Here is a 201,815-nt window from a genome sequence, read left to right on the forward strand (position 1 = left end):
TTTTAGGACATCATTTATTTCCTGTATTGAATAAGATTTCATGTTTTGTTGAGAAGATTAGGTTAAATAGAAGGGTCAAATAAAGTGATTCTATATACATAATCCTAATTTTTTAAGAATAGCAGCAGAAGATTTAACATCAGCTTCTATTTAATGCATATTTGTAATAATTTTATTAAATAAAAAAAGTGTGAAAACAAAAAAAAACTACTTGATAAAGTAGTTTTTTAAGAAGTAAAGAGGTCTTTATATTTTAACCTTGATGACTATTTTTTTTATTTTTCCGTTGCTTATCATGGCAGCATGCACATCTTCCGGAAATAATATAGTAAACTGACCCGGATTTAGTTCAAAAAACATATCGGGTTGGTCAAAGAAAAATCGAACGTCTTTTTCATCGCTGTAATCGCCATTAGGGCTTACACATTTTTCTCTTGGTTTCCAGGCATAGGTTTCCGGTCCGGCAACGCAAACCTGAATATCGATATTTTTATCGTGGCATTCAAAATGTACTAAACTTTGTTCCTTAGAATTTCCATTTCCTGAATTTACAATGATTTTTAAATCATCAGTATATTGGGTTACGCCATCAGCCAGATTAGCTAAATCATTTTCATTTAAAAATAGGAATGCTTTTTCGAAGGCTGGATGTAAGCCATAATATTTTGCAGCATTGTTTAATGAATCTACAATCATTTTAAAGTTGTTTTTTAAATTTTAGGTAAAGTAATAATTCCGTTTTGGGAATAAAAAATAAAAATACAGTTTTAAATTTAATGGTCAGACAAAATTTGCAAGAAATAATGCTGCGACAGCCGAAGATTGAAACTAAGCCGTTGGATGTAATTAGTTTTTGATGATGATTTTTCGTCAGTTCGAGTGATTTTCGATAGAAAATTGTATCGAGAACAAGAAAAATTATTATCAAAAAAGATTCTCGATACATTTTTTACTCCATTTTATTACGCAAAAAACACTCGAATTGACGTTTTTGATAATTACACCCAACGGGCTGAAACTAATAAAAGCACAAAGGGATAATCAGTGCTGATTATCCCTTTGGTTATATAAAAAAACGATTGTTATTTTTTTTCTGAAGCTGCTGTTACGGGATTTACCCTTACATAACTGCTGTCCTTAAATTTTATTTGGTAAGCAGAATCAAAAAAAGTACTTGGTTTGTAATAATCGGTGGTAATAATTTGTGCGCCGGAATTACAGGCCTGATTGAAATGAGTGTAGTCGTTTTTACGGGCTTCTTCAGTATTACTGTCGGCACGGGTTCTTATGATATATCCTTTTTTTACTAAATCGGTTATGGTTTTGTCTTCGGCGTTATTTCTAAATAAAGTAGCCGCTTCGGGAGTTCCCGGATTAGCATTTACAAAAACCATACGGTCTTTAAGGGTAGGATGATTTTGCATGTATAAATCCCGTTTTTTACCACTATCATCGAGAATGAATAAAAATTTTCCTTTCGCCTGAGCCAATGTTGGCCAGTTATTATTCCGTACCGCTTCTTCAAGAGTATTATATTTTCCTCGAACCATATCCGGAGTAATAACCTTATCCATTCCTAAATTAGTTTTAATAACCTGATCCACCTGATCAAACAATTCGGCCGTGTAGGTTTCGGGTTCGGTACCGTATTGATTCTTTTTACCATCTTTAGGTTCTAAAGTAATAAATACCGGTATGTGTCCGGGATTTGCATCTGACCAGGATTTTAACGCCTGCAAACAATCTTCAAAAGTTAAAAACGAAGTTGTGAAATCAATATCCGGAATATGCAATATTTTGAATCCGGGCTTATTCATTTTTCCTTCAGCATCAAAAGGTTCTTTTGATGTTGCCAGTTCCAGACCTTTAGGTTTTGCATATTTTCCACCTTTACTGTCGGCATAAATATCGATTTCAAGATTACGTAAACCCATATTGAGCTGGTCAGTAATGGCAATGTGTTCGTATTGAAGCCCTTTTAACTGATGCAAAGAATCTTTACTTTCCAGGAATTGGTATAAACCGGGTTCTATTGCTTTTTTATAACTGTTGTGAGAACCAATTACCTGAATTTTATTTAATCTCAATTGGTCGTTTTGAGCTGACAACTGATAGGATACTGCTGTAGAAGCGATAAGCATTACTAAAGTAGAAAGTTTCATGTTTTTTGAATAAAAAATTAATGCTGACAAAAATAGTTTGGAATACCCACTGTTCTTGTCGTTTAAAAATAATAAATGGTAATGTAAATGTTATTATTTAAATCGTAAAAATCTTTTTTACAACTATGTTGCTTGAGATAAAAATTACTGTAAAAAAATATTGCTGATTATTAATTTAAAAATAACCTTAGGATAAAATGCAGGGAAGTTAATTTTTATTATTTAGCACCTCACTTTGTTATGCTTTTTAAAAATGGGTTATTCTTTCGATTTCGAGAAAATATATAATGACTATTGGGAAAAGTTAACAGCATTTTCGTTAAAAATGACTCAGGATGAGCAACTGGCTCAAAATGTAGTTCAGGATGTATTTATAGATCTTTGGGAAAGGAAAGAACACGTAAATATTGCTGCTGTTGAGAGTTATTTATTCAGAGCTGTAAAAAATCAGATTTTTAAGAGTTACAGAAATGAAAAATTTGACAAAACCATTCTGGAAGATAAATTTGAAAACTACCTTATAGAAAATCTATCTACTGTAGAATCTGATTTAACCGATAAAATTTATGCTCTTTTGGATACTTTGCCGGAGAAGAGAAAGGAAATTTTACTGATGAATAAACTTCAGGATATGAATATTGATCAAATTGCCTCCGAATTAGATCTTTCGAAACAAACGGTTAAAAACCAAATTTCATCAGCATTAAAGCAACTGCGACACGGTTTAAAAGAGTTTACTTTTCTTTTTATGTAAGCTTATTTTAAGTTGTTTTTTTTAAGATAACCTTCCATTAACAATCTCATAATATTTCCGGATAGTACGATTATTCATTTTGGGTACTTAGTAGTAGAAGACTATTCAGGATGACAAAAAAAATAAAACACAGTTTAGAAACTCTTATTGAGAAAAGTTTACAAAAAAAAGCAACACAAGCCGAAGAAGATTTGCTGGAGGGATTTATGCTTTCGGAATACGAAAAAACAAGTTGGGAAAAAAACCTAATGGGAACTGCTGTTAATGGATTCGGTAAGATAGAAAAACACATAGCTAAGAAAAGAATTTCCCGATACATGGCTTATGCTGTTGCAGCAAGTGTTGTGGTTTTATTGAGTCTGGGATTATTAATACAACCAGAGGTCTCAGATTCAGCTAAAATGCTGACACTAAAAACAGGGAAGTCTTCAGATTCTGTTCGTTTAGCAGATGGTTCCGTTATTTATCTCGCGGCTAACAGTGTTTTTGAGTATCCGGATCATTTTGCAGAAGACCGCCAGGTGAAACTAATTAAAGGAAAAGCTTTTTTTGAAGTAGCTAAAGATCCTCAGCATCCTTTTATAATTCGTTCAGGAGATGTCCAAACAAGAGTGGTAGGGACTTCTTTCCACATTCAGATGAATAAATCAAGTTGCAATGTTATTGTAGTTGCCGGAAAAGTAAATGTATCGGCTAAAAACCAGAGTGTCGATTTAGTCTCTAATGAAGAAGCCCTCTTTGAAGCTAATACATTAGTGAAAAAGAAAGCCTCTAAAATGCTGGTTGTAAATTGGTATAATGAGGATATCGAACTGAAAAACGTAAAACTGCATGAAGTTTTAGAACTATTGAAAAATAAATACAATGTAACATTTGAGGTAAAAAAAGATTCCCTTTTAAATACATCACTCACTTTATACATTGAAAAAAATGCTGCATTAGAAAATATTTTAAAACAAATAAATTATATCTCTAACCTAAAATTTGAAACAAATGGCAATACCATAACAGTGAACTAAATACCACAAAAAAAGAAGCCATAGTTGCTGTGAACAACCATGGCTCATAAATAAGTCATAAACTAATAACTTAAATAAATGTATTTTAAATTCTCTTATTTAAAACTAAAGAGTGCATTCTTTTTAGCAATCATCTTACTGTCTTTTCAAACAGCATATTCGAAAAAGATAATAACCGAGGCACCAAAAATAACTATTAATTCTAAAAAAGCAACATTAATCTCTATTTTCTCACAGCTAAGCAAACAAACAGCTTATAAATTTAGTTATGGTCAGGCAGTAATTCAGGATAAAACCAATTATGAGGTAAGTTATACCACTACATCATTAGATGCGGTTTTGAGTGATTTATCTAAAAAAGCTCGTTTTGATTTTAATATTGTTGAAAAAACGGTTTTAATAAAAAAGCAAGCTGTTCTTAAGAAAACTGTTGTTGAGCAACAAGTGGTAAAAGGAGTAGTTCTGGATGAATCCGGTCAGCCTTTACCGGGGGCTACAATTATAGAAACAGCAACTAAAAATACAGCTGTTACTAATATGGACGGTGAATTTCAATTGAAAGTTGCTCAGGGTAAAACAGTTGAAGTGTCTTTTATTGGATATAAAACTAAAACAGTTGTGATTAAAGGATATACATTGAATATCACAATGGAACCGGATTCATCAGAACTAAATGAAGTAATGATTGTAGGGTATGGAAAACAATCTAAAGTAGATGTAACCGGTGCAGTAACGCAGTTAAAAGCGGCTAATTTTAAGGAAGGTGTTAATATCTCAGCAGATAATTTATTGCAGGGAAAGGTTGCCGGAGTACGGGTGGTAAGCACCAGTGGAGAACCGGGAGCGGGAGTGAATGTTTCTATTCGCGGGGTAGGATCTATCAGAAGCGGGAGTACCCCATTGTTTGTTGTGGATGGAGTGCCGTTGGCAAATGATGATGTGAGTCCGTCAGGCACAAATGTTGGTTTCGGAGCTTCGGCGGCTAAGAATCCGTTGAACTTTTTGAATACAAGTGATATTGAATCTATCACAGTATTGAAAGATGCATCGGCAGCAGCCATTTACGGAGCCAGAGGTTCTAATGGTGTAGTAATTATCACGACTAAAAAAGGTTCTAAAGGAGAAGCGTCGTTTACGGTTGATTCCTATTTAGGATTCTCAACAGTGGCTAAAAAGCTGGATGTGTTGTCGGCTGATCAATACAGAAACGCTATTACAGAACCTGCTTTTGATCATGGAGGAAACACCGATTGGCAGGATGTGATTTACAGAACAGCTGTTACTAAAAACAATTCATTGTCTTTTGCTAAGCAGACTAACTCAGGGAATTACTATGTTTCTCTGGCACAAATGGATCAGGAAGGTATTGTAAACCAAAGTAATTTTAAACGTACTTCTGCCAGAATTAATGCGGCAGAATCTTTTTTGGATAACCAAAGATTAAAATTAAAAGTGAATGTAACGGCAAGTGAAACGACTGACAATGGCGTTCCTACCAGTGATGACGGAGGTTCTAACGGACAATTGATTATTCACACTTTAATGGCAAACCCTACCAGATCCGTATTCGATGAAAATGGCGAGTACACTAACTTTAATATGAATGCTCATTATAATCCGGCTTATTTATTGAGTATTTATGAAGACGAAACCCGCACTTTGAGAGTTTTGGGAAATATCGAAGCTTCTTTTAGAATCTTTAACGGACTGGAATACAAATTGAATTACGGAGTAGATCGTTCCATTGCAGAAAGAAATACAACTATTTACCCTAATATCACTGATTTAAATCCGATAGGAAGATATGCTCAGAATAATCTGGAGTCAAAGAGCTCACTTCTGGAGCATTATGTAACGTATAATCTCAATCGTGAAAAACATAAGTTAGAAGTATTAGGCGGTTTTTCATATCAAAAATTTGAAAGATCAGGAACCGCTTTCACCATTGATGGAATTGCTGATAAATCATCAGGAATTAAGCCTGAAAACAATCCGGCTTTTTCAGGAGTAAAACCCAATTTAACAGGATTTGCTCAGGAAAATGAATTGCAGTCTTATTTTGGAAGATTAAATTACACTTTTGACAGAAAGTATCTTGTAACTGCTTCTATGAGAGCGGATGGATCAACCCGTTTTGGTGAAAATAACAAATACGGTTATTTTCCTTCATTTGCTTTAGGCTGGAATATTAATGAAGAAAATTTTTTAGTAAATTCTGCTGTGGTTGATAACTTAAAATTGAGAACAAGCTGGGGACAAACAGGGAATCAGGAAGTTGAAAATAAAATTACACAAGCAAGTTATGCACTCGCAGGTGCAGATGGTTATTATCTTTATGATGATCTTGCGTTAGTAAACGGTATTTCAGTGACACGTACTCCAAATCCCGATTTAAAATGGGAGGTGGTTACACAATATAATGTGGGGCTTGACTTTAATTTATGGAGAGGGAAATTATACGGAACCTTAGATTATTATAATAAAACCACTACTGATGCTATTTTGAATATTCCTTCCCAGGTACTGAGTCCTACTAATACGGTTTGGGTAAATATTGATGGCAAAATTGTAAATAAAGGGCTTGAATTTATGTTAGGCTCACAAGTTATGAAAACAGATAATTTCTCCTGGGATATCGATTTTAATGGTGCCACTCTTAATAATGAAATTAAAAATTTACCTGTTTCGGAAATTCTTTCAGGTACCATTTCCGGTCCGGGACAATCGGGAGTACTGGCAAATATCTACAAAAGCGGTCATGCTGCAGGTTCGTTCTATTTATTAGATCATATTGGATTTGATGAGGATGGAGCCGATATTTACAGAGATACTAATAATGATGGCGTAATTAACAATAGTGACCGTATTATTATTGAAGGAGCACTGCCAAAATTCACTTATGGATTTAACAGCCAGATGCATTATAAAAATTTTGATTTCTCATTTTCTATTATTGGACAATCGGGAGGATATTTGTTAAATAATACAGGGTTAAATGCCTTGAATATAAACAACCTGGCATCTGATCGAAATGTATCTTCAGATTATTATAATTCAGGTGCCAATGCGACGAATTCCCCTCAGCTATCTACATTATATTTAGAAAAATCAGATTTTATCCGACTGAACACTGCCCGTATCGGATACAATTTCAAAAATCAAAATTTAAAATGGATGCAGAGTTTAACACTCTACCTGACAGGTTCCAACTTACTTACGCTGACAAACTACAGTGGATATGATCCTTTGATTAACAGTCCAAAATCAAGTGGAGGAAATCAGTCTATTGGTATTGATTATTCCAGTTATCCTACATCCAGAACATTTATTCTTGGCGCAACTTTAAAATTATAAATTATGAAATTAAATAAATTAAAATCAAGTCTGTTAGTTGTATTTGCATTGTTGTTTCTTACAGGCTGTACTAACTTAGATGAAGTAGTACTTGATGAGGTATTGGGGGCAGATGCTTCCAGTGTTGATGGTGCTTTGGCAGCTGCATATGACCGTTTGGGAGACGGAACTTTTGTAAGCAAAAATGTGTTTGCCATGCAGGAATTCACTACTGATGTCGCTTTGCTGCCTACAAGAGGCAGTGACTGGGGAGATGGAGGAAAATGGAGAGCAATGCATGAGTTTACCTGGACTCCGGGTAGTGCTATTGTTACTGATAACTGGAACTTGCTGACGAATGGAATTACAAGATCACTCTCGGCTATTAAAATTATTAATAACAGTAATGATCCTCAAAAAGTACTATTTCTGGCTGAAGCCAAAGGACTTTTGGCTTTTTATACCTACACCACTTTAGATTTGTACGGTCAGGCTCCTTATCGTGATCCTTATACTGAAGATGCATCTTTGGAGATTTTGAAAGCAGATACTCATATTGATCAGTTAATTTCAGATGTAGAAGCCATCATTCCGGATCTGGCTTCTTTAGGTGAGAATAATACACATACAGGCCGATTTACTAAAGAGGCTGCTTATGGTTTACTTTCAGCAATGTATTTAAACAGAGCTGTTTTTAAAGATCGTTATAATACTACTTCCGGTTTTAACTTTACTGAACCGGCCGTTTCCGGCGAAGGAACAGATATGGACAGAGTAATTTATTATACTACATTGTTAATTGATTCCGGGAAGTTTAGTCTGGAGCAAAATTATTTTGACAATTTTGCAATTGATAATTCAAACGGTTCGGAAATCATCTTTGCTATAGTTCAGAAAATTGATAATATCAGAAACGGAGATAATGATTTCGCTTATAACTCCATGGCACGTAATCAAAGAGCTTCCCCTGATAACAGAGGTACAAACGGTTCTTGTACTACTCCTGAATTCTACCACAGCTGGGATAATAATCACGATGATCCGCGTTTTGGAAGAGCTTATCAGTATGAAGACGGAACCTGGTTTACAAACACCGAAGAAGGAAGTGTACCTGCAAGCGATATTGTACCTAATAACAGCAAAAACTTACCCTGGTTTCATTTTACCAGAGGTATGATTGCCGGACCGCAATACGGTCCAAAATTAACTTCTTCAGGTGGTTTCGAAATGACTGCTGACGGAAGAATCAAAGTGTCCGAATTGTATATGGAAAAAAGTACGGGAACGAGAATGGATTTTACACCGGAATTGAATTTTGATGATCCTACAAAATCAGTATTTGCGCAAAACCAAATCAATCGCGGGGTACGTTGCTTTAAATGGGAATTTGATCCCGAAGCAGGAAACGGAGCCGGTAAAGTGGATATTCCTTTATTTAGATTAGGCGGAATTTACACGATGAGAGCCGAAGCTTATTTCCGTAAAGGACAAACAGGAGCCGCTTTAGAGGACGTCAACGCATTACGAATTAACAGAACCAGAGAAGCTTTGTATAATAATGCTCCGGGTAAAGCGCTCTTGTCTATTGACAGTGAAATATTATACAAAGAAATTGGTTTCGAAATGTATTGGGAAATGTACAGAAGACCGCAAATGATTCGTTTTGGAAAATTTGATTTGCCTTATACTGCTAAACCTGCTTCTGAACCTTTCAGAAGAATCTTTCCTATACCGCAGCAAACATTAGATGTGACTAAAGAGTTTAAACAAAATTTTGGTTATATCGAATAATAAATAATTCAGATCAGATTACAGAATCCGTCCAATAATTTTTGGCGGATTCTTTTTTTATATCTAATTGCTTTGTACTTTATTTAGGAAAAGGCATATTCTGATATGCACCTAAATCGGGAGGAGAAGTTCTGGATTTTCCATTGATATCCAGTGGAATCAGATAATCGGGATTTCCTTTTGCGAAAGCGGCAGAAGTATTATCAATATTAAGTTTGTTTTTTGCAATATCAAAAAAGCGGGGACTTTGATTTAAAATGACAGAATTGTAATGCATTTTATCATCAAAATTATACAATGGATTTGAATTATCAGATTCTGATTTTAACAAGCAATTATTGAATTGATAGTTAAAAGAAGCTTCGATATTTTTATCTAAATAAAGCGCATTAGAATAACTTCCGTAAATAATACAGTTGTTAAATGTAGCCTGTGTTAAAGCTGAAGCTACCGGATTTAAGCCGGGTTGGTAATTGCTTATGGTTACTGTGGACTGATTTGGATTATTCCAGTAATTAGCAAATGTGCAATGGGTAAATTTATAATTGCCTCCATACGTACATGCTAAAGCAGCTTGTCCGGCAGTATTGATTATAATGTTTTCACCGATTATGTGTGCATTTTGAGCTAAAATTCCATAATTTGAAGAATTATAGATTTGGCTGTTTTTTATGGATACGGTACTTTCATCATGATAGTCAATACGCAAACCAATTGCTGCATTTTTAATAGTCAGATGATTAATACTGTGATTGCTGCTGCCGTTACGCAACCAGACAGTGTTCCATTGCCCCGGAATGTTAGCATAACCGGCTTCAAGACGATCGCCTTCAAAGACAACTTCATTTTCCTGTTTATTGGTTTCAGAAGCTTTTCCATTGCATCGTAAACTGGCTGATTGTGGCACTATCAATCCTGAATCAGAATGAAAATATACTCTTGCTCCTGCATCAAAAGTCACTGTTTTTCCTTCGGGAACAGTAGCATAACCATAAATAACATAGGGTTTTTGATTGGTAAAATGCAGTTCGTTGCCATTTGCAGCATCATTTTCATCCAGATAAAAACCGCTGACTGCTGTATCGTCAAAAGTCACGGTTTCCTTATTTCCATTGCTTAAACGCTTTGGATATAAAAAAACAGCATCTTTCACTAAGGTCAATAGTGCTACTTTTTGCAAATTGGTTCCGCTGTCAAATTCAATATTGTCTGTATATAAAAAATCATCCGGATTTGCATCAGCAATGTTTGGCGTAGTTTCGATAAAAACATACATGCTGTCTCTGGCTAACAAAACGACATTGTTAAAAACTCTGTTATTATCTCCCTGCATACCATCAACCGTCATCCGGTATTTAGAATTTAATCCCTTGCTGAATTGAATTTTAGGGATATGGATGTCGTTTTTACTTTGGTTATATACTTTTAAAAGATATGTACCGGAGCTGATAGTTGAAAAAACAGTGTCTAAAAAAACAGTGTCCTGTGAGAAACCTAATTTTCCGGAACTGGGTACGGTAGAAAAATCCGAACGGCACGAACTAATGGTGAGTAGCATTCCAAATATAAAAAGCAGCGGAAAGAAACGCATGGGTTTTTGGTTTTTTTGTAAAAATAGAAAAAAACTTATTCCTCACTGCTGAATTTTTAAATCCTTTGCAGAATATGCTTCTCATTTAGAGGATAGTCTCTATTCTTTTCTTTATTTTTACAATCGATTAAAATAAAATTCATGACATTCGATAAAGAAAAAATATTGGAATACTGTAATCGTATTTCAAAAAATACTTTAATGGAAACTTTAAATATAGAATATGTGGATGCAGGCGAAGGTTTTTTAACCGCTACTATGCCGGTTAATCCCAGTGTTCACCAGCCGATGGGCTTATTACACGGAGGAGCTTCAGTAGCCTTAGCAGAAAGTGTAGGCAGTGCGGCATCTTTTATATTCATCAATCCGGAAGTAAGTGAAGTAAGAGGTATAGAAATTTCGGCTAATCATTTAAAAGCCAAGCGGGAGGGTATTGTAACGGCAACGGCAAAAATCATTCATCAGGGAGCAAGTATTCATTTATGGGAAATCCGCATTACAGACGAGCGGGACAACCTGATTTCACTATGCAAACTGACAAACATGGTTTTGCCTAAAAGAAAAAAAACAAGCTAGATTTTATTGAGATAAATGAACCTTTAATAAAAACAATATATGATTGATTTTTTTATAAAAGTAAAGCAACAAGAAGCTCAGGAATTGCCATTTGTTATTTACAGCAAGCCTTACAAAACAGAAGTAAGAGGTTTTTTTCAAAAAAATGATCACCTTTATTTTGCCGAAACCTTAGATGAAACCGGTTTTGTATTTGCTCCGTTCCATGGCAGTCAGATGATATTAATTCCTAAAAATCAGTCGGTGATCTGGGAATCAGAAATTGATCCTTTAGAGGAAAATCCAATTGCTGATTTGGAGTTTACAGTAAATGAACAAGGAAGATCACAATTTGAAAATCTGATTCAAAAAGCAATAAAAGCTATTGAAAACGGGGAATTTACAAAAGTGGTTTTATCCCGAAAAGAAATTCTTGAAGTTCCTCACTTTGATTTGGTTACCGTTTTTACCAGATTGATACAGCGTTTTCCTAATGTTTTTTGCTATTGCTGGTACCATCCTAAAATAGGTTTATGGATGGGAGCTACACCGGAACGATTGTTAAAAGCCAGTCGGAAAAAGTTTTGTTCGATGGCATTAGCCGGAACACAAAATTTTAATGGTACTACTGATGTTGTCTGGGAGCGAAAGGAAATGGAAGAACAGCAATATGTTACTGATTTTATACTGGAAAATCTCAAAGGTCTAACTTCTGAAGTTGCAGTATCGAGTCCGTATACTGTTCAGGCCGGAAATGTACTGCATATAAAAACCGATATTGAAGGAATAATAAATAAGACCTCTAAGTTGACTCAGGTTGTTTCTGTTCTACATCCTACACCTGCTGTTTGTGGTTTACCCAAAGATGCTGCAAAAGAATTTATCATGGAAAATGAAGGTTACGACAGAAAATATTATACCGGTTTTTTAGGAGAACTGAACAAAAAAGATTTTACTGAGAAAAAGCAAAAATCGGATTTGTATGTTAATTTACGCTGTATGCAAATAAAAGGAAAACGCGCGCACTTGTATATGGGTTGCGGAATAACCAAAGAAAGTATTCCTGAAAAAGAATGGAATGAGAGTGTAAACAAGTCGTTGACTATGAAAAGTGTTCTTTGAAGGGAGTGTTCAGTTAGCAGATTTCAGAAGTCAGAATATAGAGAAAAGAATATAGAAAATAGAGAAGAGAGTAATGAAACTAGATATATTAGCATTTGGAGCGCATCCGGATGATGTTGAATTAGGTTGTGCAGGAACAATTTTAAAAGAAATCTCATTAGGGAAGAAAGTGGGTATTGTTGATTTGACCCGTGGTGAATTAGGAACCCGTGGATCGGCAGAAATTAGAGATCAGGAAGCAAATGCTGCGGCAAAAATCCTGGGGGTGTCAGTAAGGGAGAATTTAGGAATGAGAGATGGGTTTTTTATCAATGATGAAAAGCACCAGCTTGAAATTATCAAAATGATCCGTAAATACCAACCTGATATTGTATTATGCAATGCCATAGAAGACCGGCATATTGATCATGGCAAAGGAAGCAAGTTAGTTTCTGATGCCTGTTTTTTATCCGGATTAATGAAAATAGAAACAGCGCTGGAAGGAAAGCAGCAAAAAGCCTGGCGTCCTAAAGTAGTATACCATTATATTCAGTGGAAAAACATTGAACCTGATTTTGTGGTTGATATTTCTGGATTTACTGAAAAGAAAATCGAAGCTATTTTAGCCTATCATTCTCAATTTTACGATCCCGATTCTACAGAACCGGAATCACCAATAACATCAAAAAACTTCTTTGAAAGCTTAAATTATCGCTCCAGAGACTTAGGCAGGCTCTCAGGGTTAGATTATGCTGAAGGTTTTACAGTTGAAAGATGTTTGGCAGTCAATAGCTTAGGTGATTTGATGTAAAAATCTTTGTTTTTTTTCAAAAAATAGTTTGCAGAAGCCAATAAACGTTGTATATTTGCAACCGCAAAGCAAATGGTGGTTGTAGCTCAGCTGGTTAGAGCATCGGTTTGTGGTGCCGAGGGTCGCCGGTTCGAACCCGGTCATCCACCCAAAAGGCAAAAGCCTCGAAGAAATTCGGGGCTTTTTTTGTACTCTTATTTTTCGTCAGATTTTTGAAAAACGGAACAAAAAAAACGGACTTGTTTCCAAATCCGTTCTTTTTAACTGAATGCTAAAACAGCTGTTTTTAATTCTCAATACAGTGTAAGTTTTTCATGAAATAAGTTTCCGGTTCGTAAACGGTTCCGTTTAACTCTGAAGTTATCTTTTTTCTGATAACGTAATCTTCAATATCCGTTAAGAACTTAATTCGCATTAAAGAAACCGGCGAATTTTTTAAATCTTCCATCGTTCCTTTCATAAACATAAAAGTACCCACAATTACACGGTTGTCAAAACCATTTTCATCTCTAATCATGCTTCCGCAATATTCTAAATCAGTATGAACAAGAGTAATTACTTTTCCGTTGTTTAATTGTAAATACAATCGGGAATTTTTGTTAAAGCAATTTGCTTTGATGAAGACTTTGCTTTTTTGAATAAGCTGTACATTTAAGGTGGGTAATCCATCGGTGGAGGCCAGCGAACAAAAGATGTAACTGGAAGTTCCTGCAAATACTTTTTCGGACATCAGGCATTCTTTGGTTACCTTATAAGTCCCGAGAGAGTCTGTAATATTAGTGGTATAATCGCAATTGGTCTGCGAAAAAGTGTTGATGGTTAATAAGAATAAAGTGCTAAGTAATAGTTGTTTCATTTTGATTTATTTTGGTGCAAATTAACACTATTTTATTATTATTAGCATCTGTAGTAAAAAAAGAATATAAATTTCCTCCTGTTTTGATTTTCCATTTAGTTCTGATTTTTTCTACTGTTTCAGGAAAGTTCCGGGTAGTAATATGAAATTGTTTTCCTTGCATCTGCTGTTTCATTTCGGTTTTATTGTATGAAAAAGCAGCTGTGATTTTAAATGTTCTTCCGGGAAAAGAGATGATATCGTCTGAGGTGTACAAATGGGAATGTTTGTGTAATTTACTGATATTATAATGTACAGCGACCTCGTCAAAACCACCTGATTTCATAATGGCGCTATTGGGTTCAAATAAATATTTTTTGGGTAAACTATACGAAGGGGATACAGTATGTTGCTGCATTACAAATTCAAATGCATCCACAGTTTCTTTTGTAATATTAGCTGTTTTTAATGTGACTGCTCCTGAATAATCTTTATGTAACTCCCATAAAAGCTCTTTGACTTCATTGTCCAAAGCTATGATATGAATGGCTTTTACATTTTTTAACTCCGATAAACCGGCAGAAATATCCAGTAATGGTGCTGTTTTTATTAAAATTGCATTAGTGTTTTCAAAATAAAAATCAAGATTTTCAGGGACATTTGGTAAACAGTCTTTCAGCATAAAAACTTTACCTTTGGCATCATTTCGTCTCGAAGGATCGATATAAATCCAGTCCCATTTTTGATGCAGTTTTTTAAGAATTTCAAAGCTGTCTCCGGTATGGCATTCGATATTTTTAACTTGTAACTGGTCGAAATTATGTTGAACGATTTCAGAAAGTGCAGCATTGATTTCGCAATGAACTACCCACTTTACTTTTTTAGCAAAATAATAATCGTCTACCCCAAAACCGCCTGTTAAATCGATTAATTTTTCACCCGAAATGAGTTCGCTTTTATATAAAGCCGTTTTTTCAGAAGATGTTTGTTCTACCGAAACCTTTGAAGGATAAATAATATTATCGGTTTCAAACCACGAAGGAAGTTTGTTTTCCGCTTTTGATTTTGCTGTAATCTGATTTAAAATAACAGCAAAATCAATTTCCGGAAACGGATTTTTTTTCAACGCTAATTTCGTAATATCATTACTTAGATTAGCGTTTATGAATTGTTGTATTTCTGTGCTTAAAATTTCTGAAGTCAACTTAAATTCCTCTTGTTAATACTTTTACTACAGGATTTTCCGGAAAAAATTCTTTGGCAACTACCTTAATAATGGTGTAAAGGGGTACAGCTACAATCATACCTAATACGCCAAAAAGAAAACCACTCGCCAAAATTACAATAAATATTTCCAACGGATGCGAGTTGACACTGTTAGAAAAAATCAACGGAGTGGTCACATTATTATCAATGATCTGTGCCACAGAATAACCAATTAAAACGTATAGCGTAGTAGAGAGCATGTCGCCCTGAGCTTGGGGATCCAGATGACCGAGCATAGTTAAAACAGCCACTAAAATAGTAGCTATAAGTGGTCCGATATAAGGTATAATATTTAACAGTGCGGTGATAAATGCTATAATAAGGGCATTTTGTACTCCAAAAATAAGCAGTACAATTAAATATAACACAAAGAGAATGGTAATCTGACCAATCAAACCAATAAAATAACGGCTTAATAAATGATTGATTTTTCTAAATGAGTTTAGAATTTTGTCTTCGTGTTCCTCAGGTAATATTTTTTTAGCATTTATAGTAAAAAGCTTTTTGTCTTTTAAGAAAAAGAAAGAGATGAAAATGATCGAACCAATTGCCATTCCAATGTTTCCAAGAGTTCCTAAAAAGGAGTTCAGGAAATTAGGGATGAAATTGAGATTGATTTTAGATGCAATATTAGATTCTTTCAGTAGATTTTGGGTGTCAATATTGCGATCTGAAAAATAATTGTTTAGACGTTCCGCAAGCTGTGTCAGGTCACCTTGAAGTTTTTCTGTATCTAATAGCGATAAGTTTTCACTCTGCGAAATAATCAGCGGTACAAACATCATTATAAAACCGGCTAATAACAAAATAAAAAAAAGCATCGTCACTATCACGGCAGCAATGTGGGGAAATTTTAATTTTTTCTCTAAAAAATGTACAATTGGACTTCCAATCATACTTACAATTAATGCAATAAAAAGGAAATAAATAACGGGCTGAATCAGGTATAAAATGTAAAGTAGTAATGCCGCTCCCGCTGTGATGATTAAGGCACGCAGGATTCCGTTACCAATAGTTTTTGATGTTATCATAAGTGTGTTTTAGTTTATAAAGATAAAGAAATATCAAATCAATTTTGATGTAAATTCATATAAAGCAATACTGGCAGCCTGAACTACATTCATACTGCTGTTTTTTCCAAACATATTGATGTGTACAATTTGATTGGAAACATCCAGAAGTTCTTCGCTGATTCCGTTAATTTCACTCCCGATAATAAGTGCAATTTTTTTACCGGAAGGCAATTTAACTTCTTTTAAAGGCTTACTTGAAGAGGCTATTTCTAAAGCAATTATTTCATACTCCTTTTGCTGTAAATAAGTAATTAGGTCGCTTTTTTCTTCAAATACAGTATGCGGAACGTGTAAATGTGTACTTCTGGAAGTTTTGTTTATTTTTCGGGGATTTAACGGGATGTCTTTTCCAAGGAAAATAATTTTCTCAATTCCGAAAGCTTCACCAATTCTAAAAAGGGAACCTATATTTTGCTGAAAATAAACAGCGTCACAAACTAAGGTGATCGGAAATTGAGTAGGTGTAAACTGGTTTTCTTCGTGTTTTAATTGCACTTGAATTTAGTTATTAAAAATGTAATGAATAATATTGGCTCCCATTTTCAAGGCTTTCTCACGAACTGCTGCAGGGTCGTTGTGGACTTCCGGATCTTCCCAGCCGTCGCCTAAATCACATTCAAATGTATACAAAAGTACTAATCTGTTGTCAATAAAAATCCCAAAAGCCTGTGGCCGTTTGCCGTCGTGCTCATGAATTTTGGGCAATCCATTGGCAAATAAATATGGTTTTTGAAAAATAGTGTGTGTAGCGGGAATTTCGACTAATTCTTTATTTGGGAATATTTTCCTGATTTCTTTTCTGATGTATTCGTTCATACCATAATTATCATCAATGTGTAAAAAACCGCCGCCTTTTAAATATTTCTGGAGGTTCTGCACATCGGAAGGACTGAAAATTACATTTCCGTGCCCGGTCATGTGTACAAAAGGATAAGAGAATAATTCAGGACTGTCAGGTTCTACCGTTGCCGGTTTAGAGGTGATAGTAGTGTTGATATTGCTGTTGCAAAAGCGAATCAAATTAGACAAAGCTGTAGGATTAGCATACCAGTCGCCACCGCCGCGGTATTTTACCAAGGCAATTTCCTGGGAAAAAGAAGTGAAAGAAACTAATAGTAAAACAAGACAGAGTTTTTTCATTTTTTAGGTTTTAAGTCCTTAGTGTTTACTTCCTGGTTCTTAGTTACTAAGTGCTAATCAGCTATTCTTCATTAAAAAACACCACACTATGACAAGCCACTACAGCGGCTGTTTCGGTTCTTAATCTGGTGTTGCCTAAAGAAACCGGGATAAAATTATTTTCTAATGCCAAAGCAATTTCTTTAACCGAAAAATCGCCTTCGGGACCTATTAATAAAGTAATGTCTTCATTAGATTTTAAAACGGATTTTAAAGTTTTTTTATCCGTTTCTTCACAATGGGCAATGAATAAAGTACCGTTGTTTTTTTGGTTCATAAATTCTTTAAAAGTAACGGCTTCGTTTAATTTAGGTAAATAGAATTCATTAGATTGTTTTAATGCTGATAAGATGATTTTGTCAAATCGTTCTTTATTAATAACCTTTCTTTCGGAACGATCACAAATTATCGGTGTGATTTCCTGAATGCCAATTTCTGTAGCTTTTTCAAGAAACCATTCGTAGCGGTCATTCATTTTAGTAGGGGCAACAGCTAAATGTAAATGGAATTTTGCTGTTTCTTTTTTTTCAAACGAATTGATCTGCACCGTGCATTTATTGTCTGACGCTAAGATAATTTCGCATTTAAACAAATAGCCTTTTCCATTGGTTACAAACAAAATATCACCGTCTTTTTTTCTTAAAACTTTGATAATATGTTTGCTTTCTTCTTTGTCAAAAGAAAAAGAGGCGGTTGCTTCATCAATATCTGGATTGTAAAATAATTGCATAGTTTAGAATTGGATTCGCGCTTTAGACACTACTGAAGCATCTTCGAAATTTTGGGCTAGAAATTTTTGATAACCTGTAATTCCTATCATTGCAGCATTATCGGTAGTGTATTCAAATTTTGGGATAAAAGTTTTCCATCCGTATTTTTGTTCGGCATCTTTCAATGTATTTCTGATTCCTGAATTAGCAGAAACGCCTCCGCCAATGGCTATTTGTTTAATTCCGGTTTCCTGAACGGCTAATTTCAATTTGTCCATTAAAATCCCGATAATGGTGTATTGTACAGAAGCACAAATGTCCTGTATATTTTCGTCAACAAAATTTGGGTTTTTAGCTTTTTCTTTTTGGATAAAATATAATATAGCTGTTTTTAATCCCGAAAAACTAAAATCCAATCCGGGTACTTTTGGTTTTGTAAACGAAAAAGCTTTTGGATTGCCTGATTGAGCATATTTATCTACCAACGGACCTCCGGGATAAGGCAGGCCGAGAATTTTGGCTGTTTTATCAAAAGCTTCTCCCACGGCATCATCAGTTGTTTCACCGATTATTTGCATGTCAAAAAAATGATTGACTTTTACAATTTGCGTGTGTCCGCCACTGATGGTTAAAGCCAGAAACGGAAATGTAGGTTTGTCAAAACCCTCTTCGTCAATAAAATGTGCCAGAATATGAGCGTGCATGTGGTTAACTGCAATAAGCGGAATACCCAGTGCTAATGCCATTGATTTAGCAAAAGAACTACCTACAAGTAAAGAACCCATTAAACCGGGACCCTGTGTAAATGCAATAGCCGAGAGCTGCTCTTTTTGAATGTTCGCTTTTTTAAGCGCGGCATCAATTACCGGAACAATATTCTGCTGATGGGCACGCGAAGCTAATTCTGGAACAACACCGCCATATTGTGTATGAATTAATTGATTTGCCACAACATTTGAAAGTACTTTGTCGTTACATAAAATAGCTGCTGCGGTGTCATCACAGGAACTTTCGATAGCAAGAATAAAAACCTCAGGATTTAGCATAAAAGCACACAATTTTTGAATTATCTATAGAAACCGATTTTATTTTTTTTAATTTTACGGCGCAGCCAAAATTAAAGAATTTTTATTTAAGGTTTCGCTCTTTGCCTGAGCAAAATAATATTTGATAAAATATAATATACAGAACATATCAAAAAAACGATTAAAATAATTTCGGGTATAATTCTTGGGCTCATCATTTTTTTACTGATGCTTGGTATTGCATTATCATTACCAACGGTTCAAACTGCCGTAGGCCGATATTTAATGAATCGGGTTAATAATGATTTTGGTACAAATATTAATATTGATAAAGTAAAGATTACAGCTTTTGGCGGTGTTAAGATTCAAAATGTATTGATTTTGGATCATCATAAAGATACTCTCATTTATACTAAAATTTTAAGCACAAATATTTTTGATCTTAACGGATTTGTTAATAGCGGAGATTTGCTGTTTAAAAGTGTTCGTCTTGATGGTGTTTTATTTGATTTAAAAACCTATAAAAATGAAAGCAAAACCAATATTGATGTTTTTATTGATGCTTTTGATTCAGGAAAACCGTCTACAGGAAAACATTTTCTTTTAAAATCCAATAAAGCTTTTATAAGTAATGGTCATTTTAGACTTACTGATGAAAACAGGGAAAACCCAAAAGATGTAGATTTTAAAAATTTAAATATCGAGTTGACTGATTTTAAGTTATACGGTCCGGATGTAAATACTACCATTAATAAATTATCTTTTTTGGATTACAGAGGTTTATTTGTAGAAAACATGAGTACTGTTTTTAGTTATTCCAAGAAACAAATAAAGCTTGAAAATCTGGATTTGAAAACAGCTGCCAGCAAAATTAAAGCCGATGTAGCGTTAAATTATAAAATTGAAGATTTTGTCCAATTTAATGATAAAGTTAAATTTGATGTTAAAATTCATTCAGCGGCAATAGGAACTAATGATATCCGGTTTTTTTATAAAGAGCTAGGTGTTAATCAGTCCTTTTATATCAATAAAACTATTGTAAAAGGAACACTGAATAATTTGTATGTAAGTGATTTAAAACTCACTGATTCGGGAAAATCCAGTATTGAAGGCGCTATTAATTTCAAAAATATTTTTGGTAAAGAAAATCAGCCGTTTTATATGAATGGTGATTTTACCAAACTTACTACCAGTTACGATAATTTAGTAACGCTGCTTCCGAATGTTCTGGGGAAAAAATTACCGTTGGAATTAAAGACTTTGGGTAATTTCTGGATGGAAGGGAATTTGCAATTAACAGCATCGGCAATTGACGCTGCTTTAAATATGATATCTGAAATAGGAAGAATGCAGGCTGTTGTTTCTATGAACGATATTGATGTTATTGATAAAGCAACTTATAATGGAAATGTTGTTTTAGAAGATTTTAATGCCGGAATATTTTTAAATCGTGAAGATTTAGGGTTGGTTACCATGGATATTAATGTCGATGGTAAGGGGTTTACTGAAAAGTATCTGAATACACAGCTAAAAGGAATTATTAATAAAGTTCATTTTAAAAAGTATACCTATAGTAATATTTCTCTGAACGGAAATTTTAAATTACCTTATTACAAAGGACAAATTGTAGTTGCAGATCCTAATTTAGAAATGGATTTTGACGGACTCTTAGATTTAAGTACTGCTGAAAATAAGTACGATTTTCATATTAATGTAGTACAGGCTGATTTAAATAAGCTGCATTTTGTTAAAGACAGTGTTTCTGTTTTTAAAGGAGATGTAGTAGTTCAGCTTACAGGAAATACTATTGAAAATTTGCAAGGGAATGTTTCCTTCAAAGAAACATCTTATCAGAATATAAAAGATACTTATTCTTTTAATGATTTTAATGTCAATTCTACTTTTGATAATCAAGGAATTCGTACTTTGACTATTGATTCTCCTGATATTATTGACGGAAGGGTAGTGGGGCGCTTTCAGTTTAATCAGTTAGGCAGATTAACAAGAAACTCTCTGGGAAGTTTATACACTAATTTCAAACCTGAGAAAGTAAACAAAGGCCAATTTTTAAGATTTAATTTCACTATTTATAATAAGATAGTTGAAATTTTATATCCTGAAATCGAATTGGCGACGAATACTGTTTTAAGAGGAAATATTAGATCTGATAATCAGGAGTTTAAAATGAATTTTAATTCGCCTAAAATTAGTTATGACAAAAATGTTTTTGATAATATCAGGGTCGCTATTGATAATAAAAACCCTTTGTATAATGCTTATATAGAGTTAGATAGTATTAAAACGCCTTATTACAAGATGCGTGATTTTAGTTTGATTAACATTACAACTAAAGACACTTTGTTGTTTAGATCGGAGTTTAAAGGTGGTGAAAAAGGGGAAGATTTTTTTAATTTAAACTTGTACCATACCATTGATAAGAATAATAATAATGTGGTAGGTATCAGTAAATCAGAAATGAAATTCAAAGAAAATATCTGGTATCTCAATCAAAATGATTATTCTGATAATAAACTGATTTTTGACAAATCACTCAAGAATTTTATTTTTGATAATATTGTATTGTCGCATGAAAACCAGTCGGTTACATTAAATGGTAGTATAAAAGACGATTTTAATAAAGATTTAGAACTTCGTTTTAAAGATATTGATTTGTATAAAATTACACCTTTAAGCAGTACGTTTGTTTTTAATGGTAATGTGAATGGAGCAGTTCATTTTAAACAAAATAATTTAATGTACAAACCCACTGCATCATTAGTTGTAAATAAGCTGAATATTAATAAAACGGATTTAGGAACACTGAAATTTAATATTGAAGGAAATCAAAACTTAGAGAAATTCACTATTGATTCCTACTTGCAAAATGACAATTTAGAATCTTTTAATGCAAATGGAAGTTTTGAAGTGGTAGATAAAAAGACCATTCTGGATTTAAAGGTAAAACTGGATAAATTTAATTTAGGTGTTTTTAGTTCGCTGGGAGGCAATGTTTTGTCTAATATCCGCGGTTATGTAACCGGTAATTCGGTAGTAAGCGGTGATGTTGACAAACCTAAAATCAGTGGCAGATTGTTTGTAGACGAGGCCGGAATGACTATTCCGTATTTAAATGTTGATTATCAGTTAAATGATCGTTCCATTGTGGATTTAATTGATGAAAAGTTTTTATTCAGAACTAATACCATAACCGATTCCAAATTTAATACAAAGGGGATGCTGAATGGTATTATTGAACATGCAAATTTTTCTGACTGGCGACTGGATTTGGCAATTAACTCCAAAAGACTGGCGGTTTTAGATACAAAGGATTCGGAAGAAGCAGCTTATTACGGTACAGCATTTATTAATGGTGATGCTACTATAAAAGGACCAACAAATGCTTTGTTTATTAAAGTAGCAGCAAAATCAGAAAAAGGATCAGAAATAAAAATTCCTATTAATTCAGCTGAAAGTGTAGGTGAAAATTCCTTTATTCATTTTGTAACTCCTAAAGAGAAGTACAATACTAAGATGGGTATTGTTGAGAATACAAAAAGATATAACGGTCTTGAATTAGAATTTGATCTGGATATCACTCCTGATGCTGAGGTCGAAGTGATTCTGGACAGAAATTCCGGTCATGGGATGAAAGGAAAAGGATACGGATCATTGTTATTTAAAATTAATACGCTGGGCAAGTTTCAGATGTGGGGAGATTTTCAGGCTTATGAAGGAACTTATAATTTTAAATATGGCGGTTTAATTGATAAAAAATTTGATGTTAAAAAAGGAGGTTCCATCACCTGGGAAGGAAACCCAATGCGGGCACAATTAAATTTACAGGCTGTTTATACAACCATAGCTAATCCGGCAGTTTTATTAGCTAATTCTTCTTTTAACCGAAAAGTTCCTGTAGATGTAATTATTGGAATTCAGGGAGATTTAGCCAGTCCGGAACCTGATTTTACAATTGAGTTTCCTACGGTAAGTAATGTTTTAAAATCAGAAATTCAATATAAGCTCTATGATAAAGATGTAAGGCAGACTCAGGCTTTGTATCTGCTTTCTTCTGGTGGATTTTTGAGTCCTGAGGGAGTTAATCAGTCGGATTTTTCAGGAAGTTTATTTGAAACAGCTTCCAGTTTGCTGGGCGATATTTTAAAAACAGATAATGATAAATTTAAAGTTGGTCTGAATTATGTTTCTCCGGACAGAAGAATAGGAAGGGAAACTGATGGAAGAGTTGTGGCAACTATCTCGTCCAAAATTAATGAAAGGATATCGATTAACGGAAAAGTAGGTGTGCCTTTTGGAGGAATTAATGAATCAGCAGTTGTAGGAGACGTGGAAGTGCAGTACAGAGTCAATCAGGACGGTACTATGAATTTAAGGCTGTTTAACAGAGAAAATGATATTAATTATATTGGCCAGGGTATAGGATATACTCAGGGCATAGGATTGACTTATGAAGTAGATTTTGATACTTTTAGAGAATTGGTCAGTAAAATATTTAAAAAATATAAAATTGAAAGAGTAAATACTCCTAATGAATATTTTCAGGATTCTAATGTTACTCCCGAATACATCAATTTCAACAATAATAAAGAACCTGAAAAAGAAGATCCCGAGCATAATGCTGAAGGAACTAAAACGGATGAGGAGTAATAATAATCTTACATCGTATTCCGTTAGTTTTGGTATTAACAGCATGTTATATTTTTAACAAATGTTAACTAAATATCATTAATAAGTTATTCTTAGTTATATTGTTTAAAAATCTATTTATATTAAAAAAATGATGCTTTTTTTGGTTTTTTTAAAACTTATTAACGAAAACGTTTGAATTTATAATGATTAGTTAAAATAATAACGCAGAAAGGGTTAAAGTAATTTATGTTTCCTAAATTTACACTTTAATACTTTAAAAATAATGCAAAAAACAATAAAAAAAGTAGGTGTTCTCACTTCTGGTGGTGATTCTCCCGGAATGAATGCTGCAATACGATCAGTAGTCAGGACTTGTGCTTATCACAATTTAGAGTGCGTTGGTATTTACAGAGGATATCAGGGAATGATTGAAGGTGATTTCATTGAAATGGGACCCAGAAGTGTAAATAACATTATAAATAAAGGAGGAACAATTTTAAAATCAGCGCGTTCCGCTGAATTTAGAACTCCGGAAGGAAGAAAGAAAGCCCACGATAACTTAGTAAAAGAAGGAATAGATGCTTTAGTGGTTATAGGTGGAGACGGAAGTTTTACAGGAGCTTTAATGTTCAATTCAGAATATGGTTTTCCGGTAATGGGAATTCCCGGAACTATTGATAATGATATTTTTGGAACCAGTCATACCTTAGGTTATGATACTGCTTTAAATACGGTAGTTGAAGCAATTGATAAAATCAGAGATACTGCCAGTTCACATAACCGCTTGTTTTTTGTAGAGGTAATGGGTAGAGATGCCGGACATATTGCCTTGAATGCAGGTATTGCCGGCGGAGCCGAAGAAATCTTAATACCTGAAGAAGATTTAGGTTTAGATCGTCTGCTGGAATCTCTTCAAAAAAGTAAAGCTTCAGGAAAATCATCCAGTATCGTTGTAATTGCCGAAGGAGATAAAATAGGTAAAAACGTATTCGAATTAAAAGATTATGTAGATGCTAATTTACCTGAATATGATGTGAGAGTTTCAGTATTAGGTCATATGCAGCGTGGTGGCGCTCCATCTTGTTTTGACAGGGTACTTGCCAGCCGTTTGGGAGTAAAAGCGGTAGAATCGTTATTAGACGGAGTATCTAATTTTATGGTAGGATTAAAAAATGATAGCGTAAATCTGACTCCATTAGTACAGGCAATAAAGGGAAAATCAGAAATTGACAGAGAATTATTGAGAGTTTCTGATATTATAACAACTTAATAAAATTTGTAGCAAAATTAATTATTAAATTTGCACAAGTTTTTTCATTCGAATAATAAATAATAAATAAAAATAGAAATGTCAAAAGTAAAATTAGGAATAAACGGTTTTGGAAGAATCGGAAGAATTGTTTTTAGAGAGTCTTTCAACAGAGACAATGTAGAAGTAGTTGCAATCAACGACTTATTAGATGTAGATCACTTAGCTTACTTATTAAAATATGATTCTGTTCACGGTCGTTTTGATGGAGATGTAGAAGTAAAAGAAGGAAAATTATATGTAAACGGAAGAAACATTCGTATCACTGCTGAAAGAAATCCAGCTGATTTGAAATGGAACGAAGTTGATGTTGATGTAGTTGCTGAATGTACTGGTATTTTTACAACTATTGATACAGCAAGTGAGCACTTAAAAGGTGGTGCTAAAAAAGTAATTATCTCTGCTCCTTCTGCTGATGCTCCAATGTTTGTAATGGGAGTAAACCATGAAACTGCAAAAGCTTCTGATTTAGTTGTTTCTAATGCTTCTTGTACTACTAACTGTTTAGCTCCTTTAGCTAAAGTTATCAATGATAATTTTGGAATTGTTGAAGGTTTAATGACTACAGTTCACGCTACTACTTCAACTCAGATGACTGCTGATGGTCCTTCAAGAAAAGACTGGAGAGGTGGACGTGCTGCTGCTATCAACATCATCCCATCTTCTACAGGTGCTGCTAAAGCTGTTGGAAAAGTAATTCCTTCATTGAATGGAAAATTAACAGGTATGGCTTTCCGTGTTCCTACTGCTGACGTTTCTACAGTAGATTTAACTGTAAAATTAGCCAAAGAAACTTCTTATGAAGAAATCATGTCTGTATTGAAAAATGCTTCTGAGACTTCATTAAAAGGAATTATGGGGTATACTGAAGATGCTGTTGTTTCTCAGGATTTTATTTCTGATAAAAGAACTTCTATCATTGATGCTACTGCAGGAATTGGTTTGAACTCTACTTTCTTTAAATTAGTTTCCTGGTATGATAACGAATACGGTTACTCTAGTAAACTAATTGATTTATCAGTTCATATCGCTGGTTTAAAATAATATTTTACAATTTTATAAAATCCCGTTCGATGCGTCGAACGGGATTTTCTTATTTTATACCTTTGATTAATGTGAAAATCACATTTTTAAATTAAAGAAAACTTCATCTAAAAACTAAAAAAATGAAATTAATAGTTGATAGTGGTTCTACTAAAGCCGATTGGATTGCAATAGATGACCATGGAAAAATATTGTTTACTACTCAAACTTTAGGTTTGAATCCGGAAATCCTGGAAGGAGATCAGATAATTTCCCGTTTAGATGAACGATTTGATATCCAGCAAAGTAAAAAAAGCGCTACTCATCTGTTTTTTTATGGAGCAGGCTGCGGAACAGACAGAATGAAAAGAAGCTTATCTGCTGTTTTTCAGGATTATTTTCCCCATGCCAAAATAGTAGTAGAAGAAGATACGTATGCAGCAGTATATGCAACTACTCCAAAAGATCAGCAAGCCATTGTTTGTATTTTAGGGACAGGCTCTAATTGCAGTTATTTTGACGGAAAGGAATTGCATCAAAAAGTTCAATCATTAGGCTATATTGTTATGGATGATTGTAGTGGAAATGTTTTTGGTAAGGAACTTATCAGAAAATATTATTTTAATAAAATGCCTCAGGAATTAGCCGTTGAATTCGAAAAGGAATTTAATGTTGATCCTGATTTTATTAAAAATAAATTGTATAAAGAAGAAAATCCAAATGCCTATTTAGCCACTTTTGCAAAGTTCTTAATTAAGCATAAAGACACTTCGTTTTGTCAAAAAATTATTCGCAAAGCAATGAAGTCTTTTATCAAAAATTATATTATGCAATATGAAAACTGCAGCGATGTACCAGTGCATTTTGTGGGGTCTATTGCTTATTATTTAAAAGACGAATTGCAACTGGCTTTTGATAAATATGATTTAGAATTAGGAAATGTTTTAAGAAGACCGATAGACGGATTAATTTCTTACCATATTGCTAACAAATAGATTTTATGGAAATTGCTATTATTTCACACGATGGTAAAAAAGTTGACATGGTTCAATTTTTAAATAAAAACAAAGATGTTTTATCCCGGGAAAGCATCCAGCTGATTGCTACAGGTACTACAGGAGGAAGAGCTGAAAAAGCTGGTTTTAATGTAATCAAAATGCTTTCAGGTCCAATAGGAGGAGATGCTCAGATTGCTGCCAGAGTAGCGGAAGGAAAGACGAATATGGTTTTCTTTTTTAAAGACCCTTTAGCAAGTCATCCACACGAACCAGATGTTAGTATGCTCGTTCGTGTGTGTGATGTACATAATGTGCCGTTAGCGACTAATGAAGCTACTGCTCAATTGTTATTAGATGCAATTTCGACTAGATTGTAGCAATAACAGAAATCTCAATATTTACATTTTTTGGTAAACATGCCACCTGAACCGTTTCACGAGCTGGAGCGGTTTTTTCGTTAAAATAAGAACCATACACGGTATTGATAGCTCCAAAATCATTCATGTTTTGGATAAAAATGCTTGACTTAACTACGTTTTCAAAAGTCATTCCTGCGGCTTCTAATATGGCTTTCAGGTTTTCCATAACCTGGGTAGTCTCAGCCTCAATAGTTTCAGTTATTAATGTTCCATTAACCGGATTTATTGCAATTTGCCCGGAAACATAAAGTGTATTTCCTGTAAGTACAGCCTGATTGTACGGGCCTATTGGTGCCGGTGCTTTTTCAGTAAAAATTATTTTTTTCATGATAATAGTATTTTAGATATGAAACAAATAGTTGTTCTTGAAGAGAAATTAACGATTATTGAAGTTGCGTTTTTCCCACTTAATATCGCTTAATATACCTGATTTAATTCCGATAAAGAAATTCCAGTTGGCATTATTACCAAAAGGCATCCAGTTTAAACTCATTCGCCAGCTGGCTAAGTCGCGTTCAAATCGTAACTGTGTATAAGTAACCCCTTTTTGAACAAAATCATACCCTGTAGAAACTCCTACTTTCCATTTCGGTGTTAAATCGGTATTAGCAGATATCATCAGAGAGTTACCGGTAATCTTATTTTCTCTGTTGTTATTTCCATAAGTAAAGGAATAGGCAAAAGTCATATCCCATGGAATTTTAGATCTGAAAAATTCAGAAATAGTATCTTCTCCTTCTTCTTCACTGCCATCAAACATGCTTTTTCTGTTGTCTGTTAAATCGGTTGCTGTTCCGAATAAATCGTCTTCACGACCACCATTCCGGGCTGTCTGATCTGTTTTTTTATTATTCTTATCATCACCATCTTTACTGGATAAAGCATAGTTTAAAGTGATGTTAGCGCTAGTCATTCTAAACAAACTTCCGCCATTATCAATATTAAATGTATTAATTCTTCTGCCTGAATTATCAATTGCATAAGGATCTAATGTAGCTGCAAAGTTGGCGTTCAATTTGTTTTCAAAAAATTGTGCTCCCGTACTGACTCTCACTGGCGACCATGCTAATGTAGTGACACCATCGGCATCTAAATTATAGCTGGTAGAAAGGTTTAGGTTGTTTAACAGCATCACTTTTTTCGGTTCTGTTTTAGTTGAATCCTTATCAGTTACCTTTGCTTCAAAAGTATTACTGATACTTATTCCCATGATATTTGAATTTGCTAATCCCGGTGCACCAAAAATACCGCCTTCGAATCGGGTGTATCGCTGATCCATAGTTCCACTTGCATCTGAAGCATAGGTATCATAGTATTTTTCAAAGCTGGGTGTGTATGCATAGGATATCGATGGTCGCATTACGTGGCGGATAGCCTGAATTTTTTTGTTTTCTCCAAAATTAAAAGTACCGTAAACAGTAGTTCCTAAGCTGGCTGAGAAATTATAAGTTCTAAAGGCATCAAAACCATTTACAGTAGTATTTACCACAGTATTCTGATTTGGGTCATAAGCTTTACGAATGGTTTTTGTATACCATATTTCTTCATAATTTACCGATGTTGAAGCACTGAAATATTTAAAAATTTTAAAGTTAGTGCTTAACGGAATGCTGTGCTGAAATCCTATTTGTGCATCTTTAAACATTTCGGGTTTGAAAAATAACGAATCAGTAGTGGTGATGTAATTTCGACCGTTTAAGTTATACTGCAGGTTGATGTTTTTAAAGAATCCTTTCTTTACTCCGTCTTTCCCAACAAATGGATAGATTCTGTCCAGACTGAATTGCAATGTTGGCAACGTCATGTTGATGGATTCTGTCTGAGTATTTTGTGAATGAGTTGCTGTTAATGATAAACGAGCCTGAGGGATAATATTAAACGTTTTAGAGTAAGAAATAGAAGAACTTAATGTATTGTTTAACGATGAACCTATGTTTGACTGATTAATCGATTGTTGGAAATACTTACTGCTTCCTAAGTTAACAGAAGCAGAAAAACTTGAATTGGGATTTGCTTTTGTATCTCTGGAATGAGACCATTGAATATTGTAAATGTTTTGCTTGGAATAATCCGGATAACCTCTTTCACTATTAATCAGATTCTCAAAGCGAACATTTACGTTTCCTCTGAATTTATATCTTTTGGCATAAGAAGATTCAAATCGCATACCATAACTACCATTAGTGTAATAATCGCCTAATACTGTTAAATCATAATGATCGCTTAAAGCAAAATAATATCCTCCGTTCTGCAAAGAAAATCCGCGGAGATTAGAATCATTATAGCTGGGTAATATCAAACCGGAAACACTGGTTTCTTTATTCATGGGAAAAAAAGCAAAGGGCAGTGCTATAGGGGTAGGAACATCTGCAATAACAAGATTTGTTAATCCTGTAATCACTTTTTTGCCCGGAATAAATTTTACTTTTGATGTTCTGAAATAATATTCGGGATTTTCTTTATTAGTGGAAGTTGTAAAACGGGCACCCTTTAAAAAGTAAACAGAATCATTTTCTTTTTTTGTGATAGAGGCTTTTACATTAAATTCTCCCTGATCTGTTTTAGAGTTCCAGATTAAAGCTTTTTTAGTTTTAAAATTAAAACGTATCGAATCGGGTTCTATAATATTTGTTCCCTGTTTAAAATTTGGATATTGTGTGTATTTACCTGCTGAATCTTTAATTCTTCCCGCATAGACTTCGTTTTTTTCATAATCCAGAATGATTTTGCCTGATTTTAATTCAATATCCTGATAATAAAGTTCGGCATTGTCATACAAGGTAATCAGTTTGTTTTTCTGATCAATTTTAGCATATTGATCAGCTTTGTATTTCACTTTTCCATCCAGAAAAGCTTTTTTGGGTTTTATACTGTCTTTTTTAATACTGTCATTTTCTTTTTTGATAGTGTCAGTACTAATTACCGTGTTTTTTTTAATAGTGTCAGTTGCTTTGTTTTGCTGCTTGGCAACAATGCCTTTTGTTGTTTTAATATCTTGTGAATATATGCTGGACACCCCAAATGTGAGGGAAATTGATAATAAAACGATATGAAATAAGTTTGTATGCAAAGGTATAAATGCTATTTTTGTAAAATTATGGCTTGTTTTTTGAGTTGTCAAACTTACAGATTATTTTTCGTCAAAAATAGTCAAATACAAAATTTATAAGCATAGTGTTTTTAATTAAATTAACTTTTAAAAATGAAATTTAATAGCAGGAACTTTTTTTTTATAACAATTTTAATGTTGTCAGGATTCAGTTCCGTTTTTTCTCAGAATAATAAAGTTTTTACAATCATTTTAGATGCAGGACACGGAGGGAAAGATCCCGGAAATTCTTATCACGGTTTTGTAGAAAAAAAAATAGCTCTTAAAACCGTTTTAAAAATTGGTGATTTTCTGGAAAAAGAAAAAGGAATTAAAGTCATTTATACCCGAACCTCTGATGTATTTGTTGAACTGGCAGACCGCCCTAAGGTGGCAAATAATGCAAAAGCTGATTTATTCGTGTCTGTCCATTGTAATTCCGTTAAAAACGAAGGACCACATGGTACAGAAACTTTTGTGATGGGATTATCACGATATGATATGAATCTGGAGGTGGCCAAAAACGAAAATTCAGTTATTCTGCTTGAGAAAGATTATAAAACAAAATATCAGGGTTTTGATCCTAAAAAACCTGAAACATTGATAGGACTGACTATGGTTCAGGAAGAAAATCTAAATAACAGTATCAGTCTGGCATCAGGTATACAGAATAATTTCACAAAAAAATTAAAGCGAAATTCAAGAGGTGTAAAACAACAGCCTTTGTGGGTTTTAGATGCAGCTTATATGCCCAGTGTTTTGATAGAGTTGGGTTTTTTGTCTAATAAAACTGAGGGACAGTTTTTAAATTCAGAAGAAGGACAAACTAAGATGGCGAAACAAATTGCCGATGCAATTCTAAATTACAAGCGTCAAAATTATGGAACAGCGGAATCAGCTTATACTGCAAATGATAAAACTGCTGATAAAAAGGACGCTGATTTATCAGCCGATTTATATAAAATACAACTTTTAGCAAGTTCGAGAAAAATAAAATTGGAACCAGGCAATTTTAAAGGATTAAAAAATGTATCTTATGAGTTTTCAAATAAGCTGTATAAATATATGTTTGGAGCAACTTCAGATTTTGCAGAAGCAAAAAAAAAGCAATTAGAAGCACGTAACGCAGGATATTTAAAAGCATTTATCGTCAGGGTAAAAAAATAGTTGGATTAGATTTAACAGATAAAAAAATAAAAGATTTTGGAATTAATAGTTAAAATTAAAAAAGTCACCGCAGTAATAATATTAATATTAGTATATAATTCAGTATATAGTCAGTCAGATGTTTTTAAAGTTACACTAGATGCAGGTCATGGAGATCACGATTTTGGAGCTTCTTATCATGGTTATGTAGAAAAAAACATTGCTTTGGCAGTTGTGTTAAAAGTGGGTAAAATTCTGGAATCCACTCCTAAAATAGATGTAATTTATACCCGAAAAACAGATGTCTTTATTGATTTAGTTGAAAGAGCTAATATTGCTAACAGAGCAAACGCTAATATTTTTGTTTCCATTCACTGTAATGCCAACAGGAATACTTCGGCTGACGGTACGGAAACATATGTGATGGGGATGACGAAGATTGCTTCAAACCTTGAAGCATCTAAAAAGGAAAACTCTGTTATTACCTTGGAGAAAGACTATAAAAGAAAGTATGAAGGTTTTGATCCTAATTCTCCGGAAACTATGATTGGTTTTACCTTGATGCAGGAAGAATATTTAGATAACAGTATTTCATTAGCCAGTAAGGTAGAAGGTCAGTTTGCCAGTTTAGGAAAAAAAATAAGAGGCGGTGGTGTAAAACAAGCTCCTTTTATGGTTCTTCATAAGGCTTATATGCCAAGAATTCTTATCGAAATGGGCTTTATTTCGAATCCTGCCGAAGGAAGAATATTGGCTTCTGAAGAAGGACAGAATGAGATAGCAAGAGCGATTGCTGATGCAATTATTAGTTATAAAAACGAATATTTTGGCTCAGGAGAGTTGGAACCAGCGGTAAAACCTTCGCAAAAAATGGTTGAAACTACAGCTCCGGAAGCAGCAGCTCCTAAAAAAGAAACTGTAGTTGAGGCAAAGAAAGATGTTGTTTTTAAAGTACAATTAGCTCTTTCGAGTAAAAAAATAGCATTAGTTCCTAAAAATTTTAAAGGATTAAAAGATTTATCTATTGAGCCAATTGGTAAAAATTATAAGTATTTTTACGGTCAAACCAGTGATTATGAGACTTCAAGAGAGTTGTTAGCCGAAGCGAAAGCTAAGGGGTTCAGTTCAGCATTTTTAGTAGCATATAAAGATGGAGTTAAAATAGATATTCAGGAAGCAATTAAATAACGTCAGGTTTTAATATTTATATTAAATTTGCATTAAATACTTATATTTTGAAACTAACAAGAGAAATTAAAACAGCAATTTTAGTAATTGCATCTATATTATTATTTATTTGGGGATATAGTTTCTTAAAAGGGAAAGATCTTTTTAATACCTATACCACGCTATATGTACAATATAACAGTGTAGAAGGCTTAGCTCCCTCAGCAGCCGTTACTTTAAACGGTTTGGTTATTGGTAAGGTAGAACAGATTACAATTAATCCTAATGATGGAAAGTTATTAGTAGAATTGCAAATTAAAACCGATTTTCCTATTTCAAAATCCAGTCGTGCTGTTATTTATGAGCCAGGATTTATAGGAGGAAAGCAAATTTTAATCGAGCCAAATTTTAATGATAAAACGGTTGTAGAACAAGGTGATATGCTGGCAGGAAACGTTCAGTTAGGAATGACAGAATCCTTAAGCAAAAAATTAGTTCCACTTCAGGATAAATTAGAAAAAGTATTAACGAATATTGATACGTTAGTTACCGGAATTAATACTGTTTTAGATCAGCAAACCCAAAAAGATTTAAAGAAAACCATAGCTGAGTTAAGTAAAACAATGGAGCAATTTCATCAGGCTTCTGCGGGAATGAATTCTTTAATTACAGAAAATAAAACTCAAATTAACTCAGCCGTTTCTAACTTTAATAAAATGTCGGGTAATTTTGCTAAAATATCCGATTCTTTAAATAAAGCTGATATGGGAAAAACAGTTAAAAGTTTGAATACCACATTAGCTAAAGTCAATGTGATTATGACAGATTTAGAATCCGGAAACGGAAGTATGGGGAAATTATTAAAAGACGAGGCTTTTTATAATAATCTTACCAAAACTACTAAAGAATTAGAATTATTGCTTCAGGATGTTCGACTGTATCCTACAAGATACATTAACGTTTCTCTTTTTGGAAAGAAAAACAAGCCTTACAAAGCTCCTGTAGATACAGTTTCTGATAGTAAATAATAACAAAATATGAGTTTTTTAGACAATATATTATTTGCAATAATTTTAATTATTAGTTTCGGCTATTTTATTTCCAATATTAAAAAAATCTATCGCAATGTAAATTTAGGAATTGATATTGACAGAAAAGACAATTCAAAACAGAGATGGAAAAACATGGCGATGATTGCTTTAGGGCAGTCTAAGATGGTTAAAAGACCTGTTGCAGGTGTTCTTCACATCATAGTTTATGCAGGTTTTGTAATTATAAATATTGAATTGCTCGAAATCATTATTGATGGATTATTTGGAACTCACAGGATTTTTGCTCCTTTTTTAGGTGGCTTCTATGATGTATTAATAGCATCTTTCGAAATATTAGCCTTACTGGTTATTGTTGCAGTAACGGTATTTTGGATTAGAAGAAATGTAATCAAATTAAAGCGTTTTATAAATCCTGATTTGAAAGGATTTCCTAAAAATGATGCTAATTACATTTTGTATTTTGAAACAATATTAATGTTTTTGTTTCTTTTTATGAACGCTTCTGATTTGCATTTACAGCATGTTCCCGGAGGTTATTCTCATTTTGTTAAAGCAGGTTCCTTTCCGGTAAGCCAGTTTCTTGCGCCATTATTCAACGGTGTCAACAGTGATTTAGTAGCATTGTTTTATGAACTATTCTGGTGGTTACATATTGTCGGGATTCTGATATTTATGAACTATTTGTATTTCTCCAAACATCTTCATATCCTTTTAGCGTTCCCAAACACTTATTTTGCCGATTTGAATCCGCTTGGGAAATTTGATAACTTAGAATCAGTTACTAAAGAAGTGAAAATGATGATGGATCCTAACGCAGATCCGTTTGCAGCTCCGGCCGCAGCAGAAGGTGAGGTTCCGGCTAAATTTGGAGCCAGTGATGTTCAGGATTTAAACTGGGTACAATTGTTAAATGCGTATACTTGTACAGAATGCGGCAGATGTACTTCTGCGTGTCCGGCCAATATTACGGGTAAAAAACTATCACCTCGTAAAATTATGATGGACACCCGTGACAGGATGGAGGAAGTAGGTAAAAATATAGATGCTAATAAAGGCGTTTTTGTTCCGGATAATAAAACATTATTAAACGATTACATAACTCCCGAAGAACTTTGGGCCTGCACTTCCTGTAATGCCTGTGTGGAAGAATGTCCCGTAAGTATTAGTCCGTTATCGATTATTATGGATATGCGTCGTTATTTAGTAATGGAACAAAGTGCTGCGCCAGCTACACTAAATGCGATGATGACGAATGTTGAAAATAACGGAGCACCGTGGCCGTACAATCAGCAAGACCGATTGAACTGGAAAAACGAAATATAGTTAAATTGTTTATTCGGTAAAAACGTCTAACCGATTAAACCATTAACAAATCAACGATTAAACAGAAAGAAATGTCAGAAAATTTAATAGTACCTACAATGGCAGAAATGCTCGCCCAAGGAAAACAACCTGAAGTTTTGTTTTGGGTAGGTTGTGCGGGAAGTTTTGACGATAGAGCTAAAAAAATAACGAAAGCATTTGTACGTATTTTAAACAATGCCAGTGTTTCCTTTGCAGTACTTGGAACCGAAGAAAGTTGTACCGGAGATCCGGCCAAAAGAACCGGAAATGAGTTCTTATTTCAAATGCAGGCCATGATGAATATCGAGGTTTTAAATGCATATGAAGCCAAAAAAATTGTTACTGCCTGTCCGCATTGTTTTAATACTTTAAAAAATGAATATCCTGAATTGGGCGGTAAATATGAAGTCATTCATCATACCGAATTTTTAAAATCGTTATTGGATGATGGCAGATTAGCTGTTGAAGGAGGTCAATTTAAAGGTAAAAAAATTACTTTTCATGATCCCTGTTATTTAGGCAGAGCCAATAAAATATATGAAGCACCCCGTAATTTAATTGAAAAATTAGATGTGGAATTGGTAGAAATGAAACGTTCCAGAGCTAATGGATTGTGTTGTGGAGCCGGTGGAGCGCAAATGTTTAAAGATGCCGAAAAAGGGAATAAAGAAGTGAATGTAGAAAGAACCGAAGACGCTCTTGAAACCGCACCGGATATTATTGCTACAGGATGTCCGTTTTGTAATACTATGATGACTGACGGAATTAAAAATAAAGAAAAAGAAGGCGAAGTAAAGGTGATGGATATTGCCGAACTGATCGCTAATGCACAGGATTTGTAAAGGGAGTTTCTGATTTACTAAAAATCTAAAATCAACAATTTAAAATCTAAAATCAAAATGTACGTACCATTTGAAAATTTACCCGAAGAATCCAGAATCTGGATTTATCAATCTAATAGAAAATTTTCGGATGCCGAGTTTTCTGAAATTGAAAAAGATTTACAACAGTTCCTCGAAAACTGGGCTGCTCACGGAACTAGTTTGGAAGCTTCTTATCAGCTAAAATACAATCGTTTTATAATTATTGCAGTCAATCAGGAGGTACAGCTTGCTACAGGTTGCTCTATTGATGCTTCTGTAGCTTTTATTCAAAGCCTGGAGCAAAAATATCAGGTTGATTTGCTGGATAAAATGAATGTCACGTTCAAATTAGGAGAACACATTGCGCATAAACCTTTAATTGATTTTAAAAAAATGGTTAAAGATAAAGCAGTGACCGGAAACACCATTGTTTTTAATAACCTGATTAATACGATACAAGAGTATAATGAGTCTTGGGAAGTTCCCGCAATTGACAGTTGGCACAGTAGATTTTTTTAATAAAATAAGAAGGAGGAAAATTTTTCTCCTTTTTTTATGCTTTGTTTTTGCAGTATTAATAGTTAGTTTTAACTTAATTTAACTCTTTTTTAGTCCTTTTTGAGTATTTTCGTAGTACTAAATTTTATACATGAAAATAGCAATAGTTTGTTATCCTACCTTTGGAGGAAGTGGTGTTGTCGCTACTGAATTAGGTTTAGAATTAGCCCGTTTGGGACATGAAGTTCATTTTATTACCTATAGCCAGCCAGTGCGTTTGGCATTATTGAATCCCAATGTTCATTATCACGAAGTAAATGTTCCTGAATATCCTTTATTTCATTATCAGCCGTATGAATTAGCTTTATCAAGTAAATTAGTTGATATGGTTAAACTTTATAAAATTGATGTCCTGCATGTGCATTATGCCATCCCACACGCTTATGCGGGGTATATGGCGAAGCAAATGCTTAAAAATGAAGGAATCGAAATACCAATGATCACGACTCTTCACGGAACTGATATCACTCTGGTAGGAAATCATCCGCATTATAAACCGGCAGTAAGTTTTAGTATCAACAAATCAGATGTAGTGACTTCCGTGTCCCAAAGTTTAAAAGACGATACCTATAAGTTGTTTAATATTAAAAGAGATATTCATGTAATTCCTAATTTTATAGAATTAGAAAAAAACAATATAGAGTATAATGTTCCTTGCCAGCGAACGCTTATAGCCAAACCTGAAGAACGAATTATTACTCACATTTCTAACTTTAGAAAAGTAAAAAGAATACCGGATATTATTAGAATATTTGATAAAATACAACAAAACATCCCGGCTAAATTACTAATGGTGGGTGATGGTCCGGAGAAAGAAAAAGCCGAAATTTTATGTCAGGAACTGGGGATATTAGATAAAGTAATCTTTTTTGGAAACAGTAATGAAATCGACAAACTGTTAAGCAATTCCGATTTGTTTTTATTACCATCAGAGACGGAGAGTTTTGGATTAGCTGCCTTAGAAGCTATGGCTTGGGGAGTTCCTGTTATTTCCAGTAATTCAGGTGGTTTACCGGAGGTGAATTTTGAAGGAGTTTCAGGGTATTTAAGCAAAGTAGGAAATATTGATGAAATGGCTCAAAATGCATTAAAAATTCTGAAAGATGATGCCGTTTTAGCTCAATTTAAAGAAAATGCTTTATCAGTAGCCAAAAAATTTGATATCAAACATATTTTACCTTTGTATATTGATATTTACGATAAAGCAATAAAAAAGTATAATAAAAAGACGAAACATTCCAGTAAGCCTTCATAATAAAATAGTCATATAAATGAAAAATATTCTTCTTTTATCAGCCCTTGCTTTAGTATTATTTTCCTGCGGAACAAGTAAGAAAACAAATAGTTACGCTAACCGTATGTATGAGGTTTTGCTGCAACAGAATGATGGAGGCGGGAACATTCATTTTTATGAAATTCTTTCCGAAGCTGATGAGATTAAAATGTTGTTACATGATGAAAAACTAAAGAGAAAGATAAATGCTGCTGATGTACAACAATCTAATTTTGTGATTTTAAATATGGGTGAAAAGCCTACATCAGGATATGCAATAGCAATTGACAGCGTTATCGAAACCGATGAAAATATTGTAATAAAAGTACGTGAAATAAATCCTGATCCAAATGCGATGCTAATGCAGGTTATTACTTATCCTTATACAGTTGTAAAAATTAACTCGAAGAAGAAAATTATTATAAAGTAATTTTTTAGATAGTTATCAGGAATACTCAGATACATTAACTACCAATTTATTGATTTTTCAAAATTAACAAATGTCACGGAGTTAAATTTGTAAAAAAATATAACGTGGAATTAAAGTTCAATTCCACGTTACATAAAAAAGCAACAATTTTATAAATACCTGGGTTGCAACGAAAATATATTATTTATCGAAACCTGATATTTGCCCTTTAACTTCAAATCTTTGCTGTAATGTTTCATTCGAATCATCAGGCAGTTTTCCTCCCACAGAAATAGTAAACCATCCGGGTTCAACTACGCGTTGTCCTTCTTTATTTATCAGGGAAAGTTGTCTGGGACTGATTGTAAAATGAACTGTTTTTGTTTCTCCACTTTTAAGGTGAATGCGTTCGAAACCTTCTAATTGCCATATTGGTCGGGGAGTAGAAGCTTTTTCATCTTTAAGATACAGTTCAGCTACTTCATCACCATCATACGTTCCTGTATTAGTTATGTCAACAGATACTTTAAAATCTTTTTCAGGGTTATTCATTTTTGGAACTTGCAAGTTGCTGTATTTAAAAGAGGTATAACTTAATCCAAAACCAAAAGGATACAATGGTTTTTTGTTAAAATAACGATAAGTACGGCCTTTCATGTCATAATTTTCGAAATCAGGAAGCTGGTCAGCCGATTTGTAATAAGTAACTGCTAATCGTCCAGCAGGATTATAATCACCAAAAATTACATCGGCAATTGCATTTCCGCCCTGTTGTCCGGGATATCCGGCGGTAAGGATTGCAGGAACATTATCGTTTGCCCAGTTAATAGACAGAGCACTTCCGTTTATCAGTACTAGAACCACCGGCTTTTTTGTAGCAACCATCGCCTTCATTAGTTCTCTTTGATTAACAGGCAGGTCAAGACTGGTACGGTCTCCGCCTGCAAACCCATCAGCTTCAACTTTCATTTCTTCACCTTCTAAGCGTTCATTCAATCCCAAAACTAATACTATAGCATCCGCCTGGTTAGCAACATCCGTAGCCTGCTGAATTAAATTTTCTTCTGGTTCTGCCCATAAAAGCTGAGCAATAGCATCACCATAGAAATTCTGGTATTTTACTTCTATTTTGTATTTTTTTCCTGCTTCTAGTGCTATTTTTTGAGCACGAATACGGGGATGGTGATTGTTTTTTCCACCGCTAGTTTCTCCTCCTTCAATGTTTACAGTCATATAAGGTTTTGACCATTCAGATATACTGTAAGTTCCGGTTTTTGGTGCTACAATATATCCCGTCCATTTTACACTGTAATTACCCATTTTCATGCGTGGGTCAGGAGTATTTATATCCCAGTGAAAATCGATATTATCATCTGTACGGCTAAAAAGAGGTTTTCCTTCCCATTCTTTATTGTCAAAATAATGAGCTGTTAAACCCTGTTTACCGTTTTCATTTTGAAAATAAACTGATGGAATCACTTTCATTTCAGGAACTCCTTTAGCTAAATCGGTTCCTTTGGCATAAAGCACTTTTGCATTGGGTTCTAATTTGTTTTTAATGCCTTTTAATACGGTGACAGGATTGCTTGGAATACCACTGTAATTGCCCCATAAAGATTGAACATCATCAGCATTTGGACCAATAACGGCAACCGTTTTTATTTTTTTAGAAAGAGGAAGTGTCTGATTCTGATTTTTTAATAAAACAATACTTTTCTGAGAAGCCACTCTGGCAAGATAATCGTGTGCAGGACTGTTGTTGACAGCATACGGAATCTGAGCATATTTTACCCTGTCTTCCGGATCAAACATACCCAGCTTAAAGCGGGCAGTAAAAAGACGTTTTAACGTAATATCAATGTCAGCTTCAGTAAGTAATTTAAGATCTAGTGCTTTTTTTAAGTCTTTAAAACTACTTCCACATTCTAAGTCTAATCCGTTTTTTACGGCTAATGCCGATGCCGATGCTGCATCATTAGTAATTTTATGGTATTTCCAGATATCGGTAACAGCACCACAATCAGATACAATGTATCCATTAAAGCCCCAGTCTTTTCGAAGAATATTAAATAAAAACGGACTCGCACTGGCAGATTCTCCTCTAAAACGGTTATACGCACCCATGATCGAGTACACATGTCCTTCTTTTACCAGAGTACGAAATGCCGGAAGGTAAGTTTCATATAGATCAATGTCGCTGGTTTCAGCATTAAAATGATGGCGTGATGGTTCAGGGCCAGAATGAACGGCATAATGTTTAGCCGTTGCAATTACTTTTAGATACTTAGAGTCGGTGTCCTGCAAACCATTTACAAAATTTAGTCCAAGTTGTCCCGTCAGGTAAGGATCTTCTCCATAAGTTTCATGTCCGCGACCCCAGCGAGGATCACGGAATATATTGATATTGGGTGACCAGAAAGTCAATCCCTGATACATACCATGTTGTCCATTTCTTAAATATTCGTGGTGTTTGGCGCGCGCTTGATCCGAAATGACAGTGGCAACGTCTAAAATTAACTGTCGATCCCACGAAGATGCAATAGAAATAGATTGTGGAAAAACAGTGGCATAACCAGCACGGGCAACTCCATGTAAGGCTTCATTCCACCAATTGTATTGCGGGACATCAAGACGGTCAATTGCCGGTGAAGAATCCATTAACTGACTTATTTTTTCATCAATAGTCATTCTCGACACTAAGTCATTTACTCTTTGTTCAATTGGTAAATCCGGATTCTTATAAGGAAATTGTTTTTGTGCAAAGGTGCTTAGTGTTAAAAGACTAAATAATAACACCCCAATATGTGTTTTTGTCATTAATTTTTGGTTTAAAGGTTTTAGTTATATGAAAATATAAAATTTAATTACTGATGTAACAAATTTAGTTTTTAAAATATTCTCTGGATTGGGTTAAATAACTATTTTACAGGTGAAGTAAAGCTTTTCGTTATGTTTGAACTATTGACACATATTAAAATGGAGACAAAATGCTATTTAAAGGGTGGTAAATTGCTAGCAGGAAGTCATGATTTATGTTCCAAAAGTAAATTTGATACATTTGTACATCCGGTAATAAAAAATAATAAATTTTGAAAAAAAAAATACTTCTTACTTTATTGTATCTGATTATGGAGAATTGTTTGGCTCAGCCTGTCGGAGTTTTAAAACATTTTTCTCATGATGTAAAGTTGAGTCAGTCAAATATTCTCGAGATTCAGCAAGATTCTAAAGGATTTATTTGGTTGGGAACTTATAATGGTCTGATAAGGTATGACGGTAATAATTTTCAAAATTTTGAAGTGGTTCAAAAAGGAAGACTAAACTTGGCTTCTAATCGTGTTTCCAGTTTTAAATTTGATAAAAAAGGCAGAATTTGGATAAAATCTGAAAAAGAGGAAGTGTATTATTTTGATACTGCAACTCTTAGTTATCATTTTCCATTAGAAGAAAAAAATAATGCGTTTTCAAAATATTCCATTGTTGATTATAAAGTAATGCCTTCAGGAAGAGTATGGTTATCTTCTCAAAACAGTAGTAATTTGATTGTTTTAGAACCCAATAATGAAAAAAGAATCATTTTATTTAATTCCTCTAAACTTAAGGGAACAAGAATTCAGGAAATATTTGAAGATGCCATGGGAACTACATGGTTCTTAACAAAATATGGTATTTGCAGGTTAAAGAAAACAGAGATTCATCCTGAATATATGTTTTTTAATATGACCGGGCTTTCGGGAAAATCATATTCAATCAATACTGTAATGGAATTAAATGATGAATTATGGTTTGGGGGTACTAATGGAAAATTGATACGATATTCTAAAACCACAAGTACTTTTTTTGATGTTCAACTTCGTATTGATTCAAATATCACTAAAATTAAAGATGTTAAAGCTGCAAAAATTTTGATTTTTACAGCCTCTTCGGGAATTTATTATTACGATATAAAGTCAGGTAAATCAGTAATCTATAATAATAAAACGGTTGCCGGATTCCCTAATGGAAATATCAATTATATGGGGATAACCAATGAAAGAGAATTATGGTTTGATAACTCAGAATCGGGGATTTATCAGTTTAATTTAGAGACAAAAAAAGTAGCACACCTCCATAGTGATATAAGTGACCCTACGGCGGCTAAAGTAAAAAGAAAAACTTTTTTCCTTACCGGAGCTGATGGAACCATCTGGATTCAGCCTAATAGAGAGTCGTTGTCTTACTGGGATCAAAAACAAAATAAATTGCTTTCGATATCCCATTGTATAAAAGAATCTATTGATGAAGCTTCAGATGTTATGCACGCAACAGCATTTGATAATCAGGGAAACTTATGGTTTTGTTCTTTTAGAAAAGGATTGGATTTAATAATTTTTAATAATCCCGTTTTCTCTACACTGAAATCAGATTTGTCTAAACGTAAACAGAATAATAATGTAAGAGCTTTAATGGAGGACAAAAAGAAGAATTTATGGGTTGCCAGTCGTTCTCAGAAAATTACAATATTTGATTCTGATAAGAAAAAAATAGGATATTTAGGATCTGACGGAACTTTATCGGAAAACAGTCCCGGATGGGGAGCTGATATCTATACAATTTTTCAGGATAATAGCAGTAGAATATGGGTAGGAACCAGAGGAAATGGTTTATTTTGTTTGATACCAACAGAAAAACCGTTTAAATTTAAAGTGCTTCATTATACTTACAATGAATTAAATCCTTTCAGTATAAGTGCAAACGATATTTATAAAATTTTCCAGTCTGCTTCGGGTAAAATTTACCTGGCCACATGGGGAGGCGGGGTAAATCTTGTGCAGGAAACAAATCAAGGAATACGTTTTATTAATTACAGAAACATCTGGAAAAATTATCCTATAAAAATTGCTGATAGGGTACGCTCGATAGTGGAAGATAAGTATCAGCATTTATTTTTTGTTTCGTCGTATAATCTGTTTTCTTTTACAGAACAGAATAAAATTTCTGATAAATTAGAATTTAAAGAATTTCCTCAGGTTTCAGGCAATGATATTCTGGATATATTAGTGACTTCAGACAATAAATTACTGTTAGGAACTAATGGAAAAGGGATTCAGGTAGCTGATCTGAACAGGAAAAGGGAGCTGAATTTTCAAAATTTTGCTACAGAGAACGCTAATTTTCCTATGGATGAAGTCATAGGTATGCAGGAAGACAAGTCGGGCAAAATCTGGCTGATGGGGGACAATCAAATTGTTCGTTTTGATATTAAAAAAAATACAGCCGAAACATTTCCTAAAATAAAAGCACTTATTGAAAATGAAATTTTTTCAGAGGCAACAAAATGTCGTCTTGCTAATGGTCAGATTGTACTGGGGTATTCTGATGGTGCAATTTATTTCAATCCTGCCCATATTCCTTCTTTTGATTTTAAACCCTATTTGGCTATAACAGGATTTGCTGTTAATAATAAAGAACTCTATGAAATAAATCCTAAAAACCCTAAAAATCCGGATTTACTGAAAAAGGTTGTATTGGAACATGATCAGAATTTCTTAAGAATTCAGTTTGCTGCTTTAGATTATATCAAAAATGAGAATGTTGTTTATCAGTATAAGTTAGAAGGAATTGATAAAGAATGGAATTATATAAAAGGCGGACAATCCATAAATTATACTAATTTAGGAAGGGGGAAATATACACTTTTACTGTCTTCTACAAACAGCCATAATTTATGGGTAAATAATCAACGAGAAATAGAAATCACCATACGTCCTTCAATGTGGTGGACCAATTTTGCGTTTGTATGTTATTTTTTGATAGCTATCGGTCTTTTTATTTTGATAAGACGAATTTTTTTAACTATCATAAAATTACGCAACGATGTACAAATTGAACAGGAATTATCAGAGTTAAAACTAAGGTTTTTTACGGATATATCACATGAAATAAGAACACCGCTTACTATGATTACAGCGCCGTTAGAAAAAATGCTGTCAGATAAAACAATTTCCGATTCGGTTAAAATTCAGCTTCAGGGTATTGAACGGAACAGTAACAGACTTTTAAATCTGGTAAATCAAATTTTAGATTTAAGAAGAATTCAAAACAAAAGATTAGAAGTCTCTGAGATTAATGTAGTGGATTTTGTTTCGAACGTTTGTGAAAACTTTAGAGAAATGAGCTTACAGCAGAAAATACGATTAGAATTAAAAATCAAAGCTTCGGATTTGAAAGTGTGGGCTGATTCAGATAGTCTGGATAAAATTTTAGTAAATTTAATTTCAAATGCATTTAAATATTGTCATAAAAATGATGTAATTAAAGTAATTATTGGAGAAACCGATAAGCATATTTTTATAAAAGTCAAAGATAACGGACCGGGAATTAGTCCTGTACTTCAAAAACGACTATTCAGACGTTTTTCCAATTACAATGAAAACCCCAATAACCCCAGTACCGGAATTGGACTTTCGATAGTAAAAGATTTGGCGGATAAGCATAAAGCTACTATACTGGTAGATAGTGAACCTAATAAAGGAAGTTGTTTTCAGGTTTATTTTTTAAAAGGTTATGAGCATTTTAATCATGAGGCAGATCTTGTATTTCAGCAAACAGATAAAGGTTCATCAGAAGCAGCTAAATCAGAAAATAAAAATATACTTCCGGTATCAGTGGAAATGAACAAAAATAAACCATCAGGATTAATTGTGGAAGACGACCCGGAATTAAGAGCTTTTATTGTTTCGGTTTTAGAGTCAGATTATAGTATACATATCGCCGAAAATGGTATACAAGGACATTTAAAAGCAACAACATTGAATCCGGATTTTATCATTAGTGATATAATGATGCCCCAAATGGATGGGATAGAAATGCTAAAATTAATTAGAAATAATATTGCGACAAGTCACATTCCGGTAATTTTGCTTAGTGCTAAATCTTCTGTTGAAAGTAAATTAGAAGGAATGGAGTATGGAGCAGATGAGTATTTGACCAAACCATTTGAACTGAGTTATTTAAAAGCCAGAGTCAAAAATATTCTGGAACAACGAAAACGACTTCAGTTTTTATATTCTACAGGCAATATTACTGAAATTCCAATCGAAAAAACTTTACAGATTTCTAATCAGGATCACAAATTCATGTTTCAGGTAATCAAATTAGTAAAGGATAATATTTCTAAAACTGACTTTTCAGTTGAAGAATTAGGTAAATTGATGTGTATGTCACGGGCAAGTTTTTTTAATAAATTAAAAGATCTTACAGGAGTATCGCCTGTAGTATTTATTCGGGACATAAGATTAAATGAAGCTGCGGAGATGCTTAAAAAAGAAGACATGTTAATAAAAGAAATATGTTTTGAAGTAGGTTTTAATGATTTAAAATATTTTGGAAAATGTTTTAAATCCAAATTTAATTATACTCCGGCAGAGTACCGTCGTCTTTATAAATAATAGTTTTAGTTGTGTATTTTAGATAAATCCCCCTTGTTATTTATCAATTTACCTCCCCCGGTTTTTTGTTTTTTACAATTTAAAAACCTGAGTATTAAAACCACCCTTAATGAAAAGCAATTTGTCTACCGGACTGGGGTATACTTTCTTTAGTTTTACATTCAACCAAAAGGAATATCTGGTATCGATATTTCTTAAGAACTATTTGATTAAAAAGATTAATTATGAGATTACGACAACTGTTAGTGTTATTTAGTTTTACAATGTGTACTTTGAGTGCTAACGCTCAGGTATGGAATGCCGATTTAGGCAATGGAAAATATAAAAATCCAATTATCCATGTGGATTATTCTGATCCGGATGTATGCGCAGGCGATGATGGTTATTATATGACTGCTTCGAGTTTTAATAGCTCTCCCGGGCTGCCTATTCTTTATTCAAAGGATTTGGTCAATTGGAAATTAATTGGGTATGCCTTACAAGATCAGGTTCCCGTTGCACATTATCGAACCGTTCGTCATGGAGATGGTGTTTGGGCACCTTCTATCCGATATCATAAAGGAGAATATTTTATTTATTGGGGAGATCCTGATTTTGGGATTTACATGGTCAAAACTAAAAATCCTTCTGGTTCCTGGGAAGAACCTGTTTTGGTAAAAGAAGCCAAAGGAATTATTGATACCTGTCCGTTTTGGGATCAGGATGGAAAAGCTTATCTGTCCTATGCATTTGCAGGTAGCAGGGCAAATGTAAAAACAGTTTTAATGTTGTCAGAAATGGCAGCAGATGGAACTAAATTAATTGGAAATCCGGCTATGGTTTTTGATGGTCATGATGGTCATACAACTGCAGAAGGAACTAAAATTTATAAAAAAGAAGGCTACTACTGGATTTGGTCACCTGCTGGAGGAGTTAAACCCGGATGGCAATTGGCAATGCGGTCTAAAAATATTTGGGGACCTTATGAAGCAAAAATTGTATTGAATCAGGGAAATTCGGCAGTAAACGGACCACATCAGGGCGCTTATGTTGAAACACCAAATGGGGAGGGCTGGTTTATCCATTTTCAGGATCGTTGGGCTTACGGGCGAATTGTTCATCTACAACCGGTAATCTGGAAAAATGCCTGGCCAATTATTGGAGTGGATACGAATAATGATGGTATAGGTGAGCCTGTTGAAGAATGGAAAAAACCTAATGTAGGGCGTAAATATCCTGTAACTCCTTTAGAATCTTCAGATCAGTTCAATTCGCATCAGTATGGTTTACAATGGCAGTGGCAGGCAAATCAAAATCCTGCTGAACAATGGGGATGGTCTTCTGCTAATTTAGGTTTTTTAAGACTGAACTGTATTCCACGTCCGGAGGAAATGAAAACCATGTGGATGATGCCTAATCTGTTTTTGCAAAAATTTCCGTCGGATAATTTTACGGCTACAACCAAAGTAACTTTTGAGAATAATCCGGATGCTAAAAAATGTAGCACGGGACTTATCATATTTGGAGAAGATTATGGCTATATCGCCATTGAGCAGGATAATGAGGGAAAGCTAAAAGTAGTACAACGTTCGATGAAAAACGCACGTACTTCTAAAGACACCGAAATTGAATTAGCCTCTTTACCAATTCAACAGAAAGAAGTTTTTTTTAGAACCAAAGTGGAAATGATTCAACAAAAAGAACCATTTGATGCTAAAGTAACTTTTTATTACAGCTTAGACGGAGAGAAATATACCGCATTTGGAAAACCTTTTAAGCCAACAGCCGGACGCTGGGTTGGGGCTAAAATAGGTCTTTTTGCTACCGGAACTAAAGCAATTAACGATAGTAGTTATGCTAATTATGATTGGTTTGAAGTAGTGAGTAATAATGATGTTAAAAATTCTTCATTATCCAGTTTTCAGCAGTAAATACATTTTGTAATTATGAGAAATAAAATTAAATATTGCCTGTTTTCTGTACTCTTTTTCCATTTGATTTCATCAGGACAGTCAAATCAGAAAGCTGGTTTTCAGGAAATTTCGCCAATTGAGTGGTCTAAAAAAATGGCTGATTCTGATCAAAAAAGGGTTCCGAATCCGGTTTTTCTGGACGGGGTTAAATATCCAAAATGGAATTATACCAATGGTTTGGTATGTCTGGCCAACCAAAAGTTATTTGATTACACCAAGGATAAAAAATATTGGGATTATGCCTTTGAATATGCAAATCAATTGATTGATGATAAAGGGCAAATTTTGGGCGGGTTTGCTGTTGACAGATACAGTCTGGATCTGGTTAATTCCGGGAAAATTCTTTTTGATATTTATAAAAAAACAGCAGATAGTCGTTATAAAACAGCAATGGATTCACTTCATAAGCAGTTGGAACATCATCCCAGAAATACAGACAGAGGCTATTGGCATAAAAAATCATATCCCTGGCAAATGTGGCTTGACGGGGTTTATATGGCTGATCCGTTTTCTGCGCAGTACGGTGCTGAATTTAAATTGGATAAAGCCATAGATGATGCCATTTTACAAGTGGAATTAATCCAAAAACATACGTTTGATCCTAAAACGGGATTGAATTTTCATGGTTATGATGAAAAACGCCAGCAATTTTGGGCCAATAAAACAACAGGAACTTCTTCGCATATTTGGGGACGTGCTCAGGGCTGGTATTGTATGGCATTGGTAGATATTTTAGATTTTGTACCTGAAAATCATCCCAAGCGTAAACAGCTGATAAAAATTGTTCAAAAAGTTTTTTCTGCTGTTTTAAAAGCGCAGGATACAGAAACTAAGGTTTGGTGGCAGGTAATGGATCAACCTCGCAGACAAGGTAATTATTTAGAATCAACCTGTTCCACTATGTTTATCTATTCGTTTGCTAAAGCTTATAATAAAGGATATGTTGGATCCAAATTTCTCACTGCTGCGAGGACTGGTTTTGAGGGAGTTTTAAAACAGTTCATAAAACAGAATCCTGACGGAACAATTTCTATCACAAAATGCTGCGCCGTTGCCGGATTAGGAGGGAAAAATCCTCAGGATCGGGATGGTTCATTTGAATATTATATTTCTGAACCCATCAGAGAAAATGATGCAAAAGCGGTAGGTCCATTTATTTTAGCAGGTATTGAATTACAAATGATTTTGGATAAACACAACTAAAGTAACGATGAAAAAGATAAAAAGAGTAGCTTTTATTTTAGGAACAATATTTACTTTCTTTTGCAATAGTACCACTACTGTAGCGCAAATTGCAGGACAAAGTAAACTTCCTTTTGATATGCCTCAGGTGCAAATTCCCGTTTTTAAAAAGGACACTTTGAATGTTGTTGATTTTGGTGCCATACCGAATACCAATATTCTTTGTACTCAATCGATTAATGAAGCTATTGACCGTTGTTCTAAATCAGGAGGAGGAGTAGTGTTAATTCCTGCCGGTTTATGGACTACAGGTCCTATAAAAATGAAAAGTAATGTGAATTTGCACACCCAAAATGGTGCTTTTATTCAGTTTACCAGTGATTTGAGTCAGTACCAATTGATTGATTCCTATTTTGAGGGTAATAAAACCTTACGATGTGAATCTCCAATTATGGGCACTGAATTACAAAATATAGCTATTACCGGTCAGGGTATTTTTGACGGAAATGGTTCAGCCTGGCGTCCGGTTAAAATTGGTAAAATGACCTCAGGACAATGGGAAGAATTGGTTAAATCAGGAGGTGTACTTGCTAAAAATGGCAAAACCTGGTATCCTTCAGAAGGTGCTTTGATAGGAAATGAAGAACAGGATAAATTACCTAAAGTGCGTACGGTTGAAAATATGGAACCTTACAAACAGGCTTTGCGTCCGGTTATGGTAAGTTTAGTGAATTGCAAAAAAGTATTGCTTGACGGTGTAACGTTTCAAAATTCTCCGGCCTGGAATGTAAATCCTTTGATGTGCGAACATTTGACTCTTACTAATTTAACTATTCGTAATCCCTGGTATTCACAAAACGGTGACGGGCTGGATATAGAATCCTGTCGCATCGGGACGGTTACTAATTGTCGTTTTGATGTAGGCGATGATGCCATTTGTATTAAATCAGGTAAAGATAAAGAGGGAAGAGACAGAGGAAAACCTACTGAATTATTTGTCATTTCGGATTGTGTAGTTTATCATGCTCATGGTGGTTTTGTTGTAGGTAGTGAGATGTCTGGAGGTGTACGAAACATTCTAGCCAGGAACCTCACCTTTATTGGAACAGATTGCGGATTACGATTTAAATCCACCCGTGGTCGCGGAGGTGTCGTAGAAAATATTTGGATGGAAGATATCCGAATGAGTAACATCCCTACAGAAGCCATTAGGTTTAATTTATATTATTTCGGAAAATCGGCAAAAGAAGACCCAATTACAGGAGAATTATTAGTTGAGAATATGCCGGTAACGGAAGAAACTCCGGTATTCAAAAATATGTTTTTCAGCAATATCTATATCCATGGCGCTAAACAGGCATTGAAAATTATGGGACTCCCTGAAATGCCGGTTCAAAACATCCGATTTAAAAATGTATTTGCACTATCAGAAGTGGGAATGCAAATCAATTATGCCAGACAAATTGAATTTGACAATGTTGATTTAAACCTTGATACACAAGATTTTTCGGTTAAAATGGCTAACAGTCAAAATGTTCGTTTTCAAAATTTTAATTCCATAGGTCAAAAACAATTATTCCTAATTGGAGGAAATTCGACCAAAGCAATTTCCTTGAACAGCAAGAACAAAAAGATGGGTTTTCAGGAAATTAAAGTTTCTGAGGCAATTAAAAATCAGATTAAAATAGTCCAATAGTAGCTATTGGGATTGCTTATTTCTAAATTTTATCAAATAATTGAACATTGTTCAAAAAATAAACATATCTTTGCGGAAGAATTTATCTGATATGAGTGTAGCCGATAGAAAAGCAAGAGAAAAAGAAGCTTTAAGAGAACTTATCTTAAAAGGAGCTAAAAAACTATTTTTAGAAAAAGGAATAGAACAAACCACTATTCGAAATATTGCTGACGAAATAGATTATAGTGTAGGAACGGTATATGTTTATTTTAAAGATAAAAATGCCATATTACATGATTTACATTCTATAGGTTTTCAAGAATTGGGTAGTTATTTTGCTGATTTATTTAAAATAGAAGATCCAATGGAACGCTTGCGTAAGATGGGATTTGTTTACATCAAATTCGCATTGGAAAATCAGGAAATGTATGATCTGATGTTTAATGTAAAAGCGCCTATGGAATTTATTGAGAACTCAGAATGTTCTGTATGGAGTGAAGGAGATAACACTTTTGGAGCTTTAAAAACCACCGTTGCACAATGTATAGAAAAAGGACATTTTAAAGGCAATAGATTAGAACCATTGGCTTTTATGATTTGGAGTTTGGTTCACGGTATGTGTTGCTTAGAAATTCGTCAAAGAACAAAAGGGGTAAAGTTTACTAATCCAGACACTATTCTTTATGACGGATACAATGAATATTTAAAAATTATAGAAAAACTATAGTTTTTTTTTGATTTCAAAAATGAACACTGTTCAATTAATAAACAATGTAATTAAGATGGAAAAAGTACTAATTCTAATGAGCATTTTACTTGGATATCTGGGATATTCACAGAGTAAGTTAGACAGCTATATTGAGGCTGGGCTAAAAAATAATGAGATAATAAAGCAAAACAATTTTGATATAAACAAAAGCATGTATGCTTTAAAAGAAGCACAATCGTTGTTTTATCCGACTGTATCTTTAAATGCAAATTATACTGTTGCAGATGGGGGAAGAACCATTGATATTCCTATTGGGGATTTGCTAAATCCAGTATACAGCAGTTTAAATCAAATTACAAATTCAAACGCTTTTCCTAATCTGCAAAATCAATCCGTTTTAATCAATCCGGATAATTTTTATGATGCTAAAATTCATACCACCATGCCGTTGTTGAATTTTGAAATTATCTATAACAAGAGAATTAAAAGTCAACAAAATTCTTTGCAAAAAATCGAATTGGAAATCTACAAAAGGGAACTGGTTAAGGAAATTAAAATTGCCTACTACAAATACTTACAATCTGTTGAAGGTATTAAAATTTACGAAGAGGCTTTAAAATTGGTTAAAGAAAATCAAAGAGTGAATCAATCGTTATTTAAAAATGATAAAATAAACCGAACGGCAGTTTTAAGAAGTGATAATGAAGTAATTCGAATCCAGGCTAATTTAGAAACGGCCAAACAAATGAGTAAAAATGCACAAGCCTATTTCAATTTTTTGATTAATGAAAAACTAGACACTACAATTGAAACAGATCAGATTGAAACATTACCGGGTGATTGGCTTGCAGACAATACTCAAAATAGAGAAGAAATTAAAAAACTCAATCAGGTAAAAGAATTAAATGAAACTGTTGGCAAACTTACCAAGTCATATTGGTTACCCACTTTAAGCGGATTTGCCGATTTTGGTTTCCAGGATTTTGATTTTGAAGTGAATAAGGATTCACGTTATTATTTTGCGGGTTTGTCTCTTGAGTGGAACATTTTTTCAGGAAATAAAAATAAATACAAACTCAAACAAGTCGAACAGGACACAAAAAAAATCAGCTCACAAATTGATAATGTAAAGCAGCAATTACTACTTCAGTTTCAGGTTTCACAAAATAATTTGAAATCAGCTTTAGAGCAATACCACGCAGATAAAAATCAAAAAGAATCAGCCAAAAAATACAATGACGATATAACCAGGCTTTACAAAGAAGGACAGGCCATTTATATCGAGCTTTTAGATGCACAAAACCAATGGGTAAATGCCCAGCTTAATGCAAATATCTCTCTTTATAATTCCTGGATCGCTTTCGCTGAAATGGAAAGAGCCAACGCCACTTTTACTTTTAAATAAATCTAAAAACATAAAATCATGAAATCAAAGATTAACGAATACAAAAAAAATAATTTTACACTTGCGAGTAAAACAACAACGATACTAGTTCCCCTTTTAACTTTATCACTTTTTTTCTCATGCCAAGAAGAAAAAAAGGAAAACAATCCTTTTGAAACCGCTGATATTATTCCAATTAAAACAGCATCAGTTAAATCTTTAGCACTTACAAGTAATATCAGTGCGTCAGGTTTAATAACCACAGAAAACCAGGCCAATTATGGTTTTAAAATCGGTGGTGTTATAAGCCGCATTTATGTAGAAGAAGGTCAGTTTTTTAAGAAAGGACAACTTTTAGCAAGTTTGGATGACACAGAAATCAATGCAGGTTTAAATCAAACCGATTTGAATGTGAAAAAATTTGAACGAGATTATGAACGAGCCAGAAATCTTTACAAAGACAGCGTCTATACTTTGGAACAGCTTCAAAACACCAAAACAGGTTTGGACATTGCCAGAAAGCAAAAAGAAGCTGTTGCGTTTAATTTCCGTTATGCTAAAATATACGCTACGGCTGATGGTTTTGTTGCCCATAAAATTGCAAATGAAGGTGAAGTAGTGGGGCCAGGGGCTCCAATTTTAGCCATAAACGAAACCTCAAAAAGCAACAATTATCTTTTGAAGGTTGGTTTGACCGATAAAGAATGGGCTTCTGTAAAAATAGGACAAAAAGCTAAAGTAACACTTGACGGGTTTCCCAATGAAGAATTTGAAGCTACCCTTTTTAGAAAATCGCAAGCGGCAGATGCTGCTCTTGGATCTTTTCAAGTTGAACTAAAACTGAATATGAAAAATCAAAAACCAGCTGTAGGAATGTTTGGTAAAGCAGAAATACAAACCGATAAAGCCGAAGATTTTATGGTCATTCCCTACAACTCTCTTATTGAAGCCGACGGCAACAAAGCCTTTGTATTCGTCGTGGAAAATAACAAAGTGAAACGACACCCCATCACCATCAACAAATTTGACAATAACAAAGTCTATGTAAAAGATGGTCTTCAAAAAACAGACCAGATAGTCATTTCTAACAGTGCCTATCTCAACGAACAATCAACGATAAAGATCATTAAATAAGAACATCATGAAGATTACAAACTTTGCCGTTAAGAATTATCAGTTCACACTGATTATCTTTCTTCTTGTTGCAGTTGTAGGGTTTCTTACCTTATTCACCATGCCAAGAGCCGAAGATCCTTCCACGCATCCACCGCAATACTTAATTACGGTTATTTATCCGGGTACGAGTCCAAAAGATATGGAAGAACAGGTTGTAAAACCCATTGAAAATAAAATTTACGGACTGGAGAACATCGAAAAAATACTAACAACCGTAGAAGATGGTGTAGCCGCCTTTCAGGTGAAATTTAAATACGGAGTTGATGTGGATAACAAATATCAGGAGATTTCCACAGAAATGAATGCGCTTAAAAGCAGCGAACTTCCAAAAGATATTTATCAGATTAAAACGGAGAAAATTTCGTCTTCGGATGTTAATATTTTACAAATTGCTTTGGTTTCAGAAAACGCTTCAGACAAAAAATTACGCGATGAAGCGGACAAATTGAAAACAAAAATTGAAAAAATAACCAATCTAAAAGACGTCGAATATGCTGGAATTCCGGAACAGGAAATCCGTGTGGATTTGAACATAGAGAAATTGGCACAATTAAAAATCCCATTAAATATAGTGATGGGAAGTTTACAAAGTGAAGCTGCCGATATTCCCGGTGGAAGCATCGACCTGGGTAGTAAAGTTTTCAACGTAAAAACGAGCGGTAAATTCAAAAATGCCGATGATGTTGCCAATACAGTTGTTTACAATGCCAATGGAAAAATCATCTATATGAAAGATGTTGCCGAGGTAAGTTACAAATCTGAAGTGGTACATCATATTACCAGAATCAACGGACACCGATGTGTTTTGGTTTCGGCCGGAATGAAAGACAATGTTAACATAAGTGATGTTCAGAAAGAATATTTGCCGCTAATTGATGAATTTGCAAAAGAATTGCCTTCAAATATCAAACTGATTAAAAATTTTGACCAAGCCGATATGGTTTCTAAACGATTGGGACATTTAGGTTTTGATTTTGGATTAGCCATTGTATTAGTTATCGTTACATTAATTCCTTTAGGAGCTAGAGCATCTGGTATAGTTATGATTTCGATTCCTTTATCTCTAGCTTTAGGGTTAATAGCAATGAATGCTTTGGGTTATTCTTTAAACCAATTAAGTATTGTGGGCTTGGTTGTCGCTTTAGGACTATTGGTTGATGATAGTATTGTGGTGGTTGAAAACATTGAACGTTGGCTCCGTGAAGGACATTCTAAAATGGAAGCCGTTTTAAAGGGGACAAAGCAAATAGGTATTGCTGTTGTGGGGACTACTGCTACTTTAGTTATAGCCTTTATACCACTGGCTTTTCTTCCTGATATGGCTGGTGAATTTATCAGAAGTTTACCAATGGCGGTAATCACGAGTGTATTGGCTTCTATGGTTGTAGCTTTGACCCTGGTTCCGTTTTTGGGAAGCCGATTTTTAAAAACACACGAGCACGAAGGAGGAAATATTTTTCTTCAGTACTTGCAAAAGTTTCTTACCAGAGCTTACAGGGATATTATGCCCAGAGCTTTAAAATTCCCAAAAACTACGATTGCCATTTCTGTTTTTTTAAGTGTTCTTGCGTTTGGACTGTTTTCTGTAGCTGGATTTAAATTATTCCCTACTTCTGAAAAGCCGATGTTTCTAATCAATATAAAAATGCCGCTTCAAGCCAATATTTCAGAAAGTGACAGGGTAACAAAAATGGTGGAAGCCGAATTGAAAAACCACAAAGAAATTGTGTATTTCACTTCAAATATAGGACACGGAAATCCGCAAATTTACTACAACGTGCATCCACAGGACAGAAAATCTGATTTTGCTCAAATTTTCGTTCAATTGAAAGAGGAAGCAAAACCTTCAGACAAAACCATTCTGATTGAAGAATTGCGTGAAAAATTCAAAACAATGCCTTATGCTAAAGTGGAGGTAAAAGATTTTGAGCAAGGAACACCATTGGAAGCCAATATTGTGGTGCGCTTATTTGGCGAAGACCAGAAAGTTTTACGTAAGCTATCTGCTCAGGTAGAAACTATTTTACGAAATCAGGAAGGAACGGTTTATATCAACAACGAGTTGAATACCTATAAAACAGATGTCAAAATAAAAATCAATAAAGAAAAGGCAAGAACTTTGGGCGTACTAACAAGTGAGGTCGATAAAGTAATTCGACTTGCTGTTGCCGGTTTAACCGTTGGAGATTATATCGATAACCGTGGTGATGCCAGAAATGTGACCATCACTTTGCCAAGAGAGAAATTTTCTAATCTTGATGCACTGAAAAATTTATATGTAAATACTATTCAAGGAACGCCAATTGCATTGAATCAAATTGCAACAGTATCTTTTGAAACAGCACCTACGGCAATTAACCATTTTAACAAATCACCTTTTTCAAAAGTTAGCGCCATGACAAAAGAAGGTTATTTAGCCAATGACCTGTTGGTGGATATTATACCACAATTGGATAAACTTAAAATGCCAAAAGGGTATTATTACAAACTATCCGGAGAAAAAGAATCAGAAGGGGATGCGTTAGGAGGTAATTTCCTGTCGGTGATTATATTGAGTACTTTTTTATTCATAGCTGTTTTGTTGCTTCAATTTAAAACGTTTAAAGGTATCATCATCGTTATGTCTATCATTCCATTGGGGGTTTTAGGAGGTGTACTGTTCTTAATAGCTTCAGGAAACCCAATGTCGTTGGTTGCTATCATAGGTTTCATTGGATTGTCTGGAATTCAGGTAAAAAACTCTCTGCTCTTAGTCGATTTTACAAACCAATTAAGACAGGAAGAGAAATCCATTGATGAAGCGATTGCGATTGCAGGAGAAACCCGTTTTCTTCCGGTAGTTCTAACATCCGTTACTGCAATTTGTGGTTTGATTCCGCTGGCTGTAAACCCCAATCCTCAAATATCTCCATTAGCGATTGTATTAATTGGAGGATTGATAAGTTCAACTATTCTGGCAAGAATTGTAACACCAGTTATGTACAAATTGATTCCGCCAAGTTTAGAAAAAGAATAACAACTATTAAATAACGAGTTGAGTGAAATTGTTCTCGATACATTTTTTACTTCATTTCATTACGCAAAAAACACTCGAACTGACGTTTTTGATTTCAGTTAACGGGTCATTAAATATTAAATATTTATAAAATGAAAAAAACAATTTTAATAACAGGTGCAACATCAGGCTTTGGCTTGAAATTAGCAAATAAATTACACGAACAAGGCTACAATGTAATTGGTACTGGTCGTAATCCGGAAAAACTACAAAGCACAGTTCCTTTTAAGCTATTACCACTAGATATCAGTAATGACGATTCTATTACTTCTTTTACAAAAGAACTTTTTTCGCAAATAGAAAAGTTAGATATTTTAGTAAATAATGCGGGTTATTTCACCACAGGACTTGCAGAAGAAACGCCAATTCATGTTGGGTTAAAACTATTTGAAACCAACTTCTGGGGTACCGTAAAACTTACGAATGCACTATTGCCAAAAATGAGAAATCAAAGACAAGGAAAGATTATTAATGTCAGTTCATTTTTAGGTTTAATAGGACATCCAAACTTAAGTTACTATTCCGCATCCAAGCATGCTTTGGAAGGCTATTTTAAATCTTTAAGATTCGAATTAAATCAGTTTAATATCAAAATTAGTATGGTGGAGCCGATGTTTCATAAAACAAATTTGATTAATAATTCCATTTCGACTCACGGAACTATTAAAGATTATGATGGTTTTAGACAAAAAGTTCAATCTTACTATAATGAAGAATTTAGTAAAGCTCCTGAACCAACAGCCGTTGTAGATACCATTATAAAAATCATTGATTCCAACAATCCGAAATTCAGTTATCCTGTTGGAAAAGGAACTTCAATGATTCTTACTTTGCAACGATTTGCCTATAACACCTTTGAAAGTGTTGTTTTAAAAGGAATAAACAAATCAAAATAAGATGGAAAACAAAAGACTTCAGTTACTTCAGCGTTTCATTGGAAAACCATTTTCAGGAAGTCCGTCACCATTTGCCAAGTGGCTGAATGGGACGGTAATTTCTGTTGATGAAAATTCGGTCGAATTTCAATTTGAGGTACGAAAAGAGATGACCAATCCAGCCGGAACTCTTCACGGTGGGGTTATTTGTGGAATGTTTGATGATTGTATTGGCATAAACTTTATGATTTTAGGCACAGAAAATTTCTTCCCAACGATTAATCTAAACGTTGAATTTTTTAGTTCGGTAAAAGAAGGTAATATTGTAACAGTCAAAACAAAGCTTATAAAAAGAGGAAAATCTGTAATCAATATAAAAGCAGATATGTTTAATTCAGAAAGAATTATAGCTTCAGCAACATCAAATCTTGTTATAAGTGAAATGAGAATAAACATGTAGATAGATTTTGTATCAGGAATTAAATCTTAAAAACCTCGATTTGGATACCTCGCTCAGGGAATTGGCTATTCTGATAATTTCAAGGTTTCAGACCTTTGCTTTATAATTAGTGATTTAAAAAATGCAACAAAAAAATTGGACAGCAGATAAAATTCCATCACAGCAAGGAAATTAACCAGGTTAAAAGTATTACCATCATAATACAAAATATAAGGATAATAATGAATTTGAGAAAATAATTATCACTCTGGACGAGTGGCTGAAGAAGAAAAGATTGGAAGAGGCTTATTTTCAGATTAGTGAGAACGGACAAAAACCAAGTGAAGTATATCTAAATGTAGGTTTTGAAGACCTTTCGCACTTTTCTTTTGTATCTAAGAAAGAATTTGGTATATCACCAAATAACTTAGTGAGATCATCCTGAATTGTTTAAGTAATATTCGATTTCAAATAAATATATAGAATCATACTGTCTATTTTTGCTTTAAAGAAAAAAAAATAAACAGAGCAATCTTATATTTTTTTAATATTTTGAAAATGAAGTGTAAGCTTTCTTGTTTATGATAATAAAACGGGATAATTGAAAAATTATCCCGTTGAGTGGAGTCGCCTATTAAGTATAAATTTATAAAAAAAAGTGTTTGCTTAATCTGTCCCAAACAATCTATGGTATCTTTCTTCTAGTAGTGTTTTGTATTTTTCTTTGAAATCATCTGATAGGAATGAATTATCGATCCATTGGTGAGCGATGAGTTTGTTTTTTTGAAAGCGTTTTGCGATTCCTTTTAATTGTTTTTCATTTAGTCCTAGGCTGATGCCAAGTTTTTTGAAATGATCCCATTTTAGTTTTTTCTTTTTTCCATCCAATGTCAGTGCTAGTTCTTCGGTGTCGTCTGGATTTACTATGGCTACGTTTAATAAATCATAGGCTGGTGCCAATGTCCAAGTATCTGCCGAATGAATCATCGAAAAGTTTTTCAAATGCATATCATTGTTGCCTGTTAGGAAACTGAAGATATCCAGTTCTAAAAAGTATAGTTTGTCGAGTAAGGTGTTATCTGAGAAATCATCCAGAGCTTTGCCTATCTTCTCCATGGAGCTTTTGTATTTGTCAAAAGCTTCTGTGATTTGGAACATGTCGAGCATGTGGATTTTTTCTCCTGTTTCGGTTCTGTCGATGCGTTTGGTGATGTACGAGAGTTCCCCTGATTGCAGTCGGATCAAACTGGATTGGACGGTGTTAATTCCAAAGGCTTCCGCTATTCGCATGGTGAGGTGTTCGTTTTCGGGCATTTCAGAAAAATGTTCGGATGGTGGTTTGAAAATATAATTTCCGCCCAATGCACCAACTACCGTAAGGCGTCCTTTGGTTCCGTCTTGTATTGTATTGTTTACAATAGTTAAGGATAACTTGGGTTGCACTCCAGGAACAGCTACACTTCGTTCTACTACATTTTTAGCTAATTCCGACATTTGCTTTAGCGAATGCTCGAATACAGGTTGTTGCTTGGTACCGAAAAACTCCAGACTGCATTGCTCGTGGAAATCACCTACGATTGTATCGTCTAGTGATTGGTAACAATATAAACATTTCTTAGGCATCTTCATTTGGTATTGGTTGAACACTTACCGCACCGATACAATTTTGGCAACAAGCCAAAAGAAGTCCCATACGGTCGTTTGGATTAATTTTCCAGTTTTTAGAAGCGATATCCAGTAACCATCCTTCGGGAATTAGACCTTCAAAAAAAGGGAATAATCGTTTATCAGTGTATGTTTTTGAACGAACTGGCATCGTCAAACTGATGCTTTCTTTAGGATGTTCAGCAATGTAATTTTCATCGTATTGAAAGTGGTAGTCACCGTCGTCCGTTTCTGTAAGTGTTCCCGCCAGATAATCTTTATAAAATATAGCTGCTTTTCTCATACGTTCTCCTTGTCAATTTTGGATAATTCTCTTGCATTTACTGGTGCCAAGGTATGCCCAAACATTTTGAGTACTTGGTTTACTTTTTCGAGGTTGAGGTTTTCCTTTCCCTGTTCAATTTTTCGAATCACGGTAAGTGCCACTCCAGCACGTTCCGCAAAGGCTTCTTGGGTGAGTTTTACTTCGTTTCTTTTCTCTTTTACGAAATTAGCTAGTGTCATCATAATTATATGCTTTAGCATTGATTTTAAACAAATATAGTTAATTATATGTAAAAGCATATATTTTATATAGATATATTGTTTTTATATGTAAAAGCATATAGCTATTGATTGATAGTTGTTTTTAAAATTGAGCGCCATTTATGTCTTTATAGGTCATTTATTCCATTCAAAGACATATGGAACATTAGCTTGATATAACTCATTAGTTTAAGTGTAATCTTTGTTTCAAATTCAATCTAGAATGTTGCAACAGGAAGAGATGATTGAGGGAAATAGAAACATTTATTAATCTAAATTTTGAGGAATTATGGCAAGGCAAAAAGGCATAATTAAATTGAAAGGTACTATCGGGGATATTACTTTTTATAAAACGCAGGACGGACATTTAGCGAGAGAAAAAGGCGGAATTGACGCTAACAGAATCGCGACTGATCCTGCGTTTCAAAGAACTCGTGAAAACGGTTCTGAGTTTGGTAGAGCTGGGAAAGCCGGAAAGGTTTTAAGAACCGCTCTTAGGGTATTGCTTTTGAACTCAGCGGATAGCCGAATGGTGAGTCGTTTGACGCAATCTATGGTTAAGGTGATTCAGGCTGATGCTACTAACGAACGTGGATTACGAAATGTGATTGATGGTGAGGCAGAATTGTTAACTGGATTTGAATTTAATATTCGAGGAAAGCTAGGTACTAGTTTGTTTGCTCCTTATACAGGGGGCATCAACAGGGTTACGGGTGAAATTACCGTGGATATTCCATCCTTTATTCCCTCTAATATGATTGCTGCTCCAGGGGGAACTACTCATTTCAAAATCATTTCGGCTGGTGTTGAAATTGATTTTGAGAATGAAACTTTTGTTGAACAACATGCAGAAACAGCCATTTTAGCTTGGGATGCTACCGCTACAGCTGTGATTAACCAAGTAAATACTGTTACTCCAAACAGTACTAAACCTTTGTTTTTGGCTTTAGGACTAGAGTTTTATCAGCAAGTGAATGGTAGTATGTATTCTTTGAAAAATGGAGCATACAATCCATTAGCGCTGATTCAAGTTAATGGAGGAGTTTAAGCAGAAGTTAGAATTATGGTTTTATTTTTAACTAGAACTTATTTCTCTGATGGAACCAATGGTAAACTCGAATGCGAAGGCAAACTGATCTGTTATACGATAGAATTGCCGTGGAAGATGAACGAAACGAAGGTTTCCTGTGTTCCTGAGGGGAAATATTTTATTAGAAAGCGATACAGTGCCAAATACAAGTGGCATTTGGAATTGGTGGATGTACTCAATAGAAAATATATTCTGTTTCATCCTGCCAATAATGCCCAAAAAGAACTGCAAGGCTGTATTGCTCCGGTAACTAAACTTTCTGGTCCAGGACTTGGTTTGATGTCGCGAAAGGCTTTTATGAAGCTAAAAGACCTTGTTTATGAGGCTTTGGGCAATAAAGAAAGTGTCGAAATACTAATTCAATCTTAACTATTAGATTATGAAAAAAATTATAAAAAGAGCGACAGCTCCCACACCAAAGTTTTTTAAGGTGCTTCGAAATGTTGGTTTGGCATTGGCCGCCGTTGGCGGAACTATCTTAGCTGCTCCTATTGCGTTACCTGTAATAGTAACTACTATTGGAGGTTATGTTGCAGTAGCCGGAGGTGTTTTGTCTGCTGCAAGTCAGCTTAGTACGACTGATGACAGCCAATAACCACACTTTAATGGGAACTGCCGGAGGCACATTTTTAAGTATGCTACCTAATATTCAATCTGAAGATATTGTAAAAACAGTTGTTTTAGCTACTGTTGGAGCAATTGTGAGTTTTGCTATTTCGTTACTGCTTAAAAGCCTAAATAAGAAGCACAAAAAATAAGTTTAGCCCTAGTTGTGGTGACCTTTGGGTTAAACAAAATGAAAGCCTGGTCGTGAGATCAGGCTTTTTACATTTTATGAATATGATAGTTAATTTGTTAAGTCTTCTACGGAGGCATCAGGAGCGTTGGTTTTAACAGAAGCTATCCCATTATCACGAGCAGCGGTACTTTCATACATTTCACTTGTCCCAATGATTTGACCATTTGTAGCTTTCAGGTTAAAATAAGGCTTACCATTAGAGGATGTTTTTTTATCGAATTTACTATCATCTTGCGAATTGCGTTTTACTGATTCGATTCCATTTTCACAAGCGCTTTTGGTTGTATAACCTTCACTTGCTAAAATGGTTTGTCCATTATTTGCTTTCAAATTGAATTGAAATTCACCATTGCTTCTTTTTGTAATCACAAATTTTCCCATTGTATTGAATTTTAAGTTTGTAGATTACTAATTTAAATAATTTCTGTAAATAAATCTTACAAGAGTATAAATTCTATGTTAATTTTCCTCAAATTGGTTTAGAGTAATTTCTTCAATTACCACTTTTGAACAAGGGCAATATAGTCCGTAATACTTTGCAATATCAATGGCTTTGACTCTGCTGTCAAAAACACCAAAGAAAATCCTTGATGTTTTTGATTCCCATTTATCGGTTTGAAATAAAATAAAAAGTTTCATAGATTTTCTTTTTAAAGTTTATTAATCAGTTTTTCTTGCAGTAGCGGTACAAGATAACCCTACGCATATCGTTAATGAGATTGATGTTCTGGTGGAATTGTTTTTCTTTTTGTTCCAGCAATTTTAAGGCCTCCACTTGTTTTATATGTTCTTCGTGTTCCTGCATCATCAAACTGGCTTTACCATTGAATTCTTTTGAAAAATCTTGAAGGCGTAAAAACGGAATAACCGAACCTACTAAAAATGGATGCCAAAACTTGGTTTTCCATAGGCTATAAGCCACAAAATAAATATTCTCACAATCTTCTTCGTTTTGAAAAATGACTACAAAACTGTTTGTAAATGGCTCTTTTTGAGGTTTACCACTGTTCATTCCTTTGTTAAGAATAAATAAATGAGGCTTATTGTAAAGCGTGTCCTTCTGGTGTGTTTTGATAATGAAATTTGGCATAGCTTCGGATTTAAAGATTAGCTTTTCTTCTCATTTCCTCGCTGTTTCTGATAAATACCTTAGTGCCTCGCTACGCTCTGCACCAATAATTATTTCAAAAGAAAAAGAAAAAAAGAAAGCCGTTCTTCAAGTGGAGGGTTTCAAAAAAGCAGGTTTTTCAGAAAAAATACTACCCTAAGTAGTGATTAGTAAATAGTAAGTAGTGAATGGTGGAATGGTGGAATGGTGGAATGGAAATATAAGGGTGGAGATTTTTTCTGAAACCCGAAGGGCTTGAATTTGCTTTTTTTAATACCTGGAACTTAGCTTTGCTCTCTTTTTTTATTTTTTTGAAATTATCAATTCTCTAAAATTGTATATATTTAGTTAAAAATGGCTAGAAGAAAAGAGAGACCTAAGTTTGTGCATCAAGCTTCCACTTTAGAGTATTTGTACTGTCTTGGAGATATGCCTAAATGGTCACAACTATTGCTTGATCAGAATAATGGAAATTTATACAATGATTTTTTGAATTGGCTATTGCAGAAACAGCTTTTTAAAGATGAAAGGAAAATTAGTATCAAAAGCATGGCCGAACAAAGTGGCTATACTTCAGCTAAAATCAGTAAATGGCTAAAAGAAATTTATGAAGACATATTAGAATTGAATGAATTGCAACCTCAATTATTCTATTCATTAGCAAATGTTAAGATTGAATTTTACATGAAGTATTTTGATGGTCATTGTACATTTTTATCTTCATTGGCAGTAATTCCAAGAATGTATGAATCCATTGATTTTTTCTTTATTAAGGCTAAAATGGGAATTTCCACTTTTTGGGTGAAAGATATTAGATATATCATCGGTAATAATGAAACTTCTGTTTTAATCTTTTTGGAAGGAGGATTTGTTAATATCTATCGAGAATTTGCATTATCAAAAGCCCTATTTGAAGGCTACTTGAATTTTAGTGATACTTATCAGAAGTTTGATTTCGAAATTGATGAACAATTATTGAAGAGAAGATAATTATTAAAATTAAATACTTACCTAGTGCGGTGGCAGTAGCGCAAGCAAGGGTATTATTTTTTTATTTGCTTATCGGGATGTTGTGATTGTTTTTGTGATAGCTGGTGCCAGAAATAGTGTTTAGTGTACAGTTTTTAGTGCACAGTGGTGTTATGTTTCGTAATAGAAAGGCATCAGCTATTGCGGAAACAATGTATTTTGATGTTCTGGCAAATAAAAAATAATACTCTTGTTGGGGATTTTGGTTTTGTGGGTAATAAAATGGCTTTTACCATAGGTGAATAAACTGAAAATCTAAAGCCATTTTATCACTTACAAAAGCAATGCAACGACTTCCTATTTAACCACAAAGCTGATAAAGACAATTAACGCAAACGTTCCTAAAAGCAGTTATAATCGTAAAATTTCAGATGGAATACAGAACATTGTTAAAGCCAGTGGCGAAGGACGGTATTTTTTTGTAGCCGGGTGATGCGATGGGAGCTGCAAAAAATGTTATCCTGGAGCCACTGGCAAGCGCGTTGGGTGAGCGGCTTTTTTACATAATGTTATTATAGTGCATCCTTAAATTTCATTAAGAGTAGGGAAGTAGTACATGCACTATAATGCCACATTATGTAAAGAAGCTTTGGGGAAAAAATTACTGGCGCAAGTTGCGAAGCGTACGAGTTTTTTCTAAAAACTGTGCCAGTATTTTTTTTAGGAGCATAGGCAAAGGAGTGGCAAGTGACAACTAAAATTTCATATTCTTTCCTTAAATGCAACGTTTCCTGACAAAATTAGAATATCCACTTTTAGAACAATTGAATCTTCGGTTATCTAAAAATTCTAGATGCAAATCGGAGTAGTACTGTATTTTTATAGTTTATTTATGGAGTTGAGTTTTCCTTTTACAAAATTATATAGGATCTATATCAAATGGTATTTAATACTCTAAAATAGTAATTAATGTAGCATTTATCAATAAAAAACTCCGAAGTAACGATACTCCGGAGAGCGAATGTATCACGGAGATTTGTTGTGGAGACTGAGATGTTTTAAAAAAGAGCCCTAATTGTCTTTTTAGAATGATGACTAAGAGGGCGGATTTTTCATATTGCTATATTTGTTCACTTTTTTTGTTTGTTCACGTAAACGTGAACATTGATTGTTTGTGAACATAAGTAATGCAGTATATTATTAAGGCCAAAAAATATGTTCTAAAAGTTGAAATATGTTACTTTCGATTTTGCTTGTATTGTTTTTAACAGCAAATGTTGTTGAAATGAATTTAACTAAAAATATGCAGTGGATTAGAATATCATTTTAGTAGTTCTAGGTCTTGGAGTTTTCTTCCCAGTTCATCGTCTACAGCTAGTTTTAGAAAATCATCTTGTAAGCCTAAAACTCTTAATAAATTAAAATATGCTCCTATATGTTATATAAGTTAGACTCGTTTTATCATTATCTTTTTGATAATTATATAGATAACTACGTTTATTGATTTTTCAACAATCCGTGCCATCAGAATAATACTTTTTAAGTATTCTTATAGTAGCTTCTTCTATTTTTTATCTAAATCAGTCTACTTATGTGGATAATATACAACCTAATTTAATTTAAAATTGAAAATAATTTATCATTTTGATATTGTTTAATTTCAATTGAATTAATATTTTGAAGATCACTATCAAATTCAATATTTGTAACACCAATATCAATACTTCCTTCAGTTATAGATGGAATAGATTTAGCAGAATAATATTTACAACTTGTTTTAGCCATATCTGAATCAAATTTCATATCAAATTTTGAAAGTTGATTTCCAGCAACTTTAAATATTTTTTCTCTAAGAATGTCTTTGTATTTATCATTTATACGGAATAATATATTTTCATATAAATCATATATTGATAAACCAAGATCAATTTTACAAGTCATAATTGAACAAATCATAGTTTTTGATGTTAATAATTTGTCAAGTTGCGTTAATGAAAAATGATGTATTCTTTGGCTTTTAGTTGTCGTTTTTATTTCGATTTTATTTATGCCATCATTAAAATCAAAACGATCAGTTTTATTAATATGCCAAGCATCAATCATATATTCTAAATCATTAGATTCATTAATTAAGAACAATTCCCCCCAAAGACCTATTTCATCTGTTTTAGACGTTTGTGTTAGTTGTGCAAAAAGTTGTTTCGTTTTCTCAATAAAAGTATAAATTTCAGAAATATCCGGTTTGTCTCCCAATTTTGTAACTAGGTCTAAACATAAATTCAAAAAATATTTTTTTAGAACTGGGTCAAACTCTACATTTTTGAGTTTTAAAATGCAAAAATTTTGATTGATTTTATATTTATCAGAGTTTCTTTCAAAACTGCAATTAACATCATAATTTACTTCTAAAAACCTACCACTACTTTGCCCATATGAATTTCCTTTTGCATTCGTAAAATCAATGAATAAAATGATTTCATTGCCACTATCAACTCCAATTAAATGGTTTTTAGTATTTGGAAAACAATCAGCTATTAATTGATTAGTGATTTCGTTTTGCCTAACAAGAATTTTGATAAGATCTAATAACTCCCCCATTAATTTAATATTTTATTAACATATATTTGGTTAAATTTTTCTGGAAAATTAAAAGCTAATGTGTAGAAACACTTATCTTTTATTGAAGGTTCAGTTGTACCTTCAGATGCTTTAATTTTATGGATCTGAAGAATTAGTTCATCATTATAACCAAATTTTTCCCCACCAGAATCAGTATGTAAAAGCAATTTTGAATCACCAAAATAACTAGGATAATTGGAGGCTAGTGCTGAAATTTTATATGGGTTTTTATATTTTTCATCACTATCAAAAGACACTGTTCTAGGGCGCCCATCTTTTCTTTCAGTTGCAATTTGTATAACCCAGGCAAATTCCTGTTTATGGTTTTCAATCAAATGAAAAATATAGCGTTCGAAATTACTTAATTTAATAGCTTCATAAGCATTACCTATGTCGATTTTATTTATTAATTCAAGTATTTTAACTAATTCCAATTTTCCAATTTTATGTTTTGTGTTTTCCGTTTGATCTTTTGGTGAGTCTGGCATGAAATCATTCCATAGTTGATGTGGAATATCATTTATGAAATCATTAATGATTTCGTTATTTTTATCTATATTTAATGGTGGTTCAAAATATTGAAATCCTTTAAGTTGATCTGACCTAAGACTTGAACCTATTCTGTTATTATTTGTTAGATTTATTCCTGCTGCTGAAAGCATTGGACTGCCGGCTTTTTTAAATTCTGAAAGTTCAACAGTGGAAAGAATATTTCTTAAATTTATCTCATGGTCTACATAACTTACATAATCTGACTTTAATCCTTTAGGGAGATATACTTCACAAAAATCAATATAATCTTTTTTATACCCGAAAAATCTACAACGCTGTTCAATTGTATCAGCATTATTCTTTCCTTTTGTATCTCTAGGCATATACGTTATGATTAAATTTTTAACGGTAAATCCTCTATCTAATAGTTGTCCTCCAATAAGTATATGGTGATCTGCAAAAGACCATGGAAAAGCTTTTTTTTCCATTCCTCCAACCACTTGATGTACTTTATAATTGCCTAAGAAGTCATTATTAATAATTTCAGCAACTTTATTCAATTCTGGCTTTGTATTAAAAAGAGAACCATATTCTACTAAATATTTTTCTAATTTTTCATTGAGAAAAGATAAATTATTGTCTTCTATACTTTGTTGAAGCCCATCTAAAATTGATTCTGTCCAGCTAAAGAAAGTTTCTATTGAATCTTTTCGAAAACACGGATGAATCATCATTGAAGTTTTATTTAGTTTATTCTTTTTTCTTTCTGAAACCATGTCAAAATCATCATAGCTAAGAAATATGGAACTTAATATAAATTTATAAATTGAATCAATTAACCCTTGAGGAGGTGTGGTCAATTTATTTTCCTTGAAATGAAACCGTTCTTTTTCAGGAATATTATAAGTTAATTTTTCTGTTAATGGTTCTTTAAAAAAAGTTAATCCGCCTGTGTAACTTTTACCAGGCTCTAATAAAACATGCCACTCTGGTGATAGAAGGTCAATATAGTCAATCAAAAGATTTGCTTGAGGAGTTGCTGTATATTGAATATATGAGTGATTAGGTATAGAACTTCTTAAATTTTTTATTGAAGAAAATATTGCACTGGATTCATCTGTAGCTTTTTTAGAATTTTTGCTTGCCATAGTGTTTAGACTAGCTTGATCAGATTCATCATCAAAAATTATTATTGACCGATCATTTAAACTATCTTTTAGGCGTGTGTCTTTAAATAATTGGGCTAAATTATTAATATGATCTTGATGTTTTAGAATTGTAATTATTAATAAACGCCCTTTAGAATTTTTAAGACTTTTATCAATTTTCCTTACGAAATCGGGATCAGACTCATTAGTCGTAACACTTATATTTCTATTGTCACCTATGTCTTCAGTTAATCTCTCTGTATTTTGACTTAATAAAAGATTTGTCCTGCCCGCAATTAATATGGCTACTCTATAATCATTATCATGTGCAAGTGCCATTACGGTTGTAAAAGATAATGTTTTTCCACTCTGGACATAACCGAAAACTAGTCCCGTAGTATCATTAAATTTATGTTGTTTGTCTTGTATAATTGGAGGAATACAGTTTCCAAGAATTTTTTTAGAACTGTATAGAAGGTTTTCTCTTTCTTCAGGGTCTAAGTAACTTAATTTAGTAGAAAGTAATTCATATGATTCTCCTTTCTAATCGGGCATAGATACCTCTAGCCACACGGGAAATCATTTCTTTTATGACTAATCTCTCTAAGGCTTTTGCGACGGCTTTTGCCGAACCAAAAGAAAGGAAATCTTCGGTAAAAAATAGCGAACCCCTCTTGGCTTTTTTAATTTTAAAAATTACTTTGTCATCAATGCTTTGCATAGTTTTTCTGTAAAGAATTTGTCGCAAAAATAGTAAATATTTGCGACAAAATAACACTATTTAAGTATTGGCAGTAAATTGAGTTTATTACCGAAAGTTAATTGCTATTTGCGTTTGTCTATTGCGTTTCTCTCAAAGGCTATGAGGTTACATGTTTCTCTCAATCTGCTTCTCACCCTGTTGCCATAATTGACTTCAATTTCTGAAGCAGATAAGTTTGTTGTGATGTGGGTTTGGATTTTTTTAGAAATGAATAGATCGTAGCGACTTAATAGAATTTCAGCCATTACGTTGCATTCATTGCCGTAGTATTTTAGATTGTTTTCTACTCCTAAATCGTCGAAGCAAATGGTTTTGGGTTGGGATTCGTATAATTTTCCAATGCTGTATTTGTGAATGATTTGGTAGCCGTCCTGGATAAATTCGAAGCTGATGTCCCGGCAGGGTTTTACAGTGAATTTGTGTTCAGTAGGGGTGAGGTGTTTCATTACATTCATTAGTGATGTTTTGCCACAGCCGACCGGTCCGGAAAGTAGGATTCCTTTGTTGAGGTTGATATTGTATTGAAAGCATGTTGGTTCATCTTTTAAAAAATAGGCAATTAGTTTGTAGATTATTGGGTAATCGGTTTCTACTATTTTGAAATGATTGCCGTATAGTTCTACGCCTTTTTTTTCGAGCCAAAGGATTATATCGGGGTAAGAATATTTATTCATAATAATTACATTTTGTTTCTTTTGGCTTGACCCAAAAGAAACAAAAGGTCAAGACTTGGATTTTCAGCGGTCAAATTAGTTTTCGAAGTCTAAAACAAAAAAACTCGCTACGCTCAAACAGTTTTTGTTTTTACGACTTCTTCAAACATTTGACACTCGCTTCCAAATCCTATGTCGCAACAAAAGAAGTTAAAGTGGTTCTGAATAGTTTTTGTCTGTTCCGGTATTGAGGTGTTTTGCTCGGTGTGATGGTGTTGTATCGGTGTTGTGGTTGAAATTTACGCTGTTTAATATCCAGTTCTGTGCTGCGGCTTGCCAATCGACCATGGGGGTTTTGCCGCCGACTAGCCAACCTACGCTGGAGAAGTAATTGAAAAACTTTTGGGCTTCGAGTTCCGGGAAGTTGTTTTCCAGAAAGTAGGTTTTGACTTTTTCGATTGTAGGCTTTGAACTTTGATTGCGTAACACTTCGACAAGCTCAGTGTGACAACTTTCGTCTTTTTGCCGACCTTTTTCTGTTTGATTTTTATTGGAGTCGGCGAATGTTGAAAACATTTCTTTTTTTGCGGAACTTTTTTGCTGACTGGTTTCAGTTTGCTTCGCATTGTAGTCAGCGAATGCCGGATCAGGAGTATTTCTTTTCCCTTCAAGCTTTTCATCCGGCATTTCTTTTTCTTCTTTTTTAACGGAACTTTTTTCTTCTTTTATTTTTTCGGTTTTAAAAAAATCATTTTCAGAAAATGTTTTATTTTTTGCAATGAATTTTTTTGCTTGCTTTTCCAAGTTTGAAACGTTTTTATCGTTTAAATTGTTTATACTATTTGTATTGTTTATATAAGGTACTACTGCTTGTTCAGTACTTGTTTCATCACTAGTACAAGACTTGTTTAAAGCTTGTTCAGAAACAGGTTCAATAAGAGGTTCAGTATTTAGCTTTCTATCACTTTTTAGCTGAGGTTTTAAATCATCTGAAAAATTGAATAAAATGACATGACTTCCTTTGAAGGGATTGTAGGATGGTTCGTAACTGATATAACCCAAACTATGCAAATTTTTCAAACACTTATGGTAAGTTGCCTTGGAGCTGATTTTACTTATTCGCATTATTTCATCACGAGATATACTGATTGGATTTTTGAATCGATTGCAATTCCAGAATTGGAATAAAGACATGTACAAACTGATGTGTGTTGGATTGAGTGTTTTGTCAATGGCTACTTTTTCGAAGAAGCCAGTGAGGTGTTTGATGTAGTTCATGTTTGTGTGTTGATGGTTTAGGATTAATTGTTTTTCTTTTGGCTTGACCCAAAAGAAACAAAAAGTCAAGGCTAGGAATCTTCAGCGGTCAATTTAAATTTCAAATCCTAAAAGAAAAGAACTGTTCATGAGTTAATATTTGTTTTTTGGTATTCACGAATCTTCGATTTCGCTACGCTCAAACAGTTTTTGTTTTTACGACTTCTTCAAACATTTGACACTCGACTGCGGAAGCTAAGGACATTTTCGATTCGTTTAAATATTTGACGTTCGACAGCGGAAGCTAAGGACCTGTTTTTAAGAAAAACTATCTCTATGTAGTTCATCGTACTAGCCATTTTGGATTGAATAAGGTGACTGTAGCATCGACTTTATTGGCTTCCAATAGTGTGTTTAAATCGGTACTGGAGTAGTATAAGATTCCTCCAATTTTAGTGTAGCTAATGGTTCCATTGATACGGAGGTTTTGGAGTGTACCGGGTGAGATGTTTAGCAGTTTGCGGACTTCATTGGATTTGAGCCATTGTTTTGTTTGTTCGGGTTTGGATTGCAGGATTTCTTTAAGTTCAGATAGTAAAAGTGCTCTGAATTCGTTTAGATCTTCTTTTGTGATGATTTCGATTGGCATACTATTTTATTTTAAATTGACTACAAATAAAATACACTACTCTTTACTGCGCCAGTTGTGGGGGTTGTACAACCCTTATCAAATAGTAGCAAAACAAGCTATTTGAATGAAAAAAGTTTTTAATACTAGTCTTAGAAATTGTATTTAAATTGATTTATGATTAGATTTGCTTTGTAAATAAATACAGAGGATTTATCCTCTTACGACATATTAGCGAAAGTTATTTCGAGCCACAGAAAACCGCCAAAAATTCTAAACAAGCTCTACAAATAAACTGTCGCCTACGCAATGCGTGGGCTCGGTTTATCGGAGCTGTGGGTGCTTGGCGGTACCTCTGATGCTGGTGATCGATGTCCCACGCAGTTTGTTTATAGCAACTCCAACCGGGACGTGATTTTAAATTTTATCTTTTAAAATTATGAATACAAAGCAGGAGGTTATATCGCCGGAACTAAAGGAATTTATGAGCACACAAAAAATCCCAAGTGTGGCCGCTTTATTAGTTATTGATAATGAGCGCTTAATTGGGATGGAAGGTTTTGGATGGCGATTGCTAAAAGAGGTATTACAACTTAGAAAGATTCAATAATTCGATTATTTTTTCTCTTACAGCCATTTTGGTAGCTGTTTCTACATTGTAGTATTTTGAGTTGATACTATCCACGGAAATTGTTTCAGTAATTTTAGTTCTAAAATTATTGGCAATAAATCTAAATACTGCTCTTTGGGTTTTGGGTTGTATGATTCCTGTTTGGATTAATAGTCCAAAGAAATAACTGAGTTGGGGTACTGATAAGCCTGTTTGTATTTTATCGTTTACTTCCTGATTTTCTCGTTTGACCGGCTGGTAAGGTTCCAGTAGTCTTTTCTGATTTAAATAATGAATTTCTTCTTCAATCCAAGCTACAATTTGTTCTTTGGTTGAGGGAAGATTGTGTATTAATTTGCTTTGGATGTGTAACTGTTTTTGATTGGTGGATTTGAGGTATTTGTAGAGTAGTTTTATTTGTCCGATTTCTGATGGTTGTTTTTCTAAATCTTTGATAATTATATCTGTATAATAATCGAAGAAATCAAAAGAATTGAAATTTAATAAGAGTAAATGTGTGATTAAAAAGTTAGCATCTTCTTTGCTATTGATTAATTGTAAAAGTTTAGTTGTGAATTCAATAGTATAATTCAGCTCCTCATAGGTAACCGTATAGGATAGTTGTGGTTCTATGATTTTAGAAAGATTATCATTAATGATATTTACTATTTTGGCATCAGGTTGTGACTGATTGCAATAGGAACATATTTGCTTGTATTGCGGCGCTATTTTCTTTCCAGTTTCCAAAATGGTTTTATATGGTGCTTTACCATTTTTGTCCAAATATTGGTAGTGTTCTATTTCTAAATAACGGATTAATTTTTCAACAGATTGATAGGTTAGTTTAAGACAATCTAGTTCAATATTATTATAGCAGATTTTATATAAATCACAGATTGTTTCAGGTTTTATCTTAGAAGCCAGTTTACTTAATAAACATTGCGTATTGATTTGCTTTTTCTGTATGTAATATTGGATTTTATCTCTGGACGTTAGGGAAGAAATGGTCTCTTTAATTCTTATTTTGTTTCTTACTAATTCCTTCTTTAATACCCAATTGCAATAACATAAAAAAAGGTTTTCATAGGAAAGATTTTCAAATTTAGAATTGACTATAACATAAAGAACAGCCCTTTCTTTATCCCAAAAACAATTATAGTTGCCTTCTTTAATTTGAAGTTGCTCTTGAATTTTGGGAATCCATTGTAGAACTTCTTCAGAAAGCTGTGTTTGAGAATTTTTAAAAACAGGAGCAAGGGGATGGAGACTATTTATCCCTTCCGAAATCTTGACTTGTTGTTTTTTGTTTGCTAAGCTCACTTCATAAATAATCTGGCTTTGGGGAGCTTCATTATTTAGAAGTTGCGATAGGTACTCAGGACTAATTTTTTGTGGATTTTGTATTTCACTAATTAGACTATCATACTTTTCAAGTAGGTATTTGTTGTTCATAAATGAAATAAACTATTGTAATTGTCGATACTTTTTTATTGACGATACAATTGAATACTTCTATTCGGAATTCATCCAGTTTGTGTTATGTATTATTACTGGATTTTAGGAGTCCTAATATAGTAATCAATTGCGATTATTTTACATTTTGGACAACTGTGGTTTATTTAAAAGGAAATAAGAACCGATAAGGGACTTATTTCCTTTATTTAAAATGACAAACCCGTGGTATTTAGTTGGACATTTTTGTAATTGGAAATTTTTAAAACTGCTGTTTTGTATTGTGAATTAGTATGTGTTATTGGATTTCATATTTTTCATTAAATCATCGAAACTTCTATTAGCGTTTAAAATATCAGTATTGTTAGCTTGCAAGCCTTCGAGTGCATTTAATATAGCGGTATAACTTTGTTTAATCAGTGCAGCTCCTAAGCTGAGTCTTTTTACTCCCATATCTTTCAATTCAGGAATTGAAACTTGTAGATTAGGAAAACCTACTAAAACATTTAACGGTCTGTCAATATTTGCAAGCACCGTACTGATTTGCTCTTTTGTTGTTAAGCCTGGTGCATAAAGTATATCAGCTCCTGCTTCCTGAAAGGTTTGTAATCGGGTGATAGTATCTTTTAGGTCTGTTTTCCCTATAAAAAAATTATCTGCTCTTGCTGTAATTGTAAAAGGAAAGTTTACTTCTCTTGAAGCAGCTACTGCAGCTGCCAGCTTTTCTTTTGCCATTTCTAAAGGGTAAACCTTCCCGTTTTTCACATCTTCAATGGAAGTACTTATTACTCCGGTTTTTATCAATGAACTTATGTTGTTATAAACGTTGTCCGGATTATCAGCAAAACCATATCCAAAATCAGCTGAAACTGGTAAGGAGGTTGCATTGACTATTTCACAAAGGTTTTCTAAAGTATCTTTTAAAGAAAGACTATTATCAGGAACACCTTTTGATAAAGCAAAAGCTGAGCTTGAAGAACCTAATGCCTGAAAACCACCGGAACTTATTAAGTTTGCAGAAGCGCTATCCCAAGCATTGGGCATGATAAAGGATTTGTTTTCTGAATTATGGAGTTCTTTAAAAATCTTTGCTTTTTCCTGTTGTGTTAGCATAAGCTTAATTAGTAATTGTTTTATTAATTGGAATGAATAACAATGTACCATCCATCATTCCCGGAGAAACAATAGTGTTTTTGAAAATGGTAAAATCAGCGGGGCCATTAATTGGTTCATCCATTTTTACAACAGCTTCCTTTCCCGTTTTTAATGTGATAGTTTGAATGATTCCCTTTTTTTCAAAGGCAACCCAATCACTAAAATAGAGAATGTCGTCATGTATTTGAATTCCATCATAATAGCCTTTTTTGTCCGTTAAAAGAGTGAAATTGTTGTTTTGGAGATTAACATACCCTACAATTCCATTGGGGTTGTTGTCAGTTCCAAAACCGTTCACATATAATTTTGCCGATCTTTTGCAACAAAAAAGCCCGTTTATACCAGGAATAACTTTATCTGTTTTTACTTCAGAGAATGTTTTATTAATTAAATTGACTTTGAATAATTTGTTTTTATCGGTCGCAGAAACATACAAGGTGTTTTTATCCCAAACTGCTATATCGTTCAAAAATGAGGTTTCATTTCCAAAGTCAATTTGATACAGTTTGTTTCCTGTTTTTAAATCAAAAGCAACTATTCTGTCGATATCATTGGTATATAAAACACCGTTGTCTATAGCTAAACCTTTTGGAGCATTCAATTTTTCAGCCGTAAAAGATGATTTAATTATTTTCCCACTACTATTCAATACTATTATTTTTCCATCCTGATCTTTAGCCATTGGAGCCAGTTCTTTTCCAATATCCGCCACATACAGGTATTTGCCATCAGTTGCCACACTTTCAATGTGATTGAAACCTCGAACAATTTCAGTGGACTGTGCGCTGATTTCCAAAATGAAAAGTATAGATGACAGTATAAGGGAACTTTGTATATAATTACTCTTTTTCATCGTTATGTGGATCTAGATATTGATCAGTAAAATGTACTTTATGTTTGTCTTTGCTGAATTTTTCTGCATTGTAATTTGTCGATTTTCCTTTTGCTATAGACAGAGTTTGCCATTTTTCATTAACAATCATTTTTCCGATGAATACAATTTGACCAACGTGATAAGGATAATGAGCTAATTGGCGATTGATGGCTTCCACAACAGTATGTCCTTGATTACGTATGTAAATGATTTTCTCTAAATCTTCTTCCTTTAGGTTTTTGAGTGTCTCAAGGAAACATTTCCAGCCTTCTTCCCAAAGTTCAACTATTGCCTCTTTGGTATGAATATCATTTTCAAATTCGGCATCACGGTTTCGCCATTCTTTTTCCCCATCTGAAGTAAGAAAATCAGTCCAACGAGAAAGCATATTACCGCTTAGATGTTTTACAATTGTAGCAATGCTGTTGCTTTCTTCATTGTATTGCCATACTAATTTATCATCAGCTAATTGTGATATAGTTTTGTCTCCTAACAATTTGTAATATTCAAATTGTTTGATAACGCTGTTTATATAATCTGTTTTCATTGTCTAAAGTTTTAAAATGTTATTTATTCTTCAGATTAATTTATTGTATTGGTCTGCTAATTAAGAAATGAGACTTTGGCAGATTTTTAATTTAATACCAGTTTTTATTCTTTTTTAGAGTGGTAATATGTGCTAAATGATGATTAGAATGCCATGCATAATTGCCTATGTATTCTATTAGTTGAAATTCTTTATTGTGTTCTGGGTGAAAAAAGGTTTTTTCCAGTTCTGATTCTGTCAAGTTAGCGATTAGTGTTGACCATCTTTCGTGAATTCCTTCAATGATTTTTAATGATACTTCAATTGGAAATTCTTTACTATCACTAAGTTCAGCCCAACGATCTTCAAAATATGGTTTTATAACAGGTTTGTCTTCTGTAAGCGCTAATTTGAATCTTATAAAACCATTAATATGACTGTCGGCGCAATGATGAATCACTTGTCTTATTGTCCAGCCATTTGTTCGATATGCAGTATCCAATTGACTGTTTGTTAAATTAGAAACTTCTTTTGTTAGTTTTGAAGGGAATAATTCTATGTCATTTCTCCATTTTTCAAGTATTTCTTTGTTTATCACTTCTGGTTTTACAAATTGACCAATTGGATATTTTTGCTCTTCGGTTGTCATATAATTTATTTGTTAGTTATTAGTAAGACATAATAGTAGTGAAAGGTTTCCTAATTATTGTAAAATTCTTAAATAATCAACCCATGGACCAACTTCCTCTTTGTATTGTTTTGCCATAACTCTTGAGATTTGGTTCATGTGAGCCAAATCATGCACCACCCAAGTGGCAATTAATTGTGATAAATTAACCTCGCCTAAATCAGGATGAATTGCTTTTTTCATTAGTTGTTCTTCCGTTATATTTAATGAACGAAGTTTAGTAATACTTGAAAAACGAATTTTTACAAATTCATTTAATAATTGTAATAAGGTTTTGTTTTTATTTTTATCAATTTGTGCGAACCTATCCAAAGGCTCGAATTTTACAACGACTGCATCAGAAAGGGTAATTTCTATGCGGGGAATCCAATTGCTTTCATCACAATGAATAAGATGGCCAACAACATCAAAAGCAGACCAACTTTGATTTCCTTCATTATTTAATGTCCATTCTTCAGATATATTATCTAATAAAATAGTTAAAAGCTGAGGTGTTTTTTCTAATATTTGAATTGATTTTTCGATACTGAAATTCATGATTTTAATTTTAGTTGTTCCAAAATTTGGTTTAAAAAATACTATTTACCACCGGTAATATCTATGAAAGTTCCTGTTGAAAAAGAGGCTTCTTCAGAGAGCAGCCAGATTATTGCATTAGCCACTTCGGAAGGTAATCCTCCTCGTTTCATAGGAATGGTTTCTGCAAGTCTGTTTACCCGATTAGATTCACCACCATCTGCATGTATGTCTGTGTAAATAAAGCCTGGTCGAACAGCATTGACCCGAATCCTTTCACTAGCGACTTCTTTTGATAAACCTACTGTTAAAGATTCAATAGCGCCTTTTGTGGCAGCATAATCAATATATTCATTTGGAGCTCCTGTTACTGCAGCTATTGAAGATACGTTTACAATTGCTCCACCTGCACCACCATATTTGGTTGACATTTGTTTTACTGCGAGTTTAGAACATAAAAAACAGCTAATAATATTTGATTTTATTATGTTGTTGAATCTTTCTAAACTTAAATCATCCAGTCTTGATTGTCTTTCTAATATCCCGGCATTGTTAACCAATGCGGTTATTTTTCCAAAATCCTTTTCAATATTTTCAAATAAAGAATAGACTTCCTTTTCTACAGAAACATCAGCTTGGTAAGCAATAGCTGTTCCGCCATCCTGAATGATTTTATTGACAACATCATTTGCTGTCTCATTATTTTTAAGATAATTTACACATACATTATAGCCTTTTTTAGCAGCAAGCAGGGCTACTTCAGCTCCGATTCCTCTACCAGCTCCCGTTATTAAGATTGTTTTATTCATAATCGTTAGGCTTAGTATATTACTGAAAAATTAATCTAATTGAATTTTAAAATTCCAGTTGTATTTGTCTGGAGAACGTTCATATCGGATATCATTTAATTTAGTTTTTAAATCATACATGATCGCATCATCAGCAGTATAGGTAGAATATTTGTCTTGTTTGTAAGTGATTGATTCAAATGGAGCAATAACCGCTGCTGTGCCAATCCCAAAAGCTTCTACTTTTTTTCCTGATTTTAAAGCTTCAATTAATTCTTCTACCGAAATATTTTGCTCAGCAACATTGATGTTATTATCTCGGGCAATTTGCAATAAAGAATCTCTGGTAATTCCATCCAAAATAGTATCCGATAGTGGTGGTGTGATTAGTTTATCTTCGATTATAAAAGCAACATTCATTGTTCCGGACTCTTCAATGTATTTTTTCTTTTCAGCATCCAGCCATAAAATCTGATCATAACCTTGTTTTTTTGCTTCTAATTGAGGTAAAAGTGCTGCACCATAATTGCCACCATTTTTTGCAAAACCTACACCGCCTTTTGCAGTACGCGTATATTTTTCTTCAACTATTACGTTGAGATTCCCTTGGTAATAACTTTTTATGGGACTACATACCACCATAAAAGTATATTCGGCAGAAACGTCTACACCTAATTTTTCTTGTGTTGCAAACATAAATGGACGGATATACATTGAAATTTCAGGATGTGTTTCAGGTAACCAATTGTTTTCTGTTTTAATTAATTCTAAAATACCATCAATGAATATTTTTTCACTTATAGTTGGCATAGCCATTCTTTCAGCAGATTTGTTGAAACGGCTAAAATGTTTGTCTAAGCGAAATACATTTAGGTTATTATTAATTGTTCTGTACGCTTTTAAACCTTCAAATATGGTTTGACCGTAATGAAGTGCCATGCTTATAGGTGAAATATTGATTTTGTCAAAAGGTTTAATTTTATAATCAGACCATATCCCGTTTTTGTAAGTTGCAACAAGCATATTATCTGTTGCCTGAACTCCAAATGTGAAATTATTGAAGTCGAATGTGTTGTAATTATGTGTTTTTGGATTCATAATTTAGTGTATATTTTTAAGTTTATTAAAATGGAAAATATGATTTAAAGAAATCTTTTGATTAACTGATTTGACACCAAATCAATAATGGGAGTAAAGAGTTATTTCATGCAGACAAGTAGCATTTGTCTTTTCTGAAGAAGGAGGTTGTTATCCCAGAAATATAGAAAACAGTAATGAGTTGTCTTACTGAACTTATAAAATGTATAAGCCAAGTGCTCTATGGTAATGGTGATTTTTTGTATGGTAAGATGCATGTGACCTAATGTTTTATACAAAATTAGGTCACTTATTAATTCATTATTATTCCAAAAAGTTCAAAAAGTATTACTAAAGGTTCATTTGATACTGTTTGGGTGTAACGCCAAATTTCTTTTTAAATGATTTTATAAAACCCGTATGGGTTTCAAACCCTAAATCGAGATAAAAATCGGAAGTTCGGGCATTAATATCCTGAAGTTTTAATAGTGCTGTTTCCAGCCTTTTGTCATTTAGCCATATCCCTGGAGTTGTATCATAAATTCTTTGAAAAGTTCTTTTGAAAGTTGATAAACTCATGTTGCATAAAAATGCTAATTGAGATATGCTTATTCTTGAATTTATATTGGCTTCAATGATAAGTTTAAATTGGATCTGTGACAGAGGGGTAGGTTTTTCTAATAAAAAGTTTAAATAGTCTGTTCCAAATTCCTGTACAATCAAATGAAGTATTTCTTCTGTTTTGAGATGGATTAAACTGTCTGTTAGTTTTATTTTGTTGTTGCGGATGGACTTAATAAATGTGTCAATTGCAGGAGTTTTTGAACCAACTTTAAACTCATTTGTAGTTGACGTATCTTTACTATTTTTCTTTTTGTAAGAACTTATAACTTTCTCTAATAGCTCGTTATCAAAAAAAATTAAGAGACTTGAATATATATTATTTGGGGATAAATGTTCGGTCATTAAACATTTCCCCATTTTCATAATTACGAATTGTTCCTTATCAATGGATACTTTAAAGTTTGGTGAAATTATGTATTTGATGCCATCGGTAAGTAAACTTATTGCATTTGTTTCTAGTACAACTTGTGCATTGTTTACCTGATTGTAATTTACATAGTCAAAAATATAGCAAGATTCCGGATTTTTATCCGAATCATTTCCTTTAAACATACTAGGTAATGTGTAAATCATGTTGCAAAAAATATTATAATTGAATATTTAAATCAGTACTAATGTAAGGTTTTTAATTTGTCTTTTTTAATGTAGTATAATTAGTAATGAATTTTTCTTTTAAAATTTTCATATCCTCACTCACTTTTCTGTCCAAAACTTTAGCGTAGTGCTGAGTTGTTCTCAAATTTTTATGACCTAGCATTTTGCTTACGCTTTCAATAGGAACTCCATTGGTAAGCGTTACAGTGGTTGCAAAAGTATGCCGGGCAATGTGGAATGTTAGTTCCTTATCTATTTCACAAATATCAGCTAACTCTTTTAAATATGCATTCATTTTTTGATTGGATAGAATAGGGAGTAACTTGTTTTCATTTAAGCATTGCGGATGATTTTCGTATTTGTCAATAATCATCTGTGTTACCGGAAGGATTGGGATTTTAGAAGCTGATTCTGTTTTTTGTCTGTGAGTTGAAATCCATTTTTCACCATCTATACCAAGCACAATATTGGATTTTGTTAAATTGAAAACATCAATATAAGCAAGACCTGTAAAACAGGAAAAAATAAACATATCTCGAACTAATTCTAAGCGCTTTATTTTAAGGTTTTTATTCAGTAATGAATCAATTTCATTTTCAGTGAGATAGGTTCTTTCCGTTTCTTTTACTTTACCCTTGTAATTAAGAAACGGATCTTTTTCAATCCATCCATTTAAATAAGATTGTTTTACAATTTTGCCAAAGTTTCTAACATACTTTATTGTTGAGTTGTTGTTACAGTTTTTAGTGTTTCTTAAGTAAAAATCAAAATCATTGATAAAAGCGATATCAACTTGTTTTATTGAAATATCATTAACGGAATATTGATACTTTAGAAATTCTTTCGTGTGACTGAGGGATGTTTCATATTTTTTATAGGTGTTAATCGAAAATTCTTTACCGATTAGCTCTTTCATGCGTTTATTGTGATCTTCAAAAATGATAATTAATTTTCTTTGTTTTTCTTCAATACCTAAAAGCTTATTCTTGAAAGTTTGGGCATTAATTTCCTGGTTGTTATTTACCATCCATTTTTCGATTTCATAGGCTTTGTTTTTAAGAATATCAAGGTAACTGTTTAATAGTCTAGCTTCTTCTGAATTTCCTTTGATTTTGCCTGCCGCTGTATTCCATTTTGATTTTTCTACAAATTTAGAGGTGCTTAATTCAATACGAGTGCCGTTAATTGTTATTCTCTGATAAATGGGAAGTAAACCGTTTTTTGATACTTTAGAACTTTTCACGTAGAAAAGTATTGACATTTTGTGTTTCATTTTGTGGTGACTTAAATGTTATTCAAATTAATTATTTAATACTCATTTGTCAAGATGTTCATCTTTTGAACTGCTTGCTATCACTGGCTTTGCGAGAAATTCGGTTACCCTGTTTTTACGTTTTTTAGGGTAACCGATTTTAACACCAATGGTTTGAGATTTAATAGATAATTTGAATAGTACCAAAAACAAAAAAGCCTGTAAATCATACGATTTACAGGCTTTTGAACCAATTTGAATTTGTTTTTGTGGAGTGAATGGTGCTTTAGTCGAACACCTTTTTCCAATTTTAACTTTTCTAGATGGTTTAAAAATGGAGTTGTAATATGTTGGTTTTTATTGATTTAAGTTTTTTTTGGATGCGTGGAGTTTTAGTGTTTATATTGTTTTTAGATAATTAATTTAAGTATAAACAGTAAATTTTGATAGTAAAAATGAGGTTTGAAATAAAATAGAATTAAAGAGAAATAATTAATTTAAAAAGTGACTAGGAGTACAATCGAACTATTTTTTTTTAATTGAGCTTTAATCCTAGCCCCAACCGAACAAATGTCGAACCATTTTATAGAGGAGTTAGAGCAATTGGTAAGAAATAAAAAATTGAATCAATACAGTGAAGGTGAAATTAGATCTGTTTTTTGAGAATTATATTATCTGCTTTTATTTTTTTCTGATTATTAAATTCCTAATATTTTTCTCAATTGTTCCTTGTCAATACTCGTCCCTGCAAAATCATCAAAACTTCTTTCTACAGCTTCAATTATATGATTTTGGATAAATGAAGCACCTTCACGAGCGCCTTGTGATGAGGATTTGATACAACATTCCCATTCCATTACCGCCCACAAATCGCATCCATATTTTGTTAATTTTGAAAAAACACTTTGAAAATTAACTTGACCATCGCCTAAAGATCTAAATCGCCCAGCTCTATCTTTCCAAGCTGAGTATCCGCCGTAAACACCTTGTTTTCCTGTGGGATTAAATTCAGCATCTTTTACATGAAACGCTTTAATCCGTTCGTGATAGAAATCTATAAAACTTAAATAGTCCAATTGTTGTAACACAAAATGGCTTGGGTCATATAATATATTTGCACGTTGGTGATTCGCTGTTGCTTCAAGAAAACGTTCAAATGAAATTCCATCATGTAAATCTTCACCAGGGTGAATTTCATAGCATAAGTTTACATCATGTTCATCAAAATGATTTAAAATAGGTAACCAACGTTTTGCTAATTCTTCAAATCCCATTTTGACTAGTCCGTTTGGACGTTGAGGCCAAGGATAAACGGTATGCCATAACAAAGCTCCCGAAAATGTAGCATGTGATTTTAATCCTAATCTACCGCTTGCAGTTCCTGCATTTTTTACGGTTTGGATTGCCCATTCTGTTCTTGCTTTTGGATTATTTTTGACAGTTTCAGGAGCAAATCCATCAAACATAGTGTCATAAGCCGGATTTACAGCGACTAATTGTCCTTGTAAGTGAGTAGATAACTCCGTTATTTCTAATCCATAGGAGTTCACTTTTCCTTTTAAATCATCACAATAGGTTTGGCTTTCTGCTGCTTTATCAATATCGATTAAATTGCTTTCCCAAGTTGGGATTTGGATTCCTTTGTATCCTAAATCTGATGCCCATTTACACATTCCTTCCAAACTATTAAATGGAGATTCACTGCCTACAAATTGAGCTAAAAATACCGCTGGTCCTTTGATTGTTTTCATCTTTATCTTTTTGATATTTTGTTTTCTAAACTACTATCTTTTTAGCTAGTTCATTTTAACCCATGTTGAGTTATTTTTATCACTCTCTACCGCTGCATAAATAAATTGCATTCCTCTTATTCCATCATAAACCGTTGGATAGTCAGGTTTGTCAATCGTTTTATGGTCTAATACCGCCATTAAATGAATAGCGAAGTTTTTGTAAATCGTTGCAAAAGCTTCTAAATATCCTTCTGGATGTCCAGCAGGAATTCTCGAACTATTTAATGCTTCAGGATATAAATCATTTCCATTAGGAGTAAAGATTTTTATAGGTTCTTTTAGCCAATGTGTAATTAATTGATTTGGATTTTCTTGATGCCACTCTAAGCTTCCTTTTTCACCATATACTTTAATGGATAAACTATTTTCTTCACCCAATGCAATTTGGGAAAATGACATTGTTCCTTTGGCGCCATTTTCCATTCTGATAAGCAAATTCCCATCATCATCTAATATTCTTCCTTCACCAAATCTTCCTAAATCGGCAGCGAGTTCTTCGATTTTTAAACCAGTTATATACTCAACTAAATTTTCTGCATGCGTACCAATATCGCCTAATGCACCGCCTATACCAGATTTACTAGGATCCACTCGCCAGGAGGCTTGTTTATGTCCTGTTTTTTCTACGGATGTCGATAACCAACCTTGTAAGTACTGCACTTGAATTTTTCGGATCTTTCCTAAATCACCATTAATAACCATAGCTTTTGCCTGTTTAACCAAGGGATGCCCTGTATAATTGTGAGTTAAGGCAAATAAAAGGCCACTTTTAGTTACTATTTTTTCTAACTCAATTGCTTCTTCTAAAGTTAAAGTCATGGGTTTATCACACACAACATGAAATCCATTTTCTAAAGCTAATTTAGCGGGTGAAAAGTGTTTGTGATTAGGTGTAACAATCGCAACAAAATCCATACGTTGGTCTGCTGGAAGTGCTTTCTCCTTTATGAACATTTCTTCATAATCTTTGTAACATCTTGTTTCAGGAAGGTATAATGCTTTGCCTGATGCTATTGATTTTTCTGCATTACTACTAAAAGCGCCACAGACTAAGTCTATCATCCCGTCCATACTAGCTGCTTTTCGATGAACATCCCCAATAAAAGAACCGATTCCTCCACCAATCATTCCCATTCTTAATTTTCTTGCCATTTTGTTTTATTTACAAGCCCATTTAAAGCCTCTAGTTAATAATTGCCAAACTTCAGGATTCTCAAAATCTTTTGGACTGTGTCCGATTGATAAATAATAGACAGACCCTTTTCCATAATTAGTTGTCCAACATACAGGCATTACAGTACCTTTAATCCAGTAATTATGAGTGTCCGAAAAAGTTGTTGTAGCCAGTACTTTTACTTTAGGATCAATATGCATATAGTATTGCTCAGAATTTTTGACATTAAAGTTGGATATTCCCTTTGTAATAGGATTACTATCCTTTATTATAACAACATCATAATCAATTAATCCCCCTGGATGCGTGACAAACTGTCCTCCAATCATATATTGATAATCGGTATTGTTTCTAAATGAATCACCTAATCCTCCATGACAACCAGCAATACCGGTACCATTTTTAATGGCATCTAAAAGTCCTTTACTTTGTTCTTTGGTAATTTGTCCCATTGTCCAATATTGAATAACAAGGTCTGTGTTGTCCATAATTTCTTTTTGCGTGTAAATGCCTAATGAATCGCTTAAAGTCACGATAGCTCCCTCATTTTCGAGCCATTTATGTACTCTTTCGGCAAAAAGTTTAGGTTGGTGTCCTTCCCATCCGCCGTAAACAAGAACAACTTTTTTATTTTTGAGAGAGGTCAAGTTGTTGTCTCTATTCATTTTTTGAGAAGTACTTGCAATTGTAAAAATCAAACAAAGAAATACGGTAAATAAATAAGTGTGATTGAATTTCATGGAGTTGTTGTTAAGTTTAATTAATAATCATATTTTGTAATATTTTTTTAGCTACAATACTTGCGGAAGTATTTGATTTAATAGCTTTTTTTAGGTCTAAAGATGATAAAATGATTTCACCACGTCCTAGAGGTATTCTCACCACAGCCGAGTATAATTCTTCTTTATGGTCAGCATAAATACCCACAATGGTTTCTCCATTTTCACTTCGAATACCCAGTCGATTGTTTTCATAACCTGCTAAACATTGATACTCCCAGTTGAAAGCGGTATTAACAGGCAAATCATTAAATATTTTGTCTTCTTTTACAAAATAATTTCCACCGTACCAATTGGTTTTTATTTTTTTACTCCCTCTATAATCCATTACTTCTTTGGTCGATAACCAATTGGAAAAATTTTCCACATCATCAATAATAACAAGTTTGTTTCCGTGACTTACCCATCTTAAAATATCCTGTCTAAGCGGAAAAGCTTGTTTTCCAAACAAGGTATTAAAATTATCAGTTAGCAGTACTTTGGTTTTAATATCTTGAATTTTTACAGCAGTAACATTGTTATTTACTATGGCAATACCTTTTAATAAATGACTTAAAGTATTTGTTGTATCTGAAATAGTAATTGTTGGTAATTCTTTTTTTAACGAAGTTATAAATAGTTTTTCGAATCCTGTAGCAATTGTTTTGTCTCCCTTTTTTAGGCTTGTATTAATAGTGATATAGCCATCATTAATAACGGGAAAATTGATGTTTTCTTTTAAAAGCTGCCCATAAGTATCTTTTCCGATAAGGTTTACGGAGAATGAGTTTTTATAAATTTCACCCGAATTATCAGTTGCTGAAATTTCTAGTGTATGATTTCCTTGAATGTTTTTTTCATTAACAATATGAAGATCTATAGTAGCATTTTTTCCTTTTTCTAAAACCAATTCACGTGCTTTTACAGCAACAAATAAGGGTTGGTTGTAGTGTGCCATTATTTTTGGATTGGCTTTTGGATTTCTAAAAATATCTACTATACCAGAATGATTTTCAATTTTCTCACCTTCCCATCCATTTACAACATAGCAATCAACAGTATTACTTATTCTAACGTTCTCAATCATTCTACCTTGATAATACATAGCAACACTTCCCAGACTTTGGGTTAAACTATCTACTGTTGAAAATGCTTTTCGAAACCCCTTAGTAGTTAAAAAGGCATCAAAAGCATTGAATTGGTTGATATAAGCTTGTCCGTCCCAACCTAGATTTTTTCCTTTTAATTCGTTGTTTAACAATTCTAATCGAGGTGGTGTACCGATTGCTCCATCTTCGCCCCACATCACAATTTCACTAGTATTGTTTGAATTTCGATTAAAATCAGTAGGGCTGTTGTAAAATTTATCCAAATAAACCCCTGGTCCATCCGCATGATGCATATCCCACCATCCTTGATATAATAACGTATGGTCGTAAGGGAGCATGTGTAATTTAACCGGAGCTTCAATTTTTTCTGGATTTAAATCATTTAAATATTTCATTTTTTTTGAAAAATTTGTAGAAGTAAAGGTGATAGTGCGAGTTTCATCCCAATTATGAGCTAATTGTATATCGTCAACTTCAAAAGGTTCAGGATCGCGAGTAGATTCATTTATCATATTATAGATAACCAGTGAAGGATGGCTTCTGAAAAGTGTAATCATTCTTTTTAATCGCTCTCTATTGATGTCTTGAGAGAATTTTGAATTTATTCCTGTCTTATAACCACCAGGCTCTGCATAATAGAGTAATCCCATTTCGTCAGCAAGGTCTAATATCATTTCTTGACCAATGCCTCTATGAAAATTCAGCATATTCAATCCTAAATCTTTAGCAACCTGAATTTGTTTTTTTGCCAATTCTTTGGTAGGAATCATTCCGTTTACCGGCCAATATCCCCAAGAAATCGAGGTGCGTAGCATCACTCTTTTATGGTTCAATTGAAATTGTTTGTCGCCATTTACATCAACCACATCAAACCATCTAAAACCAAAACGTTTTATAGCAATGTCTTCACTACCGTCAGCTCCTTTCCATTTTAATTTTACAAAATAAAGATTGGGGGTTTCAATAGACCAAAGTTTTGCTTTGGGAAAATCTAGGTTAAAAGAAGTTTTATTATTGTTCGAAAGCGATATTGTTTTAGACAATAAAACTTTGTTTTCAGTTTCATAAAGTTCGGCAATAAGTTCACCATTTAATTTTGGATTTGAACTATTTAGGGTTGTTTCTATTGTTATTTTAGTTATTTCTGGAGTGTTTTTAATAAAAATATCTTCAAAATAACTTTTGTCTTTTACGGTAATAGTTACACCTCCAGTAATACCTCCAAATCCGTGACTAGCGCTCAAGGGTTGTTTCATACCCCAGTAATCATTGAGAAAATCAATCCATGCAAAATTCCCATCAGGATCTGTAATTCTGACTGCTAATTTATTGTTTTTGGAATAATCAATATATTTTGAAATTTCAATAGAATAAGGTGTTCCATTATAGATGTCATAACCCACTAATTGTTTATTGATATAAATTTCAGCTCTTAAACGGGTACTTTCAAAATTTAGAAATATTCGTTTCCCTTTCCAATTTTGATTTGCTTTGAATTGTGTTGAAAACCAGGAAACACCAATGTAATCTCCAGTAATTCCGAAACTATTTCCATTTTCTCCCCAAAAATGTTCTTCTACAGTCGATGGAATAGTAATTTCTTTTCCTTTTTTTTGAAGTGTTTCCCATCCTCCTGTTGGAGGATTGTTAGGTAATTTGCTGATTTCAGGAGTCAAATAAAGCTCATCATTTGCCCATGTTGCCTCTTTATCTAAACAAAGTCGCCATTTTAAACTAGTTAGGTCTGAAACTTTGTTGTCCTGAGAAAATACATTAATAGAGAATACACAAAACAAGAAGAGTAAAACAATAGATTTCATTGAAATTTTGTTTAAAGTTAGATTGTAAATTTAGAAGTAAAAGGAGGAGAGAGATTGTTCAATTGTACTTGATAATTGCTTTTTCTGTTACAATTAAGTTTTTTTATTTATAAATAGGGAGCTAAAACAAAATAAAAGGATTTAGATTTATTATCATATTATATTTATTAGGTGATTGATGGTTTTACTTTAATATCTTTTAGACTTTTAGAAATGTAACATAAAATCAAATTAGGATTTCTTTACTTCTTGTTTTTTTTTTGGATAAAAAATATAGAGCAAAACTCAATATAACTCAAAGGAGGAAAATAATTTGATTATCGTGTTTTTTTGTTTTAAAATACAACATTCTCCAGATTCTCATTATCATCATAATTTTCTGAGTGCCTTGCTAAAACTTGATCAAAAACACACCTCAGTTTGTATTTATAAATTTAGGATCCCTCCTAAAGCACTTTTTTTAAAAGGAATTTCATTGAATTAAAACAAAAAAGCAAGAGTTCGAACTAAAAACGCTAAATTTAATTTAACATAAGGATTAACTTTGTTTAACAGTATTTGAGCAACTGTAACATGATTATTAGCGATTTTGTAAATTTTGAACTATTTTAAAATGATTAAAAAAGGAGTAGTGTTTTTTTTCTGGCTTTTATTTGCTTTTCAACTGTCTTTTTCTCAAGAAATAGCCTTACGATTCAACAGGTTATCTGTTGATGATGGATTGGCACATTCTGATGTTACCTCTATAATTCAAGATAATGGAGGTTTTATTTGGTTTGGTACGTTAGGAGGATTAAATAGATTTGATGGGTATGAGATAAAAACATTTATCAATAGAAACTCTCCATTTGAAAGTGTATATAAAAATAGAATAGTTAAAATAGTTCCCCAAAATAATTTATTATGGTTAGTTACACAGGGTGGAATTGAATGTTTTGATATTAAGAAAGAGAAATTTTTGAACCTCAAATGGAAATTAAACGATAATTCTACATTAAGTAATGTAAAGATAAATTCTATTTATATTTCTAATGCCGGAAAAGCATATGTTTTGTCTAATAATTATCTAAAAGTTTTTTCGATTGATTTCTCTTCCGGAAATCAAATCATACTTACTGAAATATTTTTAAACAATACACCTAAAAACACCATTTTTTTAGATATGAAATCTGATAAAAATGGTTTAGAATGGATTATTACAAGCAGAGGGTTGTTTTTTGTTGAAAACATTAGTGGTAAAATAAAACTTAGGAAGATTGTAGTTTCAAATGGAGACACTATCTATTCTGTTTTTACAGGATTGTATACCAAGGAAAATAATTATTTGCTTTTAGGAACTGAAAATGGCTTTCTTAAAGCAAACACTTCCATATTTGATACTAAGAAACAACAAACAGTTTCTGCATCTTTTTATAAAATTAATTACCCTAAAATAAGTTTACAAGATGGAATTGATAATGGTTTTTTTGTAAACACGTTCGAAAAAGGTTTAGATAATAATTATTGGATTGGAAGTACACTTGGATTAATTAAAGCAACACTTGTTGGTACAGCTTATAAATATAATTTTTTTAATGAAAATAATTCAAATTTATCATTTAGTTCTGTAATAGGGCTTTTAAAAGATAAATCGGGATGTTTGTGGATTTCTAATTATGATGGAGGAGTTAGCTATGTTGATTTAAATCAAAAGCGATTTAATAGTTTAAAGCATGAATTAAAATCATCAACAACAATTTCGGAAAATTATGTGCGAGCTATTTTAGAAGATAGTAGTGGAAATGTTTGGTTAGGTACTGAAAAAACAGGATTAAACTATTACAATTTTGAAACAAAAAGTATAAAAACTTTTACTCATTCTGAAAATAATAAAGGAAGTATTTCTTCTAATAAGATTAGATCTCTTGCTTTAGACAATAAAGAGCGACTTTGGGTAGGAACTGTAGATGGTTTGAATATTTTTTCAAAAGAATCGAATTCTTTTTTTAGAATTTCAGATAATGGAATAGGCGATAAGTTCCTTTCTAACAAGATTATATTTAGTATTGCTAAAGATAAATTTGGTAATATTTGGGCAGGTTCCTGGCAAAACGGTTTAAATAGAATTAAGTATAGTGATAGTAAAAATTATTCCATTGAGAAAATTTTCAAAAAACAAGGAAGTCACTATGGTCTTTCCTCGAATGTAATAACATTTATTTATGCAGATGATTTTTATCCCGAAGTGTTTGTGGGTACAGATAATGGATTGAATCATATCTTTTTGAATGAAGATGGAACAATTCGTAAAATTTTGCATTATCTAGGTAGTAAAACAACTGTAAATACTATTAGTTCAAATTGGGTGTGGCCTATCATACGTGAAAATGATTCTACATTATGGATTGGAACATTGGGAGGAGGATTGAACAGAATAACTCTTAATAATAAATTAAAATTAGGTTATAAAGCTCAAACCTTTTCGGTAAATCAAGGTGCGCCTTCAACGGATATTGAAACCATTTTGTATGATAAAAAAAATAATGATTTGTGGCTTGGAGGTAAGGGTCTTTCTAAGTTTGATATAACAAAGAAACAGTTTACTAACTTTGATAAAGATGATGGATTAGTAGGAAATAGCTTTAAAGTTGGATCAGCATATCAAGGAAAAAGTGGTCGATTTTATTTTGGAAGTACAGAGGGAGTTAATTTCTTTATACCTTCTAATATAAAAGTTAATAATTACAATTCAAGAGTAGTATTAACAAATTTATACGTAAATAATAAAATTGTTACAATTGGAGAACTCAATGAAAAAAATGAAATATTATTAAATCAATCGATTAATTCTATCGATGAAATAAGATTAAATCATTTAGAAAATAATTTTCAATTGCAATTTTCATCCTTACATTATGGAAATCCTAATCGAAATCATTTCAAATATAGATTGTTAGACTATAACAAAAAATGGATTGATGCTGATGCTAATGATAGAAAAGCAAGCTACTCAAATTTACCCTATGGAGACTATGTTTTTGAAGTTATGGGGACAAATAATGATGGTGTTTGGTCAAAGGAAATCAAACGTTTGAAAATAACTGTTTTAGCACCTTGGTGGTTTACTAATTTCGCCATCTTTTTATATGTTTTAATTTTTATATGTGGATTATTTTTCAGCTATTATTTGATTATTAGATGGTTTAAATTGAAAAATGATTATGAAGTATCAAAAATCCACGAACAAGAAAAAGAAAAATTATTTCAATTAACTACTCAATTTTTCACAAATATATCGCATGAGTTTAAAACACCTTTAACTTTAATTTTAAATCCGCTGGAAAAATTACTTAATAAAGACAAGATTAATGAATATAAAAAAGAGAAATATTATCAGTTAATGTATAAAAATGCTATTAGGCTTTTAAGGTTAATTAATGAACTGGTGGATTATCGAAAGATAAATTCAAATTCATATAAACTAAATGCTAAGTTAAATGAAATAGTACCTTTTTTAAATGAAATAGAAGAAGCTTTTATTGCAACGACAGAAAATAAATCTATTGAATTGATTTTTGAAAATAAATTACCTATAAAGAAATTTCAGTTTGATAAAGCAGTATTAGAAAAAATCATTTTTAATATATTAGGAAACTCACTAAAATTTACTCCAAATAAGGGAAAAATAAGTATAAAATTAGCATTAGAAAAAGAAAAAGCAAATAGTAACTTAACGAATTATTGTGAGATTAAAAGTGATTATGAAGCTCCATCATATGTCTATTTATCAATAGAGGATTCAGGGAAAGGAATCAGCGAACAAGCTTTAGAGCATATTTTTGATCGCTTTTTTCAAGCTGATAATGATTCAGAAATTCAAGGATCAGGAATAGGGCTTACCTTGGTGCGTAGTCTAGCTACTATCCATCATATTAATATTTATGTTTATAGTAAAGAAAATGTTGGTACACAATTTATACTTGAATTACCCTATATTAATTATGAGGAAGTTTTTCAAAGTGATGATGCTAAAAATTCGGTAATGTTGTCTAAAAGCGCTTTGAGTCCATTTGATGATAAACAAAATGTAATAACGGATAGTAAAGTTAATTTATATGAAAACTTTACAAAGCCAGAAATTTTATTAGTAGAGGACAATTTGGAACTCCGAAGCTTTATGAAAGATCATTTTGAAGAAGAATTTAAAATTATCGAAGCAAATAATGGAATCGAGGCATTAGAATTACTAGAGAAACATAAAATTCAAATCATTATTAGTGACATTATGATGCCCTTGATGGATGGTGTGAATTTCTGTAAAGAAGTGAAAAATAATGTTCAATTTCGAGGTATTCCATTTATTCTATTGTCAGCAAAATTTAATGTAGAAAGTCAAATTGAAGGAGCACAATCAGGTGCAGATGTTTATATAGCTAAACCTTTTAGTATGGAAGTATTGCATCTTACAGTCTTAAATATGTTACGAACAAGAAAGCAGCTAAAAGAAACAACCATAGAAAATACATTTGAGGAAGCTCGAAAAAGTGTTAAGGGAGATATAGAAGATGAGTTTTTGAAAGAAGTAATTAACTGCATAGATAATAATATTGAAGATGTTGATTTTGATGTAGTGAAATTATGTAGTTTATTAGGTATAAGTAAGACAAAATTGTATGCAAAAATCAAGGAAGTGACTTCAGAATCTATTGGTGGTTTAATTAGAGAAATTCGTCTTAAAAAAGCAGCTCAATTGTTATCCAGTACAGATATGAATATTGTACAGGTAATGGATAAAGTGGGGATACAAAGTCAATCTCATTTTACTAAAAGTTTTAAAAAACAATTTGGTGTAACACCTTCAGAGTTTGTCAAAAATTTGAATATAAAAAAATAGGTAATAGTATTCAAAATTAGAACAAGTAAGTTTTAATATAACAAATGGCGTAATAAGAGGATTAACTTTTAAAAAGAGTTAGTCCTTTTTTTATAAAATCACTTTTAAAGTACTTATTTGAAATAGTATCATAATTTATAAAATACAAATGGTAACTAAAATTAAAAAAGCCTTTCCGTAATCATTAATTAATTATATATGTTTTGATATAATAGACAAAAGAGCTAAATATCTATACGTTTGAGCAATGATAAAGGGGAGTTGACAATCTAATTTTGTTGTATTCATTAATAATTTGTAAAAATGAGAAACAAATTTTTCAGTACTCGCGTTTATTTATCTAAAACAAAAAGAACATTAGGATGTCTAATGTTGGGTGGCTTTTGTTTTTTTGGCATGTCTAGTTTTAACAGTAATTCATTTAAGACTTCATTAAAAGATGATGGGGAAGTTATCCTGTATCCTTCTGTTAAAAACATTGATAAAGTTAAAGGTCTTTCGGAATCCAAAATGTTCAATATTAAAGTAGATGGACAAGACGCATATGTATATCATACTCGCGAAATAGCGGATCAATACGAACATGTAAAGCAACTCAAAAGTGTTTCTTATGATGGAGTTTCTTATGTGAATTTTTCTATGAGTAAAACAGTCACAATCGAAGTGAGTGCTCTTAATGGAAAAGTATCAAATTGGCAAATACTTCCTGAAAGAAAAGGATTTACAGTTAACGATAAAACAAATAGTTTGAGTTTGAGCATAGACAAGCCTGAAAAATTTGTAGTAACTGCGCTGGTGAATGGAAAAGAACAGACATTTATCATAAGCGCAGAAAAGCCAGAAACTAATATTCCGAAGAAGGGAACTAAAGGCGTTTTGTATTTGGAACCAGGAGTACATCAGTATGGGCAAGCTTGGGATCCATTTGTGAATGGAATCCATACGGTTTATGTATCAGGCGGTGCTGTATTAGAAGCAACTATCAAAGCTAAAAATAAAAAGAATGTAAAAATAATTGGACGAGGTATTATTTCTCAATCCTTTGTTTCGCATGCTGAAGAGTCTTCACCTAATGAAAAGCAAAGAGAACAAGAATGGGATGCGGACTGGTTAGGAGTTGTTTTTATTGATTCTCAAAATATTGAAATTGATGGAGTGGCAATAACAAGTAGCCCAAGTTATCAATTAGAGGTGGCAAATTGTAAAAATGTAAAGATTAATAATGTGAAACTATGTGGGTATGGAGAACATAATAATGACGGAATACACACTTATAGTACTAATGTCCTTGTGGAAGATTGCTTTATAGCTAGTAATGACGACCGTATTTGTATTACTGGCTTATATGATAAAGAAAATGGTGATGATAATATTCAATGGGATGGAAGTAATGAACTCACAGGTGTTTCGGTTTCGAATATTAAAATTAAAAACGTTGTGTTTTGGGGATTGGATAATAATGGTGCTGATATTATGCTCACTTGGAATGGTAAAGGTTATGCAAAAGATATCCTAGTCGAAAATGCTGTCAGTTTAACTGGAACAAATAAGGCATTTATAGCTGCTCGTCATGGTGGTAGTGCTGACATACATAATTTGGTTTTTAAAAATATAAAATTATGTCATGGTAATTTATTTGATATTGAAATTGGTGAGTCTAATTATCAGGGAGCTGGAGGAGGTAAGCTTAGAAATATGATTCTTGAAAACATTACTGTCAATGCTAAAATAAACGATATAGGTAAGCAATTGTTAGGTGAAAATAGAAATAGCAATATCGATAATATTAAGCTAAAAAATATAATTGCAACTAATGGTATTTTGACTGATGTTAATCAATTAAAATTAACAACTAATGAATTTGTAACAAATTTAAAAACAACAAACTAAAATGAGTAATACTGTTTTTACATTGTCTTTTTGGGATTATTTTGCTTTTTTTGGATACTTTGTTTTATTAAGTTTTATAGGATATTGGTACGGACGTAAAAAAGATGAAAGTTCTTCTGATTATTTTTTGGCGGGTAGAACGCTGCCTTGGTATGTAGTTGGAAGCTCCTATATCGCGGCTAATATTAGTACAGAACATTTCATAGGACTCATTGGAGCCGCAGTTATATATGGTATTAGTGTGGCTACAGGTGAATGGAGTACTGTTATCGCTTTTACATTTTTAATTTGGCTATTTGTACCTTATTTATTGACTTCAAAAGTATATACAACACCTGAATATTTAGAATTACGATTCAACAAAAGTGTGCGAATAATTTTTGCTGTCGTTTCTATTTTAGCAAATGTCTTTGCTTTTATGGGACCAGTTATTTATGGTGGTAGCTTGATTTTAGTTGAGTTTTTTAATTTAAGTCCCATTGTAGCTTGTTTTGTAATTGGAATTACAACTGGAGGTTGGGCCATTTGGGGCGGATTAAAATCGGTAGCGTTTATGGATGTTCTAACCATTTTGATTATGGTATTTGGAGGATTAACAGTTACAGTTCTAGGTTTAACTTATTTAGGAGACGGTCACGGAATTGTTGCTGGTTTTTCTAAAATGATTGATGTGAATTCTGGAGGTGTAACTTGGGCTAAAGAATGGATAGATGAAAATGTTCCAAATATTTTAAAGGGAGCCCAGCAAGGAGATTCTTATAATAGATTGTCAGTCATTCAACCCTTAAATCATTATTCAAATCCTTGGACTCATTGGGTCTTTAGTTTCTTCTATATTGGTTTATGGTACACTGTGGTAAATCAAACCATGGTTCAAAAAATATTTGCTGCCAAAGATATGTATCATGCACGTGCAGGTATGGTTCTAGCTTCATTTTTAAAATTACTATTACCAGTAATAGTAGTAATTCCTGGATTGATATTCTTTGCTATGAAACCTGAGTTTTTAGGTTCAACGGATTGGAGCTTTCAAAGTGAGCAAGCTAACAAGACCTATATTGTAATGATTAACATCTTGGTACCTACCTTTATGAAAGGGATTTTATTAGCGGCACTTTTTGGAGCTATTCAATCTACAGTAAGTTCGGTATTAAATTCTACTTCAACCATGTTCACCATGGATTTGTATCAAGATATTTATAAGAAAAATGAATCCGAAGATCATTATATTTCAATAGGAAAGGTCTCAGGACTTATATTTTTATTAGTATCTGTTGGTTTTGCCATTTTATTAGCTACGGTAACAAAAGTGAATTTATTTATCTTAATTCAAGCCTTATATACGTTTATAGCTCCTCCATTTTCAGCAATTTTTCTTTTGGGTATGTTATGGAAACGAGTGAATGGTAAAGATGCACTAATCACAATTGTGGCCGGTTTTGCCATGGCCGGTTTATTGAAATTCTTAGAATTTGGTCCTTGGGCTAATGATACTTCATCAATTGCAAGTTTTATAAAACCATTCGCAAATCAAGGACTCATTACATGGTTGTTTTCTATGTTGGTTTGTATTATATCTGCTTTTATTACTTCAAAAGAAGGAGAGAATTTAATAGGGAATGATTTAGTATTTAATATAAAAGGAGAAGCATTAAGAGAAGGATTAGGGAATAAATGGTATAATCAAATCTTTACGTGGTGGTTGTTATGCGTTTTAATTTTAGTATTTATCATCATTTTTTTCTCGGTAATAGTATAAAATGAAATTATGGAAATGAATAAAAAAATAGCAAATAGAGCATTGAAGCCACCTATGGGGTGGAATAGTTGGGATTGTTTTGGGACTAATGTTACGGAAGAGGAAGTAAAAAATAATGCCGATTTTATAGCAAAAAACTTGAAACAATTTGGTTGGGAATATGTGGTAGTAGATTTAGGTTGGTACGGACCGGAAATTGATAATCATAACTATAAAACGGAGAATATCCCGCAGCTTATTGATGAATATGGGAGGTTAATTCCTGATCCTATTCGTTTCCCATCATCGGTTAATGGAGCAGGATTTAAGCCATTGGCTAATTATATTCATAGTCTAGGTTTGAAATTTGGAATTCATATCATGCGTGGTATACCAGTTCAAGCAGTACAGCAAAAATCAAAGATTAAAGGAACAAACGTTACAGCTGATCAGATTTCTTATAATAGAGAAAGATGCCCATGGTTTAACAGTCTAAGAACATTAGATTTTTCAAAAACTGAAACACAAGCGTATTATGATTCTATTTTTGAGTTATATGCAAGTTGGGGAGTAGATTATATCAAAGCCGATGATATAAATGCTTGGTCTGAAGTTCACAGAAGCAGTGGTTCACCTACGGGTGAGGGTTCTCCGTATCGAATTGATGATGTAGAGGCAATGGCCAAAGCAATAGATAAATCAGGAAGAGATATTGTTTTTAGTATTTCTCCTGGAGGGCCAGAAACCACCATCATTAATCATTTAAGAAATCATACAAATTTATGGCGAATTTCAGCAGATTTTTGGGACGAATGGGGTTCTCTAAAAATGCAAATGGATCGTTGTGCAATTTGGGCACCTTTTATCAAAGAAGGGCATTGGCCTGATGCAGATATGCTCCCATTAGGTGATTTACCACGAGGTGAGTCAGGTGGAATTAATCGTGTTTCGAACTTTACTAATGACGAGCAAGTTACTGTAATGACATTGTGGTCTATGTTTCGTTCACCACTTATGTTTGGTGGAAATTTACCAAACACAGCTGATTTTACTATTGGGTTGATTACAAATGAGGAAGTACTTGAAGTCAATCAAAATAGTTGGAATAATCGATTGTTAAAAGCATCTGATGAAGAAAAAATTTGGATTGCCGAAAACGAGAAAGGAATTTACTTCGCCTTATTCAATATTTCTGATGTAGAACGAGAAATCACTATGGATTTTGCAGATGTGAATTGTAATAATGAAGTTGTAGTTAGGGATTTATGGAAAAAGGAAAACCTAGGTAATTACACCAAAAGCTTTACAGAAAAAGTAGCTCCTCATGGTGCTAAAATGTATTTAATATCAAAGTAAGAATAGAAAAAATGAATAATATTAATTTAAGAGCAGCAGATAATATTAGAGCTTTAGCCATTGCAATGGTAGAACAAGCCAATTCAGGTCATCCAGGCGGACCAATGGGAGGCGCAGATTTCATGCATATTTTATATTCAGAATTTTTAAATTTTGACCCTTCTGATCTGTCATGGCCATTTAGAGATCGTTTCTTTATGGATGCGGGACATTTATCTACTTTATTATATGCGCAATATTATTTATTAGGCAATTATGAAAAAGAAGATATTAAAAATTTTAGACAATGGGGTTCAGTGACACCAGGACATCCTGAAGTTGATGTTTTACGCGGAGTTGAAAATACTTCAGGACCATTAGGACAGGGGCATACTATGGGTGTTGGAGCGGCTATCGCGGCTAAGTTTTTAGCTGCCCGATTTGGAAATTGGATGAATCATAAAATTTATGGTTTTATATCTGATGGGGGTGTACAAGAAGAGATTTCCCAAGGAGCAGGAAGAATTGCAGGACATTTAGGATTGAACAATTTTATTATGTTTTATGATTCTAATGATGTACAACTTTCAACAATGACAGCGGAAGTAACCTCTGAGGATACTGCTAAAAAATATGAGGCTTGGGGATGGAATGTGTTGACTATTGATGCACATAATCATGATGCTATTAGAAAAGCATTAACTATAGCTAATCAAGAACAAGAAAGACCAACCCTAATTATTGGAAAAACGATTATGGGTAAAGGTTGTGTTACTGAAACGGGAGCCAATTGGGAAGGCCATTGTGAGTTACACGGTCAACCAATAGGTCATACAGGAGCAGATTTTAAAGCAACATTAAGAAATTTGGGAGCTAATATTGAAGATCCTTTTGCAAAATATAGTGATGTTGAAGAATTTTATGCTGATATTTTAGTTAGAAAAACTAAGCAAGCAGCAATTAAAAAAGCAGTAATCGAAAATTGGAAAACTCTAAATGTAGCATTAGCAAATAAGCTTGAGGGCTTTCTTGCTGGAGATTTACCAGAATTAGATTTTGAATCGGTAACTAATAAACCAGGATTAGCAACTAGAGCAGCTTCTGCAAATGTATTAGGGTATTTAGCAGGAAAAGTGGAGAACATGATTGTTTCCTCTGCGGATTTGTCTAATAGTGATAAAACGGATGGGTTTTTGAATAAAACACATGCGCTAAAAAAGAATGACTTTTCAGGAGCTTTTTTACAAGCAGGTGTAGCCGAATTAACAATGGCTTCTATTGCTAACGGTATTGCTTTACACGGTGGTGTTATACCAGTTGTGGCAACTTTTTTTGTGTTTTCGGATTATATGAAACCAGCGATTCGATTAAGTGCTATACAAGAATTGCCAGTTAAATATGTGTGGACACATGATGCATTTAGAGTAGGTGAGGATGGTCCTACCCATCAACCCATTGAACAAGAAGCTCAAATACGTTTATTGGAAAAACTAAAAAACCATAGTGGAAACCCTAGCTTTTTAGCCTTAAGACCTGCAGATTCAGCAGAAACCTCTGTAGCTTGGAAAATGGCAATGGAGAATAGTAAAGTTCCAACAGGTTTAATCTTATCGCGTCAAGGAATAAAAGATTTACCAGCAATATCAAAAACACGTTATTCGGAAGCTTTAGAATCAAATAAAGGAGGATATGCAGTTATTGATGTAGAAAATCCAGATGTGATTTTAATCGCTAATGGTTCAGAAGTAGCGACACTTATCGAGGGTGCAAAATTGTTAGAGGAAAGGGAAAACATAAAAGCAAAAGTAGTTTCAGTGCCTTCTGAAGGTCTATTTAGATTGCAATCAAAACAATATCAAGAGAGTATCATTCCAAACAATAAACCCACTTTTGGTTTAACAGCAGGTTTGCCAATAAACCTTGAAGGATTGGTAGGCGCAAATGGGAAAGTGTTTGGTTTAGACCATTTCGGATATTCAGCTCCAGCAACGGTTTTGGATGAGAAATTTGGTTTTACAGGGGAGAATGTTTTTAAACAAGTAGTCGAGTTATTAAAAGTAGAAAAGATAAAATGAAGTTTTTTATAGAGACAGTAAATTAAATGGGATAGCAGAGATATTAAAGGAAAATGTTAGTAGTTTAAGACATAGAGTGGAATAAATAAACAGATTAAAAATGATAAATAACGACAAGACTTTTGGTACAGTAAAATTTGTAGTCGATTGTGTGTTGTTAAGTTTTCATAATGATCAATTGGAAGTTTTTCTGGTATCAGAAAATCGAGTTGATAATTGGAATTTTATGATAGGGAGTATTGACATAAATAAGCCCCTGACTGAAGGGGTAAAAGAAATGCTAAAGAGAGAAGTCAATATTGATAATGTATCAGTACATCAACTTGTAACTGAAAAAAGTTTTAATCATTATCTAAATGAAAATATTTTAAAATTAACGTATTTCTCTTTAGTTACAAAGGAATTATTCAATTCAAAATTAATGAATAGTTCTTTTGGGAAATGGTTTCCAATTAATGATTTACCGTACTGTAAAGATAACTGCCTTAAATTAATTAATTTGTTAATTGTTAGGTTAAAAAATCAAGGGATGTTTTCTCCTATCATTTTAGAATTACTTCCTGATAAATTTACAATCAAACAGCTTCATGAACTATATGAACAAATTTATTCTAAAGAAATTGATAAAAGAAATTTTATTAGAAAAATATCAGCGCTTGATTGTATGATTAAGTTAAATATTAAAGATAAAATAGTTTCTAGAAAGGGAGCCTATTTGTACGCTATAAATTGGGAAAAATTGAATGCAGAAAAGTTACTTCAATTAAAATTAGTATAAATAAGTATATTTTAATTATAAAAAAAATACAAGTGAGGGATAGAAGTATAAAATACTCCATAGGAATTGGAGTTGCTATTTTTAGGGCTGTTGCAGTCAATGTGAATTTTAATAAAAGAGCTATGGGACTTTATAATAAGTCATTAATACTTGTTTTTGCAATAGGTTTGTTTTCATTGAACAGCGTTTATAGTCAAGAAAAAAGTCAAGTAAATAAAGAACAATTTAAGTCTTGGGTAGAAAAACCACCCATGGGATGGAACAGTTACGATGCCTATCATGGTGCTGTTACGGAGAAACAATTTTTAAGTGCTGTGGATGTCTTAGAAAAGAAATTGTTACCAGTTGGATATGATGTTGCCACGATAGATTTTTGTTGGTTTAATCCGGGACCAAAGGGGTGGAATGTGAAGAATTGGAAAACTTTTCCTTTAAAACAGGAAAAGGATAGTAAAGGTAATTTTTCTCCCATAATGACAATGGATAAATTTGGTCGTCTTTTACCAGCAGTAAATCGTTTTCCTTCGGCAAAAAACGATAATGGATTCAAATCAATTAGTGACTATGTTCACAGTAAGAAAATGAAATTCGGAATTCATATTATGCGAGGAATTGCTCGTCAAGCAGTATCCCAAAATACTCCCATTAAGAGTTCAAAATATTTTGCAAGGGATATTGCTAAATTGCAAGATACTTGTAAATGGAATAACAATATGTACGGTGTAGATCCTTTTAAACCAGGCGCACAAGAATACTATAATTCATTGTTTGAATTGTATGCCGAATGGGGTGTCGATTTTGTAAAAGTGGATGATATTTCGGCTCCAACATACCATTCAAAAGAAATTGAATTAATCCGAAAAGCAATCGATCTTTGTGGTCGTCCTATGGTGTTGAGTTTGTCTTGTGGTGAAACAATGGTGAGTTATGCTAATCATTTACAAGATAACGCAAATATGTATCGTATTTCTATTGATTTTTGGGACAAATGGAAAAGTGTAGCTCATATGTTTGATTTGGCTTATGCATGGCAACCACAAATAAACAAAGGCACTTGGCCAGATTTAGATATGATTCCAATAGGGAATTTGTGTATTGGAGACTATCCATTGCAAGAAGAAAGTGGTGACAAAACAGAACACTTTTCTAGATTAAATAAAGAGGAACAAAAAACATTAATGACGCTCTGGTGTTTTGCAAAATCTCCATTGATTTGGGGTGGTGATCCTTTGTCGAGTAAGTCTGAAGATTTTGAGATGATCAGCAATACAAATTTAATCACTATTGATCAAAATAGTATTAATAATCATCAAGTGGCCAATTTTGTTTACGAAGGGATGCAACGGGAAGATCGCATTTGGACTGCAGAATCCATTGATGGTAAAGAAAGATACATCGCATTTTTCAATTTAGGAGAAAAACCAAGAGATTTGGATTTTTACTTTCATTGGGAATATTGGGATGGAACGTATCAATTTGTTGATCTTTGGACTAATGAAGTGATTGGAAATTTCTCAGAATTATTTACAGCTAAGGATATACCTGCTCATGGTGTAAAAACCTATAAAATGATTAAAAAGTAAGATGAAAAAAATAAGTATTTATATCGTTGTTTTCTTGATTGGAATCCTCCCAATGTTTTCGCAATCAATTTCAGAATTAAAGCAAAATTATTCAGGTAAACTTAAATGGGATGAAAAATCAAAAACGCTTAGTTTTCTTTCTACAGGTGTCCTCTTTTTTAAAGATAAAACAGGTATTGGAAAGGATTTAGCGAATGATCATAAAAATCATTTTTGGGTTGTACCAAAGGAGGTTAAAAAAATTATCATTGGAAAAAATGTAACAGTTACCGCTGCTTTTCATACTAGTTCTGATATTCTAATTGTTGGGGTAGATCGAAAGACTTCCGTAGTTTTTGGTACTAATTTACAGCAATGGACGGATGCTAACAATCCTGGAAAGCAAGATTTAAAAGAATGGTACTATTCTCAATTTGATAATAGTGGTGGTGTCATGACAATTAAAAATTTAACGATGCTAAATCCATTTTCTTATTTTGTTCGTGGTTTTGGACCAGTAGTTCATGTTAAAAGTTGTGATTTTATAGATAATCGCGGTGGAAATCAAAATCACAGTGATGGCTTTTGTGGCGGAAATGGTTCTACCGTTGATGATTGTTATTTTGAAGCAGGTGATGATGTTTTTAAGGCTTATTTCAATTATTCAGTGTCAAATTGCACCATCAATATGGTTGAAAATGCAGTACCAATACAATTAGGTTGGGGGAATTATTCAAATGGTGCTGTCTGTAATTTCAAAAACATAAAAATTATTGGTAATTCTGGACGAGGAAGTTCTGATAACGCTGTTATTTCTGGCCGTACAGGTAAGTACGAAGTGACCATTAATATTGACGGACTAGAAGTAAATAATCCAAATGCAGTTATGGTCAGTTTATGGGAAAATACGATGACTCTAAATGGTACAATAACGAATGCTAAAATTAATGTAGCACAATATTCTAAAAGGCGTACTGCAGGAAAAAATAATTTGAAAATTTGTAATTCAACAGAACATGAGGCAAGTTTCGATTGTAAACAATAAAAAAATGAGTTTTTAATCTGTTTTTGGTACGGAAAAAATCAATTAGCTAGAATAGTGAACAGAAAAGCAACTCAAAAAGCAATGTTTTCCTGAAATTTGGTTAATGAATAGGAATTAAAGATGTGTTTTTTTTTTAAAAGCAAATAACGAATCACTTTAATTAATTTTGAATTATCATGAAACATTTCTTGGTTGTTTGTTTTGCATTGTACACTGTTTTAGCTTCGGCACAAACAGTAAAGTCTAAGCCTAATATTTTAATTATTATGCTGGATGATGCGGGACTTGATATGAGTGCTTATAGTAGTACTTATATTAAAACACCTTCTTTTGATAAAATTGCATCTCAAGGGATTTTATTCAATAGAGCTTATACGCCTAATGCGAAATGTGCACCATCAAGAGCTTCTATTTTGACAGGGCGAAATTCATGGCAACTAGATGCTGCTGTAAACCATTTTATCTATTTTCCATCTAAATTCAAAACTTTTCCAGAAGTCTTAAAAGAAAATGGGTATTTCACGGGACATACCGGAAAAGGTTGGTCACCAGGAATAGCATTAACAGCTAGTGGAGAAGAGCGAAATCTTGTTGGAGAAGCATTTGATTCAAAAAAACTAAAATCTCCCACTACTGAAATTGCGGTCAATGATTACAGTGCTAATTTTAAAGATTTTTTGAGTAAAGTTCCAAAAGGAAAATCATGGAATTTTTGGGTAGGGTTTAATGAACCCCATCGTCCTTATGAATACCAATCAGGAGTAAATAAGGGAGGTAAGAAATTAGAAATGATTAAAGAAGTTCCAAAGTATTATCCAGATTCAATTGTTGTACGTCATGATTTACTGGATTATGCTATGGAATTAGAATATGCGGATAGTCATGTAGCTAAAATTTTAGACGAACTCAATAGAACAAAAGAAATAGAAAACACGATAATAATTTATACCTCAGATCATGGGATGCCATTTCCGCGTGTAAAGGGAAATCAATATGAAAATTCCAATCATGTTCCGATGGCTATTATGTGGAAAGGAAGAATTTTGAATCCTAATAGAAGTATAGATGATTATATCAGCTTTATTGATATTGCTCCCACTTTATTAGAAGTGGCAGGTATCGATTGGCAAAGTTCAGGAATGTATCCCACTCCAGGTAAAAGTTTGATGAATCTTTTTCAAACAAAGAAATCAGGTAAAATTGATGCTAGTCGTAATTTTGTTTTGGTTGGAAAAGAAAGACACGACCATGGGCGACCGAATGACGAAGGCTATCCAATACGTGGTATTCATAAAGATAATATGTTGTTTTTACGCAATTATGAAATCGATAGATGGCCAGCAGGAAATCCTGAAACGGGATATTTGAATGTAGATAAAGGTCCAACAAAATCCTTATTAATCAATTTGCGCCGTACAGGAGTGGATACAAACTATTGGATGATGAGTTTTGGGCAACGTCCAGCAGTTGAATTGTATGATATAGCTAAAGACCCTTATTGCATAACAAATTTAGCAACCGATAGTAAGTATAAAAATACACTATTGGAAATGGAAAATTTTATGGTTGAAAAACTAATTTCTCAAGATGATTTGAGAATGCAAGGTTTTGGTCATTTATACGAAAAATTTCCTTTTACACAGTACAGCGGCTATTATGAAAATTACATGAACGGTAATGTAGGAAATTTAAAATGGGCGGATCCAAGTGATTATGAACCAACTTATATAGATAAAGAAGGTAAAAATTTAGGGCCTGTAATTCGAAAAAATGGAATACTTAAAAAAACTGAAAATGAATAAATGGTGCTATTTAATTTTAGGATTTCTCTTTTCTTTTAGGGGATTAAGTAGGCGATTCAATAAGTAATCAGTGAAGTATAAATAGTTCTGAAAAAGATTTTAAAAACGAATAAATCGCAATAGATAAAATGAAAAAAGTAATAAATAAAAGTTTGTTATTGATTGTAATAGCATTGTTTAGTAATACCACAAATGCTCAAAAAAATGAGGAAAAATTAAAAGCTATACAATTCCATAATAAAGCTGTCTATTTAATGGAAGATATTTGGATGCGTGACCCATACATAGAACTTGCTCCTGATGGGTATTACTATTTATCCTGTACTAGACAGAATAGCAATTTAAAACTAGAAGCGCCAAAAGGAGGAATAGAAGTGTTTAAAAGTCGTGATTTAGTTTCGTGGGAATCTTTAGGAGTAATTTGGAATACAAGTCAGTCAGCTTGGGGCCAGGAAATGGAAAAAAGAGCTGTTTCTTCTGAAAATATGCATAATATTAAAGAAGCAATGGTATGGGCACCTGAAAGTCATTTTATAAATGGGAAATGGGTTATTGTATATACGTCAAATCAAGGGGCTTCAAATTTAATGCTCTCTAAAGGAGCAGAATTGAAAGAACCTTTCGCAGAACCATTTGGTCAAGATTTTGGAAAGCATCATGATCCAGCGATTTTTATGGATGGAAAAACACCTTGGCTAATTGATAAATGTGCCGAAATCACTCAGTTAAAAGAAGATTTTAGTGGGTTTATTGGTGAGCCTGTTAAGATAGGGCCCTCAAATAGAAAAATGGGACATGAAGGTTGTTATATTGTGAAAATTAAGAATAAGTATGTTCTGTTTGGAACCGCTTGGAGTACGGATACGATGCGTCATGGAACTTATAATTTGTATTATGCTACAGCAGATAAAGTTACAGGTCCTTATAATGAAAGAAAATTTGCTGGTCGTTTTTTAGGGCATGGAACTCCTTTTAAAGATAAAAACGGGAATTGGTGGTGTACTGCATTTTATAATGCGAGTAAGCCTGTTCTATCAGGAGATGATGCTAAACAAATGGATTTAACTGATACTGCTTATACCATAAACAAACAAGGTCTTACTCTAGTTCCTATTGAGTTTAAAATAGTAAATGGTGATGTAAAAGTGATTGTAAAGGATGCAAATTATGCTACTCCAGGAAAAGAAGAAGTTCAAAAATTTTAATGAAATGATAAAAGAATATTTTTTAGTCTTGACCACTTTTTTTACAATTGGTGGGTTTAGTCAAACTTCAATTCAGAACAGTAAAATCGAAAAAAACAATAAACCCAATATTGTTTTTATTTTTTCTGATGATTTGAGTTTTAGGGATGTTAGTGCCTATGGTCAAAAGAATTATAAGACACCCAATATTGATAAGTTGTGTTTAACTTCTACGAGGTTTACACAAGCTTATGCTGCAGCTCCTGAATGTGCTCCATCGCGAGGTTCTTTACTTTCAGGATTACATGTTGGGCATGGACCTATTCGATTAAATAGCAGTGCTCGTGGTTTTGAATTCTTACCTGCAGACACTTATACTCTTGCTAAAATGCTACAGGAAACGGGTTATAAAACTGGAGTTGTTGGAAAATGGGGATTAGGTTACAGTACAGATGCTGGAGATCCTTTAAAACAAGGTTTTGACTATCATTTTGGCTTTTTAACCCATTATGAAGCCCATTCCTATTTTCCATTAGTTTTATATGAAAACAATAAAGAAATTCATTATCCTCAAAATAAAGGAATGGACATTCAAACTTTATATGATAAAGAACGAGGTAATCCTAATCATATTGATTTTGAAAGATACTATGATGAGAATGGTAAGTTAGTTTATATGGATTTATCTAAGGCGGCTTATGCTCCAAATCTATTTGATTCAAAAGCAGCCGAATTTATTCATAAAAACAAAAAAGACTCTTTCTTTCTGTGGTTTACGACTAACTTACCACATGGACCAACTATAGTTGATGATTTCCGACAGCTGAAAGATAGAAAAGATATGGACATTGTATCAAGGGAATGGGGAGCAATGGTGCAACGATTGGATATTTCAGTTGGTAAACTAATTGATAAATTAAAAGAAGAGGGAGTTTATGATAATACAATTATAATTTTTGCTTCTGACAATGGGTATTCAATGCACAATCCTACTAAAGGGAAAGAAAATGTAGAACATAACGGAAGACCTGTTTGGGAAGACGACCTTTATTTGCAAAACAAAGGAACGTTTACTGGAGGTAAGTTTAGCGGTTTAGAAGGAGGTATGCGTATTCCATTTTTTATTCATCTTCCTAAACAAAATACACCAAACGTAATTAGTGAACCTGTTTGGCTTGTTGATTTGTTTCCCACTTTTGCATCAGTCTCCAATTCAAAACTAATTACAGGCTTGGATGGTTATAATTTAATGCCTCTTTTAAATGGAGATAAAAATGCTATCCCAACGGATCGCTTCATGTATTTTACTAGAAAAGATGAGCAAGCGATTCGTCAAGGGCCTTGGTTTGCATATCGTTCGCATCCTAACAAGGAATTGGAGTTGTATTTAATAGAAGAAGATCAATTAATAAATACCAATTTGGCAGCCCAATATCCCCAAATTAGTTCCACTATGAAAACCATAATGGAAAGAGAACAAGTACCAAGCGAATGGTATTGGAATCCAGGAGATACACAAAATATTTTTAATCAAAAAGTAAAAAAGGCAAAGGAATCAGGTCAGTTAATTAAAAATTACAGACCCAATAATATTAAATTAATGCCTTGGGAAACCGAAAAATAAAATTATAAGAATGAGAGTTAGAGCAATTGTTAGCTGCGTAGTTGTAATGTTTTTAATTGTGGGATGTAAGGAAACAAAGTCCCAAAAATTAACAACTAATAAGGATTCTTTTACATACAAGAATCCTATTAAAAATGGTATAGATGAAAATGGGTTGAGAGATTGTCAAGTTTTCCGTGAGGGTGATTACTGGTATATGACAGGTACCTCATACCCGCATTGGGGTAGGCAAGAAACCAACGGAGAATTGAATAAAGGAGTGGTTTTGTATAAATCAAAAGACTTAACAAATTGGAATTTTGTAAAATATATTGTCAAAGCTGGCGATAAAACTAAATGGTATCATAAAAGGTTTTGGGCTCCTGAAATTCAGAAAATTAAAGGAAAATATTATGCGTTATTCAATTGTAATAATGATGAGTTAGGTTATGTGGGGCAACATCCAGGTTATGCTGTAGCAGATCATATTGAAGGGCCATACAAAATGGTTACCGAACAGAAACCTTTATGCGATGGTAATGACCTCACTTTTTTTGAAGATAAAGATGGAAAAGTCTGGGCTTTTTGGAACAGAGGTAGAGAATTTGGAATTGGTTTTGCGCAAATCGATTTGGCAACAGGTACTTTCTTAACAACACCCAAAAGTGCTATACGACCAGCTCAAGTGGATTATGATTATGATAAAAATGGTAATGTATTAAAAGTTCCTGGTTATGATGGAAGACCTATTCCTAAAGTAAAAAAATACCATGATTGGGATGCTATTGGTATTGAAGGGGCTTATGTAATTGAAAATAATGGAACTTATTATTTGTTTTATTCCAGTTGGACACGAGGTTATGAGATAGGATATGCAACAGCTAAAAGCGTTCAAGGTCCTTGGGTAAAAAATGAATTCAACCCTTTTTACGGAGCACAGAGTAAGCAAGCTTGTGAAAAAAATGGATTTGAATATACTGGTGACACAGAGAATCCTTTTAATCAAGTAGGTCATAATGCTATATTTAAAGGACCTGATGGGCGATACTGGTTGTCTTGTCACGGAATTATTCCTTCTAAGAATGATGAAAAACCATTTTTAGTAATCGATCCTATTTGGTTTGATGAACAAGGTAGAGTTCAATCAAATGGCCCTACTTATACAGAACAAAAAGTTATTTTAAATAATTAATTATTTCATTCAAATGAAGACAATCAATTCCATAATACGTTGTTTTTTATTACTTTTTATAAGTTTTAATATCATTGCTCAAAAGAAACATAAAGGAGAATCGACAGAATCCAAAAAATACAATGTATTGTTTATCGCTGTTGATGATTTGAATGATTGGGTAGGTTTCTTGGATGGAAATCCGCAAACACTTACGCCTAACTTGGATCGATTAGCTAAGCAAAGCATGGTTTTTGATCGAGCGTATTGTGCAGCATCTGTTTGTAACCCTTCCAGAGCTGCAATTATGTCTGGATTGAAACCATCCACAACAAAAATTTATGGAAATGGAGACAAACCTTTTAATAGTCCAGTTTTTAAAAACACTCAAATGATTCCTCAGTATTTTGCTGCAAATGGTTACGAAACCTATTCAAGGGGTAAAATATACCATACACCTGCTTTGGGAAAAGAAACATGGGACAATTGGGAAAATGTAAGTGGTAATTATGGTCATGCTAAAAAAGTAGCAGGTTTTATGTCTAATGGAATACCTACTGGAGAAATGGACGATAATATGGATTGGTATGCTACAGATCAAAAAACAGAAGAAACGCCAGATTTTTTAAATGCTAAATGGGCTGCAGAAAAGTTAGCAGGGGATTTTGATAAGCCGTTCTTTATGGCTTGTGGAATCTTTAGACCACATTTAGAATGGAATGTACCTAAAGAGTTTTACGATAAATTTCCGTTGGATAAAATTGTTTTGCCAAAGGTTTTAGAAACCGATTTGGATGATGTAGGAGATAAAGCAAAACCAAGTAAAGATTATCTAACAATAAAAAAATATGGAAAGCAAAAAGAAGCGGTTCAAGCTTACTTAGCAAGTATTAATTATGCAGATTATTGTATTGGACAAATGCTTGATGCGCTAGAAAAAAGTAAGTACAAAGACAATACAATCGTAGTATTATGGGGAGATCATGGATGGCATTTGGGTGAAAAATTACGTTACAAAAAATTCACTCTTTGGGAAGAAGCTTGCCGTGTGCCTTTAATTATAAAAGCTCCTAATGTTACCAAAGCAGGGAGTAGAACAGGAAGAACGGTCAATTTACTAGACTTATATCCCACACTTGTAGAATTAGCGGGTTTACCAAAAAATGAAAAAAATGAAGGTGTTAGTATTGTTCCGCTGTTGAAAAATCCCAAATTGGAATGGAACTATCCTTCTTTAACACAAATGGGTGAAGGTAGAAATACTATTCGAACAGAAAAATGGCGATATATTAGATATCAAGATAACTCAGAAGAGCTTTACAATCACGATAACGATGCCTTAGAATGGGTTAATTTAGTCAATAAACCCGAATATGCAGCTATAAAAGCGGAGATGGCTAAAAAGATGGATATAATTTTAAAGAAATAATATAATGAAAAGAAGTAATTATACATATACTTCAGTAGTATTCATGCTCTTTTTTGGTCTTACACAAGCGCAATCTGTAGCTGATTTACAAAAAAAATATAGTGGAAGATTGAGTTGGAACGCATCCAAGAAAGAATTAAAATTTGAAACCTCAGGAGCAATTAATTTTGAAGATAAAGGGACAAAGAGTTTTATTTGGGACGTTCCAGTAGAAGTAAAAAATATTGTGATTTCTGGCAATACAACCGTAAATGGAGGTTTTCATACTAAGGGTGATTGTATTATCATGGGTGAAGACCGAAAAACATCAGTAGTGTACGGTACAGATATACAAAGTTGGCCTCAAAAAAATAAAATTAAGGCAGCTACAATCAGCTCATTTGAGGCTCATGGTGGTGTATTAACATTACAAAATATGACGAGTTTGAATCCAAGGTCTTTTCATGTGCGTGGTTTAGGTGCAGTTGTACATTTGAAAGATGCCGACTTTATTGATACACGTGGAGGAAGCGGAAATCATAGTGATGGTATTGCTGCAGGAGATGGCTCGACAGTCGATAATTGTTATTTTGAAACTGGTGACGATGTAATTAAAGTCTATAATGATATTACCGTTACCAATACAACCATCAACATGATACAAAACGCGGTGCCTATTCAGCTTGGTTGGGGAGATTATCCAGATGGAGCAGTGGGAACATTCAAAAATTTGACCATTATTGGTAATAGTGGTCGTGGAAATCCAGGGGGAAGTAATGCTATCATTACTGGTCGTAGTGGTAAATATACTGTAACCATTAATATTGATGGACTTACGATTGATAATCCAACAGCTTCCATAGTGAACCTTTTTGATGATAAAAATGATGGTGTGTTAGAGAAAACTTTAAAAGGGACACTAAAAAATGTTGATATAAAGAATATTAAAAGGTACACCAATCAATTAAAAGGGAACGACGAACTTCAACTATTTGATACAAAAGGAAAACCAATTTCAAAAAATTTTTAAATATTAAAATGAAACAAATACAATCAAAAATTATATTGGCATCATTTGCCTTCTTACTTGCTGGTTCAACTTATAGCCAATCCCCAAAAAAGACTATAGCAACAAAGCCTAATATTTTGTTTATTGCCATAGATGATATGAACAATTGGACTAGTGCTATGGGAGGAGCTGCTAAAACGCCTAATATGGAAAAATTAGCCAAGGAAGGAAAGTTGTTTACTAATGCTTACTGTGTGGTACCGGCATGTAATCCTTCAAGAGTTGCTATTTTAACAGGGGTTCGACCAGAAACTTCAGGACAATATACCAATCCAGGAAATTTTAGAGATTTACCAGGAAATGCAGATCGTGTGACCTTGCCAAAGTATTTACAAGAATTTGGATATGAAGCAGTAGCAGCGGGGAAAATTTTTCATAATGGGCGCGGAAAAGGAGATGTGCCTGATCCACAATCCGATCCACAGTCATGGAATTATCAATTTCCTAATGATGTTGGAACCAAAGGACATCAGTTGTATTTAGACAAAAATAACCAAGCCAAATGGTTGGAAGGTGCGATGTATACAGAAGGAATGAATATAAATAAACCTGAATACTTGAGCAAATTTGGTGTTTGGGGCGTAACACCCGAGAAAAAAGAAGAAACTTCAGATTGGAAAAATGCACAATTCGCTTCTAATTATTTAGGAGAAAAACACGATAAACCGTTCTTTTTAGCAGTGGGACTTTTTAGACCGCATTCACCTCAAATTGCTCCCCAAGAGTTTTTTGATATGTATCCTCTAGAGAGTGTAAAAGTACCGGAATTACCATCTGATGATATGAGTGATGTTCCCGAGATTGCTAAGACTAATTTTTCTTCAAAATTTGTTAGTTTGGTAAAAGAAAAAGGTCAGTTGCAAAAGGCAACTCAAGCCTATTTAGCTTCTATGAGTTTTGCCGATGCTTGTATAGGTAAAATATTAGAGGGCATTGAAAAAGGACCCAATAAGGACAATACCATCATTGTTTTATGGACCGATCACGGTTGGCAATTAGCTCAAAAAGAACGATGGGAAAAGTTTAGTTTATGGAAACAAGCGACTAATTCTCCTTTGATAATTAAATATCCAAATATGAAAAATGTTGGTGTATCCACTAATCAAGCGGTTTCCTTATTGGATTTATTCCCTACTGTTTTGGATTTAAGCGACATAAAAAAGCCTGATTTTTTAGAAGGAACTTCTTTAGTCCCTCTATTAACTGACCTAAACCATAAAAGAAAAGAACCAGCTATCACCACTTATGAAAAAGGGAATATAAGTGTCGAAAAAGGAGATTGGAATTTTATTCAATATGTAGATGGTTCAGAAGAGTTGTACAATCACCGCAAAGACCCCAAAGAATTTAAAAACCTTATTAACGAAAAAGGAAATGAGGCCATTAAAAAAGAACTAAGAAGTTACGTAATACAATTGAAGAATAAAACCAAATGATGAATAAGGTTATAAGAATTGTTTTTTTGCTACTTTCTAGTCTCTCTGTAAAATCCTATGGGCAAATTTCTGTTAAGGAAATGAAACCTAATATTATTGTGATTTTTACTGATGATCAAGGATACCAAGATTTAGGTTGTTATGGTTCTCCAAAAATTAAGACACCAAATCTAGATAAAATGGCATCGGAGGGCATCCGATTTACAGATTTTTATGTGACTAATTCTGTTTGTAGTGCCTCTAGAGCTTCACTGTTGACTGGAAGATATTCTTTTCATAATGGAGTAGGAGGTGTTTATTTTCCGGATGCCAAAGGTATGGAGAGTTCTGAAATTACCATTGCTGAGGTGGTAAAGTCAACAGGCTATAAAACGGCTTGTTTTGGAAAATGGCATTTGGGTGATTTCAAAGAAAATTTGCCCACAAGTCAAGGTTTTGACACCTATTATGGCATTCCGTACAGTAATGATATGTACATAGGAGTAAAACAAGATTTTGCCAAAAATGTGATGTTTAATGAGGGATATACTTTAGAAAAAGCAAAACAAGATCAACAATTAGTTAAAAATAATAGCCGGGAAAAACTAAAAGAGCTTGGAATAAAAGAACAATGCCCTCTATTTGAAAATGACAAAATTATCGAATATCCATGTAATCAATCTAGCCTTACAGAGCGGTATTTTAATAAAGCAATCGATTTTATAGACCAAAATAATGGTGAACCTTTTTTTATGTACATCACTCCAGCAATGCCTCATGTACCTTTGCATGCTTCAGAAAAATTTATGGGTAAAAGCGAACGAGGTTTGTATGGTGATGTAGTAGAGGAAATTGATTACTATGTTGGAAATTTGATACAGCATTTAAAAGAAAAAGGACTAGATAAAAATACCTTAGTGATTTTTTCATCTGACAATGGACCTTGGTTAGGATACAAAGAATTAGCCGGTTCAGCATTACCTTTTAGGGATGGCAAGTTTACTAATTATGAAGGTGGAGTAAGAGTGCCCTGCATTATGTATTGGCCTGGAAAAATTGAATCAGGTAAGGTGAGTAATGCAATTGTTTCAACTTTGGATTTTTTACCCACAATTGCCCATTATACAGGAGCAAAACTTCCAAAAACAAAATTGGATGGAATTAATATTTCAAATCTTATAGAAGGTAAAGGAAGCTTGAACAGGGATTATATGTTATATACAAAAGGGGCTGAAATTTATGGCATTCGAAAAGGAGATTGGAAATATTTACCCCACGGTGGAAGTCGAAATGCTGATAAAAAAACAACTCCAGAGCTTTTTAACTTAAAAGAAGATATTTCGGAAACTAAAAATGTCCATGATAAATATCCAAATATTATTAGAGAATTAGCAGCTAAAATGGAAGAATTTAGATCGTAATTTTCCAATTTAGTATTCTTACGATTGAAAGAACCTTCAATGAATAAAGTAAAAAAAATATTGTGCATTAAATAATGAAATAAATTTTTAAGTATTTTAAATTGAGATTTTATTCTTAAAAATATAAGAAAAAAACAAATCATTTTAATTGAAATCAAATGAATAGAAAAAAAGTTTATTTGTTTACTCTCATTCATCTTTTGATGTACTTTACAACTGAGGCACAATCAACCGATTTAAAAGAGTATAATTGGACAACAATCGATACAAAAGGCAACGTCACTGCTCGTCATGAAAGTTCGATGGTAGAATACAATGGGAAGTTTTATTTGATAGGGGGTAGAGGTTTAAATCCAGTGAATGTATTTGATCCTAAAACAAATACTTGGGAAGAAAAAGCCAAACCACCTTTTGAAATGCATCATTTTCAAGCGGTTGTTTACAAGGATGCTATTTATGTTATAGCCATGACTGGGAAATATCCAAAAGAAGTGCCTTTAGAAAATATTTGGTTGTATTATCCAGAAAGAGATACATGGAAAAAAGGACCAGAAATACCTGAAAATAGAAGAAGAGGTGGTGCAGGAGCTGTTGTCTATAATGACAAAATTTATATTGTGTGTGGTATCGATTTTGGTCATACCAGCGGAACCAATAATAATTTTGACAGTTACGATTTAAATACAGGGAAATGGGAGGTTTTGACCAAAGCACCTCATATTCGGGATCATTTTTCTGCAATTATAGTAGATGATAATTTGTATTGTATTGGGGGAAGAAATACCAGTTTCCATTATCCAGAAAATTTTGGTGCATTCTTTGAGCAAACGTTGCCTTATGTAGATGTTTATAATTTTAAAGAAAACAAATGGCACACCATGAAAGAACAATTACCTTATCCAACGGCAGCAGGAGGATTGGTTTATTTTCAAAATAAGATTATTTATTTTGGAGGAGAAGGAAAACTGAAAGAAGCATACAACACGACACAATGTTTTGATTTGACTACTCAAAAATGGTCTCCATTAGCTCCTTTAAATATTGGAAGACATAGCGGAGGGGGAGTAGTTTTCGATAGCAAAATATACACTGCTGCTGGTAGTCCCGTAAAAGGGGGAGGAAATTTAGACTCCGTTGAGGTATTTTCTTTGAATTGAAAGTATTATTTATATAAAAAGTGTAACAATTTAAGACAAAGTCACAAAACAATTAAAAATGAGAAATATTTATACATTTATATTTAGCTTGATTATGACCATTGCTTTAGGGCAGAATGTTCCTGAAACTTACGAAAATCCAATTATTAGCGGATTTTATCCAGACCCTTCAATTTGCAGAGTGGGAGATGATTATTATATGGTTAATTCCAGTTTTGAGTGGTTTCCGGGGATGCCCATACATCATAGTAAAGATTTGGTTAATTGGGAGTTAATAGGCTATGGTTTACAACGTCCTAATCAAGTCGAATTACCTAAAGGACTTAAGGATTCACGTGGTATTTATGCAGTTACCATAAGACATCACGATGGATTGTTTTATTTGATTACTACCTGTGTAAATTGTGAAGGAAACTTTTATGTTACGGCAAAGAATCCTGCTGGTCCTTGGTCCGATCCAGTATGGTTAGGGTCCAACGGTATTGATCCATCATTATTTTGGGATGAGGACGGAAAATGTTATTACACAGGACATGGTAATATTTCGGGCTTGAATGATTGGCCAGAGAAGAATGGTGCTTGGATTCAAGAATTAGATACTAAACAAGGAAAGTTAATCGGACCTAAAAAACAATTAACACATGGTCATGCCAAAAATGCACGTTGGACCGAAGGGCCACACTTATACAAAGTTAATGGTAAATATTTATTATTAGTGGCTGAAGGGGGTACAGGATTTCAGCATTCGGTAACAATGCATCATAGTGATAATGTTTGGGGGCCTTACATACCTTATCACTCTAATCCAGTGATGTCTCATAGACAATTGGGACAAAATTTTCCGATACATTCTGTTGGGCATGCTGATTTAATTCAGACACAAAACAACGAATGGTGGTCAGTTATGCTGGGAAAAAGGAAAAAGGAAGGCTTCTCATTATTGGCTAGAGAAACTTTTTTGACTCCAGTAAAATTTGAAAATGAAGAAGGGTATCCTATCCCAGTATTCAATCCAGGAGTTGGGCATTTATTAACGGAACAAAAAAGACCTAACTTACCTTGGACAACATTCAAAAAAGTGGCTGCTAGAGATGAGTTTGACACTAAAGATTTAGCTTTAGAATGGAACTTTTTGAGAACACCCTATACAAAATGGTATGCCTTAGAAAAAGGAAATTTAAATCTGCAATTAAGACCTGAGGTATTAGATAGTTTAGTAAATCCATCTTATATAGCTAGAAGAATTCAACATCATAAATTTGAAGCTTCTACCCATCTTTTATTTGATACTAAAAAAGCTAATGAGCAGGCAGGAATTGTTGTTTATCGCAATAGTACCAACCATATTCAGTTAGTAAAGAAGAAAAATGATTTGGTCTTGTTTGCAACAAAAAAAGGGAAAAGACAAGAAATGGCTAGAGTTCCTTTTAAAGGAAAAGAAGTATTTCTAAAAATTGAAGGAGATAATATTCGTTCCACTTTTAGTTACGGAACATCTGAAAGCAACTATAAATCAATTGGAGATGTTCAGGATTTAAGTATTGTTTCAGATGAAGTTGCGGGTGGGTTTAGTGGTCTTTATGTGGGGTTGTATGCCACAAGCAATGGGATGAATTCCAAAAATATTGCTCGTTATGGTTGGTTTGAATATAAAGAAGTTAAATAAATTAGAACAATGAAAAAGATAATAATTTTATGTTGCATGTTAACTTCCGTTTTGGTTTTATCACAAAGTGGAATTAATGATTCTATCCCAGTTTCAGGAAGATGGAGTAAAGAAAAGATTAATAAGTGGTATAGTAATCAGCCTTGGCTAGTAGGGTGTAATTATTTACCTGCAAATTCAATCAATCAAATTGAAATGTGGCAAGCCTCTAGTTGGGATCCAAAGAGAATTGATTTGGAGTTGTCTTGGGCTGAAGAAATTGGGCTGAATACCTTAAGAGTCTTTTTACATGATTTAGTTTGGGCAGATGATGAGGAAGGATTATACAACAGAATGGATGAATTTTTAAAAATTTGCAAAAAGCATAAAATTAAACCTTGGTTTGTTTTTTTTGATGATTGTCATCATCCAAATCCTAGATTAGGCATACAGCCTTTACCTGTAAAAGCATATCATAATTCAGGATGGAATAATAGTCCCGCTAGAGAATTAGCCGAAAGATATGCAATAGGCAAAGCAACTAAGGAGGAAGTAGGCAGGTTAAAAGGGTATGTACAAAACACAATGAAGCGATTTAAAAATGATAAGCGTATTTTATTATGGGAATTATATAACGAACCTGGTAGAGATAATAGATTAACAGGATCTTTTGGAGATAAATCTAAACAACTTGTATATGATACATGGGTTTGGGCTAGGGAAATAAATCCATCACAACCTATCACTGCAACTACAGAAGGAAGTGTAGGTAAAATAAATATTAAAATTAACAGAATAAATTCAGATTTACATTCTGTGCATAGCTATAGCAATTGGGAGAAAGTAAAAAAAAATACAATAGAACCATATAAAATAGATGGTAGGCCAATTTTACTAACAGAGTGGTTAGCAAGAAACAATGGGAGTACAGTTGATGAAATACTTCCAAAGTTAAAAGAAGAAAAAATAGGTGCTATAAATTGGGGTTTTGTTGCAGGTAAATCTGGTACTATTTGGGCTTGGAATAGTTTAAAAGGTAGAGATGTTGAAAAAGAACGTGCAGAAGGTAATGTTGTTACCCCAGGCGAAGAATTCCCTGAGCCAAAAGTTTGGTTTCATGATTTGTTAAGATTTGATGGTACACCTTATGACAAGAATGAGATAGAAATATTTAAGAAATTGACTAAAAGTAATTAATTCTAGTGATTAATAAAAATGAGAAATTTTAAAATAGGATGGGGTATTATTTTGGTATTTATACAAATAAGTTGCAATAATACAAGGTCAATTTTAGCAAAAAAGGAGCAGCGACCAAATATAATAATTGTTTATGTTGATGATATGGGTATTGGAGATGCTTCATATACAAATGGGAATGTACAAAAAACACCTAATATAGATCGGTTAGCAAGAGAGGGGAAAATATTTACTAATTATTATACTAATGCCCCTGTTTGTTCCCCTTCTCGAGTAGGATTAACAACTGGAATGTATCCGATTCGCTGGAATATTAATACTTTTTTGAGTCATAAAAAATTTAATCAAGAATGTGAGCAATCCAATTTTTTAGATGTTCGAGCTCCATCAATGGCAGGTGTTTTAAAAAAGGCAGGATATAAAACAGCACATTTTGGGAAATGGCACATGGGAGGTGGACGAGATGTAACAGACGCTCCACCAATTACTCAATATGGTTTTGATGAATATGTGTCAACGTATGAAAGTCCAAATCCTGATCCATTATTAACTTCCACAAATTGGATATGGGCACCTTCAGATAAAGTAAAACGTTGGGATAGAACAGCTTATTTTGTTAATAAGACATTGCAATTTTTAAAAGAAAATAAAGGCAAACCTTGTTTTGTGAATTTATGGCCTGATGATGTACATACACCATGGGTTCCAAACTCAGAATCAGAACAAGCTAATAAGAAGGAATATAATTATTTAAAAAATCTTCAACCCGTTATTGAAGCTTTTGATGATCAAATAGGAAGATTAGTAGATGGAATAAAAAAAATGGGCATAAGTGAGGAAACCTTAATTGTATTTACAAGTGATAACGGACCTGCTCCAAGTTTTGATAAGTTAAGAACTAATGGGCTTCGAGGGGTTAAAAATAGTTTATATGAAGGAGGTATTAAAATGCCATTTATCGCTTATTGGCCAGGAAGAATTAAATCAGGTCAGGTAGATTCTACAACTGTTATTTCGGCTATGGATATGTTGCCAACGGTAAGCAAAATTGCTGGAGCCACTATTCAATCTGCTTATTCTTTAAATGGAGAAGATGTGAGTGCCGCTTTTATTTCAAACCGAGTTTATAAAAGAAAAAAGGATTTATTTTGGGAATATGGTAGAAATGAACACTATAATTATCCTGATAAATCAGATAGAAGTTTGCAATTAGCAACCAGACATGAAAACTATAAATTTTTTACCAATAGTAAAGGAACAGAAGTAGAATTATATGATTTAAAAACAGATCCTAATGAAACTACAAATATAAGTGAAAGGCATAAACAATTATGTGAATGGTTAAAAACGCAAACCCTCAATTGGTTCAAAAACAATGATAAACAATATTTAAATCAATAAATAAATGAGTAAGAAAATTTATTTTTTAACAACATTATTATCAACTTTTATAGTTCTAGCCCAAAAACCAAAAGTTTGGATTTATTCTGACATGTCTGATAAAACAATTAAAGGAAAAGACCACGGAACAGCCAATGATCCAGATGATATTTCTGGAATGGCAGGTTACTTATTGATGGCCAATATGTTTGATACGAAAGGAATTGTAATTGCTAGCACACACAGGAGTGAGCATAAAACATCTGGAAATCAAGCAGAATGGGCAAATACTTTTTTTGGAGAGGCTTATAAAAAAGATGTGGTCCATTTGAATAAAAATATTGGAGGTTATCCTGAATCAATAAATTTTATTCAATCTTGTATTAAAGAAACTGCGGAAAAATACAATTCAGCTAAAACCTATAACTCTTTAAAAGAATACAAAACCGTTGAAATGTTATTTAAAGAATTAGATAAAAGTAATGATATTATCAACGTCTTGTGTTGGGGCTCACTAACAGAGCCAGCCATTTTAGTGAATTATTGTATTACTAAAAAAAGAGAGGATATTCTAAATAAAATAAGATTTATTGCACATTGGACTAACTCCTCTTTACATCAAGGTACAATAGAAAAACCTTGGAAAGTTGCCAATTGTAATGAAGATAGAAGTGCTTGTGAATATATAAAAACTATGGCATTAAATGGGCGTGTTAAATATTATGAATGTGGAGCAATTGGGCAACATGGTATTGTTACTGGAAGTCCAAAAGGCATAGATTATTTTGACCAATTCAAAAAAAGTAACCTAGGGAAAATATTTGCTGAGGGAAAATTCGTTTTTAATTCAGTTGATCATTCAGATGCTGCAACATATTGGGTTTTATTAGGGGATTGGGGTGTAAACTTAAATGATATAACTAGTAATGGAACCAACTTAATGGAGGTGGAGCAAAAGAATGAAGATCAATTCAAATTGTTTTCAAAAAGTATTCATAATGAGTTGCTTAGACGATCGGATGCTGCTGTTTCTAAATAATCTGACGAAGTCAATCATCAAAACTAAAGTATAAAGTATTTGTTCAAAAAAGCTAAATAAATGAACAAAAAATGGCATTTTTTTTATTTTACAAAGCTAGTTTTAAAAAATATTAATTAACCTAAAATTAGAAAAATGAAAAAAACTAAATTTTTAGCATTCGCACTTGTAGCAATTTTTTTGAGTTGTAATGATGATGCTGTAGATGAAACTGGCAACACTCAATCGACTGAAAAATCTCAAACGAAAGAGGTTTTAACAAATTCACTTACAAGTAAATTATTGATTACAACACCTAATGTGCCTGACGCGACATATACGGTTTCTAATAACATTGTAACTTTTACAAGTTCTGGAAAGATAGGTGTTGCTGAAAATGGTCAATGGTTGCCAAATTTTATAGTTCCTGCTAATAGCTCTTGGACTGAAATAAGAATAAATGCTAATGTAACTTTGTATGGAAACATCGTGATTAAAAAAACGAACTTCATTGTAACAGGAGCTAGTTCATTGACTTCTGTTATTGATGGGTCTAAAACACCATATACTAAAGGGAATAGAAGTCTGTGTTCTATTAGACACGATGGTAATGGAACTATTAGTATTTCAAAATTACAAAGTAGAAACCCTGCTAACTTTCATTTAACAGGTTTTAGTAAGGCTACAATAGACGATGTAAGAATAATAGAAAATAGAGGAACTCATTCAACAGATGGTTTTCACTTTGCCAAAGGAGCTACTGTAGATCATAGTTATATAGATACTTTTGATGATGTATTGTATGTAGGTGAAGTGACAAAAATATCTAATACAACTATTTATCACAATAAAAATGGTGGTATTTTTATGGTTAGTTGGGGGCAAAAAGTGTCTGAAATAGGAACAGGTATGACAGAAGCTGTAAATTGTAAATTCATTGATAATTACAATGGAACTGATTATGCGCACGGTATAGTTGGTTGGTCTCAAAAGAAAAATGCAGGGGCAGAACTTGCTAAAGTTAAGTTTACAAACTGTACTTGGATAGCAAACCCAAATAAAACAGTTCAAAGATCTCCTTTCTATACTTTTGGACGAACATCTGGCGCAACTTCAGAGTCTGTAATTGATGGTGGTACTATTGAGCAAATAGATGGTAATTGTAGTTGGGCTAACAATATACGTTATGGTATTGGTGTCAATCCTGCAAATTCTAAAGTAACAAAATCAGGTACTTGCAACTAAAGACTTATCTCAGATAAAAATAGTTTCCTTCTGAAGTCGGGTATTTATAACAAGACATTGCAAACAAAAGGAATATACTTTTCTAAAGTAATGGTATTCTATTCTAAAATAGGGTTAAAAAATTCATTTATCAAATTAGTTAAATCGGAACAGAATTGATTTTGTTCCGATTTGTTTTTTCCTATAGTCTTAGTTTAATTTTATTTAGAGCATTGTAATAAAATACTAATACAAAAGAGTTTATTCCTTGGTTAAGAATTCCTCAAGTAATTTAATTTTAAAGTAGCTATTGAAATCGATAGTTTTCTTAATACAAATTATTATAACTACAAGCAATATTGGTATGATAAGATATTTTTGAAAAAACGATCAAGACCTTTTGAAGTCTGACTTAAGTAATTTGGTTAATAAAAATAATTAAATGGATTTCAGATTTGAAAAAGATATTAGTTTAATCGATTTGAATGCTAATAGCTATCTGTTTCTGAAGAAATATGACTAAGCACAGTGTATGAATGTCTTAGGATATTTGTATAAGGTTATATTTTCCTTAAATAAAACAATTTCGCTAAAAAAAGGAATAATAAAGAAATTGGTTTTGGTGGTAAAAATGGAAATTTGAATAATTAATAAACTAAAAAAATAAGCTAATGAAAAATTAATCATTTTGTTTTTCTTATCAGTGTTTACTTGTTTTATTACCTCTATTGACTCTTTAATTATGCGAGTTCAATTTAAAATTATAAAGTTAGAAAACACTTTGATTTTTCGAACAGATGTTATTATTAAACTAAAACCAATTTATGAACCAAACCAAATTAAAAAATTATGAGTAAAAAAAACCAAACTTATTAACCTAATTTCGTATAACCAGATTTTAAATTTTATTAAAATGAGTAAACAAATAGAATATTTTAATTTTCTTAAATATAAGAAGACATTACCAACAATTTTGTTGTTTTTTATGTTTTCTATTTTTCACGGTCAAACTTTAAAAGTTAGTGGTAAAGTAATTGACGATGATGGTATGCCTTTACCAGGTGTTTCTGTTGTAATTGAAGGAACAAACATTGGTGCTAATACCGATTTCGATGGGAATTATACAATTCCAGCTTCTATGAATCAAGTGTTAGTGTTTAGTTATATAGGTTTTACGAGTCAAAAAATAACCATCAAAGGTAAAACTATAAATGTAAAACTTAAATCTGATGTGGCAACATTGAATGAAGTTATAGTAGTGGGGTATGGAGTTCAAAAGAAAGAAAGTGTTGTTGGAGCAATAGGACAGCTAGATGGTGGAGAATTAACTAAAAGAGGTAATTTAACAAATTTAACTGATGCATTAAGTGGTTCTATTCCTGGAGTCACAGTTTTAAGTGCTACTGGAATACCTGGAGGTGGAGGAGATCAATATAAAGATTCACAAATATTAATAAGGGGTCAGTCCACTTGGAATAATGCTTCGCCTCTTATTTTAGTTGATGGTATGGAAAGAACGATGAATGATATTGATCCCAATGATGTTAAAACAGTTACTGTCTTGAAGGATGCATCAGCAACTTCTATTTTTGGTGTAAAAGGAGGAAACGGTGTGATTTTAATTACCACAAAAAGGGGAGCTAAAGGTGATGCTCAATTCAAGGTTGATGCTAATTTATCTTTCAAGTCTGTTTCTCGAATTCCTCGTGTTCTAGAAGCTTATACTAGTACAGTTGCAAAAAACAGGGCTATTGTAAATGGTTTGTCTGTCATGCCAGCAACTTGGGGAGATTATACCTCTGATCAGGAATTAGAGTTTTATAGAAATGGTCAGTATTCAAATGCTTATCCTAACAGAGATTGGGCAAATACTATGTTGGAAGATTATGCATTAGCTAAAAAAATTAATGCTAGTGTATCTGGAGGGAATGATTTTGTGAAATATTTTGGATCATTAGGATATGTGACAGATGGTGATATATTAAAGACTCAGAATGTAGGACAAGGATATGATCCTGATTTTAAATACGATCGTTTTAATTTTAGAACAAATCTAGATTTTACACTTACAAAAACAACAAAACTTGAGGTTGGATTAAATGGATATTATGGGAAACAATCTAAATCAGGTGCACCAATCTTTAATTTTTGGTACGGAGTTTATTCTAAGCCATGGACGACTCCCGTCTTGCAATATGAGGACGGTGTTTATGGTCAGGGCATTGATTATGAGCGTTTTGGTAAAAATGAATTTGTGGAATTGAATTTTAATGGAGTAGATATTCAAGATAGGGGAGAGATTAATACAAATTATAAATTAACTCAAGACTTAGATGTAATTACTAAAGGGTTAAAAATAAATGCAGAGTTAGGTTTTGATAATTACTATAGTGCTTTAGGTAACGACATTGTTGATGATGGTGTTTTGATGAAATATGTTAATCCAGACTATTATACATTAAATGATCCTAATGCTAATATTGAAGATTATACGTCTTATTTTTTTCCAGGATCCTATACAACCTCTACACATGGTTTTGAATTTCAAGATTTACCATTAATTTATGAAACATCTCGAATAGATAATGCATCTGCTAAAACAGTGAGAAGTAGATTATTATACCGTTTTACATTGAACTATAACCGTAGTTTTGGAGCGCACACCGTTTCTGGTCTTGCCTTATTCAGTAGAGATCAATCAAAAAATTATAATATAAATGGATGGCCATCAAAACGTGAAGATTGGGCTGGTAGGTTAACTTATGCTTATGATAGACGCTATAATATTGAAATAAATGGAGCTTATAATGGAAGTGAAAAATTTGGGCCAGGTTATAAATTTGATTTCTTTCCTTCTGTTGGTTTAGGGTGGACAGTATCTAATGAAAAGTTTTTTGAGAAGATTAAGAAATATGTCAATAATCTAAAATTTAGATATTCTGATGGTATTGTAGGTAATGATAACGCTAATAATATTGGACAATGGCCATATTTTACATCTTATGTTTCTGGAGGAGTAAATGGTGTTAATGGAAACGCTTTACAAAATTCTACTTTTGGAAATGGACCTGTTTATAACGGACCACAAATTTATAGTGAAGGAGTTATTGGTAATCCATCATTGCGTTGGGAAACAGCACGTAAACAAAACTTTGGAATTGAAGCAGGAATGTTCAATAACGATTTAACTATGACTTTGGATATATTTAAAGAACATCGTGATGATATTTTAGTAACTGCAGATCAAAGAAATGTACCTGATTTTTACGGTGCTCCTGCTCCTACAGCTAATATTGGTATTACTGAAAATAAAGGGTATGAATTTGTAGCTAATTATAAAAATAATATTAATAATTTAAACTATTGGGCTTCATTTAATTTTACCTATGTTAAAGATATCATTATTAAAAAAGAAGACTCACAGTTATTACCCGATTATCAAAAGCAAGCAGGTTTTCAAATTGGTCAAACAAAAACTAGTGTTTCTACTGGTATTATCAATAGTTGGGATGAATTATATACGGGGGTTGTGGGAGTAAATAATACAACTTTGTTACCAGGAGATTATCGTTTACTCGATTACAATGCTGATGGTATTGTAGATAATAAGGATGTAGTGCCTTATGGGTATCCAAATAGACCACAAAAGACTTATGGATTCGCTATTGGAGGAGACTATAAAGGGTTTTCATTAAGTTTGAATTTTTATGGTCAATATGATATTACTCAAGGTGTTGGTTTAGATGAATTTTCATTTAATGCACCTGCTATTTATCAAGATCAGATAGATGATACTTGGACTCCTGAATACGGAAATAGTAACCCAACTTTTAGATCATTAAATTATGGTGGTAGGGCTGCTAGTACGGCAAATTATTATAAAAGAGATGGAGCAATGTTTCGTTTAAAAACAGCTGAATTAGGATATAATTTACCAAAAGGAATTATTAAAAAAGTGGGATTGTCAGCATTGCGTGTTTTTGCAAACGGTAATAACCTCTATTTATGGTCTAAATTACCAGTTGATATTGAAGGTCAAGATTTCAACTATAGAAATTATCCAGTTACTAAGCAAGTTAACTTAGGTGTTTCAGCTACATTTTAATTAAAAAAAATTAAAGAAATGAAAAGAAATTTTAAATTATTTTTATCGGTAATTATAATCTCCTTGATTGCATCAAGTTGTGAGGATTATTTAGATGTACCGCCAGAAGCAGCTATAACGGAAGATAAAGTTTTTAGTACTTATTTATCTTTTCAAGGTTTTGAAGACCAAATGTATGAGTATATAGTAGATCCTAATCTTTCTAATATTACAGTAGGCCATAATTTAACTGGAGAGACAATTGCCAAACAAGGGTGGAATACTTCACAAGGAGCCTCAACAGGTAATTATTTGAATTTAACCCAAGGCCGTTCTAATTTTAGATTTTTCGATGATGGGTCGGGAATTGAAAAAGGGATTTGGGCCTATTCTTGGAAAGGAATTAGACGAGCAAATATTTCCTTAGAAAAATTAAGTTTATTGACTAATGCAACTCAACAGGAAAAAGATGTAATTGAAGGTCAAGCATATTTTTTTAGAGCTTATTTCCATTTTGAAATTTTGAGAGCTTACGGATCTATACCTTATGTAAATACTGTATTAGAAGCTGATGGTCAATTACAATTACCTCGTTTTTATGAGCATAATGGTAAGTTTGATTACCAAGCTTGTACTGAATTTCTAGTAGAAGATTTACAAAAAGCAGCACAATTATTACCGCCAAGTTGGAATAATACGAATACGGGAAGAGTAACTAAAGGAGCAGCATATGCACTTATGGCAAAAGCTTTACTTTATGCAGGTAGTCCATTAATGAATGAAAATTCAAGAAATTCGGCTACTTATGATACTGCTTATATGAATAGAGCTGCAGAAGCAGCAGCCGAAGTATTAAAATTAGCTGATAATGGGGTTTATGGATTAGTTCCATTTGTTAATTATTTAGACATGTTTGCTAAAACAGACGGAAACTTGCCATTCAATCAAGAAACTATTTTTCAAAAAACAAGAAGAGATGTCGGTTCTGGAGAAATCAATACTTTCATAGGAAGATTGTACTTACCAAACAATGGTCTTTTTGGTGGAAATGCTATATGTGAAGCCGTAACACAAAATTTTGTTGATATTTTTGAAATGGCTGATGGAACCAAGTACAAACCTGGAACTCTGGCAGAGGGTGGTTATGATTATGACAATACAAAACGCTGGAATAATCGAGATCCTCGTTTCCGAAAAAGTATTTATGTAGATGGAGATATGGCAGGGATTCATTCAACTACAAAATTAGCGATGTACGATGGAGGTTCTACAATGGCTGATGGAAATACATTGAGTCCTTATATTGTGCATAAATTTTGGCCAGTAGGTGCTAATAAGAAAGATACACAATGGAATACCTTACGAATAGTTACTCCACTAATCAGGCTAGCTGATGTATATCTTATTTATGCAGAAGCTGTTTACAATACAGCTAATAATGAGAATGCAACATCTTCAAATTATACTATGACGGCCTTACAGGCTGTTAATAAAGTAAGAGCAAGAGCTGGAGCAGCTTTAGTTTCTAATTTAAGTGTTTATAATAATAATTTTAACGCTTTGATTAAGTATGAAAGAGACGTTGAACTTTGTTTTGAAGGTCATAGATGGTATGATTTAAGAAGATGGAAAATCAAACCAGATGCTACTTTATATAGAATGAGTTTTAATCAAAATTATACACTCTTCAATAGAGTAGTAATTCAACCATTTGTTTTTACAGACAGAAATTATTGGTTACCATTTCCAATTAATTTAACGTATGCGTATGAAGGATTCCCACAAAATCCAGGCTGGTAATTACACAAATATATTAATCGAATAAATAAACACGATGATAAAAGAGTTATATAAAAAACTGATTTTTTTCTTTACATTTTTTGTGATATTATCAATCAATGCACAGGAAGGAGATAGTTATATTTTAAAAGGAAAAGTAACTGATGAATTCAATGCCCCTTTATCAGGAGCATTAGTTACTGCAGGAAAAGAAGGAAAAACGTATTCAGATCAAAAAGGTGAATTTCAAATTTCTATATCTAAAGCAACTAGTGTTAAAGTTGCTAAAGATGATTTTGAATCACAAGAAATCACTATTTCTGAAATGAATAATACGATTTCAGTAAGTTTAATCCATACAAAGTTATTTTTACAAGAAACTGATAAAATTAATTTACCTTTTGGTAAATTAGAAAAAGGTAGGATAGTAGGTTCTGTAAGTAATATTAACATTGAGGAGCATTTAAGTAAAGACCAAAGAATTGGTGTAGGAAGTGCTATTACAGGCAAAGTAGGTGGTGTTTTTAATAATGCAAATGTTTTGGGTTTTGGTTCAGCGGTTTACATTGTTGATGGTATTCCGAGATCTATTGACTTCGTTAATTTAACAGAGATTGAGGATATTACCGTTTTAAAAGACCCTGTATCAAGAGTTTTGTATGGATCTGCTGCTGATAAAGGAGTTATTTTAATTACTACTAAAAGAGGAAAAGTAGAAAAAAAGAACCTAACTGTAAGAGCTGATTATGGTATTCAAACTGCTGTAGCAAAACCTAAATATTTGAATGCAGCTGATTATATGGAAGTTTATAATCAGGCTAATTTGAATGACGGAAAAGCTATAAAATATTCAGATACCAAAATAGCAGATACTAGAAATGGTGTGAATCCAATGTTCAATCCTGATGTAGATTACTACAGCAGCACTTTCTTAAGAAATAATGTTAATTACTTAGATGTTAACATGGAGGCTTCTGGAGGGACAAGTAAAGTACAATACATGCTTACTGCAGGATTGTCTAATAATCAAGGATGGTTGAAATTAGGTAGTGAGAATGAAAGGACTGATCGTTTTAATATTAGAGCTAACACTAATTATAGTTTATCTTCAAAACTTAAAATGAATTTAGATGCAGTAAGTGTTTTTAAAATTTATAATTCACCAGATGTTTTTGATTTAACTAATGGAGTTGTTACAAGTGACTTTTGGACTAAGGCACAAACTAATTTACCAAATTCATATCCATTGTTAATCCCTATCTCAAGTATATCAGATCCAGCTTCTTATCTAGGTGCTGATTTGATTGATGGTCAATATCTATTAGGAGGAACAAATGAATTTACTAGGAATATTTATGGTGATTTGACAAGGAGAGGAAATAAAACTATTACCGATAGATATTTTCAAATTAATTCAGGTTTAGATTGGGATTTAAGTTTTTTAACTAAAGGATTGACATTCAAAACCAATCTAACTTTTGATTTTTTCAACACTTCTGTTGAAAATCAAAATAAATCGTATGCAGTATATCAGCCTGTAATGGTGGGAAATGATGTTTCAGTTGTTAAAATTGGTGCAGATGTACCTTCTAATGAAAAAAGTGTAAATGCAGCTGAAGCCTATTTTACTCGTAGATTAGGTTTTTATTCTACATTAAATTATAAAAGAGATTTTGGTATACATTCATTGGATGTAACGGCATTGTCTTATTTAAGCCAATTTATTGTTCCTAATGTTTTTCAAAGTGAAAAAAGTTTAAATTACGGTATTCGTGCCAATTATATGTTAGCTAATAAGTATGTGCTTGATTTCTCAGGAGCAGTAATTGGTTCTAGTAAAATGGCGCCAGGAAATAGATTTGGTTTTTCACCTACCGCAGGATTGGGATGGATTATTAGTAATGAAGATTTTTTTCATAAAAACGGAGCAACAGATTTCTTAGAATTAAGAGGAACTGTTGGATTACTTAAAAATGACAATTGGAATGATTATTTTTTATATGATACATCTTTTAGTAGAGGCAATTATTTTAATTATTCAAATACTTCAGGTAATTCAGCGATTAGAAATCAAGAATTAAATTATAATAATGTAGGTGCAAATATCGATTGGCAAAAACGTTTAGAGTTTAATATAGGATTTGAAGGTTTGTTTTTTAATAAATCATTATATGCTGATGCAAGTTTTTTTCATTCAAAAAGTTATGACTTGATTACAGCTCTTAATAATTCAACTCCAGATTTGTTAGGATATACCATTACAGCTAATAATAATGCTTTTGTAGATAATGGTTTTGAATATACCATAAGATATAAAAAGGCAATTACTAAGGATGTAAAAATAGATGTAGGTTACAATACTATATTTTCAAATTCTAAAGTAAGTAAAATGGATGAGCCAATTTATGGACCTAATGCACAGACAAGAGTGCGTACAGGTAATGCAAGCGGTGCGATGTTTGGCTTGACAGCTAATGGATTATATGGCGTTTCTGATTTTAATACAGACGGAACATTAGTAACAGGTTTGCCTAAAGTTAGTTACGGTAATGTACAACCAGGTGATGTTAAATACATTGATATCAACAATGACGGTATAATTGATGATAATGATCAATCAATAATAGGTAATAATAGACCAGATATGCAATACAGTTTAGATCTAAATGTGTCTTATAAAAATTTCGATTTTTATGTTTTGGGTGTTGGTCAAGTTGGACAAGATCAATATCGCAATAGTGCTTACTTCTGGACTTATGGTGATTTAAAATATTCTGAAACAGCGCTTCAAGCTTATGGGCCTAATAATCAGGATGTGAATGCAACAATGCCACGTCTTTCATCTACTAAGAATAATAATAATTATAGAAATTCTACTTATTGGTTGTATAAGAATAATTTTTTCACAATTCCAACTTTGCAATTGTCATACAACATAAAAGGAAAAGAAAAAGGAATGTTTAATAGTGTTAAATTATTTGTAAAAGGAAATAATTTAATCGTTTTGAATAAAAATAAAGATATTGAAAATCTACGTTTTGGTGTAGGCTCAAGTCCAATAACGAAAGGAGTATCAATAGGTGTACTTACATCATTTTAAAAAATAATAGATATGAAAAAATATAATAAAATATTAATTACAGCAACTGCTTTTTTAGGTTTATTTGTAGTTTCTTGTGAGAGTTATTTAGAGCCAGAACCAGAAAATCGTATAACTTTAGAAGATGCGATTGATTATCCTGTATTTGCAGAGGGATGGTTGTTGAAAGCTTACAATGGAATGCCTACAAATTATAATTTCAGTATTGATGTTGCAAGTGATGATGCTGGTACCAATGATCTTTCTTCTAATATTAACATTATGAATAGAGGAGGATGGACATCCGCTCAGAACCCTTTAACTATCTGGTCAAAAGCATATGAAATGAATTTGTATTTGAATACTTTTTTAGAACATGCAGATAAAGTTGTTTGGTTTCCTTCTGATGTAACTAAAAATGAAGTTTTTAAAAAACGTATTATAGCTGAGGCATATGGTTTGAGAGCTTATTGGAATTTTCAATTATTAAAAAATCATGCTGGAATCGGGGCTGATGGGAGGTATTTAGGTTTTCCAATAGTTGATCGAGTAATAAAGCCTGATGAAGTTAATAAATTGCCAAGAAATACTTTCAAAGAATGCGTTGATTTTATCGTAGCGGATTGTGATAAAGCTATTGCTGATTTACCTTCACGCTGGGAAACAGCAGGAAGTGATCCTATAATGGGTTCTAGAAATTTAAATAGAATTAGTGGTTTAGCTGCAAGGAATTTAAAATCATCAGTAGCACTTCTAGCTGCTAGCCCATCTTATAGTGCTTCAGGTTCACTAACTTGGCAAGATGCAGCTGATTATGCAGCTGATGTTATTATTGCAAATGGTGGAGTTAATTTATTAGCAAGTGATGTAACTTATTATGAAAATTACCAGTCTAAAGAAATTTTCTGGTCGTCTACAAGGATAACGAATAAATCAACATGGGAAAAGGATAATTTTCCTCCATCATTATTTGGTAATGGAAGAACAAATCCATCGCAAAATTTTGTTGATTCATTTGGAATGGCTGATGGTAAACCCATTGCTGGTAATCCTAGTTTTAATCCAAATAATCCTTATAGCCAAAGAGATCCTAGGTTAGCAAAATATGTGATTTATAATAATCTAACTTTTGGTACACAAGCTATTAAAACACATGAAGGTTCAGGTATTGATGGAATAGGTAGCGTAGCGACATCAACGGTTTCGGGATATTATCTTAAAAAGTTCTTGAATCCAAATGCTAAGTTAAATCCTGCAGGTGTAATTACAGGTGCAGATCACTTTTATACTTATTCTCGTTTTACTGAGGCTTTGCTGAATTTTGCAGAAGCAGCGAATGAAGTTGGAGGGCCTGATTATAATGTTAAGGGGTTTACTGCTAGAGGAATAATAAATGCTATTCGTACTAGATCTGGTATTAATACAACTTATACAGCAACACTTACTTCAAAGGATGCTATGCGTACTTTAATTAGAAATGAAAGAAGGATTGAACTTTCTTTTGAAGGATTTAGATTTTGGGATTTAAGACGATGGGGATTAATTGATGTAATGAAAGAGGATTTAAAAGGGATAAGAATTTCTACTGACCAAACAACTTATACTATTTTTTCGGTAAACCCACGAAGTTATCAAGATTTTCAAATCTATGGCCCCATTCCATTGGGAGAAACTCAAAAATATGATTTAATCCAAAATAAGGGATGGTAGTTTTAAACACAATATAATAAATTAAAAAGTTATGAAAATAAAGATAATATACCTATTTGCATTAGTTTTTTTTGCTTTTGGTTGCGAAAGTGGTGAAAATGAATTTGCAGATTTTGATACTCAAACAGTGTATTTCCCAATTCAATACCCCGTAAGAACTATTTCACTTCAGGAAGATAGTAGGGTAGATAATTCTATTGATTTACAAAAGTCATTTAGTATTGGAGTAGCTGTTGGTGGATTAAGGTCTAATAGTATGGATAGAAAAGTTACAATTGCGTTGGCTCCTGAATTAGCTCAAAATGTATCAGTTGGAGGTACGCCATTAGTATTGATGCCAAGTAATTACTATACCTTGGCTTCTAATGAAATTACAATTCCAGCAGGAAGTCTTTCAGGTACTGTAAAAGTTCAGCTAACAGACGCTTTTTTTAATGATCCATTAGCTGTTAAAACTACTTATGTAATTCCTATTGTTATTGTTTCTTCGAATACTACCGAAATTCTAAAAGGTATTCCAGCTGAAGGAGTTACGAATCCTGATAGAAGAGTTTCTTCAAATTGGGAGGCTGGTTTTACACCCAAAGATTTTACATTATTTGCAGTGAAATTCATTAATAAATATCATGGGAAATACTTACACAAAGGTAAGGATGATACTTTGGATACTAATGGAGCAGTTGTTAGTTCAGATATTTACAATACAAAGTATTTAGAAGACAATATTTTAACAGATTTATTTACTGGAGGTTTAGCTAAATCAACAATGAGTAGGATTGGTAAAAGTAATGCTGCAACAAGTAAAATGGATTTAACTTTTGGTGCTAATGGTTCCATCACTGTTTCAACTTCATCAGGAGGTTTAACAGTATCTGGTACTGGAAAGTTTATTGCTCGTAATGAACAAGGAGCTTTAACTTGGGGTGGTGAAACTAGAAAAACAATTGTATTAGACTATACTTATGTTGCTGGATCGGTAAATCATCGTGTAAAGGACACCTTAGTATTTAGAAATGATGAATTGAAATTCGAAGATTTTATCCCTACATTAAATCCGTAGATTTCATTTTATATTTTGTGTTAGATTAAAACCATATTACAAGAGTAATATGGTTTTTTTATGTAAATGAGCAAAAAGAATGTACATATTCACTTCTATGAATTAGTTTTTTAAGGCTAATTTTAACTATCAAATATATTAATATTCATAATATGAAAGTTTTCTACTCTTTTAAATGGGTCACATTAGTATTTTATTTTCTGTCAAATAGCTTTGATTTATTTTCTCAAAATAAAATCAATGATAATTTTTCTCAAGAAAAAAATGGTCTAGTTCTGGTGGAAGCCGAAAGTTTTAACTCCCAGAAGAATTTCTCACTGAGAAAATGGCATTTAATTAAAAATTCAAAAGATGTTAATAGTGATAATGCACCTCATATTCAATCGGCTAGCGGAAATGCATATATCAAAATTTTACCAGATACGCGAACCAATCATAGCGAAAAATTAATTCCTGATGAAAATTTTTCAGATAAACCAGGAGCTATGGCTGTGGTTGCTTATAAAGTTAATTTTCAAAAAACAGGTAGGTATTATGTTTGGGCAAAAGTTTATAGCACAGGATCTGAGGATAATGGAGTACATGTAGGTGTTGACGGAACTTGGCCTGAATCAGGGAAAAGAATGCAATGGTGTGAAGGTAAAAACTCTTGGTTTTGGGAAAGTAAACTACGTACACAAAAAGAACATTGTGGTGTTCCATTCCAGATATATTTAGATATAGATAAGCCTGGAATTCACGAAATTCAATTTAGTATGCGAGAGGATGGTTTTGAAATGGACCAATGGTTAATGACTACGGATAAAAACTACAATCCGCGTTTAGACTCTAAACTGAATCCAAAAGTTACTACTGTTGGTAATGAAAATTTTATTAATAATGTGAAGAATCACGCATCTGATATTGAAATTATTCCTGCTTTGGATTTCAACATTGAGTCCAATACTTTTTATAAAAACAACTATTGGTTAGCGATTAACCCAGATAAAAATAAAGAAGCGCAAGCCTCAACCGTTTTTAAAGGAAAGTCAGGTTTGTATGATCTTGTGTTTTTTGGAGTTGGTGAGAACGATGGCAGTTCTAGGTACAGCATTTTTATTAATGATTATGAACAAGGAACCTACATAGCTCCGTTAAGTACAAATAATATGGAAGAAGGTGCGGTTTATGCCAAATCGTTTTCGGATGTGCAATTGAATACCAATGATAAAATTGTTATTAAAGCTCAAATAGGGAGCAAAGATGGAAAGGAGTTTAGCAGAGCAAGATGGAGTGGTATTGCAATCACTGCCATTGGTCAAGGAGATAATTTACTTCAAAAGATGCAAGGAGAAGCAGCATCCAATACTGTAGTAACACCATCTGGTGAATTCAAAAAATGGCATAAAATAACCTTTACTTTTGATGGGCCTTCCACTTCTGAGGATGATACTTTTAATCCGTTTTTTAATTATCGTTTTAATGTAACCTTCACGCACGTGGCAACAGGAAAAAAATATGTGGTACCAGGTTATTTTGCAGCTGATGGCAATGCAGGTGAAACATCAGCGGTTAGTGGGAATAAATGGAGAGTTCATTTTGCCCCAGATGAAATTGGTGAATGGAAATACAGTGTTGATTTCAGAAAAGGAAAATGGGTTTCGGTTAGTGATCGTGTGAAGCCTGGAGATAGTGCTGGTTTTATGGATGGGGCAACTGGAACATTTTCTATTAGCAAAAGCGATAAGACAGGAGCCGATTTTAGAGGTAAAGGAAGATTAGAATATGTAGGAGAACGTTATTTAAAATTTGCTGAAACAGGTGAATACTTTTTCAAAGTGGGTTCTGATGCGCCTGAAAATTTTCTTTCCTATGCTGATTTTGATGGTACATTTCATAATGACGGTCATAAAGACAATTTAGTTAAAACTTGGAGCGCTCATTTAAAAGATTGGAAGTCTGGTGATCCTACATGGAAAAATGGAAAAGGAAAAGCAATGATTGGAGCTATAAACTATTTAGCTTCAAAAGGATTAAACTCTTTTTCATTTTTGACCAATAATATCGTAGGAGATGACCAGAATGTTTTTCCTTATGTAGATTATGACCATTGGGATCGCTTTGATGTTTCTAAATTAGATCAATGGGAAGTAGTTTTTGAGCATGCAGATAAGCTAGGTTTGTTTATGCACTTCAAAACCTTAGAAATGGAAAACCAAGGATTATTGGATAATGGTGGAGTAGGAGCAAAAAGTAAATTGTATTACCGTGAATTGATTGCACGTTTTGGACATCATCTTGCGATGAATTGGAATATGGGAGAAGAAAATGGAGATTGGGTAAAAAATCATCCTACACCACCACAGTTTAAAGAGGAAAGGTTGGCTATGGCTGAATATTTTTATGGGCATGATCCTTATCATCACCATGTTGTGATCCATAATGGAATTAAATTCGATGATATATTAGGTAAAGAAAGTAAATATACAGGTCCTTCTATTCAGACTGAAAAAGTAGATTTTAGTGAAATTCACAAAGAAGTATTGCATTGGATCCAAGCTTCGAAGAAAGCGGGAAAACAATGGGCTGTCGCAGTTGATGAGCCTGGTGATGCTCAGCACGCCTTAGTACCCGATGTGGATGATAAAGACCATGATGTAGCAAGAAGAAATGGCTTGTGGGGAACTTTCATGGCTGGAGGCTGGGGAACCGAATGGTATTTTGGTTATAAACATGAACATTCTGATTTAACCTGTGAAGACTACCGTTCCAGAGATTTATTTTGGGATCAAGGAAGCATTGCTTTGACATTTATAAAAGAGAATAAAATTCCTTTTTGGTTAATGGAAAATAGAAATGATTTAGTAGGCAATGCTGAAAATAAAAATACAGTTTACTGTATGGCTCAAGAAAATCAAAATTATTTGGTGTATTTAAATTCAGTTGAAAAGGCATCGATTGATTTAACAAACGCATCTGGTGATTTTAGTGTTTCTTGGTTTAACCCTAAAAAAGGAGGTAAACTCCAACAAACTAATATTAAAAAAATTAAAGGAGGGACTAGTGTTGACCTAGGCTTGTCTCCAGATAAAAATCAATTAGATTGGTTAGTATTAATTACAAAAAAATAATATTATGAAATTTTTAAAATTAAAGGTTATAGCTCTTTTGTGCGTATGTTCACTTATAAATGCACAAAAAAAACAGACTGCGTTAAAAGTAGGTGCCGTTGATAAGCAGGGATATACCAATTTGTACAATGGGCACGATATGGATAATTGGAATATCATGTGTCGTGATAAACAAGAAGGTTTAGCAGCTCGTGTTTTTACAGCTGGAGAAAATGGTGAGATGCATGTATTCAAAAATTTTCCAGATGAATATGGCTTTATAGAAAACAAATCGGGTACACATTGTATGTTTTTTACTAATGAATCTTATAGTCGTTATAGTTTCAAATTTGAATACAAATGGGGAACAAAGCGTTACAATAATTTCAGTCAATTTCAGTATGATGCGGGACTTTATTTTCATGTTTTTGATGTAGCTATATGGCCAAAGGGGATTGAATATCAAGTGCGTTATGACCATACAAAAAATGAAAATCATACTGGTGATATTTGGAATTCAGGTGCTGATTTTGATTGGACTTCTGCCGCAAATGAAGATTCAAAATCAAGAACCTATTTGTCTCCAAAAGAGGGGGGAATACCACAAGAACACAAACAGGGCGAACATAAAGCATATAAAAACGCCCCTTTTCATGCACTTGATGGTCAATGGAATCAGTGTGAAGTAATTGTAATGGGAAATAAATATGCCATTTATAAATTGAATGGTAAAGTAGTTAATGTCATTACTAATTTGAGTCATTCAGAGGGATCAATTGGGTTACAGGCTGAAACGGCTGAGGTTTTTTACAGAAACATTAAAATAAAAGAATTTAAAAACGACATTCCGATGGATGTTTTTTTGAAATAATCTAAAATTCAATTAATAAAAATGAAGAATATTTTTGTTGTATTATCTGTATTGTGTTTTGCTGTTTTGAATGCACAAGATGCTAAAACGGTTAAGGGAACTCATGTGAAGGATAAAATGCCAATGCTTACTCCATGGGCAAAAGATTTGGATATAAAAAATCCCCTTCCTGAATATCCTAGACCTATAATGACCAGAGAAAAATGGCTTAATCTTAATGGAGTTTGGGAGTTTGGAGAAACTAAAGAAGGAACTGGAATTCCTAAAAAGCTAAATGAAAAAATTGTAGTCCCTTTTCCATGGGAATCTAATTTATCTGGGATTCAAAGACAATTAAAATCTCAAAGAGCTTGGTATAAACGTTCATTTATAATACCAAATGATTGGAAATCAAATGATGTTTTGTTGCATTTTGGAGCGGTGGATTTTCAAGCTAAAGTATTTGTAAACGATAAGTTTGTAGGGATACATAAAGGCGGTTACGATTCTTTTTCATTTGATATTACACCTTATTTGACTCTATCTAAAAATGAATTAGCCGTAGAAGTTTTTGATCCAGGTAGTGATGCTGCTATTGCTTATGGCAAACAATCTAATGATAAATTTGATAATCCACAACGTTATGCTTACACTCCTTCATCAGGTATTTGGCAAACGGTTTGGTTGGAGCCAGTCCCAAAACAACATATCAGTCATTTTACGATTACTCCAAATATTGACGAATCATTAATTGATGTTACTGTCAATGCTAAAAGTAGTGGTAATCAAAAAATAGAAGTAATCGTAAAGGATGGGAATACAGTGATAGGTAAAAGCACAGGAGAGTTGAATAATAATTTTCAAGTAAAAATACCCAATCCTAAATTATGGTCACCCGATAACCCTTTTTTATATGATGTAGTGATACAATTAAAAGAGGATACTAAAATCTTAGATGAAGTAACATCCTATACGGGAATGCGAAAAATAGCGGTTGAAACAGTGGGGAATTTGAAAAAAATTATGCTGAATAATACATTTTTATTTCAAATGGGACCTTTGGATCAAGGGTATTGGCCAGATGGGATTTATACAGCACCCACTGATGAAGCACTCAAATGGGATATCTCCAACATAAAAGATTGGGGTTTTAATATGATTCGAAAACATATTAAAATTGAGCCACAACGTTGGTATTATTGGGCGGATAAATTAGGAGTTTTAGTATGGCAAGATATGCCCAGTACTTTCAAAAAACGTACAGAAGAGGAAAAAACGCAGTTTGAAACTGAATTGACTCAGATGGTACGAAACAATGCTAATCATCCCTCGATTATTGTATGGGTGGTATTTAATGAGCATTGGGGTATATATGATGTGGAGCGTTTGACCAATTACACGATGGGATTAGATCCTTCTCGACTGGTTATTGGCAATAGCGGAATTGATGCTGGTAAGCCACATATTGATTATGAAGTAGGGCATATAAAAGATAATCATTCATATAGACCTCCTTCTGTACCTTTTGCTTCCAATAAACGAGCAGTAGTAAATGGGGAATATGGTGCTATTGGTTATAATGTCCCTGGACATATTTGGGATTTAGATGGTCCTTGGGTACATTATAATTATTCAGGAAAAGAAGATGCAACAACAGAATATGAGAAGTTTATTAAAATGATTGTCGATGATTTTCAAAAACAAGGATTGAGTGCTTCTGTTTATACACAGTGGACAGATGTTGAAAATGAAATGAACGGTTTATTTACCTACGACCGAAAAGTTGAAAAATTAGATAAAGAAAGAGTCAAAAAGGCTAATGAGTCAACTTATAAAACAAATAACAAATAATAATGATGAGACTAATAACATATATATTATTCAGCTTTTTTATAATACAAACCACAGGATTTACCCAAAACGGCTCTATTAAAAATAAACCCAATGTGGTAATGATTTTGGTGGATGACCTAAAACCTCTACTAGGAGCTTATGGTGATCCATTGGTTGTGAGTCCCAATATTGATAAACTAGCCAATAGGGGGATGCGATTTGATTTGGCCTATGCTAACCAAGCCGTATGTGCTCCTTCACGTTATAATTTGATGCTGGGTTCACGTTCAACAAGTACGGGGATTTATTCTTTTGGAAAGGGATTTAGAGGTTTATATCCAAATGCAGTTACTTTACCACAATATTTTAAAAATGCGGGTTATCACTCTGAATCGATGGGAAAAGTTTATCATATTGGTCATGGTGATATTGGAGATGATCAGTCTTGGAGTGTTCTTCATCACGAAGATAAAGTAATTGAATATGTTGTACCTAGTAGTACCGATAGAGCCTTGACAAGAGAAGAAGTTTTTTTTAATAATACTAGAATGTATGTGAAAAATGTTTCTTCGGTAAATGATTTGCCTAGGGGCGCAGCATGGGAAAGTCCAGATGTACTAGACGATGCCTATGCCGACGGGAGAACTGCAACACATGCTATAGATAGAATTAGAAAACTGCATTCATCTCCAGATAAACCTTTTTTTATGGCCATTGGTTTTGCTCGACCGCATCTTCCTTTTTCAGTTCCAAAAAAATATTGGGATTTATACAATCCCGAAAAACTACCAATGCCTGAATTTGAAGGTATTCCTGTAGATGCTCCCAATTTTTCGGTGAAAAGAAAAGGTGAAATTGAGAATTTTAAACCAATACCAACAAATGGGGAATTATTTGATAATGAACTTAAAACAAAATTAATTCATGGATACTATGCCAGTGTTAGTTATATGGATGCTCAAGTAGGTAGAGTAATTGATGAATTAGAAAGATTAAAAATGTTAGATAATACTATTATTGTGTTATGGGGAGATCATGGTTGGCATCTAGGTGATCACGGTTCATGGACAAAACATTCTAATTTTGAACAAGCAGTTAGAATTCCTTTGATTTTTTCAGGTCCAGGCATACCTAAAAACAGTTTTACTAATCAATTAGCAGAAACCGTAGATATTTATCCAACTCTGGTTGATTTAGCTGGCTTACCAAAACCAAAAGTACCGCAACCATTTGATGGTTTAAGTTTAACTACTGTTTTTAAAAATACTAAGGCAAGAATTAGAAATCATGCCTATCACTCCTATCCTCGAAATAGAGGTAAAGAAAAATTTATAGGTCAAGCCATACGTAGTGAACGTTATCGCATGGTACAATGGACAAATATAAATGATGTAAAAGCTGAAAAGATTTATGAACTATATGATTATGTAGAAGATCCTTTAGAGACCAAAAATTACGCTGCTTTAAAACCTGATGTTTTAAAAGAAATGATTGACATTGTTAATACACATCCAAAACCCAATACTCAATTTTTAAAATAATTTTCAACTCTCATGAAATTTAAAATAGAATTAATCTGTCTCTTTTTAATAACTATAAATTTAAAATCAATAATCAATTTGTTGAAATTGAAGAATAGGCGAAAGAACATAAGTCTATTTTATAGTGAAGATGGTGAGAATTGGACAAAGTTTGACTGTTCAATATGAGCATATGATAGTTTAAATAGAGATTATTTAGTTATGGAACTGATGAAATTGTGTTTTAAAAATTTAAATGTTAAGGATTAGAATAATAATAAAAATATAATTATGAATAAACGAAATAGAATTTTTATAGGATGTATGATAACGTTATTTACGTTATGGAGTTATGGTCAAAATAGTAAAACCTCAAAACCTAATTTTGTATTTATTGCAGTTGATGATCTAAATATATACAATAGTGTATTAGGTAACTTTCCAGGTAATTTTTTGGAAAAAGTCTATCCCAATTCAACTGTTAGAAAATCGGTTGTTAACCGATTAACCCCTAACTTAAGTAGGTTGGCAGAGATGGGTGTTACTTTTGACAAAGCATATAGTGCGGCGCCACTATGTGGTCCGTCAAGAACAGCTTTGTTAACTGGAATTCCATCACATATATCGGGTTATTATAAACATGATCAGCACTTTAGAGGTTATCAGACACTAACTGATGCAGTAACCTTGCCTCAATATTTAAAAGATAATGGATATTTTACTAGTGGTATTGGAAAAGTTTTCCATAAAGGTAGAAGTTATTTGGATCGAGGAGTTTTTAGTGATTGGCCAGATCAAATATATTCTTGGGATAAATGGGTTGAAGTAAATTCTGGAACTGGTTCTGGTTCTGATTTTGATATGACACAACCAGAAGAACTTTCAAAATATTGGGAAAATCCAAATAAGAAAAGTGAAAATTTCACCCGTTTTGGTATTACAAATGTTCCAATTAAGCAGTCAAATGACTATTTGAACGCTAAACATATATCCGATTTAATTCTTAAAGGTAAATCACAAATTACAGATGTTTTTGGTAAAACTCAACTTGTAGAAGTCCCAAACAATAAGCCTTATTTTTTAGCATGCGGACTATTTGCTCCCCATTTGCCTTGGGTATCACCAAAAGAATTTATTGAAAAGTTTCCATTAGACGAAATGCAAATAAATAAAGAATTAATTGCTTGGGTAAAAAAAGATTTAGAAGATTTATCTGCTTCGGGTAAAAAAGTGACCTCCCAAACACATTTTGATGAATTGCTTGAATATGGTAAGAAGTTGGATGGTGAAAATGGAGATATCAATGCTTGGAAAGCGTATTTACAAGCCTATCTAGCTGTAATTGCTTATTCTGATTATAATATTGGTGTTTTAGTTGATGCCATTGAAAAAAATCCGAGAAAAGATAACACCATTGTTGTATTGTGGAGTGATCACGGATACCATGTGGGTGATAAAAATAGAACTGGTAAAACGACTTTATGGGAAGCAGCAAACCACTGTAACCTTATAATTTTAGATCCAACTAGAAAAGAGTCTAGTTCAGGAAAAATTGCTAAATCTCCTGTAAGTTTACAAGATTTATATCCAACTATCGTATCGTTAGCGGGATTAGAACGACCAAAAAATGTATATGGAACGGATTTAAGTCCGATTCTTTACGATGTAAAAGCAAATAGAGGAACTCCAGTATTAAGTACTCATGAGGAAGGAAATCATACGTTACGAACGGATCAATATCGTTTTCTTCGTTTCAAAAATGGTGATACAGAATTGTATGACATGATTAAAGATCCGTTTGAGTTAAAGAATTTGGCAAATGTTTCTAAATTTTCAAAAGTCATTGCAGATTTCAATCGAGAGTTGGATGTCATTTTAAATCAACCTCCTTCAAAATAAATTAAATATAAAATAAATGTGATGAAACTTTTCGTAAAACAAATTTTGCTTTTCTTTTCTGTAGTTCTATTGCTTTCCTGTAAGACTTCAATTAATGAAGAAAAGAAAATACAAGAAAATCCAAACATAATACTAATTATTGCAGATGACATGAATGGATATGCGATTAAAAATCAATATCCCTTAATAAAGACCCCTAATTTAAATAAGTTATTGTCTGAAGGTATTTTATTTGAAAACGCTGCTTGTAATTCGCCAGTTTGTAATCCTTCTCGATCTTCTTTTTTTAGTGGTTTATATCCACATACAACAGGTGCTTATATGAATGGAAGTGATGGTTGGAATCGATCTGAAATTTTAAAAACTATAAAAAGTATCCCAGAACATTTTAAAGAACAAGGTTATGAAACTTGGGGTGCAGGGAAATTATATCATAATGAAATTGAACCAAAAAGAGATAAAAGAACTTGGGACAATTACCCTGTATATCAAGGAGGTTTTGGTCCATTTCCAGGAAAAGATTATTGGAAAGGAGGGAGTAATTTTTTTTCAATTAAACCATGGGAAGGCTCTGATTTCGATTTTCCTGATGTTAAAAATGCTAAAGCAGCAGCAGAATTTTTAAATAAAAAACATGATAAACCTTTTTTAATGGTTTATGGATTATGGAGACCTCATTCACCATACACCGCTCCCAAGCGATTTTTTGAGCAATATGAGGGTGTTGATTTTCCTTTACCTAAAGGGTATAAGGAAAATGATTTTGCCGATGTGCCATTTTTAGGTCAAATGTTAGTTGATTCTTTATCTAAATTTAGAGAGAACAAGGAATTATCAATTCCGTTATGGAAGAAATTTTTGAAAGCCTATGCGGCCAATTATAGTTTTGCTGATGATAATATAGGCAAGGTCATAAATGCTTTAGATAAAAGTAATTATGCAAAAAATACAATTGTTATTTTCTATTCAGACAATGGTTTTCACAATGGAGAAAAAATGCGATGGGGAAAAGCAACGCTATGGGAGCAAGCGGATTATGTGCCCTTTATAATAAGAACTCCTGACAAAAAGAGAGCTATTTGCAAAGCAACCATTAGTCTAATTGATATTTTTCCAACTTTGGTTGATTATGCAGGAATTAAAGTACCAGCTCATGCTCTAGATGGAAACAGTTTGGTACCACTAATAAAAAACCCAAATTTAAAATGGAGTCATCCATCTTTTACTTCTTATGGTGAAAATTATTCTTCAGTAAGGAACGAACGATATCGTTATTTGAGTTATCCTGACGGAACAGAAGAAATGTATGATCTACAAAATGATCCTTATGAATGGAAGAATATCGTAAATGATAAAAATGTAGAAACAATTAAGGATAAATTAAAGAGGGAAATCCCAAAAAAGTGGGCTCCTACTTTAGGTGGTAGGTTGGAAGTGCCAAGAGATTACAAAAAAGTAATGCGTCCTGAAATGTTAAAGGCAGCTAAGGCTAAGGGGTCTTAAATGATAGAGAAAATGAAAAGTAAAATAAAAATATTTTTAATCGTTTTTGTATTGAACCTTCATATTCAAGCACAAGAAAATCCAACATATTTTGAAAATCCAATTATTCCTGGTTTTCATCCTGATCCATCTATTACTAGAGCTGGAGAAGATTATTATTTAGTGAATTCTTCCTTTAATATGTTTCCAGGTATCCCCATTTTTCACAGTAAAGATTTGGTAAACTGGCAACAAATTGGCAATGTACTGGATAGACCTGAGCAATTGATGATGAAAACTCCAGGAAATGGTGGGGGAATTTGGGCACCGACTATTCGGTATCATGATGGTTTGTTTTATGTGATTGTAACTTGTAAACAATGTGTCAACGAATGCGGTTGTGGTGATAATTTTTATGTCACGGCATCAAATCCGGCAGGGCCTTGGTCTAATCCAATTTGGGTTGATAAATCCTATGGTATTGATCCCTCTATTTTTTGGGATGATGATGGAAAGTCCTATTATATTGGGTCAACTCACAATATTGGAGGGGCACAAGAATGGAATTCTCAAGATAGAATTTACATTAGCGAAATTGATTTAAAAACAGGTAAAATTATTTCAGAACCAATTATTCTAACGACTGGGCATGCTACCAATGCCAAATTTGCCGAAGGGCCTCATATTTATAAAATTAAAAATAAGTATGTGCTTTTGATTTCAGAAGGCGGTACCTGGAACAATCACGCTATTACTGCCTTTGAAGCCGATAAAGTGACTGGACCGTATTCTCCTATGCAAGTTAATCCCGTTCTGACACATCGGTTTTTGGGGAATGATTTTCCAATAACAACGGTCGGTCATGCCGATTTGGTGCAAACACAAAATGGGGATTGGTGGTCGGTAATGTTGGCATGCCGTCCTATTGATGGGAAATATTATTTGGGAAGGGAAACTTTTCTGACTCCAGTAACTTTTGAAGGAACAATACCTATTTTTAATAAAGGAAAAGGACAGGTTTTGTTGGAAGATAAAAGACCGAATTTACCCTGGACGCCTTTTTTAAAAAAGGATAAAGATGATTTTAATTCTTCCAAATTAGGATTTGAGTGGAATTTCATTCGTACCCCTTTAACGAAATGGTATGAATTGAATGGCGGAACACTTTACATTGAATTGCGTCCAGAAAAAATTACGGATAAAAATAATCCTTCTTTCATTGGAAAAAGATTGGCATATTTAAAAAGTAGTACTACTGCCAAAATGACTTTCAAAACTTCAAAAGAAAATGAAGTAGCTGGTTTAGTGGTACTACAGAATGAAAATTTTCAGTATCAATTACTAAAAACGAATACTGCAATCGAATTAATTAAAGTTTTCAATGAGGATAAAAAAGTGCAATCTATTCAAAAAATAATCAGTATTCCATATAATGAAAAAGAGGTGCTTTTAAGAATAGAAAATGAAGGTATGAAGCTTCGTTTTTATTTTGGATCTAATGAAAATAATATGATTCAAATTGGTACAGATCAAGATGCGAGTGTATTAACATCAAATGTTGCAGGGGGATTTATAGGAGCTTATGTTGGAATGTATTCTAGTTCTAATGGAGAAATAAGTAAAAATAAAGCCGAATTTGATTGGTTTGAATATAAAAAAATGTAACCAAGAAAGAGTTTATGAAAAGTTTTAAGATACTGATTTTAGGATTATTAGTGGTTTTTAGTGCGGGTTGTAAAACCAATAATACAAATGATTTTAGCACTAAAGATAAAAATCAAGTAGCTATCGTAAACAGGAAAGCACTTTTTGATGGTAAGAATTTAGACGCTTGGTATATAGTAGTAAGCGATAAAAAATTTACTGGTAAAATGGATGAATATTTTGTAATTGAAAAAGGAATGATTCACGTGTATCCTAAGCAAGAGCATAATTCTACGCAAAGCTTTGCGGGTTTATTTACTAAAGAAAGCTATAGTAATTATAAACTGACTTTAGAATACAAATGGGGAACTAAAAAGTTTAAGCCTAGAGAAAATTTTGTACGTGATGCAGGCGTTATTTTTCATCAATTTGGTCCTGATGTTATTTGGCCTTATGGTGTTGAATGCCAGATTCAAGAAGGTGATACAGGTGATATATGGGCGATTGGGTCAAAAGTAACTTCAAAAATAAGTCGAGTAATAAGAAATTACGACCCTAATGGCGAATTGATTACTAGAGGCACACCTAAAGAAAAATTTCAACGTTTTCATAGGTCTTATGATTGGGAAAATCCTAGCGGTTGGAACAAACTTGTAATTGAAGTAAAAGGAAATAATGCCAAATATACTTTGAATGGTTATCTTGTCAACGAAGTTATAGATGCTCAAAAATACAATGAATTATTAGGTGCTTATGAACCATTGACATCGGGAAAAATAGTGATTCAAGCTGAAGGAGCAGAACTGTATTATCGTAACATTTTTATAGAGGCATTGGATAGATAACAGAAAAGATTTAAGTTTTATTACTACAAAAAGCCACTCCGTATATACTTGTTATGCAGAGTGGCTTTTTTGAAAAAGTGATAGGCGTGTTTTTTATAATTTTCTAATCCAAATATTTCTAAATTGAGTTTTACAGCCATGTTCTTGTAACGCAAGAACATCTTCTCCATGAGCAGAAGGGTAATTATGTAATCCTATATAATTTGTCAATCCGTTGATGGTGATGTTGTTTTGTACTAAAACGCCATTATGGAATACGGTTATTCTGGCAGGAATATCGATAAGACCATTCGTTTTAAAACGAGGTGCGGTATAAATAACATCATAAGTATTCCATTCTAAAGGACTTTTCATAGCATTGACTAATGGTGGATGCTCTTTATAAATGCTAGCTGCTTGACCATTGCTATAGGTTCTGTTGTTATAGGAATCTAAGATTTGAAGCTCATATCTGTTTTGAAAAAAGATACCGCTATTTCCCCGCCATTGACCGCCTTCAATAACTTCGTCGGGAGCACTCCATTCAAGATGTAATTGACAATCTCCAAAGGGCATTTTAGTTTGAATACCTCCAGTTTCAGGAACTATTTCTAAATAATCGTTGTTTACGATTTTCCATGGAGCGTTTTTTTTACTGTCTTTTTGACTTACCCATTGATCCAAATTTTTACCATCAAACAATATAAGTGCGTCAGAAGGTGCATTACCTAAGTTTTTGGCGGGAGTAACCACAACGACTTCAGGTTCCCAAATCTCTGTCATTTCTGGTTTCATTGGCATAGGTGAAACTTCAGGTGGTGTTATAATAACCTTATGTTGTGCTATTGCTATTGTTGTTGTAAGTATCAAGGATATTTGAAAATAATAGTTCATTTTTCTATCATTTTTTGAGTTAAGGTTTAAATAAAAAACCAATACTGCTAAGTTAAATTAGCAGTATTGGTTCATGTATAAATATAATATATTTTTAAATATTAATTGGTTTTAAAGCTCCAAATTTGCCCCGTAGTAATTCCACCTTTACCATCTTTTGCAACTATTCTCCAATAGTATTTTTTGGAAGGTTCTAAAGTAACGGATAAGTTTGTTGTTGTTATATTATCTCCCTTTTTTTCCGTTGGAGGATTGCTTGTACCGCAATAAACGTCATAGCTTAAAGGATCATTGTCAAGATCACTATTCGTCCATTTTAAATTTACAGATGCATCTAGTATAGTTGAATTAATCAATGGAGATACTAATTCTGGAGCGAAAGGGATATGATTTGAAATTCCGTTACCTTCGGTATAAAAACTATTTGAGGTGCTAAAATTGCTTGAATTTTCAACATCTGTTGCTTTAACTCTCCAATAATAAAGAACACCTTTTTCTAATGAAATGACTGTAGAAGTAGTTGATACTGTTTTTGTTTCAATTAAAGGTGAGAATGTATTGTTCTTGGATATTTCTAGTACATAAGAAATAGGGTCGTTTTCTGAATCGATTGCTGGATTCCAGCTAAAATTTACCGAATTGTCTATGCATAAAACATTATTTCCAGGATAAACTTGTATTGGTACACTAGGCGCATTATTTGTGACAGGTTCATTGACCTCATCATCTCCAGAGCTTCCGCAAGCCGTAAGTAAAATACTGATTTTTAATAGATATAAATATTTTTTCATAAGAATAGGATTAATTTTTAATGATTTTAAAATATACAGGAGTATTTAGTATTGCTTTTACAAAATATAATCCTGATGGAACATCTTCAATGTTTAATTCAACGTTTCCGTAATTTATTGGATAACTTTTTGTTGAAATCAGTTTGGAATTTGAATCATACAGTTCAATAACAATTTTGTCAAGGTTAAAAGGCATATTATTAATTATAAAATGTCCTTTAGTAGGATTTGGATATACTGAAATTTCATTGAATTGATACATTTTTTTTGAGATAGTTCCTTCACATTCTACATTAGATTTTATTTCAATTAAATCCCCTTGATTTATGTCTACATCAAATGATGTTTTCATTGTTTCTAAAATTTCATTACCGTTTACAAACACTTTAAAAGGTGCAGTGCCTTCTTCAATATTTATGCTAGCTTTAGATGAATTCATAACAGTTTTAGCAGACATTGTTACTCCGGCAGTAATGTTGACACTATAGCATTGTGAATAGTTTTTACTATCAATTGTAATACAAAAATCATATTTTCCTGGTGTTAAATTGGCAACTGTTAATGGTGTTGCTGACGTGAACTGGTATGCTATTCCATTGATGGTGGTTTTGTAGTCGTAATTTTCAGTAGCAGCGATTGTGATTTTTCCGTTTGCTTTATTCGGACATGTTTCGCTCACTGAAGTTATTGAAAAGTTTGATGAAGAAAGCTTGAATATTGGACATCCTTTTTCATCTACGACAGTACCTTCTGGTGTGTTAGCACACTCATCAATTTCATTTTCAACTCCATCTTTATCATCATCAATGGTTAAGAATTCTATCCAATTAATATTAAATCCGGTTGTTGCTGCATTTATTTTAAGGGTTTGTAAGCCTTTAGTCAAATTTAGGTCAAGAGTAATTGTTTTCCAAGATTGTAAACCACCAGTGTTTTCAATGTTGATAGTTTTTAGGAGATTCCCATTACTACTTAAATTAAAAGACGCATTACTATTCGAAGCAACTCTAAATTTGACTCTGTATAGATCCGATTTTTTTACATAAACTTCATAATCAATGGAACTATTTGCATCAACTAAATTAATATTTTGTCCACCATTAGTATCTGAAGTGGATTCAGAATTTACGCCGTTTGCACTAGTATAATTTTCGGACTGAATTAATGATGGTATTGAAGGATAATTGTCATATGCTGCCGGATTAGTTGCGGGTACGGCTACATTGTCTAGTCCAAAGAGCCCGGCATTTTGTATTTGTGCTGTTCCATAGGCACTTGAAAACATGATTACGATGTATTTATAATCAGTTACATCAATAGTATAGTTAATTGTTTTCCAGCTTTCTGCATTTCCTAAAGCAAGATTACTGCTTAGAGCTATTACTTCATCGTTTCCAGTACCTTTTACGAAATTGACGGCATCATTATCTCCGCTGTTTCCGCTACCTCCTGTCATTCTAAAGTAGGCATTATTTGCTGCGGAAATTCCTTCTTTTACACCCCAAACCCTGTAGGATATTCTATCTCCAGTCATAGGAGCTTTCCAGAAATAATCAAAAGACATATTTAAGACTCCTGTCGCATCAGCATTGGTATTATTATATACATATGCAATACCTCTTGAAAATTCAGATGTAGAAACTTTGTCGACGTAATCAGTAGGGTTACCTCCAGTATTTTTTATTTGTAAATCGTCTCCAGCTACTCCAAGTGGATTTGCAGCAAACCATTTACCTGTACCAGCTGGTATTGCTTCCATATCGCTCTGGATTATTCCTCTGTTGCCGGTGGCATAAATATTGTTTTTTAATTGAGTTAATGTGGCATTAGTAAATGTTTCGACTTCCACCTCAGATTTTGCTGGTGGAATTCCAATATCAAAAGTAATGTTTTGAGTCGTAGTTTCATCAATATCAAAATAGAGATTCTTATTTACATTAGTTAGCTTTACCCCGCCAATCATAATGTTTGTAAAATTGATGTTTTTTGAATAATAGGTGTTGTTCCCTGAGGTTGTTGCATTGGCTTGACCTCTTATTCGTCCTTTATCAAATTGTTTTTCAATAGTAATGTTTTCTAGCTGAACATCTCCTAAATATCCTAAGTTTGCAATATCCACTTGTGCAGCGACTGGGACTCCGTTACTTTCTGATCTTGGCTTTATGTTTGTTAATCCAGGTATTGATCCTTCAATTCTAATATTTTTAAAGGTAGTTGTAGTAGAACCTGTACCATAATCAATAGGGTTGAAATCTAAATTAACTTGTGCGGCAATTAAACCGTTATTATTTCCAAGCCCAGACCATTCCGGGTTTATGATATCAATATTTTCTAAAAAAGAAGAACCAGTATCAATCGATGCCCAACCATAAGTTACTATAGCTCCATTATGTCCAGCCCAAAAAACACAATCATGAACATATATATTGTAATTGTAGAAGAAATCATCAACAGCTCTAATAAAACTATTTTTAACTTCACTACCAGTTCCTATTCTGAGTCCATCATTATTGGCATGCCAACCTAAAAATTTCAAGTTTTCGACAACCATTCCGTCAGGGGATACAATACCATGCTTAGGAGAATCAACAAGATGTACCCCATTGATTTCAGCAAATTTACCCAATTGGACTAATTGTCCATAAGGCTTATTTCCTAAAGCATCTTGCCAGATATATTGACGACCAGATAAAACACCTCTGCCATAAAGTTTTTGATTGGTATTGTTATAATTGGTTCTGTCTATTAATCCTTCTACAAAGGCACCTCCAGCTAAATATATCTTTTTGTCATTACCTAAATAAAGTATACCATCCGAACTGATTACTGTACCAGCAAATTGATAATTTCTTAAATTATAATAACCTGGAGCAAAATAAATTGTTGTTGCGTTTTCTAATGCAGTAGGTGATATGTTGTTAGAGTATACCACAACTCCTGCATCAGTAGGATTAGGCTTATTTGTCTCAGGTGGATCGACAAAAATGGTTAGCATGTGTTTGATCCATTTTTTTGTACTGGTTTCATTAGTAGTGTCTTCAAAATCAATTGAAATGTATTTATTATTACTGTTTATTGTAAATGAGACTTCGTTATTTCCGACCGTTGGAGTAATGTTATAGCTTTTCGGTGAAATTTTAACTTTTGAAGAGTTGTTTCCAAAAGTTTTGACAATTCTAAATGTTACCCCAGGACTTGCTATATTGTTATAGGAAATAGAGGCGTACGAGAATGTTCGACCTGTGAGTTCAGTAGCCTGATAATCATACTGAAGGTCATTGGGGTCGGCTGTAGACATTAAGACCTTTACTTCTTGTTCGGGGTCGGTTCCATGTTTTACAAATACTCGATATTTGTTTGACAACAAGGCTTCACCAGTTCCAGTTGGCCAATCATAGTGGGTAACTTGTGCCAATAAGGAAGTTGTGAAAAGAAAAAATGACAATTGTAAAATTTTTTTCATAATTAAATAAGACTTGGTTTTGTTGGTTGTTACATATTTTTTCTAAAATTACAATGTCATCTTATTGTTAATTAGCGCAAAAGTTCCTATTTTAGGTGATATTGTTTTTTATTGAAATTGAAATAAAAAAAAGGTTTAATTCGTAAGAATTAAACCTTTTGTCCTAATGGTATTTAAATTAAAGTTCTTTTATTTTGGCGATCCAGCAAATATTTTAGCTGAAGTTATCGTTGTATTTGTGGAGAAGTTTTTATCAAAAACCAAATAAATAGTATGTTTGCCGTTGGCGTTACGCAATAAAGTTTCCGTTTTTCCGTCTTTTTTAATGACAAATGTTCCTATCAATTCACCGTCGGCTTTGTCTAAATGGATAGCACATTTAGTAGGAGTTTTAATTCCTTTGATGTTTAATCCAGCGTAATAATACCCCGTGCCTAAATCAATATTTTTAAACTCAATGATATTATTTTTGATAATATTTGATTTAGTGTCTAAAATAATTTCATAAGGTTGATTTACTATAACAGGAGCAACACTAGATAGTGTCTGTTGTACAGGTCTGATTTGTCCAGATTCATCATAAACAATTTTGTCAATGCAAACCGATCGTTGTGTCCAAGTACCTGCCTCTTTAAATTCATCCTGTCTCCATGATGATAATGCAGAAGTGTGATAAAATAAATACTCCTCTCCGTGATATTCAACTATTCCTCCATGATTGGATTGATATAATCGCCAAGGAACATAGTTTTTTCCAGGATATTTAGGTCCCTCATTGACATTAACTCCTAATTCATAATTCATAATTCCTTTGTATTCAAAAGGCCCTAACGGGTTGTCACTTATTCCATAATCAAGTCTTGATTTTTTTCTAAATAAATCATCAGGATTTTTTGGGTCTATTGGTTTGTCATAATGAGTATGGTAAGAGAGGTAATATTTTCCTGCTTTTTTGTTCATCCAAATAGCTTCCATAAATCGTTCATCATCTACATCCAATTTAACGGGTTTTCCGTCCAATTCCGTCATATTGTCTTTTAGTTTTGCAGCCATATGGCTTCCGTAGTACAAATATTTTTGACCATCATCATCAATAAAAACCGCAGGATCAATTCCGTTTGTTCCTTCAATTTTTGAATTGATTACTTTGAATTTTTTGTCTGGAGAGTCACTTACAGCAACGGCAATATAGGCTGTTGTTTTTCTGTTTTTTTCATCATAACCACCTTCTTTATATAATATTCGAACAGGAAAGTACAGATAATATTTTCCTTCATAATAGACCATATCGGGTGCCCAAAGTGCCCAATCTTCACCTTTGGGTTCTTCGTTTTTACCGATGACATCATAAATGTTTAATACCTCTCCATGATCTGTCCAGTTGACCATATCTTTAGAAGAAAAAGTATGGTAACTATGCATAGTAGCATAACCGCCACCATCTTCATGGTCAACTGAGGTAACCATCCAAACACGTCCATCGGGCATCACATGTGGAGAAGCATCAGCAGTGTACATGTGCTTAATCACAGGGTTTCCGTAAGGGTAGGGTTTGGTATTAGTATTCTTTTTTTGGGCATATGTTCCAAGCGAAATTATAAAACATAAAATCGATAATTTATTTTTAGAAAGCATCATTAGATATTGTTTTAGATATTAATTTATTTTTTTAGGAGAACCAGCAAAAAAGTTAGCTTCAGAAATTTTTATGGTTTCATTGTCATCTGACTTAAATACTAAAAAGATATTATGAACTCCATGAGCTCCTCTAAGAAAAGTTTCAGCTACTCCATTATTTGTTTTTAAACTATTTTCGTTTAAAAGAATGGTTCCTAAAAGAGAACCTTTAGCGTTGTCTTTTCGTATTTCAATTTTTCCTTTTTGAACTGATTTAAGCACTTTTACACCAAAGTAGTAATAACCTGTACCTAAATTTATGTTTTTAAAGGAAAGATAACTATTGTTTTTTGCGGTAATAATTTTATCCTTGATTTTAATTTCTTGCTGGTTAAATGCTTTTTTAAGATTTAGAGAAATACTGAAATCTTGATTAATAGTTACTTTTTTAACACCTTCAATAGTTTGTTGTACAGGGATGATCGTCCCATCTGGATTATAATTCAATTCATCAACACAAACCGAACGTTGTGTCCAAGTTCCAGGACCTTTAAATTCCTCTTGTCTCCAAGAAGAAAGTGCTGAGGTATGATAGAACAGGTATTCTTGTCCATGGAATTCCACAATTCCACCATGATTGGATTGTGTTAAACGCCAAGGAACAAAATTAGTATTTGGTAAAAGAGGACCATTTTTGATCGTAGTGCCTAATTCAAAATTCATAGTTCCCTGATAAGTTAGTGGACCTTTAGGAGATGCTCCTATACTGTAATCGAGGTTTGATTTTTGACGATTGGGATCGTCTGGATTGTCTTTCGATACTTTATTATTGTATTTGGTGTGATAATTAAAATAGTATTTTCCATTATGCTTGTGCATCCAAGCTGCTTCCATGAAGTTTGTAGCTCCTATGTTTAGTTTGAAAGAAGGTCCTTCTAATTCTCTCATATTCTCTTTGAGAATCCCCATGTTTAACTGATTCCAATACAAATAAGCGGTGCCATCATCATCAATAAAAACAGATGGGTCCAATGCGCTGTTTGCACCTTCTATTCTTGGATTGGTTACTTTAAAACGTTTATACATACTGTCACTTTCAGCTACAACGCAATAACGATCTATTTCTCCATTTGCTTTTAAATTACGCATAGGGAAATATAGGTAATAAGTGCCATTTCGATAGGTGAAATCGGGTGCCCAAATAGCCCAATCTTCTCCCGGAGTTTCGTTAAGATCAGCTAGTCCAATGATTTCTCCATGATCCACCCAAGTAACCATATCCGCTGTAGAAAAGGCATGAACAGAGTGCATAGTAGCATAGCCACCACCATCTTCATGATCAACTGAAGTTACCATCCATACTCGACCGTCTGGCATAACATGAGGTGAAGCATCTGCAGTGTACCTATTTTTGATTACAGGATTGCCGTAAGGATATGGTTTTGTATTTATGTTTTTATTTTGAGAGTGTACTGTTTGTAAGCCAATAGCTATCAGAATAATTATAAATTCTTTTTTCATATGTTAATGTAGCGTGTTAATAATTGTAGTTATTTTTTTTAGATTAATTTTTTTGTCTTTAGGATATTCATGATTCATTAACCACCAGTCTTCTGTAAAACTAACTGTTTCTCCTGGTTGAATAGATTCGATAGGTCCTATGGGTTCAATTTCACATTTTTCTTCTTTGTAATACCAAATAGATACTTGATTACTTAATATGTCCCCGTAAATCTTTGGTTCATTTGCTTTGAATTTTTTAATAAATAGTAAATCGTCTTTTGAGTTATACGCAATCCAGCCTACATTACTATCCATCACAAACTTGGGTTGACTAGGTGTCCCTAGAATCTCTAAAATCCCTTCTCGGGTTCTTAAATTTACTTCTTCAGAAGGATTATAATTTAAGAGGTTTGTATTCAATTGGTACATGGCATATCCTTTGGGTAAACGACTATGAGGATTTAATGGGATTAAACATATTCCTCCGCCTTTTGCAAATGTTCTGCTCCAATGTGCGTAATCTTTAACTATTTCACTTGTGTTTTTTATGTGTTGAATGCATTGTAAATGTGAAGAATCATCCGAAAGGATGAAATCACGAATTAATTGAACACCGAGCAAACTATCTATTGGGCTTGTAAGTCGAGCAGAATTTTTCCCTGTAATTTCTGCTTTCCAAGTAGTGAAAAAACTTTCTCTTTCAGGCGTAGTTTTTTCAGGGCCTATATCAAATCGTCCACCACTAACTTCAAATTTTGGTTCTCCTTTTCTCCATGTTTTACCATTTAATGAAGTGTTTTCGAATAGGATGTTTTTACCATTTAATTGGTATGCTAAAACTCTTCCACCCACATTAGGATCTAAAATAACACTTACTTTATCGTTTTTTAGTTCGATGCAATTGTCATAACCAAAGGCACTGATTCTATTAATGCAAACTTGTGAAAAACCGAAGTTAAACAACAATAAAATAAAGATTGTAAAAAGAGCATATTGGTTAGTCATTTTATTTTTTTAAACTAGTTTGAGGTGTGTTTTTGATTTTGATATTTTTGATTGCATCGTATTCTTCATTGACACAGCGGTCTCCCCATCTATCATACATGAATTTTAAAGAATAAATATTTTGAGGTTCACTTCCTTTGTCACCATAAGTAGTAGCCCAATTTGCTAGAATTTTACGGTGTTTGATTAGTTCTTTGTTATATTTAGGATTGTAAGCTAAGTTGTTGATTTCAAAAGGATCATTTTCTAAATCGAATAATTCTTCTTCGGGTTTTGTAGGAAGCCAATATTTGGCTTGCACCTCATTTAATTCTCCAGCGTCATACATTTTTTTAATATCTACAAATTCAGCTCTTTTATCTCGATAAGAAGGTTGTGTATAGGAACGATTAGGCATATAGTTTTTGATATATTTGAATTTATCTGTACGAACTGCTCTAATGCGATCAATAGAAAAATCACAGCGATCACGTGTAGCGATTATATGGTCTCTTTTAAATGAAGAATCAAATATGTTTTTTCCTTCCATATAACTAGGTATTTGAATTCCTGCTAAACTCAAAGATGTGGTGCCAATATCGATACCACTTATCAAATCTTTTCGAACGCTTTGTTTTTTTATCTGGGAGTCATTACCAAAATAAGCTACAATCAGTGGAATTTGGATGCCTCCATCATATAAAAACTGTTTGTGACGGATTCCTTTGTAGCCATGGTCTGAAAAGAAAAAAACATAGGTGTTATTTAAAAGATTGTTTTCTCGAAGTTGCTTTATTATTTCAGCAACTTCCAGATCCGTAGCACGTGCGGCATCATAATGACGGGCAAAATCCTCATGAACGGATGGAATATTAGGATAATAAGGTGGAAGTTGAACTAATTTGCGGTCAATAGGTGTGATTTTTTCTTTGGTTTTGTCATATACTTGAATCAAACTTAATTTCCCCCCCTCTAATTGAATTTGACCAAAAAAAGGTTGGTTTTGAGGAATTGCTGAAGGCCAAATCCCTGCTCCAACAAAAGTGTACCAAAAATCAACTTTTGTGTCATCATTGTATAGTTTCTTCCGATTATAAATAAAATTGTAGTCGTCCTTACCCTGATTAAAAGTAAAATATCCATTATCTTTAAAAACTTCAGGGATTGTTTTTACTCCATCAGGTAAAAAGATAGCATCTTCAACTGTTCTGGAAGAATGGTGGTTTTGTAAGCCAAAAGTAGTAGCCATAGTTCCTGTAATAACGGCTGATCTTGAAGCGGAACATACAGGAGCAGCTGCAAATGCTTTCCGGAATAAAACACCGTTATCAGCTAGATAATCGATAGTAGGAGTGGGGTTTTTAGTTTCTCCATAACAACTGAAAACAGGATTTAAATCTTCGACATAAATCCAAAGAACATTAGGTTTGTCAGCTATTGTTGATGGTTTCTTATTTTTTATTGGGTTTGCGAATAAGTTACATCCTGCAAAAAAAATAATTCCAATTTTAAAGAAAGTTCTCATTTGACTAAAGTTTAGTGATACAAATTTATAGGCTGAACTTTTTTATGAATAGCTCATATGACTATTGTTTTGGTTTTTTTGTAATAGTTTAAGCTAAAACAGGGGTGTTTTTATAGGTAAAAGTACTTTAGAACAAATAGTATGATTTAATGAGCAAGTCATGATGTGCAGGTATTGGTTTAATTTGTATAAACGTTTTCAAAATGAAAAACTATACTGCGATATTCTTTTCCCTATTTCTTTTTTTGAGTTGCAAATCGATACCTAAAAAAGAGAGAATATCATCTTGGACAAATCCTATCCGGAAAGGAATCAATCAATATGGTATGAAAGATTTTTTTGTCTTTTTGGAAGATGAAAAATATTATGTAGTAGGTACAGAGTATAGTAGTCCCTACAAAGGATATTTAGGCCCAGTTTTATACCAATCCAAAAATTTAAGTAAGTGGAAAAAAGAGATTAAATTACTTAATCCTAATGATATTCCTGTAAATGCTTGGTATAAAGATGGCTGGTTTGCTCCTGAAATTAAGAAAATTAAAAACAAATATTACTTTAGTTTCAACAATCGCAACAATGCAGTAAATCCATATCAAAAATTGGGTTTTGGAATAGCGGTGAGTAATGAATTAAAGGGGCCATATAAAGTAATAAATACTAAGACTCCTCTAACTCTTGGCAATCATGGTAGTTTAGTCGTAGGAGAAAATGAGGATGAGATATTTTTAATATATGATAACGATGCACGTATATACAGCGTTAAAGTAGATATAGAAAAGGGGATTTTAAAAAATGAACCAAAAGAATTGTTAGGACCAGAAACACTCGGTAAGAATTATAAATATCTCGATGCTCCACAAATAACAAAAGTTGGACCAGTATATCATATGCTGTTTTCACAATTCTACGGTGGTTATGAAGTAAAAGTATTTCACATGACTGCAATACATCCACTCGGACCATGGAAATGGGATGATACTAATCCGTTATATAGTTTTCTAGAAGCTGAAGCAGATGAAGTAGTCAAAAATAAGTATCCAACTCGCCATGGCTTTGCACCTCCCACACAAGTTGTGTTCAGTAATCAACTATTTTTAGGTAAAAATAATCAGTATTTTAATGCTTATCATAGTTCTGAAAAATATTCAGAGCCTTATTTGTGTATTGAACCTGTAGAGGTAGATGGGGATAGAATTTACATTCCGACAGCTAAAAATAAACATCAAAAAGAAGTTATAAAATGAGTAGAAATATAAATACTATTATTGTCTTTTTATGTGGTTTTTTGTCTCATGCACAGTTGATTACTTATGACTCTTCTTTGAGTAAGACTGCTAAAAATGAATTTGTTTTTTCATCGCCATATTATAAAATATCGTTGATTCAGAATGATTTGAAGAAAGATTGTTTTGTTTATGGAATGAATGCGATGCATGTTACCAATAATTCAAAATCAACATCATGGTCTAATTTTTCTTTTGAAGGAAAGGTAAAAGTTAGGGTTTCTATATTGTATAAAAAAATCAAATTTGCACAAGTATTACCTAGAAAAGCAACTATTAATGTTACGATAATAGATAATCATACCATTGAATTTGAAATTTCAAAACCAGGACAATATTCTATAGAATTCGAACAAGGAACTTTCATAGAACATCCGCTACTGTTATTTGCAAATCCATTAGAAGTTACTATTCCTAATAAATTGGATAAAAATGTTATTTATTTTGAACCTGGTTATCATGAGATTGGCGATAAATTTATTATACCGTCTAATACTACAGTGTATATCGCAGGAGGAGCCTATGTAAAAGGGCAGTTTTTTGCGGAAAATGCCGAAAACATTACCATAAAGGGAAGGGGTATTTTGTCTGGTGAAGATTATAATCCGAGAACACATAATCACATGATTACCATTAGGGATAGTAAGGAAATAAAAATTGAAGGAATTACAATTATTCATGCGTCACGATACATGATTTCATTATCGGGTTCAAATCATCATTTGGATAATGTTAAAATGATGGGATGGTGGTTTAGCACTGATGGGGTTTCCTCTGGCGAAAATTCCTTAATTGAAAACTGTTTTTTTAAAGTCAATGATGATGCTATTAAACTTTATAATAGTAATACTATAGTTAAGAAATGTGTCATTTGGCAATTAGAAAATGGTGCGCCTTTTATGATTAGTTGGAACGGAAGTAGGGATTTTGGTAATGTTAAAGTTCAGGATGTTGATGTAATAAGAGTAGAACATCATTGGGATAATGAAAATTTAGCTGTTTTTTGTGCTGTTCACGGTTCAAAAGCTCATATAAGTAATTTTGAAATAGAAGATATTAGAATTGATAATTCCAATTGGCGTATGTTTCACATTGTTACTCGTCCCAATAGATGGGCAAATTGGAATCCTTCCAAAGGTTGTATTTCTGATTTCACTTTTAAAAACATTGATTATTATGGACAACAAAAGATACCAAGTTTACTCATGGGACACGATATAAATCATCCTGTTTTTAATTTCACTTTTGAGAATTTAAAAATAAATGGACAAAAGGTGTTAAATGCTAAAGAGTTCTTAATTATAGATGAAAGTACGACTTCTTCTATCGTTATTCAATAACAATGAAGTAATAGACCTATTTTGGTATAAAACAGCAACAATAATGAACAAATGAGATGCTCAAAAATTGGATTGATGTGATAAATTTGAAAAAAAAATATAAATAGAATTATGAAAAACCACTATTTTATTGGATGCGCTTTTATTTTAGCATTATTAAATATAGGATGCAAAAACGCTTCGAAAACGGAAAACCTTTTACAGGAGGAAAAAAGTCAGAAACCCAATATTGTTTTCATTTATGTAGATGATATGGGGTATGGTGATTTAGGTTGCTATGGTCAAAAAACTTTAAAAACACCTAACATCGATAAGTTGGCTGCAGATGGAATGATATTTACTCAACATTATGCAGGTTCTACTGTTTGTGGACCATCAAGAGCTTCTTTGTTAACAGGAAAACATACGGGGCATTCTTCAGTTCGTGGGAACAGTCCAGAGGGACAGTTGTTAGAGGATAGTGAGGTTACAATCTCCGAAATGTTGAATAAAAAAGGATATAAAAGTGCGGTTATAGGAAAATGGGGTGTAGGTAATGACCCAAAACCAAATGATCCAGCAAGAAACGGTTTTGAACATGCGTATGGTTATGTGAATATGTGGCATGCTCATAATTTTTATCCAGAGTTTTTGTATAGAGATGGTGTAAAAGAAGCATTAAAAGGAAATGTTACTGATTGGTCTTATAAATATGATAAAGACTTAAAAGAGGGTGCTGGAATTGCTAAAGTAAAAGAAACCTACGCAATAGATAAACTAGAAGAAGATGCAATGAAATTCATGGAGGATAATGCCAAGAATCCATTCTTTATGTATTATTGTCTAAATATGCCTCATGCTAATAATGAAGCAGGCTATTTTACAGGTGATGGTATGGAGGTACCAAGTTATGGTGAATTTGCAAATAAAAGTTGGCCTAATCCTGAAAAAGGTTTTGCTTCTGCTATAAAAATTATTGACAACAGTGTTGCAAAAATTGAAGCTAAATTAAAACAGTTAGGAATTGCTGATAATACAATTATTGTTTTTGTAAGTGATAATGGTCCTCATAATGAAGGGGGACATAGTGAAGCCTTTTTTGACAGTAATGGAATTTACAGAGGTAGTAAACGTGATTTGTACGAAGGAGGAATACGAGTACCTTTGATTGTTAAATGGCCAGCAAAAATTAAAGCAGGTTCAGTAGCCAATAATCCAGTAGCAACTTGGGATTTTTTACCAACGTTTGCAGATATAGCGAAAGCTAAAACTCCAGCTAATATTGACGGAATTTCATTTTTACCAACACTTTTGGGGAATGAAAAGCAACAAAAAATGCATGAATATTTCTATTGGGCTTTTTATGAGTTAGGTGGTAAGCAAGCTGTAAGAGTAGGAGATTGGAAACTTTTGAGATTAAATGTCAAAGGAGATGCTACTAAGGTTGTAGAGGAATTGTATAATATAAAAGAAGATCCTTCTGAGAAAAATAATGTTATTAAACAACATCCTGATAAAGTCAAAGAATTAAGCAAATTAATGAAGTCTGCACATGTAGAACATCCTTTGATTTCTTTATTCTCAAATGATGGAAATACAGAAACTCGATTCAAGTAATTATAATAATCAATAATGAAAAATATAAAAGTAATAGCACTAGCATTGTCGTTTATCGTCTTTGCTTGCGGGACAAGAGATAAAAAAGAGTCTCAAACTGTTAAAGAAAATGTTACTGAAAAATCAGCAGTAGCACAAACACCTCCAATGGGATGGAATAGTTTTGATGCGTACGACTGTCGAATCAACGAAAAAGAATTTAAAGCTACCGTTGATTATATGGCTGATAATCTATTGCAATACGGTTGGGAGTATGCTGTAATTGATTACATCTGGTGGCATCCAGAACCAGGGAATTGGGATACACCTCGAAGAAAAGGACATCCAGATATTAGATATAATGAAGATGGAAGTCCTTTGCATCCTGAATATACAACAATGGATGAGTATGGAAGGTTGTTACCTTCTGTTGAACGTTTTCCCTCGGCAGCTAATGGTAAAGGGTTTAAGCCTATTGCGGATTATGTGCATAGCAAAGGAATGAAATTTGGAATTCATATTATGAGAGGAATTCACAGAGTGGCTGCTCATAATGCAACACCTATCATGGGGAGTAAAGCAACTGCCAAAGACATTGCGGAGCCTTTTGATACTTGTAATTGGTGTAACCATATGTTTGGAGTTGATGCATCTAAAGAAGGTGCACAAGCGTATTATAATTCTATTTTTAAATTATATGCTGAATGGGGGGTAGATTTTATCAAAGCCGATGATACTATGTTTCCTCCGTATCATGACGGTGAGATTGAAATGATTCGTAAAGCAATTGATCAATGTGGTAGACCAATGGTATTGAGTCTATCATGTGGTGAAGCTCCTTTGTCACGTGCAAGTCATTTAGTTCAAAATGCCAATATGTGGCGTGTCTCTGCTGATTTTTGGGATGATTGGGAATCATTAGAACATAATTTTGATTTGCTTAATGCTTGGTCACCTTTTATTGGTGAAGGTCATTGGCCAGATGCTGATATGATTCCTTTTGGTCGTATTTCGCTTCAAGATCGACCACATGGTAAAGAAAGAATGTCAAAATTTACAGTTCCAGAGCATTATACATTAATGAGTTTATGGAGTATTGCAAAGTCACCATTAATGATGGGGGGGGATTTACTTACTACTCCAGAGAGTACTATGAAATTTCTTAAAAACGAAGAAGTTTTATATGTAAATCAACACAGTATTGATAATCGTCAAGTGATGAAACAAAATGGACAAGCCGTATGGATTGCAACAGATCCTAAAACTGGAGATAAATTCGTAGCTCTTTTTAATTTAAGTGATAAAGAACGTACTGTAAAGTTTAATTTAGAATTAGAATCTTTAAGAAATGACTATAAAGTCCGCGATATGTGGGAGAAAAAAGATATTGGAGTTATGAGTAAAGAACTTTCTGCTGTTATTGAAACCCATGGAGCAAAGATGTTTCGACTAACAAAAATTAAGAAATAATAAACTTTTGGTTAGTTAGTTATTATTTCATTTAGAACCCATTAATTAATTTATTTCCATATAAGTTTTTTAGTGGGTTTCTTATAAAATATTATTTTATGAAAAACTTCTTTAAAATTATTGCGCTGCTTGTAGTATTTTGTTCATCCCATGCACAAGTAAAAAAACTTGAAGATATAAGAATTAGAGACCCTTATATTTTTGCAGATAAAAAGACAAAAACGTATTATTTATATGCTCAAACTGGTAACCGACTAGGAATTAATGATACTATTAAAGGTGTAGAAGTGTATCAAAGTAAAAATTTAAAAGACTGGTCAGAACCAACTACGGTTTTTTCAGCTTCCAAGAGTCATTGGGGAACGAGAATGATTTGGGCTCCAGAAATGCATTATTACCAAGGAAAATACTATTTGTTTGTGACTTTTACTGGAGATGAAATGCAACCCAAGCCTTTGGATAAACCAGAGCAATATAAAAGAGGTACTCAAATTTTAATGGCAAAATCTCCCTTAGGTCCATTTAAAGCATTTGAAAACAATCCTACCACCCCAAATGACTGGATGAGTTTGGACGGTACTTTATGGGTTGAGAATAAAATCCCGTATATGGTATTTTGTCATGAATGGGCACAAATTGGAGATGGAACTATGGAATTAATTCAATTAAAAAAAGATTTATCAGGTACAGTAGCCAAATCCAAAACACTCTTTCATGCCACTGATGCTAAATGGGTAAGAAGCTTGTCATCAACAGGTTTTAAATATCATGGTTACGTAACTGATGGTTGTTTTATTTACAAGACCAAAACGGGTAAGCTATTAATGATTTGGTCTAGTTTTGGTGATAAAGGATATGGATTAGGGCAGTTAATTTCAGAATCAGGTTCTATACAGGGACCTTGGAAACAAATTGATAGAATGATTTTTGAGAATGGTGGAGGTCATGGAATGATTTTTAAAACTTTCGAAGGAAAGTTGATGATTACTTTACACCAGCCCAATAATGGAGAAAATGAAAGAGCACAAATTTACGAACTAAAAGATAATGGTGATTCTTTAGAGATTATGAATTAGCTAAAAAAATGTTTAAAACTAAAAAGAAAAATTAATAATTGATTTAAAAATTATTCACTTATGAGCTCAACTCTCGAATTTGCAGATTATGCAGTCTTTATAATCTACTTTTTAATAGTATCTATTTATGGATACATTGTTTATCGCAAGCGCGAAAAAAATGAACACGATGCTAAGGCGTATTTCTTAGCCGAAGGAACTTTAACATGGTGGGCAATTGGTGCATCACTTATTGCGTCTAATATTTCTGCAGAGCAGTTTATTGGAATGAGTGGTGAAGGTTTCTTCTTAGGGATTGCAGTTGCTGCTTACGAGTGGGTTGCTGCTATTGCCTTAATTATTATTGCTATTTGGTTTATTCCTGTTTATTTAAAAAACAAGATTTATACCATGCCACAATTCTTAAAAACAAGATACAACGAAACAACAGCGTTGATTATGGCTGTTTTCTGGTTGTTTTTGTATGTTTTTGTAAACTTGACTTCTATTTTATACTTAGGAGCCGTTGCTATTAACGGATTAGCAGGAGGAGATTATCTTCATGTTATTATGTTAGGATTGGCTGTTTTTGCTTTGATTATTTCTTTAGGAGGAATGAAAGTAGTTGCTTATACCGATGTTATCCAAGTTGCGGTTTTGATTATTGGAGGTTTAGTAACTTCTTACATTGCTTTGACAACAGTAGGAGAATATTTTGGAGTAGGAAAAGATGCTATTGCAGGTTTCAATGTGTTAATGGAACAAGCGCCAGAGCATTTTAAAATGATTATTCCTCGTCCAACAGCTGCTTCTACGCAGTTAGAGATTGATAAATACTTAACTTTCCCAGGGGTTTTATCTTATTTGGCAGGTATTTGGATTATCAACCTGAATTATTGGGGATGTAATCAATACATTACACAAAGAGCACTTGGAGCTGATTTACAAACGGCTCGTACAGGTATTTTATTTGCAGGTATGTTGAAATTATTAATGCCGGTAATTGTAATGTTGCCAGGTATCGCAGCTTATGTGTTGTACCAAGGAGGACATTTACCACAATTAGTAGGAGGAAAAGACGGCGCTTATTCGGCTATGTTGACTTTCTTACCTACAGGATTAAAAGGACTTTCAGTTGCGGCTTTAACAGCAGCAATTGTGGCTTCATTAGCAGGTAAAGTAAATAGTATTTCTACGATTTATACTTTAGACGTTCATAAAAAATACATCCAAAAAGGAGCTTCAGACAGAACTCAAGTAAACATTGGTAGGTATGCTGTTTTTGCTGCTATGGTTCTTGCAGTATTATTTACTTGGAATGATGTATTGGGAATTGGTGGAGTAGGTGGATTTACTTATATCCAAAAATATACAGGATTTATTAGTCCAGGGGTGTTTGCCATGTTCTTCTTAGGGATGTTCTGGAAGAGAACAACTGGAACTGCTGCTATTGTGGGAGTTTTAGCTGGATTCTTATTATCAGTATTGTTTAATGAATATGCTCCAGCGATGTTTGGAAATGAAACTTTCTTATACACCGCTTGGCCAAATGGAAAAGGTGGATTTGAAATTCCATTTCACATTTGTATGGGATTATCATTCTTCTTTACAATGTTGCTTATGATTGGAATTAGTTTCGCAGGACCAAAAGTGAATCCTAAAGCATTTGAATTAGATACTGAAATGTTTAAAATTAAACCACAAACAACAGTATTGATTATTATTACATTATTAATTATTGCAGCTTTATACGTGAAGTTCTGGTAATTTTTTCAAAATTTTTTTGCTGTTTTTTTATTATAGCCCTTTATATAAAGGGCTATATGTTACAAAATAAATCTATATAATTAATAATTTTTCACTTTTGTTCAATATTTTATAATAAATGAAAATTCACAATTTTTTTTTAATAATCAGTTTGTTACTGGTTACAAATGTTAATAGTCAAATAACTGCAAAAGTAGTAGATGGTAATTATCCACTTGAATATGCAACAGCTACTTTGTTCTCATCAAAAAATAAAGGATTAATTACGGGAGTGGTTACTGATGTTTCTGGAAAATTTAATATAAAAAACATTAAAAACGGGAATTATTATTTAGAAGTTTCGTTTATTGGATTTAATACAAGAACATTCAATGATATTGTAATTAAAGGAGATAAAACAATTGATTTAGGCGTTATTTCTTTACTATCGGCAGAGAATCAATTAAATGATGTTGTTATTCAAAACGGAACAAAAGCATTAACGAACAAAATAGACCGCCAAGTTTATGATACAAAAGCCTTTCAAAACACTAAAGGGGGAAGTGCCTCAGATGTTTTAAGAAACCTACCTTCGATTTCAATGGATGGTCAAGGTCAAATAAGTGTTAGGGGAACTATAGGATTTAAAGTTTTATTAAATGGTAAACCAACACAAGGAGATATTTCTACAATCTTAGGTCAATTGCCTGCAAATGCAGTGGAACGAGTAGAAATTGTAACAGCACCTTCTGCAAAATATGATCCTGATGGGAAAGCAGGAATTCTAAATATCATTACTAAAAAAGGATCTTTAAATGGAGAATTTGCCCAATTAAATATAAAAGGTGGTTTTCCTTCTATCCAAGATTACAATAATCAAGACCCAGTACACCGTTATGGAATTGATGGAACTTACTCTCTAAAAAAGAATAAATGGGATATTGCATTGGGAGGAAGCTATTCTCGTAGTGATATTACAGGACGTAGAGAAGGCGATGTTTTTACGATTAATGATGTCGAAAATTATAAAACACAATTTCCATCAGATGGGGAGCGTAGTACTGATTTATTAGATTATAGCGGTCGGTTTACGGTTGATTTTACCCCAAATAAAAACAATAGTTTTGCTTTAGCTTTCTATGGAGGTAAACGAAAAAATGATCGAACCGCTAATATTGTTTACCATAATTCAACCACATCTTTAACCGATGGAAGCGAGCTTCGAACGTTTGATTATCTGAATGAAAATTTACGTACCCGCGATGGCGATTTTGCTTTAGGAAGTTTTGACTATACCCATATTTTTAAAAATCAATCCAAATTAACTTCTTCGTTTTTGTATGAATATAGTTTGTTGGGAGGTCCAACTACCAATTTAAATTTAAGTTTAGATAAAAGTAAGGTATACCAAGACGAGTACAATACTAATGATAATCCAGTGTATGGAACAAGAGCACAATTGGATTATTCTTTTAAACCTTTTACTTTTGGTAAAGTCGAAATAGGATATCAGTACAGAGGTTTTTTGAATAATGGAGATTTTATTTATGAAAGACGAAACCTTACAACTGGTGATTTCGAAATAGTTCCAGAATTTACCAGTGTAGTTAATTTGGATAGAAAAATTCATTCGGCTTATACGCAATTAAATGGAAGTACAAATAAATGGGAATATGCTGCTGGTTTACGTTTGGAATCAATGAAGCGTGATTTTTATTTAAAAGGTTATGATCAACAAGCAGAAAATCTTGCCTATGATTATGTCAAGCTGTTTCCATCGGCTTCTGTTCAATATACGATGGAAAATGATTTAAAATTAAAATTAGGCTACAGTAAACGTGTTGATAGAGCGCCTACTTATCAAATGAATCCTTTTAAAGAAAGAGAACACTCAGAAACTTTTGAGCAAGGAGATAAAAATTTATTACCAGAGTTTACAGATTTAGTTGAAGTGGGATTCAATAAGAAAATAGATAAAACAGCTTCTGTTTTTGCTAACGTTTATTTCAGAAATGTTCAAAATCTAATTAATCGTGTCAATACGAGGTCATACGATAAAGTAGGGGTGTTAAACGATACTATTTTGGATAGAATATATACAAATGTTGGTAGAGGTAGAGCATTAGGTCTAGAGCTAGGTGCCAATTTTAAATTAACAGATAAATGGAATAATTTTATAGGCGGGAACGTTTATAATCAGCAAATAGATGGTCTTTTTGATGGTCGTATAGTTGATTCAAAAGCCACTCAATTCTCTATAAATGCTAACAGTACTTATGATTTTTCTAAAACAACTTCTTTGCAATTTACTCTGAATTACTTGTCTGAACGAGTAACAGCGCAGGGAGAGGATTCCCGTTTTTATTCTCCAAATTTGAGTCTTAGAAAAACGTTTTTCGATAATCAGTTAGTTGCTACTTTGCAATGGCAAAATATTGATATGGGATTATTAAATTCAAATGAACAAAGAATTACCACTTATTCTCCTAATGCTTTTTATACCACTACAAACTATGTTTATGAAGTAGATATGGTGATTCTTAATTTATCATATACTTTTACAAAGACCAAAAATAAGTCTAAGTTTATCGATAGTGAATTTGGGAAAAAAGAATTTTAATTAAATGAATACTATGAAAGATAAAGAGAAAAAAATATTCAGAATCATTTTTATTATGCTTATACCATTAATTGGTTTTTTGTGGTTTTTGACTAATTCTTCTACTTCAAAAAAAGAAGTAAATCACGAGAATGAAAATCAAGATGCTGAACCTAAGTTTGAATTAACAATAGAAAATAAAAATAATAAACCCAAGGAAGAGCATGAAGGAATGGTTTGGATACCTGGAGGCGAGTTTTCCATGGGAAGTAATTTTGATGATGAAAGTCTTTGTAGTATCAAAGGAGTAACCAATGATGCCCGACCAATTCACAGGGTATATGTTGATGGTTTTTGGATGGATAAAACAGAAGTTACCAATAAGGAATTTGCTGAATTTGTAAAAGCGACTGGTTATGTAACAGTTGCAGAGAAAAAACCACTTCCCGAAGAATTACCAGGAGTGCCATTGTCTGATTTAATAGCAGGTTCTGCAGTATTTACACCAACGAAAAGCAAAGTTGACTTAAATAATTATTTGGCATGGTGGCAGTATGTAGGAGGAGCAAATTGGAGACATCCTTTAGGGCCGGATAGTGATTTAAAAGGGAAAGAGAACTATCCAGTAGTGCAAATTGCATTTGAAGATGCAGCAGCTTATGCTAAATGGGCTGGAAAACGATTGCCTACGGAAGCAGAGTGGGAATTTGCAGCCAGAGGAGGTAAGACAGGTACTTCCTATACTTGGGGGAATGTATTAAAGCCCGATGGTAAATTTCAGGCTAATATATATCAGGGAGAATTTCCGGTGGATAAAGGAGATAAAGCAGAAGACGGTTTTGTAGGATTGGCTCCAGTAGCGCAATACCAGCCTAATGGTTATGGACTTTATGATATGGCAGGAAATGTTTGGGAGTTAATTAACGATTGGTATAGTGAAGATTATTATGAACTATTATCAGCAAGTGGAAAAGTCGCAAGAAATCCACAAGGACCGGAAAGAAGTAATTATTCGGCAGAGCCTAATGCCTTGACTAAAGTTCATAGAGGGGGCTCTTTTTTATGTACGGATGAATATTGTACAAGATATTTAGTAGGTTCAAGAGGGCATGGAGAAATCAAATCAACAGCTAATCATATAGGGTTTAGATGTGTTAGATGATTTTGAAGATATACTTAAATAATGAAATAGGTAGACAACAAATAGTAATAAAAAAAAACTATGATGCTAAAAGAAAGTTTGAAGTTATTTTTAAAATTAAGAAGGAAGTGTTCCAATAATAAAAAAAAAATAATTTAAATAAAGCTAATTTTATCAATCCTTATATGAATAAAAATGTAAATTATTAGCAAGTAATAAGTATAATAATTTCTTGAAATTTATATGAAGCATTATAGCTCATAAAAAAAACGTAGTACCTAATTTTTTAGTTCTTATTTATAATTTAACTTTATTGTAATATTTTTTTTACTCTAGTAATACAATAAAATTTGAAAAATTATGTTAACTTTAATATGTCAGAATTTACAACGTAATTATTTGTAAGTTAATCGAAATTAATGAAATTGTTTTTTATGACATAATATGTAATATTAATTATAAACGTATAATCTTTTTAAACATAGTTTTTGTCTTTCATTAAGGGATTTATTTGTTTGAAAGTTTAACCTATTGAGGGAGTTTATTTTGTTTGTAAAGGCTATGTTTTTTAAGAAATTAAAATTAACATATAATGAAAAGTTCTTTAAATAATATACTTATTGAAATAAAGGAGTATGAGAAGAAAGTTTCTAGTGAAACAACGAATGTAATTGATGAATCTTATAGAATAGCTACTTATTTAAGGGAATTACTAAATACAATTAAAAAGAAAATTTTAAAAGATGGTTTTCAAGATGATAAGGAAGAAATTAATTTTTTCAGAAACATTAAACCTCAAGTATTAGGGAAGCTAATTTATTACAATAAAGTGTTTCGAATTGAGACTTCTTGCCCTGTGAATAATGGAAAAATGTACCATAGCTTTTTTTTAAATGAATTAGAAGAACTAAAACAAGAATATAAAGAACATATTTGTAATTCAGATTTTTACAGATATTATCGTTCAAGAAGAACAGACAGAGATTGTGAATATTTTATGTTGGGTAAAATAAATTATCATAATGGACTAAATAGTTTTGTTTTCGAACTAGATTTGAGTTTTTCAACTTATTATGATTATAAAATTGCGCGAATATTAGCTAATGAATTACTTTATACTTACTTATTAGAAAAAACAAACTCTGATAAAAAAACAGATTTCATTTTGCAAAATCCAGAATCGGTAAAAGATATTTTTTGGACAGATTCTAAAAATGCGCTTATTGAACTAACTTATGCATTATATGTTTCGGGAGCTATTTCACATGGAAAAATTGGAATTCGAAAAATTAGTCTTGCTTTCCATATTTTGTTTCGTACTCCTTTAGGAGATATTCATCATGCTTTTCATCGAATGAAAGAAAGGACTGGTTCCAGAACAGTTTTTTTAGATAAACTTAAACTAGCTTTGGAAGAATACATGGATAAGGATTTATAATTATATTACAACTTAATAATAAGAACAGCGTTTTACCTCGCTGTTTTTTTATGCCCTTAAGTGCCAATTGGTAATAGAGATTTTGTCTCTTGTTTAATAACCAATATAATAATGACATCTTTAGTTAATCCTGGACACGAAAAAAATAAAAAACGTCATTTTCAATTGGTGCACCTTGGCGGACAATTGCACTCATACTTTTCAAATTTGTACTGCTTCAATAAGTAATTGTGTAATGTATTAAAATAAAAGTATGAATATAGACAGAATGGAATTTATAGCATGGATGGAGCGTATTATGGATCGCTTTGATATTTTGAATGAGCATATAAATGATGTTCAAAAGCTACGAAATACAATTGACGGAGAAGAATTGCTAGATAATCAAGATCTTCTGCAGATGCTTAAAATTAGTGGACGTTCACTTCAGCGTTACCGTTCATCAGGTAAGCTACCGTATTATACAATTAGTGGAAAGCTCTATTATAAACTGTCAGATGTTCATCAGTTTATCCGAGATAGTTTTAATAACCCCTTTAAAAAAATGACAAAAAGTGAAAACTAAAGCCACTAGAAGTCAATTTTGAAATAAGGTTTTTTATCTAATTATTTTCGGAAAAGCAAATTATAAATGTGGCAGTAATGGACAAACATACTATAGAAGAACCAAAACTTCAAGAACAATTTTCGGATGTTTTGTTAGTTCTCGATAACCAAAAAAAGAAGATTGAGGTAGTCAAGGGTATTGGAAAGAACCAGGAACTGCAAACGGTAACTCCTGAAAAAATGAATCAAAGCCAGTTTATGCGTGTAGACAAACATGGGGATCTATTTACTAATTTTTTTAGCAATTTTCTCCAACAATTTAAGAATCCTACACATTTTAACTTTTTTAGAGTACCAGCACTGAGAGCAGTTGATATAGCTAATAAAATGCAACAAGCAATTGAAAATCCTACCAATGCTGGAAAAGCACTATTTGCAAAACATGAAATAAAAATAGATTATAAATCAAAAAATAAGAATACTATGGAAACAACACAATCAACAACGGAAACTGAAAATCGTTTTAAATTAGAGCAAATAGATTGGAAAACTTTGTCTGATCTGGGATTAAATAAAGAACGTCTCGAAAAAATGAACTTAATCGAGCCATTGTTAAAAGGCTATAAGACCAATGAACTAGTACCCATAAGTCTTAATTTGGGAACTGCAATTACTCGCATGGATGCAAGACTTTCTTTGCAAACCAATGATGACGGACAGGTGGTAGTTGCCATACATGGCATTCGCAAAGAACCGCAATTGAATTTTCCATTCTTCGGTCATGAATTCACAAAAGACGATAAGGATAATTTACTCAAGACTGGAAATATGGGACGAGTGGTTGATTTAACCAATCCCAAAACTGGTGAAACAATTCCGTCCATTATCAGTGTTGATAGATTAACTAACGAACTCATTGCACTACGTTCCAATCTTATCAAAATACCAGAGGAAATAAAGGGAGTAAAGTTGGATGAGCAGCAAAAGCAAGTTTTAATGGAAGGTAAACCGTTGTACCTTGAAGGTATGATTTCAAAAAAGGGAGATCCCTTTAATGCCTCTGTACAATTCAATGCAGACAAGCGTTATGTAGAATTTCTTTTCGACAGAACAAATAGTAAGCAATCTCTAAACCAGCAAGAAGAGGCACCACGAAATTTTAGAGGAAAAGAACTTGACGAACAACAATATCAAAAGTTCAAAGAGGGGCTAACCGTCTATGTAAGTGGTTTGGTTGACAAAAAAGGGAAAGAATATCAAGGGTATATCACATTAGACAAAGAAACTGCAAAAACAGTTTTCTCATTTGATAATCCTAATAAATTAAAGGAAAAAGCACAACCAAAAGAAGAAAGCAAAACACAAGTTGCGGTTAATTCCGAAGGCAAAACTAATGAAGCTACTAAAAATAGTAAAGAGCCTTTGAAAAAAGAACAGATTAGTCCTGATTCTAAGAAGCAACAAGAGCAACAGGAAAAACCGAAAGTAGCTGCTAAATCAAAAGCACGAAAACTTTAATCACTCGAAAAGTTAAGTAGATGAAAGTAGTAATTGCTGAAAAACCAAGTGTTGCAAGGGAAATAGCTAGCCTGTTAGGAGCCATCGAAAAGAAAGATGGTTACCTAACAGGCAATGGCTATTGTGTCACTTGGGCATTCGGGCATCTAGTTACTTTGGCTATGCCTGAAGAATATGGTGTTTCAGGATTTCAAAGAGAAACTTTACCCATATTGCCTGAGCCTTTCTTACTAACAGTGCGTAAGAAAAGAGAAAATAATCATTATAAACTAGATACAGGTGTACTGAAACAATTGAAAACAATTGAAAAGCTTTTAAAAAACTGCGAAAGTATCATTGTTGCTACAGATGCTGGTCGTGAAGGCGAACTAATCTTCCGTTATATTTATGAATATCTAAAATGTCGTAAACCATTTGAGCGTTTATGGATTAGTTCTTTAACAGAAAAAGCCATTCTCAAAGGATTTGAAAATATAAAATCAGGTAAAGATTTTGATGGTTTATATTTTGCAGCAGCAGCTAGAAGCCAAGCTGATTGGTTAGTAGGTATTAATGCTTCGCAAGCTTTAACGATTGTCTCAGGAGGGGGAAGTTATTCTCTTGGAAGAGTACAAACACCAACATTAGCGCTTATTTGTAAGCGATTTTTGGAAAACAAAATGTTTGTCGTTACAAAATATTGGCAAATTGAGTTAGGACATCGTAAAGATTTTATTGATTTCAAAAGTCTTTCCGTTATCAAATGGGATCAGAGTAAACAGGCGGATGATTCTTTGAAGTTCATACATCGACAGGGAGTGGCAACAGTAGTGTCAGTAGAAACAAAAACGGTATATGAACAACCACCCTTACTATTTGATCTTACTGCATTACAGAAGGAGGCTAATATGAAATTGAATTTATCTGCTGAAGAAACTCTTTTGATTGCCCAAAGTCTTTACGAGAAGAAATTTATTAGTTATCCACGTACAGGAAGTAAGTTTATACCTGAAGATTTATGGATAGAAATTCCTAAATTGATACAAGTAATAAGTGAGTTGGAAAAATTTAAGGATATTATTCGTCAAATGAAAATAGGACGTTTGAATAAGCGTATTGTTAATGATTTAAAAGTTACTGATCATCATGGTTTATTGATTACTGATAAAATTCCATCTGCATTATCAATCAAAGAGAAAGCCATTTATGAAATGATTGCCTACCGCTTAATTGAGGCCGTGTCTTCAGTTTGTACAAAAGAGCTAACTGATGTTACTTTAGAGGTAGTTCATTCTGAATTTACGTTGAAAGGATGCAAAATTATCGAACCTGGTTGGAGGATGGTCAAGGGGAATTTTCTTGATAATAATGATTTTGTTCAAGATTTACCCGAATTAAAAATAGGTGATGAGGTGAAAATTAAGCAGGCAAAAGTTTTGGAAAAGAAAACTAAACCTCCCGTTCTTTATACCGAAGCAAGTTTGCTGGCAGCAATGGAAAATGCCGGAAAACAGATTGGCGATGAAAAGGAGCGTAAAATACTCCAAGAAATAGGTATTGGTACGCCTGCAACACGTGCCAGTATTATTGAAACACTTTTCAAAAGGGAGTATATCAAAAGAGTTATGAAATCTTTACTGCCCACAGAAAAAGGATTAAAGGTTTACGAATGGATAAAGGATAAAAAGATTGCTGATGTAGCGATGACTGCCGAATGGGAAGTAGAATTGCAAAAGATTCAAAATAATGAAACGTATGCAGTACATTTTCAAAAGCGAATGAAAGACTTTACGGCGACTATTACTCAGGAGTTACTTGCTTTATCAGTTGACAACAAAAAACAGCTAGAATTGATTTGTCCGAAATGCAGAACTCATAAAGTAGTGATCCGAGATAAATTAATCAAATGCCCCAATGAAAGTTGTAATTGGGTTCAGTTTCGAAATATATGTGGCATTCAGTTAAACCTAGAGAATTTGGAAATGTTAATCAGTGAAGGCAAAACGGAAATTCTTAAAGGAATGACAAGCAAATCTGGGAAAAAATTTGATGCATTTATTGTAATGGATGAAAAAGGGGAGACCACTTTTTCTTTCCCTCAAAAGAAAAAGAAGTAATAAGGAAGCTGCTCTTGGTTTAAATTAATTTTTTATTGCTTCGTATTTGAGAGTTTGAATCAGAATAAATAAGGGAAAAGGCTATTTCACTTACCATGTGAAATAGCCTTTTTTGCTATTTTTTCGACTCGTTCAAAGATGATTTTCGGAATTCTTTTAAAAGTTTTTCTAATTCTAGAGAAGATTTACGAGCTCTAGTTCCAGCTGCTTTATTTCCTTTTTCTGTTTGTAAGTCAGCATCCGATTTGAATGTTTCAAATTCTGTAGCAATTTTTTCGATTAATTCTTTCATATTTTTTCTTTTAAATAAGGAGTAAAAATAATAATATCAAATGAAATCCAATCCAGATAATGAAAACTTTCTTCTTCTTAAGACAATCTGTAGGCTCTAGAAGTCAAATGGTACAATTGAAACTAATTGAATTTAAAATTAGGTAAACAAAATTATGTGTTTTTTCTTATTTTAAAATTGACTATATTTGGATTGTTTAACCAATAAAAACTATAAATTATGGCACTTAAACCAGGACCGAAAAGAATAGCAGATTCAACAGGAAAACCAGATCGACGTCAGCGTGACAACAAAAGTACACCAGGGAATACGCCTTCTCTTAAACCATCTAAAAGTTCAGGAAAAAAGTGATTTTGGACATTTTTCCTAAAGTATGTAAATTGAGAAGTTTATACCTGTTTACGAGGAATACTGCCATTTCATAAAAGAAATGGCTTTTATTCTTCCTGCACCAAATGCTGCAAATCAGGATCATTTTTGATGCGTTCCAATTCACTTTCGATTATTAGAACAATATCACGTTTTACTTGCCTATAATTAGCCTCAATTTCGACTTTCATATTATCTTCGCCGTGTTCATCAACGAAAGATATAACCTCAGGTATCCTTTTATAAGCTTTGGTTTCGGTAGCTACTTTGCTATTATCGACTACAATTTCGGAATGGAAAATTTTCTGTTCGATACGTTCGTCAAAGTTATCTGAAACTGCGCCCACAAACATTCCTTGTGTTAGTGTGGAAATTTTTGAAGCAGGTATTAGACTGTCCAGTTGTGTAGATATCGATGTTGATTTGTCATTTCGATTAATGGTCATACTTTGTCGTTTCTGAAGTACTTTACCAAACCGTTCTGATAAGCTTTTGGCAGTTTCTCCAACCACTTGTCCGCTAAAAATATTACCCACGGTATTTTGGATTACCTTACTTTCTTTGTCACCATAATCACGGGTCAATTGAGAATAATCTTGAAAGCCCAAACAAACCGCCACTTTATTGCTTCTGGCAGTAGCTATCAGATTATCCAATCCTCTGAAATAGATGGTTGGTAGTTCATCAATAATAACGGAACTTTTTAATTGTCCTTTCTTATTGATTAGTTTTACAATTCTCGAATTGTATAAGCCTAATGCAGCGGAATAGATATTCTGTCTATCAGGATTATTGCCCACGCAAAGTATTTTAGGTTCGTTCGGATTATTGATGTCCAATGAAAAATCATCACCCGTCATTACCCAATAAAGTTGAGGTGAAATCATTCTGGACAAAGGGATTTTAGCCGAAGCTATTTGCCCTTGCAACTGATCCTGTGCGCCACCTTGCCAGGCATCCATAAAAGGCGACAGGTAGTTTTCGAGATCAGGGTAGGAAGTAAGGATAGTAAATACGTCTACATATTTCTTGTTGAGCAACTCAATGGCATGAGGAAAGGTGCAATACTTTCCGTTTTCATAGATTTTTAGAAACCAAATAATTGCTGCCAATAGGATTATTGGAGATTCAACAAAGAAATCGCCTTGTTTTTGTATCCAACTTCGGTTAAGATTCAACATAATGGTATAAGCTGATTCATAAGCATCGGATATATCAGTCATAAAATCAGGATTGATGGGATTACAACGGTGACTTCTCCTTGGATCATCAAAATTGATGATATAGAATTTTGGTTTTACCGTGTACTTATCGGTATGTTTTAACAAATGGTTGTACGCAATGGTCGAAAGATCATCAAATTTGAAATCATAGATATACATCGAAAATCCCTTTTCGATATGCTGCTTCATGTAATTGTTTATAATGGCATAACTTTTACCTGATCCAGGCGTACCCAATACTATGGAAGCTCGAAAAGGATTTACGATATTGATCCATCCTTCATTCCATTTGCCTTTATAATAAAATTTAGTGGGAAGATTGACAGAATATTCATTTTTTATCAGTTTTGTTTCTTGCCTAAAACTTTCGTTCTCGTTATTGAATACATCATCCATTAGATTAGTACGAAGTAAACGGCTAATCCAAACTCCCGCCATCATTAAAGCAATATAACCCAATGATGTTGTGAGTATGTAAAAAGCGGTTGCTATTCCAGTAGACAATCTTAACAATGGACTATTGAGAAAGAAAAGGATAAAACCGATAATTAGGGCGGTGTAGATTTTGGTCCAGGTGATGTTTTCATTTTTAACACCTTTAGTTCCTAAACAGCTCAGCGCAAGTAATACTAAAGCAAAGAGCTTGGAATATAAGGTATAAGAAAATAGATTGGCTGTCCGTTGAAAATTGCCTAGTATCTTATTAATGATTGGTAAAGTCCAACCTCGTTCTAAAAAGAACCCAAAACAAAACCAATAAAAGTGCATCAATACTAGTAGAATGCTTACTGCACGCATAAAAGCCATAATCTTGGCGAGTCCTCTCAAATCGTCTTCTCCTTGCATTTTTTTAATAAATTAAATGTTTTGGTTAATTTAGTATGGAAGCAAAACCTTTGTTGTAATATGGTAGTAGATGACTTTTATTGGAATCATTTGGCGCTTTGAATGCTGAATGTAAATAGGTAAGTAAGATTTATTTTTTATCTCCCTGTTTTCTGTGTTTCTTCTTTTTCTTCATTTGGTTGGCAAACGCTTGTTCTTCGTAATCCTCTCCTTGAACTTCAGGTAAAATCCCTCCAAATGCTTCGATTAATCCAAAATTAGAATTGGTATTTGCAGATTGCTCCTTAGTCATAAAATCAAAAAGATGATGAGGTTGTTCTGTTTCTACTGTTGGATTTTCTTTTTCTTTAGATGGTAAATGGAGCGGTTTATTTGGGATCGTATTTGGGCGTTCTTTTACTGTTTCACCTTTCCACCAGTCGTTAAATACATTGGCAGAAAGATTTTTTCCTAATTGCGATCCGTTCCAGACGGTACGAGATTCGTGGTCTATAAAGGTCATCCCATAAATACGTCCTTCGTTATTTCTACGAACAACTGTATTGATACCTTGATCAAGTAGTTGCTTCTTAAAATCAGTTTCATTAGTAGCGGTATGCATGGCTATTTCAATCGTGTTTTTTAGTACTGCTTTGCCAGGAGATGGATTCATCTTCTCTTTAGATTTTTCGAAATGTTTCTGTAAGTTTTCCAAGCCCGCATGTTTACCAAAAAGAGAAGATTTAAATGGATTACTTACTTTTTCTCCCTGCTCATTCAATACAAAATAGACCAATCCTTGTTTAGGCTTTCCATGTAATTCTCCTTTTACTTCTTCTGCCGTAATATTGAAAAGCGAAAGCAAGGCGTTGTAAGTTCCTAAACTTTGAAACTGATAATACTTTGGCAATTCCCGTACTACTGATGCAAGTTGGCTTTTAAGATTTCCCGATCCGTAATCTACAGGTCTGAAGAGTTCTTTTTTCGAATTTTGCTCTTTTGCAGTCGCTGGAATTAGTTTGTATTTTTGTTCCAGTTCACGACAGGCATCCATGGAACGGAATTTTTCATAAGTATCTGATATTTTTTTGCCATTTCGATCTACACAAGTGGATACAATGTGAATGTGCGTACGTTCAATATCGGTATGTTTAAAAACAACATAAGGTTGGTCTTGATAGCCCATTAATTTCATATAATCGTTTGCGATTTGCTTAAAGTTTTCATCGCTCACTTGGTCTCTCGGGTCAGGGTTTAGAGAGATATGCAACACAGGTTTTTCTGTTCGTTTATTAGCAATTAGATAAGGTTCAAAAGACTGGTACAATTGAGCAATGGTATAATTTCCGTTAACGGTTTCTCTTATTCTATGGGTAGTCAATATTTCTCCATTTTCCTTATCTACTTTGAGTTGATTATAGGAAAGTGCACCAATAAGGTTTGCTCCACGACCAATTTTTGCTATCATTTTTTCTCGATTTTAATCAAATGTTTTGCTTCAAATTCTTCTGTCATCTGTATCATGTCACGGCATAATTTTGCTAATTCTGTTGTTTGTTTCTCTAATTTAAACAGATAAGCTGCTGCTTTCTTTTCAGAAAAATTGCGATATAATATCTTCACAATCTGATTGTAATTAACACCAACGGCACGAAACTGACCATACAAAGTGGTTAATCGCATGTAGTAATCCATAGCAGCCATATCTATTTTTACAGTTTTTATTTGCTTTTCGAAGAGGATGGAGGTAATAAAATGTGCTTTAGTATCTGCTCCAGAAGCTTCAAAAAGCGAAAGGAACTTGGTGTTTTCCTCATCCGTTAGCCGAAAAACATAACGATGAATGCTCGGATTCTTTTTCGGATTCCTGCCACCTTTGTGTTGTTTATTGTTTTCTTGTCCATCCATCATAAATCCATTTATAAATTTACAAAACACCGACTTCGGAGGGTGTTTTTAGCTCCGCCGCGGCGGACAAGTTGTTTTGAGGCACGGAATTCATTTCCGGTGCCTCAAAACACAACTTGCTCTGTTCTGGTGAACAGATAATCCGTCCGCCTGTCGGCGGAACTGGATTGTATATAGCAGGGAAGAACGGCTTGAGGCCGTTGCCGTTATGACTCAAACATTGATTTATTCCTTCCATGGGTTTTTTGATTCCTGTCTTACAAAGGAAGTAATTGACAACAAGATAATTATAGTGTATAGCCTCGCCAAGAATTGCCAGTAAAGGCCAATTACTACCACGAGAATATAAGGACTTAGGTATTTCTGTTTCTTTGTGCTTGAAAAGGCACATAAGGACTTAAGTAAGTACAGACGTAACAACATCATTACATAGGTAGTAGCATAGGAATGTACAACCATGCATGTTTAAGTAAAATGATAATTATTTGTTTAGCTACATACAATAATGAAGACCTATTTAGCTAGATAAAAAGTTAGGTAAGTCCATAACTAACAATATAAGATTGTATAGAGCGACAAACATACATACAGAATGGAGTAAGTGATTCTGGAAATATGCACATAGATAAATAAAGATATAAATAATTAAATACTTAGAAATTATGAATACAAAACACAAAGCAGTATTTATCGCTTTTTCTTCTCAAAAAGGCGGTGTCGGGAAAAGTACTTTTACTACTCTTCTTGCCAGTACTATGCATTATCGATTGGGGTACAATGTAGCTATCTTTGATGCCGATTTTCCACAACACAGTTTGATGAAAATGAAGGCTCGTGACCTTTCCATGGTAATGGAAAATGAGCATTTGAAGAGGTTGGCCTATAAACAATTTTCGACCATCAACAAAAAAGCCTATCCCATTATGCAACACAAAGCAGAAAGCGTATTGGAAGCGGCTCATGAATTTTTGAATACTTCTTCAGTACCTATTGATGTTGTATTCTTTGATCTTCCTGGAACGGTCAATACTCCTGGCATCTTGAAAGCATTGGCTGGAATGCACCACATTTTTACGCCTATTACGGCTGATCGTTTGGTAATGGAAAGTACACTCATTTTTACCCAGCTTTTGCAGGATGTTATTATGAAAAAAGGCGAAACTGCTATAGAGTCGATTAATTTGTTTTGGAATCAAGTGGATGGCAGGGAAAGTACTCCTTTATATGCCGTTTATAACCAACTTATAGAACAACTAGGTTTAAGCCTGATGGAAAGCAAAATCAAGAATAGCACTCGTTTCCGTAAAGAGAGTGAAGTGAACAGTAAAACCGTTTTTCGTTCTACCGTTATGCCTCCCGATGAACGTTTGATGAAGGCTTGTCAATTGGATCAGTTTGTCAATGAATTTCTAAAAATCATTCAATTATAGGGTTATGGAAAAAGAAAATAAGAAAAAGGTTTCTCCTGAAATTAATGAGGAGTTGATGATGAATCTGATGGTGGATGGTATTAAAAAAGAGGGTTTACAGCTTCCACCAGAACCGACCGAAGAACCACAGAAGAAAGATAATAAGCCTAAAATAGTGCCAACTGAAAAACAACTCATTAAAGAAAAGATTAAAACTAAGAAGCAAGACGAATTAGCTTATGAAAGTATTTTTTTCAAAAGAACGGATACCAATGCTCGTGATGGAAAAACAGTCTATATCCGACCCGATTTTCACGAAAAACTATCTCGTATCGTTCAGGTAATTGGTGAAGATAAGCTCAGTATTTATGGGTATTTAGATAATGTGTTGGAGTACCATTTTCAGGAATTTGGCGAGCAAATCATCAAGAGTTTTAATGATAAATACAAACCTATTTTATAAGTTATGGAAATCGTAATTGTGATATGCCTGTTGATAATAATTGTATTGCTTTTGCAGGATAAGATCATTATCAAAGTAGAGGCGAAGCCAAAGCAAAGGAAGGATGAAATCCCTACAAATGTTCCCGATATTATGGGACAACCCAAAATTCAAAGAAGCCCCTTAGTGCCAACCAATGCCAATGAAAGTCAAAAAGAAATGCAGGGAGATAAAACGGATAATTTTGATGTTGAAATTGAGAGTCAAGATCTCGATATTTCAATTCCACAGGAAGAGCTGGACGAAGTTTTTGGAAATAGGCCTGATTTTGAGGAAGAGGAAGAAGAATGGAATAGTTATGGATTATCCAATGGGAATAACGGTTTTGCCCAAGGTGTTACTTTTGAAGAACTAAGTTCTGTGGGGGAGCTGCTTCAGAAAGACCAATGGGAGCCAGACCAAAAGGAAACAGCGGTTGCCATAGTACAGAAAATACAAGGTACCGAATTGTTCGACCTACTGGAAAATTCTATAGAAGGTGCTTCCCGAAAAATAGCTGCCCTATTAGACAGTAGCCTTTATTCTGAAACAGAAACCAGTTCTTCCATTTTGCGGAAAAATGATTTAGAGGATTTTGATATTGGGGAGTTTGTTTAAGTTGTACACCAAATTAATTTGATTAAAATCCAACCCTGATAACTTGATTGGATAAAGACGAAATATCTTGCCTCGCCCTGGAATTTTTTAATTTGAAATTTCAAAAAAAAATAAGCAAATAAATCAGAAAATTATTCATGAACAGTTATTAATATTTAATAATAAAAATTATTTTTTCCTCTTAATGCTTTAGTATGAATAGATTAAAGAGAACAATATTTACTGAACAACTAAAGAGAATTTAGTATCTTTAATTTCTATAAAATGTTTGGAAATTATGCAGAAGGACAGTCTGTCAAGAAATAAATTTTCACAATTTGAGAATGGTATTAACTTTTACTTGAGGCTTCATTTTTTTTATCAAATCGCTTGACAAATCTGTAATTTAAAGCACATTTAATTTTTAGGACAAATAAGATAAAATCATAATTGAATGAGTAAAGAAATAAATTGGAAAATTTTTGATTTAAAATATAACAACCGTGAACAATGGGCATTTGAACAATTGTCTTATCTGCTGTTTTGTTCTTTCTTTGAAAACAAAATAGGCCTGTTTCGTTATAAAAACCAAACAGGAATAGAAACAGAGCCATTAGAAAAAGAAGGGAAATATTATGGGTTTCAGGCTAAGTATTATTCATCTTCAATATCGAAAAAGGATATTATAGAGTCGATAACAAAAGCTAAATCAAAGAATCCGGGCTTAAATATAGTTTATCTCTACACGAATAGAGAACTTTCTGAAAGCAGTAAAACAGATAAAAAAAAGCCCAAATATCAAATCGAAATTGAGAAAGCGGCTCAACAATTAAATATTGAAATTCTGTGGCAAGTTCCAAGCCACTTTGAATTGCAATTAGCCCTACCTGAGAACAAATATATTCAAGATCTTTTTTTCAATCTAGAATCTAGCGGTTTTGATCTAATTGACGAAATAGTTAAGCACAATGAGAATATGCTTCAGGCAATCCAAACAGAAATTAATTTTAATGGTAATCAAATAAAAATTGAAAGAAGAGGTATAATCGAACAACTAAACTATTCACTTGAGGGTAGCGAAAATATTATAATATCAGGAGAAGGTGGATGCGGGAAAACAGCTGTTCTAAAAGAATTCTATAATACTTTTTCGACCAGTTTTCCAATATGCATCTTTAAAGCTACAGAGCTTAATGTATCTAACATAAACGAATTGCTTCGATTCAATAATAACTTCACATTTGATCAATTTTTTGAAGTATATGAAAAAGAACAAAAAAAGGTGTTCGTTATTGATTCTGCTGAAAAACTGGCTGAATTAGCTAACAATGATATTTTGAATAATTTAATTCAATTGCTCACAAGCAATGGCTGGAATATAGTTTTTACTACCAGATATTCTTACCTAAATGATCTATCATTTCATATTACTGAAAACTATCAATTATCTTGTAAAGTTATCGATATCCCTTTAATTACGCTGGATGAATTAACTCAAATGTCAGAAAAAAATAATTTTATTTTGCCTGCAAATGAAAATTTTTCTCAAAGACTCACCAATCTTTTTTATCTGAATGAGTATATAAAATATTATCCTAAGATTAATAAAGAAGGATTTTTTAGAAACTTTATAGATTTAATCTGGAAAAAGAAAATTCAAAATACTAATATTCAAAGAGACAACCTGCATCTGGAAAGGGATCGATCTCTGATATATATTGCAAAAAAAAGATGTGAATTGGGGCTATTTTATATTAGTCCCGATATATTGCCTCAATCTGCTTTATTTCATTTGAAACAAGATGAAATTCTTGGTTATGATGAAACACATAACGGATACTTTATTAGTCATGATATTTATGAAGAATGGGCTTTAGATAAAATTATATCCCGTACTTATGCCAATCATTTTAATGTATCGCTTTTCTTTGAAGAATTGGGAAATTCATTGCCTATTAGAAGAGCTTTTAGACTTTGGGTGTCAGAACAGCTCTCTGAAAATTCAAACGAGGTAGAAACTTTTGTTCAAAACATCTTTGTAAGTACTGATATTTCTCAGTTTTGGAAAGATGAATTGCTTGTCTCAGTTTTACTCTCAGATTATTCAGACTATTTTTTTAATTTTTTCGAAACCAACATTATTTCAGAAGAATTTAAAACCTTAAAAAGAATTTTATTTTTATTGAGAATTGCATGCACAGAAATCTCTGCAACAAAAGATTTTCATTCGACAGCTCCCAAAGGCAAAGGATGGGAAGTAGTAATAGCTTTTATTGACAAGTATAAAAACTCTTTTTTTGAAAATAACCTGCCTATAATTTTGCCTATTTTGACCGATTGGACTAAATATAAAAAGAATGGAGAAACGACAAGGATTTCAGGCCTGTTGGCATTAAGCATTATTGAAAAAACAGAAACAGTTGAAAAATTTTACATTGATGATAAAGCGCAGGAAAAAATCTTAAATATTATTTTTAATTCTTCAAATGAAATAAGCCCAGAATTAAAAAATATCTTTGACAAAGTTATAGCGAACCAATGGAGAAGCCACAACTCACCCTATGAGGGACTTTGCTCTACTATTTTAAACAAACCTTATCTTGCATTAAATCTCATTAAAAAACTGCCATTATCTGTTATTCAACTCTGCGGTTTATTTTGGCGAAAAAACAAGAAAAAGAATCACCCTTTTGAATATGATGGTTATAAGATGGAAACCAAATATGGTCTTGCTGATGAATTTAGGTTTAATTATTCGCCGGCAAGTGCATACCAGACACCTATTTATTGGCTGCTGCAGAATTCCTTTTATCCAACGCTTGATTTTATAATTGAATTTACCAACGATGCTGTGGAATCATATCGTAAATCCGATTATGGTAAAGATGATGTTACCGAGATAACTTTGCATATTGAAGATGAGCAGGTAAAACAATATTTATGTTGGGCATTCTGGGGGGCATACAGAGGCTTTAGCAGTCCTGTGGTACCTTATTTATTGCAGTCGGTTCACATGGCATTGGAGAAAATTCTCCTAGAACTGGCAGAATCAGCCGAAACTAAAATTCTAGAAAAAGTACTTCTAAAGCTTTTAAAATCAAAATCTACCTCCATTACAGCAATTGTATGTAGTGTTGTACTGGCACATCCTGATAAATTTTATAATGTTGCTTTAGTTTTATTCAAAACTTTAGAGTTTTTCCACATGGATTCTTCAAGAAGCCTCAATGAGTATCAAGCTAAATCCTTATATTCCATAGGGTATGGATTAGATCGAGATATATTTTATAATGACGAACGAATAAGAACATGTGAAGTCAGTCATAGAAATCTAAACTTGGAGAGAATTTTTCTGAACTATCAATTTTGTGGAATTACAAACTTTACTGAAGATCAAAATACCGACTTTATTAATAGTCTTTATAAAATCGTCGACGTTCATAAAGAAAATCTAAAGCAAGAATCTCAGAGCGAAAATCATACTTTATATATTCTATTGGCCCGAATGGACAGAAGAAATCTTTCTGCGAAAATTTTAAGTAATGAGGATAACAAATTTCTAGTTGAATTTAAGCCCAATAATCTCTCTGAAGAACAAGTACAACAAAGCGAGCAATCAGTTAGAAATGTTGAGGATACTTTCAAATATTCATTTTTAAGAACATGGGGCGACTTTATCACTAACAGAGAGCAAACTAATAATGCGAAACTTTCAGAATATGACAGTAATCCTATCATGGCCTTGTTAGAAACTAAACAATTAGTTCAGGAACTAAAAGACGGGAGAAAAGCAATGGGCATATTTGATTACAGTATACCAGGACATGTTTGTTCCAAGCTGATGATTCAATATAAAGATATATTGTCTCAAGATGATAAGGATTTTTGCAATGAAATAATTCTCTCGTCAATTTCAAGGCTGTTTTCCGATGACTATGATTATCAAATAAGTGACGGTGTTGAAGCATCAATAAATGCAATTCCGGCTTTAATGCAAATTTATCCCGAAGATAGTGAAAGCTGTATTTCAATTTTAGTTTTATCACTTTTTGACAGGACACCAATTGGTTATTACAAACGAATATGTGATTATGCCATTGAAGCAATTCATAAATCAAATCTCTGGCAGACAGATCCATTAATCAGTCAAAAAATTTTATTAAGTTTTTGCATTTTAAAACCTTTGTATGATAGTATTTATAAAAATAAAAGAAAGGAATTAGGTAATTGGCAAAGAATTTCAAAAGAGAGTATCTTCACCGAATTGGAAAATCAACATCCAGATTTCTCTTTTGATGATCTAGCATTTGAGCAGATCAATATCTCTGCTCTGAGCATTCATGATTTAGAAATAATCTATCAGTTAATCCCATCAAATACAAAAAATAAAGACCATTTAGCTATTTATCAGAAATCCTTACCCAACTTGGCTCCAATCCTTTTGCAAGACAGAAGAAGCTATCGTGAAGAAAACGAAGATTCAGACATTCATAAAGAGCGTCTAAATATTTTTAAAAGGTATGCTAGTTTTATTTTAGAAAGGGAAAAAAATGAAATTGATATTTACCTGGATCCTTTTATAGATTCTTTCCAGACATCTGAAGAGACCGTTTCTTTTTTAAATGAAATTATTTTTGCGCAAGATAGAATGAATCATTATGAACAATTTTGGCAAATATGGAATAGCCTACATCCTGCTGTTATAGCAGTATGTAAAAACTCTAATAGTTATCATTTAAATGACATCACGTGGACTTACTTACTTGCCTGGAATTATTGGAGAGAAAGTATAGATGAGTGGCACAGCCTTAAAAAGGAAAACTTAACCTTGTATAGCAATTTTGCTGAAGAGTTGGGTCATCAGCCAGCCGTTTTATATTCAATTGCCAAGGTACTAAACTCTATTGGCAGTAAATTTACACAGGAAGGTATCGATTTGATATATCCGATTATCTTCAAAAATAGATATCTAAAATTAGGCAAACTGCAATCAAATACAGAATATTATTTAGAGATCTTTATGAGAAAATTTATTTTTATAAATAAAAAACAAATCAAACAAGATATAAGATTAAAAAACAAGGTCATTCCAATACTTGATTTTATGATCGAACGAGGATCTATACATGGCTATTTAATGAGAGAAAGTATTTTATAGATTTTTCATCTTCTTTATGAAAGAGATATTGATAAATATCAGTCCAGATTTTTAGACGTATATGTGTTTGAATAAATTTTTTTAAAAAATAAAAAAAACTTCGGAAGCAGCAAGCCCCTTAGTTGAACTTAAGTTCAACTAAGGGGCTTGCTGCTTCAAGCGTTAATGGCTTTAAGCAAAGCTAAATCTTAAATAGATATTAGATGACTAAAATATTAAAATAACACTTGAAGCCAAACAACTCCACTTAACGGCAACATGCTAAACAGCAACTGTTTCCAAATGATATTTGTCGATAAACCCTGCAAAGTGTAGGAACATAGAACAATTTAATTTTTTTTAATCATGGTAAAGCAAGTTAAAAAAGTAGTGTTGGTAGCAGCTGTACTATCAACAATTAGTGCAGTAGCATAAGGAAACGGAACAGCAGGAATCACGAAAGCGACGCAAATGGTCACCTCTTATTTTGATTCTGCGGCATAGCTTAAAATGTCAGAACATCAATTCTTATATTTTCAAAGCATCAAATGAATAGTAATAGCTTTTGTTTATTTTATGATTTGCTCTATTTTCTCCAATAAGTTTGTTTTCACAAATTCGTAAGCTTCCATAATATGATAAGACAGGCCAGGTCTTAATAATCCTTCCATATCGCCTAAGAAATCTGGATCTACAATTTTCTTTTCCATGTTTTCTAGAAATTCTTTTTGCGTTATACTATTGCCTTCTTCTTTCATGTAAAAGTTCCATGCTTCAATAATTATTTGTGGAGATACCTCGTTTTGTGTTATTGCATACCACATATCAAACAAGTCCCTTCCTTTTCTTCTTTGGTAAAGCGCACGCATTTTTGTTCCCAATAACTCGGTTAAGTCATAAGATGGTATTGAAACTTCTCCAGTGTACCATTCAGATTGCATGGTATATTTTACTTCTTGAATACCAAAAATGGTATGATGTTCTCTACAGTTAACTTCGACTTTTAGCCTTAATGGTATTCCGTCTTCTGAATCAAAACGGTACACTAATGTGTTATTATGTTGTTTTTGTTTGCGTATAGGTTTGTCTCCCAAAAAAGACAATACTTCACGAAGTTTATCCATAATTGGACCGAAAGGTTCTGCAGTAATTTGTACTAAATCGATGTCTTCAGAATATCTTGCTGCGGGTGATAGATATAATTTGTGTAGTGCAGTTCCTCCTCTAAAAGCTAATTTTCCTTTTAAATATTCATCGCTGTAAATGGCCATTAAAGCTCGTTCAATTACCAAATCTTGTTCTACCTGAAAATCCTCTTGCCATGGCGCTTTTTTACGCCATGCGGTTATATATGCTTTTGGAATCATAAATCTGTTTCTATTTCTATATTTTGTACAACCTTCCAGTCATTACCTGTTATCATCTCCGTTTTTTCCTTTTGTGGCCGTAATAAAACGGGGAAATATTTTACTGTTTTTAGATATTCTTTAATAGGATCACTTAAATCCTGCATATCTAAAATCACCTCAAGTAAAAAACCTAAACGTTGTACCGCAGTTATTGGTGAATAACGTTTTGATACCTCAAGCAATTTAGTAGCATCAATGCTTTCACAAAGTTCTTCCAGTACTGTTGCAACCCTATTAAGACCTCCCGCTTGATCAAAATAACACACCAAATCCAAGGCAGTTAACTCGGGAGAAGAAACGTTTATATAGCCTGTATCAACTTTCTTTTGGATTATATCCTCTTTTGACCATTCCTTTTTAATGTAAAAATTTATTTTCAGGTTGTCATTATTAATCTTTCTTAAACTAGGTTTCATAGTTATTACAGAAAATGATTGAGGCTGTTGGTGTGCAGCCCCATAATAAGATGCTGCATTTAGTAATCCTATATAATAATCTTTTTCCAAAAATTTCATTAATTCCGAAATGAATAAGGAAGGGGGAAGAATCCCTTTACTCCTGTACTCTGGTGTAATTACTACATAGAATTCATTTCTTATTAAGGCAATTTCTTTTTTCTTTTTAAGTCGTTGTAATGCCTTTTTAATCGCTTGATCAGACTGATCAAATTGGTTTCTAACTTCTTGCAATGAAAAGGCATACCTTCCATTGGAACGTAATTCATTAATAAACTCTTCTAAATAAGCGTAATTAGTTTTCATTTTAAGTTTTTGTCTGCAATAAGGTACGAAATCCGTACCTTATTGCAGATGTAAACTTAATTAATATTTTTATTAATGACAATATAAAAGATGTATTTCTGTATTCTTTTTAAAGTCATAATTACTAATTGCTAAAATAATCCCTAATGATATCGCATATTGCGATTTGCGATATGTAAATGTTTATTGTTTTAAAATCAATATTTTATGATCAAAAAGAATAATATAGCGTCTTCCTCTGCCAAATAACTCCACTTAACGACAACTCATTAAAAAGTTGCTGTTTCCATTACATCTTTGTTTCGAAAACCTGCAAAGTGTGGGAAATAGTAAAACAATTAATGTGATTTAATCATGGAAAAACAAAGAAAAAAAGTCTGGCTAACAGCGATGTCAATGTTGTTAGTCTTTGGAGCGAATGCACAAGGAAACGGTGCTGCAGGAATCAATGAAGCCACTCAAATGGTAACCTCATATTTTGATCCCGCTACGCAATTGATTTATGCTATCGGAGCGGTAGTCGGTTTAATAGGAGGTGTTAAGGTTTATAACAAATTTAGTAGCGGTGATCCTGATACGAGTAAGACCGCAGCAAGCTGGTTTGGAGCCTGTATCTTCTTGATTGTATCCGCCACTATTTTACGCTCCTTCTTCCTTTAGTCTGATGAATAGGTATAACATCAATAAAGGCATTGGGAGGACGGTAGAGTTTAAGGGGTTGAAGGCAGAATACCTATTCATTTTTGCTGGTGGATTGCTCGGAATTCTTATTCTAGTTATGATATTGTACATGGCAGGAATCAATTCCTATATCTGTTTGTTTATCGGAATTGGAGGAAGTTCTCTCATTGTATGGCAGACTTTCTTTCTGAACAAAAAGTATGGAGAACACGGGTTAATGAAAATAAGTGCTCATAAACGGCATCCTCATTACATCATTTGCCGAAAGGCTGTACACCGTTATTTCAAGTTCAAAACTAAATCAAAAGAACTATGAGAAATAAATCAAAAGCGACTACACTGGAAAGTAAGTTTCCCTTGTTAGCGGTAGAAAATAATTGTATTATCTCCAAAGATGCCGATATCACAGCTTGTTTTCGCGTGGAACTTCCAGAGCTTTTCACAGTGGCTTCTGCGGAGTACGAAGCCATTCATTCCGCATGGCATAAGGCAATCAAGACTTTGCCCGATTATACGGTGATTCACAAACAGGATTGGTACATTAAAGAAAATTATGCTCCAGATCTTGCTCAGGAGGATTTGAGTTTTTTAGCAAAATCCTACCAACAGCATTTTAATGAACGTCCGTTTCTGAATCATTATTGTTATTTATTTCTAACCAAAACGACAAAAGAGCGGATGCGAATGCAAAGTAATTTCTCTTCGCTTTGCAAAGGTGTTCTTGTTCCAAAAGAAATAAGGGATAAAGAAACCATTCATCGTTTTATGGAATCCGTAGCACAGTTTGAACGAATCATAAATGATAGTGGTTTTGTGAAATTGGAAAGATTAAATGAAGACGACATCATCGGAACAGAGGATAAGCAAGGATTACTAGAACAATACTTGACGCTTTCAAGGGAAGCAGAAACACCGATGCAAGACATTGCTCTGGGAGCAGAAGAAGTTCGTATAGGAAACAAAAGACTTTGTATGCATACGCTTTCGGATACGGATGATTTACCAACTACGGTTTCGGCAGATACTCGTTATGAAAAACTGTCCACAGACAGAAGTGATTGTCTTTTGTCTTTTGCTGCGCCAGTAGGCTTGCTGTTGAGCTGTAATCACATCTACAACCAGTATCTTTTTCTGGATAACAGCGAAGACAACCTGCGTAAGTTTGAGAAATCAGCAAGAAATATGCACTCGTTGGCACGTTACAGTAGAGCGAACCAAATCAATAAGGAATGGATAGAACGCTATTTGAACGAAGCACATTCTTTTGGACTTTCGTCTATTCGGGCTCATTTTAATGTGATGGCCTGGTCAGAAGATCCCGCTGAACTAAAACAGATAAAGAATGATACGGGTAGTGCCTTGGCACTGATGGAGTGCAAGCCAAGGCACAACACCACAGATGTAGCCACGCTCTACTGGGCAGGAATGCCAGGGAATTCAGGAGATTTTCCTAGTGAAGAAAGCTTTTACACCTTCATAGAACCCGCTCTGTGTTTTTTTACCGAAGAAACCAACTATCAAAGTTCACCATCCCCTTTTGGAATTAAGATGGCTGACCGACTGACAGGAAACCCCATTCATTTGGATATCTCTGATTTGCCAATGAAGCGCGGTATTATTACCAATAGGAACAAGTTCATACTAGGCCCTTCAGGTTCTGGAAAGTCATTCTTTACCAATCACATGGTCAGACAATATTATGAACAAGGAGCGCATGTTTTATTGGTGGATACGGGAAATTCCTATCAAGGATTGTGCGAACTCATCAAAGGAAAAACGAAAGGGGAGGACGGTGTTTATTTCACCTATACTGAGGATAATCCTATAGCCTTTAATCCCTTTTATAATGATGATGGTGTATTCGATATTGAAAAAAGAGAAAGCATCAAAACTTTGATTTTAACGCTTTGGAAACGGGATGATGAACCACCAACTCGTTCAGAAGAAGTAGCATTGTCTAATGCTGTGAGTGGTTACATCGACCGCATCAATAAAAATGAGGAATCTCCATCTTTCAATGGGTTTTATGAATACGTAAAGGTCGATTACAGAAAGTTATTAGAAGAAAAACAGGTACGTGAAAAAGACTTTGACCTTGCCAATTTTCTCAATGTATTAGAGCCTTACTATAAAGGAGGTGAATATGATTATCTATTAAATTCAGATAAGCAATTGGACTTGCTTTCCAAACGATTTATTGTATTTGAAATTGATGCCATCAAGGATCATAAAATTCTTTTCCCGATCGTAACCATCATTATAATGGAGGTTTTTATCAATAAAATGCGTCGCTTGAAAGGAGTACGTAAGTTGATACTGATTGAAGAAGCCTGGAAAGCTATTGCAAAAGAAGGAATGGCTGAGTATATCAAATACCTTTTTAAAACAGTAAGAAAGTTTTTTGGAGAAGCCATTGTAGTAACCCAAGAGGTAGATGATATTATTCAATCACCCATTGTAAAGGAAAGTATCATCAATAATTCGGATTGTAAAATACTGTTGGATCAACGTAAATACATGAACAAGTTTGATGATATCCAAACCATGCTTGGCCTCACTGAAAAAGAAAAAGCACAGGTGCTTTCTATCAACATGAATAACGATCCCAGAAGGTTATATAAAGAAGTTTGGATAGGATTGGGAGGTACTCATTCAGCAGTATATGCTACAGAGGTGAGTCTTGAAGAATATTTGGCTTATACGACAGAAGAAACCGAAAAGATGGAAGTGATGCGTCTTCCCGGAGAACTGGATGGAAATGTTGAACAGGCTATCAAACGAATAGTCCTTCAGAAAAAAGAAAACAAATAGTAATCATTTTAAAAATTAAAAAACAATGAAAAAGTTAATGTTCATGGTGTATACAGCGTTGCTATTTGCTGTGGCACCAACAGCGAAAGCACAATGGGTAGTAACAGATCCTTCTAATTTGGCTCAGGGGATTGTAAATACAGCGAGACAGATTGTACAGACTTCTACCACAGCGACCAATATGATTAACAACTTTAAGGAAGTCCAAAAAGTGTACAATCAGGGAAAAGAGTATTATGATAAACTAAAGGCCGTAAATAATCTGGTGAAGGATGCCCGAAAAGTACAACAGACCGTATTGCTTGTAGGGGATGTTTCAGAGATTTATGTAAAGAATTTTGGCAAAATGATGAACGATCCTAATTTCAATGCACAGGAACTGTCAGCAATTGCTAATGGATACTCTGTTTTATTGAATGAGAGCGTATCACTTCTGAAAGAGCTTAAACAAATTGTAAATGCTTCCACTTTGTCATTGAATGATAAAGAGCGTATGGATATTATTGACGGTGTGTATAAGGAAGTAAAAGAGTATCACAATCTTGTTCGTTACTTCACAAACAAAAATATTTCGGTCAGCTATCTCAGAGCTAAAAAAGCCAATAACAGTAAAAGAGTATTGGAACTTTATGGAACTGCTGACCAAAAATATTGGTAATCATGGAATTTACTAATTTTCATGAAGTACTACGCTCGCTCTATGACGAGATGATACCACTCTCAGCGGATATGGCGGCAGTGGCTAAAAGTCTGGCAGGATTGGGCGCTTTATTTTATATTGCATTAAAGGTATGGCAGGCACTAAGCAGTGCAGAACCAATAGATGTCTTTCCACTTCTTAGACCTTTTGCTTTGGGACTTTGTATTATGTTTTTCCCAACTATGGTATTGGGGACACTCAACGCTGTATTGAGTCCTGTGGTAAAAGGGACACATAGCATCTTAGAAAATCAAGTTTTGGATTTGAATGCGTTACAGCAACAGAAAGATCAACTGGAAAGAGAAGCGATGCTTCGTAACCCTGAAACTGCTTATCTAGTTTCGGACAAAGAGTTCGATAAGAAATTGGATGAGCTGGGTTGGTCACCTGCCGATTTGGTTACCATGTCAGGCATGTACATGGAAAGGGAAATGTACGGAGTCAAAAAGGAAATTCGTGATGGTTTTCGGGAGTTTTTGGAAGTGCTGTTTCAGGCTGCTGCGCTGGTAATCGATACAATAAGGACTTTCTTCCTGATAGTCTTGTCTATATTAGGACCGATAGCTTTTGCCATTTCAGTCTGGGATGGATTTCAGTCCACACTGACACAATGGTTAACCCGATACATTAGTGTGTACCTATGGTTACCCGTTTCTGACCTTTTTAGTGCGATGTTATCCAAAATACAATCTCTTATACTACAAAAGGATATCGAAAATTTATCAGATCCCAATTTTATACCTGATTCGTCCAATACGGTGTACATCATTTTTATGATTATAGGCATCATTGGCTATTTCACTATTCCAACAGTAACGGGTTGGATTATTCAGGCTGGTGGAGCTGGAAATTTTGTGCGAAATGTAAACCAGACCGTAACAAAAACTGGAAATATTGCTGGGGCGGGTACAGGAGCAGTAGCAGGTAATATAGGAGGAAGGTTATTGAAATAATACAATTAATAAACAACAAAATGGAATTTAAAACCTTAAGAAATATCGAAAATAGTTTCATGCAAATCAGATTGTATGCTATTGTATTTGCAACACTATGTATTGGGATAACAGGATATGCGGTTTGGCAATCGTATGATTTTGCAGAGCAACAACGCCAAAAAATCTATGTTTTAGATAATGGTAAATCGTTAATGTTGGCTTTGGCTCAGGATGCTTCTATCAATCGTCCAGTTGAAGCCAGGGAACACGTTAGACGTTTTCACGAACTTTTCTTCACTCTGGCACCGGACAAGGATGCAATTGAAAGTAATATGAAAAGAGCCTTTAATCTCGCCGACAAAAGTGCTTTTGATTATTACAAAGACCTCTCTGAAAAAGGATATTACAATCGTATTATTTCAGGGAATGTGCAACAGCGTACAGAAATAGATAGTGTGGTATGCAACTTCGACAACTATCCTTATGCTGTAAGAACTTATGCCAAGCAGTTTATAATAAGATCTAGTAATGTAACCAAGCGTAATCTGGTAACCTCCTGCTACCTGGTGAATTCTGTCCGTTCGGATAACAATCCACAAGGCTTCAACATAGAAAAGTTCAATGTAATAGCCAATAACGATATCGAAATTATAGAACGTTAAAAATAGCTAAGATGAAAAAACTAAGAGTAAACCTGGATACTTGGTTTAATAAGTTAGATATGCAATGGCGAGTTCTTCCTGTGGAGCAACAGTACAATTATCTTTTATACTGTTTTCTAGGGTATCTGTTGCTAACTATAGCTGTTATTCTAAAAGTTTGGTATGATACAGGAAAATCCAATCATAGAGTTGTTATTGAGCATATTGAAAATCCAGTTGTTAAAAAGAAAGAATCCACTATATCGATACAGGATTCATTGTTGAAAATCATAAAAAACAAAAATCATGAAAGAAAATGAAAATAAAAAAAATACCGTCTTAGTTACAGATGGTAGTCAAAATAAAGCTTCGGATGTAATATTAGAAAGTAGTCTGAATAAAGGCGATAAATTTAAAAAGCCAATCATCTTTGCGTTGATAGGGATTGTATTTCTGGGATGTATGTATTTGATATTTAAACCATCTGAGAATAGCAAAGTGACAGAAGATATAGGTCTCAATGATTCGGTACCTCAAGCTACTGATAATGATTTGCAGGATGATAAGCAAAAAGCCTATGAGGAGGCAATGTTAGAGCAAATGAATCTGGAGAAACGAAATTCACTACTATCTCTTTCTGATTATTGGAAAGAAGACGATATAAATAGTCCAATACCAGTTCTTTCGGAAGATGAGAATGAAGATTCTAATAATACAGCAAGAAATACGAATTCCTCCTTAGACAGTTATCGCAATGCACAACATACCTTAGGTACTTTTTATCAGAATGATAATTCGGAGACATTGCAACTGCGTAAACAACTGGATGAGCTAAAAGAACAGCTGGCTAAAAAGAATGAAACACCAATTGATCCTGTCGAAAGCCAATTGGAATTGATGGAGAAATCGTATCAGATGGCTGCAAAATATCTTCCAACAAATACGGTTTCAGGGGAACAGCTAAAGGAAGAAAAAACAGCATTTTCTAGTCCATCAAACCAAAAAGAATCTTTTGTTGCATTTATTCCTGCTCATAAAAATGTGGTTTTTTCTTTACAGAGAGTGCTTTCTGATAGTACATTCGTAGCGAATTGGAGTGAAAAGCGCAACCGCGGATTTTATACTGTAGGGAAAACAGAGCAGCAAATACAACTCAAAAATAGTGTCCGTGCTGTTGTTCAACAAACACAGTTAGTAGCTGAAGAGAGCAATGTTCGTTTACGCTTATTAGAACCTGCCAAAATAGGAACTCATACTATTCCGCCAGGAACAGTATTGACTGCAAATTCAAAATTTCAACAAGGGCGTCTTCAAATGAAAATTAGTTCGATAGAACAGCATGGCAATATTATTCCAGTTGATATTATAGTGTATGGACTGGATGGGCAAGAAGGTTTGTTTGTGCCTTATTCTCCCGAAATGAGTGCTTTCAAAGAAATGGCTGCTAATATGGGACAGACTTCAGGAAGCAGTATTATGATGACAAATTCTGCCGGACAACAAATAGCAGGAGATTTGAGCCGTGGGTTGGTACAGGGCGTTTCTGGATATTTTTCTAAAAAAATGAGAACACCAAAAGTAACACTCAAAGCAGGACATCAAGTGTTCCTTGTTTCTAAAAAATAAATATTTCAATTCTTTAAATTTTATACAATATGAAAACAACAATGAAAAACATCCTAATAGTATTGGTTTTAGTATTTGGCTATGCTATGCCCTCTCAAGCGCAATATAGTGTTCACAATATCGCAAAGTTGGATTTGGGAAAAATTGAACCCTACTGGATAGAAGTAACTTACAGTAAAACTTCGCACTTGATATTTCCTGCTGCTATCCGCTACGTGGATTTGGGAAGTGATTATCTGGTTGCAGCCAAAGCGGAAGATGCAGAAAATGTATTACGAGTAAAGGCAGCAGTTCGCGATTTTGATGAAGAAACTAATTTTTCTGTAATTACCGAGGATGGACGTTTCTATAATTTCAATGTGCTTTTCAGCTCCTTTCCAATTAATATGAATTACAATCTTTTGGAAATGCAAAAGGGAATAAGTAGGGAGAATGCTAATGATGTTCTTTTTGAGGAATTAGGAAAAAATGCTCCATCATTAGTGGGTGAGTTGATGGAAACGATTTATAAAAAAGACAAACAACTCATAAAAAATATTGAGACTAAGAGTTTTGGGATTCAATTTTTATTAAAAGGAATCTATATCCACAACGATAAATTCTATTTCCATACCGAGGTTAGTAATCTTACCAATGTGCCATTCCGAATTGATTTTATTGATTTCAAAGTAGTAGATAAAAAGCTCGCTAAACGTACTGTGATACAAGAAAGAATGTTAACTCCATTGCGAATATATAAGCTGCTCGATGAAATTACAGGCAATACAGTAGAGCGAAATGTATTTCTGTTGGATCTATTTACTATTGCGAATGACAAAGTACTCCTTATAGAAATTTTCGAAAAGAATGGTGGCAGACATCAGCTATTAGAAATAGAAAATTCCGATTTGGTCAAAGCGAAGCTCATTAAGGATATGAAGTTAAAGATTAATTGATTTTAATAAAAAACATAAAAAGGGGCTGTTTCACCATTGGTGAGGCAGCCTCTTGCTATTTGTTGAATATATTTATTTCTTAACTTTTTAAAAACAATAAGTTATAGCTAAGAAACGTTTTTTAAAATTAAAAGAGTGAAATATAAACGTACACATTATGAATCCAACATTGTTTTTAAGCATCTTAGCTTTGTTAAGTGGTTTTGGTCTTCGTTACTGGATTAACAGAAGAAAATTTTATAGAAGAAGCCCAATGGGAGCGGAAGGTTTTTCGAGTTATGAAAAATCAGTATTCATTTCTTTTCTGGAGCGTACCGGAAAATGGATTGCTTTTATTCTGATTGTTTTTGGACTTTTGTTCTTCTGGAGTTATTCAAGACAAAAGAAAGATAAAGAAGATGTGGTTTTAATTGAAAAGCAAAATCTGAAATAATCCAGCGGCGTTCTTTTGCTTCTTTTCTTTGGTCGCTGATGTAGAAAGAAAAGAAGTCGGACAAAACAAATAAGGAGGATAACGAATATCCTCATGCAAAACTCACAAGCTTTTTGGTAAAAGGGAGGGTTCGCATTTTATCAAAGTGCTTGTATCTTTTCTTCTGTAAAAAGACTTTCCTGACCATCGGAAATGAGTGTCTTTTTACTCTGATTTCATCATAAATAATAAAGCGGCATTCTTTTGCTTCTTTTCTTTGGTCGCTGATGTGGAAAGAAAAGAAGTCCAACAAAATAAATAAGGAGGATAACTAATATCCTCATGCAAAACTCACAAGCTTTTTGTAGAAATGGGAGGATTCACATTTTACCAAAGTGCTTGTATCCTTTCTTCTGCAAAAAGACTTTCCCGACCATCGAGAGGGAGTGTCTTTTTTGCATCCCGCCCCAATAACTATTGGGGTTTGCTTAGCCAACTGGGATGGGCTGTGACCTAAAATCTTTCAGGTTGAGAAAAAATCCTCTGTATTGGGTTAGTCCGTTGCGAAATAAACCCCATAAAAGAGAACTACCCATCTGTGCAAGTACAGAATTAATATATAAATCTTGTTTTTCCAATGCTTCCGCAAGGGAACAACTTGGAGTATCATCTATAATTTCGGACTGTTTCAGCAGTTCGGGAAATTCTTCGGTTACAAAGGGCAAGTTAGCAATGGTTTCATATTGCTCTGAATTAGGCTGTTTAATAGTCCCTATAGAAGATAGTATCACTTGTCCGGTATGTTGGCTATTACCAAAATCCATCCAATAGCGTGGACGATTAGCATAAGCTCTACTGTTATTAAGTTGTTTTAAAATGTCAGCAATTTCAAAGCGAGCCTTTACACTATCCACACAGCTAATAAAAATACTTGCTCCCGCATTTTCGGGTAATCTTTCCAAACTGTCTTTTTCAAATTTTATAGTTTCCGCTTTCCAGTTTGTACCCGACCAACGATTGGCACGGTTTATCAGTGCGACCGATTTGTACAGTCCTGTTTCAGAATCTGCAAATCGTTGTCTGCCCAAATTGGCTTCTGTGATTATATCATCATCCCAAAGACGAACATTTAAACCTGCATGACCTAATGCAATAAGGCTATGATTCATTTCAATTAGCGAAGTTACTACTTTTGAACCTGTGCCACCTGCACCGATAAGATTTACCGCTATTGGGTTTGTGGGATTTATTAAATAGTTGTCTGTAAAATGTACTTTTGTTTTTTGTGAATTCATGATAATATATCTTTTAAGGTTTTACCATTCTTTTTTAATACTTCTTTTGGAAAAGTGTTGTTTGTATTGACAAGGCTTTCCCAAAGTATTACACAGTTTCCGTTTATCGGATTATAGTCCTGCATTAAGTGACTGAAATAGCTATTGAAAAAATAACTTTCCCATGCGATTGTAAACTCTTCTAATGAAGCAATTTTTTTAATTTGGACATCTACCGTTCCCATACAAACATTACCACTTTCATATACATTAAAAAAAGGGGCATTGTACAATTTTCTGTTTTCTTTAGGTCTGCGATTACTTCCCAAAGCAAAAACAGAAAGACTGTTTTTGTTGGCAATCCATAACATAGGAGGTACATTTACCAAGCCTTTTGGGATTCCTAAATTTTCTGTAAAACACATTTCTCTTTGCATGGCTTTGGTAAACCAGATTACTTTATTTTGAGTAGGGTCAATATGTAAAATAGCATTGCTTATTATTCCCTCTGATTTTAAACAAGGTTCTTTTTCTTCTTTGGCTGTTTTCAATGCTTTTGCCAGTTGGATTGCTTCTCTTACACTCAAAGGATGGGCATTAATAGGATTTCCATTTTTATCCATATCAAAAGATTCTACATAGGTGTCTGAATTCATTCCTTTAGTCTGGTAGAATACTAATGCCGATTTAGGATGGTATAGCGTTCCAAAATTTTCTGTAATGTCTTTCATCATTGTTGTTTTAAAAATTGTTTAACAGGTAAATTAATTCTGCGATAAGGGCAAACAATCTATTCTCAAAATCAAGATTGTTTGCTGTGATGTCACTTCCATCGAAATTTTTAACGATACTAGGCTCTTCAATCTGTCCGTATTCTTGTAATTCACTATTTACACATTGAATAATATTTTCATTCAACCAACCTTTTCTATCAGCATAAAAAGAAATGTAGTAATCCATTGTTAAAATGTTATCTGTTTCTTCTTCTTCTTCTTCTTCTTCGCTAGGTCTTGCATTTCGAAATACATTTTCATTTGGATATTGCTCTAAAAGGG

The 201,815-nt window shown here is 33.2% G+C and carries 154 protein-coding genes, 1 tRNA gene and 1 pseudogene (1 of these 156 only partly in view); 99 read left to right on the forward strand and 57 right to left on the reverse strand.

Translation table 11 applies throughout. The features are described from left to right. From lpxD to ACSV4D_RS07670, 3 genes are all read right to left on the reverse strand, one after another. Window positions 1-42 carry the 5' end (the start) of a UDP-3-O-(3-hydroxymyristoyl)glucosamine N-acyltransferase gene (lpxD, locus tag ACSV4D_RS07660; RefSeq protein ID WP_439227732.1) on the reverse strand. Its footprint begins 957 nt before the window's first position, so only the first 42 of its 999 coding nucleotides appear in the window; the start codon lies at window positions 40-42; the stop codon falls past the left edge of the window. A gap of 204 nt (window positions 43-246) precedes the next feature. Continuing rightward, a complete protein-coding gene (locus tag ACSV4D_RS07665) occupies window positions 247-696 on the reverse strand; it encodes a YhcH/YjgK/YiaL family protein (RefSeq protein WP_439227733.1) in 450 nt (149 codons plus the stop codon). Window positions 697-1,082: 386 nt separating this feature from the next. Then, on the reverse strand, window positions 1,083-2,162 hold the full coding sequence (locus ACSV4D_RS07670) for a phosphatidylinositol-specific phospholipase C1-like protein (RefSeq protein ID WP_439227734.1): 1,080 nt from the start codon (window positions 2,160-2,162) through the stop codon (window positions 1,083-1,085). A 253-nt stretch (window positions 2,163-2,415) separates the two neighbouring features. Between ACSV4D_RS07670 and ACSV4D_RS07675 the strand changes: the two genes are divergently transcribed. The 4 genes from ACSV4D_RS07675 to ACSV4D_RS07690 all read left to right on the forward strand — a co-directional run bounded on the left by ACSV4D_RS07675 (window position 2,416) and on the right by ACSV4D_RS07690 (window position 9,059). Further along, on the forward strand, window positions 2,416-2,916 hold the full coding sequence (locus ACSV4D_RS07675) for an RNA polymerase sigma factor (protein WP_439227735.1): 501 nt from the start codon (window positions 2,416-2,418) through the stop codon (window positions 2,914-2,916). A 110-nt stretch (window positions 2,917-3,026) separates the two neighbouring features. After that, window positions 3,027-3,935 carry a FecR family protein gene (locus tag ACSV4D_RS07680; protein ID WP_439227736.1) on the forward strand — a complete coding sequence of 303 codons (909 nt, stop codon included), beginning with the start codon at window positions 3,027-3,029 and terminating at the stop codon, window positions 3,933-3,935. Window positions 3,936-4,013: 78 nt separating this feature from the next. Next, window positions 4,014-7,289 (forward strand): SusC/RagA family TonB-linked outer membrane protein, encoded by a 3,276-nt coding sequence (locus ACSV4D_RS07685; RefSeq protein WP_439227737.1) that lies wholly within the window; start codon window positions 4,014-4,016, stop codon window positions 7,287-7,289. A gap of 3 nt (window positions 7,290-7,292) precedes the next feature. Continuing rightward, the gene (locus tag ACSV4D_RS07690) at window positions 7,293-9,059 is read left to right on the forward strand and encodes a RagB/SusD family nutrient uptake outer membrane protein (RefSeq protein WP_439227738.1); all 1,767 of its coding nucleotides are present in this window, start codon (window positions 7,293-7,295) and stop codon (window positions 9,057-9,059) included. A 79-nt stretch (window positions 9,060-9,138) separates the two neighbouring features. Here ACSV4D_RS07690 and ACSV4D_RS07695 read toward each other — a convergent pair whose 3' ends face one another. Then, the gene (locus ACSV4D_RS07695) at window positions 9,139-10,650 is read right to left on the reverse strand and encodes a right-handed parallel beta-helix repeat-containing protein (RefSeq protein ID WP_439227739.1); all 1,512 of its coding nucleotides are present in this window, start codon (window positions 10,648-10,650) and stop codon (window positions 9,139-9,141) included. Between the two features lie 141 nt (window positions 10,651-10,791). Between ACSV4D_RS07695 and ACSV4D_RS07700 the strand changes: the two genes are divergently transcribed. From ACSV4D_RS07700 to ACSV4D_RS07715, 4 genes are all read left to right on the forward strand, one after another. Beyond that, complete coding sequence (locus ACSV4D_RS07700) at window positions 10,792-11,226, forward strand: PaaI family thioesterase (protein WP_408078797.1); 435 nt, start codon at window positions 10,792-10,794, stop codon at window positions 11,224-11,226. Between the two features lie 39 nt (window positions 11,227-11,265). Continuing rightward, window positions 11,266-12,327, forward strand: coding sequence for a chorismate-binding protein (locus ACSV4D_RS07705; protein ID WP_439227740.1), 1,062 nt, complete (start codon window positions 11,266-11,268; stop codon window positions 12,325-12,327). 73 nt (window positions 12,328-12,400) lie between these two features. Then, on the forward strand, window positions 12,401-13,117 hold the full coding sequence (gene bshB1 / locus ACSV4D_RS07710) for a bacillithiol biosynthesis deacetylase BshB1 (protein ID WP_439227741.1): 717 nt from the start codon (window positions 12,401-12,403) through the stop codon (window positions 13,115-13,117). A 75-nt stretch (window positions 13,118-13,192) separates the two neighbouring features. Further along, window positions 13,193-13,266 (forward strand) — tRNA-His (locus ACSV4D_RS07715). 137 nt (window positions 13,267-13,403) lie between these two features. On the opposite strand, the gene ACSV4D_RS07720 is transcribed toward ACSV4D_RS07715, so the two are convergent. The 7 genes from ACSV4D_RS07720 to tsaD all read right to left on the reverse strand — a co-directional run bounded on the left by ACSV4D_RS07720 (window position 13,404) and on the right by tsaD (window position 19,226). Continuing rightward, window positions 13,404-13,973, reverse strand: a complete 570-nt coding sequence (locus ACSV4D_RS07720; protein WP_439227742.1) for a hypothetical protein — start codon at window positions 13,971-13,973, stop codon at window positions 13,404-13,406. After that, a complete protein-coding gene (locus ACSV4D_RS07725) occupies window positions 13,954-15,156 on the reverse strand; it encodes a THUMP-like domain-containing protein (protein WP_439227743.1) in 1,203 nt (400 codons plus the stop codon). Before ACSV4D_RS07725 ends, ACSV4D_RS07720 begins: the two co-directional genes overlap by 20 nt. 1 nt (window position 15,157) lies before the next feature. After that, entirely contained in the window at window positions 15,158-16,249 is a 1,092-nt protein-coding gene (locus ACSV4D_RS07730; protein WP_408078807.1) for an AI-2E family transporter, read from the reverse strand. A 33-nt stretch (window positions 16,250-16,282) separates the two neighbouring features. Then, a complete protein-coding gene (locus ACSV4D_RS07735) occupies window positions 16,283-16,786 on the reverse strand; it encodes a TrmH family RNA methyltransferase (RefSeq protein WP_439227744.1) in 504 nt (167 codons plus the stop codon). Between the two features lie 6 nt (window positions 16,787-16,792). After that, on the reverse strand, window positions 16,793-17,431 hold the full coding sequence (locus ACSV4D_RS07740) for a DUF4159 domain-containing protein (protein ID WP_439227745.1): 639 nt from the start codon (window positions 17,429-17,431) through the stop codon (window positions 16,793-16,795). A 61-nt stretch (window positions 17,432-17,492) separates the two neighbouring features. Continuing rightward, complete coding sequence (locus tag ACSV4D_RS07745; RefSeq protein WP_439227746.1) at window positions 17,493-18,200, reverse strand: 16S rRNA (uracil(1498)-N(3))-methyltransferase; 708 nt, start codon at window positions 18,198-18,200, stop codon at window positions 17,493-17,495. A gap of 3 nt (window positions 18,201-18,203) precedes the next feature. Next, window positions 18,204-19,226, reverse strand: a complete 1,023-nt coding sequence (tsaD, locus tag ACSV4D_RS07750; protein ID WP_408078815.1) for a tRNA (adenosine(37)-N6)-threonylcarbamoyltransferase complex transferase subunit TsaD — start codon at window positions 19,224-19,226, stop codon at window positions 18,204-18,206. Between the two features lie 207 nt (window positions 19,227-19,433). Here tsaD and ACSV4D_RS07755 point away from each other — a divergent pair, with 207 nt between their 5' ends. The 5 genes from ACSV4D_RS07755 (at window position 19,434) to ACSV4D_RS07775 (ending at window position 27,559) form a co-directional block, all read left to right on the forward strand. Next, a complete protein-coding gene (locus tag ACSV4D_RS07755) occupies window positions 19,434-23,870 on the forward strand; it encodes a translocation/assembly module TamB domain-containing protein (protein ID WP_439227747.1) in 4,437 nt (1,478 codons plus the stop codon). A gap of 265 nt (window positions 23,871-24,135) precedes the next feature. Further along, window positions 24,136-25,122, forward strand: a complete 987-nt coding sequence (gene pfkA, locus ACSV4D_RS07760) for a 6-phosphofructokinase (protein WP_408078819.1) — start codon at window positions 24,136-24,138, stop codon at window positions 25,120-25,122. A gap of 78 nt (window positions 25,123-25,200) precedes the next feature. After that, window positions 25,201-26,205 carry a type I glyceraldehyde-3-phosphate dehydrogenase gene (gap, locus tag ACSV4D_RS07765; RefSeq protein WP_408078821.1) on the forward strand — a complete coding sequence of 335 codons (1,005 nt, stop codon included), beginning with the start codon at window positions 25,201-25,203 and terminating at the stop codon, window positions 26,203-26,205. A 122-nt stretch (window positions 26,206-26,327) separates the two neighbouring features. Next, window positions 26,328-27,179: an N-acetylglucosamine kinase gene (locus tag ACSV4D_RS07770; RefSeq protein ID WP_408078823.1), complete on the forward strand. Its 852-nt coding sequence runs from the start codon at window positions 26,328-26,330 to the stop codon at window positions 27,177-27,179. Window positions 27,180-27,184: 5 nt separating this feature from the next. After that, window positions 27,185-27,559 carry a methylglyoxal synthase gene (locus ACSV4D_RS07775; protein WP_408078825.1) on the forward strand — a complete coding sequence of 125 codons (375 nt, stop codon included), beginning with the start codon at window positions 27,185-27,187 and terminating at the stop codon, window positions 27,557-27,559. On the opposite strand, the gene ACSV4D_RS07780 is transcribed toward ACSV4D_RS07775, so the two are convergent. Next, window positions 27,549-27,929, reverse strand: coding sequence for a RidA family protein (locus ACSV4D_RS07780; protein WP_439227748.1), 381 nt, complete (start codon window positions 27,927-27,929; stop codon window positions 27,549-27,551). The genes ACSV4D_RS07775 and ACSV4D_RS07780 overlap by 11 nt on opposite strands. A 48-nt stretch (window positions 27,930-27,977) precedes the next feature. Beyond that, window positions 27,978-30,722 carry a putative LPS assembly protein LptD gene (locus ACSV4D_RS07785; protein WP_439227749.1) on the reverse strand — a complete coding sequence of 915 codons (2,745 nt, stop codon included), beginning with the start codon at window positions 30,720-30,722 and terminating at the stop codon, window positions 27,978-27,980. Window positions 30,723-30,803: 81 nt separating this feature from the next. Between ACSV4D_RS07785 and ACSV4D_RS07790 the strand changes: the two genes are divergently transcribed. From ACSV4D_RS07790 to ACSV4D_RS07825, 8 genes are all read left to right on the forward strand, one after another. Beyond that, entirely contained in the window at window positions 30,804-31,856 is a 1,053-nt protein-coding gene (locus ACSV4D_RS07790) for an N-acetylmuramoyl-L-alanine amidase family protein (protein ID WP_439227750.1), read from the forward strand. A 45-nt stretch (window positions 31,857-31,901) separates the two neighbouring features. Continuing rightward, a complete protein-coding gene (locus tag ACSV4D_RS07795; protein ID WP_408079738.1) occupies window positions 31,902-33,023 on the forward strand; it encodes an N-acetylmuramoyl-L-alanine amidase family protein in 1,122 nt (373 codons plus the stop codon). Between the two features lie 47 nt (window positions 33,024-33,070). Then, window positions 33,071-34,030 (forward strand): MlaD family protein, encoded by a 960-nt coding sequence (locus ACSV4D_RS07800; protein WP_408078833.1) that lies wholly within the window; start codon window positions 33,071-33,073, stop codon window positions 34,028-34,030. A 9-nt stretch (window positions 34,031-34,039) separates the two neighbouring features. Beyond that, window positions 34,040-35,377 carry a 4Fe-4S dicluster domain-containing protein gene (locus ACSV4D_RS07805; protein ID WP_439227751.1) on the forward strand — a complete coding sequence of 446 codons (1,338 nt, stop codon included), beginning with the start codon at window positions 34,040-34,042 and terminating at the stop codon, window positions 35,375-35,377. A 71-nt stretch (window positions 35,378-35,448) separates the two neighbouring features. Further along, window positions 35,449-36,240, forward strand: coding sequence for a (Fe-S)-binding protein (locus ACSV4D_RS07810; RefSeq protein WP_439227752.1), 792 nt, complete (start codon window positions 35,449-35,451; stop codon window positions 36,238-36,240). Between the two features lie 57 nt (window positions 36,241-36,297). Next, window positions 36,298-36,780, forward strand: coding sequence for an ABC transporter ATPase (locus ACSV4D_RS07815; protein WP_408078839.1), 483 nt, complete (start codon window positions 36,298-36,300; stop codon window positions 36,778-36,780). 130 nt (window positions 36,781-36,910) lie between these two features. Continuing rightward, a complete protein-coding gene (bshA, locus tag ACSV4D_RS07820; RefSeq protein WP_439227753.1) occupies window positions 36,911-38,074 on the forward strand; it encodes an N-acetyl-alpha-D-glucosaminyl L-malate synthase BshA in 1,164 nt (387 codons plus the stop codon). A 16-nt stretch (window positions 38,075-38,090) separates the two neighbouring features. Further along, on the forward strand, window positions 38,091-38,522 hold the full coding sequence (locus tag ACSV4D_RS07825; RefSeq protein ID WP_439227754.1) for a protease complex subunit PrcB family protein: 432 nt from the start codon (window positions 38,091-38,093) through the stop codon (window positions 38,520-38,522). Window positions 38,523-38,702: 180 nt separating this feature from the next. On the opposite strand, the gene ACSV4D_RS07830 is transcribed toward ACSV4D_RS07825, so the two are convergent. Then, complete coding sequence (locus tag ACSV4D_RS07830) at window positions 38,703-41,318, reverse strand: glycoside hydrolase family 3 C-terminal domain-containing protein (protein ID WP_439227755.1); 2,616 nt, start codon at window positions 41,316-41,318, stop codon at window positions 38,703-38,705. Window positions 41,319-41,590: 272 nt separating this feature from the next. On the opposite strand from ACSV4D_RS07830, the gene ACSV4D_RS07835 reads away from it, so the two are divergent. From ACSV4D_RS07835 to ACSV4D_RS07885, 11 genes are all read left to right on the forward strand, one after another. Then, window positions 41,591-45,931 carry a two-component regulator propeller domain-containing protein gene (locus ACSV4D_RS07835; RefSeq protein WP_439227756.1) on the forward strand — a complete coding sequence of 1,447 codons (4,341 nt, stop codon included), beginning with the start codon at window positions 41,591-41,593 and terminating at the stop codon, window positions 45,929-45,931. A gap of 224 nt (window positions 45,932-46,155) precedes the next feature. Next, window positions 46,156-47,841: a glycoside hydrolase family 43 protein gene (locus ACSV4D_RS07840; protein WP_439227757.1), complete on the forward strand. Its 1,686-nt coding sequence runs from the start codon at window positions 46,156-46,158 to the stop codon at window positions 47,839-47,841. A 15-nt stretch (window positions 47,842-47,856) separates the two neighbouring features. Continuing rightward, complete coding sequence (locus ACSV4D_RS07845; protein WP_439227758.1) at window positions 47,857-49,086, forward strand: glycoside hydrolase family 88/105 protein; 1,230 nt, start codon at window positions 47,857-47,859, stop codon at window positions 49,084-49,086. A gap of 7 nt (window positions 49,087-49,093) precedes the next feature. Continuing rightward, the gene (locus tag ACSV4D_RS07850) at window positions 49,094-50,761 is read left to right on the forward strand and encodes a glycoside hydrolase family 28 protein (protein ID WP_439227759.1); all 1,668 of its coding nucleotides are present in this window, start codon (window positions 49,094-49,096) and stop codon (window positions 50,759-50,761) included. Window positions 50,762-50,852: 91 nt separating this feature from the next. Then, complete coding sequence (locus ACSV4D_RS07855) at window positions 50,853-51,470, forward strand: TetR/AcrR family transcriptional regulator (protein WP_439227760.1); 618 nt, start codon at window positions 50,853-50,855, stop codon at window positions 51,468-51,470. Window positions 51,471-51,489: 19 nt separating this feature from the next. Then, window positions 51,490-52,857, forward strand: a complete 1,368-nt coding sequence (locus ACSV4D_RS07860) for a TolC family protein (RefSeq protein WP_439227761.1) — start codon at window positions 51,490-51,492, stop codon at window positions 52,855-52,857. A gap of 18 nt (window positions 52,858-52,875) precedes the next feature. After that, window positions 52,876-53,970, forward strand: coding sequence for an efflux RND transporter periplasmic adaptor subunit (locus ACSV4D_RS07865; RefSeq protein ID WP_439227762.1), 1,095 nt, complete (start codon window positions 52,876-52,878; stop codon window positions 53,968-53,970). Between the two features lie 7 nt (window positions 53,971-53,977). Further along, window positions 53,978-57,028, forward strand: coding sequence for an efflux RND transporter permease subunit (locus ACSV4D_RS07870; protein WP_439227763.1), 3,051 nt, complete (start codon window positions 53,978-53,980; stop codon window positions 57,026-57,028). A gap of 131 nt (window positions 57,029-57,159) precedes the next feature. After that, on the forward strand, window positions 57,160-57,963 hold the full coding sequence (locus ACSV4D_RS07875) for an SDR family NAD(P)-dependent oxidoreductase (protein ID WP_439227764.1): 804 nt from the start codon (window positions 57,160-57,162) through the stop codon (window positions 57,961-57,963). 1 nt (window position 57,964) lies between these two features. Then, window positions 57,965-58,402, forward strand: a complete 438-nt coding sequence (locus tag ACSV4D_RS07880; protein ID WP_439227765.1) for a PaaI family thioesterase — start codon at window positions 57,965-57,967, stop codon at window positions 58,400-58,402. A 247-nt stretch (window positions 58,403-58,649) separates the two neighbouring features. Further along, window positions 58,650-58,826, forward strand: a complete 177-nt coding sequence (locus tag ACSV4D_RS07885; RefSeq protein ID WP_439227873.1) for a helix-turn-helix domain-containing protein — start codon at window positions 58,650-58,652, stop codon at window positions 58,824-58,826. Window positions 58,827-59,047: 221 nt separating this feature from the next. On the opposite strand, the gene ACSV4D_RS07890 is transcribed toward ACSV4D_RS07885, so the two are convergent. The 3 genes from ACSV4D_RS07890 to ACSV4D_RS07900 are packed head-to-tail and all read right to left on the reverse strand — an operon-like array spanning window position 59,048 to window position 60,553. Further along, window positions 59,048-60,004, reverse strand: a complete 957-nt coding sequence (locus tag ACSV4D_RS07890; protein ID WP_439227766.1) for a HipA domain-containing protein — start codon at window positions 60,002-60,004, stop codon at window positions 59,048-59,050. Next, complete coding sequence (locus ACSV4D_RS07895) at window positions 59,997-60,329, reverse strand: HipA N-terminal domain-containing protein (RefSeq protein ID WP_439227767.1); 333 nt, start codon at window positions 60,327-60,329, stop codon at window positions 59,997-59,999. The genes ACSV4D_RS07890 and ACSV4D_RS07895 overlap by 8 nt, the downstream gene beginning before the upstream one ends. After that, the gene (locus ACSV4D_RS07900) at window positions 60,326-60,553 is read right to left on the reverse strand and encodes a type II toxin-antitoxin system Y4mF family antitoxin (protein WP_439227874.1); all 228 of its coding nucleotides are present in this window, start codon (window positions 60,551-60,553) and stop codon (window positions 60,326-60,328) included. The genes ACSV4D_RS07895 and ACSV4D_RS07900 overlap by 4 nt, the downstream gene beginning before the upstream one ends. Window positions 60,554-60,860: 307 nt before the next feature. Here ACSV4D_RS07900 and ACSV4D_RS07905 point away from each other — a divergent pair, with 307 nt between their 5' ends. From ACSV4D_RS07905 to ACSV4D_RS07920, 4 genes are read left to right on the forward strand one after another with little or no spacing between them, the layout of a single operon-like run. After that, window positions 60,861-61,619, forward strand: a complete 759-nt coding sequence (locus tag ACSV4D_RS07905; RefSeq protein ID WP_439227768.1) for a hypothetical protein — start codon at window positions 60,861-60,863, stop codon at window positions 61,617-61,619. 15 nt (window positions 61,620-61,634) lie between these two features. Further along, the gene (locus ACSV4D_RS07910; RefSeq protein WP_439227769.1) at window positions 61,635-62,030 is read left to right on the forward strand and encodes a DUF5675 family protein; all 396 of its coding nucleotides are present in this window, start codon (window positions 61,635-61,637) and stop codon (window positions 62,028-62,030) included. 10 nt (window positions 62,031-62,040) lie between these two features. Beyond that, entirely contained in the window at window positions 62,041-62,256 is a 216-nt protein-coding gene (locus ACSV4D_RS07915; protein ID WP_439227770.1) for a hypothetical protein, read from the forward strand. Then, window positions 62,243-62,419 carry a hypothetical protein gene (locus ACSV4D_RS07920; RefSeq protein WP_439227771.1) on the forward strand — a complete coding sequence of 59 codons (177 nt, stop codon included), beginning with the start codon at window positions 62,243-62,245 and terminating at the stop codon, window positions 62,417-62,419. The genes ACSV4D_RS07915 and ACSV4D_RS07920 overlap by 14 nt, the downstream gene beginning before the upstream one ends. Window positions 62,420-62,508: 89 nt before the next feature. On the opposite strand, the gene ACSV4D_RS07925 is transcribed toward ACSV4D_RS07920, so the two are convergent. The 3 genes from ACSV4D_RS07925 to ACSV4D_RS07935 form a co-directional block, all read right to left on the reverse strand. Further along, the gene (locus tag ACSV4D_RS07925; protein ID WP_439227772.1) at window positions 62,509-62,841 is read right to left on the reverse strand and encodes a YegP family protein; all 333 of its coding nucleotides are present in this window, start codon (window positions 62,839-62,841) and stop codon (window positions 62,509-62,511) included. Between the two features lie 78 nt (window positions 62,842-62,919). Further along, the gene (locus ACSV4D_RS07930; protein ID WP_439227773.1) at window positions 62,920-63,099 is read right to left on the reverse strand and encodes a hypothetical protein; all 180 of its coding nucleotides are present in this window, start codon (window positions 63,097-63,099) and stop codon (window positions 62,920-62,922) included. A gap of 25 nt (window positions 63,100-63,124) precedes the next feature. Continuing rightward, on the reverse strand, window positions 63,125-63,550 hold the full coding sequence (locus tag ACSV4D_RS07935) for a DUF6943 family protein (protein ID WP_439227774.1): 426 nt from the start codon (window positions 63,548-63,550) through the stop codon (window positions 63,125-63,127). A 372-nt stretch (window positions 63,551-63,922) separates the two neighbouring features. On the opposite strand from ACSV4D_RS07935, the gene ACSV4D_RS07940 reads away from it, so the two are divergent. Beyond that, window positions 63,923-64,558 carry a hypothetical protein gene (locus ACSV4D_RS07940; protein WP_439227775.1) on the forward strand — a complete coding sequence of 212 codons (636 nt, stop codon included), beginning with the start codon at window positions 63,923-63,925 and terminating at the stop codon, window positions 64,556-64,558. 1,593 nt (window positions 64,559-66,151) lie between these two features. Here ACSV4D_RS07940 and ACSV4D_RS07945 read toward each other — a convergent pair. The 6 genes from ACSV4D_RS07945 to ACSV4D_RS07970 all read right to left on the reverse strand — a co-directional run bounded on the left by ACSV4D_RS07945 (window position 66,152) and on the right by ACSV4D_RS07970 (window position 72,118). After that, a complete protein-coding gene (locus ACSV4D_RS07945; RefSeq protein ID WP_439227776.1) occupies window positions 66,152-67,135 on the reverse strand; it encodes a PD-(D/E)XK motif protein in 984 nt (327 codons plus the stop codon). Then, window positions 67,135-69,135 carry a Z1 domain-containing protein gene (locus tag ACSV4D_RS07950; RefSeq protein WP_439227777.1) on the reverse strand — a complete coding sequence of 667 codons (2,001 nt, stop codon included), beginning with the start codon at window positions 69,133-69,135 and terminating at the stop codon, window positions 67,135-67,137. The genes ACSV4D_RS07945 and ACSV4D_RS07950 overlap by 1 nt, the downstream gene beginning before the upstream one ends. A 187-nt stretch (window positions 69,136-69,322) precedes the next feature. Continuing rightward, entirely contained in the window at window positions 69,323-69,517 is a 195-nt protein-coding gene (locus tag ACSV4D_RS07955) for a DUF6088 family protein (protein WP_439227778.1), read from the reverse strand. Between the two features lie 104 nt (window positions 69,518-69,621). After that, on the reverse strand, window positions 69,622-70,233 hold the full coding sequence (locus ACSV4D_RS07960; protein ID WP_439227779.1) for an ATPase: 612 nt from the start codon (window positions 70,231-70,233) through the stop codon (window positions 69,622-69,624). Between the two features lie 189 nt (window positions 70,234-70,422). Then, window positions 70,423-71,490, reverse strand: coding sequence for a transcriptional regulator (locus ACSV4D_RS07965; protein WP_439227780.1), 1,068 nt, complete (start codon window positions 71,488-71,490; stop codon window positions 70,423-70,425). 322 nt (window positions 71,491-71,812) lie between these two features. After that, on the reverse strand, window positions 71,813-72,118 hold the full coding sequence (locus ACSV4D_RS07970; RefSeq protein ID WP_439227781.1) for a helix-turn-helix domain-containing protein: 306 nt from the start codon (window positions 72,116-72,118) through the stop codon (window positions 71,813-71,815). A gap of 418 nt (window positions 72,119-72,536) precedes the next feature. On the opposite strand from ACSV4D_RS07970, the gene ACSV4D_RS07975 reads away from it, so the two are divergent. Continuing rightward, the gene (locus ACSV4D_RS07975) at window positions 72,537-72,707 is read left to right on the forward strand and encodes a hypothetical protein (RefSeq protein WP_439227782.1); all 171 of its coding nucleotides are present in this window, start codon (window positions 72,537-72,539) and stop codon (window positions 72,705-72,707) included. Here ACSV4D_RS07975 and ACSV4D_RS07980 read toward each other — a convergent pair. From ACSV4D_RS07980 to ACSV4D_RS08045, 14 genes are all read right to left on the reverse strand, one after another. Continuing rightward, a complete protein-coding gene (locus tag ACSV4D_RS07980; protein ID WP_439227783.1) occupies window positions 72,684-74,159 on the reverse strand; it encodes a hypothetical protein in 1,476 nt (491 codons plus the stop codon). The two genes, ACSV4D_RS07975 and ACSV4D_RS07980, sit on opposite strands and share 24 nt — an antisense overlap. A gap of 288 nt (window positions 74,160-74,447) precedes the next feature. Then, window positions 74,448-75,272: an isocitrate lyase/PEP mutase family protein gene (locus ACSV4D_RS07985; RefSeq protein WP_439227784.1), complete on the reverse strand. Its 825-nt coding sequence runs from the start codon at window positions 75,270-75,272 to the stop codon at window positions 74,448-74,450. A 4-nt stretch (window positions 75,273-75,276) separates the two neighbouring features. Continuing rightward, window positions 75,277-76,110 (reverse strand): hypothetical protein, encoded by an 834-nt coding sequence (locus tag ACSV4D_RS07990; RefSeq protein ID WP_439227785.1) that lies wholly within the window; start codon window positions 76,108-76,110, stop codon window positions 75,277-75,279. 43 nt (window positions 76,111-76,153) lie between these two features. After that, complete coding sequence (locus ACSV4D_RS07995) at window positions 76,154-76,735, reverse strand: DUF1572 domain-containing protein (protein WP_439227786.1); 582 nt, start codon at window positions 76,733-76,735, stop codon at window positions 76,154-76,156. A 91-nt stretch (window positions 76,736-76,826) separates the two neighbouring features. Next, a complete protein-coding gene (locus tag ACSV4D_RS08000; RefSeq protein WP_439227787.1) occupies window positions 76,827-77,363 on the reverse strand; it encodes a YfiT family bacillithiol transferase in 537 nt (178 codons plus the stop codon). Window positions 77,364-77,417: 54 nt separating this feature from the next. After that, window positions 77,418-77,939: a DinB family protein gene (locus tag ACSV4D_RS08005; protein WP_439227788.1), complete on the reverse strand. Its 522-nt coding sequence runs from the start codon at window positions 77,937-77,939 to the stop codon at window positions 77,418-77,420. Between the two features lie 41 nt (window positions 77,940-77,980). Next, the gene (locus ACSV4D_RS08010; RefSeq protein WP_439227789.1) at window positions 77,981-78,727 is read right to left on the reverse strand and encodes an SDR family oxidoreductase; all 747 of its coding nucleotides are present in this window, start codon (window positions 78,725-78,727) and stop codon (window positions 77,981-77,983) included. Between the two features lie 30 nt (window positions 78,728-78,757). Continuing rightward, window positions 78,758-79,804: a branched-chain amino acid aminotransferase gene (locus ACSV4D_RS08015; RefSeq protein ID WP_439227790.1), complete on the reverse strand. Its 1,047-nt coding sequence runs from the start codon at window positions 79,802-79,804 to the stop codon at window positions 78,758-78,760. A gap of 330 nt (window positions 79,805-80,134) precedes the next feature. Beyond that, window positions 80,135-80,959, reverse strand: a complete 825-nt coding sequence (locus ACSV4D_RS08020; RefSeq protein ID WP_439227791.1) for a helix-turn-helix domain-containing protein — start codon at window positions 80,957-80,959, stop codon at window positions 80,135-80,137. A gap of 73 nt (window positions 80,960-81,032) precedes the next feature. Then, window positions 81,033-82,262 carry a site-specific integrase gene (locus tag ACSV4D_RS08025; RefSeq protein WP_439227792.1) on the reverse strand — a complete coding sequence of 410 codons (1,230 nt, stop codon included), beginning with the start codon at window positions 82,260-82,262 and terminating at the stop codon, window positions 81,033-81,035. Between the two features lie 689 nt (window positions 82,263-82,951). Beyond that, entirely contained in the window at window positions 82,952-84,004 is a 1,053-nt protein-coding gene (locus ACSV4D_RS08030) for a sugar phosphate isomerase/epimerase family protein (protein ID WP_439227793.1), read from the reverse strand. 45 nt (window positions 84,005-84,049) lie between these two features. Then, the gene (locus ACSV4D_RS08035) at window positions 84,050-85,198 is read right to left on the reverse strand and encodes a Gfo/Idh/MocA family protein (protein ID WP_439227794.1); all 1,149 of its coding nucleotides are present in this window, start codon (window positions 85,196-85,198) and stop codon (window positions 84,050-84,052) included. A gap of 6 nt (window positions 85,199-85,204) precedes the next feature. After that, window positions 85,205-85,960 (reverse strand): ThuA domain-containing protein, encoded by a 756-nt coding sequence (locus ACSV4D_RS08040; RefSeq protein WP_439227795.1) that lies wholly within the window; start codon window positions 85,958-85,960, stop codon window positions 85,205-85,207. A gap of 16 nt (window positions 85,961-85,976) precedes the next feature. Then, window positions 85,977-88,907 (reverse strand): glycoside hydrolase family 2 protein, encoded by a 2,931-nt coding sequence (locus ACSV4D_RS08045; RefSeq protein ID WP_439227796.1) that lies wholly within the window; start codon window positions 88,905-88,907, stop codon window positions 85,977-85,979. Between the two features lie 613 nt (window positions 88,908-89,520). On the opposite strand from ACSV4D_RS08045, the gene ACSV4D_RS08050 reads away from it, so the two are divergent. The 35 genes from ACSV4D_RS08050 to ACSV4D_RS08220 all read left to right on the forward strand — a co-directional run bounded on the left by ACSV4D_RS08050 (window position 89,521) and on the right by ACSV4D_RS08220 (window position 147,771). Then, window positions 89,521-93,780 (forward strand): hybrid sensor histidine kinase/response regulator transcription factor, encoded by a 4,260-nt coding sequence (locus ACSV4D_RS08050; protein WP_439227797.1) that lies wholly within the window; start codon window positions 89,521-89,523, stop codon window positions 93,778-93,780. A gap of 303 nt (window positions 93,781-94,083) precedes the next feature. Next, window positions 94,084-95,670, forward strand: coding sequence for a hypothetical protein (locus tag ACSV4D_RS08055; protein ID WP_439227798.1), 1,587 nt, complete (start codon window positions 94,084-94,086; stop codon window positions 95,668-95,670). A gap of 1 nt (window position 95,671) precedes the next feature. Next, entirely contained in the window at window positions 95,672-97,429 is a 1,758-nt protein-coding gene (locus ACSV4D_RS08060; protein ID WP_439227799.1) for an SLC5 family protein, read from the forward strand. 54 nt (window positions 97,430-97,483) lie between these two features. Continuing rightward, window positions 97,484-98,764, forward strand: coding sequence for a glycoside hydrolase family 27 protein (locus ACSV4D_RS08065; RefSeq protein ID WP_439227800.1), 1,281 nt, complete (start codon window positions 97,484-97,486; stop codon window positions 98,762-98,764). Between the two features lie 11 nt (window positions 98,765-98,775). Then, window positions 98,776-100,818, forward strand: a complete 2,043-nt coding sequence (locus tag ACSV4D_RS08070) for a transketolase family protein (RefSeq protein ID WP_439227801.1) — start codon at window positions 98,776-98,778, stop codon at window positions 100,816-100,818. Window positions 100,819-100,918: 100 nt separating this feature from the next. After that, window positions 100,919-101,596 (forward strand): NrtR DNA-binding winged helix domain-containing protein, encoded by a 678-nt coding sequence (locus tag ACSV4D_RS08075; RefSeq protein WP_439227802.1) that lies wholly within the window; start codon window positions 100,919-100,921, stop codon window positions 101,594-101,596. Between the two features lie 32 nt (window positions 101,597-101,628). Further along, entirely contained in the window at window positions 101,629-103,179 is a 1,551-nt protein-coding gene (locus tag ACSV4D_RS08080; RefSeq protein WP_439227803.1) for an alpha-galactosidase, read from the forward strand. Window position 103,180: 1 nt separating this feature from the next. Next, window positions 103,181-104,203, forward strand: a complete 1,023-nt coding sequence (locus ACSV4D_RS08085; RefSeq protein ID WP_439227804.1) for a hypothetical protein — start codon at window positions 103,181-103,183, stop codon at window positions 104,201-104,203. A gap of 176 nt (window positions 104,204-104,379) precedes the next feature. Next, on the forward strand, window positions 104,380-106,005 hold the full coding sequence (locus tag ACSV4D_RS08090) for a sulfatase family protein (protein ID WP_439227805.1): 1,626 nt from the start codon (window positions 104,380-104,382) through the stop codon (window positions 106,003-106,005). 128 nt (window positions 106,006-106,133) lie between these two features. Then, window positions 106,134-107,210, forward strand: coding sequence for a family 43 glycosylhydrolase (locus ACSV4D_RS08095; RefSeq protein WP_439227806.1), 1,077 nt, complete (start codon window positions 106,134-106,136; stop codon window positions 107,208-107,210). Window positions 107,211-107,214: 4 nt separating this feature from the next. Next, window positions 107,215-108,813, forward strand: a complete 1,599-nt coding sequence (locus tag ACSV4D_RS08100; protein ID WP_439227807.1) for a sulfatase-like hydrolase/transferase — start codon at window positions 107,215-107,217, stop codon at window positions 108,811-108,813. Between the two features lie 10 nt (window positions 108,814-108,823). Further along, the gene (locus ACSV4D_RS08105) at window positions 108,824-109,984 is read left to right on the forward strand and encodes a glycoside hydrolase family 43 protein (protein WP_439227808.1); all 1,161 of its coding nucleotides are present in this window, start codon (window positions 108,824-108,826) and stop codon (window positions 109,982-109,984) included. 13 nt (window positions 109,985-109,997) lie between these two features. Next, window positions 109,998-111,392 carry a sulfatase gene (locus ACSV4D_RS08110; RefSeq protein WP_439227809.1) on the forward strand — a complete coding sequence of 465 codons (1,395 nt, stop codon included), beginning with the start codon at window positions 109,998-110,000 and terminating at the stop codon, window positions 111,390-111,392. Window positions 111,393-111,396: 4 nt separating this feature from the next. Further along, window positions 111,397-112,401 carry a hypothetical protein gene (locus tag ACSV4D_RS08115; RefSeq protein WP_439227810.1) on the forward strand — a complete coding sequence of 335 codons (1,005 nt, stop codon included), beginning with the start codon at window positions 111,397-111,399 and terminating at the stop codon, window positions 112,399-112,401. 8 nt (window positions 112,402-112,409) lie between these two features. Beyond that, window positions 112,410-113,876 (forward strand): sulfatase, encoded by a 1,467-nt coding sequence (locus ACSV4D_RS08120; protein ID WP_439227811.1) that lies wholly within the window; start codon window positions 112,410-112,412, stop codon window positions 113,874-113,876. Window positions 113,877-113,956: 80 nt separating this feature from the next. Further along, window positions 113,957-115,276 (forward strand): sulfatase family protein, encoded by a 1,320-nt coding sequence (locus ACSV4D_RS08125; protein ID WP_439227812.1) that lies wholly within the window; start codon window positions 113,957-113,959, stop codon window positions 115,274-115,276. Between the two features lie 158 nt (window positions 115,277-115,434). Further along, complete coding sequence (locus tag ACSV4D_RS08130) at window positions 115,435-116,433, forward strand: Kelch repeat-containing protein (protein ID WP_439227813.1); 999 nt, start codon at window positions 115,435-115,437, stop codon at window positions 116,431-116,433. Window positions 116,434-116,491: 58 nt separating this feature from the next. Beyond that, complete coding sequence (locus ACSV4D_RS08135; protein ID WP_439227814.1) at window positions 116,492-118,099, forward strand: glycoside hydrolase family 43 protein; 1,608 nt, start codon at window positions 116,492-116,494, stop codon at window positions 118,097-118,099. Between the two features lie 9 nt (window positions 118,100-118,108). Beyond that, window positions 118,109-119,275 (forward strand): 1,4-beta-xylanase, encoded by a 1,167-nt coding sequence (locus ACSV4D_RS08140; protein WP_439227815.1) that lies wholly within the window; start codon window positions 118,109-118,111, stop codon window positions 119,273-119,275. 18 nt (window positions 119,276-119,293) lie between these two features. Then, window positions 119,294-120,676, forward strand: coding sequence for a sulfatase-like hydrolase/transferase (locus ACSV4D_RS08145; protein WP_439227816.1), 1,383 nt, complete (start codon window positions 119,294-119,296; stop codon window positions 120,674-120,676). Between the two features lie 4 nt (window positions 120,677-120,680). Continuing rightward, window positions 120,681-121,694: a nucleoside hydrolase-like domain-containing protein gene (locus ACSV4D_RS08150; RefSeq protein ID WP_439227817.1), complete on the forward strand. Its 1,014-nt coding sequence runs from the start codon at window positions 120,681-120,683 to the stop codon at window positions 121,692-121,694. 180 nt (window positions 121,695-121,874) lie between these two features. Continuing rightward, window positions 121,875-122,918, forward strand: coding sequence for a hypothetical protein (locus ACSV4D_RS08155; protein WP_439227818.1), 1,044 nt, complete (start codon window positions 121,875-121,877; stop codon window positions 122,916-122,918). An 892-nt stretch (window positions 122,919-123,810) separates the two neighbouring features. Beyond that, complete coding sequence (locus tag ACSV4D_RS08160; protein WP_439227819.1) at window positions 123,811-127,002, forward strand: SusC/RagA family TonB-linked outer membrane protein; 3,192 nt, start codon at window positions 123,811-123,813, stop codon at window positions 127,000-127,002. Window positions 127,003-127,020: 18 nt separating this feature from the next. After that, a complete protein-coding gene (locus ACSV4D_RS08165) occupies window positions 127,021-128,781 on the forward strand; it encodes a RagB/SusD family nutrient uptake outer membrane protein (protein WP_439227820.1) in 1,761 nt (586 codons plus the stop codon). Window positions 128,782-128,815: 34 nt separating this feature from the next. Beyond that, a complete protein-coding gene (locus ACSV4D_RS08170) occupies window positions 128,816-131,860 on the forward strand; it encodes a SusC/RagA family TonB-linked outer membrane protein (protein ID WP_439227821.1) in 3,045 nt (1,014 codons plus the stop codon). Window positions 131,861-131,872: 12 nt separating this feature from the next. After that, window positions 131,873-133,549, forward strand: a complete 1,677-nt coding sequence (locus tag ACSV4D_RS08175; RefSeq protein ID WP_439227822.1) for a RagB/SusD family nutrient uptake outer membrane protein — start codon at window positions 131,873-131,875, stop codon at window positions 133,547-133,549. A 31-nt stretch (window positions 133,550-133,580) separates the two neighbouring features. Further along, on the forward strand, window positions 133,581-134,609 hold the full coding sequence (locus ACSV4D_RS08180) for a DUF5627 domain-containing protein (RefSeq protein ID WP_439227823.1): 1,029 nt from the start codon (window positions 133,581-133,583) through the stop codon (window positions 134,607-134,609). A gap of 152 nt (window positions 134,610-134,761) precedes the next feature. Then, complete coding sequence (locus tag ACSV4D_RS08185; RefSeq protein WP_439227824.1) at window positions 134,762-137,719, forward strand: DUF5060 domain-containing protein; 2,958 nt, start codon at window positions 134,762-134,764, stop codon at window positions 137,717-137,719. Window positions 137,720-137,723: 4 nt separating this feature from the next. Then, complete coding sequence (locus tag ACSV4D_RS08190; protein WP_439227825.1) at window positions 137,724-138,569, forward strand: 3-keto-disaccharide hydrolase; 846 nt, start codon at window positions 137,724-137,726, stop codon at window positions 138,567-138,569. Between the two features lie 21 nt (window positions 138,570-138,590). After that, a complete protein-coding gene (locus ACSV4D_RS08195) occupies window positions 138,591-140,399 on the forward strand; it encodes a sugar-binding domain-containing protein (protein ID WP_439227826.1) in 1,809 nt (602 codons plus the stop codon). A gap of 5 nt (window positions 140,400-140,404) precedes the next feature. After that, on the forward strand, window positions 140,405-141,922 hold the full coding sequence (locus tag ACSV4D_RS08200) for a sulfatase (protein ID WP_439227827.1): 1,518 nt from the start codon (window positions 140,405-140,407) through the stop codon (window positions 141,920-141,922). A 270-nt stretch (window positions 141,923-142,192) separates the two neighbouring features. Further along, entirely contained in the window at window positions 142,193-143,800 is a 1,608-nt protein-coding gene (locus ACSV4D_RS08205) for a sulfatase (RefSeq protein WP_439227828.1), read from the forward strand. Between the two features lie 21 nt (window positions 143,801-143,821). Next, a complete protein-coding gene (locus ACSV4D_RS08210) occupies window positions 143,822-145,303 on the forward strand; it encodes a sulfatase (protein ID WP_439227829.1) in 1,482 nt (493 codons plus the stop codon). Window positions 145,304-145,315: 12 nt separating this feature from the next. After that, on the forward strand, window positions 145,316-146,947 hold the full coding sequence (locus ACSV4D_RS08215) for a glycoside hydrolase family 43 protein (protein WP_439227830.1): 1,632 nt from the start codon (window positions 145,316-145,318) through the stop codon (window positions 146,945-146,947). Between the two features lie 14 nt (window positions 146,948-146,961). Next, window positions 146,962-147,771, forward strand: coding sequence for a 3-keto-disaccharide hydrolase (locus ACSV4D_RS08220; protein WP_439227831.1), 810 nt, complete (start codon window positions 146,962-146,964; stop codon window positions 147,769-147,771). A 93-nt stretch (window positions 147,772-147,864) separates the two neighbouring features. Here the strand turns inward: ACSV4D_RS08220 and ACSV4D_RS08225 are convergent, their stop codons facing one another. From ACSV4D_RS08225 to ACSV4D_RS08255, 7 genes are all read right to left on the reverse strand, one after another. After that, on the reverse strand, window positions 147,865-148,644 hold the full coding sequence (locus ACSV4D_RS08225; RefSeq protein WP_439227832.1) for a 3-keto-disaccharide hydrolase: 780 nt from the start codon (window positions 148,642-148,644) through the stop codon (window positions 147,865-147,867). Between the two features lie 101 nt (window positions 148,645-148,745). Further along, window positions 148,746-149,435, reverse strand: coding sequence for a hypothetical protein (locus ACSV4D_RS08230; protein WP_439227833.1), 690 nt, complete (start codon window positions 149,433-149,435; stop codon window positions 148,746-148,748). 10 nt (window positions 149,436-149,445) lie between these two features. Next, window positions 149,446-152,898 (reverse strand): carbohydrate-binding protein, encoded by a 3,453-nt coding sequence (locus tag ACSV4D_RS08235; protein ID WP_439227834.1) that lies wholly within the window; start codon window positions 152,896-152,898, stop codon window positions 149,446-149,448. Between the two features lie 189 nt (window positions 152,899-153,087). After that, window positions 153,088-154,536 (reverse strand): family 43 glycosylhydrolase, encoded by a 1,449-nt coding sequence (locus tag ACSV4D_RS08240; protein ID WP_439227835.1) that lies wholly within the window; start codon window positions 154,534-154,536, stop codon window positions 153,088-153,090. Window positions 154,537-154,554: 18 nt separating this feature from the next. Next, window positions 154,555-156,036 carry a family 43 glycosylhydrolase gene (locus tag ACSV4D_RS08245; RefSeq protein ID WP_439227836.1) on the reverse strand — a complete coding sequence of 494 codons (1,482 nt, stop codon included), beginning with the start codon at window positions 156,034-156,036 and terminating at the stop codon, window positions 154,555-154,557. A 3-nt stretch (window positions 156,037-156,039) separates the two neighbouring features. After that, window positions 156,040-157,023, reverse strand: coding sequence for a hypothetical protein (locus tag ACSV4D_RS08250; protein WP_439227837.1), 984 nt, complete (start codon window positions 157,021-157,023; stop codon window positions 156,040-156,042). A 1-nt stretch (window position 157,024) separates the two neighbouring features. Beyond that, window positions 157,025-158,527 (reverse strand): sulfatase family protein, encoded by a 1,503-nt coding sequence (locus tag ACSV4D_RS08255; RefSeq protein WP_439227838.1) that lies wholly within the window; start codon window positions 158,525-158,527, stop codon window positions 157,025-157,027. 203 nt (window positions 158,528-158,730) lie between these two features. On the opposite strand from ACSV4D_RS08255, the gene ACSV4D_RS08260 reads away from it, so the two are divergent. The 12 genes from ACSV4D_RS08260 to ACSV4D_RS08315 all read left to right on the forward strand — a co-directional run bounded on the left by ACSV4D_RS08260 (window position 158,731) and on the right by ACSV4D_RS08315 (window position 176,334). Further along, window positions 158,731-159,771: a family 43 glycosylhydrolase gene (locus ACSV4D_RS08260; RefSeq protein WP_439227839.1), complete on the forward strand. Its 1,041-nt coding sequence runs from the start codon at window positions 158,731-158,733 to the stop codon at window positions 159,769-159,771. Next, window positions 159,768-161,150, forward strand: a complete 1,383-nt coding sequence (locus tag ACSV4D_RS08265) for a glycosyl hydrolase family 28 protein (protein WP_439227840.1) — start codon at window positions 159,768-159,770, stop codon at window positions 161,148-161,150. Before ACSV4D_RS08260 ends, ACSV4D_RS08265 begins: the two co-directional genes overlap by 4 nt. 111 nt (window positions 161,151-161,261) lie before the next feature. Continuing rightward, window positions 161,262-162,746, forward strand: a complete 1,485-nt coding sequence (locus ACSV4D_RS08270) for an arylsulfatase (RefSeq protein WP_439227841.1) — start codon at window positions 161,262-161,264, stop codon at window positions 162,744-162,746. Between the two features lie 45 nt (window positions 162,747-162,791). Next, window positions 162,792-164,195: a glycoside hydrolase family 27 protein gene (locus ACSV4D_RS08275; protein WP_439227842.1), complete on the forward strand. Its 1,404-nt coding sequence runs from the start codon at window positions 162,792-162,794 to the stop codon at window positions 164,193-164,195. Window positions 164,196-164,293: 98 nt separating this feature from the next. Then, the gene (locus tag ACSV4D_RS08280; protein ID WP_439227843.1) at window positions 164,294-165,271 is read left to right on the forward strand and encodes a glycoside hydrolase family 43 protein; all 978 of its coding nucleotides are present in this window, start codon (window positions 164,294-164,296) and stop codon (window positions 165,269-165,271) included. Between the two features lie 60 nt (window positions 165,272-165,331). Continuing rightward, window positions 165,332-167,017 (forward strand): sodium/sugar symporter, encoded by a 1,686-nt coding sequence (locus ACSV4D_RS08285; protein WP_439227844.1) that lies wholly within the window; start codon window positions 165,332-165,334, stop codon window positions 167,015-167,017. A gap of 118 nt (window positions 167,018-167,135) precedes the next feature. Next, entirely contained in the window at window positions 167,136-169,616 is a 2,481-nt protein-coding gene (locus ACSV4D_RS08290; protein ID WP_439227845.1) for an outer membrane beta-barrel protein, read from the forward strand. Between the two features lie 4 nt (window positions 169,617-169,620). Beyond that, the gene (locus ACSV4D_RS08295; RefSeq protein ID WP_439227846.1) at window positions 169,621-170,757 is read left to right on the forward strand and encodes an SUMF1/EgtB/PvdO family nonheme iron enzyme; all 1,137 of its coding nucleotides are present in this window, start codon (window positions 169,621-169,623) and stop codon (window positions 170,755-170,757) included. 571 nt (window positions 170,758-171,328) lie between these two features. Beyond that, a complete protein-coding gene (locus ACSV4D_RS08300) occupies window positions 171,329-172,174 on the forward strand; it encodes an RteC domain-containing protein (protein ID WP_439227847.1) in 846 nt (281 codons plus the stop codon). 253 nt (window positions 172,175-172,427) lie between these two features. Next, complete coding sequence (locus ACSV4D_RS08305; protein ID WP_439227848.1) at window positions 172,428-172,739, forward strand: helix-turn-helix domain-containing protein; 312 nt, start codon at window positions 172,428-172,430, stop codon at window positions 172,737-172,739. A gap of 77 nt (window positions 172,740-172,816) precedes the next feature. Further along, a complete protein-coding gene (locus ACSV4D_RS08310) occupies window positions 172,817-174,238 on the forward strand; it encodes a DUF3945 domain-containing protein (RefSeq protein ID WP_439227849.1) in 1,422 nt (473 codons plus the stop codon). Between the two features lie 20 nt (window positions 174,239-174,258). Further along, window positions 174,259-176,334: a DNA topoisomerase gene (locus ACSV4D_RS08315; RefSeq protein ID WP_439227850.1), complete on the forward strand. Its 2,076-nt coding sequence runs from the start codon at window positions 174,259-174,261 to the stop codon at window positions 176,332-176,334. Window positions 176,335-176,449: 115 nt separating this feature from the next. Here the strand turns inward: ACSV4D_RS08315 and ACSV4D_RS08320 are convergent, their stop codons facing one another. From ACSV4D_RS08320 to ACSV4D_RS08340, 5 genes are all read right to left on the reverse strand, one after another. After that, window positions 176,450-176,626, reverse strand: coding sequence for a histone H1 (locus ACSV4D_RS08320; RefSeq protein ID WP_418263673.1), 177 nt, complete (start codon window positions 176,624-176,626; stop codon window positions 176,450-176,452). 437 nt (window positions 176,627-177,063) lie between these two features. Next, window positions 177,064-179,064: a conjugal transfer protein MobC gene (gene mobC / locus ACSV4D_RS08325; RefSeq protein WP_439227851.1), complete on the reverse strand. Its 2,001-nt coding sequence runs from the start codon at window positions 179,062-179,064 to the stop codon at window positions 177,064-177,066. Window positions 179,065-179,194: 130 nt separating this feature from the next. Further along, window positions 179,195-180,511 carry a conjugal transfer protein MobB gene (mobB, locus tag ACSV4D_RS08330; protein WP_439227852.1) on the reverse strand — a complete coding sequence of 439 codons (1,317 nt, stop codon included), beginning with the start codon at window positions 180,509-180,511 and terminating at the stop codon, window positions 179,195-179,197. Further along, window positions 180,508-180,954, reverse strand: coding sequence for a conjugal transfer protein MobA (gene mobA, locus ACSV4D_RS08335; protein ID WP_439227854.1), 447 nt, complete (start codon window positions 180,952-180,954; stop codon window positions 180,508-180,510). The genes mobB and mobA overlap by 4 nt, the downstream gene beginning before the upstream one ends. Before the next feature lie 16 nt (window positions 180,955-180,970). Further along, entirely contained in the window at window positions 180,971-181,189 is a 219-nt protein-coding gene (locus ACSV4D_RS08340; RefSeq protein ID WP_439227855.1) for a hypothetical protein, read from the reverse strand. A gap of 424 nt (window positions 181,190-181,613) precedes the next feature. On the opposite strand from ACSV4D_RS08340, the gene ACSV4D_RS08345 reads away from it, so the two are divergent. The 4 genes from ACSV4D_RS08345 (at window position 181,614) to avs4 (ending at window position 188,596) form a co-directional block, all read left to right on the forward strand. Continuing rightward, complete coding sequence (locus tag ACSV4D_RS08345) at window positions 181,614-182,381, forward strand: ParA family protein (RefSeq protein WP_439227856.1); 768 nt, start codon at window positions 181,614-181,616, stop codon at window positions 182,379-182,381. 4 nt (window positions 182,382-182,385) lie between these two features. Next, window positions 182,386-182,823: a DUF3408 domain-containing protein gene (locus ACSV4D_RS08350; protein WP_439227857.1), complete on the forward strand. Its 438-nt coding sequence runs from the start codon at window positions 182,386-182,388 to the stop codon at window positions 182,821-182,823. 3 nt (window positions 182,824-182,826) lie between these two features. Continuing rightward, on the forward strand, window positions 182,827-183,459 hold the full coding sequence (locus ACSV4D_RS08355) for a conjugal transfer protein TraD (RefSeq protein WP_439227858.1): 633 nt from the start codon (window positions 182,827-182,829) through the stop codon (window positions 183,457-183,459). A 433-nt stretch (window positions 183,460-183,892) separates the two neighbouring features. Continuing rightward, complete coding sequence (gene avs4, locus ACSV4D_RS08360) at window positions 183,893-188,596, forward strand: AVAST type 4 anti-phage nuclease Avs4 (protein ID WP_439227859.1); 4,704 nt, start codon at window positions 183,893-183,895, stop codon at window positions 188,594-188,596. 548 nt (window positions 188,597-189,144) lie between these two features. Here the strand turns inward: avs4 and ACSV4D_RS08365 are convergent. Then, entirely contained in the window at window positions 189,145-189,942 is a 798-nt protein-coding gene (locus ACSV4D_RS08365; RefSeq protein ID WP_439227860.1) for a nucleotidyl transferase AbiEii/AbiGii toxin family protein, read from the reverse strand. Continuing rightward, a complete protein-coding gene (locus ACSV4D_RS08370) occupies window positions 189,939-190,745 on the reverse strand; it encodes a type IV toxin-antitoxin system AbiEi family antitoxin domain-containing protein (RefSeq protein WP_439227861.1) in 807 nt (268 codons plus the stop codon). Before ACSV4D_RS08370 ends, ACSV4D_RS08365 begins: the two co-directional genes overlap by 4 nt. A 354-nt stretch (window positions 190,746-191,099) precedes the next feature. On the opposite strand from ACSV4D_RS08370, the gene ACSV4D_RS08375 reads away from it, so the two are divergent. The 10 genes from ACSV4D_RS08375 to ACSV4D_RS08420 all read left to right on the forward strand — a co-directional run bounded on the left by ACSV4D_RS08375 (window position 191,100) and on the right by ACSV4D_RS08420 (window position 199,507). Beyond that, complete coding sequence (locus ACSV4D_RS08375; RefSeq protein ID WP_418263658.1) at window positions 191,100-191,405, forward strand: DUF4134 domain-containing protein; 306 nt, start codon at window positions 191,100-191,102, stop codon at window positions 191,403-191,405. 4 nt (window positions 191,406-191,409) lie between these two features. After that, entirely contained in the window at window positions 191,410-191,742 is a 333-nt protein-coding gene (locus ACSV4D_RS08380) for a DUF4133 domain-containing protein (RefSeq protein ID WP_439227862.1), read from the forward strand. Then, window positions 191,739-194,237, forward strand: a complete 2,499-nt coding sequence (locus tag ACSV4D_RS08385; protein ID WP_439227863.1) for a TraG family conjugative transposon ATPase — start codon at window positions 191,739-191,741, stop codon at window positions 194,235-194,237. Before ACSV4D_RS08380 ends, ACSV4D_RS08385 begins: the two co-directional genes overlap by 4 nt. 25 nt (window positions 194,238-194,262) lie before the next feature. Beyond that, window positions 194,263-194,895, forward strand: coding sequence for a DUF4141 domain-containing protein (locus tag ACSV4D_RS08390; RefSeq protein WP_439227864.1), 633 nt, complete (start codon window positions 194,263-194,265; stop codon window positions 194,893-194,895). A 2-nt stretch (window positions 194,896-194,897) separates the two neighbouring features. Further along, the gene (gene traJ / locus ACSV4D_RS08395) at window positions 194,898-195,890 is read left to right on the forward strand and encodes a conjugative transposon protein TraJ (RefSeq protein WP_439227865.1); all 993 of its coding nucleotides are present in this window, start codon (window positions 194,898-194,900) and stop codon (window positions 195,888-195,890) included. Window positions 195,891-195,910: 20 nt separating this feature from the next. Next, entirely contained in the window at window positions 195,911-196,534 is a 624-nt protein-coding gene (gene traK, locus ACSV4D_RS08400) for a conjugative transposon protein TraK (RefSeq protein WP_439227866.1), read from the forward strand. Window positions 196,535-196,545: 11 nt separating this feature from the next. Beyond that, window positions 196,546-196,833 (forward strand): nitrogen regulatory IIA protein, encoded by a 288-nt coding sequence (locus tag ACSV4D_RS08405; protein WP_439227867.1) that lies wholly within the window; start codon window positions 196,546-196,548, stop codon window positions 196,831-196,833. Continuing rightward, window positions 196,820-198,139 carry a conjugative transposon protein TraM gene (gene traM / locus ACSV4D_RS08410; RefSeq protein ID WP_439227868.1) on the forward strand — a complete coding sequence of 440 codons (1,320 nt, stop codon included), beginning with the start codon at window positions 196,820-196,822 and terminating at the stop codon, window positions 198,137-198,139. Before ACSV4D_RS08405 ends, traM begins: the two co-directional genes overlap by 14 nt. A gap of 41 nt (window positions 198,140-198,180) precedes the next feature. Beyond that, window positions 198,181-199,074 carry a conjugative transposon protein TraN gene (traN, locus tag ACSV4D_RS08415; RefSeq protein ID WP_439227875.1) on the forward strand — a complete coding sequence of 298 codons (894 nt, stop codon included), beginning with the start codon at window positions 198,181-198,183 and terminating at the stop codon, window positions 199,072-199,074. Between the two features lie 157 nt (window positions 199,075-199,231). Continuing rightward, a complete protein-coding gene (locus tag ACSV4D_RS08420) occupies window positions 199,232-199,507 on the forward strand; it encodes a molybdenum ABC transporter permease (protein WP_439227869.1) in 276 nt (91 codons plus the stop codon). 467 nt (window positions 199,508-199,974) lie between these two features. Here the strand turns inward: ACSV4D_RS08420 and ACSV4D_RS08425 are convergent, their stop codons facing one another. The 3 genes and pseudogenes from ACSV4D_RS08425 to ACSV4D_RS08435 all read right to left on the reverse strand — a co-directional run. Next, window positions 199,975-200,781, reverse strand: a complete 807-nt coding sequence (locus ACSV4D_RS08425; protein WP_439227870.1) for a PRTRC system ThiF family protein — start codon at window positions 200,779-200,781, stop codon at window positions 199,975-199,977. Then, a complete protein-coding gene (locus ACSV4D_RS08430; protein WP_439227871.1) occupies window positions 200,778-201,491 on the reverse strand; it encodes a PRTRC system protein B in 714 nt (237 codons plus the stop codon). Before ACSV4D_RS08430 ends, ACSV4D_RS08425 begins: the two co-directional genes overlap by 4 nt. Window positions 201,492-201,501: 10 nt before the next feature. Next, a pseudogene (locus ACSV4D_RS08435) lies at window positions 201,502-201,815 on the reverse strand (hypothetical protein); the annotation flags it as partial.

The sequence above is a fragment of the Flavobacterium sp. ARAG 55.4 genome (assembly GCF_051846875.1).
Lineage (GTDB): Bacteria > Bacteroidota > Bacteroidia > Flavobacteriales > Flavobacteriaceae > Flavobacterium > Flavobacterium plantiphilum.

Coding starts and splice junctions, on each gene's coding strand:
- ACSV4D_RS07665 (WP_439227733.1), bottom strand. CDS start 696: ATGATTGTAGATTCATTAAACAATGCTGCAAAATATTATGGCTTACAT.
- ACSV4D_RS07670 (WP_439227734.1), bottom strand. CDS start 2,162: ATGAAACTTTCTACTTTAGTAATGCTTATCGCTTCTACAGCAGTATCC.
- ACSV4D_RS07675 (WP_439227735.1), top strand. CDS start 2,416: ATGGGTTATTCTTTCGATTTCGAGAAAATATATAATGACTATTGGGAA.
- ACSV4D_RS07680 (WP_439227736.1), top strand. CDS start 3,027: ATGACAAAAAAAATAAAACACAGTTTAGAAACTCTTATTGAGAAAAGT.
- ACSV4D_RS07685 (WP_439227737.1), top strand. CDS start 4,014: ATGTATTTTAAATTCTCTTATTTAAAACTAAAGAGTGCATTCTTTTTA.
- ACSV4D_RS07690 (WP_439227738.1), top strand. CDS start 7,293: ATGAAATTAAATAAATTAAAATCAAGTCTGTTAGTTGTATTTGCATTG.
- ACSV4D_RS07695 (WP_439227739.1), bottom strand. CDS start 10,650: ATGCGTTTCTTTCCGCTGCTTTTTATATTTGGAATGCTACTCACCATT.
- ACSV4D_RS07700 (WP_408078797.1), top strand. CDS start 10,792: ATGACATTCGATAAAGAAAAAATATTGGAATACTGTAATCGTATTTCA.
- ACSV4D_RS07705 (WP_439227740.1), top strand. CDS start 11,266: ATGATTGATTTTTTTATAAAAGTAAAGCAACAAGAAGCTCAGGAATTG.
- bshB1 (WP_439227741.1), top strand. CDS start 12,401: ATGAAACTAGATATATTAGCATTTGGAGCGCATCCGGATGATGTTGAA.
- ACSV4D_RS07720 (WP_439227742.1), bottom strand. CDS start 13,973: ATGAAACAACTATTACTTAGCACTTTATTCTTATTAACCATCAACACT.
- ACSV4D_RS07730 (WP_408078807.1), bottom strand. CDS start 16,249: ATGATAACATCAAAAACTATTGGTAACGGAATCCTGCGTGCCTTAATC.
- ACSV4D_RS07740 (WP_439227745.1), bottom strand. CDS start 17,431: ATGAAAAAACTCTGTCTTGTTTTACTATTAGTTTCTTTCACTTCTTTT.
- ACSV4D_RS07745 (WP_439227746.1), bottom strand. CDS start 18,200: ATGCAATTATTTTACAATCCAGATATTGATGAAGCAACCGCCTCTTTT.
- tsaD (WP_408078815.1), bottom strand. CDS start 19,226: ATGCTAAATCCTGAGGTTTTTATTCTTGCTATCGAAAGTTCCTGTGAT.
- ACSV4D_RS07755 (WP_439227747.1), top strand. CDS start 19,434: ATGCTTGGTATTGCATTATCATTACCAACGGTTCAAACTGCCGTAGGC.
- pfkA (WP_408078819.1), top strand. CDS start 24,136: ATGCAAAAAACAATAAAAAAAGTAGGTGTTCTCACTTCTGGTGGTGAT.
- gap (WP_408078821.1), top strand. CDS start 25,201: ATGTCAAAAGTAAAATTAGGAATAAACGGTTTTGGAAGAATCGGAAGA.
- ACSV4D_RS07770 (WP_408078823.1), top strand. CDS start 26,328: ATGAAATTAATAGTTGATAGTGGTTCTACTAAAGCCGATTGGATTGCA.
- ACSV4D_RS07775 (WP_408078825.1), top strand. CDS start 27,185: ATGGAAATTGCTATTATTTCACACGATGGTAAAAAAGTTGACATGGTT.
- ACSV4D_RS07780 (WP_439227748.1), bottom strand. CDS start 27,929: ATGAAAAAAATAATTTTTACTGAAAAAGCACCGGCACCAATAGGCCCG.
- ACSV4D_RS07790 (WP_439227750.1), top strand. CDS start 30,804: ATGAAATTTAATAGCAGGAACTTTTTTTTTATAACAATTTTAATGTTG.
- ACSV4D_RS07805 (WP_439227751.1), top strand. CDS start 34,040: ATGAGTTTTTTAGACAATATATTATTTGCAATAATTTTAATTATTAGT.
- ACSV4D_RS07810 (WP_439227752.1), top strand. CDS start 35,449: ATGTCAGAAAATTTAATAGTACCTACAATGGCAGAAATGCTCGCCCAA.
- ACSV4D_RS07815 (WP_408078839.1), top strand. CDS start 36,298: ATGTACGTACCATTTGAAAATTTACCCGAAGAATCCAGAATCTGGATT.
- bshA (WP_439227753.1), top strand. CDS start 36,911: ATGAAAATAGCAATAGTTTGTTATCCTACCTTTGGAGGAAGTGGTGTT.
- ACSV4D_RS07825 (WP_439227754.1), top strand. CDS start 38,091: ATGAAAAATATTCTTCTTTTATCAGCCCTTGCTTTAGTATTATTTTCC.
- ACSV4D_RS07830 (WP_439227755.1), bottom strand. CDS start 41,318: ATGACAAAAACACATATTGGGGTGTTATTATTTAGTCTTTTAACACTA.
- ACSV4D_RS07840 (WP_439227757.1), top strand. CDS start 46,156: ATGAGATTACGACAACTGTTAGTGTTATTTAGTTTTACAATGTGTACT.
- ACSV4D_RS07845 (WP_439227758.1), top strand. CDS start 47,857: ATGAGAAATAAAATTAAATATTGCCTGTTTTCTGTACTCTTTTTCCAT.
- ACSV4D_RS07850 (WP_439227759.1), top strand. CDS start 49,094: ATGAAAAAGATAAAAAGAGTAGCTTTTATTTTAGGAACAATATTTACT.
- ACSV4D_RS07855 (WP_439227760.1), top strand. CDS start 50,853: ATGAGTGTAGCCGATAGAAAAGCAAGAGAAAAAGAAGCTTTAAGAGAA.
- ACSV4D_RS07860 (WP_439227761.1), top strand. CDS start 51,490: ATGAACACTGTTCAATTAATAAACAATGTAATTAAGATGGAAAAAGTA.
- ACSV4D_RS07865 (WP_439227762.1), top strand. CDS start 52,876: ATGAAATCAAAGATTAACGAATACAAAAAAAATAATTTTACACTTGCG.
- ACSV4D_RS07870 (WP_439227763.1), top strand. CDS start 53,978: ATGAAGATTACAAACTTTGCCGTTAAGAATTATCAGTTCACACTGATT.
- ACSV4D_RS07875 (WP_439227764.1), top strand. CDS start 57,160: ATGAAAAAAACAATTTTAATAACAGGTGCAACATCAGGCTTTGGCTTG.
- ACSV4D_RS07880 (WP_439227765.1), top strand. CDS start 57,965: ATGGAAAACAAAAGACTTCAGTTACTTCAGCGTTTCATTGGAAAACCA.
- ACSV4D_RS07890 (WP_439227766.1), bottom strand. CDS start 60,004: ATGCCTAAGAAATGTTTATATTGTTACCAATCACTAGACGATACAATC.
- ACSV4D_RS07895 (WP_439227767.1), bottom strand. CDS start 60,329: ATGAGAAAAGCAGCTATATTTTATAAAGATTATCTGGCGGGAACACTT.
- ACSV4D_RS07900 (WP_439227874.1), bottom strand. CDS start 60,553: ATGATGACACTAGCTAATTTCGTAAAAGAGAAAAGAAACGAAGTAAAA.
- ACSV4D_RS07905 (WP_439227768.1), top strand. CDS start 60,861: ATGGCAAGGCAAAAAGGCATAATTAAATTGAAAGGTACTATCGGGGAT.
- ACSV4D_RS07910 (WP_439227769.1), top strand. CDS start 61,635: ATGGTTTTATTTTTAACTAGAACTTATTTCTCTGATGGAACCAATGGT.
- ACSV4D_RS07915 (WP_439227770.1), top strand. CDS start 62,041: ATGAAAAAAATTATAAAAAGAGCGACAGCTCCCACACCAAAGTTTTTT.
- ACSV4D_RS07920 (WP_439227771.1), top strand. CDS start 62,243: ATGACAGCCAATAACCACACTTTAATGGGAACTGCCGGAGGCACATTT.
- ACSV4D_RS07925 (WP_439227772.1), bottom strand. CDS start 62,841: ATGGGAAAATTTGTGATTACAAAAAGAAGCAATGGTGAATTTCAATTC.
- ACSV4D_RS07930 (WP_439227773.1), bottom strand. CDS start 63,099: ATGAAACTTTTTATTTTATTTCAAACCGATAAATGGGAATCAAAAACA.
- ACSV4D_RS07935 (WP_439227774.1), bottom strand. CDS start 63,550: ATGCCAAATTTCATTATCAAAACACACCAGAAGGACACGCTTTACAAT.
- ACSV4D_RS07940 (WP_439227775.1), top strand. CDS start 63,923: ATGGCTAGAAGAAAAGAGAGACCTAAGTTTGTGCATCAAGCTTCCACT.
- ACSV4D_RS07945 (WP_439227776.1), bottom strand. CDS start 67,135: ATGGGGGAGTTATTAGATCTTATCAAAATTCTTGTTAGGCAAAACGAA.
- ACSV4D_RS07950 (WP_439227777.1), bottom strand. CDS start 69,135: ATGGCACTTGCACATGATAATGATTATAGAGTAGCCATATTAATTGCG.
- ACSV4D_RS07955 (WP_439227778.1), bottom strand. CDS start 69,517: ATGCAAAGCATTGATGACAAAGTAATTTTTAAAATTAAAAAAGCCAAG.
- ACSV4D_RS07960 (WP_439227779.1), bottom strand. CDS start 70,233: ATGAATAAATATTCTTACCCCGATATAATCCTTTGGCTCGAAAAAAAA.
- ACSV4D_RS07965 (WP_439227780.1), bottom strand. CDS start 71,490: ATGAACTACATCAAACACCTCACTGGCTTCTTCGAAAAAGTAGCCATT.
- ACSV4D_RS07970 (WP_439227781.1), bottom strand. CDS start 72,118: ATGCCAATCGAAATCATCACAAAAGAAGATCTAAACGAATTCAGAGCA.
- ACSV4D_RS07975 (WP_439227782.1), top strand. CDS start 72,537: ATGAATACAAAGCAGGAGGTTATATCGCCGGAACTAAAGGAATTTATG.
- ACSV4D_RS07980 (WP_439227783.1), bottom strand. CDS start 74,159: ATGAACAACAAATACCTACTTGAAAAGTATGATAGTCTAATTAGTGAA.
- ACSV4D_RS07985 (WP_439227784.1), bottom strand. CDS start 75,272: ATGCTAACACAACAGGAAAAAGCAAAGATTTTTAAAGAACTCCATAAT.
- ACSV4D_RS07995 (WP_439227786.1), bottom strand. CDS start 76,735: ATGAAAACAGATTATATAAACAGCGTTATCAAACAATTTGAATATTAC.
- ACSV4D_RS08000 (WP_439227787.1), bottom strand. CDS start 77,363: ATGACAACCGAAGAGCAAAAATATCCAATTGGTCAATTTGTAAAACCA.
- ACSV4D_RS08005 (WP_439227788.1), bottom strand. CDS start 77,939: ATGAATTTCAGTATCGAAAAATCAATTCAAATATTAGAAAAAACACCT.
- ACSV4D_RS08010 (WP_439227789.1), bottom strand. CDS start 78,727: ATGAATAAAACAATCTTAATAACGGGAGCTGGTAGAGGAATCGGAGCT.
- ACSV4D_RS08015 (WP_439227790.1), bottom strand. CDS start 79,804: ATGAATCCAAAAACACATAATTACAACACATTCGACTTCAATAATTTC.
- ACSV4D_RS08020 (WP_439227791.1), bottom strand. CDS start 80,959: ATGTTTAAAGGAAATGATTCGGATAAAAATCCGGAATCTTGCTATATT.
- ACSV4D_RS08025 (WP_439227792.1), bottom strand. CDS start 82,262: ATGTCAATACTTTTCTACGTGAAAAGTTCTAAAGTATCAAAAAACGGT.
- ACSV4D_RS08030 (WP_439227793.1), bottom strand. CDS start 84,004: ATGAAAACAATCAAAGGACCAGCGGTATTTTTAGCTCAATTTGTAGGC.
- ACSV4D_RS08035 (WP_439227794.1), bottom strand. CDS start 85,198: ATGGCAAGAAAATTAAGAATGGGAATGATTGGTGGAGGAATCGGTTCT.
- ACSV4D_RS08040 (WP_439227795.1), bottom strand. CDS start 85,960: ATGAAATTCAATCACACTTATTTATTTACCGTATTTCTTTGTTTGATT.
- ACSV4D_RS08045 (WP_439227796.1), bottom strand. CDS start 88,907: ATGAAATCTATTGTTTTACTCTTCTTGTTTTGTGTATTCTCTATTAAT.
- ACSV4D_RS08050 (WP_439227797.1), top strand. CDS start 89,521: ATGATTAAAAAAGGAGTAGTGTTTTTTTTCTGGCTTTTATTTGCTTTT.
- ACSV4D_RS08055 (WP_439227798.1), top strand. CDS start 94,084: ATGAGAAACAAATTTTTCAGTACTCGCGTTTATTTATCTAAAACAAAA.
- ACSV4D_RS08060 (WP_439227799.1), top strand. CDS start 95,672: ATGAGTAATACTGTTTTTACATTGTCTTTTTGGGATTATTTTGCTTTT.
- ACSV4D_RS08065 (WP_439227800.1), top strand. CDS start 97,484: ATGGGGTGGAATAGTTGGGATTGTTTTGGGACTAATGTTACGGAAGAG.
- ACSV4D_RS08070 (WP_439227801.1), top strand. CDS start 98,776: ATGAATAATATTAATTTAAGAGCAGCAGATAATATTAGAGCTTTAGCC.
- ACSV4D_RS08075 (WP_439227802.1), top strand. CDS start 100,919: ATGATAAATAACGACAAGACTTTTGGTACAGTAAAATTTGTAGTCGAT.
- ACSV4D_RS08085 (WP_439227804.1), top strand. CDS start 103,181: ATGAAAAAAATAAGTATTTATATCGTTGTTTTCTTGATTGGAATCCTC.
- ACSV4D_RS08090 (WP_439227805.1), top strand. CDS start 104,380: ATGAAACATTTCTTGGTTGTTTGTTTTGCATTGTACACTGTTTTAGCT.
- ACSV4D_RS08095 (WP_439227806.1), top strand. CDS start 106,134: ATGAAAAAAGTAATAAATAAAAGTTTGTTATTGATTGTAATAGCATTG.
- ACSV4D_RS08100 (WP_439227807.1), top strand. CDS start 107,215: ATGATAAAAGAATATTTTTTAGTCTTGACCACTTTTTTTACAATTGGT.
- ACSV4D_RS08105 (WP_439227808.1), top strand. CDS start 108,824: ATGAGAGTTAGAGCAATTGTTAGCTGCGTAGTTGTAATGTTTTTAATT.
- ACSV4D_RS08110 (WP_439227809.1), top strand. CDS start 109,998: ATGAAGACAATCAATTCCATAATACGTTGTTTTTTATTACTTTTTATA.
- ACSV4D_RS08115 (WP_439227810.1), top strand. CDS start 111,397: ATGAAAAGAAGTAATTATACATATACTTCAGTAGTATTCATGCTCTTT.
- ACSV4D_RS08120 (WP_439227811.1), top strand. CDS start 112,410: ATGAAACAAATACAATCAAAAATTATATTGGCATCATTTGCCTTCTTA.
- ACSV4D_RS08125 (WP_439227812.1), top strand. CDS start 113,957: ATGAAACCTAATATTATTGTGATTTTTACTGATGATCAAGGATACCAA.
- ACSV4D_RS08130 (WP_439227813.1), top strand. CDS start 115,435: ATGAATAGAAAAAAAGTTTATTTGTTTACTCTCATTCATCTTTTGATG.
- ACSV4D_RS08135 (WP_439227814.1), top strand. CDS start 116,492: ATGAGAAATATTTATACATTTATATTTAGCTTGATTATGACCATTGCT.
- ACSV4D_RS08140 (WP_439227815.1), top strand. CDS start 118,109: ATGAAAAAGATAATAATTTTATGTTGCATGTTAACTTCCGTTTTGGTT.
- ACSV4D_RS08145 (WP_439227816.1), top strand. CDS start 119,294: ATGAGAAATTTTAAAATAGGATGGGGTATTATTTTGGTATTTATACAA.
- ACSV4D_RS08150 (WP_439227817.1), top strand. CDS start 120,681: ATGAGTAAGAAAATTTATTTTTTAACAACATTATTATCAACTTTTATA.
- ACSV4D_RS08160 (WP_439227819.1), top strand. CDS start 123,811: ATGAGTAAACAAATAGAATATTTTAATTTTCTTAAATATAAGAAGACA.
- ACSV4D_RS08165 (WP_439227820.1), top strand. CDS start 127,021: ATGAAAAGAAATTTTAAATTATTTTTATCGGTAATTATAATCTCCTTG.
- ACSV4D_RS08170 (WP_439227821.1), top strand. CDS start 128,816: ATGATAAAAGAGTTATATAAAAAACTGATTTTTTTCTTTACATTTTTT.
- ACSV4D_RS08175 (WP_439227822.1), top strand. CDS start 131,873: ATGAAAAAATATAATAAAATATTAATTACAGCAACTGCTTTTTTAGGT.
- ACSV4D_RS08180 (WP_439227823.1), top strand. CDS start 133,581: ATGAAAATAAAGATAATATACCTATTTGCATTAGTTTTTTTTGCTTTT.
- ACSV4D_RS08185 (WP_439227824.1), top strand. CDS start 134,762: ATGAAAGTTTTCTACTCTTTTAAATGGGTCACATTAGTATTTTATTTT.
- ACSV4D_RS08190 (WP_439227825.1), top strand. CDS start 137,724: ATGAAATTTTTAAAATTAAAGGTTATAGCTCTTTTGTGCGTATGTTCA.
- ACSV4D_RS08195 (WP_439227826.1), top strand. CDS start 138,591: ATGAAGAATATTTTTGTTGTATTATCTGTATTGTGTTTTGCTGTTTTG.
- ACSV4D_RS08200 (WP_439227827.1), top strand. CDS start 140,405: ATGAGACTAATAACATATATATTATTCAGCTTTTTTATAATACAAACC.
- ACSV4D_RS08205 (WP_439227828.1), top strand. CDS start 142,193: ATGAATAAACGAAATAGAATTTTTATAGGATGTATGATAACGTTATTT.
- ACSV4D_RS08210 (WP_439227829.1), top strand. CDS start 143,822: ATGAAACTTTTCGTAAAACAAATTTTGCTTTTCTTTTCTGTAGTTCTA.
- ACSV4D_RS08215 (WP_439227830.1), top strand. CDS start 145,316: ATGAAAAGTAAAATAAAAATATTTTTAATCGTTTTTGTATTGAACCTT.
- ACSV4D_RS08220 (WP_439227831.1), top strand. CDS start 146,962: ATGAAAAGTTTTAAGATACTGATTTTAGGATTATTAGTGGTTTTTAGT.
- ACSV4D_RS08225 (WP_439227832.1), bottom strand. CDS start 148,644: ATGAACTATTATTTTCAAATATCCTTGATACTTACAACAACAATAGCA.
- ACSV4D_RS08230 (WP_439227833.1), bottom strand. CDS start 149,435: ATGAAAAAATATTTATATCTATTAAAAATCAGTATTTTACTTACGGCT.
- ACSV4D_RS08235 (WP_439227834.1), bottom strand. CDS start 152,898: ATGAAAAAAATTTTACAATTGTCATTTTTTCTTTTCACAACTTCCTTA.
- ACSV4D_RS08240 (WP_439227835.1), bottom strand. CDS start 154,536: ATGATGCTTTCTAAAAATAAATTATCGATTTTATGTTTTATAATTTCG.
- ACSV4D_RS08245 (WP_439227836.1), bottom strand. CDS start 156,036: ATGAAAAAAGAATTTATAATTATTCTGATAGCTATTGGCTTACAAACA.
- ACSV4D_RS08250 (WP_439227837.1), bottom strand. CDS start 157,023: ATGACTAACCAATATGCTCTTTTTACAATCTTTATTTTATTGTTGTTT.
- ACSV4D_RS08255 (WP_439227838.1), bottom strand. CDS start 158,527: ATGAGAACTTTCTTTAAAATTGGAATTATTTTTTTTGCAGGATGTAAC.
- ACSV4D_RS08260 (WP_439227839.1), top strand. CDS start 158,731: ATGAAAAACTATACTGCGATATTCTTTTCCCTATTTCTTTTTTTGAGT.
- ACSV4D_RS08265 (WP_439227840.1), top strand. CDS start 159,768: ATGAGTAGAAATATAAATACTATTATTGTCTTTTTATGTGGTTTTTTG.
- ACSV4D_RS08270 (WP_439227841.1), top strand. CDS start 161,262: ATGAAAAACCACTATTTTATTGGATGCGCTTTTATTTTAGCATTATTA.
- ACSV4D_RS08280 (WP_439227843.1), top strand. CDS start 164,294: ATGAAAAACTTCTTTAAAATTATTGCGCTGCTTGTAGTATTTTGTTCA.
- ACSV4D_RS08285 (WP_439227844.1), top strand. CDS start 165,332: ATGAGCTCAACTCTCGAATTTGCAGATTATGCAGTCTTTATAATCTAC.
- ACSV4D_RS08290 (WP_439227845.1), top strand. CDS start 167,136: ATGAAAATTCACAATTTTTTTTTAATAATCAGTTTGTTACTGGTTACA.
- ACSV4D_RS08295 (WP_439227846.1), top strand. CDS start 169,621: ATGAATACTATGAAAGATAAAGAGAAAAAAATATTCAGAATCATTTTT.
- ACSV4D_RS08300 (WP_439227847.1), top strand. CDS start 171,329: ATGAAAAGTTCTTTAAATAATATACTTATTGAAATAAAGGAGTATGAG.
- ACSV4D_RS08305 (WP_439227848.1), top strand. CDS start 172,428: ATGAATATAGACAGAATGGAATTTATAGCATGGATGGAGCGTATTATG.
- ACSV4D_RS08310 (WP_439227849.1), top strand. CDS start 172,817: ATGGACAAACATACTATAGAAGAACCAAAACTTCAAGAACAATTTTCG.
- ACSV4D_RS08315 (WP_439227850.1), top strand. CDS start 174,259: ATGAAAGTAGTAATTGCTGAAAAACCAAGTGTTGCAAGGGAAATAGCT.
- ACSV4D_RS08320 (WP_418263673.1), bottom strand. CDS start 176,626: ATGAAAGAATTAATCGAAAAAATTGCTACAGAATTTGAAACATTCAAA.
- mobC (WP_439227851.1), bottom strand. CDS start 179,064: ATGCAAGGAGAAGACGATTTGAGAGGACTCGCCAAGATTATGGCTTTT.
- mobB (WP_439227852.1), bottom strand. CDS start 180,511: ATGATAGCAAAAATTGGTCGTGGAGCAAACCTTATTGGTGCACTTTCC.
- mobA (WP_439227854.1), bottom strand. CDS start 180,954: ATGATGGATGGACAAGAAAACAATAAACAACACAAAGGTGGCAGGAAT.
- ACSV4D_RS08340 (WP_439227855.1), bottom strand. CDS start 181,189: ATGGAAGGAATAAATCAATGTTTGAGTCATAACGGCAACGGCCTCAAG.
- ACSV4D_RS08345 (WP_439227856.1), top strand. CDS start 181,614: ATGAATACAAAACACAAAGCAGTATTTATCGCTTTTTCTTCTCAAAAA.
- ACSV4D_RS08350 (WP_439227857.1), top strand. CDS start 182,386: ATGGAAAAAGAAAATAAGAAAAAGGTTTCTCCTGAAATTAATGAGGAG.
- ACSV4D_RS08355 (WP_439227858.1), top strand. CDS start 182,827: ATGGAAATCGTAATTGTGATATGCCTGTTGATAATAATTGTATTGCTT.
- avs4 (WP_439227859.1), top strand. CDS start 183,893: ATGAGTAAAGAAATAAATTGGAAAATTTTTGATTTAAAATATAACAAC.
- ACSV4D_RS08365 (WP_439227860.1), bottom strand. CDS start 189,942: ATGATTCCAAAAGCATATATAACCGCATGGCGTAAAAAAGCGCCATGG.
- ACSV4D_RS08370 (WP_439227861.1), bottom strand. CDS start 190,745: ATGAAAACTAATTACGCTTATTTAGAAGAGTTTATTAATGAATTACGT.
- ACSV4D_RS08375 (WP_418263658.1), top strand. CDS start 191,100: ATGGAAAAACAAAGAAAAAAAGTCTGGCTAACAGCGATGTCAATGTTG.
- ACSV4D_RS08380 (WP_439227862.1), top strand. CDS start 191,410: ATGAATAGGTATAACATCAATAAAGGCATTGGGAGGACGGTAGAGTTT.
- ACSV4D_RS08385 (WP_439227863.1), top strand. CDS start 191,739: ATGAGAAATAAATCAAAAGCGACTACACTGGAAAGTAAGTTTCCCTTG.
- ACSV4D_RS08390 (WP_439227864.1), top strand. CDS start 194,263: ATGAAAAAGTTAATGTTCATGGTGTATACAGCGTTGCTATTTGCTGTG.
- traJ (WP_439227865.1), top strand. CDS start 194,898: ATGGAATTTACTAATTTTCATGAAGTACTACGCTCGCTCTATGACGAG.
- traK (WP_439227866.1), top strand. CDS start 195,911: ATGGAATTTAAAACCTTAAGAAATATCGAAAATAGTTTCATGCAAATC.
- ACSV4D_RS08405 (WP_439227867.1), top strand. CDS start 196,546: ATGAAAAAACTAAGAGTAAACCTGGATACTTGGTTTAATAAGTTAGAT.
- traM (WP_439227868.1), top strand. CDS start 196,820: ATGAAAGAAAATGAAAATAAAAAAAATACCGTCTTAGTTACAGATGGT.
- traN (WP_439227875.1), top strand. CDS start 198,181: ATGAAAAACATCCTAATAGTATTGGTTTTAGTATTTGGCTATGCTATG.
- ACSV4D_RS08420 (WP_439227869.1), top strand. CDS start 199,232: ATGAATCCAACATTGTTTTTAAGCATCTTAGCTTTGTTAAGTGGTTTT.
- ACSV4D_RS08425 (WP_439227870.1), bottom strand. CDS start 200,781: ATGAATTCACAAAAAACAAAAGTACATTTTACAGACAACTATTTAATA.
- ACSV4D_RS08430 (WP_439227871.1), bottom strand. CDS start 201,491: ATGAAAGACATTACAGAAAATTTTGGAACGCTATACCATCCTAAATCG.